Here is a 230,686-nt window from a genome sequence, read left to right on the forward strand (position 1 = left end):
CCCAGCTCCACATCAATGCGCAGCGAATCCTCAGCGACTAATACCGTGCCTTTAACCCCCGAACGCTTGAGATTCAAGGTATCGCCGGACCACGACGGCTCCAGGCCGTATTGCTCCTTGAGTTTGTGCGCCAACTTGTCGGCCTTTGCCCGCGCGCCCTCTTTACCCAGGGAATGTGCACGCTCAACAGTTATACGGGCCATTGCAATGACTCCTCTTTATAGGGACTTGGATACCTTCGATGCGGCAAAAGGTCTCGCTGACCGCCCATCTTACCTTCAGCCTTGCCAAGACAAAGCAGGCCTTGGGGATTATCATGTCCCGCATTCTCTTTTGGTGACAGCGATATGACTGATCAGCGCAAAGGCAGCGATGCCGAACCCACCACTCACTTCGGCTTCAAGAACGTCCCGGAAAGCCAAAAAGCGGAAAAAGTCGCCGAGGTGTTCCACTCCGTGGCAGCCAAGTACGACTTGATGAACGACGTGCTGTCGGGCGGCATGCACCGCCTGTGGAAGCGGTTCACCATCGAGTTGTCGGGCGTTCGCCCCGGCAACCGCGTGCTGGACATCGCCGGCGGCACGGGCGATCTGGCGGCCAAGTTCTCCAAGCTCGTCGGCCCGACCGGCCAGGTGGTGCTGGCCGACATCAACAGTTCGATGCTAAAGGTCGGTCGCGATCGCCTGCTGGATAAAGGCGTGGCCGGCAATATCGAGTTCGTCCAGGCGGATGCCGAGAAGCTGCCATTCCCGGACAACCATTTCGACTGCGTGACCATCGCCTTCGGCCTGCGCAACGTGACCCATAAGGAAGACGCGATCCGCTCGATGCTGCGCGTACTCAAGCCGGGTGGCCGCCTGTTGGTGCTGGAGTTCTCCAAGCCGACCAATGCAGTGATGTCCAAGGTCTACGACACCTACTCGTTCGCCTTCATGCCACTGGTGGGCAAGCTGGTGCTCAATGACCCGGACAGCTATCGGTACCTGGCCGAATCGATCCGCATGCACCCCGACCAGGAAACCCTGAAGTCGATGATGGTAGAGGCCGGTTTCGACCGCGTGACCTACCACAACATGACCTCGGGTATCGTCGCCCTGCATCGCGGCATCAAGCCCTGATGCTGATCAAAGGCCTTCTCGCCAGCGTTGAACACGGCCTCAACCGTGTGCTGCGCCTGGACAGCACCGCCCTGGCACGGCTTGCGCACCTCAACGGCAAAGTCATTGCCGTCGATTGCCGCAGCCCCAGCTTGCAGCTGTTTATCCTGCCCAGCGATGAAGGCCTGATGCTCGCGACCCAGTGGGCCGCCGACGCCGACTGTACGCTGCGTGCGCCGGCATCGAGCCTGTTGCACCTGGCCCTGAGCCGCAACAAGACCGCCATCCTGCACAGCGCCGAAGTCGAGCTGGAAGGCGACAGCTCGGTGCTGATGGACCTCGCCGCCATCCTGCAGGACCTGGAACTGGACTGGGAATACGAACTGTCGCGCTGGATCGGCCCCGTCGCCACCCAGTTGATCAGCGGGCACCTGCGCAGCCGTTCGCGCTGGTACCAGCAAGGGTTCGCCAGCCTCAACCAGAACCTCGCCGAATACCTGAGCGAAGAATCGCGCACCCTGGTCGGGGAGCGGGAAGCGCAAGCGCGCTTTCGTGAACTCGACAAGGCCAAAATCGACCTGGAACGCCTTGAGGCGCGCTTCGAGCGCCTGAGCCGTTCCCTTGATCCAAGCGATAACGCATGAAGCTGCTCGCCGTCCGCCGTTTGTTTCGTATCCAGCGCGTCGTAATCCGCTACCGCCTCGATGACCTGCTGTTCGCCCTGCCCCTGCCGTGGTTCCTGCTCGCCGTGCGCTATGCGCTGCCATGGCGCTGGTTCCCGCGCAAACAGCTGGAACTCAGCAGAGGCGCACGCCTGCGCCTGGCCTTGCAGGACCTGGGGCCGATCTTCATCAAGTTCGGGCAGATCCTCTCGACCCGCCGCGACCTGCTGCCCGAAGACATCGCCGACGAGCTGATGCTGCTGCAGGACCGCGTGCCGCCGTTCGACTCCCAGCAATCGATGAAGCTCATCGAAGAGCAACTGGGCAAGAAGATCAGCGACGTGTTCAGCCGTTTCGACGTCGACCCGCTGGCCTCGGCCTCGGTCGCCCAGGTGCACGCCGCGCAACTCAAGACCGGCGAAGAAGTGGTGGTGAAGGTGATCCGCCCCGGCCTCAAGCCGATCATCGGCCAGGACCTGGCGTGGCTGTTCATCCTCGCCCGCGCTGCCGAGCGCTTCAGCGCCGACGCACGCCTGCTGCACCCGGTGGACGTGGTCGCCGACTACGAAAAAACCATCTACGACGAACTCGACCTGCTGCGCGAAGCGGCCAACGCCAGCCAGCTCAAGCGCAACTTCGAAGGCTCGCCGTTGCTGTACGTGCCCCAGGTGTACTGGGACTGGTGCCGCCCGAAAGTACTGGTGATGGAGCGCATCTACGGCGTGCAGGTCACCGACCTCGCGACCCTGGCCGACCAGCGCACCGACATGAAGATGCTTGCCGAGCGTGGCGTGGAGATTTTCTTCACCCAGGTGTTCCGCGACAGTTTCTTCCACGCCGACATGCACCCGGGCAACATCTTCGTGAGCACGGTCAACCCGTGGAGCCCGCAGTACATCGCGATCGACTGCGGCATCGTCGGCAGCCTGACTCCGGAAGACCAGGACTACCTGGCGCGCAACCTGTTCGCCTTCTTCAAGCGCGACTACCGTCGTGTGGCGCAATTGCACATCGACTCGGGTTGGGTGCCGGCCGAGACCAAGCTCAACGAGTTCGAAGCGGCGATCCGCACGGTGTGCGAGCCAATCTTCGAAAAACCGTTAAAAGATATTTCCTTCGGCCAGGTGCTGATGCGCCTGTTCCAGACCGCGCGGCGCTTCAATATGGAAGTGCAGCCACAATTGGTGCTATTGCAGAAAACCCTGCTGAACATCGAAGGCCTGGGCCGCCAGCTGTACCCGGACCTCGACCTGTGGAACACCGCACAGCCGTTCCTCGAACGCTGGATGCGCGAGCGTATGAGCCCGAAAACCATGCTCGGCAACCTGCACAGCCAGATGGAGCAACTGCCGCATCTGGCCAACATGACCCGCGACCTGTTGGAGCGCATGTCCCAGCCCCACGCCAAGGACCCGTCGCCGCCCTGGAAGAAGCCCAAGGACGACTGGTTCCTGCGCCTGCTGGGCGCCGCGCATCTGGTCGGCGGCGTCATGCTCGCCATTGGTGGCCCGCTGAACCCACTGGGCCACTGGCCGGCCGGCATCATGGTCGCCGTGGGTGTTTATCTGATCGTGCGTCGATAGCCAATCCGGTTATACACTGTCGCAAATTGCCGGAGCTGAACATGAAAGACTGGCTGGACGAGATCAAGTGGGACAGTGACGGCCTGGTGCCGGCCATTGCCCAGGACTACAAGACCGGGCGCGTGCTGATGATGGCCTGGATGAACCGCGAGGCCCTGAGCCTCACCGCCACTGAGCAGCGTGCCATCTACTGGTCACGCTCGCGTGGCAAACTGTGGCGCAAGGGCGAAGAGTCCGGGCACGTGCAGACCCTGCACGAGATGCGCATCGACTGCGACGCCGACGTGGTGATCCTGATGGTCGAGCAGATCGGCGACATCGCCTGCCACACCGGCCGTCACAGCTGCTTCTATCGCGTGTTCGAGAACGGCGAATGGAAAGTCGTGGAGCCGGTGCTCAAAGACCCGCACGCTATCTACTCGGCAGGACACTAGACATGAGCGATACCCTGAACCGTGTGGCCCAGGTGCTGGAAGACCGCAAAGGCGCGGACGCCGACAGCTCCTACGTCGCCAGCCTGTACCACAAGGGCCTGAACAAGATTCTGGAAAAACTCGGCGAAGAGTCCATCGAGACCATCATCGCCGCCAAGGATGCGCAGCTCAGCGGCGACTGCAGCGATGTCATCTACGAGACCGCCGACCTGTGGTTCCATAGCCTGGTCATGCTCGCCCAACTGGGGCAGCACCCACAGGCTGTGCTGGATGAACTGGACCGTCGCTTCGGCTTGTCCGGGCACGCCGAGAAGGCCTCGCGCCCGTCCGCCTGAATAACCAAGACTAGAGGATACGCAGCATGGGCATTTTTGACTGGAAACACTGGATCGTCATTCTGGTGGTCGTGGTACTGGTATTCGGCACCAAGAAACTCAAGAACCTGGGCACCGATGTGGGCGAGTCGATCAAGGGCTTCCGTAAAGCCATGAACGACGACGAAAAGCCGGCCGACCCTGCCGTCAACCCCGTGCCTCCGGCGCAGCCTGTGCACCCGCAGGCGACCCAGCCAATCACCGAGCGTCGTACTTTCGACGTACAGGCTGAGAAAGTCGAAGAGCCGACCCGCAAAGACTCGTGAGCACTGACTAATGTTTGGTATCAGCTTCTCTGAACTGCTGCTCGTCGGCCTCGTGGCCCTGCTGGTATTGGGGCCGGAACGCCTGCCCGGTGCAGCGCGCACGGCCGGCCTGTGGATCGGGCGCCTGAAACGCAGTTTCAACGCCATCAAACAGGAAGTTGAACGGGAAATCGGCGCCGACGAGATCCGCCGGCAACTGCACAACGAGCACATCCTCTCGTTGGAGCAGGAAGCCCGCAAGATTCTGTCGCCCGTGCAGGAGCCTGCCAAACCGGTCGAACCTGCGGCTCATAACAGCATCGCGCCGACCGTTGAAGCCGCTCCCGTGGCACCCTCCGCGCCAACCGAGCCTGCGCCGACGCCTGCCGCGTCGCCCGCGCCCCATGACCCTACATTGCCGCCGCGAGCCCCATGAGCGCTGATAAACCGGAAAACGACCAGCACATGCCGCTGGTCTCGCACCTCACCGAGCTACGTACCCGCCTGCTGCGTTGCGTAGCGGCCATCTTCATCATCTTTGCCGGGTTGTTCGCCTTTACCCAGCAGATCTACACCTTTGTCTCCACGCCGCTGCGCCAGTACCTGCCGGCCGGCGCGACGATGATCGCCACCGATGTGTCGTCGCCGTTCCTCACGCCGCTGAAGCTGACCATGATGGTCTCGCTGTTCCTGGCGATCCCGGTGATCCTGCACCAGATCTGGGGCTTCATCGCGCCGGGCCTGTACAAGCACGAGAAACGCATCGCGGTGCCGTTATTGGTGTCGAGCATCCTGCTGTTCTACACCGGCATGGCGTTCGCCTACTTCCTGGTGTTCCCGCTGATCTTCAAGTTCTTCGCCGCCGCCACCCCGGCCGGTGTGGAAATGATGACCGACATCACCAGCTACCTCGACTTCGTGATGACGTTGTTCTTCGCCTTTGGCGTGGCCTTCGAAATTCCGGTGGCCGTGGTGCTGCTGGTATGGATCGGCGTGGTCAACGTGGCGTACCTGAAGAAGATTCGCCCGTACGTGATCATCGGCTGCTTCGTGGTCGGCATGATCCTCACGCCGCCGGACATCTTCTCCCAGACCCTGCTGGCCGTGCCGATGTGGATGCTGTTCGAGATCGGCATCCTGTTCAGCAGCCTGATCAGCAAGCGCGGCGAACACCCGGACGACCAGCGCGACGACGACCAGCCGCCAGCGACCCAGCCGTGAACCTGTTGCTGCTGGAGGAGGCCGACTTCATCGCGGCCGACCGCGTGGTGCTGCGTGATCGGCGCCTGGTGCACATGCAGGAAGTCCACCGCGCCGCCGTAGGCGACAGCCTGCGCGTCGGCCGCATCGGCGGGTTGATGGGCAATGCCCAACTGCTGCGCCTGGAGGCCAGTGAAGCCGAGTTGCATGTGAGCTTCGACCAACCGCCGCCGGCCAAACTGCCGCTGACCCTGCTGCTGGCCCTGCCGCGCCCGAAGATGCTGCGCCGAGTGCTGCAGACCGTAGCGGCCATGGGCGTGCCCAAGGTGGTGCTGGTCAACAGTTACCGGGTCGAGAAGAGCTTCTGGCAAACGCCCTTCCTGGAGCCCGAGGCGATTCGCGAGCAATTGATCCTCGGCCTGGAACAGGCGCGGGACACGGTGCTGCCCGAGATCATTATCGAGAAGCGCTTCAAGCCGTTTGTCGAAGACCGCCTGCCGGCACTGGTTGAAGGCACCCTGGGCCTGGTCGGTCATCCTGGCGACTACCCAGCCTGCCCCAGCTGCCTCGACGAACCAGTGACTCTGGCGATTGGTCCCGAGGGCGGCTGGATTCCCTACGAAGTGGACCTGCTGGCCAAGGCCGGCTTGCAGCCGGTGCAACTCGGCGCCCGCATCCTGCGCGTCGAAACCGCCGTCACCGCCCTGCTCGCCCGCCTCTTCTAACCGCCCTGAGTAACCCTGTGGATTGCAGTGGGTCAGCTACAGATAAGCTGGATGACACACCGCTATCGGGGGCAAGCCCCCTCCCACATGGACACAGCTTCGCTACAGAATTGCGCGTGCTGGCCGATAACCTTTGAATAAGTCCAAGCCTTGTTCCAGGGGAGTTCGCAGCATGTATCGTTGGTTAGCCGAAAAGCTGGGGAATGTCAGCGTCAAAACCAAACTCGGCGTGGGCTTCGGCCTGGTATTGCTACTCACGTTGATGATCACCTTCACCGGTTGGACCGGCTTGGAGGATGTCACCAGTCGCGGTGACAAGCTGGGTTATATCTCCAGCCTCAACGGGCTGACCAAGGACTTGCGCCTGGCGCGGCTGGACTTCGAAATGCGTCGCGGCGAACAAGGCACGGACGCGGTCAACGGCTTGATCGCCAAACTGGACAGCGGCCTCAAAACCGCCGCCGACCTGATCGAGCAACCCGCCGACAAGGCCCTGGTGGAACAGCAACAGGATGCCCTGAACCAATACAAAAAAGCCTTTGACGCCATGGTCCAGGCCGGGCTCAAGCGTGAAGGTGCGCGCAGCAGGCTGGGCGACACCGCCGACAACGCCGTGGCCAAGGTCAGTGAGGTGGAAAAATCCCTGCTGCAAGGCGATAGCGTCACCCAGTTCAACAGCGTGGTCGACCTGAGCAAACTGATCCAGCAAGCGCGCTTCCAGGTGCGTGGCTACACCTACAGCGGCAAGGTCGAGGCCGAGCAACCGGCCCTGGATGCCATCGACAATGCCCTGAAGAAAATCACCGAACTCGAAGGACAACTGCCCGCGCAGTACCAGGCCAACCTGCAGGAGGCCAGCACTTCGCTGCAAGCCTACCGCGCTGCCGTCAGCCAGTACCGCGACTCCCAGACGGCCGCCGCTGCCGCGCTGAAAATCATGAGCGCCCAGGGCGACACTCTGCAGAGCCACAGCGAACAACTCACCACGTCGCAAACCGTGGTGCGCGACACCGATGCCGCACATGCCAAACAACTGTTGCTGCTGGCGACCGTGCTGGCGCTGATCTTCGGCCTGGTGGCTGCCTGGGCCATCACCCGCCAGATCATTCTTCCGCTGAACCAGACGCTGCAGGTGGCCGAACGCGTGGCCTCCGGCGACCTCAGCCACAACCTCACTTCCGTGCGCCAGGATGAACTGGGCCAGTTGCAACGCGCCATGCAAAGCATGACCGTCGGCCTGCGGGAGCTGATCGGCGGGATCAGCGAAGGTGTCACCCAGATCGCCAGCGCCGCCGAGCAGCTGTCGGCCGTGACCGAACAGACCAGTGCCGGCGTCAACAGCCAGAAGGTCGAGACCGACCAGGTCGCCACCGCCATGAACGAAATGGCCGCCACCGTGCAGGAAGTCGCGCGCAACGCCGAGGAAGCCTCTGAAGCGGCCGTGGCTGCCGATCAACAGGCCCGTGAGGGTGACAAGGTAGTGGGTGAAGCCATCGCCCAGATCGAACGCCTGGCCACCGAGGTGGGCAACTCCACCGTTGCCATGGGCGACCTGAAGCGTGAAAGCGACAAAATCGGCAGCGTGCTTGATGTGATCAAGTCCGTTGCCCAGCAAACCAACCTGCTGGCCCTAAACGCCGCGATTGAGGCCGCACGTGCCGGGGAGGCCGGGCGAGGCTTCGCCGTGGTGGCGGATGAGGTGCGCAGCCTGGCCCAGCGCACCCAGAAGTCCACCGAAGAGATCGAAGAGCTGATCGTCGGCCTGCAGAGCGGCACCCAGCAGGTCGCGACCATCATGGACAACAGCCGTGGCCTCACTGACAGCAGCGTCGAGCTGACCCGTCGCGCCGGCAGCGCGTTGGCGCGCACGGTCTCGACCATCCAGGCGATGAACTCGCAGATTGCCACTGCCGCAGAACAGCAAAGTGCGGTGGCTGAGGAGATCAACCGCAGCGTATTGAACGTGCGCGATGTGTCGGAACAAACCTCTTCGGCCAGTGAAGAAACCGCCGCCTCCAGTGCCGAGCTCGCACGCCTGGGCATTTACCTGCAGACACTGGTGGGGCGCTTCCGCATCTAATCAGCACCTTGTGAAATTTCCTACGCAGTTATCAGCCCAGCAATACTCCGAATCGAATTAGCGTTTCTTTTGTCGCGAAACGCTTTTTCAGATTTGGAGGTTCACCATGCTTCCTCTACTGACCCGTTGGCTGGTCAATGCCAGCGTCCGCCTCAAGCTCGCCCTGGGGTTTGGCCAGGTGCTCATGCTCAGCTTCGCCATCGCCGCGACCGGCTGGCAAGCCCTGAATGCGGTGTTGTTCCGCTCAGGCAACCTGACTGCCTTGAGCCAACTGTCGGTTGTCGCTGAAGCCATGCGTGCGGACCGTATCGTGTACCGGACCCTGGCGGACACGGCCAGCCTGGACAAAATGAAGAGGCAGGTCGTTCAGATCGATGAGCACCTCGGCTTCCTGTCAACCCATCTGAAAGACCCAGCCGACTTGCAGCGCGTCCAGGAAGCGGAACGCCTGTCGGCCAGCTTCAAGGCGGCGCTGGTGGAGCTGCCGCCGTTGATCCAGGCGCGCGAAAACTTACGCTCCCCCCTCCACGCGACAGCACTCCAGGCCAGCGACACGCTCGCACAACTGGCCAGCGAACTGCCTGACCAGCAGGACCAGCAGGCACTGGATGCCATCGAGAACCTGCGCCAGGCTATGGAGCAAGCCGAGGACCGCGCCCGAAGCCCCGCCTGGGCGGAGGAGTCGCTGCAAGCCTACGCCGAAGCCGTCGGCCAGGCCCTCGATGCCCTGGACATTGCCCAAGCGGCCGTGACAGACCTGCCGATCGATTCCACCTTGCTTAAAACCGACCTGGCGAACTATCGCGCGCAGTTGATCAAGCTCAAGGACGCTCAGCTCACCACCGAAACTGCGCAAGGGCGGTTTGAAACGCAGCTCAACCAGTTGCTTGAACACAGCGAAGCGGTGAGCAATGGCCAGATTCTCAAGCGCGGTAAGGAAGCCGACTACACCCGGACACTGCTCATCAGCGTCACGGTGGCTGCCCTGCTGCTCGGTGCCCTTGCAGCCTGGTGGATCGCCCGCCAGATCGCCGTGCCGCTACGCCAGGTGCTGGTGTCTGCCAACCGCATCTCCCAGGGCGATCTCAGCCATGAGATCCAAGTGGAACGCCGCGATGAGTTGGGGCAATTGCTGCGAACTATCAGCGACATGAACCGCAACCTGCGCAGCCTGATCAGCGGCATCGGCGACAGCGCCCGCCAGGTCGCCAGCGCCGCCACACAGCTGTCGGCCGTTACCGAACACAGTCACACCGGCATCAACCACCAAAAAGACGAAACCGATCAAGTGGCAACCGCCATGAACGAAATGCTCGCCACCACACAGGAAGTTGCCCGGCACGCCGAGCAAGCGTCGATCGCGGCGAACGAAGCCGATCTGCAAGCCAGCGCCGGGGAGAAAGTGGTGACCCAGGCCGTTGAGCAGATAAGCCAACTGGCAGATGAGATGGCCCTCGCGGGCCGGGCGATGCTGGCGTTACAGCAAGAAAGCCGGAAGATCGGCAGTGTGCTGGACGTGATCAAATCGGTGTCCCAGCAGACCAACCTGCTGGCGCTGAACGCCGCCATCGAAGCCGCACGCGCGGGCACGGCCGGCGAAGGCTTTGCGGTGGTGGCCGATGAAGTACGCAGCCTTGCACAGCGCACCCAGGAATCGGCCGAAGAAATCGAAGGACTGATCCAGGGGTTGCAGACCGGCACCCAGCAAGTCGCCGACATCATGGACAGCAGCCGCAGCCTGACCGACTACAGTGTCGGGCTGACCCGCGACGCAGGTGACGCCTTGGCGGCGATTGCGCGCACGGTCTCGGTGATCCAGGAAATGAACCCGCAGATTGCCGCAGCGGCCGAACAGCAAAGTGCAGTGGCCGAAGAGATCAATCGCAGTGTGTTGAAGGTGCGGGATGTGTCGGAACAGACCGCCGCCGCCAGCGAGGAAACGGCGGCGGCGAGTGTCCAACTGACCAAACTGAGCCTGGACTTGCAGACGCTGGTCGGCAAATTCAGGCTCTGAGTCTTACAGAACCTGGCGCAGGAACGCCTGGGCCCGTGGGTCTTTGGGTGCATCGAAGAACTCGGTCGGGGCGGCATCTTCGAGCAACTTGCCATGGTCGAAGAACAGCACGCGATCGGCCACCTCACGGGCAAAGCCCATTTCGTGGGTGACGCAGACCATGGTCATGCCTTCCAGGGCCAGGGTCTTCATCACGTCCAATACTTCGCCGACCATTTCCGGATCCAGCGCCGAAGTGGGTTCGTCGAACAGCATCACCTTGGGCTCCATCGCCAGGGCCCGGGCAATCGCAACCCGTTGCTGCTGGCCGCCGGACAGGCGTGACGGAAACTCATTGGCCTTCTGTGCAATGCCGACCTTTTCCAGCAGCGCCAGGGCCTTGGCCTCGCGCTCCTGCTTGCCGCGCTTGCGCACGACTTTTTGCGCCAGGCACAGGTTCTCCAGCACGGTCATGTGGGGGAACAGGTTGAAGTGCTGGAACACCATGCCGACTTCACGGCGATAGGCGTTCACATCGGTCTTCGGATCAGCCAATTGCAAGCCGTCGATGCTCACTGAGCCGGAATCGAACTCTTCCAGGCCGTTAAGGCAGCGCAGGAAGGTGGACTTGCCGGAGCCGGAGGGGCCGATCACCACCAGCACTTCGCCCTTGGCCACATGCGTGGTGACGTGGTCCACCGCGCGGACCACGTGGCCACGGGTGTCGAAGACTTTTACCAGATCGCGGACTTCAATCACTTTGTGCGAGCCTCCGCTCAAGCCGGCTGGCCATTTTCGACAGCGGCAGGTTGATCAGCAGGTACAGGCCTGCAACACAGAACAGGATTTCAAACGGTGAGAACGAGGTGGTGATGACTTCACGACCGCTCTTGAGCAGCTCGGTAATCGCGATCACCGACACCAGGGACGTGTCCTTCACCAGGCTGATAAATTGCCCGGCCAACGGCGGCAGCACACGCTTGAACGCCTGCGGCAACACCACGTGGCGCATCGACTGGCTGGCACTCAGGCCCAGGGAACGGGCAGCTTCGTTCTGGCCACGGGTGATGGACTGCACGCCGGCGCGGACGATTTCCGCCACGTAGGCACCGGTAAACAACGACAGCGCCGCGATGCCGGCAAACTCCCGGGACAGGTTGAGCACCGTGCCGATAAAGAAATAGAAAATGAAGATCTGCACCAACAGCGGCGTACCGCGTACCAGTTCGACGTAGATCGTCGACAGATCCCGCAGGGTCGGGTTGCTGGACAAGCGACACAAACCGGTGGCCAGCCCGATCGCCAAACCGAGGATGCCGGACACCACCGACAACCACAGCGTGGTCCACAAGCCCCACATCAACGGGCCCAACGCCCACTGCCGGGTCACGCCGACCACATCGCCTTCAGCCACATCGTCGCCACGGGCCACCTGCAGGCTGTTGTCGGCCACGGTCAGCTTTTGCTCGGCGCCCGCGTCGTTGCGCAGGGTCACCTCGGCCACATCGCCTTTGCGTACCAGCTCGACCACGGTGGAGATGTCAGCGGCGCGCTGGGACGTTTCGGCCTGGTAGGCGAAGTATTGCGGTACACGGTTCCAACGCCACTCGTAGGACATCAGCGAAGTGGCGTAGTACAAGGCGCCGGCCAGGCCGACCAGCACGACCACGGTCAGCAGGTGCCAGGGCCATTGGGCTTTTTTCTGTTTCATTTCACTTTCCGCGATTTGTGTTGCCTGTGAGGCCGCCATCGCGGGCAAGCCCCCTCCCACATGTTGATGTGTGAACACCGTCAAATGTGGGAGCTGGCTTGCCTGCGATACAGGCAACTCGGTCTGAAGCGTTATTCCATGTCCTTGAGCCACTCGGAGCTCTTGAACCACTTGTCATGGATGCGATCGTAGGTGCCGTCGTTACGGATCTGGTGCAGGAAGTTGTTGATGAAGTTGATGCTGTCGTAGTCGCCCTTCTTCAAACCAAACGCCAGCGGTTCGAAGGTGAAGGGTTCTTCCAGGAACACCAGCTTGCCGTTACCGACTTTCTTCTCGGCGACCACGTTGTACGGCGCGTCATACACAAAGGCATCGGCCTTGCCGTTGACCACGTCCAGCACGCCTTCCTGCTCGTTGTCGTAGCCGTGGTACTTGGCCTTGGAGATCAGCTTCTTGGCGACCATTTCGCCGGTGGTGCCCAGCTTGGAGGTGAGGCGGTATTTCTCGTCGTTCAGGTCTTTGTAGGACTTGACGGTGCCTTCCAGCTCCTTGCGGATCAGCAGGGTCTGGCCGACCACGATGAAGGGTTCGCTGAAGTTCAGGCGCAGGTTGCGTTCCTGGGTCAGGGTCATGCCGCTGCCGATCATGTCGAACTTGCCGGTCAGGAAGGCCGGGATGATGCCGTCGTAGCCGGTGGAGACCAGCTCCAGCTTGACGCCCATGGACTTGGCCATGGCCTTGAGGATGTCGACTTCGAAACCGATGATTTCGCCGCGTTTGTCTGTCATTTCGAACGGCATGTAGGTCGGGTCCATGCCGACCTTCAGCGTACCGCGCTTGACGGCATCGTCGATCGCGCCGGCCTGGGCCGCATTGGCCGCGACCAGCGCGGTGACGCCGAGCAGCAGCATCGAAAGATACTTTTTCATCATCAAGTCCCCTGAACCATTCTTATAAGGTCGGCGCGCAAAAGGGCTGCACCATTTCGGGGTGCGATCCTAACCCACTCGTCTGCCGTCACAAAGGTTTCACGGCTATTTGTTGTCGGCGTATGTCGGAAAAGCCCCACAACACTGCAGCAAAGCGCAGGGGTAGACACTCGCGAAGACAGCCCGGGCAACGGATTGATATGTAAGCAATTATGACTTTCAGTCGATTTCCACCAGCCAGTCGGTGTCTTTAAACCACTTGTCGTGCAAGCGATCATAGGTCCCGTCCTGCGCTACCTGATTGAGGAAATGGTTGATCCAGTTGAGGCTGTCGAAATCACCCTTTTTCAAGCCGAACGCCAGGGGTTCGAAGGTGAAGGGTTGTTCCAGCGCCAACAGCGTGCGGTTTTCCGGGCGGCTCAGGGCGATCAGGTTGTAGGGGGCGTCATGAATAAAGGCGTCAGCCTTGCCCTGCACCACCTGGCGCACCCCTTCCTCGGGCGTGGCAAAACTGCTGATCCGAGCCGCCCCCAGAAACCGTCGGGCCGCAGCCTCGCCCGTGGTGCCTTCGGTGGCAGCAATTCGGTAGCTGGCGTCGTCAAGGTCTTCGACACCGTTGACCTTGCCCGCAAGGCTTGGGTGCAACAACACCGACTGGCCAACGACGATGAACGAATCGCTGAAATTTAACTTGAGGTTACGTTCCTGGGTGACGGTCATGCCGCTGCCGATCAGGTCGAATTTCTTCGCCAAGAGCCCCGTAACCAGTTCGGTGTAGGGCACCGCGACCAGCTCAAGCTCGACCCCGAGGGACTGGCTCATGACCTTGAGCAGGTCGATTTCAAAACCGACGATGCGCCCCTGTTTATCGGTCATTTCGAAGGGCACGTAAGTGGGTGTGGTGCCGACTTTCAGCACGCCGCGCCGAACGGCGTCATCGATTGCACCGGCCTGGGCCAGGCCCATGTGAATGAAAGCGACAGCGCCGATCAGCAGCGCCGAACCATACCGTTTGATCATGAATCCCCCCGCACCAAGTCAAATTCGGGGGCGATGCTAACGCAGCCACGCGCACGGCAATACGCCTCGAACGAGGGTCTTTTGTTTCGAAAAAACAAGGGGTTAACACAAAGAAGGAAGAACCGGGAAACGCTGTAGGATCAGCGCTTGAAGCACCCCCGAGGTGAGCCCTCGGGGGTATCCGAATCAGGCCGGTTGGGCCTGGGACGACAGCGGTTTCAGCGGCAGCAACGGTGCATGCGGATCTGCCTTGATCGAGTTCCGCCAGGCGGCGAGCCACTCGGCGTGACCTTCGCTCCAGACCTGCTCGTGCAGGCGAGCCAAGGCGACCGGGTCGCTGAGCAACGCCAGGCGCTCGCCGTTGTTGAGGCCGGCAGGGCCGACTTTCAACGCGTGGCGCACACGCTCGGTACGCAGGTACTCGATCGGCTCGGCCTGGGCGTGACGCGAGGTTGCCAGGGCGCAAGCCAAAGCGTTCTGCTGCGGATCGACCACCGAGCGCACAAAGCCGTCATTCAGCGCGTGCCAGCGGTTTTCGTGGGTGTACTTGTCGGTGGACAGCAAGGCTTGCGGCGGGTTGTATTCCTCAGGGATCAGGAACAGGCTCTCGTCGCGAGACTTGAGGCCCAGCCCGACACGGCTGGAAATCACCGACACCGGGATCGACAGCATCAGCGAACCGACGATCGGCACCAGCCACCACAGGAAGCTCGGGTTCAACCACACCACCAGCAGCGCCCACAGGAAGCCCAGCACGGTTTGCGGACCGTGGCGCTTGACCGCCTCGCTCCACGGGGTGGAGTCGTCGTCACGTTGCGGCGAGTTCCAGGTTGCCGCCCAGCCGAGGAATGCGGCGAGCACGAAGCGGGTGTGGAAGATCATCCGCACCGGCGCCAGCAGCATGGAAAACAGCATCTCCAGCAGCATCGACAAGGTCACCTTGAACTTGCCACCGAACTCTTTCGCGCCCTTGGCCCAGATCAGGATGATGCTCAGCAGTTTGGGCAGGAACAGCAGCACGATGGTGGTGGAGAACAGCGCTACCGCCTTGTCCGGATGCCATTGAGGCCACAGCGGGTACAACTGACGGGGTGCCATGAAGTACTGCGGCTCCATCAATGTGTTCACCGCCAGCAGGGCCGTGGACAGCACCAGGAACAGGAACCACAACGGCGCCGACAGGTAGGACATCACACCGGTCAGGAACACGGCACGGTGCACCGGGTGCATGCCTTTGACGAGGAACAGGCGGAAGTTCATCAGGTTACCGTGGCACCAGCGACGGTCACGCTTGAGTTCATCCAGCAGGTTCGGCGGCAGTTCTTCATAGCTGCCCGGCAGGTCGTAGGCAATCCACACGCCCCAGCCGGCACGGCGCATCAGCGCAGCTTCTACGAAGTCGTGGGACAGGATGGAACCGGCGAACGCGCCCTTGCCCGGCAATGGCGCCAGGGCGCAGTGCTCGATGAACGGCTTCATGCGGATGATCGCGTTGTGACCCCAGTAGTGGGATTCACCCAACTGCCAGAAGTGCAGGCCGGCGGTGAACAGCGGGCCGTACACACGGGTGGCGAACTGCTGCATGCGCGCATACAGGGTGTCCATGCCCGACGCACGCGGCGCGGTCTGGATAATCCCGGCATCCGGCGTGGCTTCCATCAGGCGCACCAGGCTGGTCAGGCATTCGCCGCTCATCACGCTGTCGGCGTCGAGCACGACCATGTATTTGTAGTCACCGCCCCAGCGACGGCAGAAGTCGTCGAGGTTGCCGCTTTTACGTTTGACGCGACGGCGACGACGGCGATAGAAGATCTTGCCGAAACCACCGGCTTCGCGGCACACGTCAAGCCAGGCTTGCTGTTCGGCGATGCAGATGTCGGCCTCGTTACTGTCGCTGAGCACGAAGAAGTCGAAGCGATCCAGGTCACCGGTGGCGGCGACTGACTCAAACGTGGCGCGCAGGCCTGCAAACACCCGGGGCACGTCTTCGTTGCAGATCGGCATCACCAGCGCGGTGCGGGCGTCTTTCGGGATCGGCTCGTCGCCGGCACTTTTACCGGAGATGCGGTATTTATCATGACCGGTGAGCAATTCCAGGAAGCCCATCAACGCAGTCCAGAAACCGGCCGACACCCAGCAGAACAAGATGCCGAACATGATCAGGATGCTGGTTTGCAGGGCGTACGGCAGTACCTGGGTCGCGGTTTGCAGCAGGGTCTGGTTGCGGATCTCGTCGAAGTCGACCAGCGACCAGCCCTGGTAAGGCATGATGCCTTTCATGTACCAGCCGGCCACGAGGGTCTGGCCGATCATCAGCACCAGCAGGATGTAGCGGCGGATCGAACCGACGGTACGCCAGCGGGCAGCCGGCAATACGCGCTCGTCCTTCGGCGGGGCCGGCGGGTTGCTGCGCCCGGTGATACGGCGCCAGCCACGCACCAGGATATTGGTACGCCACGGCTCCGGGACCACGCGAGTGCGACGGATCGGCGGGGTGGCCTTGAGGCACACGCGGCCTTCGGCATCGAGGGCCAGCATTTCGGCGTCCTGCAGCTCTTCGGCGGTGCTGAGGGTCAACCGCGTGCCCACCGACGCCTGGGCGGCGTCGATGGGCGCGTCGAAGGTCTTCGACGACAAGCGCTCGTGCAACTCGCTGAAGGAGGTGCAGCCCGCCAGTTCGGCGCGCTGCTCAGCGGTCATGGGCAGATGCGCCAGATACTCGGAGAGGGTCTCTGGCTGGATTTGAGAATTACTCATCGGCAGGCAACTGATAGCTCCAGGTTTCGGTCAGGACTTGTTCGGTCTTGATCGGCTCCGGCGTGGCTGGGGCAGCTTCTGGCTGCTTGGCTTCCTTGTCTTTGGCGTCTTTCCTGGCCTGCTTCTCGTGTTGCTTGGCCAGGACCTTGTCGGCCTTGAGCACGTGGCTCGTGTCCTGCTCAGGGGCCGGAGGCGGAACGTCCTGCACCAGCGCTGCGCGCATTTCGGTCGGCTTGCCTGCGTCCTTGATCTTCATGCGCAGGGTCAGGCGCCAGCCTTTGGTGTGCTCGTTGTAGCGCACGCTGTTTTCAACCAGTTCGGCGTTGTCGCTGACGCTCACCTGGCTACGCACTGCGGCATCCGGCGGCAGGGCCTTGAGAGACGGGCCCTCGAAGTCCACCAGGTAGGCCACGCTGCCATCCGGCTGGCGGATCAGGTTCGATTGCTTCACGTCACCGGTGGAACGCAGGGTCTGCTTGACCCAGGCGCTGTCGGCCGGGTGCAGGGCTTTTTCGTCCATGGTCCAGTGCAGGCGGTACGAAACGTCCAGCGGCTGGCCCACTTCCGGCAGTTTTTCCGGGCTCCAGAACGCAACGATGTTGTCGTTGGTTTCATCGGCCGTCGGGATCTCTACCAGGTTGACAGTGCCTTTGCCCCAATCGCCTTCAGGCTCGATCCAGGCGCTTGGGCGCTTGTCGTAGTTGTCGTCCAGGTCTTCGTAGTGGCTGAAGTCGCGACCGCGTTGCAGCAGACCGAAACCTCTCGGGTTCTCGACGGTGAAGTTGCTGACCGACAGGTGTTTAGGGTTGTTCAGTGGGCGCCAGATCCACTCGCCGTTGCCGGCATGGATCGACAGGCCGCTGGAATCGTGCAGCTCACGACGGTAGTTGAGCACCTTGGACGGCTGGTTCGCACCGAACAGGTACATGCTGGTCAACGGGGCAACGCCCAGCTTGCTGACCTTGTCGCGCAGGAACATCTGGGATTTCACATCGACAATGGTGTCGGTGCCCGGACGCAGGATCAGACGGTAAGCACCGGTAGCCCGTGGGGAGTCCAACAGGGCAAAGATCACCAGTTGTTTTTCACCCGGTTTTGGACGTTCGATCCAGAACTCGGTGAAGCGCGGGAACTCTTCGCCGGACGGCAATGCCGTGTCGATCGCCATGCCACGGGCGGACAAGCCATAGGCCTGGCCCTTGCCGACCACGCGGAAGTAGCTCGCGCCCAGCATGGTCATGATTTCGTCTTGCTTGTCGGCCTTGTTGATCGGGTACAGCACACGGAAGCCGGCATAACCCAGCTGTTCGGTGGCCTTGGGATCAAACTTCACGTCGCCGAAATCGAAGCGCGTCGGGTCGTACTTGATTTCCTGGACGCTGTCGGCGGTGACTTCGTTGATTTTCACCGGTGTATCGAAATGCATACCCTGGTGATAGAAGGACAGCTTGAACGGGGTGTTCTGATCAGCCCACTCGGCTTTTTCGTTGCGGAAACGAATCTTCTGGTAGTCCGCGAATTTCATTTCGCGGAATTCATTCGGCAGATTGCTGCGCGGAGCTTCGTATTTCTGTCCGGCCAGCTCTTTTGCCTTGGCCGACACATCATCCAGACTGAATGCCCACAGTTGACCCGCGCCGAACAGGCAAAACAGGGCGGAGCCCGTCACCAGTGCGTTTCGTAACCGTTTGGCAGACAATTTTGGTGCATTACAGGGACTAACAATCACGAGCAACCCTCGCCGAAAACAGATCAAAAAACCAACGGCCAGCTATCTATATGCCAGGTTGGCGAGCATTGTTCCGACTCCCCGGGGGCAAAATGATTCCCCATTGGTTGTCGGACAAGTCTCTACCTAAGTCAAAAATGGACCAAACAACGCTGATCCCCGTAGCGCGCGATTATCTAGTAGCCCGCGAGACAACGCATCAGGGACAACGAAGTATTTGTAGCGAAACCCTGCGTTTTTAGGCATTAAAAGTCGTTTTTAATACATTCACGCCTGCAAGAGGAAGGTCACAGGGCCATCATTGACCAAATGCACCTGCATATCGGCGCCAAAACGCCCCGAGGCCACCCTGCCATGCAATTGTTGCGCTTGTAACAGCAAGTGATCAAAAAGCGCCGCTCCCAGGGCCGGCGGGGCCGCTGTGGAGAAGCTCGGCCGCAGCCCGCTCTTGGTATCCGCCGCCAGGGTGAACTGCGACACCAGCAACAAACCGCCGTCGATATCCTTCAACGACAGGTTCATCTTGTCTTGGTCATCGCTGAACACCCGGTAGTTCAGCAGCTTGTGCAGCAGTTTATCGGCACTCTGCGGCGTATCCGTAGGCTCGACGGCCACCAGCACCAGCAACCCCTGGTCGATGGCGCCGACGATTTCGCCCGCGACCTCCACCCGGGCGCCTCTCACCCGTTGCAACAGGCCCTTCATGCTTCTTCAGGCGGCAGATCGAGCAAGCGACGTGCCATTTGGCTGGTCGCACGCACCAAGGCATCGGTGATGCCGGGTTCGGACGCCGCATGGCCAGCTTCGCGAATCACCTGCAGCTCACTGTTGGGCCACGCCTGGTGCAACTCCCAGGCGTTATCCAATGGGCAGATCATATCGTAGCGCCCGTGAATGATTACGCCAGGCAGATGGGCGATCTTGTGCATATCGCGGATCAGCTGGTTGGGCTCAAGGAACGAGTTGTTGGTGAAGTAGTGGCACTCGATTCGCGCAATGGACAGCGCGCGTTGCGGTTCGGAAAAGCGCTCCACATGTGCCGGGCTCGGGCACAGGCCCAGCATGCGCCCTTCCCAGCCGGACCAGGCCTTGGCCGCGTGCATCTGGGCGATCTGGTCGTTGCCGGTAAGACGCTTGTGGTAGGCCGCAATCATGTCGTGCCGCTCTTCCGCCGGGATCGGCGCAAGGTAGTCCTGCCAGTAATCCGGGAACAGGCGGCTCGCGCCCTCTTGGTAGAACCAATGGATGTCCTGCGGCCGAGCCAGGAAAATGCCGCGCACGATCAGGCCATGCACGCGTTCCGGGTGGGTTTGCGCGTAGGCGAGGGACAGGGTCGAGCCCCAGGAACCGCCGAACAGCACCCATTTGTCGATGCCCAGGTGCTCGCGGATGCGCTCAAGGTCGGCGACCAGGTCCCAGGTGGTGTTGTTTTCCAGGCTGGCGCGGGGAGTGGAGCGCCCGCAACCACGCTGGTCGAAGGTGACGATGCGGTACAGGTTCGGGTCGAAATAGCAGCGGCTCTGGGCATCGCAACCGGAACCAGGGCCACCATGGATGAATACGACGGGCAAGCCTTCGGGGGAGCCACTTTCATCGACGTACAGGGTGTGGGTGTCATCGACTGCCAGATCGTGCCGGGCGTAGGGTTTGATCTGCGGGTACCAAGTCTGCATTGCGCGCTCCGTAGGGGGTCGGGTTCATCCCTGGGGGGACGTCTTTTATTTTGCCGTCTGGCACTATAAACCCGAATTGTGCAATGAGCATGTCCTAGAGCGCTTAGACCTGTGTCAGCCCTTCGCTCCCCAGGTAATCCAGCAGGAAATCGTAGAGCCGATCCACCTCCGGCACGTGCCGCCGCGCCCTCAGGCAGCCGTGCACCAGGCCTTTGCCCGGATACAGCACGGTGCTCACACCCGCTGCTTGCAGACGCTCGGCGTAAAGCATGCCGTCATCGCGCAGCGGGTCGAACTGGGCCACGGCGATGAGCGCCCTGGGCAAACCGCTGAAGTCATTGGCCAGCAGCGGCATGGCATAGGCTATGGGCTTGCCGCTGCCCTGCAGGTACAGCGCCAGGTAACAGTCGGTGTCGGCGCTGCTGAGCAAGGGGGCATCCGCGCAGTCGCGTCTCGACGGCAAGTCAGGCGGGCCGCCCAGCCCCGGGTAAATCAGCACCTGGGCCAGCGGCAGTGGCTGCCGGTCGTCGCGCAACCCCAGGCACAACGCCGCGGCCAGGTTGCCGCCCGCGCTGTCGCCGATCACCACCAGACGTTGCCGGTTGATGGCATGCGGCCCCTGCCCCGCCTGGATCGCCTGCCACACGACGCGGCAATCCTGATAGGCAGCGGGGAACGGATGCTCCGGCGCCAGCCGGTAATCGATGGCGATCACCAGCACCTGCAAGGTACTGGCCAGTTCGAAACAGATGAAATCGTGGGAATCCAGCCCGCCGACTACCCAACCACCACCGTGCATATAAAGGAGGCACGGCCAGCCATCCAGGGGCGTGGGGGCAGTGGGCAGATAGCTGCGCACACTCACGCCAGCCAGGGAAAAATCCGCAATCGTCAGCCCCTCGGGCACCGGCGGGGTAAACGCCAGGCACATGCGGTCATAGCCGTTGCGCAACCCAGCCAGCGACGTGTCGTCGCTGGTGAAAGACTCGGTCCTCGCTACGAACGCTGCCAGTTCAGGCGAAATCGGGTATGGATTCATTTAAGGCTCGCCTGCACCGCCGCCACACCATCGCCGCCATCAAACGCCTTTACCCCGGCCAGCCAGCGCTGCAAATCCTCGGGATGGTCGCGCAGCCATTGTCTGGCCACGTCCTGCGGCGACTGGCGTTCCATGATCGGCACCATCAGTTGGCTTTCCTGGGCGGCGGTGAAGGTAAGGTTCTCCAACAGGCGGTTGGCGTTGGGGCAACGCTCGGCAAAGTCCGGCGCGGTGACGGTGGACACGGTGGCACGGCCTTCGTCGGGGCCGAACACGTCTTCGCTGCCGGTGAGGTAGGCCATTTTCATGTTGATGTTCATCGGGTGCGGGGTCCAACCGACGAACACCACGAACTCCTTGCGATTCACCGCGCGCTGCACGGCGGCCAGCATGCCCGCCTCACCCGAGGCCACCAGCTTGAAGCCGCCCAGGCCGAAACGATTGGTGTCGATCATTTTCTGGATATCGGTATTCGCGCCGCTGCCCGGTTCGATGCCATAGATCTTGCCGCCCAGTTTGTCCTTGAAGCGGGCGATGTCGGCAAAGGTCTTCAAGCCTGCGTCGGCTACGTACTGCGGCACGGCCAGGGTGGCCTGGGCGTCGGCGAGGCTCGGGGTGTCGAAGACCTTGACCTGCCTGGCCGCCAGGAACGGCGCAATGTTGTTGTCCATCGCGGGTTTCCAGTAGCCGAGGAAGATGTCCAGGCGCTTGTCGCGGATGCCGGCGAAGATGATCTGCTGCACCGCGCTGGTCTGCTTGCTGTCGTAGCCCAGGCCATTGAGCAGCACGTCGGCCATGCCCGAGGTGGCGATCACGTCGGTCCAACTGACCACGCCCATGCGGATGCTTTTGCAGGAAGTCGGTTCGGCGGCCATGGCGTGTGCACTGAGCAGTGCGACACAGGTGAGGGGCAACAACAGTTTTTTCATGGGTGAGCACTCACTCGGCTGTTTTATTAAACAACCTTACGCAGTGAGCATGCATTCAACACGAACTGTGGCGACCGGCAGTTGCACTGGGGCGACGGTGAGACCGCCATCGGGGGCAAGCCCCTTCCCACATTTGACTGGGTTCACCAATCAAAAGGTGGGAGGGGGGCTTGCCCCCGATAGCTATTTCAGGAGCCCCCCAATTCACCGATAGCGCGCTTGCCCCCAGGCCAACACCCCCTCCAGCAATTGCTTCAACACCACCCGCGTCGGTTCGGCCAAATCAGGGCGATACCGAAACGGTTCAACCTCTTCCATATAAGTGCTCTGGCACAACTCCAACTGCACCGCGTGGACATCCTGAGCCGGATCGCCGTAATGCCGGGTGATGTGGCCGCCCTTGAAGCGCCCGTTCAGTACATGGGAGTACTGCGGGTGCGCGGCGCAAATGGCTTCCAATTGGCTGGCCAATTCGGGATCACACGCGGCGCCATTGAAAGTGCCAAGGTTGAAGTCCGGCAGCTTGCCGTCGAACAGGTGCGGGATCACCGAGCGGATCGAGTGCGCATCGAACAGCAAGGCATAGCCGAACTCGGCCTTGAGGCGCGCCAGTTCTTCTTGCAGGGCACGGTGGTACGGCCCCCAGATTTTCTGGAGGTAGCTGACGCGTTCCTCCGGGGACGGCTCCAGCCCTTCGCGGAACAACGGCACGCCGTCGAACAGCGTTGCCGGGTACAGCCCGGTGGTCGCGCCGGCGTACAGCGGCTTGTCGTCGGATGGCCGGTTCAGGTCGATGACAAACCGCGAGTATTCGGCGGCCAGGGTGCTGGCGCCCAGCTCTTCGGCGAAGTCATACAGCGCAGGAATGTGCCAATCGGTATCCGGCAAGCTTTGCGCCTCGGGGATCAACCCCGCTTCGACCGCAGGCGTCAGGCGCAGACCGGCATGGGGCATGCTGATCAGTAGCGGAACGCGGCCTTGTTTGAAGTTCAGAACCTTATCCACAAGCAGTACTCCTCACACAGTGACGTCGACGCCATGGCGCACGACGCGTTTATCCAGCTCGCCACCCAACCAGTAGGCGAGGTCGGCGGGGCGATCGATTTGCCAGGCGACAAAATCCGCGACCTTGCCCACTTCCAGGGAGCCGTGGGTGTCGCCCATGCCTAATGCGGTAGCCGCATGTTGCGTGGCACCGGCCAGGGCTTCTTCCGGGGTCATGCGGAACAGGGTGCAGGCCATGTTCAGCATCAGGCGCACCGACAGCGCTGGCGAGGTGCCGGGGTTGAGGTCGCTGGCGATGGCGATCTTCACGCCGTGTTTGCGCAGGGCGTCCATCGGCGGCAACTGGGTTTCGCGCAGGAAGTAGAACGCGCCCGGCAGCAACACCGCGACGGTGCCGGAGGCGGCCATGGCGATGGCGTCTGCTTCGGTCATGAACTCCAGGTGATCCGCCGACAGCGCCTGGTAACGCGCGGCCAGGCTGGAGCCGTGCAGCGACGAAAGCTGCTCGGCGTGCAGCTTCACCGGCAAGCCCAGTTGCTGGGCGACCTTGAACACCCGCTCCACCTGCTCGGTGGAAAACGCCAGGTATTCACAGAACGCATCCACCGCGTCCACCAGCCCTTCCGCGGCCAGGGCCGGCAGCATCTCGGCGCAGATGTGCTCGATGTAATCGTCGGCGCGGTCCTTGTACTCCGGCGGCAACGCGTGGGCCGCCAGGCATGTGGCGCGCACGCTGACCGGCAGGGCTTCACCGAGGCGACGGGCCACACGCAGCATCTTGCGTTCGTTGGCCAGGTCCAGGCCGTAGCCGGACTTGATCTCCACGGTGGTGACACCGTCCCGTAGCAGACTGCGCAGGCGTTTTTCAGCACTGGCAAACAGCTCATCTTCGGTTGCGGCGCGAGTGGCGCGCACCGTGCTGGCAATACCGCCGCCCTTGGCCGCGATCTCGGCGTAGCTCACGCCTTCGAGACGCTGCTCGAATTCGCCGCTGCGGTTACCGCCGAACACCGTGTGGGTGTGGCAGTCTATCAGCCCGGGGGTGACCCATGCGCCACGCAGGTCATGCACCTGGGCGTAATCCGCCGCAGGGACTTGACTGCGCGGGCCGACCCACTCGATGAGCGAACCGGCGGTGACCAGGGCGGCATCCTCGATGATCGAGTATTTGCCCTGGGCCATGGTTGCAATGTGGCAGTGTTGCCATAGCGTTTTCATCAACGCCTCCGTCTGTGGTCGGTGAAACTAATCCCTGTGGGTGGCTTGCCTGCGAAAGCGGTGGTTCAGGCTCAACATCTCCATCGCCAGTGCCGCCGTCTTCGCAGCCTCGCTGGGGCTCGACAGCTCCCACATTGGATTGCGTGCGCAGTTAAAGGCTCGGCAGCAACCGAGCTAGCAGCAGCTCGTTGAGGCAGCGAGTGGCGAGCAGTTCGCTGGCGGCATTGATGTCCGGGGCGAAGAAGCGGTCCTTGTCATAGAAGCCCACTTTGGCGCGCAGGATGCCACGCGCCTTTTCCAGCTTCGGCGAAGTTTTCAGGCCTTCGCGCAGGTCCAGGCCCTGGCACGCGGCCAGCCACTCAACCGCGAGAATGCCACGGGTGTTCTCAGCCATTTCCCACAGGCGTTTGCCCGCAGCCGGGGCCATCGACACGTGGTCTTCCTGGTTGGCGGAGGTCGGCAGGCTATCGACGCTATGGGGATGAGACAACGCCTTGTTCTCGCTGGCGAGCGCGGCAGCGGTCACCTGGGCGATCATGAAACCGGAGTTCACACCGCCATTGCCCACCAGGAACGGCGGCAGTTGCGACATGTGCTTGTCCATCATCAACGAGATACGGCGCTCACTCAGGGAGCCGATTTCGGCGATGGCCAGCGCCATGTTGTCGGCCGCCATGGCCACCGGTTCGGCGTGGAAGTTGCCACCGGAAATCACGTCGCCTTCAGCGGCAAACACCAGTGGGTTGTCCGACACGGCATTGGCCTCGACCACCAGCACTTCAGCGGCCTGGCGGAACTGGGTCAGGCAGGCGCCCATGACTTGTGGCTGGCAGCGCAGCGAGTACGGGTCTTGCACCTTGTCGCAGTTCTGGTGCGACTGGGACACCTGGCTGCTTTCGCCGAGCAGGTCGCGGTAGGCCGCCGCCGCGTCGATCTGGCCGCGCTGGCCGCGAGCCGCGTGGATACGCGCGTCGAACGGCGAACGCGAACCCAGCACCGCTTCCACGGTGAGGCCGCCGCAGGCCAGGGCGCCGGCGAACAGGTCTTCACCTTCGAACAGGCCACGCAGTGCATAAGCCGTCGACACCTGCGTGCCGTTGAGCAACGCCAGGCCTTCTTTGGCGGCAAGGGTCAGCGGCGTGAGGCCGGCGACTTTCAGCGCGTCGATCGCTTCCAGCCACTCGCCTTTGTAGCGTGCCTTGCCTTCGCCCAGCAGCACCAGGGACATGTGCGCCAACGGCGCCAGGTCGCCGGAGGCACCCACCGAACCTTTCAGCGGAATATGCGGGTATACCTCCGCGTTGATCAGCGCGATCAGCGCGTCGATCACCTGGCGGCGGATGCCGGAGAATCCACGGCTCAGACTGTTGACCTTGAGCACCATGACCAGCCGCACCAGCGCATCGCTGATCGGCTCACCGACGCCGGCGGCGTGGGACAGCACCAGGGAACGCTGGAGGTTTTCCAGGTCTTCGCTGGCGATGCGGGTCGAGGCCAGCAGGCCGAAACCGGTGTTGATGCCGTAAGCGGTGCGGTTCTCGGCGAGAATCTGCTCCACGCAGGCCACACTGGCGTCGATCTGCGCCGTAGCGCTGTCATCCAGACTGAGGGTTACCGGCTGCTGGTAGATGGCTCGCAGCTGGGCAAGGCTCAGTTGGCCTGGAATCAGGTTTAGCGCAGTCACATTCATACTCCTTCTGAATTGTTCTTTTAAAAGTGCACATTCGGTAAATCGGTGTTTTTCAGCAGCTGAGCGGCGGCGGCAATGTCCGGCGCCAGCCAGCGGTCCTGTTCATAGGCCGGGACGACTTCACGCAACAACCGCCAGGCACGGTCGGTGCCGGCGCCGAAACGTTGTTCCTTGAGAAACTCGAACGCCTGGGCCGCCAACAAGTATTCGATGGCGAGAATCTGGGTCACGTTGGCCAGCACCTGGTGCAGCTTGAGCGCGGCATTGGTGCCCATGCTCAGGTGGTCTTCCTGCAGGCCCGAGGTGACGAAGTTGTCGAGCACCGCAGGTTGCGCCAGTTGACGGTTTTGCCCGCACAGGGAGGCGGCGACGTACTGCACGATCATCATCCCGGAGTTGACCCCGGGGTTGCTGACCAGGAACGCCGGCAAGCCGCTGACGTGCGGATTGATCAGGCGGTCCAGGCGACGTTCGGCCACCGAACCGATTTCGGCCATGGCGATCGCCAGCATGTCCGCCGCCAACGCCACGGACTGGCCGTGCGGGTTGGCCTGGGACACCACGCGGTAGTGTTCCGGCGTGCCGAGCACCAGCGGGTTATCGGTGGCGCTGTTGAGTTCGGTCTCGATCTGACGGGTGGCGTGCTCTACCTGGTCGCGGGCCGCGCCGTGGATCTGCGGGATCGAGCGAATGCTCAGGGCGTCCTGGGTACGGATGCCTTTGCTGCTGGCGATCACTTCACTGCCATCGAGCAAGGCGCGCAGATGGGTCCCCACGTGCTGCATGCCCGGGTGCGGCTTGAGCGCGATGATTTCTTCATCGAAGGCATCGATCTGCCCACGCTGGGCTTCGAAACTCATGGCGCCGATCACGTCAGCCCATTGCAGCAAGTGATGGGCGTCGGCCAGGGCCAGGCAGCTCAGGCCGGTCATGCACGGCGTGCCGTTGACCAGGCACAGGCCGTCCTTGGCGCCGAGCGCCACCGGCCGCAGGCCTTCCGCGCTCAATGCGTCTTGAGCCGGAACGACCCGACCTTGGTAACTCACGTTACCCACGCCCAGCACAGCCACACCAACATGGGCCATATGGGTCAGGTAACCCACCGAGCCCTGGGATGGCACTTGCGGCGTGATGCCGTGGTTGAGCAGCGCCAGCAGCGAATGCACCACCTGCGGATGCAGGCCGGATTTGCCGTGACTGTAGTTGATGATGGCGGCGCAGATGATCGCGCGGGTCTGCTCGTCGCTCAGCACCGGGCCGACGCCACAGGCGTGGCTGAGCAAGGTGTTGCGCGACAGTTGGCTGAGTTGCTCGCCCTTGAGCGACACATTGCACAGCGCGCCCAGGCCGGTGTTCACGCCATAGGCGCGCTCACCGCTGGTGACGATGCGCTGCACGATGGCCTGGGCATTGTCGATGCGCGCCCAGGCCTGGCCCGAGAGTTCGAGCACGGCGCCGTGGCGGGCGACGGCGACCACGTCCTGCCAGCGCAGCGGGGTGTCGGCGATGATGACTTTTGTTGCCTGGGGCATGTTCATACTCTCTTCAATTCTTGTGCAGCCTTACCGGCCTTATCGGGGGCAAGCCCCCTCCCACATTTGGAATGCACTCCCCTGTGGGAGGGGGCTTGCCCCCCGATGAGGCCATCAGCCTCACCAACACATCCAGATCAGACCACCGCCGCCCGCCGCTGGACAAACCGATCCACATACTCATCCGCCGGCGAATGCAGGATCTCCCGAGGCGTGCCGACCTGGATCAGCTTGCCGTCCTTGAGGATCGCAATGCGGTTGCCGATACGCACGGCCTCGTCGAGGTCGTGGGTGATGAACACGATGGTCTTGTGCAGGGTCTTTTGCAGTTCCAGCAACTGGTCCTGCATCTCGGCGCGGATCAGCGGGTCGAGTGCGCTGAAGGCTTCGTCCATCAGGATGATGTCGGTGTCGGCCGCCAAGGCGCGGGCCAGGCCGACACGCTGGCGCATGCCGCCGGAGAGCTGGTGCGGGTATTTGTTTTCGTAGCCCTTGAGGCCCACGGTTTCGATCCACTGCAACGCGCGCTCGGCGCAGACCTGCTTGGTTTCGCCACGCACCTTCAGGCCATAGGCGACGTTGTCGAGCACGCTCTTGTGGGGCAGCAGGCCGAAGCTCTGGAACACCATGCTGATCTTGTGCCGACGGAATTGGCGCAGGGCTTCCATGTCCAGTTGCAGGATGTCTTCGCCGTCCACCAGGATCGCGCCGCTGGTGGGGTCGATCAGGCGGTTGAAGTGACGCACCAGTGTGGACTTGCCGGAACCCGACAGCCCCATGATCACAAAGATCTCACCGGTGCCGATGCTCAGGGACAGGTCGTTCACACCGACCACGCAGCCGGTCTCGGCCAGCACCTGGTCCTTGGTCTTGCCCTGGCCGATCAACGACAGCGCATCCTTGGAACGCGCGCCGAAGATCTTGAAGACGTTTTTGACTTCGATTTTGCTGACAGTAGTCATTTGCTCGCCTCATGCCGTGGACGACCATAGGCCTGGGTAATGCGGTCGATGACCACTGCGAGAATCACGATGGCCAGGCCAGCTTCAAGGCCACGCCCGACATTGAGGGTCTGGATGCCGACGAGTACGTCTTCACCCAAGCCACGGGCGCCGATCATCGAGGCGATCACCACCATCGACAGCGCCATCATGGTGGTCTGGTTGATACCGGCCATGATGCTTGGCAACGCCAGCGGCAGTTGCACACCGAACAGTTGCTGCCAGCGGTTGGCACCGAAGGCGTTGATGGCTTCCATGACTTCACCGTCGACCTGGCGAATGCCCAGGTCGGTGAGGCGAATCAGCGGTGGCGCGGCGTAGATCACCGTGGCGAAAATCGCCGGGACCTTGCCCAGGCCGAACAGCATCAGCACCGGGATCAGGTACACGAAGCTCGGCATGGTCTGCATGATGTCCAGCAGCGGCATCAATACCGAACGCAGGCGATTGCTGCGCGCCGACAGGATGCCCAGCGGAATGCCGATCAGCACCGAGATCACTGTAGCGACCATCATCAGGGCCAGGGTCTGCATCAACTTGTCCCACAGGCCAACCGCACCCACCAGGAACAGCAGGCCGACGATCACCGCCGTGGTCACCACCTTGCGGGTCGCGTGCCAGGCGACGGCGCCGACGATGGCCAGCATCAGCCACCAGGGCGCTGCGCGCAGCAAGCCTTCCAGGTTGACGATGGCCCACAGCAGGGTGTCGGAGATGTGCCGGAACACATCGCCGTAGTTGGTGACCAGTGAGTCCACCCAACCGTTGACCCAGTCGGCGATGGAAAACGTAAAACTCTCAGGAAACATATCGTGCTCTCGATCCAGTGGGTTGTGGCCAGGCGCCCGGCCAGCCCCTCAGGGTAGCCGGGCACGCTTGACCTACAAGGCCGCGTCGATTTTCTTGGCTGCGTCGTCGCTCACCCAGGCGTGCCAGACTTCAGGATGTTCCTTGAGGAAAATTTTCGCCAGTTTTGGCGACTCAATTCGCTCCTTGGCCATGCGGCCCAGGTTCTGGTTCAGCAGGTCGATGGGCAGGTTGACCTTTTCCAGCACGGCCACCAATTCAGGGGCTTGCTCGTGGAAGGTCTTGGACAGGCCGACCTTGATGCTCACGCTTTTATCCACGCCGGGTTTTTCTTCCAGCTTGACCAAATCGACCTGGCCCATCAGCGGCGTGGGCGACCAGTAGTAGAACAGGATCGGCTCGCCACGCTTGTAGCTCGACAGCACCGCCGCATCCAGCGCCGGGCCGGTGCCGGGGCGGAAGTTGGTGTAGGTGCTTTCCAGCCCATAGCTTTTCAGCATCTCGCTGTTGTCCAGCTCGCAGGTCCAGCCGGCCGGGCAGTTGTAGAAACGACCCTTGGAGGGCTCTTCCTGGTCCTTGAACACCGAGGCGTACTTGGCCAGGTCGGCGATGTTTTTCAGGTCCGGGGCCTTGGGTTCCAGCTTGCGCTTGGCGTCGCCTTCGATCACATAGCGCGGCACGTACCAGCCTTCGATAGCGCCCACTACAGGGGCACCGACGCCGACGACTTTGCCGGCCTTCTCGGCCTTGTTCCAGACCTCGCTGCGGCCGACCCACTCTTCGGCGAACACCTGGATGTCATTGCTGCTCAGGGCGTTTTCCATGGTGATGGAGTTGCCCGGCAGGCTGTCGGTTTTGCAGTCGTAGCCTTTTTCCAGCACGGTTTGCAGGATGTCAGTGAGCAACATGCCGCTCTCCCAGTTCAGCCCGGCGAATTTCACCGGTTTGCCGGATTCGCACCAACCGGCTGCCTGGGCGCCAGCGCTGGCCAGCAAGCCCGCAGAGAGCAAGGTAGCCATCAGGGTCTTATGCATTTTCATTGTTGTGACGCTCCCAATCTTGAAATGGATTACGGCAGTCAGTAGGCATCCTGCCCTGTCCACGTCCCATCAGGCCTGTGCAGCCAGCCCGTTTGTTGTGGGTATAGCGCCCTGCTCTGTTGGCAGGATCAGTTGATCGGGCACGGTGCCGTGCCATTTTTTCGCACACAGGTAATACAGCGCTGCGGGCAGTACCAGGCCGATGATCCAGGAGATATCCACATCACCCAGCGCGGCCACCAAGGGACCTGTGTAGAACTTGGTGGAGATGAACGGCAACTGCACCAGCACGCCGAACACGTAGACGCTGATTCCCAGCAGGTTCCAGCGGCCATAGCGACCGTTCGGGTCGGCCAGCGCCGGTACGTCATAGCGCTCGCGAGTGATGCAGTAGTAGTCCACCAGGTTGATCGCGCTCCAGGGCGTGAAGAACGCCAGCAGGAACAGGATGAAGGACTTGAACGCCCCCAGGAACGAGTGCTGGCCGAGCAATGCGATCAGGGTCGCCGTGCCGACAATCGCCAGCACGAACACCAGGCGCTGCAGGCGCGTGACCTCCAGGCGACCACGAAAGCCGCTGATGATGGTCGCGATGCACATGAAGCTACCGTAGGAGTTCAGCGTCGAGATGGTGACCTTGCCGAACGCGATGCTGAAGTACAGCAACGCAGCGGTAGCACCCGTGCCACTCAAGCCCACGATGTACGCCACTTCATGCCCGGCGAACTGACCGTTGGACATGGCTGCGGCAAACACGCCCAGCACCATGGCCACCTGCGCGCCCACCACCGAACCGGCGCCAGCGGCGAAAAAGGTTTTCACCGATGACGTCTTGCTTGGCAGGTAACGCGAGTAGTCCGCCACGTAAGGGCCGAAGGCAATCTGCCAGGAGGCCGCGAGCGATACCGCCAGCAGGAAACTGCTCCAGCTGAAGTGGCGGATTTGCAGGAGTGCGCCCACATCGGTCTGGCTCATCAGCCGGCTGAACAGGTAGACAAAGGCGACCACGCCAATGACGCTGGCGACGCGACCAATGAAATGGATCACCCGGTAGCCGAGCACCGTGACCAGCACGATCACACTGGCGAAAATCAGGATGCCCACGCTGTCGCTGACCCCGAACAACTGGCCCAGCGCCTGCCCCGAAAGCACGGTGCCGGTGGCGGTGAAACCCAGGTACATCAGGCACACCAGCACGATCGGAATCGCCGCGCCATACACACCGAACTGCACCCGGCTGGAGATCATCTGCGGCAGGCCCAGCTTGGGCCCTTGCGCCGCATGTAACGCCATGACCCCACCGCCGATCAGTTGACCGATCAACAGACCGATCAACGACCAGAACACATCACCGCCCAGCACCACGGCCAGGGCCCCGGTGACAATCGCGGTGATCTGCAGGTTGGCGCCCATCCACAGGGTGAACTGGCTGAACAGACGACCGTGTCTTTCCGCTTCCGGGATGTAGTCGATCGAACGCCTTTCGATCAACGGGGTGGTGTCATTTGCAGCCATGTCGGTTCAACCTCTGATGGATTGTTTCAGGGTGGTGCTGGCTTACTTGATCATCGGCAGGTTCAAGCCCTGCTCCTTGGCGCAATCGATCGCGATCTGGTAACCGGCGTCTGCGTGGCGCATCACCCCGGTGGCCGGGTCGTTGTGCAGCACACGGGCAATCCGCTCAGCCGCTTCATCGGTACCGTCGCAGACGATGACCATGCCGGAGTGCTGGGAGAAGCCCATGCCCACACCACCACCGTGGTGCAGCGACACCCAGGTCGCGCCGCTCGCGGTGTTCAGCAGAGCGTTGAGCAGCGGCCAGTCGGACACGGCGTCGGAACCGTCCTGCATGGCTTCGGTTTCGCGGTTCGGGCTTGCGACCGAGCCGGAATCGAGGTGGTCACGACCGATCACCACCGGTGCCGACAACTCGCCGCTGCGCACCATTTCGTTGAACGCCAGGCCGAGCTTGGCGCGCTGGCCCAGGCCAACCCAGCAGATACGTGCCGGCAGGCCCTGGAAGCTGATGCGTTCGCGGGCCATGTCCAGCCAGTTGTGCAGGTGCGCGTCGTCCGGGATCAGCTCTTTGACTTTGGCGTCGGTCTTGTAGATGTCCTGCGGGTCACCGGACAGCGCCGCCCAGCGGAACGGGCCGATGCCACGGCAGAACAGCGGGCGGATATAGGCCGGGACGAAACCCGGGAAATCGAAGGCGTTTTCCACACCCTCTTCCTGGGCCATCTGGCGGATGTTGTTGCCGTAGTCGAAAGTCGGGATGCCTTGCTTCTGGAATTCCAGCATGGCTTTGACGTGCACGGCCATCGACTGCTTGGCGGCCTTGATCACGGCGGCGGGCTCGGTCTTGGCGCGGGCGCGGTATTCGTCCCAGGTCCAGCCAGCGGGCAGGTAACCGTTGAGGGGGTCGTGGGCGCTGGTCTGGTCGGTGACCATGTCCGGGCGCACGCCACGCTTGACCAGTTCCGGCAGGATTTCGGCGGCGTTGCCCAGCAGGGCGATGGAGATAGCCTTGCCTTCCTTGGTGTATTTGGCGATGCGTGCCAGGGCGTCGTCGAGGTCGGTGGCTTGTTCGTCGACATAACGGCTGTTCAGGCGGAAATCGATGCTGACCTGCTGGCACTCGATGTTCAGCGAGCAGGCGCCAGCCAGAGTGGCCGCCAGCGGCTGGGCGCCGCCCATGCCGCCGAGGCCGGCAGTCAGTACCCAACGGCCTTTGAGGTCACTGTTGTAATGCTGGCGACCGGCTTCGACGAAGGTTTCGTAGGTGCCCTGGACGATGCCCTGGCTGCCGATGTAGATCCAGCTGCCGGCGGTCATCTGGCCGTACATGGCCAGGCCCTTGGCATCCAGTTCGTTGAAGTGCTCCCAACTGGCCCAGTGCGGCACCAGGTTGGAGTTGGCGATCAGTACACGCGGTGCATTGCTGTGGGTCTTGAACACGCCGACCGGCTTGCCGGATTGCACCAGCAGGGTTTCGTCGTCATTCAGGTGGGTGAGGCTCTCGACGATCTGGTCGTAGCACTCCCAGTTGCGTGCTGCGCGGCCAATACCGCCATACACCACCAGCTCTTTCGGGTTCTCGGCCACTTGTGGATCGAGGTTGTTCATCAGCATGCGCAGCGGCGCTTCAGTCAGCCAGCTTTTGGCGGTGAGCTTGTTACCGTGGGCGGCACGGATTTCGACGTCACGGTATTTTGTAGGCCTGGCTTTAGAAAAATCGGTCACGACTGGACTCCTCGGCATGATGCGCGAACATGGATGGTGCGAAGGAGAGTCTTACGCACACATCTTTACTTGTACATACAAGCATATGCAATCAAGCGGCCAACTTTAGAAAGGCGTTGTCGGGATTTTTTGTGAAGGGATGTGCAAGCCTTGGAAATTGAGGCTTTGAGGCTTGATGAAATTTCTTGCAGACGTTTCTTCCCGGGAGAGGGGTTTGTCACCCCAATGCAGCATTGCGCCGCATTGGGGCATTCGGTAACAAAATGGTGCGCACGGTTGGGAATCGAGGGTGGGCATGCGTAGCAGTGAAATGGCGCGCCTGGCCTGCCAGGTAAAAGGCGCGTCCCAACGACGATTTTTCTGAGTTATCTGTAGCCCAGTAAAAACGGATTTTTTTGTATATTCAGTGGTTTAGAGTCGGCTTTCACACACCCAACACCATGGAAGACTTATCGTGACCACTCTAAAACGGGCAGGCATCTTTATCGTACTCATGGCGACAAGCATGGCTTCAGTCCAGGCCATTGCCGACACCTTTACTGCGACCCTTGATAAAACAGGAAAAATTACTGCGCAGTCACCCAAGTGGATCAAGGACGTGAAACTCACCGCCCAACCTGATTACTTCTCCGATTACAAAGTCAGGTTTGTGCCGGGAGTGTTCAAGGACGCGCCACGGTTTTGCACCGTGTCGGTGACGGACGTCAGCTCCAATGATCACATCTTCTACGGCCACGCCAAGTTGGGGAGCGTCCCGGCGATCAACTACGTCAACGTTTTAACGCTGAAAGTGGGAGACAACAAACCCGCGGGCGATTCTTCGATGGGCTTTCAACTGATGTGCGTTAAGTAAACCCATCTCCCCACGCTGGCTGAGCGCCGGTCATACAAGCGCTCAGCTGTTGCTCAGTTCGATAACACAACAGCGACCGCTCACGGCAACCTCCAGCAGGCCAGTGTTACCGTCCACTTGCAGGCAGTCGTGATGGCCTAGCTTTTGGTCCAGCACCTTCACTTCATCCGCGACACTGAACACCAGCACTGTCTGCGCCGTGCTGAAGAAGCGCTGTTCGCCATCGATCCATTGCAGCCGTGCGTGGTAACGCTGGGGCGAATAGATCAGGTTGAAGTCGCGGATCGGCCCGGTGATCAAACGGCATGACACCTGGCTGTCACCCTTGAACGCAAAAGCTTGCAGCGGCAGCAACCCGCGCTGCTCCTCGCCGTCCACGGTCAAGACCATGCCGGCGCCCTTGATTACGGTGATCACGCGCTGATAGCCGGCAAAGGTGGAGAAACCGCCGGATTCAGCGATATCCGCAATCGACAAGCGCCAGCCAAAGCCATCCAGCCCTGTACCTGCATCACGGGTGATTTCTTCAGTGCTGCCGCCGCCGTTTTTCCACGGCATGCGTACGTACTCAGCGGCGCGCCAGACTTTTACGCTACTCATTTACTGAAACGTCCTTCCAGGCTGTGACGGGAACCGGGGTGGATCAAACGCGCAGCGGTCACCGGCTGGCGACCCGACCAGGTGCGTCGGCGGATCAACAGGCACGGCTCGGTAGGCTCGATTTGCAGCAGCTTGCACTCGGCGGCGTCGGCAAGGATGGCTTCGACCACATGCTCGCCTTCGGTCAGTGGCGCCACTTGGTTCAGGTAGGCGTAAGGCGTTTGCTGGGTGAAATCCTGCTGCAGGTATTCCGGCGCGACCAGGGCATTGACGAAGCGGTCTTCGATTTGCACGGGAATATCGTTTTCGAAGTGCACGATCAATGAATGGAACACCCGCCCGCCTTCACGCATCTCCAAGGCAACGGCGCGCTCGGAACCGGCGGCCTCTTCACCCAGGGTGATGACCTGGCAGGTATGCCGGTGACCGCGGGAGGCGATCTCATCGGCGATGTTGTGCACCTCGAACAGCGCCGACTGGCTCTTGGGTTCGGCGACAAACGTGCCGACGCCTTGCATGCGCACCAGCAACCCTTCGGCGGTGAGTTCGCGCAGGGCGCGGTTGATGGTCATGCGACTGAAACCCAGTTGGCTGACCAACTCGCTCTCCGATGGCACGCGGTAATGGGGCGGCCAGTTGCCGTTGAGGATCTGCTGGCTGATCATCTGTTTGACGCGGGCATACAAGGGCGCCGGACTTTCGTCCATGTGGGCAGCCAGCGAAGAGTTGGCGGGCGGAGTCGGCACGGGGAATCCTTGCAGGGGAAAAAGATGCATAGATTGCCGGAGTTTACCGAGCAGGCAAACGTCTGTATATGTATATACAAATAAACACACGACCGGGGTGCCTTGATCATGTCCGCTTTCTTCGCCGAACGCGCGCTGCTGCCTGATGGATGGGCCAATGATGTACGTCTTGAAGTCAGCGCCGATGGCCTGCTGACCAACGTTGAGGCCAATGCCAGCGCAGAGGGGGCCGAACGGCTGAGAGGGCCGGTCTTGGCGGGTATGCCGAACTTGCATTCTCACGCATTCCAGCGTGCCATGGCCGGCTTGGCCGAGGTGGCCGGCAACCCGAATGACAGTTTCTGGACCTGGCGTGACCTGATGTACCGCATGGTCGGCAAGATCGACCCGGACCAACTCCAGGTCATCGCGCGCCAGCTGTATATCGAGATGCTCAAGGCCGGCTATACCTCGGTGGCCGAGTTTCACTACGTGCACCATGACGTCAGCGGCCAGCCCTATGCCGATCGCACACAATTGTCGCGGCAGATCAGCCAGGCGGCGGCCAGCAGCGGGATTGGCCTGACGTTGTTGCCGGTGCTCTACACCCACTCTGGGTTTGGCGGCCAGGCGCCCAATGAAGGCCAGCGGCGCTTTATCAACAGCACTGAAAATTATCTGGAGCTGCAAGCGCGTCTGCAGCCAATTCTGGCCGCGCAACCCGCACAGCAACTGGGCCTGTGTTTTCACTCGCTACGCGCCGTCACACCGCAACAAATCAACGAAGTGCTGGCCGCCAGCGACAAGGCGTGCCCGGTGCATATCCACATTGCCGAGCAGCAGAAGGAAGTCGACGACTGCCTGGCCTGGAGCGGCAAACGCCCACTGCAATGGCTGTATGACAATGTCGACGTCGATGAACGCTGGTGCCTGGTGCACGCCACCCATGCCGACGCCGATGAGGTGACGCGCATGGCCAAGAGCCGGGCGATTGCCGGTTTGTGCCTGACCACCGAGGCCAACCTGGGTGATGGGATTTTCCCGGCGGTGGACTTCCTCGTCCAGGGCGGACGCCTGGGTATCGGCTCCGACAGCCATGTGTCACTGAGCGTGGTGGAAGAATTGCGCTGGCTGGAATACGGCCAGCGCCTGCGTGATCAACGGCGTAACCGCTTGTATCGCAGTGACCAGCCGATGGTTGGGCGCACGCTGTTCGATGCCGCGCTGGACGGTGGTGCCCAGGCGCTGGGGCAGCCAATTGGCCGATTGGAAGTGGGCAAACGTGCGGATTGGATTGTGCTGGACGGTAATGATCCGTACCTGGCCACGGCGACCGAGGACGGGATTCTGAATCGCTGGTTGTTTGCCGGCGGTGATCGGCAGGTGCGGGATGTGCTGGTGAATGGAAAGTGGGTGGTGCGCGATGGGCATCATGCCGGCGAAGAAGAAAGCAGCCGAGCGTTCACACAGGTCTTGAGGGATTTACTCGGTTAAAAACGGTGGGAGGGGGCTTGCCCCCGATAGCGATGTATCAGAATCAGATGTGCTGACTGACACACTGCAATCGGGGCAAGCCCCCTCCCACAATTGGATCGGTGGTGATCCAGAGTTATTGCGAAGTCTTCGCCATCTGCTTGTCCGACGTACGCCAGATCAACCGTGTGGTGTCATACCCCTGCTGTCGCGCCCTGCTCAGCAGGTCTTCGCGGGTGTCCGCATTGACCGTTGGCGTGCGCGAAAGGATCCACATGTAGCGCCGGCTCGGGCTGCCGACAATGGCGGTTTTGTAGTCATCGCTGACATACAGCACCCAGTAGTCGCCCTTGGCGACGCCCGGCAGCAGCGAGGTGAACCAGTTGTTGAATTCCACCCAGAGCTTGTCGGTCTTGCCCGGCACTTGCGGGGTGGCGGTACCCTTGGCTTCCTCCCACTTCCATTCGGTCGTCAGGCAGCGGTTGAACACCGACATGTCGCCGTCGGGCAACAGGGTGTAGCGGGCTTCGGACTGCGCACAGTTGCGCTGGAAGTACATCGGCAATCGGGCCAACTCATACCAGGTGCCCTGGTAACGCTTGAGGTTGACGTTGCTCGCTGTCTTGGGTTGCAGATCATCGCCAGAATGGCTGGCACAGCCCGCCAAAAACAGGCTGGCACAAAGGAACAAAACAAAACGCATCATTCTTCTTCTCCCGCAGGCTTGCGCCCCGGTTTACTTCAGGCCTTGCCCGGAAAACATCAGAACCTTGTCACCGGCATATTGAACGCTGATAAAGCTGTTTTTATCGCCCCAGGTGCAACTGGACATGCCCAGTGCGCCGGAACAATCGGTCGGCTTGCCCAGCAACGACTCCACCTCAGCCTTGGCCATGCCAGCCGACAATTTTTGATAGTTTTCTTGGTTGACCTTGCTGCAAGCGGCCAACAGCACGCAAAAAGCCAGCAAAGCGAAACGGCGTAACGACATGGAAACACTCCTGGAGGGACGAAGCAGCGTGGGTATCTGCCAGAAGCTTAGAAGGGAAAAGAGGTGTCTGGTTCCCGATGAGCGAAAACAAAAAAGCCCCAAAAACGCTGAAACGTTTCGGGGCTTCTTCAACGGTGAACCGGCTCACAACAACACCAGTCACTTGTCGCCGCAGCTTACTTCTTGTGGTAAGCCGTCACGCGCTCGACTTCTTCCTTCGACCCCAGGAACACCGCCACACGCTGGTGCAGGCCTTCCGGCTGAATGTCGAGGATGCGCTGATGGCCGTCGGTGGACGCGCCGCCCGCCTGCTCAACCAGGAACGACATCGGGTTGGCTTCGTACATCAGGCGCAGTTTGCCCGGCTTGGACGGCTCGCGGCTGTCGCGTGGGTACATGAACAGGCCACCACGGGTCAGGATGCGGTGCACGTCGGCGACCATCGCGGCCACCCAGCGCATGTTGAAGTTTTTCTTCAACGGGCCTTCCTCACCTTCCATCAACTCGTTGACGTAGCGCTTCACCGGCTCTTCCCAGTGACGCTGGTTGGACATGTTGATCGCAAATTCCTGGGTCGACGCAGGAATGGAGATGTCTTCGTGGGTCAGTACGAAGCTGCCCATTTCACGGTCCAGGGTGAAGCCCTTGACGCCGTCACCCAGGGTCAGCACCAGCATGGTCTGCGGGCCGTAGATCGCGTAGCCGGCAGCGACCTGCTCGGTGCCTGGCTGCAGGAAGGCTTTTTCGTTCAGCGCTTCGTTCTGGCTCAGGTATTCATTCGGGCAACGCAGTACCGAGAAGATGGTGCCGACCGGTGCGTTGATATCGATGTTGGACGAACCGTCCAGTGGGTCGAACACCAACAGGTACGCGCCTTTCGGGTATTTGCCGGGGATCTGGTAGGCATTGTCCATTTCTTCGGACGCCATGCCGGCCAGGTGACCGCCCCATTCGTTGGCTTCGAGCAGGATTTCGTTGGACAGGACGTCGAGCTTCTTCTGCACTTCGCCCTGCACGTTTTCAGTGCCCATGCTGCCCAGGACACCACCCAGTGCGCCTTTGGAAACGGCGTGGCTGATTTCCTTGCAAGCACGCGCCACCACTTCGATAAGGAAGCGCAGATCGGCAGGCGTGTTGTTGCTGCGGGTCTGCTCGATCAAATAGCGACTCAAGGTAACGCGGGACATGTAAGGCTCCGGAGAATGGGGGGCTTGAAAACCCGCGCAGTTTAACGCGAGTCGGGGCGTATTTCCTCCTATCAGAGGATTTAAACCCAATAGAGTTCATGGACTTTATTTAACGTGCCGCCGGCGGCTTGCGCAGCAAACTGTAGGCCATGGCGCCCAGTGCCGCCACGCCGAGCAGCAGTACGGCCCAGAGCCCAAGCTTTTTCCAGTTCGTCCCGGGATCGGCAGCGGCTACCATCGCAACCGGTGTGACCGCGACTTCCCCGACGACCTTGGCCTGCCCCAGCGTCTCGAAGCGCTCGGGTTTGTAGTCCGGGATCAAGGTCGACAGCGGCAAGCTCGCGGCCTTGGCGGACGCATTGCCCAATGCCAGCGTAAACGGTGGCTCCCCCCGCGCCAGGAACACCAACTGCGTGGCACGCACTGCAAAGCGCAGCGCCGGCGCCTCGACGCCCAGACCACCACCGCGCTCATCTACCTGCAATTTGAGCTCGGCCACCGTTTGCCCCGGCAGTTGCAGTTCATCCTGCACCACGTCCTGGCCATTCTGGGTCAGGCGATACAACAGACCATTGCTCAACGGCTGCCATGCCTGCTTGCTGTCCCTTCGACCGGATAACGTCACGGGCGCCAGCGTGTTGGGTTGCTTCAACTCGACGCGCAAGCGTTCGATGCTCACCCCCGCCGACAACTGCCAACTGTATTCCCCGGCGCCAAGCCGCGTACCCGTGAGCGGCTGCGACCATACCAACGGCAGCGGCACGCTGCTGCGGGTAGCGCTCACCAGTTTGGCCGAGGTCAGCAGCGGCGCCGCCTGGCCCTGCCAGACCAGACGCAGGTAGCGCGCCGATTGCCCGGGCAAGTTCACGTCATGTTGCTCGACCCGTTCGTCGGCAAACGACAAGCGCGCCACCTGCCCATCGCCCCAGGCGTCCCAGTGCTGCAAGTCATCACTGGCCTCGATGCTGAAACGCTGGAAGCCCTCCTGTTCGCGGCTCCAGTCCAGGGTCAATTGCTGCAAGGGCGCCTTGATCGCGCTGGCGTCCAACACCCAGCCGCGCAGTACTTGCTTGCCGGGTTTGGGTGCAGTGGATGGGGTGATTTCCACCAAGGTGCCTGTGGTAGAGGCCTTCATCACCACGTCGGGCAACGCTGTTTGAGTGTCGGCGGCGTACAGCGGGAACCACTTCACGTCAGTGACGTTGCGACTCTCGGAGCGTTGCACGGACTGGCGAGACAGCGCATAGGCCTGGGGTTCACCGGCGGCGTTGAACACTCGCACATCGCTGAGATCGGCCTGGCGTGCATTCAGTTGAACCGCCAACGGCAAGTCCAGGCGATACCAGGGGCCAGTGCCGCTCACGGCGAGCGGCACCTGGGTGGCGAAATCAGCCGGCCGCTCTTGAGCAAACGCCACCGAGCACAGCGTCCATATCGTTAACCCACTCAGACTCAGCTTGCCTATCAAGAAGACGCTCCCTCAGTTTCAATACGTTTGGGCGGCAACGGTGCAAAATAGCCCACCACCAGCAACAACCCGCCCACGCCGATAAACGACACGATCCGCGCCAGGCCGCCGCGGTTACTCAATTCGACGAAGAACAGCTTGGCCACCACCACCGCAATCAGCGCCGCGCCGATCAGCCACACTTCACGACGATGGCGCAGGTGGCCGCCGATCATCAGGCCGAGGGCGATCAGGGTCCAGACAATCGACAGGCCGGCCTGTACCAGCATCGACTCCAGCAACGCATCCCATTGAAACGGCACGCCGCCCCAATGGTGGGCCGTGCGCATCACCAGCGCGGTAAAGAAGGCGAACAGCGAAAGCCCCGCGACACCTTGGGCGATCGACTCGACACGCGGCCCCCGCTGCGGCGCGGCGCTGCGCGACCACAGGTAAATGCCCAGCAACGCGAACAGCAGGCCCAGGTCCAGCGGATTGAGCATGGGCAGATAGGGCAGCGGCTTGGCAGTGCCGTCACTGAAGATGTTCGCCAGCCAGAACCAACCGAGCATCAGCACCGCCAGCGGCAATGCGGCGAGCACGCGGTATTCCCTTGGGTACGCGGAAACAGGCCACGGCCAGCTGCGCGGCGCGGCGGCCAGCACCAGGTACAGGCTTGGCAGGATCGCCCAGCCCAGCCAGCGCCAGGCGTTGTATTCGCTCGAGAGCATCAGCAAGCCGTAGCGCAGTTCCAGTGCCAGTACGCCGATCAGCATCCAGCAGCCCAGTACATGAGCCGCGCTTAAGACCTTTCCAGGCACCAGTGCCGCCAAACGTCGCAGCGAGATGAAATGCACCCCGAACACCGCCAGCCAGGCCAGCCAGCCGAACTGCGCGGCTGGGTGGTAATACTCGGTCCATGCGTCCCACAACACCAGGCCCGCCGCAGGCATCAGCAACGTGCTGGCGAGACCCAACGCCACCCAGCGCAAACGCAGCGCCAGTAACGTCCAGATCACCCCGCTCAGCGCAGCCGCCAGCAGCAACAGTGCAGCGTGCAAAGGTACAGGCGCCAAGCGCCACACTTCAATGATCACCGCCAGCGCCCACCACGCCACACCCCAGGCCAGCAGAGCTGAGGACAAACGGCCACGGGGCAAGCGCCAGGCGCCGGGCATTGCCGCCAAGGCAATGATCATCGGCGTCCAGGCATTGCTCACGGGGTCGAGGGCAAACAGCGCGCCCGAAAGGACTTGCACAGCAATGCCACAGCGCACTACCACCGGCGAGCCGATACGCTGGCCCACCCATAGGGTCGCAAGGCCCGCAACTGCCCAACTGACGATGCTGCCTTGGGTTGAAAACAACAGCGGCGCCAGCAGGTAGGCGCAACCCAGGCCGAGTATGGCGAGCCCTGGAGCGCCGAGACGTTCCCAACGCCGGCTCTGCTCCGGCGCGGCTTTGTGTAGTTGGTAAAAACTGAACAACAGTGCAGCGCCCAGCAACAATGCCCCTAATGGAGGGCCCTGCAGCAAGGTGTCCTGGCCATCGCGCAGTTCGCTGAGGAAGGCGAGCAACGAACCCAGTTGCAACAGCAAGGCGAACGCCCGCGCCACGGGGCGATGCTGGCGTAGGCCGAGCCAGAAGATCCCGGCGCCTTCGACAGCCCACGCCGCAGCGGTCCAGCGTGCATCGAGGCCCAAGGGAATGGCCAGGCTGGCGAAGATCACCCCCAGGGCCAGACAGGTTTCCGTCAGGAGCCCGGCGCGCCCACCACTGAATACACGGGCCAAGACCATGTAAATAATGCCCAGGCCCAGCGCACTGAACGCAGCGGCGAACTCAAGGTGTTGCACCAGCGCGAACTGCAAGCCAAAGCCCACCAGCGGCGGGCCGAACAACAAGGTGCCGTCGACATAGTCGCCCTTGCGCAATTGCGTACCCAGGCTGTCGCCCTCGCCCATCTCCAGCAACTTGCGCCAGGCATACAACAGGCCGATTGCCAGGTACATCGCGAAAAACAGGAGCAGGAACGGCTCGGTGCTCCACAACAGCTCCGGCGTGTAGGAACGCATACCCCAGGCGAAACCGATCCCGAAGGTGCCCATAAAGCCGATCACATTCAGCAGGCGCCAGGCCTTGAACCAGGCAATCGCGAGAATGCCGGCATTGAGCAACGCAAAGTAACTGAACAACGCCACATGGCTTCCGGCGCCGGTCGATACCAGGATCGGTGCCGCAAAACCGCCCAAAGCCGCCGCACAGGCGAGGCCGAGGGCATCCTGGGTGATCGCCAGGATCGCTGAAAATACCGTGACGGCGACCAGCAACCCCATTGCCGCGCCGGGATCGATCAGCAGATGCACACGCATCGCCGCAAACACCGTGAGGTACAACACCGCAATGCCCGCGCCCTGCAGCATCAACCCGTAGTTGCTGTTGCGCAGCCGCAGCCACCAGCCCAGGCCCAGCAGGCCCACCGCAGCCGCAGCCACACCGGCATAACGCAGCTCGATCGGCACCACCATGCCTTCGGTGGCGTAGCGCAGCAGGAACGCCAGGCCGAGAAAGAGCAGCACCACCCCGACGCGCAGCACCGTGTTGCCGCCAAACAGCCAATTGCGTGCACCGTTGAGGGCACGCTCGATAAGGTTGGGGCCACGCGGGATGGCAGGTTCTTTAGGGGACGACGACGCAGCCGGTGCCCACACATCATCCGGCAGCGGCTGGCTCGCTTCGGCGACCATGGTCACAGGTGTCAGCTCGGCAGGCAGCTCCCAGACCAGCTCAGGCGTTTGGGCGACGGGGGTGGGTTCTGCAACGGCGGGCTCGACAAACACGCTGCTGGTTGCAGGCGCAGGCACTTCCAGTTGCCGCAGGCGCTCACCCAGCGCTATCAGCGACTTCTGCGTGGTTTCCAACTGACGCGCCTGTTGGTCCACCTGGGAGGACAGCTTCGCCAGGCGGATCGCCTGGCCAATGCCCAGCCCCAACAGCGCACCGATGCCCGCATCGCTGAACGACTCATCGAGCGTCCAGCCGAGCACCAGGCCAATCAGCATGAAAATCCATTGCATGGTCGATATTCCCTAGGCAAACCGGCGCCCAGTATATCGAGGCAGAACCAATGTGGGAGGGAGCTTGCGCCCGATAGCGGTGCACCAGTCGACATATCTGCAAACTGACAGGCTGCTATCGGGGGCAAGCCCCCTCCCACATTTTTGGATCAGCGATGTTTAGTCGAGGGCTTTCCAGATCTCGGTCGCGTACTCCCTGATCGTCCGGTCCGAGCTGAACCAGCCCATGCGCGCCGTATTCAGCACCGCCGAACGCCACCACGCCTTGGAATCATGCCAATGCGCCTCGACCCGCGCCTGGGCGTCCCAGTACGAATCGAAGTCGGCGCACACAAGGAATCGATCGTAGTCGATCAACCCATCGATCAACCCCACGTAGCGGCCCGGATCATCCGGCGAGAACACCCCGCCGCGGATCGCTTGCAGCACATCGTTCAACCGATGGGAGGCGGCGATGTCCGGCCCGGCGTTGAACTCCCCGGCGTGTTTGCGGGCTTCCACTTGCTGCGCGCTGAGGCCAAAGATAAACATGTGCTCGGCCCCCACGCGCTCATGCATTTCAACGTTGGCGCCGTCCATGGTGCCGATGGTCAGCGCACCATTGAGGCCGAACTTCATGTTGCTGGTGCCCGAGGCTTCGAAGCCGGCGGTAGAGATCTGCTCCGACAAGTCCGCCGCCGGAATGATGCTTTCCGCCAGGCTGACGTTGTAGTTAGGCAGGAACACCACCTTGAGCAGGCCGCGCACGGTCGGGTCGTTGTTGACGGTGCGCGCGATGTCGTTGGTCAGCTTGATGATTAACTTGGCCTGGTGGTAACTGGCCGCCGCCTTGCCCGCGAAGATCTTCACGCGCGGCACCCAGTCGGTGCCCGGTTCGGCACGGATCGCCTGGTACAGCGCCACGGTGTGCAGCAGGTTGAGCAGTTGGCGCTTGTACTCGTGGATACGCTTGACCTGCACGTCGAACATCGCCGCCGGGTTCACTGCAATGCCCAGGCGCTCGTGGATGATGTCGGCCAGTGCACGCTTACTGTGTAAACGTTGCTCGGCAAACGTCTTGCGGAATGTCTGTTTCTCGGCAAAGGGTTCAAGCTCCAGCAGTCGCTCTTCGGGCTTGTCGAGAATGTCCGGACCGAGCGCCTCCACCAGCATGGACGTGAGCTTGGGGTTGGCCTGGTACAACCAGCGGCGGAAGGTAATGCCGTTGGTCTTGTTGTTGATGCGCTCCGGGTACAGCTTGTGCAGTTCGGAGAACACGGTGCTGCGCATCAGTTGCGTGTGCAGGCCGGACACGCCGTTGACACTGTGGGAACCGAGGAACGCCAGGTTACCCATGCGCACACGGCGGCCGTTGTCTTCTTCGATCAGTGAGACGGCGCGCAGCACATCGAAATCGTGGATACCTTTGGCGCGCAGCGAATCGATGTGCTGGGCGTTGATCAGGTAGATGATCTGCATGTGCCGGGGCAGCATGCGTTCCATCAGGCCCACAGGCCAGGTTTCCAAGGCTTCGGGCAACAGCGTGTGGTTGGTGTAGGAAAGGGTTTCAACGGTGACGTCCCAAGCTGCTTCCCACGGAATATCGTGCAAATCCACCAACTGCCGCATCAACTCGGCCACGGCAATGGACGGGTGCGTGTCGTTGAGCTGGATCGCCGCGTGTTCGCCCAGGCTCAGCACCGAGCCGTGCATGTTCTTGTGACGGCGCAGCAGGTCCTGCAATGAAGCGGAGACAAAGAAGTATTCCTGACGCAGGCGCAGTTCCTGCCCCGCTTCGGTGCTGTCGGCTGGGTAAAGTACGCGGGAGATGCTTTCAGCCCGGGCCACTTCGGCGACAGCGCCCAAGTGGTCACCGGCGTTGAAGCGCTCCAGGTGCAAGTCTTCCACCGCACGGGCGCGCCACAGGCGCAGGGTGTTGACGCTGGCGCCACGCCAGCCGACCACCGGAGTGTCGTAGGCCACGGCCCGGACGGTTTCGTTGGGCGACCACACCTGAATCATCTTGCCGGAGGCATCCGCCAGGGTTTCGACGCTGCCGCCAAAGCCGATCGGGTAAATCACTTCGGCCCGCTCGAACTCCCACGGGTTGCCGAAATCCAGCCAACGCTCGGTCTGCTCCTGCTGCCAGCCATCGACAATCGCCTGGCGGAATAAGCCGTGCTCATAACGAATGCCATAACCATGGCCGGCAATGCCCAGGGTCGACATGCTTTCCATGAAGCACGCAGCCAGGCGGCCCAAGCCACCGTTGCCGAGCGCCGCGTCAGGCTCCAGCAGGCGAATGCGCTCCAGGTCGACACCCAGCTCGGACAACGCTTCGCGCGCAATCTCCAGCACGCCAAGGTTGCTCAGACTGTCGTAGAGCAGGCGGCCGATGAGGAATTCCAGGGAAAGGTAATAAACACGCTTCTGGCCTTTGCGGTAGATACGCCGCGTATGGTCCATCCAGTGGTCGACCATCTGATCGCGGGCGGCCAGGGCAATGGCTTCGAACCAGTCGTGGTCGAAGGCGTGATCCGGGTCCTTGCCCACCGCGTAGGTGAGTTTGGTCAAGACGGCATCGCGGAATGCGGCTACCTCTGCTTCTCGTGCAAGTGGTTCCTGAGACATCAATTGCGACCTCGGGCGAGATAGAAGGAGTTGCTAGAGCCTAGACGGTCTGACAGGCGGTAGACGCGCTGGTTCGGCAGTTTTTTAACGCATTCACCGTTGTGTGAATTAGATGCAGGGGTCGTGCCCGATCTGCCTTTGAGCTGAAACCCAGAAAATATTGTTCAAAAAATCACCAATCCCGGTATGATCGCGCGCCCGGATACAGCCCCACCTTTTGGAACCCTGATGAAGCCTCAATTGATCGCCGCCGCGGAACTCGACCGTCTTGAAACGTGGCAGAAATATTCCGCGCATATGTGCGGTGGTTGCGTGTCCAGCTGCTGCACGCTGCCGGTCGAAGTGAAGATCAAGGACCTGATCCGCATTGGCATCGTCGATGAATTCGAGCGTGGCGACCCGCCGAAGAACATCGCCAAGCGCCTGCAGAAGGAAGGCATCGTCGAGCGCTTCAATTCCAAATCCGAGATTTTTACCCTGCAGCGCATGAGCAACAACGATTGCCTGTACCTGGATCGTAAGACGCGCTTCTGCACTATTTATGACAAGCGCCCGGATACCTGCCGCAACCACCCGAAGATCGGGCCGCGTCCGGGATATTGCGCGTACAAGCCGAAGGAAGTGGTGCGCGAGACCACGTTCAAGACCCTCGACAAGTTCTGATCAGGGTTTTGCGGGGCTTTCAAGGGCCCTATCGGGGGCAAGCCCCCTCCCACACTTGAAAGTGTTCACAGTTCAAAATGTGGGAGGGGGCTTGCCCCCGATGAGGCCAGTAAAGCCACCCCACAAAATGCAGGCGCAAAAAAACGCCCCCGGCCTTTCGACCGGGGGCGTTTTTCATTCAGCCTGAGTTAACTCAGTTCTTGGCCTTCTTGGCAGCGCGGGTACGCTCGCCTTCGTCCAGGATCTTCTTACGCAGGCGGATCGACTTAGGCGTGACTTCACACAGCTCGTCGTCCTGGATGAATTCCAGGGCCTGTTCCAGGGTGAAGCGAACAGGTGGAACCAGGGCGATGGTTTCGTCTTTACCCGAAGCACGCATGTTGTCGAGCTTCTTGCCTTTGGTTGGGTTGACGCCCATGTCGTTGTCACGGCTGTTCAGACCGACGATCTGACCGTTGTAGATCTCTTGACCGTGTTCAACGAACAGCTTGCCACGCGCCTGGAGGGTTTCCAGGGAGTAGGTCAGTGCCTTGCCGGTTTCTACCGAGACCAGAACACCGTTCTGACGGCCGGACATGTCGCCGGACTTCATGGTGTCGTAGCGATCGAAGATCGAGGTCAGGATGCCAGCACCGTTGGTCAGGGTCAGGAACTGGTTACGGAAACCGATCAGACCGCGAGCAGGGATGTTGTATTCCAGACGCACACGGCCTTTGCCATCCGGCACCATGTTGGTCAGGTCGCCTTTACGCAGGCCCATCTCTTCCATGACCTTGCCCTGGGATTCTTCAGGGGTGTCGATGGTGACGTTTTCGAACGGTTCCTGCTTCACGCCGTCAACTTGACGGATGATCACTTCAGGACGACCAACGCCCATTTCGAAGCCTTCGCGACGCATGGTTTCGATCAGTACCGAGAGGTGCAGCTCACCACGGCCGGAAACCTTGAACTTGTCAGCCGAGTCGCCTTCTTCAACGCGCAGTGCAACGTTGTACAGCAGCTCTTTGTCCAGACGCTCCTTGATGTTACGGGAGGTCACGAACTTGCCTTCTTTACCGCAGAAAGGCGAGTCGTTTACCTGGAAGGTCATGGAAACGGTTGGCTCGTCAACGGTCAGAGGCTTCATCGCTTCTACCGCGTCCGGGTGGCACAGGGTATCGGAGATGAACAGCGAGTCCATACCGCTGATGCACACGATGTCGCCAGCTGCAGCTTCTTCAACGTCGATGCGGTGCAGGCCGTGGTGGCCCATCAGCTTCAGGATACGACCGTTGCGCTTCTTGCCGTCGGCGCCGATAGCGACAACCGGAGTGTTCGGCTTGACGCGACCACGGGCGATACGGCCAACGCCGATAACACCCAGGAAGCTGTTGTAGTCCAGTGCCGAGATCTGCATCTGGAACGGACCGTCACGGTCAACAGCCGGCGCAGGTACGTTGTCGACGATCGACTGGTACAGCGGGGTCATGTCTTCAGCCATGTCGGTGTGGTCCAGACCGGCAATACCGTTCAGGGCCGAGGCGTAGACGACTTTGAAGTCCAGCTGTTCTTCGGTGGCACCCAGGTTGTCGAACAGGTCGAAGATCTGGTCCAGAACCCAGTCCGGACGCGCGCCTGGACGGTCAACCTTGTTGATGCACACGATCGGACGCAGGCCGGCTTCGAAGGCCTTCTTGGTCACGAAACGGGTTTGCGGCATAGGGCCGTCTTGAGCGTCAACCAGCAGCAGAACGGAGTCCACCATCGACATTACGCGTTCTACTTCGCCGCCGAAGTCGGCGTGGCCCGGGGTGTCCACGATGTTGATGTGGTAGCCGTTCCAGTTGATGGCGGTGTTTTTCGCCAGGATGGTAATACCGCGCTCTTTTTCCTGGTCGTTGGAGTCCATCACGCGCTCGTCGTTGAGCTCGTTGCGCTCCAGGGTGCCGGACTGACGCAGGAGTTTGTCTACCAGGGTGGTTTTACCATGGTCAACGTGAGCAATGATGGCGATGTTACGTAGATTTTCGATCACTTGTGTATCTCGATCAGAGGATTCGGTGTGCTGACAGGTCGTGGCAGCGATTAACAGTAGAGTCAGGCCTTGCCGTTACAGCTTGACGGCAGAGTCGGGGGGCCGGTGACGCAGGCCACAGGCAAACAGCCCCGGGCTCTTAGCTCGGTCGATAAACGCGCACATTGGCATGCCCCTCACTGAGCAAATGGTGGGCATGCAGGCGACTCATCACGCCTTTGTCGCAATACAGCAGGTACTGACGGCTGTTATCCAGTTCCTTGAAACGCGCGTTCAATGCATAGAACGGCAGCGTTTGTACGTCGATGCCGGCGATTTCCAGCGGCTCATCCTCAGCGGCATCCGGGTGACGGATGTCGATGACGATCTGGCCGGCCAGGGCTTCGCTGACTTCTTCGATCTTGATGTCCTGGCCCAGCTCGTCGATGACGCGATCGATCGGGACCAGTTTGGCGTTCTCGAGCGCACGCTCCAGAATCGCCATGTCGAATTCTTTCTCTTCATGCTCCACGCGGTGACGCTTGGCGTGGGTCTTGGGGTTCACCGAGATGACCCCGCAGTACTCGGGCATGTGCTTGGCAAAATCGGCGGTGCCGATCTGCTCTGCCAGGTCGATGATGTCCTGCTTGTGGCTGGCGATCAGTGGGCGCAGTACCAGCTTCTCGGTAACACAATCGATGATCGACAAGTTCGGCAGCGTCTGGCTCGATACCTGGGAGATCGCTTCACCGGTGACCAGCGCGTCGATCTGCAACTGGTCGGCGATCCGCGAGGCAGCGCGCAACATCATACGCTTCAATACCACGCCCATATGACTGTTATCGACTTTGCCGAGAATTTCGCCCAGCACTTCCTCGAACGGCACGCTCACAAATAGCACGCGTTGGGAGCTGCCGTACTTCTTCCAGATAAAGTGCGCAACTTCCATCACGCCCAATTCGTGTGCACGCCCGCCCAGATTAAAGAAGCAGAAGTGGCTCATGAGGCCGCGACGCATGATCTGGTAGGCCGCCACCGTGGAATCGAAACCGCCGGACATCAGTACCAGGGTCTGTTCCAGAGCGCCCAGCGGGTAGCCGCCGATGCTGTTGTGCTGGCTGTGGATCACAAACAACCGTTGGTCGCGAATTTCCATGCGCACTTCAATTTGCGGTGCTTTCAGGGAAATTCCGGCAGCGCCGCACTCGCGACGCAGCTTGCTGCCGACATATTTCTCGACGTCCATGGAGCTGAAGCTGTGCTTGCCGGCACGCTTGCAGCGCACCGAAAAGATCTTGCCGGTAAGCGAGTCGCCGTAGTGCTGTTTGCACTTCTCGGTGATGTCGTCGAAGTCGCCCAGCGGGTACTCATCCACCTGCAGGAAGTGCGCGATCCCCGGCATGCAGCTCAGGCGCTCGGTCATGTCCTTCAAGGCTTTGGGCTCGGTGACACGGGTTTCCAGCTCGAGGTTGTCCCACACGCCGTTCACCACCACAGCCGGGTCCAGATCGCGGAGCACGGCACGGATGTTCTTGGCCAACTGACGGATGAAACGCGTCCGTACCGGTCGGCTTTTGATGGTGATCTCGGGGAAGACTTTAACGATTAATTTCATGGAAACAGCGCGCGCCGGGCCTGCTGAAAAAGGGGGGCGCGGATTATAGCGGAAATCGCTCAAGGTTTAACCAGTTAATATGCACAGCAGGCGCAACGCACTAAATGGGTGCACCTGCACGCCTTTGCGCTACATTGAGGTGCGCTATTTTCGGGCTTTTGTCGTAATGCACCGTTATAGGGGCGTTTTTGGAACAGAAAACCCATGTTGGCGCACTGGCATGCAATTTGCTCTCTTGTGAGGCAGGTTGCCATGGCGGAGTATCCGCGCCGGCATCACCCACATTCTAAGGGCTAACTCCACTACCCCAGCCCGAAGCCACCCGGAGGACACTATGTCGAAGTCGGTTCAACTCATCAAAGATCATGACGTTAAATGGATTGATCTGCGCTTCACGGACACCAAAGGCACTCAGCACCACGTGACCATGCCGGCTCGCGACGCGCTGGATGATGCTTTCTTCGAAGAAGGCAAAATGTTCGACGGTTCCTCCATCGCTGGCTGGAAAGGCATCGAAGCTTCCGACATGATCCTGATGCCGGACGACAGCACTGCTGTTCTCGACCCGTTCACCGAAGACCCAACCCTGATCATCGTCTGTGACGTGATCGAGCCTTCGACCATGCAAGGCTACGACCGCGACCCACGTGCGATCGCCAAGCGTGCCGAGGAATACCTGAAGTCCACCGGTATCGGCGACACCGTATTCGTAGGCCCGGAGCCAGAATTCTTCATCTTTGATTCGGTCAAGTTCAAGTCCGACATTTCCGGCTCCATGTTCAAGATCTTCTCCGAACAAGGCTCCTGGATGTCCGACCAGGACGTGGAAGGCGGCAACAAAGGCCACCGTCCAGGCGTCAAGGGAGGCTACTTCCCGGTTCCGCCATTCGACCACGACCACGAAATCCGTACCTCCATGTGCAACGCCATGGAAGAAATGGGCCTGGTCATCGAAGTGCACCACCACGAAGTGGCCACTGCCGGCCAGAACGAAATCGGTGTGAAGTTCAACACCCTGGTCGCCAAGGCTGACGAAGTACAGACCCTGAAGTACTGCGTACACAACGTGGCTGATGCCTACGGCCGTACCGCGACCTTCATGCCTAAGCCACTGTACGGCGATAACGGTTCGGGTATGCACGTTCACCTGTCCATCGCCAAAGAAGGCAAGAACACCTTCGCAGGCGAAGGTTACGCCGGCCTGTCCGACACTGCCCTGTACTTCATCGGCGGCATCATCAAGCACGGTAAGGCCCTGAACGGCTTCACCAACCCGTCGACCAACTCCTACAAGCGTCTGGTCCCAGGTTTCGAAGCTCCGGTAATGCTGGCCTACTCCGCTCGCAACCGTTCCGCCTCGATCCGTATTCCTTACGTGTCCAGCCCACGTGCTCGCCGTATCGAAGCGCGCTTCCCGGACCCGGCAGCCAACCCATACCTGGCCTTCGCGGCACTGGTCATGGCCGGTCTGGACGGTATCCAGAACAAGATCCACCCTGGCGACGCCGCCGACAAAAACTTGTACGACCTGCCGCCTGAAGAGGCCAAAGAGATCCCACAAGTGTGCGGCAGCCTGAAAGAAGCCCTGGAAGAGCTGGACAAGGGCCGTGCGTTCCTGACCAAAGGCGGCGTATTCAGCGACGACTTCATCGATGCCTACATCGAGCTGAAAAGCGAAGAAGAAATCAAGGTTCGCACCTTCGTACACCCACTGGAATACGAGCTGTACTACAGTTGCTGATCCGGTAGCGCTGCTTAACGTGGCGTGACGAAAAAGACCTCCTTCGGGAGGTCTTTTTTTTGCCTGGGGTTTAGCTGGCCGGCGGATTCTCGCGTAACTATAAGGTAGCCTCTGACTGACGCTGCTGTAGACCTGCAAACCCAATCAAAAAGGTGGGAAGGGGCTTACCCCTCCCACAAGGAGATCTTCATTGAAACATAGACTTGTGTTCGCCCTGTTGTTCGCAAGTGCCAGTGCCAGTGCCGCGCCGCCCACCCTGGAGCCGCTGCTCAACAGCATCGCCGAACGCCTGGAGATCGCCGACCAGGTAGCCCTGAGCAAATGGGACAGCCACAAGCCGGTAGAGGACAAAAAGCGCGAACAAGAAGTGATCGCCAGCGTCGTCGCCCAGGCACCGAGCTACAAATTGGCGCCTGCCGCCGTCGAGCAGTTTTTCTCGGCGCAGATCGAGGCGAACAAACTGGTGCAGTACACCCACCTCTCCGACTGGCAATTCCAGGGCAAGGCACCTGACGATCCGCGCCCCGACCTGGTGAAACAGATCCGCCCGCAGTTGGACGAATTGCAAAAACGCCTGCTGCAGCAATTGGCTGACTTCACCCCGCAGCGCACCGATCCACAGTGCCCACAATGGCTGGCCGAAGCCGTGCATGAGCCGCTGAACGATCCGTTGCGTCAGCTGGCGATGATCCGCGCCACGGCCGAACTGTGCACTGGACCTACTTGATTTGAGGACCCGTCCTGCATCTTCACCGAGGCCGGCAGCCATAGCCTGACTGTTCATTTATCGAACAGGATGGAACCATGATCACCCTCAAGTGCTGGATTGCAGCAGCGGTGGGTTTGTCGTTGCTTGGCTGCGGCACCCACCCAAAGAACGCCGTACACATCGAAAAAGAGGTGTTGCTTGAACGCAGCGCGTCATGGGATGGCACACCTTACAAAGCCTACCCCTCAGGTCCGCCGCAACTGACGCTCATACGCCTCAAGATCCCTGCGCACACGCAATTGCCCTGGCACACTCACCCAATGCCAAATGCCGCCTACATCGTTTCGGGAGAGCTGACCGTTGAAACCCGTAAGAGCGGGCTGACGCGCACCTTGAGGCAAGGGCAAACCCTTGCCGAGATGGTAGGCATTGAGCATCGCGGTATTACCGGCAACACTCCGGTCGAGCTGCTGGTCTTTTACGCGGGCCGTCCGGGCATGCCACTTTCCGAACAACACTGATCCATCCCCCACTCCGGATCGTTTTCACCGCGCCCTGAAAACGATCCACTCGCCACTTCCTGAACAACCTTCACAAAACCGCACTATATTGGTGCGATAGGCTGCACCCTTCCCACTTGCCCAGCCCATTTTGGTTCGAAACTTCCCGTGCAAGCTGGCAGAACGCCACAGTTTCGCGCCTGAAACACCCATTTCAGGGCTTTCACGCTTCTTTTCGGAGCCTTGGTTTGGTTTTTGCATTTTCCATGTATCAGCGTGTGCCTCAAGCCCGCGCCTTGCTCCAAAAGAGGTCCTGATGACCATCAGCGATGCACTGCACCGTTTGCTACTCGACAACCTGACCACCGCGACCATCCTGCTCAATGACGACTTGCGTCTTGAGTACATGAATCCGGCGGCGGAGATGCTCCTGGCCATCAGCGGCCAGCGCAGCCATGGGCAGTTCATCAGCGAATTGTTCACCGAGTCGGCCGAAGCCCTGAGTTCGTTGCGCCAGGCGGTGGAGCAGGCACACCCGTTCACCAAACGCGAAGCGATGCTCACCGCCCTCACCGGCCAGACGCTGACCGTCGACTATGCCGTGACCCCCATCCTGAGCAACGGCGCGACGTTGCTGCTGCTGGAAGTACACCCGCGCGATCGCCTGCTGCGCATCACCAAGGAGGAAGCGCAGCTGTCCAAGCAGGAAACCAGCAAGATGCTGGTGCGCGGCCTGGCCCATGAGATCAAGAACCCACTGGGCGGCATTCGCGGCGCAGCGCAGTTGCTGGCCCGTGAGCTGCCGGAAGAACACCTCAAGGACTACACCAACGTCATCATCGAGGAGGCCGATCGCCTGCGTAACCTGGTGGACCGCATGCTCGGCTCCAACAAGTTGCCGTCACTGGCGATGACCAACGTGCACGAAGTGCTCGAGCGCGTCTGCCAGTTGGTGGAAGCCGAAAGCCAGGGCTGCATCACCCTGGTGCGTGACTACGATCCGAGCATTCCCGACGTATTGATCGACCGCGAACAGATGATCCAGGCAGTGCTCAACATCGTGCGCAATGCCATGCAGGCCATCAGCAGCCAGAATGAGCTGCGCCTGGGTCGCATCAGCCTGCGCACCCGCGCCCTGCGCCAGTTCACCATCGGCCACGTGCGCCATCGCCTGGTGACCAAGGTCGAAATCATCGACAACGGCCCGGGTATTCCTGCGGAACTCCAGGAAACCATTTTCTTTCCCATGGTCAGCGGCCGCCCGGACGGTACCGGGCTGGGCCTGGCCATCACCCAGAACATCATCAGCCAGCACCAGGGTCTGATCGAATGTGAAAGCCATCCCGGCCACACCACGTTCTCGATCTTTCTGCCTCTGGAACAAGGAGCCCCATCGACATGAGCCGTAGTGAAACTGTCTGGATCGTCGATGACGACCGTTCTATCCGCTGGGTCCTCGAGAAAGCCTTGCAACAGGAAGGCATGACCACCCAGAGCTTCGACAGCGCCGACGGGGTGATGAGCCGCCTGGCGCGCCAGCAGCCCGATGTGATCATCTCCGACATCCGCATGCCCGGCGCCAGTGGCCTGGACTTGCTGGCGCGGATTCGCGAGCAGCACCCGCGCCTGCCAGTGATCATCATGACCGCGCACTCGGACCTGGACAGCGCTGTCGCGTCCTACCAGGGCGGTGCCTTTGAGTACCTGCCCAAGCCGTTCGACGTGGACGAGGCGGTGGCACTGGTCAAGCGCGCCAACCAGCACGCCCAGGAACAGCAGAACCAGGAAGCCCCACCGGCCCTGACCCGCACCCCGGAAATCATCGGCGAAGCGCCGGCGATGCAAGAAGTGTTTCGCGCCATCGGGCGCTTGAGCCACTCCAACATCACCGTGCTGATCAACGGCGAATCCGGCACCGGTAAAGAGCTTGTCGCTCATGCACTGCACCGCCACAGCCCACGGGCGGCCTCGCCGTTCATCGCGCTGAACATGGCGGCGATTCCCAAGGACTTGATGGAATCCGAGCTGTTCGGCCATGAAAAAGGCGCGTTCACCGGCGCAGCCAACCTGCGGCGCGGGCGTTTTGAACAAGCTGACGGCGGCACCTTGTTCCTCGATGAAATCGGCGACATGCCGGCCGATACCCAGACCCGCCTGCTGCGGGTACTGGCTGACGGTGAGTTCTATCGCGTTGGCGGGCACACGCCGGTCAAGGTCGACGTACGCATCATTGCGGCAACCCACCAGAACCTGGAAACCCTGGTACACGCCGGCAAATTCCGTGAGGACTTGTTCCATCGCCTCAACGTGATCCGTATCCACATTCCACGCATGTCGGACCGTCGCGAAGACATCCCGACCCTCGCCCGTCACTTCCTCAGCCGCGCCGCCCAGGAGCTGGCCGTCGAGCCGAAACTGCTGAAAAGCGAGACCGAGGAGTACCTGAAGAACCTGCCGTGGCCGGGCAACGTGCGCCAGCTGGAGAACACCTGCCGCTGGATCACCGTGATGGCGTCCGGGCGCGAAGTGCATATCAGCGACCTGCCACCGGAGCTGCTGAGCCTGCCGCAAGACTCTGCACCGGTAACCAACTGGGAGCAGGCGCTGCGCCAGTGGGCCGACCAGGCCCTGGCACGCGGCCAGTCGAGCCTGCTGGACAGCGCTGTGCCGGCCTTTGAGCGGATCATGATCGAGACCGCCTTGAAACACACCGCCGGTCGCCGTCGCGATGCCGCCGTGTTGCTGGGCTGGGGCCGCAATACCCTGACGCGCAAGATCAAGGAACTGGGGATGAAGGTCGACGGTGGGGATGATGACGAGGGTGATGAAACCTGAATCTCGGATCCACTCAAGACCCAATGTGGGAGGGGGCTTGCCCCTCCCACATTTGGACCTCTACAAGGTTCCAGCACCGTGCACCGCTTCAATGCACCATGAACCGGCATCGAGCATGGATCTGGTAGCGAAGGCCAGAGCCTCACTCAATAGAACCCTCGAGCCGAAAACACCAAAGCCCCGTATTCCGGGGCTTTGCGCTTTCTGGCGTAATTTTTTGGCACACATTGCGAATTTTGGCACGCGCCCTGCAATAACCCTGGTACTACCCAGTTTCGGGGACCTTGGTACAGGCAGGCCGAGAATCCCCTCTTTACACCCGGGGTGCTTGATGCGAATCGCGTCGCGCTCCACACCGCTTTGGGGAACCTCGGTACAGGCAGGCCGGGGATTCCCTCTTTAACACCGAAGCTTTGCAAGCTTCACCCCGTTTTGGGAGCCCTGGTACAGGCAGGCCGGGAACTCCCTCTTTTATTCCTCCTGGAGATGGATCTCCAGCCGCCAACGGCCATCGGCCTTCTCGCCCTTCCACTCCCCACGCAACGGTCGCGCCGCCACCAGGTTCAGCAGCAGGCCGCCATCGGTCTTGCGTATGCGCCAGTTCACGTCCTTGTCATTGACCTTGAGCCGTCCACTCGCGGCCTTGCCCTGGGCGTCGAACAACAGCGCCACAGTGCCGTCGACGTGCTCGCCGTGCAACTTGGGTTCGCCGTTGAACCACACCACCACGCCGTCCCTCGCGGTCTCGACCTGTTGCAGTTCGACCGGCTCCGGGGTGGTCAGGCGACCGATCATCAGGCCGACCATCATGCCGACAATCGCCAAAGAGCCCATGACCCTCGGCATAAGCTTCGGCCTCGGGTCCTCTTCGAGGGTAGAATGCAGCGCATCTTTGCCTTCGGAGCCGTGCATGTTTCACGTCATCCTTTTTCAACCAGAAATTCCGCCGAATACCGGCAACGTTATCAGGCTGTGCGCCAACAGTGGCTGCCACCTGCATTTGATCGAACCGCTGGGCTTCGACATGGACGACAAGCGCCTGCGCCGTGCCGGGCTGGATTACCACGAGTACGCCACGCTCAAACGCCACGCCGACCTGGCCAGTTGCCTGGAAAGCCTGGGCCACCCACGGCTGTTCGCGTTCACCACCAAGGGGTCGCGGCCGTTCCATGATGCCAGCTTTGCCGAGGGCGATGCGTTCCTGTTCGGCCCGGAAAGCCGGGGCCTGCCGGCCGAGGTGCTCGACGCCCTGCCCGACGGCCATCGCCTGCGTTTGCCGATGCGCGAGGGCTGCCGCAGCCTGAACCTGTCCAACACCGTGGCCGTCGCCGTCTACGAAGGCTGGCGCCAGCTCGGCTTCAAATAACACACATAACAAATGTGGGAGGGGGCTTGCCCCCGATGACGGAGTGTCAGTCGACATCTATGTGACTGATCCACCGCTATCGGGGGCAAGCCCCCTCCCACATGGGGTCCTGCACCGGGTTCGAGATTACTGAACCGTCGACGAACCTTCCTGTTGCATGCGCTGCAGCTCTTGCGCGTACAGGGCATCGAAGTTCACCGGAGCCAGCATCAGCGCAGGGAACGAGCCACGGGTGACCAGGCTGTCCAGGGTCTCACGGGCATACGGGAACAGGATGTTCGGGCAGAACGCGCCCAGGGTGTGACTCATGGACGCTTCGTCCAGGCCCTGGATCAGGAAGATACCGGCCTGTTGCACTTCAGCGATGAAGGCCACTTCTTCGCCATTCTTGACGGTCACGGACAGGGTCAGCACGACTTCGTGGAAGTCGCCTTCCAGTGCCTTCTGGCGGGTGTTCAGGTCCAGCGCAACGCTTGGCGTCCATTCCTGACGGAAGATGGCCGGGCTTTTCGGCGCTTCGAACGACAGGTCACGCACGTAGATGCGCTGCAGCGAGAACTGTGGCGCTTGGGCTTCTGCAGCTTCGGTGTTCTGTTGGTCAGTCATCGCAGATCCTTGTGATCTTGAGGTCTTTTAGGGTTTAGGAGTCAGACGAGCAGCAGCGCATCCAGTTTACCGGCGCGCTCCAGGGCGAACAGGTCGTCGCAGCCACCGATGTGCCTGGCGCCGATCCAGATCTGCGGCACGGACGTGCGCCCCGCCTTCTGGGCCATTTCGGCGCGCACTTGCGGTTTGCCGTCGACCTTGATTTCTTCGAAGGCAACACCCTTCTTCTCAAGCAGGGCCTTGGCCCGCATGCAGTAAGGGCACCAATCGCTGGAATACACGACAACCTGGCTCATATCACTTCACCAGCGGCAGGTTATCGGCGCGCCAGCTGCTGATGCCACCGGACAACTTGGCGGCGGTGAAACCGGTCTTGAGCATTTCGCGGGCGTGGGTGCCGGCGTGCTGGCCTTGGGCGTCGACCAGGATGATGGTCTTGGCCTTGTGCTTTTCCAGCTCGGCCAGGCGCGCGATCAGCTTGTCCTGAGGAATGTTCAGGGCGCCGACGATGTGACCGGTGGCGAAATCCTTGGCCGGACGAATGTCCACGACAACGGCCTCATCCTTGTTGACCAGCGCGGTCAGCTCCGCCGTGCTCAGGCTGCGGCCACCGCGGCTCAATTCATGAGCGATCAGCAGCGCCAGCAGGATAACGAAGGCACCCACGAGCAGGTAGTGGGCAGTGGCAAATGCAATCAGGTGATCAACCATCAAGGAGGTTCCAGGGCGTTAAAATGGCGGTAAGTATACACAGCCGCCAGGGGGGGCCAACCCCCGTAAAGCGGTGACGTGGTCGGAACTTCGCTTTAAACTGCCACTCCCTTTTCAATTGTCTTCCTTTATTACCGCCGCGAGAGGATCTATGACTACTACGCCTAAACCTTTGGTCCTGATAATTCTCGATGGCTTCGGACACAGTGAAAGCCACCACGACAACGCGGTATACGCGGCCAACAAGCCTGTCCTCGACCGCCTGACCGCCACCGTACCCAACGGCCTCATCTCCGGCTCGGGCATGGACGTGGGCCTGCCGGACGGCCAGATGGGCAACTCGGAAGTCGGCCACATGAACCTCGGCGCCGGACGAGTGGTGTATCAAGACTTCACACGCGTGACCAAAGCGATCCGCGATGGCGAGTTCTTCGAGAACCCGACGATTTGCGCGGCGGTCGATAAAGCAGTGGCTGCCGGCAAGGCCGTGCACTTCATGGGCCTGTTGTCCGATGGCGGCGTCCACAGCCACCAGGACCACCTGGTCGCCATGGCCGAACTGGCCTTCAAGCGCGGCGCCGACAAGATCTACCTGCATGCCTTCCTCGACGGCCGCGACACCCCGCCGAAAAGCGCGCAATCGTCCATCGAACTGCTCGACACCACCTTCGCCGCCCTCGGCAAGGGCCGCATCGCCAGCCTGGTGGGCCGTTACTTCGCCATGGACCGTGACAACCGCTGGGACCGCGTCTCCCAGGCTTACAACCTGATCGTCGACGGCCAGGCCGAATTCAACGCCGCCACCGCCCAGGAAGGCCTGGAAGCCGCCTACGCCCGTGGCGAAAGCGACGAGTTTGTCAAAGCCACCACCATCGGCGAGCCAGTGAAGGTCGAAGACGGCGACGCCGTGGTGTTCATGAACTTCCGCGCCGACCGCGCCCGTGAGCTCAGCCGTGTGTTTGTCGAAGACGGCTTCAAGGAATTCGAGCGCGCCCGCCAGCCAAAAGTGCAGTACGTGGGCCTGACCCAATACGCCGCCAGCATCCCGGCCCCCGCCGCCTTTGCCCCGGGCAGCCTGGACAACGTGCTGGGCGATTACCTGGCAAAAAATGGCAAGACCCAGCTACGCATTGCCGAAACCGAAAAATACGCCCACGTAACCTTCTTCTTCTCCGGTGGTCGCGAAGAGCCGTTCCCGGGTGAAGAGCGCATCCTGATCCCATCACCAAAGGTCGCCACCTACGACCTGCAGCCGGAGATGAGCGCGCCGGAAGTCACCGACAAGATCGTCGACGCCATCGACCACCAGCGTTACGACGTGATCGTAGTCAACTACGCCAACGGCGACATGGTGGGCCACAGCGGCAACCTGGAAGCTGCGACCAAGGCCGTGGAATGCCTGGACCTGTGCGTCGGCCGTATCGTCGACGCCCTGGAAAAGGTGGGCGGCGAAGCGCTGATCACGGCCGATCACGGCAACTGCGAGCAGATGTCCGACGAATCCACCGGCCAGGCCCACACTGCTCACACGACCGAACCGGTGCCGTTCATCTACGTCGGCAAGCGTGATTTCAAGGTGCGTAGCGGTGGCGTGCTGGCGGATGTGGCGCCGACCATGCTGATGCTGATGGGGCTGGAGAAGCCGGTGGAGATGACCGGGACTTCGATTCTGATTTGATTTCAACCACACCGCGCAACAGTGTGGGAGGGGGCTTGCCCCCGATAGCAGTGGATCAGCCAGCACCTATTGAGCTGACACACTGCAATCGGGGGCAAGCCCCCTCCCACATTGGATCTGCGGTGTTTGGAACATGTCTTTTTGCCATACCACTGCCACTCGGCACCTATCTTGCGCTACAGCCCGAATTGGGCGTTTTTTTTGCCGCGCTTGGCGGGCATACTAGGCCGTCCATTTCCCTGGTGTCGCCCGCCTCTATGCTTCGCGCCTTGATTACCCTTGCTCTTGTCTGCCTGCTCCAACCGGCGTTTGCCGACGAGCGCGCACAAACCCAACAACAGTTGGACGCTACGCGTCAGGACATTACCGAGCTGAAGAAACTGCTCGGCAAGCTCCAGGAAGAGAAATCCGGAGTGCAGAAAGACCTGCGCGGTACGGAAACCGAGATGGGCAAGCTGGAGAAGCAGGTCCAGGAGCTACAAAAAGAATTAAAGAAGAGCGAGTCGGAACTGGAGCGACTCGACGCTGAGAAAAAAAAACTCCAGAGCGCACGCGTTGAACAGCAACGCCTGATCGCGATCCAGGCCCGTGCCGCCTACCAGAACGGCCGCCAGGAATACCTCAAGCTGCTGCTCAACCAGCAGAACCCCGAGAAATTCGCGCGCACCCTCACCTACTACGACTACCTGAGCAAAGCCCGGCTGGAGCAACTTAAAAGCTTCAACGAAACCCTGCGCCAGTTGGTCAACGTCGAACAGGAGATCGCCAACCAGCAGTCGCAGCTGGAAGACCAGAAAAGCGCCCTCAACGCCCAGCGCGACGAGCTGGACAAGGTTCGCAAGGAGCGCCAACTGGCCCTGGCCAAACTCAATGAGGATGTGAAGGCCCGCGACGCCAAGCTCCAGGCCCGCGAGCAGGACCAGGCCGACTTGGCCAAAGTGCTTAAAACCATCGAGGAAACCCTGGCACGCCAGGCACGCGAGGCCGAAGAAGCGCGACAGAAAGCGCTGATCGCCCAGCAGGAAGCCGAAAAAAAGCGCCAGCGTGAGGCCGAGCTGGCCGCCACTACGGATGCGCCAGCACCGCGTAAACCGGCGCATGCAGCGCCTGGCCCGCTGGTTTCCAGCGCCGGTGAGTCGTTCGGTGGGCCTTTTGCTTCGGCCCGCGGCAAACTTCCATGGCCAGTTGATGGTCGATTACTGGCACGCTTCGGGGAAACCCGTGGCGATGACACCCGCGCCAAGTGGGATGGGGTGATGATCAGCGCCTCCGCCGGCAGCCAGGTCCACGCCGTTCATGGCGGGCGTGTGGTGTTTGCCGATTGGCTGCGGGGCGCCGGTTTGCTGGTGATTCTCGACCACGGCAATGGCTATTTGAGCCTTTACGGCCACAATCAGACATTACTCAAGTCGGCAGGTGATGTTGTAAAAGCCGGTGAATCCATCTCCACTGTGGGTAACAGTGGTGGCCAGGACACTCCGGCGCTGTACTTCGCTATTCGTCAGCAGGGTCGCCCGAGCGATCCCGCACAATGGTGCCGCTCCCAAGGATAGGGGCGCATCTACATTAGGAGTTCGTTCGACATGCTGCATTTGTCCCGCCTCACTTCGCTGGCCCTGACGATCGCCCTGGTGATCGGCGCGCCTCTGGCATCCGCCGACCAGGCTGCCCCGGCCAGCACGGCCGCGACCACCAAGGCGCCGCTGCCGCTGGACGAGCTGCGCACCTTTGCCGAGGTCATGGACCGGATCAAGGCCGCTTATGTCGAACCTGTAGACGACAAGACCCTGCTGGAAAATGCCATCAAGGGCATGCTCAGCAACCTCGACCCGCACTCCGCCTACCTGGGACCGGAAGATTTTGCCGAGCTGCAGGAAAGCACCAGCGGCGAATTCGGCGGCCTGGGCATCGAAGTCGGCTCCGAAGACGGCAACATCAAGGTCGTCTCGCCGATCGACGACACCCCGGCGTCCAAGGCCGGCATCCAGGCCGGCGACTTCATCGTCAAGATCAACGGCCAGCCGACCCGTGGCCAGACCATGACTGAAGCCGTCGACAAGATGCGCGGCAAGATCGGCCAGAAAATCACCCTGACCCTGGTACGCGACGGCGGCAACCCGTTCGACGTGACGCTGACCCGGGCGACCATTGTGGTCAAGAGCGTGAAGAGCCAGCTGCTGGAGTCGGGCTACGGCTACATCCGCATCACCCAATTCCAGGTCAAGACCGGCGACGAAGTGGCCAAGGCCCTGGCCAAGCTGCGCAAGGACAACGGCAAGAAGCTCAGCGGTATCGTGCTCGACCTGCGCAACAACCCGGGCGGCGTGCTGCAGTCGGCAGTGGAAGTGGTCGACCACTTCATCACCAAGGGCCTGATCGTGTACACCAAGGGCCGCATTGCCAACTCCGAACTGCGCTTCTCGGCAACGGGCAACGACCTCAGCGAAAACGTCCCGTTGGCCGTGCTGATCAACGGCGGCAGCGCCTCGGCGTCGGAGATCGTCGCCGGCGCCCTGCAAGACCAGAAGCGCGGCGTGCTGATGGGTACCACCAGTTTCGGCAAAGGCTCGGTGCAAACCGTGTTGCCGCTGAACAACGAACGTGCGCTGAAGATCACCACGGCGCTGTACTACACGCCAAATGGTCGCTCGATCCAGGCCCAGGGCATCGTGCCCGACATCGAGGTGCGCAAAGCCAAGATCACCAACGAGATCGACAGCGAGTACTACAAAGAAGCGGACCTGCAAGGCCATCTGGGCAATGGCAACGGCGGCGCCGACCAGCCCACCGGCAGCGGCAGCGGCAAGAAAGCCAAGCCGATGCCACAGGACGATGACTACCAACTGGCCCAGGCGCTGAGCCTGCTCAAGGGCTTGAGCATTACGCGCAGCCGTTGATATGCGTTTTGCCCTGATCATCGCCGTGCTGTGCAGCCTGGCCGGAGTCGCCCATGCGACCCCGGCCAACGAGCCCAACAAAGCCTACCTGACCCTTATCATCGACGACCTCGGGCAAAATCTGCCCAGGGATCGTCGCGTGCTGGCCCTGCCCGGGCCGGTGACCACGGCGATCATGCCCGACACGCCCCATGCCGCCGAATTCGCCCGCGAAGCCCACAAGGCCGGCAAGATCGTGATCCTGCACATGCCCATGGACCCGGCCACCGGCCCGTTCGCCTGGCACCCGGAGTTGCCCATCGAGGAACTCGGCAGGCGCCTGGACGCTGCCTTCAAGGCAGTGCCCTACACCGCGGGCATCAACAACCACATGGGCAGCCGCATGACCGCGCAGCCCGAGGCCATGGCCTGGTTGATGGGCGAACTGCAACGGCGCAACAAATTCTTTGTCGACAGCCGCACCAGCGCCAAGACAGTCGCCGCCGCCGAGGCGCAGAAGATCGGCCTGGCCAGCGTCTCGCGGGACGTGTTCCTGGACGACGAACGCACCGAAGCGGCAATCACCACGCAGCTGCAGAGCGCAATCAAACTGGCGCACAAACAGGGTTCGGCGGTGATGATCGGCCATCCCTACCCGCAAACCCTGGCGGTGCTGGAGCGCGAGCTGCCCAAGCTCAAGGCCCAGGGCGTGGAGTGGATCGATATCAAGTTGATGATCAGCGTGCGCAGTAACCAGGCAATGGCCGGCCATGGCAAGAATGGCAAGTACTAGATAGCTACCGTACTGCCCAGCTGACATTCCTGAATAGTCGAACCTTGCGCTCACTCTTTCAGGACATGCCATGAACACGCTCCACCACTTGATTTCGGGGCTGCTGCTCTGCAGCCTTTCCAACCTGCTTATCGCGGCACCAAGGGACTATGGTGAAGGCCTTGCCAACGCCAGCCCGCCCAGAATGCTCGCCAATGCGCAGCATCAGCACGCCCATTGGACTGGCGTCGGTCGCATCCGCAATGAAGCCCAGGCCCTCTGCACCGCCTCCCTACTGGACACCCGCGACGACGCAGGCAAGTCCGGCCCGGCCTATGTGCTCACCAGCAGCCACTGCCTTCATCGCCATAACGGCGGGGTACAAAAAGACCTGGATATCAAAGGCAACATCAGCTTCAACTACTTCGACGACACGCTGGAGAGCCTCAAGACCTTTCCGTTGAAAACCCTGAAATGGAGCAGTAGCCAGGGAGTGGACCTGGCGATCGTCGAGCTGAAAGCTTCGCTTGCCGATTTGCTGAAGGCAGGCATCGCCCCTTTGAAACTGGCCGAAGCGGTCCCCGCCGACGGGGTCGATATCCTCGCGCTGGCTGCACCGGAATGGGACACCCTGCATCTCTCCGCCTGCGCGCAGCAAGCCTCGCGCGAACTGGTGGAACAGCCGTTCGTGTGGCGGGTGACCATGAAAAACCAATGCCAGGGTATCGGCCGCGGCGGCTTCGGCGGGCCACTGCTGGAGCGGGCGACTAATACGCTCTTCGGCATTCTCAGCACCAGCACTTCAGGCCAGACCGAAGAACGCAAATGCCAAAGGGACGCGCCCTGCGAGGTCAACAACGGTATGCCCACCTGGCACTCCGAAACGAACTACGGCAGCCCGGTGACGTTCCTCAACCGGTGCTTTGTCGAAGGCGTTCTGAAAGCCGACAGTGAACACTGCGAACTCTTCCCGACCACCACCATTTCCTTTCGGCACCCGGACCCCATCCAGCAATACTTCGTCAAGCGACCCGACGGCACACACAAGGATATCGTGCCGCGCTGGAACCTTTCCTTCACGACCAACACTGCGCTCTATCGCTACAAAACCACTCGGCGCGCCATTGATTGCGAAAAACCGGAGCTTTACAGCACCCCGATCAAGGCGCAGGACGCGTACGTGAATGACGCCATCGGACCGGAAACCGGTATGCACATGCTGTGTATCGTCGGCTTGGATTCCGAGGAACAACAGGCGACCAACGGCATGATGAAAAATGCCCTGACCCTGGCGGTGGAACTGGCCGAACCCGGGCCGGCACGCACGCCGAACTTGAGCATCAGCCTGGATAAACAGGGGCTGGCGGCCTACACCGTGATCTGGAAGCTCGCGCCGCCATTCATGCATCGCTACTCCTACAAGTTCGGCCCGGCCACCACGACCGATTGCCTCAGGCCAGTCGATTACCTGGCCTTTCCGCCCCCTCCCGTGGAGGAGGAGGAGGACGAACCTATCGAGATATTTTCCACGCTCAATGACTCCCCCAGCACGCGAACAGAGCAGTACGCACGGCTGATCACCGTTCGGGACAGACCCTACAAGATCTGCACCTACGCCTACGACCAGGCTGACCAACCCTCAGCACTGCGCGTGGACTTGCTCAAACCCCGCTAACCGGTCCGGCTCGACCACATCGAGAGACAGAACCATTCCATCCACAAGGAGTACCCCCATGGAACCCATCCAAGTCAAAGACCTGCTGATCAACTTCACTTCGGAGTTCACCCCACTCTGGAACGACCAAGGCTCGGGCGCCAAAAAGTCGGCCAGCTTTTGGCGCCCGAGCACCAGTGCCGATCACTTGATCTCGTTCTCCTCATTGGGAGATGTCGCTCACCCGAGCCATGACAATTTGAATCATCGCAAGACCGTCGTTGTTGTCAGCGAAGCCAACAAAACCAACGGCACCGCACTTCGCCAACCGAAAGACTTCATAGAAGTCTGGAACAGTCGCGGCACAGGCGCCAACGCTGATATTTCCATCTGGCAGCCGGTCCCGCCTGATGGCTATGTGGCCCTGGGTACCGTATGCGGCGTGGGCTATCAACGGCCTTCGCTGAACACCGTGCGCTGTGTGCGGGCTGACCTGGCCGTGCCGGCTTACGTTGCCGATCACATCTGGAATGACAAAGGCAGTCGCGGCCAAATCGACTTCAGTGCCTGGGACGTCATGCCGCCGACCGCTCATCCTGGAGAGGCTTACCTGGCACCAGGGACATTTTTCGGGGTGCGGGGCTATGCAAAGCCGGAAGCGCCCGGGTTAGCGCATGCCTTGCATATCCCCCTGACCGAGGTGGCGGGGCACGAGCTCCCGGCCCCGCCCGCACCGTCTGCAGACGGGCAACCTTCAACCCTGGACGCCGAAGAGTCCTTGCATGTCTGCCAACTCCCCTGGTTTCTAGTCTCCGACCCGGAGCTGCCAGCCGACGAGCAACCCTTGCGGTCCCCCTTCTACAGGCTGCAAAGACGCGACAAGTACGTACTGGTCGATGTGGCGCGCAACCCAACGACCACCAGCCAGACCTTCAAATGGACGATTACCAAAGGCTCGCCCGGTTTCGCAGCCAACTTCCTCAAGTGGGCCACGGGTGTCGACATGACCGAGGCATGGACAGGCCATTCTCTCAGAACCAACCCGAAAAGCTCGGTAAGGCTGGGCAGTGCATTCACTCACTCGAGCGTTTCGTCCAAAGGCTGGACCGCCCCGCAAACCACCGACATCGCTGCATATGTCCCGGCCCACAAGACCGTGGCAGCCTATGTGGTCGAAAGCGAGTACACATTGCTGCGCAGGGATGCCAGCCCCCTGGCAACATCAGTGACCTACACCAATACCGAGCAGGTGTATTTCAGTGAGGCAAATACCACCGATTCCGTAGAGGCCGAGCGCCCGCAGCCCGTGCCCGCAAAGGAGCCGCCACTAGAGGTAACGCCCCATGATGTCAGCCACGACCCCCTCGTCTCGTAACTGATCCAACGCCGCTTGAAGCCTGCTCACTACTTCATCCGGCACCTGCTTGTTGAGCGCCAGGTACAGTTCGGCGCTGTTGAAACGCAGGATTGTCTTGAGCCCGGAGACCCCGATCTGGCGCGCCAGATAACGCCCGGCGGGGTCGCCGGTGGCCCACAGGTCGATCTGGCCATCCAGCAGCTTTTGCGCGTTGTCCTGGTCGCGCAGCACGACGACCGGGTTGAGTCCCTGCTTTTCCAGGGTCTCGGCGATGGCATCGCCCTTGTAGGCACCGATCCTGTAGCGGCGCGCGTGCTCAAGGTCGTTCAGCTGGATCTTGCTGTCGGCCTTGGCCAACAGCACCCAATCGTCCGGACCGATGGGGCCGACCCATTTGAACAGCGCCTCCCGGTCCGGCAGGCGCGCCATCACGAACACGCCGTAGCCTGGTTTCTCCAGGGCGAGCTTGTAGATGCGCTCCCAGGGGAAACGCAGGGTGAGATTGTAGGAAATGCCCGCACGCTTGAAGGTTTCGCGCACGATGTCCACGGCGATGCCTTCGATGTTCTCGTCCTTGGCGAAGTTCTTGCCGTTTTTCGCCATGTTGTAGGGCGGGAAGTTTTCCGTCAGCAACACCAGGGAGGCGTCGGACGGTTCCTCGGCGCGGGCCGGAACGGTCAACAGGAGGGACGTACTGGCAAGGGCGAGCAGCAGGTGCTTGAACATGAAAGTTACCGGAATCCATGGCAAGCGCAGAGAGTGCCTCTGGCCTGCCATGGTGTCCAGCAGCGTTTAGCGAACGACGATACCGCGCGCCGCCATGTAGGCCTTGGCCTCGGGAACGGTGTATTCGCCAAAGTGGAAAATACTCGCCGCCAGTACCGCGCTGGCGTGGCCTTCGATCACGCCGTCGGCCAGGTGCTGCAGGTTGCCGACGCCGCCGGAAGCGATCACCGGGATGCCCAGCGCATCGCTGATGGCCCGGGTCACGCCCAGGTCGAAGCCGTTTTTCATGCCGTCCTGGTCCATGCTGGTCAGCAGGATTTCACCGGCACCCAGGCCTTCCATCTTCATCGCCCACTCCACCGCGTCCAGGCCGGTCGGCTTGCGACCGCCGTGGGTGAAGATCTCCCAGCGCGGGGTTTCGCCCGGGCCGGAGACTTTCTTGGCGTCGATGGCGACCACGATACATTGCGAGCCGAAGTGCTGTGCGGCCTCGCCCACGAACTCCGGGTTGAACACCGCCGCCGTGTTGATCGAAACCTTGTCCGCGCCGGCATTGAGCAGGTTGCGGATGTCTTGCACAGTGCGCACGCCACCGCCCACGGTCAGCGGGATGAAGACCTGGCTGGCCATGCGCTCGACGGTATGCAACGTGGTATCGCGGCCGTCGACACTGGCGGTGATGTCGAGAAAGGTAATCTCGTCGGCACCTTGCTCATCGTAGCGGCGGGCAATTTCCACCGGGTCACCGGCGTCGCGGATGTTCTCGAACTTGACGCCCTTGACCACGCGACCGTTGTCGACGTCCAGGCAAGGGATGATGCGTTTGGCCAGCGCCATGGTCAGTCCTCAGCCGTTGTAGGCATCGCAGTAAGCCTGGGCTTCAGCGACGTCCAGGGTCCCTTCGTAGATCGCACGGCCGGTGATGGCGCCGATGATGCCGGGCGCCTTGGCGTCCAGCAGCGACTTGATGTCGCCCAGGTTGTGGATGCCGCCGGAAGCGATCACCGGGATCTTCGTGGCGGCCGCCAGCGCAGCGGTGAATGGCACGTTGCAGCCCTGCATCATGCCGTCTTTGGCGATGTCGGTATAAACGATGGCGGAGACGCCGTCGGCTTCAAACTGCCTGGCCAGGTCTATCACCTGCACCGTGCTGATTTCAGCCCAGCCGTCGGTGGCGACGAAACCGTCCTTGGCGTCCAGGCCCACGATCAATTTGCCCGGGAACGCGCGGCAGGCTTCGGCGACGAACGCCGGGTCTTTCACCGCCTTGGTGCCGATGATCACGTAGCTCACGCCGGCCTTGACGTAGTGCTCGATGGTTTCCAGGGAGCGGATACCGCCACCGATCTGGATCGGCAGGTTCGGGTAACGCTTGGCAATGGCGGTGACCACTTCACCGTTCACCGGCTGGCCTTCGAAGGCGCCGTTCAAGTCCACCAGATGCAGACGACGGCAGCCCCCTTCCACCCATTTGGCGGCCATGCTCACCGGGTCATCGGAGAACACGGTGGAGTCTTCCATGCGGCCTTGGCGCAGACGTACGCAGGCACCGTCCTTGAGATCGATAGCGGGGATAATCAGCATCTGGCAAACCTTATTCGATATTCAGCAATGCTTGGGAAATCAGGGTTTCTCAAGCGACCACAGGTCGCTTTCGATGCTTTCGAACCTTTCTTTAAGGAGCGTCTGCGCGTCGAAAATCGCCCTGTTGTAATAGTGCGGAGCCACTTCGGTGGTGAACAGTTCGAGGATCTCGGCGACCTCGAACGACCCCAGCTTGAGCTCGAAGCGATCTTCCATGAAACGCTTGATCTTGAGGGTAGCCTCACTCTCCTGTTCAGGCGTGAGGTTCAAGACCGGCTGCTTCGGCTTCCTGGCCATTACCAGCGCCCGTCCCAGGCGGCGAAGTTCTGCAGCAATTGCAGGCCATGGGTATGGCTCTTCTCCGGGTGGAACTGCACGGCAAACCGCGAGCCTTCGGCCAGTGCAGCGGCGAAGTCGACGCCGTAGTGCCCGCCACCCACCACCTGGCCCGGCTTACCGGCGGCAATGTAGTAGCTGTGCACGAAGTAGAAGCGCGCCATGTCCGGAATGTCGTGCCACAGCGGGTGATCCACCGCCTGGCTGACTTCGTTCCAGCCCATGTGCGGGACTTTCAGGTGAGCGCCGTCTTCATGCAGGTCTTTGCCGAAGAACTTCACTTGCCCAGGGAACAGGCCGATGCAGTCGACGCCCTCATTCTCTTCACTGCGGTCGAGCAAGGCTTGCATGCCCACGCAGATGCCGAGGAAGGGACGGTCCTGGCTGACTTCGCGCACCAGGCTGTCAAAGCCCAGGCGGCGAATCTCGGCCATGCAATCGCGAATCGCGCCGACGCCGGGAAACACCACGCGATCGGCTTCGCGAATCACGTTGGCATCGCTGGTGATCAGTACCTTGCCGGCCCCTACATGCTCGAGGGCCTTGGCCACCGAGTGCAGGTTACCCATGCCGTAATCGATAACCGCGACCGTCTGCATTACAGGACGCCCTTGGTCGAAGGCATTTGCCCGGCCATGCGCTCATCCAGCTCCACAGCCATGCGCAGGGCGCGGCCGAAAGCCTTGAACACGGTTTCGATCTGGTGGTGGGTGTTGGTGCCGCGCAGGTTGTCGATGTGCAGGCTGACAAGCGCGTGGTTGACGAAACCCTGGAAGAACTCCTGGAACAGGTCGACGTCGAAGCCGCCCACGGTGGCGCGGGTGTAGGGCACGTGCATCTGCAGGCCTGGACGGCCGGAGAAGTCGATGACCACACGCGACAGCGCTTCGTCCAGCGGGACATAGGCATGGCCGTAGCGACGGATGCCTTTCTTGTCGCCGATGGCCTTGGCAAACGCCTGGCCGAGGGTGATACCGACGTCTTCCACCGTGTGGTGGTCGTCGATATGCAGGTCGCCCTTGCTGACGATATCCAGGTCGATCAGCCCGTGACGGGCGATCTGGTCCAGCATGTGCTCAAGAAAAGGTACACCGATATCAAATCGGGCCTTTCCGGTGCCATCCAGGTTGATCGAGGCTTTGATCTGGGTTTCCAGAGTGTCGCGCTCGACGGACGCCTTACGTTCGGCCATCACCAGCTCCGCAAAATCATTGGGCGAAAAAGGCAGCCATTATAGGGGCGCGGGCGCCAAACAGAAACATCGGAGGGGATAAGACTGACGAGTTGGAGCGAGGAATGTCGGGGATAGACATGTGTATACATGTGGGTACCCGCTTATGTGGCGAGCGGGCTTGCCCCGCGTTGGGCTGCGAAGCAGCCCCAAAACTTACCGACGCGTTTTGACTGAAAAAACGCGTCGGTCTCATTGGGGGTCGCTTCGCGACCCGACGCGGGGCAAGCCCGCTCGCCACAAAAAGCGGGTCCCTACAGGTATTGCATCAGTGGAACAGGACAGCCGTCTTCTGCAGGGTCACCCACACACCCCACGCCAACGGAATACCCACCACCAGCCAGGCAGCGATCGCCAATGGCACGGTGCCCGGGGCTGCTTTCCACTCCAGGGAAGTGGTGGCATCCGCGCCTTTGTCATGGCCCAGCGCCTGTTCGGCGGCCAGTTCGGCGTCGGTCATGAAGTACTTGTCCGCCACCGGACGGACCAGCAGGTTGCAGATAAAGCCCAGCACCAGCAGGCCAGCGAGGATGTACAAGGTGATGTCATAGGCCGCAGCGCGTTCAACGCCGATGCTCAGTTGATACTCACGCAGGTAGTTCACCAACACCGGGCCCAACACGCCAGCCGCCGCCCAGGCGGTCAACAGGCGACCGTGGATCGCGCCGACCATTTGCGTACCGAACAGGTCGGCCAGGTAGGCCGGGACGGTCGCAAAACCACCACCGTACATCGACAGGATGATGCAGAACGCCGCCACGAACAGCGCCACGTTGCCCAGGTGCCCCAGGTTCGGGATTAGCGCGTACAGGGCAAAGCCCAGGGCGAAGAACACGAAGTAGGTGTTTTTACGGCCCAGGTAGTCGGAGAACGACGCCCAGAAGAACCGGCCACCGATGTTGAACAGGCTCAACAGGCCAGTGAAGCCCGCCGCAATGGCGGCGATGGAGGCCAGTTGACCGGCGTCCAGCTGGCCGAATGGCACATCCACACCCAGCAACTTGCCGCCGAACACTTCCTGCAGCAGGGGCGAAGCCATGCCGAGGATGCCGATACCGGCGGACACGTTCAGGCACAGCACCAGCCATACCAGGCGGAATTGCGGGGTTTTCCACGCCACGTTCACGTGTACGTGACGGTGGGTGATCATTGCATTGCTGGCTTTTTTCGCCGGCGCGGTCCAGCCTTCAGGCTTCCAGCCGGTCGGCGGGACGCGGTAGGACAAGGCGCCACCGATCATGAACACGAAGTAGATCGCGGCCATCACCAGGAAGCTCTGCCACACGCCCACGCTGGTGGGCGTAGCAAAGTGACCCATCAATGCCGCTGCCAACGGGGCACCCACCATCGCGCCACCGCCGAAGCCCATGATCGCCATGCCGGTGGCCATCCCGCGCTTGTCCGGGAACCACTTGATCAGGGTCGACACGGGCGAGATATAGCCCAGGCCCAGGCCGATACCGCCAATGACCCCGGAGCCGATCCACATCAGCCAGATCTGGTGGGTATAGATCCCCAACGCCGAAATCAACAGGCCGCCACACCAGCACAGCGCCGAAACAACGCCCGCCTTGCGTGGCCCGGCATGTTCCAGCCAGCCGCCCCAGATCGCTGCCGAGCAGCCCAGGAAGATGAAGAACAGCGTGTAGATCCAGCCCAGCATGGAGATGGGCCAGTCGCATTGGGACGAAAAGACTTGAGCGATAAAGCTCATGTCCGGCGCGCAGGCGACCGGTTTGGTGATACCCAGCGCTTTGGACAGTGGCAGCCAGAACACCGAGAACCCATAGGCCATGCCGATGCACAGGTGGATGGCCAAGGCGGCCGGCGGAACCAGCCAGCGGTTGAAGCCGGGCTTGGCGATAATGCGTTCCTTGGACAGGAACGCAGGCTGCGCGGCAGATGAAGCTGCCGCAGTGCTAGTGCTCATTGGTGTTTCCCCCAGTTGTTAGTATGTGTCCGTCAGGCGCTCTCTCCCTCGGCCTTGCACGCAAAGCGCGGCCGTTTTGTTGAGTGAAGCTCCGTTTTAGGCGCGACGTTAAGTCGCAGAAGGCGGACGAACATGCAGAGATTAGCATCTGTGGATGACAGAAAAACCAAACTGCCATCACCTTTTTCAGGAAATCTGCTTTGTTTGACGTCAAAAACCCGTTTCCCGGCCCCTGGATACAATGTAACGATCGGGGCACTGACGCAGGCCGTCGGGCGTTATACTCTGCGGCTAAATTTTGAAATCGACATACAAGGACTCGCCCATGAAAGCGTTCGGCAAAATCCTGGGTCTGGTACTTCTCGGGCTGTTGCTGATCATTGTGGCCCTGGGCTTTGCCCTGACCCACCTCTTCGATCCCAACGACTATAAAGATGAGATCCGCCAGATTGCCCGCGACAAGGCCCACATCGAGCTGACGCTCAATGGCGATATCGGCTGGAGCCTGTTCCCCTGGCTCGGGCTGGAACTGCACGAAGCCAGCGTGGCGACCCTGACCAACCCGACCAAACCGTTCGCCGACTTGCAGATGCTCGGCCTGTCGGTACGGGTTTTACCGCTGCTGCGTCGTGAAGTGCAGATGAGCGATGTGCGTGTCGAAGGCCTCAACCTGCGCCTGAACCGCGACAAACAAGGCCATGGCGATTGGGAAGACATCGGCAAGAGCGCCAATGAGCCGAGCGCCAGCGCACCCGCTGCCGCGGAACAGGCCGCCGAGCCCGAGCCGGAGAAACCCTCGAAACCTATCCGGCTGGACATCGACAGCCTGACCATCAACAACGCCCGCATCGAATACAACGACGAGCAGACCGGCAAGCAGTTCAGCGCCGAAAGCATCCAGCTGAGCGCCGGCGCCGTGCACGAAGGCGCCAGTATTCCGGTGAAGCTCACTGCCTTCTTCGGCACCAACCAGCCGGTGATGCGCGTCAAGACCGAACTCAACGGCAACCTGCGCATCCAGCGCGCCCTCAAGCGTTATCAGCTGGAAGACATGAAGATCACCGGCGAAGCCACGGGCGAACCGCTGCAAGGCAAGACCGTGACCTTCTCCACCCAGGGCCAACTGCTGGTGGACCAGGCGGCCAATATCGCCGAATGGACCAACCTGAAGCTCTCGGCCAACCAGTTGCGCGCCTTGGGCGAGCTTAAGGTCAACGACCTGGACAAGACCCCGCAGCTCAGCGGCGCCCTGTCCATTGCCCAGTTCGACCTGGCCAAGTTCCTCGACAGCGTCGGCCACCCCCTGCCACCGATCGCCGAGGGCAGCCTGAGCAAGGTCGAACTGGTCAGCCGCCTCAAGGGCACCCCGACCAGCCTGGCGCTGGAAGACCTGAACCTGAAACTCGACGGCAGCACCTTCACCGGTCGCCTGGCGGTGGACGATTTCGCCAAACAGTCGCTGCGTGTGCAGCTCAAGGGCGATACATTCAACGCCGACAACTACCTGCCGGCCAAGTCCGAATCCGCCAAGGGTGCAAGCGCCGCACGCCAGGCCGAGGTGCAGAACAGCGAAGCCGGTGCCATGGCCGCCGGCGGCACCACGCCATTGCCCGACGCCCCGACCAAGGGCGCCTGGAGCACCGACAAGCTGCTGCCATTGACGCGCCTGCGCACGCTGGACGTGGATGCCGACCTCGCCTTCGGTCAACTGACCCTGAGCAAATTGCCGATCCAGAATGCGGCGCTCAAAGCGTCCGGCCTCGACGGCCAACTCAAGCTCGACACCTTGAGCGGCGGTCTCTACAACGGCACCTTCCAGGCCAACGGCAGCCTCGATGTGCGCCAGGATATTCCGGTGCTGGCGTTGCAGAGCCGGATCAAGCAGGTGCCGGTCGAGCGCATCCTGCAGGCCCAGGGGCAGAACCCGCCGGTAAAAGGCCAGATCACCCTGGACAGCAACCTCACAGGCCGCGGCAACAGCCAGAAAGCCCTGATCGACAGCCTCAACGGCACCGCCAGTTTCGTGATCAACAACGGCGTGCTGCTCAACGCCAACCTTGAGCAACAACTGTGCACCGGCATTGCCCTGCTCAACCGCAAGACGCTGAGCAGCACGCCGCCAGGCAAGGACACGCCGTTCCAGGAGCTGAAAGGCAACCTGACCTTGCGTAACGGTGTAGCCAGCAACCCGGACCTGAAAGTGCGCATCCCGGGCCTGACCGTCAACGGTAACGGTGATGTGGACTTGCGCGTGCTGGGCATGGACTACCGCGTCGGCATCATTGTCGAGGGCGACCAGCGCGAAACGCCGGACCCTGCCTGCCAGGTCGGCTCCAACTTCCAGGGCATCGAAGTGCCGCTGCGCTGCCGTGGCCCGCTGGAGCTGGGCGCCAAGGCCTGCCGCCTGGACAAGGACGGCTTGACCCAGGTCGCCATCAAGGCGGCCGGCAACAAGCTCAGCGACAAGCTGGAAGAGAAGCTCGACAAGGTGAACCCGCAGTTGAAAGATGCATTGAAGGGCCTGTTCAAGCGATGAGAAACGAGCAGTTTTCAGAGGCCGTGCTCAATTGGTACGACCGCCACGGTCGCCATGACCTGCCCTGGCAACAGGGCATCACGCCTTATCGGGTGTGGGTCTCGGAGATCATGCTGCAGCAGACCCAGGTCAGCACGGTGCTCAATTACTTCGACCGCTTCATGGCGTCATTGCCAACGGTCGAAGCCTTGGCCGCCGCGCCGGAAGATGAAGTGCTGCACCTGTGGACCGGCCTGGGTTACTACACCCGGGCGCGCAACCTGCAAAAGACCGCGAAGATTGTCGTGGCCGAGTACGGTGGCGAGTTTCCCAGGGATGTCGAAAAGCTCACCGAGCTGCCCGGTATCGGCCTGTCCACCGCCGGCGCGATTGCCAGCCTGAGCATGGGCCTGCGTGCGCCGATCCTCGACGGCAACGTCAAGCGTGTGCTGGCGCGGTTTACCGCACAGGAGGGCTACCCCGGCGAACCCAAGGTGGCCAAGCAGCTGTGGGCCACCGCAGAGCGCTTCACGCCCCAGACCCGCGTCAACGCCTACACCCAGGCGATGATGGACATGGGCGCCACCCTCTGCACCCGCAGCAAACCCAGCTGCCTGCTGTGCCCGCTGGAAAAACATTGCGAAGCCCACATGCTCGGCCTGGAGACGCGCTATCCGATCCCCAAGCCGCGCAAGACCATCCCGCAAAAGCGCACGCTGATGCCGATGCTGGCGAATGCCGACGGCGCGATCCTGCTTTACCGTCGCCCTTCCACCGGGCTGTGGGGCGGCCTGTGGAGTTTGCCGGAGCTGGATGACCTGCAAGACCTGGAACACCTGGCCCACCAGCATGCGCTGGAACTGGGCAACCAACAGGCGCTGCCGGGGTTGATCCACACCTTCAGCCACTTCCAGCTCGCCATCGAACCCTGGTTGATCCAGGTCGAGGAAACCGCCCATCACGTGGCCGAGGCCGACTGGCTCTGGTATAACCTCGCCACCCCGCCGCGCCTGGGCCTTGCCGCCCCGGTAAAAAAACTACTGAAACGCGCGGCCGACGTATTGAATGCAGGAGTGTCGTCATGACCCGCACCATCATGTGCCGCAAGTACAAAGAAGAATTGCCCGGCCTGGAACGCCCTCCGTATCCAGGCGCCAAGGGCCAGGACATTTTCGAACATGTCTCGGCCAAAGCCTGGGGCGACTGGTTGAAACACCAGACCCTGCTGATCAACGAAAAACGCCTGAACATGATGAACGCCGAAGATCGCAAATACCTGGCGGGCGAGATGGACAAGTTCTTTTCCGGCGAGGAATACGCCAAGGCCGACGGCTACGTGCCGCCTGCTCAATAATTGATCAAAAACCGGGGCCGGCACGTAAGCGACGGTAATAATTAAATATTTTTCGAAAACTTGCTTGACGACCCCCTGAAAAACCCGTTTAATGCGCCCCGTTGCCCAGATAGCTCAGTCGGTAGAGCAGGGGATTGAAAATCCCCGTGTCGGCGGTTCGATTCCGTCTCTGGGCACCACTATTCAGTTTCAAGTGGTGCAAACGTCATTTGAAACACACAAAAACCCGCCTAGTGCGGGTTTTTTGTTGTCTGTCGTTTATTGCGTTGTCCAGGGGCGGCCTGCGCCACCCCGAAACGAACGACCTCTATTACTTCAACAAGAACACCATCAGCGGATTGTCGTTCAGCCGCCCTTCAAACCTTGGCGTCTGCTTCTCCAGAGGCGTTCCTTGCAGCAACGCGGTTTCCTTGCGCGACACAATTGCCCAGGCGGGTCGAGGCAAAGTCCCCAGTCGCTCTATTTCGCTGCCTTCGATAAAGATCGGTTGCTCATCATGGTCCAGGTTCATCATGTAGCGCACCGCCCAAGTGTCTCGGCCGAGATTGATAAACACCAGCGGCCCCGGCTGCGCGGCACGCAACGCCTCCACCTGGCCGACAAACTTCCGGGTATCGAACTGCATATCCTTGGAGGGCTCCACCACAGTGACCAACACCACCCACTGCGCCATCAACGCGATCAGGCTGAGCCACACCAACCGCCCTCCCCGATGCCAGGCGATCAGCGCCGCCACCTGCAGCACCACCAGCCCGCCAATCAGCAGCGGCAGTGAAACCGCCGGCCAGTAACCGTGCTTTTGCCAGCCATGCCGACACACAAAGATCGCAACCACGCACAACGCCGGCAGCGCGACGACAAGCGCTTCGTAGCAGCGGCGCACGCCCGTGAGCCAGCCTTGCGCCTGGAGCAGCCCATAGGCCGCGACAGCCGCGAACATCGGCACCATGGGCAGGATGTAATAAGCGCGCTTGAAGTGCGGTATCGACAGCCCGAGCAAGATCATCAAGCCGCAGGCACCCAGCCGCGCGACCAGTTGCATGTCGCCCTCAAACCGCTCGGGCCAGCGATGACGCACGGCAATCATCGTGGCGAGCGCCAATGGCACCACCGGAAAATAGCGGTACAGACTCAGCTGGAAATAGAAGTAGAACGGCTCTCCGGTTTCATCCAGGCGCCCGCCGACCTGCATCTTGAACACCTCATCGGCAAACGCGTCGCCCCCACTGATGCGCGCCAGCTTCACCAGCAGCCACCAACAGGCTGCCAGCAGCACCACGCCGACGATGCCGTGAATCAGCACCTGTTTCACACGCTCGCCAGGCTTGGCCAGCGCCCAATACACACACACCACACCACAGACCTCGATCAACCCCAATGGCCCGCGTATCGCAAAACCCAGGACAAACAGCGGGAACACCGCAAGCCGCCTCCAGCGTCCGCCGCTGTGCAGCAGGTAGAAACTGCCTACACAGAGCAACGCCACCATCTGGTCCAGGCATACCGAGCGGGACTTTTCGAGCAGTTGGGTGGTGAGCAACGTCAGCAGCACCGTGAGCAGTGCCCACGGCCGGCTCGCAGGCACCAGCAAGCGATAGATCACCGCGACTACGCCAGCAGAAGCCAGGGCGGTCGGCAGGATATTCGCCAGATGGTTGGGCGCACCGAACAGCCTGGCAAATACATAACTGAAGAAGGTCGCGGTGCCGGGATAATCCGCGTAGGGCAGGCCATAGGTGGTCGGGAAAAAGCTCACGCCATGGCGAAACATCTCTTGCAGGAACAGCGCCCATCGCCCATCAAACCCTTGGGGCTGTTGATCCCAGATGCCCAGGGTGAACAACAATAGAGCGAAGAGGAAAATCCCTGAGGATTCCAGGCGAAAACGGTTGCGGTGATCCATCGGTTGACCTGTCAGGTAAGGGGCGCTGACTTATGGTGCCGACCGCCCTGCTGAATAGCGCCTGAACAGACTGGAAGATTTGTGCGCCTACCGACCTGCGGGCCACACCCACTTCGGGATCAGCCGCACGTAAATCAACTCCCCGACCAGTTCGACCAGGGTTTGCAGGATCACCGCCGTCGCCGCCAACCCGCGCACATCGTCGGGAAGGGCCAGCGCCAAGGGCAGCACCACCAACGAATTGCGTGTCGATGCACTGAATGTTACCGCCCGCGCCGTTGCGGCCGGGAGCGCAAACAGCCGCGACGCCAGCGCACCCATCAACGGTGCCAACAGCAGAAAGCCGATATACACCGGAATCACCGGCAACAGCAGGTTGATATCCCGCACCACGGAAGTGATTTGCGAACCGATCACCACAAACAACACCAGCGCCATCGCCGGCACGGGCAGCCACGCCCAGGCGCTGCTCCACGCGTTGACGACAGATGATCGCCGCGCCAGGGAAGTCGTGAGCACTGCCAGAATCATCGGCATCACAATCAACAACAGGAATGCTTCGACAAATGGTCCCGCCTCCACCACGACCTCAGACTGCGGCCCCAGCATCAACCCCAAGTACAACGGCAACAGCGCCAACTGCAGCAGCAACAGCACCGGCGTCGCCGCCAGCATCAGCCGTGAGTCGCCCTTGCCGATATGCGTAAACACCACCACGTAGTCGATGCAAGGCGTCAGCAACACCAGCAACGCCCCCACCAGCAACGCCGGGCGCCCGACCAGGCTTTGGGTCAGCGCCCATACCAGCAAGGGCACCAGGATGAAGTTGGCCAGCAGCAATGCCGACAGGAAGCGCTTGTTACCCAAGCCTTGGCGCAGGTCCAAAAACGGTATTTGCAGGAACATCGCGTACATCAGCACGGCGATGGCGGGGGTGACCAGTGCGCTGAGATCGTGGGCGAATGAAAGGGGAAGCAGACCGAGAACGACGGCCAGAAACACAGTGACGAGGTAGATCGGAATCTGGTTGTGTTCAAGGGTATCGCGGGTCATAAGGTGGTCTAGTCGAATCGAAAGAGCGCAAGGTTATGTATATACCAGCTCCAGGTCGAGCGACATAAGCAGGCGATCCAATCCGTCATTTGATAAACCACCAAATGACAGCGCAAGTGCTGGCAAACTGAGCAATTGTTTCTAGAAAAACAAGAAACCGATCAAGGTCGAGAAACCAATGAATTTGAACGACGCCTCTTTACAATTGCCTCCAGTCCCGCCTGCACGCGATCACAGCGAACCCTTCAAGGAACCCGCCGCCGACGGCCATATCCTGGGCGGCTTCGCCTGGCGCCATATCAGGACCGACCCCGCACGCCCGGTGGTGATCATCAACGCCGCCACCTCCGTACGCTGCCGCCACTACGCTCGCTTCGCCGACTACCTGTTCGCCAACGGCTTCGATGTCATCACCTACGACTACCGTGGCATCGGCGAATCCCGCAACGGCTCGCTGCGCCACTTCAAGGCCTCGTGGTCGGATTGGGGCGTGCTGGATTTCGAGGCGATGCTCACGCGTGCGCAACGGGAGTTCCCAGGGCAGCCGATTGACGTAGTCGCCCACAGCTTTGGCGGTTGCGCGGCAGGACTCGCGGCGTCGGGTGCTGTTATTCGACGGATCGTCACGGTGGGCGCACAGTTCGCCTACTGGCGCGATTACGCACCAAGCGGGCGCTGGCGCATGTTTGCCAAGTGGCATGTGGTAATGCCGCTGCTGACGGCACTGTGCGGATACTTCCCCGGCAAGCGCCTGGGCTGGCTGGAAGATACGCCAGCCGGCGTAGTGCGCGACTGGAGCATGCCGACGCCCCGGTATGAAACACGCCCCAGCGGTCGAGCGCTGGGCAACCTGCCCTTCAGCCGCGTGAAAGCGCAGATACTGGCAATCAGCATCACGGATGACCCCTTCGGCACCGTGGCGGCCATCGAGCGGTTGCTGGGTTATTTTGACGGCAGCGAGCGTACGCACCTGCGCATAGCGCCGGAAGATATCGGTGAAAACCAGGTCGGGCATTTCGCCTTTTTCCGCAGCGAATATCAGGACCGGTTGTGGCCGATTGCATTGGCGTGGCTTCAAAACGGTCAATTGGCGGCAGATACCCTTGGGATTTCCCCCAACCTGCGCTTCAATACTCCCCCCGATCCAGAACCCTAGGACGCCAACCCCATGGCCTCGCCGAACAAGCAGCAAAAACGCGCCCACCGGGCAAAGGCCAAGGCCAAGCAGAACCGCACCCAGCGCGCCGTCGCGACCAAACCGGATGCGTTTGCCGGCGATGACAGCCGCATTGACTTGGAGTCGGTGGATTTGACGGAGATGTTTGTCGAGATGCGCACTGCAGGCGAAACCAGCCAGCAGGCGTTGTGCACGGCATTCCTGGCGCACCCGTTGTTGGCGCTGGTGCTGGAGCAGGAAGGTGAAGAGCAAGCCACCGATTTCATCCTGGCGGCGCTGATCGAGTATCGACAGTGGGCGACGGATACCGATGATGAGGCGGCTGCATTGGCGTGGATCGAGTCGCCGCAGTTCCAGGCGGATTACGTCGCGGCGTCTCAGGCGCTGATCACCCCAGAAGCCTGACGCGAAAACAAAGTGGGAGGGGCCTGCCCCTCCCACATTGGGTCAGCTAAGTACCGCAGCGCCCACTCGCTGCGCCTTGCGGCGACTCGCCACCATCAGGCCCGCCGCTACTACCAGCAAGCTCAGCACACCGGTCGCAATGATCTCGACCCGATGCGCTTCCTGGAACAGCATGATGGTCAACGTGCCCACGATGAACACCATCACCGCGTAGGTCAGGCCAGGGAACAGCCACATCTTGAAGACAATCTTCTCGCCCGCCGCCGTGCGCTTCTGGCGCATGCGCAGTTGCGATACTGCGATCACCAGGTACACCAGCAGCGCGATGGCGCCGGAGCTGGCCAGCAGGAACTCGAACACCGCCGCCGGGGCCACGTAGTTGGCGAAGACCGCCAGGAACGCCGCACCGGTGGACAACAATACCGCCCAGTAAGGCGTGCCGCTCTTGTTGGTACGCTTGGCAACAGCCGGTGCATCACCGCGACGCCCCAGGGAGAACAGCATGCGCGAAGCGGTATACAGCGCCGAGTTCAAGCAACTGGTCACGGCCACCAGTACCACCAGGTCGACGATCAGCTTGGCATTCGGGATACCCATGCGTTCCAGCACGGTCTGGTAGGAACCCACGGCCGCCAGGGTCGGATCGTTCCAAGGCACCAGGGACACCACGATGAAGATCGACAGCAGGTAGAACAAACCAATCCGCCAGATCACCGAGTTGGTGGCCTTGGTGATTTGCTGGCCTGGGTTCTTCGATTCAGCGGCGGCGATGGTGACGATCTCGGTCCCCATGAACGAGAACATGGTGGTCAGGATCGCAGCCAGTACGGCGCCCATGCCGTTTGGCATAAAGCCCTGGGTATCGAACAGATGGGAAACACCGCTGACCTGGCTGGTCGGCAGGAAACCGAAAATCGCGGCCAGGCCAAGGATCACGAAGCCTACGATCGCCACGACCTTGATCAACGCGAACCAGAACTCGAACTCGCCGTAGTTCTTCACGCTGAACAGGTTGGTCGCCGTCAGCAGCAGGGTGATGATCAGAGTAAAGGCCCAGATAGCCACATCCGGGAACCAGGCATGCAGGATGGTCGCGGCGGCGTTGGCTTCCAACGGAATCACCAAGACCCAGAACCACCAGTACAACCAGCCGATGGTAAAGCCGGCCCAATGGCCAATCGCACGGTCGGCATAAGTGGAGAACGAACCGGTGTCCGGCGACGCCACGGCCATTTCGGCCAGCATGCGCATCACCAATACCACCAGCGTGCCCGCTGCGGCATACGCCAGCAGTACGGCCGGGCCGGCGGCAGCAATCGCGTGGCCGGAGCCGACAAACAGACCGGCACCGATGACGCCGGCAATCGACAGCATAGTGACGTGACGCGGTTTTAGCCCCTGTTCGAGGTCATTGGAGCTTTGCGTACTACTCATTGACACACCTTTGCGAGGAATTGCGAAAACGGTCCACCCGGCCCGGGATCTTTCTCGTGAAAAGAAACCAACAGGGCGTTCTTTATTTTTTACGCAAGATTTGCGCCAAAATGTTACAGAGCCACGATTGACGTGGGCTGTAGGACGATTCAACAACCATCGCAAGTCATTGAGAACAATGGCATTCCGCTATAGCGTTACCGTGCGACTCACATTCAAGACGAATAAACGCACCATAAACACACACAAAAAGTACGTGACGCTCCATAAAAGGGCTGATAAGCACCGTTTGCCCGGTTAACCCTTCCAACACCCGGCCAAAGCTGGCACCATCGCGCCCTTTTTTACGCAAAGCCTGCGGTTTTCCGGGTTCAAACGGTTGTTCGGTTGTTGATGGCGCGACACGCTGCTGTGCCGATGCGACACCCCGCCGCACACCATCGGTTTACCGCCGGCCGCGCTGTTGGCTGCCATCAGGACGCTATGCTAGCTTGGCGCCTCGCCAGGAAGGCGGCCCAACAGCAGGATTGCAACGAACACAATGAGGACCCCACATGGCCGAGGCCACGCCCGCGCTTGAAATCCGCAACTTGCATAAACGCTATGGTGAGCTGGAGGTACTCAAAGGTATCTCGCTGACCGCTCGCGACGGCGATGTGATCTCGATCCTGGGTTCCTCCGGTTCCGGCAAGTCCACCTTCCTGCGCTGCATCAACCTGCTGGAAAACCCGCACCAGGGCCAGATCCTGGTGGCCGGCGAAGAACTCAAGCTCAAGGCCGCGAAAAACGGCGAACTGATGGCCGCCGACGGCAAGCAGATCAACCGCCTGCGCAGCGAAATCGGTTTTGTGTTTCAAAACTTTAACCTGTGGCCGCACATGAGCATCCTCGACAACATCATCGAGGCCCCGCGCCGCGTGCTCGGCCAAAGCAAGGCCGAAGCCATCGAAGTCGCCGAAGCGCTGCTGGACAAGGTCGGCATTGCCGACAAGCGCCACGCCTACCCCGCGCAATTGTCCGGTGGCCAGCAACAACGGGCCGCCATTGCGCGCACCCTGGCGATGCAGCCCAAGGTCATCCTGTTCGACGAGCCCACTTCCGCGCTTGACCCGGAAATGGTTCAGGAAGTACTTAATGTGATCCGCGCGCTGGCCGAAGAAGGCCGCACCATGCTGCTGGTCACCCATGAAATGGGCTTCGCCCGTCAGGTGTCCAGTGAAGTGGTGTTCCTCCACCAGGGCCTGGTCGAAGAGCAAGGATCGCCACAGCAGGTGTTTGAAAACCCGCTTTCGGCGCGCTGCAAACAATTCATGTCCAGCAACCGCTAACGGAGCAACATGCATGCAGAACTATAAAAAATTCCTTCTGGCCGCGGCCGTCTCGATGGCGTTCAGCGCCACGGCCATGGCAGAAACCTTGAAAATGGGGATTGAAGCGGCCTACCCGCCGTTCAACAACAAAGACGCGAGCGGCAACGTGGTCGGCTTCGACAAAGACATCGGCGACGCCCTGTGCGCCAAGATGAAAGTCGAGAAGTGCGAAGTGTATGTGTCCGACTGGGACGGCATCATCCCGGCCCTGAACGCCAAGAAGTTCGACTTCCTGGTGTCCTCGCTGTCGATCACCGACGAGCGCAAGCAGGCCGTCGACTTCACCGACCCGTACTACTCCAACAAGCTGCAATTCATCGCGCCTAAAGCCACCGCCGACTTCAAGACTGACGCGGCGTACCTGAAAGGCAAGGTCATCGGTGCACAACGCGCGACGCTGGCCGGTACCTACCTGGAAGACAAGCTGCCTGAAACCGAAGCCAAGCTGTACGACACCCAGGAAAACGCCTACCTCGACCTGACCTCCGGTCGCCTGGATGGCATCCTCGCCGACAAGTACGTGCAGTACGAATGGCTCAAGAGCAAAGACGGTTCGGCCTACGAGTTCAAGGGCGACCCGGTTGTAGAAAGCGACAAGATCGGTATCGCCGTACGCAAGGGCGACCCACTGCGCGAGCGCCTGAACAAAGCCCTGGCAGAGATCAAGGCAGACGGCACCTACAAGAAGATCAACGACAAGTACTTCCCTTTCAGCATCGAATGATCTGAACGGTATGCCCGACGCGCTCACCTGAGCGCGTCGGCTTTTTGCAATGCCTGCCGCGATATGAAAACACCATGAATTTCGATCTCTACGGATTCGGCCCGGCGCTTGCCGCCGGCGCGCTGATGACCGTCAAACTGGCGCTCACGGCCCTGTGCCTGGGGTTGGTGCTCGGCCTTGCCGGGGCCTTGGCCAAGACTTCGCCGTACAAGCCGCTGCAATGGGTGGGCGGTGCGTATTCGACCATCGTGCGTGGCATTCCCGAATTGCTGTGGGTGCTGCTGATTTACTTCGGCACGGTCAACCTGATGCGTGCCCTCGGTGAGTTCTTCGGCAACCCCGACCTTTCCCTGAGTGCCTTCGCCGCCGGGGTCATTGCCCTGGGCCTGTGCTTTGGCGCCTACGCGACCGAAGTGTTCCGTGGCGCGATCCTCGCCATTCCCAAGGGCCACCGTGAAGCGGGTGTAGCCTTGGGGCTGTCGAAGTTCCGGATCTTCACCCGGCTGATCATGCCGCAGATGTGGCGCATCGCCCTGCCGGGCCTGGGCAACCTGTTCATGATCCTTATGAAGGACACCGCCCTCGTATCGGTGATCGGCCTGGAAGAAATCATGCGCCATGCGCAGATCGGCGTGACTGTCACCAAGCAGCCCTTCACCTTCTTCATGGTCGCCGCCTTCATGTACCTGGCCCTCACCGTGCTGGCCATGACCGGCATGCACTTCCTGGAAAAACGCGCCGCCCGCGGCTTTGCAAGGAGCACCCAATGAGCGGCGACTACAGCTGGCTGGCGCATTTCGACCTGGGCCTGAACTGGTCCGTGATCATCAAGTGGCTGCCCAAGTTGGCCCAGGGCGCCATTCTGACCCTGGAGCTGGTGGCCATTGCGGTGATCGCCGGCCTGCTGCTGGCGATCCCGCTGGGCATCGCCCGTTCCTCGCGCCGCTGGTACGTCAGCGCCCTGCCCTACGCCTATATTTTCTTCTTCCGTGGCACGCCGCTCCTGGTGCAGTTGTTCCTGGTGTACTACGGCCTGGCGCAGTTCGATTCAGTGCGCGAGAGCTTCATGTGGCCCTACCTGCGCGATCCGTTCTGGTGCGCCACCGCCACCATGACCCTGCACACCGCCGCCTATATCGCCGAGATCCTGCGCGGCGCCATCCAGGCCATCCCGCCCGGCGAGATCGAAGCGGCACGAGCCCTGGGCATGTCCAGGCCGAAGACGCTGTTCTACATCATCCTGCCGCGTGCCTCGCGCAACGGCCTGCCGGCGTACAGCAACGAAGTGATCCTGATGCTCAAGGCCAGCGCCCTGGCCAGTACCGTTACCCTGCTGGAACTGACCGGCATGGCACGGACCATCATTGCCCGTACCTACTTGCCGGTAGAGATTTTCTTCGCTGCGGGCCTGTTCTACCTGTTGATGGCCTACGTGCTGGTACGCGCCTTCAAACTGCTGGAACGCTGGCTGCGCGTCGATGCCTGCCAAGGACGTTGAGGCACGCTTCCAGGCGCTGGATGCGTTCCTGATCGAGCACCAAGGGCTGTGGAAACCACGGCCCTTTACTCATCTGCACTTGCCCTGGGAAACCCAGCACCCCGAACTCGCCCAGTGGCTGCGGCAACGCTCGCTGGACGACGCCGAAACCTGTCACAACCACCCCCATGACCTGCCGGCACCGGCGCCTTTTGCGCAACTCGCCGCGCACGCTCGCGCGCTCAGTGCTGTGGATAAGTTACCGACGCAACCTCTGGCTCCTGCTCGTCACCGCCTGAACGTCGATGTTCCGGGCCGCAAGTGGGAACAGATTGAAGCCTTCGGCAGTGCGCTGCAGTTTGCGCAAGCCCCCACACACTGGCTGGAATGGTGTTCAGGCAAGGGCCACCTGGGTCGCCGGCTGTTGCAAGCCGATCAGGCCCTGACCTGCCTGGAATACGACCCGGCACTGATCGCGGCAGGCCAGGCCTTGAGCGATCACCATGGCCTGTCCGCCACCCATCGCTTGCAAGATGTGATGGCCGATGTGGCGATCCACGCCGAACACACCCCCGTCGCCCTGCACGCCTGTGGCGACCTGCATGTGCGCCTGCTGCAACTGGCCAGCGCGGTCGGCTGCAAGCAACTGGCACTGGCGCCGTGCTGCTACAACCGCATCACTGCCGACACCTACCAGCCACTGTCCAACGCAGGCCGTGCTTCAACCCTGCAACTGTCCATCGATGACCTCGGCCTGCCGCTGAGCGAAACCGTCACCGCTGGCAAACGCGTGCGCTTGCAACGCGATACGTCCATGGCACGGCGCCTGGGTTTCGACCAACTGCAACGCGAACTGCGCGGCCTCGACGAATACCTGCCCACACCGTCCCTGCCTGCCCGTTGGCTGGACAAGCCCTTCGCCGATTACTGCCGGGACCTGGCGAACCTCAAAGGGTTATCCACAGGTGAACAGTATTGGGCGGCGCTGGAGGCCCACGGCTGGCGCCGCCTGGCTGAGGTGAGAAACCTGGAATTGGTGCGTGGTCTGTTTCGGCGCCCGCTTGAGGTTTGGCTGGTGCTGGATCGGGCGTTGTTTCTCGGTGAGAATGGCTACAAGGTCGACGTAGGCACCTTCTGCGATCCTGCACTGACGCCGCGCAACTTGATGGTGCTTGCCGAGCGCGATTAGAGGGCAAAATTGTCGCAGTGCAGCCTGTGGATAACTCTGTTGATGGATTCTTTACGGGGCCTGTAGGCATCTGCGCTACAGGCCAAAAGCCGTACTGGTCATTTTTTGTTCACAAAATAAAATGCACGCAAAACAGGCAGTTGCAGCGTGATGAGAACAGCTCCACAAAATGGCTGTTGGGTGACAGGTGCATCCAACCGATTGTGCATAAGCATCTGGGGTCAAGCGTATAACCAGCGCTTTATGCTCGGGTGTTTGGCGCCTTCAGCAGTTGGCAAAGATCGTTGATATCGTCACCCGCCAGGCCCTTCTCTGCGCTTTCCACCGGGTCGTCACCAAAAGCCAGCGCTTCATGGATCCGCATGTCGCGATGCACTTGCAGCGCCTCTTTCCCCAGCCTCTGGGTAAAGGCCTCGATCATGTCCAGGCAGAAAGCATTCCTTTCATCCACTTGGTTGATAACCACGTGCACGCGAGGCGCGTGTCCACTTTCAAGGTGCGGGGCAAGCAGTGCATCCAGATGGTCGAGGGTGCCCAGGCATGCAGCGTCTGCCTGCACAATGACCAGCACCACATCGGCGACACTCAGCGCTTGATGGAAGTAGATGTTGTTACCGGCGGGTGTGTCGATGATCACTGTCTGTCGCGCACTCAAGTCGAGGGCTGCCAGGTGTTGAGCCAGCCAGCGCGGCTCCTGCTTGAGCCAGCGCTCCAGGCTTTCCTGCTGTGGGATGTCGATTTCGCCAAAGGGGATTACCTGGCAGCCGGCGAAGCTGAGCTGTTGAAGCGGGTTCCATGGCCCATGTTCCAGACTGGTACGCCCGATGCCCGGCAACGCCGGACTCACGCCGAAGTGAAGATGCAAGGCGTTCTGCGGGTCCAGGTCCAGGGCCACGACGGACTCGCCCTGACGCTGCAGACCACTGCTCAAGGCAGTGGCCAGGGTACTGCGGCCGACGCCGCCATTGATCGACACCAGCGCCACCACTTTTGGCTTGAGGGGCACGGTGTCTGCGTCGTGGCTGACGGCAACATCATCCGCGCGGGGAATACTGCCGAAGAAATGCATCCGCGCCTCCCTGCCGCGCTCATCCTGGCAGATGTCCTTGCCGAGCAAGGCTAAAAGACCATTGGTAATGCTCATAGCTGACCCCTCATCACGGCGAAGCCCAAAGACGTGAAAAGGTCAGCTGATACGACTGCTTACCGCAGGTCTTTTTGTGGTCGCCCTAGTGCAAGCCAGTCTGCTTCAGGCACGCAAAAGTGTCATTATTTTGATGAGGAAGCTGTCTATTTTTTAGACAAACGGCAATTCGTCAAATTACTGACCAACCGTGATCGCATCGTAGGGCGTTTGCAGGTCCCGCTCCGGAATCTCCCAAATCAATAACTTGGGTGGTGTTTGCTTGAAGGCCGGGCTTTCGAAATAGGCCTTGGCCGCCCCCGAGAACTCGCCCCCGTCCTTGCTGAAATTGCCGACCGGCGCGTTCAGGGCTTTTTGCAGGAAGCCGACGAAGTTGGAGTTGCGCGAAAACGAGGTGCCGATCAGCGCCACATTGGGCAGGCCAGCGTCGCCAAACAGGTCGTCGGCATTGCTGGTCGCGCCGCCGGTTTCATGGGCGCTGCTGGCCGCGACCCACTCCCCCGGCGGCTGCAACGTGGGCGGCAACCAATCCAGACCGGCCAGGCGCACCAGGTCTCCCGGGCGTACGGCGAGCGGCGCCTGGGTGATATCGAACGCCTGCTCCGGCGTGGCCTTGATGCCACGCTGCTGGATGCGCTGCGCGAGCGCCTGTGCGCCGGCGTTGGAACCGATTTCGCTCCAGTGGGTATCGGTACGCAGGTAGGCTTCGGCGCCCAGGGGTTTCAAAGTGTCGGTCAGGTCCAGCGCGGAAACGCCGGCAGCTTGCAGCCGTTTGGTCCAGTCCTGAATGCGGCCGTCGAGCACCGCCGGGCGGTACAGGCCACAGCGTTCGGCAGCGGCGATGCGGCTCTTGTCCGGCACCACCACCACTTGCAGGTCGATGCCTTTTTGACCCAGTTGTTTTTGCAGGTCGATCACCGCCTGGGCCTTGGTCTGGGCATTGGCCTCGGCATGCCGGTTGATGCGCAGTTCATCACTGATAAACAGCCAGCCCGGGCAACCTCGCCGTACCCGCGGCCCGGTGTCACCGAACGCCAGCCAGCTGCCGCCGCGCTCCAGGTTGGCGGCCTGGATTGCCATCGGCGCCTTGGCCAGTTCCTTGGCAAAACGGTGGGTCAGGTCGCCGTGCAGCAGCATGTCGCTGTCGACCTTGGCCGGCACATAGCTGATCGGTCCCTTCACCATCAGCCAGGCGCATGACAACAGCCCCGCCGCCAGGAAGGGCACCAGCACCCAGGCCGCCAGGGGGCTGGTGCGAACGGCCAGTTCACTCGGAGGCGTCGGCGCGGTAGGAGCAGGCATGGTCGGGCGTCCTTAGAACTGAAAGTACAGAAACGGTACGGCGTCACGGCTGGCGATCAGCGCGAACGACAACACAAACCCGGCCACCGGCCACAGCGAAGCCGCCAGCACAAACCACGGTTGGGTGCCGAAGCGCTGTTCACAACGCACCTGCCAGATTGGCGCGATGATGCAGACCAGGCCCAACAGCGCGGCCATGCCATGGGCCGGGCGCATGGCCACGGCCATCGCGTCACCCAAGGCCATGCCATGCAGGCCGAACTGGCCGGCGTACATGGTCAGTGCCGAGTGGAAGTCCGGCGCGCGGAACAAGGTCCAGGCCAGGCACACAAACAGCAAGGTCAGGACGTGCGACAACACCGGCGGAAGGCTCGGCAGGCTCGATCGCGACCAGGCGCGGTCGACACACAGCGCCACGCCATGGGCCGAACCCCACAACAGGTAATTCCAGCTGTCGCCGCCGTGCCACAACCCGGCAATCGCCATGGTCAGGAACAGGTTGCGATAGGTGCGCCACACGCCGTCGCGGTTCCCGCCCAGGGCGATGTACAGGTAGTCGCGCAACCAGCTGGACAACGACAAGTGCCAGCGCCGCCAGAAATCCTGGATGCTGCTGGCCAGGTACGGCCGATTGAAGTTTTCCGGGAAGTGGAAGCCCAGCATCAGGCCCAGGCCGATGGCCATGGCGCTGTAGCCGGCGAAGTCGAAGAACAGTTGCAGCGAATACGCCAGGCACCCGATCCAGGCGTCCACCAGGCTGGGGTGTTCCAGGTGGAAGGCGATGTCCACCAGCGGCGACAGGGTGTCGGCCACCAGCACTTTCATGCCCATGCCGATCATGAAGCGTCGCGCGCCCAGGGAGAAATTCGCCCAGTTGAAATACCGCTGGTTCAGCTCGCGGCGAACCCAGTCGTAACGGATGATCGGGCCGGCAATCGAGTGCCCGAACATCGAGATATAGGTGGCGTAGTTGATGAAGCTGCGCTCCACCGGCACCGTATGCCGGTGCACATCCACCAGGTAGGAAATCGCCTGCAATACGATGAACGACAAGCCGGCCGGCAAGGCCACACGCTGCCAGTCCAGCGGCATCGCGCCGTACCAGGTGATCACCTCGCTCACCGTGCCGGCGACGATGTTGGCGTACTTGTACCAACACAGCACCGCCGTGTTGAACACGATCAATGCGATCAACAGGCGCACCCGGCCTTTGCCATCCTCACGGGAGCGGTCCACCAGCAAGCCGCCGACCCATGCCACCACGGTCAACACCATGTGCAGGAACAGGAACAACGGGCTCAACCAGCCGTAGAACAGCCAACTGCCGATCAGCAGGATGACGTTGCGCCAGCTCGGACGAGCCAGCGCGTAGATCAACAGGAAGGCCGGCAGGAACAGCGTGAGGAATTCGAGTGAGGCAAAGACCATGGTGGTGTCGGGCCCGATCAGTTAGCGAGTGCGTCAGAGGCGAACAGCAACTTCGAGCCTTTATCTGAAGGAACGGCCAATACGCTGTAGCGCTCGCCCGCCTTGAGCGTGAACGCCAGCGGCTGACCGACCGGCGCGCCGGCGCATTTGAGCTGCACCGACAGTTCCACCGGGTTGATCATGCGCCGCTGCACCGCACCTTCAGCGACCTTCTTGAACAACTCGGCCTTTTGCGCCACGGCTTCCAGGCTGGCGTCGGCGCAGCTGGCGTCGGCGTTGATAAAGGCCAGGGAGGCCTTGAGCGCATTGAAGTCGTCCGGCACTTCGCGCACCACCAACTGGCGCGTGGCGCCCTTGGCGTCGACCAGCGCAACTACTGTGGCGAACTCACCCGGCGCGACGTTCACCGAGAAATCCGCGTTTTTGCCGCCGCTGCTCAAGACGCCCTTGATCGGCTTGTCGCCGCCGACCACCGGCAGGAACGCCGACACGGCTGTGTCGCCGCTCAGGACCAAGCTGGCCTTGGAACCGTCCGCCACCAGCTTCAATTCGCCCGGGGTGCCGTTGGCAAAACGCAGGAACGCTGCGTCTTGCTCCGGGCCGGTCGGATACAGCGGGATGTCGGCACTGTAGGCGCTGACGCTGGCGAGCAAGGTCGCCAGGCCCAGGGTCATTCGCTTCATTATTTGCTTCCTTTACCGTAGGCCGATGGCGGCAGGTTACCCAAGGCTGTCCCGATCGCCTTGGCCCACTTCTGGTAGCCGTCGATGGTGAAGTGCTGGCCGTCGGTGGTGATCCACTCGCCCGGCTTGGAGAAGGTCAGCGAGTCGATGTAAGTGCACGGCGCCACGTTGCTGGCCAGGAACGACGACATCAGCTTGGTGCGGGTGTCGTCCTTCTTGTACTGCGAACCGACCTTGCCCCATGGCGGGCCGACCCACACGCACTTGGTGCCGGTGGCGGCGATTTCCTTGGTCAGCGAGGTCACGCTTTTCCAGGCCCAGGCTTTGGGGAACACCGGGTTGGTGTAGGAGCCCATGGTGTCGCCGATGATCAACACAACCACGTCGGGCTTGTCCTTGGCGATCAGGTCTTTGATCGGCGTGGTGCTCATGGCGTTCTTGCCATAGATCACAGCCTTGCCGGTGGGCATGCGCTCGCCGCCGCACTCGACTTTTTTCGGCACCACCCAATCCGCCGCGCCGGCACCGCACGCACCGATGGAGTGAACCACCGCGCCTTGCTGGGTGAGGTTGTCTTGCAGCGGGTTGAGCAACGAATCGGGAAAGCTCATATGACTTTCGCCCAATACCAGCATGGTCAGGCCGGCAATCGCAGAAACAGGCATGAATGACTCCGATTTAATCAGTTGGAATAAGGGGAACGGTAAGGGCTGACCGGCAAGGGCATCGGCCCGCTCAGGTCTTCGAACAAGTAGCGCAGGTAAGCATTACCGGCGTACTGGCGGTAGTCCTGGGCGTTGTCGACACCGATCTCGCCACCCAGGTAGAAGCGCGAGCTGAGGCGATATTCGGCGGCGGCATTGAAGCTGTAGCCGATGCCGGTTTTGTCCGAGCTTTTGTACTCCTGGGTACCCAGGTCTTTGTGGCCCGGGAAAAAGTCCGCGCTATCTTGGCCGATATACTGCACACCCACCGAACTTTTTACCTGGTAGCTGAAGCGATCGAAGCTCTGCGCCCACCGGATCGGCACGCCCAGGGAGAAGAAACGCTGCGGGCTGAAGTAGCCGCCGTTGCCATAGGTGTAGAAGTCCTGGTTCTCCTTGAAGCTCAGCGCCGAGGCACTGACACCCAGGGTCAGCGTGTCCTGCGGGTTATTGCGCAGGTACCAGTAGATGCCGCTGCCCAGCTCCATGCGGGTGTTGTCGTCAACGTGGTTACCCATCAGTTGGTGCAGGGAGCCGTAACCGTAGACGCCCAGCTTCTGGTTGTCGTAGCTCAACTCACCCCGTCCGCCGTTGGCGGTCACACCGCCCCATTTATAGCCATCACCGTCTTTGGAACCGGCGAAGGACGTGACGCTGTCGGTGACCGGGCGCCGCGAGATATTCGCGCCATAACGGAAATTCGAATTGGCCTCGAACGGACGCGACACGCTCACCCCACCGACGATGGTGTTGTAGAGGAAGCCCAGTGGGCTGACGCCGACGTCGGCCTTGAGGCCTTCATCCGGGTTCTCGAAAGCCACGGCCAAGCCCACACCGGTCGCATCCTGGGTGCGGGGTGAGGTGGCTTTGCCGCCGCCAAAGCGTGATGCAGCGTCATCGCTGACACTGCCGGCACTCAAATGCACCGGCGTCACTCGCAGCGCCACGGTGTTATCGCCGACCGGCATGCGCGCTTCAAACGGCGCTTCGATATCGGTGAGTTTGCTCAAGCCTTTTTCGCCGTTGTTGCTGCGCGCGCTCAAGCCTTGCACCACATAACCGGTACGGTCGCGCAGGATGGTGTCCAGCGCACGACGCGCCGGGCTCAGCTCGGGGCTGTCGATGGAGGCGATTTTCGACGGCGGAACAAACGGATCGCTCAGGTCGTTGGACGTTGCACTCGCAAATGCGTTGGAGGTCACGCTGTTGTTCGGCGCATCGATCGGTGGTGGCACCGCACCGGCGATGGTCAGGTCGGTGACCTGGCGACGCTGGCCGGGCAAGCCCACGAACGGGTTCGACGACTTGGCTTCGGTGCCGGCCTGGGCCACCTGGGTCCTGGCCTTCATCGCGTTCTCGATCACCAGGGCCCTGCGCAGCAGTTCAGCGGCTTCGCTGTTTTTGCCCAGGCCTTGGTAGACACCGGCCGCCGAGGTGAGGATCTCCGGGTTACCCGGCTCCAGCGCCAACGCCTTGTCAGTGGCGCGTTGTGCCAGGTCACGGTCGCGACCTTTCAGGGCGATGTTCGCCAGGCCCAGTTGCAGGCGTGCATTGTCGGGGTTCTGCTGGATCAACGGCGCATACAACTCCATGGCCTTTTTGCCGTTGCCGCTGTCGGCATACATGCGCGCCAGAGCGCCGACACCCAAGGCATCGTTCGGGCGCTGGGCCAGGGCCGGTGACAGCATGTCGTAGGCGGCCACCAGGTCGTTTTTCTCACGCAGGGCGTCGGCCTGCTTGACCCGGTACAGGTAGATCAAATCGTCGTAGCGCTGGCGCCCGGTCTCGGTCAGCGGCTGGCCTTGCACTTCGCGCAGGATCTCACCCGCCGCGCTGTATTTGTTGGCCTTGAGCAGCACGTTGGCGTACAGCAGCTTCTGGTCGACCGTCGGGTTGGGATTGTTCTCCACCACCTTCTGCATCATGTCCAGGCCGTACTGTGCAGCGCCCACTTCCACATAGGCGGCGGCCAGCACGGCCACGCGCTCGGGTTTCTTGCGGGTCAGCGGTTCGGAACGCCCCAGCAACGCCAGGGCTTCCGGGCGTTGGCCACGGCGGGCGGTCTCGATGGCGATGTCGGTCTGCTGGTGCAGCGCGATATCGGTCGCCAGTTCGTTCATGTCGGCGGTGCGCTGCGCCGTGGGGATGCGTCCCAAGGTCGCTTCGGCCTGCTTCCATTCGCTCAATTCCGCCGACAGCAGGGTGCTGGTGTACAGCGCGTCCGGCTGGTTGGGTTGGGTCTTGAGCAAGCCGTCAATCAAGGCACGGGCGGCGCGGATCTGGCCGTCACGCAGGTACATGCGTGCCAGGGCAAAGCGCGTCCAGGGGTTTTCCGGGTCAGCGTCGAGCGCCTGTCGGTAAGCGGCTTGCGCACCTTTCAAATCGCCACGTTGCTCGGCCAGCTTGCCGACCTGAGTCGCCCGCAGCGCGTTGATTTTCACACTCGGCGCGAACTTGGCGCGCTGGGCCGGCGACACCGAGTCGATCAGCTTCAAGGCCTCATCCGGCTGGCCCGACTGGGACAACACGTTGATCAAGCCGCTCAAGGCATCCGCGTCGCCAGGGTGACGGGCCAGCACCTTGCGGTAGCCGGCTTCGGCTTCCTCGAACTGATTGTCCTGGGCCTGGAAGCCCGCCAATGCGACAGCCGCGCCGGGCTGGCCCGGGTTCAGGCGCTCTGCCTGGGCCACCAGGTCGCGGGCCTGGGCGCTGCGACCGGCGCGCTGAGCGTCACGGCTCTGGCTGATCAGGTTCCAGTAGCGCACATCGTTCAAGGCCGACTGCCAGGCCGCACCACCGGGCAAGCGCGTGGCTTGAACCAGGTAGTTTTCCGCTTCGCCGTAGCGTTCCTGCTGCTGACGCAACACGCCCATGCCGCCGAGGGCATCGACGTCGTTGGATTTTTGCGCGAGGCGCGCTGCCAGCAGGGGCTCGGCGGTTTTCAGGTCGCCATCGTCCAGGGCCTTGAAGGCCTTGGTCATCTGCGGATCACGCTGCCAGGCACCACCGCCTTTGCCTTGGGCGATGCCTTTTTCCATGATGGCGCGGATCTCGGTGTCATCCGGGTGCGCGGTCAGGAATTGCTGGAACAACGCCACCTGGTCCGGCTTCGGCGGGCCGAGCCAGATCAGCGCAAAGCGCCAGGTTTCATCGGCGTTGCCGCCCACGTCGTTGTTCGGTGCCAGCTTGGCCAGCGCCCGGATGCCGTCCGGCCGCGTGGCGGGGTTACGCGCCAGGTGCTTGGCCAGGAACAGCGCAACGATCGGGTCGTTCGGCCGCTCACGGGACAAACGCTGCAAGCCGGCGATGGCTTCATTGGTGCCCTTGGCGGTGAAACCCAGGGTGTTGTAGTACTCACGGGCGATCAGGCCTTGGGGCTGGCGACCCTGGAAAATCTGGCGGTACAGGGCCACGGCCTTTTCGCGCTCGTCCTCGGGTTCACCCAACTCGCGGGCCTGCTCCAGCAACCTGGCGTTGTCCGGCACCGCCACGGTGATGTCCTGCTCCAGCTGCAACGCCTGGCGCGGCACCGGGCTCAGCGCCTGCAAGCGGGCCAGGTACTTCCGGGCTTCGGCCGGGCGGTTCTGCTGCACCTGGATCAAACCGATGCCGTACAACGCGTCCGGTTGCTCCGGGGCCAGGTTCAAGAGTTTCTGCCAGGTTTCCAGGGCGCGCTCGGGGTTCTTTTTCGACTGCCAGTAGTAGCCCTGCTCGATCAGCAAGGACTGTGGGTCGCTGGTTTCAGCGAGGCTGGCGGTGGAAGCCAGGGCAGCGAGAATCGCAATGGCTAGCGTGTGACGGCGCATGCTGCCTCCCAGGAAAGTTTGACCGTACCGTCTTGTTCAAACCGGTACTTCTGATCGGCGAAGCCCTGGCCGAACAGGCTGAGCATGTAGTCGTAGTAGATCGGCTGCGCACTGTCGGGCGCCGAGGGCGCCAGGGCTTTATTGAGCGCGTCGTCGACCTTGGCTTTTTGCAATTGCACCAGGGCGGTTTCGCCGCGGGCCTGGAAGAAGGCCAAGGTAGCGGCCGAGAAGCCCATCGGCGTATAGCCGTTGTTTTTCTCGGCTTCGCCGGTCAGTACGTGGATTTTTTCCGGCGGGAAGCCGGTGACCGACGCCGCCGTCGCACGGGAAATACCCCCCAGCGACTTGAGCATCGCCGCTGCCAAAGGATCGCCCTTGGCGGTCATGCCGGCCCACATATACGTGCGGATTGCATCGTAGCTGCCCAGGTCATCGGAGAACGGATCGACCACGAACACCCCGGTGTTGGCGCTGGTGGCGCGGTAACCAACCCAGTTGGCCGCAAGGCCATGGGGGTTGCTGGCGCTGTCGGCGAGCATCCGCGCATTGCTTTCGGCGACTTCGTTCCAGCCGCCGTTCGGCCGTTCTTTCTGGAAGCGACGCAGTTGCGCAAGCACCTGGTAGCTCGGGTTGAAACGCCACAAGCCACCCGGATGCACATAGCCGACAGGCCCCGGCAACAGCATCTTGCCCAGGCCCGGCACACGCACGATCAGGTTGCGTTCGACGTTGGCCAACAACAGCTGTGCGTCGGCGCGGTACTGCGGTGCATTCCACACGCGGGCCGCTTCGAGCAAGGCGTAGGCCATCCACAAGTCCGCGTCGCTGGCGGAGTTCTGGTCGATCACGCCCCAGGTGTTATCGGCTTTTTTACCCCACAACCAACCCGGCAGATTCTGGCCGATGTCGGAGCCCGACATGTTGGCCTTGGTCCAGGTCCACAGCTTGTCGAAGCTCGCGCGATCGTTGCCGACCAGGGCGAAGAACATCGCATAGGACTGCCCTTCCGAACTGCTCTCGGTGGGCTTCATGGACGAGTTCAGCACCCGGCCGTCGTCCTGCACGAAGCGCTTGGCGTAGTTCTGCCACAGCGGCCAGTCACAGGTCTGCGCCTGGGCGCCGCCGGCCAACATCATCGCGCCCAGTGTCGCCAGGGCCATACGCTTGAGCAGGCTCATGCCAACCGCCGTTTTGCACGTGCGCGCAGCGACAGGTAGACCAGACTGGTCACCACGGCCAGGCCGAGGAAGGTGATCAACAGCATCCAGCCCAGGTTCTGTGACAGTTGCCACTGCATGAGTTTGAAGTAGTTGAGCTTGCCGACGTAGTACTGCTCGTCACCGACCAGCGAGCTGATGGTTGTGCCCTGCACCACGGCCAGGCTGCCCTGGATCGAGTCTTTGTAGTCGTCACCGCCGATCAGCGCCGAGGTGGCTTCCAGCAGGCCCTGCGGCTGGTTGCTGGCGATCAGCACCACGCTGCGGCCCGATTTGAGCGGCGATTGGAAGCCGGCCAGCCAGGTGCTGTTGCTCAGGCCCTTGAACGTAATGCCGGTGTTGGCCGGATGCTGGTTGGCCGCCGGGTCGGGGCTGATCCAGCTGCGCACATAACGCGGCAGGTCGGACAGCAGGAAGTGGTGCTGTTCGCCATCACTGGTCGCCGGCAGGTATTGCTGCCACTGCTTGAGCAACGGCTGGTTGGCGGCGGTGGCAAGTACCAGCAGGTCTTTGTCGGCAACACTCTGCACGTCCTTGGCCTGTACCACTTTGACGGCGGTGGCCGGGTAGCCGGTGGCTTCGCCGAAGCGACCGAGCACGGTCAGGTAGGCGGTCAACTCGTCGGTGCCGTAGTTGTCGGGCATGACCACGGCGGATTCCGACAGGTCGGCCAGACGGGTGAACGGGAAGCCAGAGTCGTTGAACACGCCCAGGTTAGGCATGGCGATGTAGTGCTGGTAGCCGGTGACGTCGAGGGTCGAATCCGGGTCGATGGAACCGCGCATGTTGTCGACGATGATGTCGCGGCATTCGCCTTCCTTGATGTAGTCGTACATGAAGCGCAGCTGCAGCTTGGATTTGGGCGATGCTGAGCTGATCGGCAACAGCGTGGTCACTTCACGCGGCAGGCTTTCGTCTTTCTTCAACTGGTCGAGCAGGGTCTGGCCGCCGCCCAGGTTGGCCACCGACGGCAACGCCACGGACTTCATGAACTGGTCATTCAGGCCGATCAACAGGGAGGAGTTGGTCGACACTTGCTGCGGCGTGTAGCGATATTTGACCTTGAGCGGCACGCCCTCTTCACGCCAGTTGAACAGGTCGGGCGGCAGGCGCATGTCGACGCTGATGGCGCCCGGGTTGTAGCCCGACACGCTGAGTTTCTGCTGTTCGATCAGCTCGCCCAGGCGTACCGGGCGGTTGCTTGGCAGCCAGTTCGGCGCATCGTACGGGCGGCGCGGTGCCAGGGTGTCGAGCTTGGTGATGACCACGCTGTTACCGGCCAGCACCGGGTTGCCCAGCACCACCGCGTTGGCGGCGCGCTTGAGCTCTTCGCCGTCACGCCCGGTGACGATCAGCAGCTTGCCGTTGGCGTCGTTGGGGTTGGCGATGAGGGTCAGGGTCGGGCCGGTCGGCTTGGCGATGGCCACACCGTGCACGTCCATCGCGTCGGCGGTTTGCACCAGCACGATGGCGTTGCCTTTGGCCGGCAGCTCGCCGAGAGTGGTCGGGAAGGTCGCGCCCCGGTAGCTGGCGAGGCCGCCGATCCACGACGACAAGGCGCCAGCGGCTTCCAGTGCGGCGCTGTCCGGCGCGGTGGCAAACACGAACGGCAGGCTCACCTGGCGAGCGTCGCGCTTGTCGAAGAACGGCAGCGGCAGCACCGCCAGGTCGTCTTTGAGCACGATCGGCTCGACCTGCACTTTCAGCTCGCTGCTGTTGCTGATCTTGGCCCACAGGCTGCTGTGCAACGGGTCTTCGCAGGACATGGTGTAGTGGCCGATGAACTGCAGGCTCAGGCGATTGAACTCGGTGATCAACTTCGGCGGGATCTGCACCAGTTGCTCTTGCGGGGTGCCCGCGCCTTCTTTGGGCAGCGCCAGGCTGGCGGCGACTTCGCCGTTGACCAGCACGTTGATCTGCGACAGGTCCGCCAGCAGCGCCGGCGAGTAGCTGTACTTGAGCAGCAGTTGCGCGCCCTTCACCACTTCATCGGCACGGATATCGAAGTTGACGCTGTCGGACGACTCCACGCCTTGCAGGTTCATGGTGTCGCGGCGGCCCAACTGCTTGAGCGTCAGGCTGTAGCCGTTATCGGTGCTTTGTACCGGCACGGTGGCAGCCGCTTGCTCGGCAGCTTGCGCCAGGGTGTTGAGGCCCATCAGCGAGGCGATCATCAGCGCGAGTGCACGGCGCGGATGAGGGCGAGCGAATATCTTCGAGGTCATGGCTTGTCCATCAGCGTATCTAGCGGTTTTGTGGGGGTGCGGCTCAAGGCCAGACGCAGTTCGTGCAGGGTGGCGCGGCCGAGGGTGAACAGACCGCCGATGCCGATGGCGCCGACTTCGCGCAGGGCCGCCAACGGTGTGTCCGGCTGGCCGGCGCCCCAACTCGCGGCCCAGGTATCGGCACGGGAGAAGGTCAGGCGTACCAGTTCGCTTTGCTGGCGCAGGCTGAGGGGTTCGAACTGGGCGCCGATCTGCGCGCCCTTGCTGAACACCACGCGCGCATCGAACAGGCTGTCCTGGCCGTTGCGCGACAGCACCAGTTGCACGCGTTCGCCACGGGTGATCGAGTGCCCATCGCTGAGCATCAGGCCGAAGCCGTTTTGCGAGAAGTCCTGGGTAGTGCCGTCCAGCACACGGCCGTCGGCACAAATGATGCTCACCGGCAGCTTGGCGCTGACCCGTGGCTCGGAACGTACCTGACGCGCTTCCGAGGCCACGGCCACGGCGGCACTGGTGATGATCAGGTTGTAGAGGGTCCAGGTCAGGTTGATCGCCACCGTCACGGCTGTGGACGCATCGCCCCAGACCAACTGGTGGATACCGAAGCCCAGGCCGACCAGGTTCACCGCCAACAACACCAGGTACGGGCGGGCGAGTTTCCAGTCGAAGAACTGCTTGTCGATGATGCCGCCCTTGTCGGTGACGTTGAAGCCACCCGCCTTGGGGTTGACCAGCGCGACCAGCACCGGCGGCAGGATGTACCAGGCCAGTACGGTCTCGTACACCTCGTTCCAGAACGAGTGACGGAAACGCCCCTGGATCCGTGAGTTGGTCAGGCTGGAGTGCACCAGGTGCGGCAGCACGTAGGCGACGATCATCAGCGCCGAGGCGTGGAAAATCTCGGCGCCGAAAATCAGGTAGGCCAGTGGCGCGGTGAGGAACACCAGGCGCGGCAACCCATAAAAGAAGTGCAGCATGGCGTTGGCATAGCAGATGCGCTGCCCCCACTTCAGGCCCTTGCCCAGCAGCGGGTTGTCGGTGCGGAAAATCTGCGCCATGCCTCGCGCCCAGCGAATCCGCTGGTTGATATGGCGCGACAGGCTTTCGGTAGCCAGGCCCGCGGCCTGCGGGATAGCCAGGTAAGCGGTGTTGTAGCCCAGGCGGTTGAGCTTGAGCGCGGTGTGGGCGTCTTCGGTCACCGTCTCGATGGCCACGCCGCCGATTTCCAGCAGCGGCTCACGGCGGATGACGGCGCAGGAGCCGCAGAAGAACGTGGCGTTCCACAAGTCGTTGCCGTCCTGCACCAGGCCGTAGAACAGCTCACCCTCGTTGGGCACGGCGCGGAAGGTATCGAGGTTCTTTTCGAACGGGTCCGGCGAAAAGAAGAAGTGCGGCGTTTGCAGCATCGCCAGCTTCGGGTCCTTGAGGAACCAGCCCAGGCTCACTTGCAGGAAGGAACGCGTCGGCACGTGGTCGGCGTCGAACAGCGCGATGTATTCGCCGTCGGTGACTTTCAACGCTTCGTTGAGGTTACCGGCCTTGGCGTGGAAGTTGTTGTCGCGGCGGATGTAGTTCACCCCGACCTTGCGGCAGAAGTCGCGGAAGTCGTCGCGGCGACCGTCATCGAGCACGTGGACGCGCAGCTTGTCCTTGGGCCAGTCCATCGCCTGGGCGGCGAAGATGGTCAGTTTTACGATGCTCAGCGCTTCGTTATAGGTGGGAATGAACACGTCGACCGTCGGCCACTCCTCCGGCTCGGTCTTGAGCCATACCGGCGTGCGGCGCAGCGGCCAGGCGGTTTGCACGTAGCCGAAGATGAGCACGACCAGGGCGTAGAACTCGGCCGCAACCAGGCCGTAGCCGAAGAACATGTCGAGCCAGGTTTCAAAGCCGAGGGTGGAGGTGAGGCGCCAGAACATGTAGCGCAACGACGCCACCAGCGACAGCACCACCAGCGCGAGGATCGCCAGGCGCCCCGGGATCTTGCGCAGCACCAGTACCACGAGGAAGCACACGCCGGCGAACAGGCATTGGCTGTAGAGATCGAGCGGCGCGCTGATAATGCCCAGCAACAGCAGCGCGCCGAGCACGCAACTGGCGACAACCAGCACCGTACGCAGCGCCGCAGGCCACCGATTGAAGCGCGCGATGGCGTCATTGAGGCGCTGTTCGGCGCGCCCTTCGACGAAGGGCGTGGAGGACGTAGTGTCGGTCATGGAAGGTCCGAGTCGATGTGTTCGAGCAAGGTGCGGCACAGGGCGTGGACGTCCTGGCTGCCGATACTGTTGACGGTTGGGTCGAGGGGGTCACGCCCGTAGGCCTGGGCTTCGCTGAATGCGGGGTCACGGTGGACAGTCCCCAACAACGCAGCGCCCAGACGGGTCTTGAACACCTCGGCCATGTCCAGGCTGAAGCGGTGGGCACCGTCCAGCTGGTTGATCACGTAGAAGCGTTGTGGCGGTTTGGCACGCTTGAGGTGCGGCGCCAGCAGGCTGTCCATCTGGTCTAGTGTGCTGAACGAGGCCACGTCCGGCTGTACGACCACCAGCACAGCGTCGGCGACCGACAGGGCCTGGCTGAGGTAGACGGTGTTGCCGGCGGGGACGTCGATGATCACGGTGTCCTGGCCGCTCAACCTGAGGCCGGACAATCGCTTGCTGAGCCACTCGCTGTCCTGGCCCAACCAGCGATTGAGGCTGTGCTGTTGCTCGTGGTCAGTGGCACCGAATGCCACCAGCCGGCAACCGGCAAAACCGCGCTCGGGCAGGGCGGCCCAGCTTTCGTTGAGCAGGCTGGTGGCGCCGACGCCGGGCATGTCCAGGCCCAGGCACAGGTGGTGGCGCAGGGCGTTTTGCGGGTCCAGGTCCAGGGCCAGCGCCGGGCGGCCCTGGCGCTGCAGACCGCTGGCAATCGCGGCGGCCAGGGTACTGCGGCCAACGCCACCCTTGACCGAGACCAACACCACGACTTTAGGGCTGGATTGCTCGGAGTACACCTGGCCGTCCCGCCCTTCCACCACTTCGGGCGGCTGCAGGTGGTCGGCTTCACCTTGGCTCAGTTCCTCCAGCAGGCGCAGCAGCGGCGCCGAGGGAGCTTCGATCACAGGTGGAGCGTGAGTGACTGCGGGGGCTTCCAAGACCTCTATTTCGTCCTCGATGAACTCATGGACAAAGTCGATTTCGCGATAGCCGCTCGGGTTGGCACCCAGCTTGTTGAATAGCTTTGAAATATCATCTGCCCGACTCACTCACTGCCCCCCACCTGATTTGCGCTTTAAAAGGCGATAAAAAGGCCAGCAATGAGCTGACCTCGTATTTTTCTAGTTATGTGGTGTCGGGCGCATTCTGTGATATCACATTGATGGTGTCAGTATTTTGATGATTTTAGTTCAAATCTATCCGACGAACGGCATAACGCCATTTTTATGACTGTTTTTTGGAGAAAAAGCCATTCGCTGTAAGAACATCAACTTGCATCATTATTTCGCAAAAAAAGTTGGCCGAGTGGACAAAAACGGCACAAAACTGACATACGCTTCAACAGATTTTCAATTGCCCTACATTGTCTCGGAAATTTGCCTACAAGGAACCGCGATAAAACTGACGGTTTATATCGCGGCACAGAATACGGAAACCGCACCTGTATTCAAGGGAAAACCGGCTGAGCGGTCGATCCAAATGGTCCATAAAGCCACCGCCCGTGTATCGCTGTGTATGCAGTCACGGCCTCGCTACACAACGAAGCAAAACCCGCGCCGCATGACACAGTGCAGATACCTCCAGGGCGCTCAATAAGCCCACACCCACTTGTTGAACCCGGAGGATACTCACCATGAACTGGAACACCTTGATCGCCGTCAGCCTGCTGGCTTTTGCCGTCAACGCCCACGCCGACGTACAGCCCAAGCTGGATATCCAGCGCGTGCTGACCACTGTCGAAGACACAAACGGAGCGTGTGGGATCGTGAATGCGCACATGACCTACCTGGATTCCCACGGGCAGAAGCAGGTATTGGACTACAAAAAGTTCGCAGATAACTGCGCAGAAGGCAGTTGAGGCTTGCGCGAACCGGGCACCTGAGTGCCCGGTTTCGGAGCGTTTCTGAAGGCTTAGCGCACACGACGCTCGGTGAACGCGTAGTCATCCTGGCAATCGCTGGTCGGGTCCGACGCCACACTCACGTAATGCACCGTGTCTGCGTCCAGCAGCTTATAGGTGTACACATCCGGCGAACGCACGCCGTCGGTACGCAACTCATTCCTGCCATTGGCCGCCGACCACGAACCCTGCTCGGTCTGGATCACCTTGGTCTGCTGTGCATCGCGGTAGAAGGTAATCACAAAACGACCGTCGGGCTTGAGGGTGTTGGTCCACGACAGGAACTGACATTTACCGGTCTCGGTGCGCAGACCTTTCCAGGTGCCCACCAGCGCGGGATCGTTGCCAGGCTTGTTGGACGAACACGCGCCGAGCGCGGCAGTGAGGAGGATGAGGGACAGCGAGAGAGTCCGTTTCACGTGGGGCTTCCTTGGGTTTGGAGAAGATTTTTGCCGGGGTAGACCCTACGGTGGCAAGGGAGAAATCCTACACTCACCAGCTGGAAAAAGGGGCGAGCGTGGAAAAAGCGTGGGTTCTGCAAAAATAGTCAGAATTCAGGGGTTTACAGAACCTTGCCAATCGCTATAATCGTGGCCCTAACACGCCGGTATAGCTCAGTTGGTAGAGCAACTGACTTGTAATCAGTAGGTCCCGGGTTCGACTCCTGGTGCCGGCACCATACAAGGTTCCAGAGAAGGCTTTCAAAATCTCTGAAACCCCCGAAAAACCCGCCTTCTGGCGGGTTTTTTCGTTTTAGCGTTCCATCGGTTTCCGTCAGAAACTGGTGGATTCCAACCGTTTTAAGGGTAGAGTTTGGGATACAGGTCACTTCGATAAAAGGGAGTACCCTTATGTCGCGCACCACAGCTCCGCTCTCCGACGCAGCTTGCCGCTTGGCAAAACCTACAGACCGCGCCTACAAGCTTTTCGACGGCGACGGCCTCTACCTCCTAGTCCAACCCAATGGCCGAAAAGGCTGGCGGCTCCGTTACGTCAAACCTGACGGACGCGAAGGACTGACCTCGTTCGGCAACTACCCCGTCATTGGCCTCGCCGATGCGCGCCGCAAGCGCTTGGAAGTTAAGCGAATGCTGGCGGATGGCGTTGATCCTATAGAGACCAAGCACCAAGCCAAGGCGGAAGCCATAATCAAAGGCAGAACCTTTGAAAGCGTTGCGCTGGACTGGCACACGGAAATGTCGGCCAAGTGGGCACCAGGCCACTCCAAGACTGTGATGAGCCGCCTCAAAACCCACGTATTCCCGCTAATCGGCGCCCGCGCCATTGTCGACCTCGACACCCATGACCTCATGCAGCCCTTGGAAGCGATCAAGAAGCGCGGAACGATAGACGTTGCTTTAAGGGTACAAAACTACCTACAGAGCATCATGCGCGAGGCAAAACGCCTCCGACTTATCACCGCAAACCCTGCCTACGACCTCGAAGGCTTGATCAAAGCCCCGCGGGTGGTACATCGCCCCGCTCTACCCTTATCGCGACTGCCGGAACTGCAGGAGCGGATCGACACCTATAAAGGCCGCGCACTTACCCGTCTGACGGTGATGCTATCGCTACATGTGTTTGTACGATCCAGCGAGCTGCGTTTCGCCCGCTGGAGTGAGTTCGACCTCAAGCGCGGCGTCTGGGAAATCCCGGACACTCGGGCAGCGTTGGAGGGAGTACCCTTTTCCACAAGGGGTACGAAGATGGCAGGGGATATCCATCTTGTACCCTTATCGCCGCAAGCGGTGACGCTACTCGAACAAATCCATACGCTCACAGGTAAATTCGACTTGGTGTTTGCAGGCGATGCCAAGCCCTGGAAGCCCATGTCTGAAAACACGGTGAACAGCGCACTCAGAAAGATGGGCTACGACACCAAAACTGAAATCTGCGGCCATGGCTTTCGCTCAATGGCCTGTAGTGCGCTGATTGAATCTGGACTGTGGTCCGAGACCGCCATTGAAAGACAGATGAGCCACAAGGAACGCAACAACGTCCGCGCCGCTTACATTCACAAGGCAGAGTTCATCGAGGAGCGTAGGCTGATCATGAACTGGTGGAGCCGGTATCTGGAGGCCAACCGGCAGGAGCACGTCACTCCACATGAATTCGCGAACCAGACCGGAGCGAACGTTACTCGCCTAAAAGCAAAACGTGGCGCAACCGAGTAAGCGCTCGGTCTTCATATCTCAGTGATCCGCTTGTCCACGCGGGTCCATCCAAACAGGGCTGCAAAGCCGCCCTGCTTGGATGGACCTCACTAAAAAAAATATAAAGCCCACGCAACTGTCTGTGGAAAACCACTGATTTCCACCGGTGGATAATTTCATCCACAGCCGCAGAACTCCCGAAAATTCGAGCCTTGACCCAAATTATCCACAGGCGTAGAAAAGATCGGGCAAAGCGCTGTCGTTGACAGCAACCCAGGTAGCCAGAACCTTTAAGGCTACGCCACACCGTGGCGGTTCACCCAAAGTGCGATTAGCGTCCGGCGGCTCGCACGGTCACAGTGATGTGATGGATGCCTACTTTTATCAGTGTGCCCACTGCGGCAACTCATACTCTTTCATAGCTCCCCTGCAGCAACCTATCCGCTTGGCCATTTCATTGCGCCAACCTGCGCCCGTCTCTTTCTCCCGGAAAGAGACGGGCGCTCCTACCGCTGCTGCAGCCCAACTCGTACAAGGCTTTGCGGCATTCCCCCTCGTGACAATCGGCGTGACAAACACCGAAGCCACTAGCAACAGCGATGCAGATGATGGTGCCGCAGCCCAAGGAATGGACTGCACCTGACTGACAGTCAGGCATGCCCCAGTCATCGCTTCACTGCTTTTACCTGACTCAGGATCTCGCGGCGCCGGTCTCGTCAGCCAGCGCAGCCTCCACCCGCCCACTTTCTTAGAAGTGTTCAGGAGGCCAGATCATGAGATGCCCAAGCTCCCGGTCGTAAGGAGCCGTCAGTCCCGCGTTAATGGACAACCTCACAGGTCGCAGGGGCCTTGATCCCTGATAACACTCAACATTCTTGGCGGGATGACGTGGGGAAAGACTTCAAACGGTTTGGCTTCAAGAGGAGTTTGATCATGGCGTTGGTCGGTAAACGGGATGGGCGCAACTTTGGCTATGGTCGACAAATGAGCTATGCCGGGCCGCAAGCGCTGAAAGATATATTTGGCGGCGGACATTACGGCACGGTCAAGGCGCACAGTGATCGCTGGCAGGCGTTTGTTCGTTGGTGTCGGTCGGAGGATGGGCCGGGGTTTAACGATGCGCGCCAGATTGATCGGCAGACCTTGCTGGACTACGCCGGATATCTACGTCAGCAAGTTGAAAGAAGCGCTATAGGCATCGCCACCGCGCAAAACCGATTGTCCAGCGTGAACCGGACCATGGCTGCGCTTCGCGGTGATCAGTATGTGAGGGTCGTGAGTCCAGGCAAGGCGTTGGGAATGCGGCGCACCAGTGTTCGTCAATCGGTGCCGCAAGGCCAAGATCGCGAACATGTGAAACGGATCGTCGACATACTCTGCGAACACCAAATGCAACGCGCTGCCGCCATCGTGCACTTGGCGCGAGCCGCCGGAATGCGCTTGCGCGAGGCCATTTTGGCCGACCTTCCTCGACTGCAACGGGAAGTCGAGCAACTCGGGAGGATCAACATCCAGGACGGCACCAAAGGTGGCCGCTCGGGAGCCTCAGCCCCTCGGTGGATAACGGTGGATGAGCACATGCGCGACGCACTGGCATTCGCCCTTCAAGTCTCGCCTGATGGTAGCCGCAACTTGCTTGCAGCAAATGAAAGCTACCTCGATTTCCAACAGGTAATCGTTCGCCCCGCACGGGAGATTCTCCATACGCACAACCTCAAGGGCTTCCACGAACTGCGGGCAACCTATGCATGCGAACGCTATGAGCAAATTACCCAGCATCCTGCCCCCATCAACGGTGGCCGTTGCTACCAGCTCGACCGACACCTCGATCGGGAAGCACGAGCACAAATCAGCTATGAATTGGGGCACGGTCGTATCGACGTGGTATCGGCTTACATTGGTGGTCAAGCTTGAGCAAGTCATTCGATATGGAACTGTTTCTAGCGAGCGCCCTGACCGGGGCGCGCACCACACGTATACGTCACCTACGACAGGCAAAAGTGATTCAAGTAGCAATTTCTAATCGCTGGCACCGAGATAATCCATGGACTTGGCAACGAAAGCATCTCGACTGGTTTCTAAAACAGCACATGAACCAGCGCTCTGATTCAACGCGTTATTACTATTTGCTGACCATACATCTGCTGACTCTTCGATTAGGGCAATCGTGGCGATTCCACTACTGAATGACCCGCAGCAACTCACACAATGCCGTCATTCATAGTCCATCAAAAGGTAATCAAGGCAACCCGAACTCCTCCACAGCCCTAGTAAGTACCTTAATGAGCCGATCACCCTCCCCTCCAATAACTGAACAACGGTCCAACCAAAGCTCATATATAGCAAACTTAAGAAAAGAACCTGCTGCCATTTCTTCGCGGTGACCGTTTGCCAGTTCTTCTAGACGTTTAATAATGCCTTGGCGAGACAAGTCCGCGCTTTTACGGGTGCTCCGTCCAAAAAAACTAATACACGTCCGATGAAAACCGTCTAACTGCTCCGACCAGCGATTTTTTAATTGAAATACGGAATCCCAAGTTTCACATGCATCTGGGTCTGCTCCGACAATGGATATTTGCCAATCAGGAAGTGAGTATTTCCTAGCAAAGAGTGGACTAGACTTCACATGCACGACTGGAGGAGTATCCGTAAACGGATTAAAGCATCTGCGCCGCAGCCCGCCATTACTTCTTAATGTATCTTTAGCTTTTTTGTAACTTCGATTACAACTCATACCCATAGGCGAAAGGTTTTTTAAATTAGCGCTAGCAAATGGATATAAACTTTTTGGAATATAATGATCCCAATCTTCAACCTTCAGATTCGGACCATCTATAGACTCATAGCCACAAAAAGGACAAAGCTTTCCAGGAATTTTATCAAAGAAAATTTTATAACTTCTATTCCTTATGCCTATATTAGTCAATAACTCGAACACAGCATCGCCCATTTCCTGCAAACTGGGAATGATGTCTACAGGTAATAAATCTCGAGACACAGCAGCATGTTGACCAAGAAATAAGTCTTCAAGTCGACCCTGATCGGTAAGTGCTTGGCGGACCAACATTCGGTCAGCAGAGGCTAAATTTGAGTATGAGTCCAGCACGTTACATATTGCATCACGCGTTCGTGTCCGTTTATCAATCAAAGCAATTTTGTCTGCCGGAGCTAAATCCGTCCAAAATTCAGGTTGCAATTTTGCATCAATTTTATTGAAGCCGGAAAGCAGGGTATCATTAAGAAAAATATGAACCCAGTTTTCCTCTGCAGCTTCGATCGGTATTTGAAATAGCAATCTAACATCAACTCTCTTTTAAATTATCGAGATGATCAGCGAGCAGTATTTTTTCAACTGATGAACCCAGTTGTGTCAGCCCGTCTTCTATATCTTTCGTATTATTGGAGTTCATCAAGTCATCAATAAACCGTCGTGGCAACCCAGACAAAGGAGGAGAAATTTTGAAGCAACTTTCCAAAATCCCCTCATAGCTTGCTCCAAAAGTCTGTATATCAGGCCATCTAGGGCTAACTTTGTCATCATCATCACGTTCAAATATCAACACCTGTTCACGAGGCATGTCCGATGGTAAAAAAGGAGCATGCGTTGTAATAAGTACTTCTTGTGACGCCGATGGCGCCTCACTTGAGCGCTTTCCGGTATGCGTGGGAGTTTCAAGCAGCTTTGAAAGAAACTCTACGCGCCAGCGAGGATTGAAATGTGACTCAGGTTCATCTAGCAGGAATAGTACGTTCGGCTCGGATACCATTGCGAACATCCCAAGCATCTGTATCAGTTGATGTTCGCCATCTGAAAGCGATACGTAGTCTACCGGACTATTATCACTCTCTGATATTTGAGCACCAACAGAAGGATAAAACGTAACCTGTTCAAATCTAAAAACCTTATCTTGATCTGGAGGCTCAGGAAGCCGCGATGCAAAACGTCGGTTTTTGACGTCATTTTCAAATCTCTGACGTGCAGGTCTTGAAATTGCTAAATCATTAAGTAGAGCGAGTTTGTGTAGAGCACGATATAAATTAAAAGCAGACTTAAAGAAGCAACCAAAAGCCTTCCTTATTTCACAATCAACCCAAAGATCAAATATATATACTTCACGATCGGGCTCATAACTCCAAGTGGTAGAGCAGCGTTGTAGATTCTCAATGTATTCTTCTAGTTCTTTTGTAAGCAGTACCCCTTTGCGCGCTGAGCTTTTTCGAGCACTGGAACTCCCGGACCGCACCGGCTTATGTGCGAGTTGAATGACACAACGTACGCTGCGTAAATCTTTCAACTCTACCGAATTTAGAAGATAGTCTCTCTGCTCGTGGGTACCAAGCAAGAGATTTGCAACCAACACCTCTAAGTGTGTGCTGTAGTCAATCAGCATCAACCGAGGTTCTTTGGGGTCTATAGCCTTCTTGACATTACTTGGTAGAGCCTGAGTGTGCACCTCTTCGGCGTACTCAACACGACTCGCAAAGAAAGGTAAACTGAGAGTCTCGTTGTCGCCAGATGTATATGCAACAATTCGGCGTGGCAATAATTCGGCAGTGAGCGGCTCGCCAACGACGTGATCGTTCCAACTTTCTCCATCGAAAGATTTGACTTCTATAGGCGCTATGCCTTTTTCAGCCACAGCCCTGGAGACCTGAACAAGTAACGGAGCACTGTCTGATTTAGTATAAAGAAAGTACTGAATACTAAAGGCTGAATGAGGATCTAGCTCTCTGCGCTCTTCAAGCGGAGAGCAGGCATGCCAAGCGGCTTGAAAAAACTCAGCAATTAATTGAAGAAACTGAGATTTACCTGCTCCATTTGGTCCAATTAAACAGATCGGCTGGAATTTTCTTACATCCACCGACTCCGCATTCCTTAAGCTCAGATCTAGACCGTTAAGCAGCCCACCACTCCCCGCCGAACGCTCTATATTAACGCTCACCAACTTCATGAAATCACCTCTACAAATTTCATGACTTGGTTTTCTTGATCAAATTTTTGGCGAAAGCTACCTTTGCTGAGATGTTGAAATATAACCTCTTTTAATTCTTCGTAAGGGGCGGGGAGCTTTTCCCGAATTTGCTCGAAGGAGTATCCTTCCTCTGGCCAATCTTTAATAAGCGCAGAAAAAAGCTCAAACGTGGGTTTCATTAGTGTTTGTCTCGGCTTTCGCTTTTGAGGTTCATTAAGGAAACGCTGAAGGGAACTGACGAGCTCGGCAACTTCACCATCTGAAATTAGTGGCTCAACTAATCTACCGCTAAACGCCATTGAAAAGACAATCTGTTCAAACCTGTCCAACAAGCGTACTGCTCTCTCATACTTAGCCAGTGCTCTGCTAATACGAGAATTTATGCTATCCAGCTTAGAAATTACAGCAAGCTGTTCTTCAACAGAAGGTATATCTATAGTGACTGAAGATATTATCTGAGTTGAGATCTTCCATATACCGGCTGTTGTTCTGCTCTGCTCTTCAAGACCTAATCGAATTATCGACGAGTTCCATATCGAAACAAACCACTCTGGCTTTACCAAATCTTGATTGAGTCGGATTCTAAATGCGGTATCCGGAAAAATTGTCGCCTCTGACACTTCAGGAACAATAGCGGCCAAACCGACTAGCGACTTAGAACCACTTCCTCGACTTACTAGTATATCTCCCTTCCGGATCAGAAATCTTTCTGCCTTATCAGCATCGATTGGAAGATAACGAACATCATTTAGATCTACAACTCCAGACCGGAGTGCACTAAGGCGAAGTGCTCTGAACCCTGGAGGTAGTGACTGCCCCTTGATTGAAAGCCCTGTCCGCATAGGCTCAGCTATAATCTCTACAACTTTTTTACTTATCACCCTGTCCGAATCACTACTGGCCTCAGCCCCTGTATACAGGTGCCCGCTAACAGCTAAATCAGCTGCAGCACTACGCATGCGAAGTGACAATTCTGGAATTGAACTAAGCTCCAAACGCGAGCGAATCACCCTAGAGCGAAGTTCTTCTAACCGCGATACTATTCGCGCCTGCTCATCAGTTGATGGGAGTAGAATTTTGAAATCTTTTAGCCGTTCAAAATCTAAACTATCTACTGTTGTACCGGCCTTCGCCGAAAGCCCGAGAAGTTCAATTTGACGCCAGCGTATCTGCGCCGCAACAAATTTTGCATTAACACCCGGAGCTGGTATCAGCGCTTTTATATCCTGATTGATTGTAACCTCAACCGAAGTAACTGCTACAGGAACAGTATGTTGTAATATACCGCTCCGAGTAACTATTAGCAGCGAACCCTCGGGCAAAACTTTTGCTATCCCGACGTCCACAGCATGCGATGTAATTAGATCTTCACTAGAGTCTATTACCTCATGCTTCATATCTTTAGGAGAAACCCAGCATACTGTGCCATTGTGCCAAAATGCGGGATTTGATTTTTGTGGCGTTGAGCCACCCACCCAATGACCGAGTTCACGTAGTGTAACAAGAGCCCAGTTTGAAGGAACCGACATCATATCTTTTCAGTTCTTATAGAGGAACGCTGCCTTGTTAAGTCGGTCGAGAGATCCAAGTCTTCGGCCAGCGCAGTTATCTCCGTAAGAGCCGTACTAAGATGACCAACTATCGCAGCAAGTATATCTTCTGGATTTATAATGCTGTCCTCATCGCGGCTATCATCTTCTCTGAGCCAAGTTATGTCTAAATTATCCTCTCGATTGGAAATTTCTTCTCGAGTAAAATTCCTGGCGCGCAGATCATTTTTCGCTCTTTCGTTGTCACTCCGATCTTTCCCATTTGCATTATCACCGTAAAATTCAGCAAACGAGTCGAAATGATGCTTTGACAAGGGCACCGTTTTACCAAAAGCAGGCATATCTGTACGCAAGTCGTAAACCCAAACGGACTTGGTATTGTTCTCGCTATCGTATCCACGCTGAAAAAATAGGACGTTAGTTTTGACACCTTGGGCATAAAAAATACCCGAAGGTAATCGTAAAATAGTGTGAAGATTGCAGGTATCCAAGAGAAGTTTTCTGAGTGCACGGCCTCGTCCATCTTCGTATAGAATGCTGTCAGGGACAACAATAGCAGCTCTACCACCAGGCAGTAACGCATTGATGCAGTGTTCTACAAAAGGCAAAGCGAAACTCGATACTGTCGATGTAACGATTAGATCCTTCCGCGAGGGACGCCCTCCCGAAGGACCAAACGGTGGATTAGTGAGTATTAGATCTGACTTAGAAAGTTTTAAATGATCATCAGAAAGTGTATCACCTAAAAAAACGCTATCGCTATTGCTATTGTGCAGATATAAATTCATCCGAAGCAGTCTGTAAGTGTCACGAACATTTTCAATGCCAGTTACAACGCAGTCTCCGCCTGAAAAAGCTCTCGCATGTTGTTGGGCTGCAACTAAAAACCCTCCAGTACCTGCTGCGGGATCTTGTACTACCTCTCCTACAGAAGGCTTCATCAATGCGACAATCACGTCAATAACAACTCGAGGAGTAAAATACTGCCCCGCGCCACGTTTCGTCTCTTCGGCGTTTTTCTCTAGCAACCCTTCGTAAATATCTCCAAAACTATCTCTATCTTTCGAGAACCATTTTATTGAATCAAGCTGTTCCAAAATACTAACGAGATTTTTTTCATCTCGGATGACCGTTTCGGCTTTTGTAAAGATATCAATAATTGAACGAGCCACATTGGAATTAAGGTTACCCAGCTTGTCCAAAGTCGCTCTGTATAACTTGAGTTTTTTCCCAGTAGGGGCGTCAACAATTTCCCGCCATCCATACCCAGCAGGTAGTGAAGCTTCGGACAATCCCGTCTCTTGAATCATCTTTAGGAATAACAGGTACGTCAACTCCGTCACGTACTGTTGGTAGGTTACTCCATCCTTCCGAAGGACAGCGCACATCCTCCATAGTCTATTCACTAGCCCTGCTGATGGATTCAACGTCTTTCCTCTGCTATCTACAAAAACTAAAAATGAGAGCTTCACATGCTTTAGACGTAATGAGGTCACCCTCAAATCCTCAGTCTATTATCGCAGGCTTTCCTCACCGGTTTCCACTCAGAGATTTTGACCTAAGACCGCTCCTAGGCTCTGTACGAAAACTGCCTACACGTCAATCAGGCTGCCATCGCACAGGCCCCGTCGCAAGGACGGAGCCTGTGGACGAGAGATCCGTCAGATTGCAAGGCTAGCCTCAGCCCCATTTAGCTTCCAAGGATAGACTAGGCTTTTGTGTGCTCGCAGAACGAGCAGGATGGTCTAGCCTGCCTCTAGATGGCGTAACGCCACCACAAAGCGAGCACCTATGCCGATCTAAAAAAATCTATCACCCTCAACTCGAAAGGATCTGGATCACTTTCGATTTATGCACGACAGCTCATGCCCACCAAGCGCCGAGCCGCCTAAACGGAAATAAATTCTCATATCAAAAAAAATGAACATGAAAACTTCCCCTCAAACGATCACACATACTCTTTGATATACTTAAGGGTAACTTTGGAGGTACATCCGATAAAAATCACAATAAAGTCTTTTAAAAACAATCAGATATTGTTTTATTCGACTCCTGGTGCCGCACCATATAAGACGAAGCCCTCACAGAAATGTGAGGGCTTTGTTGTTTCTGGCATTCAGAAATCCAACGCCTAAAAAGCACCCCGCCGCCGCCCTGTAGGAGTTGCCGAAGGCTGCGATCTTTTGATCTTCAGATTTCGCCCCCTATGCAAGTCCGGTTGCCCATCCAAATCTGCCTGCACACCTACCCGTTACAATTTCACTTCAGCATGAAGTTGACGACCTCCTCCAGCTACCTATAATGCACCCCAACACACCCGCCAAGCCTAGGTTGACCCAGTCAGCAAGCTCAAATCGTGCGGGTTTTTTTTGCCTGGAGAAAACTACATGAGGCCCTTCGATAAGCCGGCCCTCAGCGTAGAACAGCAATTGGAACTGCTAAAGCAACGAGGCCTGCACGTCGCCAACGATGATCGGGCCATGCGTTTTCTCGAAGTGGTCACGCTGTTTCGCCTGAGCCCCTATATGCGCCCCTTCCAGGAGCCAGACCCTGAACACACCTTCAAGCCCGGCAGCACCCTGAAAGCAGTTGTCGATATCTACCGCTTCGATGGTTCGTTGCGACGCATAACCATGGATGCCATCGAACGTGTCGAAGTCGCCATACGAGCGACTATAAGCAATCACATGTGCCCTAAATATGGGCCTGACTGGATAGCTGACGCGTCAGTCTTCTCCTCGTCATACGCGCATCTCGAGTTGTTGCGCCCCCTGCGGGAGCAATTGAATAAAGAGCGCAACAAACTCAGACGTGATATTGAGCGCATAAAAAACGGTCGACAGGCCGATGGGCTCCAGCAACAGCGGATCGAAAACCGCATGCGCGATAACTACTTCCGATACTACGGAGCGACCTATGCCCACCCTGAGCTGCCGCCCGCTTGGGCGATCCTGGAAGAACTCAGCCTTGGGACGGTATCTACCCTCTTCAGTGCCATAGGCAGAAGTGCCGATAAGAAAGCTATCGCCGCCAGATTCAATCTGCCCTTCGATGTATTGGCCTCCTGGCTACATACTCTGACTTTCATTCGAAATTGCTGCGCCCATCACTCACGGCTATGGAACCGAGAGCTCTCGATTCGACCAGCCTTACCCAATGAATGGGTCATCCAAAATGCACCTGCCAACCGGCCTCAGCCCAAGCAGCGGCTATACATCGTATTGACGATACTGGCCTATCTAACCGACTTGATCAGTCCAGACAGCCAATGGAAGCTTCGTCTGGCCGAAATCATGGATCAGCAGGAACTGGGTTATTTGAGACTCATGGGATTTCCAAATGACTGGAAAAATCAGCAGCAATGGTGTTTGGAATAAGGAAGCCAGAAACTGCAGGTATCGTCTCGACTATCCCCCCAACCTAAAAATCCGAAAATAAATCCGTCCCCTTTTCACTGCGGGCGGCAGCATTGAAGGCCTCGAGCGTAATTTGGTCGTAATTTTGGGACAGACCACGCTAAATTAGTCGTGAACTGTCCCCGATTTTCGTTTCACATCCCTTAACCACGATTTAAGTTATTGCTTATCATGCTAGCTATTTGACCTAGCTCATTTTCTTCAGCGCAACGCAAAGCGGCTTTATCTAGTGGCCCCACAAGACCTACATCTGCGCCGATATCAATCAAGAAAATGGCAACATCTTCATGCCTGTTTTCTATAGCAGCCATAAGGGGTGAGCCATTATATCCCCCGACGGATCCATTGATATTTGCACCTGCAAACACCAACTTCTCTACCAAATCGAGAAGTCCGTATCGACTAGCAAAATTTAATGCAGATCGCACCAAATTATTAACAACATTAACATCCGCACCGTACCGCAAAAACAAGTCAACTATTTCACGATCGCCATTTGCAACGCTTAACATAAAGGGAGTCCACCCATGCTGCTCCTTACGGGAAAATAGGGGTCAGAGCATGGTTTCAATAATGGTGGTCTGACCCCTGTTTCCCATACGCCCCTAGGCTGCTTCAGACATTATCAAGCCTTCGGCACTGCCGGTAATGCATCGAAGATTAAGTCGATATTGTCGGACGCGACGCACCAGCGTTACATAAAAGTTTGACTGGACGCTTAGGCCAACTAAAAAAATATAAACTACCGACATTAAAAAAACCGTCGCTCGACGGTTTTTTAATGAGAACTTAATAAATCTGGCTTAATACAGAAGTCCTAAATGGTTGCTTTGGGGTCAGACTTTTTGGAAGGTAATGTCGTATGTTTTGCCTACATTCGGCCCACCGCGCGCGACATAAACTTTACCGTCCAAGTTCCGGTAGCTCCTGTCAGGCGATGTCAAGGTGATAGTGAGTAGATTATTCTCGCCACCTTGAACTTCTGCTCGAAGATTAAAAAAAACAGGACTCTCGTCGGAAAGATTTTGATAGGTGAATGTTCCATCAACCTTGAAAGTAAGTCCATAATAGTTCAACTGGGCATTGGATATATTACCAGTCTGTGGGTCTGACGCGTAAATCATCAAGTCCGCCGCATTACGCTCGCCTGGATCATATACGGCTCCGGTATAAGTCCCATTTGGATTAACTTGCCCCATGATTTTCACCTCTTCTAGCAAGATCGTTAGTTTGCATATGAATCGTAAGTGTCATTTTTAAATGTCTCGCAAAAAAGACTAATGGGCTATGCATCCTTTGAAACCTGTTAGAACTACCAGTTTTTTATACCGATTCTGTTTGTCGGATATAGCTATTTTTTTGACAACCCATAAAAACCGAAGTATTAGAGCCTTGAGCTACCGGCAATGAAGATTTCATCGTTGTCGCGCTCAACACGATCATCAGCAACGCGCCACCCTTCTAGCGCTGGATGGGTCCTACGGTGCGCCTCGTAGATGGCGCCACGGTGACCATGCCAGACATGGCTAAAAGTCAATGTACGAATTAGATTCTAGAGCTCTAAACTATCGCCCAACCCATTCTACGATCCCTACGCATTCGTTCATTCACCTGCAAAAACAACTGCCTGATCGGCCGTATCTCGTTATTCATGTAAACCCGATCAATCTTCTCCACATCCCCAAACCCCGCCGCATTCTCCGGCATGCACCCCGCCAGCGCCGGGTTCATCCGCCACGCCGCAATCACGTCATTACGAGTGATATTCTTGATCCGCTCAAACTCATCCTTGGTCGCAATATCTCCCACCGGAATGATCTGAATCGCCTTGTCCCCTCCCCCCGGAATATTCACAAACAACGACCGAAAATTCCCCACGCCCTTGCTCGCCCCGATCTGCGCCTGCATCCGGTCCTCGTCCGCCTCCGACAAATTCGGATCATTGGTGTAGAAGATGAATCCCGCATGCGCCCCATTGTTGTAATACCGGCGCCGAAACAATGTGGCTGATTCGTTGAGCAACAGCGCATGCATGCAGCCCAGGTAGTCGGGCACACCGTAGATGTTCTGTTCCACGTCGTAGTCCATCACATGCTCTACCTGGTCCTCGTCAAACTCGATCTGCTTGCCACCCGGCATCAGCAGCACAAATCCGCCGCCGACCCTCCTGCGCATGTTCAACGCCGGCAGGTGTTCCAGCTCCAGCACCTACCCCAGCACATTGGTTTTACGCTGGAAGTACCCCTCGCCAAACACCATAAAATCTAACGCCGCCCGCCCCATGGTTCGCGCGCTGCACCCGGCCGAGGGGATGAAGTCACGCAGCAGAAGGTTGCGTTTGAAGCGCGGGATGGTGCCGTGGTGGGCGTCGGCGCGTAGCAGTTTGGCCAGCCCCGTGCGGGACACGGGCGGGGTGTAGAGTTGGCCGTCGTCGCTGGCGAACACGCCCATGTACTCCCCCAGGTGGCCGGTCAGTACCGATTCGGGCGCGCCGAAGCTGAATGTTTTTACCTTGCGCAGAGTGGCCGGGGGTCTGGGATCGCTCATGGGTGCCTTCGAGGGTGGACCAGCGGCTGCGCCGCTTTTTGTGGACGTTGAGGGCTTCGTGGGCCAGGGCGTGCATCACCGCCCAGGCGATGTCGGCGTGGCCGGTGGCGTCGGTACGGGAGGCGCTGTAGGTGATCTGTCCGCTGGTGGTGGCGCCGCGCTTTATGGTCAGGAAGGCGGCGGCGATGTCGTTCCAGCTGGCGTCCCATTCGATGCGACGGCCCTGGATCGTGTCCTGGGCTTTGAGTAGTTTCCAGGCTTTAATGGATCGGCCTCGCATGCGGGAAGAAGTCGCGCACAAGGTCGAATACGCCGAGCGCAGGGGCCGCTTCAGGGTTCAATCGGGTGCTTTGCACTTTTTGACGGGGCCACATATCTCAGTCGCATCTTCAAGCATCTCGCTGCTCTCGACACCCGCCTGATGGTTTTTTATCGCTCCATATAAAGCGCCATCCGGTGGCATACCCGCACAACCGCTATCGCCCAGGCAATAGCGGTAACGTTTATCAGCCACGCCTGATTGATTTGTCATTACCATGACACCACCGCAGCCGGCCTCAATTCAGGTGTAAACCATCGGTTGGGACACTTCAATCAAGGGAGAAAACGCATGGACGTATCCACGCTGGATAACGCAAACCTACGTGAGAAACTGGGTCATATTTACGAGAATGAACACCCACTATGGGCACCACTGTTCCTGATTCTTAACGCAAGTGGGCTCGGGATTGTTGACCGTTATCTGTCAAAAAAGGCAGTGGACTTCGAGCTCCGGCAAATCCGCCTGCTCCTTGCCGAGCTTGAAAAATATTCGCTAGGCACCACCCCCTCGGATTCACCAGACCTCATCCCCGCGTTACGAATCTCACTCAACGCGCTCAATGAGTCACGGAGCGAGGAGAAAGTCCGCGTTTTCGCCTCGATTCTGGCCAATATCTGGCACCAGAAAACCAGTAACTGGGACGCAACCTCTCAAACCTTGCGTCTGGTGCGCGACCTGGAAGATGTTCATTTCCTGGTGCTTTCAGAAGCAAACAAGCTCAACGTAGAACAACCCGGTAAAGGTATGTTTTCGGTGGGAAGGAAACTGTCACTCGCCACAAGTGCAATTGAAGACCTACTGCCGAGCGATCTGGACCCCATGCTGATTGCCTCTTGTGTGTCAGATCTCATTTCAAAGGGGTTGCTCAACGACTCGTTCATCAGCAACAACGCACTTGAGGGCAATGTTGAGTTCTCTGCCACAAACGCGCCCGTGACTTACTCAATATCTGACCTGGGCGTCTGGCTCATTGAACAGATAACCCCCACGCCTGCTGCAAGCGCCAGCTAAGCCAAACCGCCCTCCTCCAACAAAAAAGGCACTTGCCGCGAACGCCAAGTGCCTTCTCACACCACCTGAAACCCAATCACCGCGCCAACATAAACGTCTCATACTCCAGATCTTCCAGCGCCGACGACAACCGCGCCAGCCCCAGCAATACGCACACCAGCAACGACAACGTAAACCCGTAGCCGAAGAAACTGGGCCCCAGGTGCATGCTGAGCAGGGTCAGGGCTGCGTTGAGTACGGCAAACAGTACGCACAGTTCCAGGACCACGCGGCGTTTGTCGAGGTAGAAGAACACGTTGAGCAACGCCATGAAGACCACCTGGATGCTCACGCCGATCAAGTCGATGTAGAACAGTGGCAGGTAGTAGCTGGAGATGCCGATCCATTCCAGCAGGCGCGGGGCGAAGAGGAACAGCAGCACCACGGTCAGGCCTTGGACTTTGCAGATTTCCAGCAGGCCCTGGCGGATGGAGAGGGTCATCTCGGTTTTCAGCGAGCCGATGTGCTGCAAGGTCTCGCCATCGCGGATGGCACGGAACAAGCGGTCGTACCACTCGGCAAAGTCGGTCTCGATACGCACCAGGAACACGGCCATGCCGGGGATGATCGCCAAGTAAGCGATGAAGATCGGCATGTCGTACAGGATCGAGGCGCGCAGCGGGCCTATGACTTCGTTGGAAGTGCCTGGGTTGAACCAGAACAGGATTTTGTCGACCCAGATGCCGAAGTTGTAGAAGAACCCGGTCACCAGCAGGCTGAGGAACACGTTGCGACGATTGAGAAAATCAAACGCAATCATTTTCTCGGCACGGTACTCGCGCAGGATGTCGTACAGGTACAGGAACAACAGGCTGCCGTGCCCGATCAACAGCGCCAGCAACAAGCCGGGCATCTTCAGGAAACTCAGCAGGTAGGCGCACGCGACCATCAGCGAGTAACCCACTACCATTACCAGCAGGATGCGGTTGTATTTCTTCATCCCCGAGAGAAAGATGATCACCAGCCACAGGTTGCACAGCACCACGAAGTTCGACAGCACCAGCACGCGGTAGACCAGCGGTTGATCGAACAGCAGCGCCAGCACGATAACCCCCAGCACCCCGGCACCGACCGTCACCATCAACAATATGCCCAGCAGGTTGGGCAGAATCTGCTCGTAGTTGTGCTCGAACAACTGGTCGGACACGAAGCGGGTGAAGAACAACTGCAGGCCACCGGTCAGGATCAATGAGCTGGCCATCAGGTACGTCACCGTGACCAGAAACTGCCCCACCAATGAGTTGGGCAACAGCAGGCCCAGGCTGATGATGCCCACCAGCATTACGCTGATGATCGACAGCACCCACGGGCCGGAGCTGATCAGGCCTGCATACACATAGGCGTGCAAGGTGGCGGTGTATGAGTCGCGCGAGAGGATCTTGCGCAGTTCGAAGCCAATACCGGCCATTTAACTATTCTCCATGGCGGCCTGGTACAGGTCGCGGTAGCGCTGCAGCATCAGGGCTTCGGTGTAGTAACGGTTGACCCGCAGCAAGCCGGCGGCCTGTGCAGCCTGCCAGCGCTCGGGGCTGCGCAGCAGTTCCAGGATCGCGGCGGACGTCGCCTGTGGGTCGGCAATCGCCACCACCTTGCCCGCCACGCCCAGATCGCGGTCTTCGGCGCTGCCGCCTTCGATCAGTTCGCGGCATGAGCCGACGTCGCTGCTGACGACCGGCGTACCGGCAGCCCAGGCTTCGAGGATCACCAAGGGTTGTGCTTCGCTGATCGAGGTCAGCACCATCAGGCCAAGCTTGGGCAAGATGTCCTGGATGCGCTGGAAACCCAGGAAGTGCACTTTGCCTTCAAGCCCCAGGCTCGCCATCAAGCTGCGGCATTCGCTTACGTATTCCGGGTCTTCTTCCTCGGGGCCGACAATCCAGCCTTCGGCATGCGGCATGGCGCTGATCACGCCGCGCATGGCACGCAGGAACGTTTTCACGTCCTTGATCGGCACCACGCGCCCGATCAACCCGACCACCGGTGCAATGCCCGGCTCACGGGTTTCCATGGCGCGGGACCACTGCGACAGGTCGATGCCATTGGCGATCAGCGCCGTGCGGCTCGGATCGGCACCGTCCTTGATCTGACGCTGACGGTTGCCGTCATACAAGGCAATGATCTTGTCGGCGCTGTTGTAGGCCAGTTGGCCGATCCGTTCGAAGTAGCGCACCCACAGGGTACGGATATACCCCGAGCCCCCGTCGAGGCTGCGGTTGAGCGCCTGCCCGGAGGTTTCGGCAATCCAGGTGGCCTGGGCCAGATCGATCTTGCGCTCCTTGGTATAAATACCGTGTTCGCTCAGCAGGTAAGTGCATTTCCAGCGGTGCTTGAGGATGCAGCCCAGCAGCCCGGCGTAACCGGTGGAAATCGAGTGCAGCACCCGCGCTGGCGGTATCTTGCGCGAGGCCTCGGCGAGCATCAGCAACGGCGACTGCAACGAACGCAGCGTCCAGAAATAGTTGACAAAAGACGGGTCGGCGCAGTGCTGGCGATAGCCTTCGCTGAGGGTTTCCCAACTGGCACGGCTGCGCAGTACATCATCCAGGGTCATATGGCCCTCGGCGATGCAATTGAGCAGGCGCTCACCCAGTTCCCGCTCGGGCGGGTCCGGGTGGTGCAAAAAGCGATACAGGTCGGCCAACTGCTGCGGGTCGGCATCGCGCGGCGTGCCACGGGTATCGGCGGGGTGCGTCGCGTCTTCGAGGAACACCTCTTCGATGTGCACCACGTTCACCGGCACTTCATAACGCCGCGAGGTGTACGCCGAGCGCTGACCACCGATGAACATCACCGAAAAAGTCAGCTCCGGCAGGCCGAGGATCATCTGGTGAATCCAGCTCGATACGCCGCCGCGCACGTAAGGCCAGGTGCCTTCCAGCAGCAGGCAGATGTCGGCCGTCGGGGTGGCTTCCTTATGATTCATTCCAGCTCCTCACCAACTCAGCAAAGGGTGGCCGCTGACGGGTTTCTTCCGGCAGCCTGGCGAGCAGCCCGGGGATTTCGTGATAGCGACCCGCTTCAAACGCCAGCTCGGCATGGAAAGGCAGTAATTGAGCCTCACCCAGACCGTTTCGCTCAGCCTCGTGCAAGAGGGCCTCGGCTCGCTCGTTTTCACCGCGCTCCAGGGCAATACGGCCGGCCAGCAGCAACAGCTCACCGCCCTCACCGGCCGCCAGACCTTGCTCGGCATGCTCGCTGGCCTGGTTCAGCACGTGCTCGAGCACACTGCCTTGGGCCAGGCCGAGGTAGGCCAATTCCCAATACCATCGCGCCAGCATGCTGTGCACCGGGCCGGCAGTTCGGGGGCTGACGCCGGCCAACTGTTCCAACGCCATCTGAATGTGCAGGTTGATGTCACTTTCCTGCTTGTCGAGCATCGAGTACGCCAGGAGACGCACGTCATCACTGGGGTCACCCAAGGCCAGCTTGAGGATGGGTACCGCGTCCTTGCCAGGCATGCGGCGAGTCGCCAGCAAAGCGGCCAGACGCTGATCGGGATCGGGCGCGTGGCGCAGCACGTCCTGCAAACCGCCATCGGCGAAAATCGGTGTGCGTGTCTGGGCCTGCGCACGGAACGGCAGGCTTGGGATCCCCACCGATCGCCACGCCTGCTGGTCGCGTTTACGCGGCAGGTACAGCGCCGGGAAGATCGACGCAACCACGCCCAGGGTGCCGATCACCGGCACAAAGAACGCCAGGCTGAAAATGAACAGTGGGCTCCACGGCAAAGGCGCCCGGTAGCGCGCCGGCAACAGCAACCATACGGCGCCGCACAGCATCAGGCAGGCCAAGCCATGGCTGAAGGTGAACACCAGCAGTTGGTGCATCTGCGGCGCATCGAGCCACAGACTGGCCCAACTGCCCGCCTCCAGCAGCACGGCGCCGCTAAACAGCCACTTGCTGATCATTCAGGCCACATTCGTTGTAAAGGAAGTTACGCAGCCCGTTGCGATCACAGCCAGGCTCCAGGTTGAAAGGCATGGCCCGCACACCCAGGCTGTCCAGGTCCGTGTCGATACCAAAGTGCTCGTGCAACAGCATGCCAATCCGCGCCAGGTAGCCTTCGGTACCTTCCGGGCTGGTCAACGGCAACAGCACCAGCAGCAGGCGATGTTCGCGGTTGTTGCGCACCGCCAGGTGCAAGTCCAGGCCACGTTGGCTGCGCTCCATCAGACGCGACAGTTCCTCGTTGGCGCGCGTCATCTCGAACGCGAACAACCCGGCGGGCAATGTGTGCTGTTCCACATCCACCAACGACCGCTTGAGCTGCAACGAAAATTGCTGGGCGTGCGCATCGGGCAGGCTCAGCACTTGCGGATCGCGGCGCAACAGGTCGGCAATGTGGCCGGCCAGCAGCGACAAGAGGCTCAAGGTGCGGTCCTGGAACGCAAAGAACGGCATTTGCCGAACCGCCAGGATAGCCAGCAAGCGGCCTTCGGCATCGATCAACGGGATGCAGGCCTGCAGCGCGGAAAACTGCGCGGCGTTACCGGCGTCGATCAGTTCCTGGCGTACGCTCACCAGTTCGCCGCGCTCCAGGCATAGCCGGATCAAACCGTCATCGGTTTGCAGCGGCCCCATCACGCCGATCATCGCCAAGGCCTGGGGCAGTAGGTTTTTCTCGCTGTCGTCGACGCGGTACAAACCTGCCACGCGTAATGCACCGTATTGGCCGAGCATCGCCACGATCGGCTCGGCCAGCTCGCTCAATGCGTCGCCTTCGACCGGCATGCCGCGCAGTTTTTCACGCAGGCCCAGCAACGAGCTGCGCAGGCTCTGGTCACTGCCGGCCACGCGCTGCTCCAGCAGGTCATGGGACACCCGCAGGATCTGGTGGGCACGGGTGAATTCGTCGAGGCGGTACTGACGGTATTCGTTAGCCATCTGCAGACGCTCCAGGCGGCGCACCCACAGGTCGCGAACCTCACCCACCAGCATCCCGCACACCAGCACACCGACGATGAACGAGGGCTCAAGCTGGGTATAACCTGCATGCCCGGTGTAGCGCAGGGCAAACAGCGCCGCCACCAGCAGCACGGCGCTGAACAGGCCGCGCACAAAACCGTAACGCACACCCAACAGCAGTGGCGCCAGGATTGGCCAGGGGAAACCACCGTGCATTTGCAACGGGTCTTCGGGAGTCAGCCAGAAGCCGAGGCCAATGGCCAAGCCCGTTACCAGGAGTGTTTCCAGCCAAGACACCGGCCCGCTGGCGCGAGGCGCCAGGCTGTAATCCATGTGTGGAGAATTCATTGCGTTCACTCGAATCGAAGGGCGCCAACCAGTTTGTCGATTACCGTCTGAGCATTGCCCGCCAGGCTTTCACGGGACCAACCGGCGCGCGCGCCGCTTTTGCTCCAGAGCACACGACCACTGTCGGCGTCCAGCACACGCAGGCTGATGCCCACCGCCGGCTCGCCATCCAGGCCGTTCTTGTACTGCCACTCTTCGACGCTGCCGGCGATGACGTAATCGAGCTTTTGCTCACGTGCCCATTCCAGGGCACCGGTCAGGCGCTCGTTGTCGTCCATCAGCGCCTGCTCACCCTGGGTGCTGGTCGGATAAACACGCGGTTGCAGGCCATGGCTGCTGAGTACGCTGAGCAGGATCTGCTCGCTGCGCTCACCGGCTTGCGGGGTCTGCGAATAGTTGATCATCGGCACGATGCCCCACTGCGCGTTACGCGGCAGGTCAGGGCTGTTTTCACTGGTGAAGCTGGAGCAGCCGGCGACGAACAGCACTGTCAGGGCCAGGCTCAGGTTACGAATTGCTTGCATAGGTTTTTCTCCCGTAGATTCTGTAATCAGCGCCCGAAACGCACGCCGTAGCTCATGCCCAGTGTGCCGCCGGACTTGCCATCCCCGCCTTGTGGCGCAGATTGGTAGCCGAAGGTGAGGGCCAGTTCGTCGTCACCCAGCACTTCGAAACCAATGCCCGTGTTGACGCCGTAGTTGAAGGTTTGGTCGGTCCACTGCCAGCCCGCCGTCATGTCCACCAGCCAGGTGTATTGCGGCTTGCTGCGCACCAGCGCACCGGGGATGCCGCGACGCCAGGACGTACCGACATAGAGTTGGCCGTAGCGGCTTTGCAGGAGGTCGCCCGACGGGATGGTCTGCAACTCGATCGGGTCACCCGGCTCAGGCGGCGCGACATCAGGCACTCGAATCGGGCCTTTGAAGTCGCTGGAGAGGTAATCCAGGTTGCGATCCTTCACGTTGTTCTTCTGGTAATCCACACCACTGCGCACCGTCCAGTTAGGCCCGGCGAACTCCAGCGTGTGGTTAAACTCCAGCTTCAGCGCATGACCGCTGCCCAACGAGTCGCCGGCACGGGTCGAGAACGAGCGCTGCGCCACTTCCCAGCTCAACTGGTCCCGCGCAGTCAGGCCGTGACGGCCGCCGACCCAGGCGCGGTCCTGCTGGCCGAAAGCCCGCATCAGGCCGCTGTCGTCGCTCTTGCGATGCCAGTCCAGGCCGGTCTCGATCTGGTGGCTGTTACCCAACTGCCACAGGCGCGACAGGCCCAGGCCGTTACGGTCGTCGTCCTTGCGTTGGCTGGTGTCGGCGAACAGCTTCCAGCTGCCGTTTTCCACCGCGCGCACCAAGGTCAGGGCCGCGTTGCTCTCGTCGCCGATGCGCGAAGAGATGACGTCGTCGCCTTTATAGTTGCCGTGTTCCATCTCGACATCGGCGTACCAGTTGTCACCCAGGTTGTGGGCGATTTCCAGGCGCGGCGAGTCAAACGACAAGCCACCGAAATCCTGTTTCTGATACGACAGCAATGCGCCTTGCGGGGTGGCTTCGTGGATCTCCACCGCCTGGCGACGCAGTTGCTCGTTCACCGAATCCGGCTGGTCGTCGCCCAGTGCGGACAGGCTGGTGTCCAGTGCCTCGTTGGTACGCCCCAAACGGCTGAGCGCCTGTGCGCGCTGCGCCGGGTTCAGGTCGCTGCTGGCCAACAGGGTTTCGACCTGGGCTTTATTGCGGCTGCGCAAGGCTTCCTGGATCTGCTCGTAACGGTCGACCTTGAGCCCTTGGGTGCGCGCCCAGGCCAGCCAGTCGTCTTTCTGCGCTGGCTGGTTGGTCGCATCCAGGCGGGCCAGCAGGCGTTCGAACCACAGCTGTTTCATCGACGGCGAACCGTCTTTCCACTTCAGCAATTCTTGCTGGGCCTTCTGCGGCGAGTAGCTGCTCGACATCAAGCGCAGCCAGATCGCATAGCGTTGGGACGAGGGTTGCAGGTTGTCGGCCTCGGGGCTGCGCAGCAACTTCAAGCGCAGGCGCTGGGCGGCGTCCTGGTAGCCGGATGTGTCCAGTGCATCGGCATACGCGGCCTGCACCAGCCAGTCGTTCGGGCTGAGCTTGAGGTACATGCGATACCAGGCCAACGCCTCGGCATCGCGCCCCAACAGCTGGCTGGCGCTGGCGAACGGCAGCCAGAGCAGGCGGTCTGCCCGTGCATAGGCACGCCATTTGGCCAGCAGGAGTTTGAGTTTTGCCGTGTCGGCCTGGTCGACATACAGCCAGGTCAAACGCTCGCGGAACAGGTTGTCATCGGGGTAGCGCGACAAGCCCAGCAGATAGAGACGCTCGGCCTCGGAGGGATCGCCCTGCTCCACCGCCAAGGCACCGCGTACCGCCAGGACCTGGGCTTGCTCGTAGGCCTGCGGGTATTGCCTGGCGTCTTCCAACAGGGTAACGACCTGATCCCACTCGTGCAGCTCCTGGGCCAGTTGCAGCGCCTCGACCAACCGTTGCGGATCCTGGGCGCGGTGCCAGCTGTCGACCATCAACTTCAAGGCACGCTGCGGGTCACGGGTGCGATACAGGGTGATCAACTGGCTCTCGTCGCCACTGTTCAGCTTGCCGTTGAGGGACAGCAGTTTTTCCAGGGAGACGCGCAAGTCTTCGTCGCGCTCCAGGTCCCAGGCGAGCGCCGCACGGGTGCGCCAGTATTCCGGGTCATCGATGGATGAGTCGTCCGACTTGACCACTTCCCAGGCCGCCGGCTCATCAAACAGCTTCATTTGCGTGCTGGCCCAATCGACCAATTCGGCGGTGGTCAGCGTGTAGCGTTTTGCATAGTCCTTGTAGAGCTTGCCTTTGGCCGCGAACTGCCCGGTGTTTTCCAGGTTGTGCAGCAAGCGTGTCCAGGCCAGGCGATGGGCCGGGTACTTGCGCAGGTAGGTGCGCAGCCATGCCTCGGCTTCAGCCGGTGTACCACGGGATTCATGAGCGTAGATCAACGCATCCAGCTCGATGTCCGTGAGCGCACGCTGCTGCATGATGTCGGCGAGCAACGGGATCGAGCGGGCGAAGTCGAATTGCAGGCTGGCAAGGCGCCAGGCGTGCTCGCGGGTTTTCGGGTCCTCCTTGAGTTTGAGCAAGCGAATCCAGTAATCCAGCGCGGCTTCGTTATCACCGCGCCACTCACCGAGCTTGGCCATTTGCCCCAGCAACTCGGTGTCATCCGGGTAATCGATGACCAGCTCCTGACCGGTTTCCCATGCACCCGCCAGATCATTGATAGACAGGCGCACCTGGAATTCTTTGACCAGGATTTTGCGGTTGCCAGGCTCCAGGTCATGCCACTGCTGGAGCACGCGCTGGGCCAGGTCGAACTGCCTGGTCGCAACGGCGATATCCACGCCTTGCTCCAGCCACGCCACGTCGGTCTGCGGGTTCGTCAGCCGGGGCAGCTCGTCAGCCAGCACTTGCGCGGCCTGCTCGTCACGGCCGGCCGAGAGCAGGCTGTTGAACGCAAGTTGCGCGTACTCCCGTCGTTCGGCCGGTTGTTGGGCGTCACGCTTGAGTTGCAGATAGATGTCTGCCGCGTGCGCAGGCTGCTCACCCGCCAAGTACCACTGCGCGGCTGATTTGAGCGCCTCGGTGCGCTGCGCCGGGTCACGCCCTGCGATCTCTTCGAACACACTGGCGGCAAACGCCGGCGCCTGCAGGGTCAACGCCAGCTTCGCCAGGCTTTGCAGCTGGGCCACCGGCAGCTTGCGATGATCGAAGCTTTGCAGACGCTCGACCAACGCATGCTGCGCAATCAGGTCGTTGCCACTGGCTGCGATCAGCGCGTCCAGCTCCAGGCGATAGTAGGCCTGGATCTCCGGCTGCGGCTTGGGCCAGGCGTCCACGTGTTGGCGCGCCTTGGTGTAGTCACCCAGGCGAATCAGCAAGTCGACCAATTGCAAACGCAAATGGTCGTCATCCGGGTGCGCCGTCAGCAACAGCTCGGCATAGTTGGCCGACACGGCGTCGGGTTCGCGCCCGTCGGGCTGGAACACTTCTTCACGCTGGAAGGTTGCCCACAGCAGGCCGCCCACGGCGACAGCGACCACCGCCAATGCCCATGGGTTAAGCAGGCGGCTGCTTTTAGTTGCAGAGGAGTTGACCATTACTCACCTGCTTCATGGGAAGTTGAAAAGTCCAAAGGCCAGCCGAGGCCTTGCCAGCGAATCGTTGCCCATCGACTTCCACGCGGCAGGCGGTTGCCGAGCGTACGGTGAAGGTCAGGTCAAACTGACCGGCGAAGGAAAAGCTCACGCGCCGATCATCCAGGTAACGCCAATCGAGCAACGGCACGTTGGCCTCCTCCAGCGCAGGATGGGGATCTCTGTCCGCACGCAATGCGAGCAATGCCTTGTCGCTGCTCAGGGCCACATAGCGCCCTTGCGGCAAGTCACGTACACCCGCGACACCTTGGGATTGGAGCAAGTCCGGCCAGCCCATCTGTGCATCCAGGCGCACGGTACGCAGAGCGTCCATCCCGCGAATCTGCCAGGCGCCGTCCGCCGTTCGGGCCAGGCTCGACTGGTAAAGACCATGCAGACGGTCGACGTAGTCGCTCATCCACAACGACATCGGCTGTTGCTCGCGCATGTAGCCGTAGATCTCGTGCATGGCCTTGATCGAGGCTTGCTTGGTGCTGGAATAGAAGTGGTAGTAGAGGTGCAGCCCGCGCAGGCGACGCGGACTGTCGGTCAGTTCGAACGTCTCGATCAACTCACGGAAGCCGTAGTACGGGCCTTTCCACAGGTTGGTGTAGAGGTTTTCGTTGATGATCGGCGCGTAGTACTGCAACCCCCCAGGCGTCGGCCGCAGCAACGGGTTCAACCCGGTCAGGGACGGGTTGGCCTTGGTCATGATGGTTTCGGCGCCGTTGACGTTTTTCAAGCCCGCGTCATAGGCCAGCTTGATGGTGCTGGCGGATGGCAGCGCATCGCCTGGCCAGAACACCATCTTCACCGGCTTCTGTGGCGTAGTCAGGTTCTGATTGATGTAATCGCGCGAGCCAAAAATCTCCCGACGAAAATCGATTTTTTCGTAGCCGGCGATTTTCATGTTCAAACCGTATTCCGGGTTGAAATTTTCGCGCTTCTCGGCCTTATCCGGCTGCATGAAAAACGGATGGCTGTAGGTGTGCGTGGCCACTTCGACTTTAGGGTTGGCGAAGATCTCGCGGGCAATCGGCTCCAGCTCGCGGGCCAGGAAGGGGAACGCGCCACGCGGCGAGATCTCGCCCTCGATGATCGACACCGACGTCAGGAACGGGTTGGGCTTGATGTAGTCGTCCAGGGTATGACGACCTGCATAGGGAGTGCCGCGCACTTCGGCGCGGGAGGGAAATCCGTCGCCATCGATATGCACGGTCGCGATGCGCCGGCCATTTTCGGTGGTGGTGTCCGGCCGAGGTTGCGCCGGTAGACGCAGGCTGGCCTGAAGGAACGCGAAAGGGTCGAGAATCCAGCGGCTACGCTCGTTGTTGATTTCGAGCAGGTAAGGCGCCAGCGCAAGTCCCCCCCATTTACCGACCACCACCGGGTTGAAAACGGCGCCATTGGCACCGCTCAAGGACAACGCCGGGGTTGGGCCGTTGGGCAATACGCAGACCGCAGCCAGGTCACGGGAGCGAGGCACCACCGGTGCCTCGAATGCGCCCAGCAGGGCCTTGTCCTGGTGGGTGATGGTCAACACCTGAGTGGCGGGCGGCGCATCCAGCTTGAGGCCCAGGCGCTTGAGCAACAATTTGTCTTCAACCGGCAGACCACTGAAAAACGCCACTGGTACCTGCTCGTCCAGACGGGCATTGATAAAGCGATTGAACGCCGATGCATCCTGCGGCGGGCCGCTGGTCATCCAGGTGACCACACCCGCGTACAAGCCACTGAAACCGTAGAGCGGCAGGTCACTGTCGGCGGGCAGGTAATCGACTCGGTAACCGAGGTACTCCAACAAACCACCCAGGTTGCTATGGCCAGCGGCATCTTCCAGTGCACCTTCACGCGGGTCGTAGATCATCGCGATACGGCGCGGCTGGACCTCGATGCTGCTGATGCCCAGGGTGTTGAGGTCCGGGGTACTGATGTAGGGAATGAACCCCTCTTCGCGCAGACGCTTGGCGAGCGTGCGCGCCTCCTCACGACGCTCGGGTGGCAAGTAGTCGATGGCCACCAGCGGCACGCCCTTGGCGCGCAGCGGTTGCAGGTGGGTTTCGAGCCACTGGCGATCGGACTCGGACACCGGGCGATAGCGTTTGGCGGAAGCATCCCAACCGGCATGGATCGACTCGACCGCCACGGCGGCGGCAACGCCGTCCAGCTCAGGCAACACTTCGAAACCACGGTTGAAGAACAGCTTCAGGTTCGGCTGACGCTTGTGCAGCTCACGCAGCAAGGTGGCCAGGCCGACGCGCTGGTTCTCGCGCGAAGCCTCGGGCATCAGTTGGAAACTGTCGAGGGTGTCGAGGAACAGACCCGTATAGCCTTGCGCTTCCAGAGCCTTGGCACGTCCGAACAGATGCTCGCGCCAGACCGGCGACGTGAGATCCATCACCTGGCTGTTCCAGGCGTGATTGCGCACAGGGGAAACCGCGTTGCTCAACCCGGCTTTCTCGACCTCAGCCTTATTGCCGTCAAACTCACCGATGGACAGGTAGGCAAACGGCTGGCTGCCCAACGCCCGCAAGGTTTTCACATCGCCAGGGGTCATGTGGCCCGGTTCGACCACGGCCCAGTCGAACTGCGCCAGTTCCGGCAGCGGTGGTTGCTCGGCATACCAGAAAGCCACGCTGTTCGGTTGGGCCAAGGCAGCAGCGTGCACAGTCGGCCCGCCGACGAATAAGGCAAAAGCAGCCAACAGCCGCTCAGCGATCGCGCGGATACGCGTCCTGCGGAAAACGATTTCCATAATTCACTCTTGAAGATGACTGAGCCAATACTGCGTAGACGTCGGGCGAAGTGACCGGCGAACTACAAGCTGCGCAACAGCTGCGCCAAACCCTGGCCAATGGAGGTCGGTTGCGGGAGTGCAAAGCGCTCCAACAGACGGGCGTTATTCGCGCGCGAATGACGGATGTCGCCTTGACGTGAAGCTTGGTACGTCACGTTCAACGCAGTACCGGTGGCACGGCCCAGCTCAGCGATCAGGTCGTTGAGACTGGTCGAACGGCTGAGCCCTACGTTGATGGCTTCAGGTGCCGGTTCGCGGGTCTCCACCGCCTGGACGAGGATGCTCACCAGGTCCTGCACGTAGACGAAGTCGCGGGTTTGCTCACCGTCACCAAAGACGGTAATCGGCTTACCTGCCAGCGCACGCTCGGTGAAGATGCTGATCACGCCGGAGTACGGCGAAGACGGATCCTGGCGTGGGCCGAAGATATTGAAAAAGCGGAAGATCACTGGCTCCAGGCCGTGCTCGCGACGGTAGAAGTCCAGGTAGTACTCACTGGCCAACTTGTCGCTGGCATAAGGCGTCAGTGGCGACTTGGGCGTGTCTTCGGCGATGGCCGTGCCTTCGCCGTTGTTGCCGTAGGTAGCCGCGCTGGAGGCAAACACCACACGCGCCACACCGGCCTTGAGCATGCTTTGGCACACGTTGAGAGTGCCGACGAAATTGGCCTGGTGAGTGGCGACAGGATCGTCTACCGAGGCCTGCACCGACGCAACCGCAGCCAGATGCACGACTGCGCTGCAATCAACCATGGCTTGCTCGACCACGGCGCTGTCGGCGACATCGCCAACCAGCAGTTCCAGATCAGGATTACCGGCGGGCAGGTTAGCCACCTTACCGGTCGACAAGTTGTCCAATACGCGAATCTTGTAGCCTTTGCCCAGCAACGCATCTACCAGATGTGAACCAATAAAACCTGCACCACCGGTGACCAGAATTCGTCCTACAGCCATGAAGTTTACTTCCTAGAGACTCGAGCGCAGGCACCGACAAACGAGCCTGCTAATTAAAGGTGACAGTGTTTTAGGGCTACCCTGACCAACGTCGCCTGGCCATCCGAGTCCAAGCCGCCTTATCCCTGAATCTTGAAGAACCACAGCATGGGACGAATGCGCGTTACTAATATCACTTTAATGGCTTAGAGCCATCAACATCGCGGGAATCATGGTGGATCCAAAAGAGACTGTCAACAAATTGTCTAAGATGCCGCCAAACGGCAAACCCGAGTCAAACTTGCCACTTATTTGACGCTTCTAATAGGGCGCAGTCTTTTTTCACCCTTTCAGGTATCACGTCTACTGCACCCATATTCGTGGCCCAGGCTGGGTGGTCGAGACGACTTGGGTGACGATTGCTGGCTTCCACTTCATGGGCGGCTACACGGTGTTGGGCGATGAAAACTGGCAGTTCCTGCCCGGTTTTTCAGCGTTGGGCAGTGCTGAGGCGCGATTGCCTGCGCAGGTACACCATTTGCGCCGTCACGCCGATCACCAGCGCCAGCGCAATGCCCGCCTGCGCGCCCAGCAGCACCGGCGATTTCAGGTCAGTGACGAAGGGGTGACCATCGGGAACGCGGCGCAACGTCTCGGACACGGTGGGCACCATCAGGAAAAAAGCCGTCAGGCTCAGCAAGATCGTCTCCATATACACCCGGGCTCGCCCCAGCCAGGCCACGCGCCCTACCCCATAGCCCGCCAACAGCAGCGCAATCGTAATGATGCCGATGGCGTTGCTGACGGGCTGATGCGCGACCAGGAACACGGTGAGGCCACCGATCATCATCGACACGAAGTACAACAACCCCGGCACTGACCGAGGCACGATACGGCCATGCCGGATAAACATGTAGGCGGCCAGTGGAATGGCCGGCAGGCTGCCGAGGGTGTGCAGCCAGCCGAGAGCGGAGATTCCGAACATAGTGGGGTTCCCATGTGGTTGGATGATGTGCAAAAACGGTCAGCGCGGGAAAGGCTCATCCCGATGGCACCGGCGCGCTATGATCTCGGCGGTCAGCTTAGTGTGGGCGGGGTCGAACCGACATGATGAATCCCTTGGAAAACTTGATCATTCATCCGCAATTGCAGCTGGAAGGGCTGGCCAAGGGCGACCTGCTGTCCCAGGTACTGGCGCAGATCCGCCTGACGGGTGATCGGGTTTATTCCTGCACACTGACGGAGGCACAGCCCCTCACGCTGGATGAAAGAAGCGCGCACATCTGCGTGCTCCAGCACGGCCGGTTGCATCTCTACGTTGCTGATCAGCCTCCCGTAGCGCTGGAGCAAGGCGATGTGATCCTGCTGCCCCACGTTCCAACTGGCATCACGCTGACCGCCCTGAATGGGCCGGCAACCGTAGTCATCTGCCGCTTCTGGTTCGACGCGAGCAGTTTCCAGGCCATGCTGTTCGCCCTGCCTCGGCTGATCCACATCCAGCAAGCCGACGCCGCCGCATGGGCGGAAGGCATTCTGCATTTCATGTTGCTCGAAGCCCACGACACGCAACCGGGCGGGGCATTAATGATTTCGCGCCTGATCGACCTGGTGGTGATTCGCATCCTGCGCACCTGGGTGCACCAGGGCGCCGCTTCCGGATGGTTGGGTGGGTTGTCGGACGCGCGTATCGCCCGCGTGCTGAAAGCCATTCACGAAACACCGGGCAAGCAATGGCGCATCGACTACCTGGCTGAGGTGGCGGGCATGTCGCGGTCGAATTTCTGCGAACGGTTCAGCGCCCTGGTCGGCCGCTCGCCGCTTCGGTATCAGAATGAATGGCGGCTGACCCTGGCGAAAACCATGCTGGCCAAACAGGACGGCCGCATCGGAGAAGTAGGTTTTGCGATTGGCTATGAATCCGAAGCGGCGTTCAGTCGCGCCTATAAAGCTTTTTTCGGCCGCTCGCCTCGGGATGACAACGCCCGGCCGGGCTAGGCCGGGACGTGTGTATCAGTGCCCGGCGCTTTGCCCGCCGTCGACATGCAGAATCTCGCCGGTCACAAAACCGGCAGTTTCCAGGTAGACAATTGCCTGGGCGATGTCACTCACTTCCCCCATGTGCCCGACCGGGTGCAATTGCCCGAGCGCCGCGTGGGTTTCTTCGCCGTGCATCGGCGTCTTGATGATGCCCGGGCTCACTGCGTTCACACGGATTCCACGCTTGGCGTATTCAATCGCCAACGATTTGGTTGCCGAATTCAAGCCGCCTTTGGTGAGGTTGGCGAGTACCGACGGCACGCCATCAATGGCGTGGTCAGCCAGGCTGGTGGTGACGTTGACGATATGGCCGGCGTGGTTCTTTTCCATCTCGGCAATCGCGAGTTGAGTGATGTAGAAGAAGCCATGGAGGTTCACCGCAAGCACGTTGGCGTAGTCCGCCTGGGTGTAGGCGGTGAAGGGTTTGGCGATGAAGATGCCAGCGTTGTTGATCAGGCTGTCGATGCGCCCGAAGGTGGCCAGGGTGTCGCGGATGATGCGCTGGGCCGTGGCCGGATCGGCGATGTCGCCGGCGACGGTGAGGATGTCGGGGTTGGTGGACGGCTGGATCGAGCGCGAGGTGGCGACTACGCGGTAGTCGAGGGCACGGTAGGCCTGGACGACCGCGGCGCCGATACCTTGGGAGGCGCCGGTGATGATGACGACTTTTTTCATGAGGATGCTCCGGTAGGGATTCAGGCTTGGGATTTGCGGTATTCGGTGGTGGTGATGCCGGCGTAGCCCCAGTTATCGGTGTCGACTTCTTCGATGACGATATGGGTCAGGTCCGGGCGTTTGTGCAGGACGCGTTCGAGGGTTTCGGTAAATTCAGCGATGACCTGGGCTTTTTGCTCGGGGGTAACGCCGTCACGGGTGATGCGCAGGCTGACAAAGGGCATGGCGAGGACTCCAGTGGCCGACCATCGGGGTGATGGGCGAGCAGTGGGGCCAATTTAGGCTTGCGCTGGAAGGGGATAAAGGTGGGCCCGGTTACTTCATTAGTGATCCGATGTAACAAGTCCGCCTTGTATAGACGGGCATAAAAAAACCCCGAACCAGTCGGGGCTTTTTCGCCTGACACTCAGGCGCGACACAGGATCAATTAAAAAACGTTGATCGGGTAGTCGGCGAACAGACGGATTTCGTTCCCGCCTACGTTGTAGTTGCTGGCGTTGTTGGAAACGCGCAACCAGGACGCACGCGCACGCAGGCTCAGGTCTTTGGCCGGGCCGCTCTGGACCACGTACTTGAACTGGTTCCAGATTTCACGCTCGGTGCCGTCGCCGCGGTTGGTACCGTCGTCGATGTTGGTACCCCGTACGTAGGCAACGTTGTAGGTCAGGCCCGGCACGCCGAAGGTAGCGAAATCGATGCCGTAGCCCACTTGCCACGAACGTTCGTCCTTGCCGTTGAAGTCGGACCAGTAGGAGTTGGCCAGCAGGATGGTGTTGCCACCGTCGCCGATGCCGCCAGCATTGCGGTAGCCGCCGTACAGGTAGCCGGTGTCGCCGGTGCTGCGCTGGTGAGCCACGGTGAAGCTGTGCGGGCCAACGGCCCAGGTCGCGCCCAGGCTCCAGATTTTGTTGTCGCGAGCGTCTTCACTGCCTTGGTTTTCCAGGGCGAAGCTCTTGTCCAGCTTGGTTTTGTAGCCGTTGAAGTCAAACGTCAGCGACTGCTTCTCTGGCAGGGCCAGCACGTAGTTGACGTTGACGTATTGCTTCTTCAGCACGTCCTGCATGTCGGAGGCATACAGCGCAGCGGACAGGCTTTCGGTGAATTTGTAGCTACCGCCGATGTAGTCGATGCTCTTCAGGCGACCGCTGTCGGTGCCTTCCATGCTCTTGCGCGCTTCTTTGGTGAAGTGACCCGCGTCCAGTTGCAGACCGGCGATCTCTTTGGAAACGATCGAGGTACCGGTGTAGGTTTCCGACAACAGACGGGAGTTGTCGTACTGCAGCACAGGCACGGCCGGGAACTGATCACCGTACTTGAGCACAGTGTTGGAAACGCGGAACTTGACGGCAGCGCCGCCCTTGGCCAGGTCGTGTGGTGCCGAGCCAGGGTTGTCGGCAGTGCCATTACCCGGTTTGAAGAAGTCGATACCGCCCGCGCCGGCGCGACCTTTACCACCGTCCAGGCGGATAGCGTATTGGCCGATCACGTCCACACCCACACCGACGGTGCCCTGGGTGAAACCGGACTCCAGCTTGCCGATGAAGCCTTGGCCCCACTCGGCTTTGTCTTGCTTGCCGTTTTTGTAGTCGCGGCTGATGTAGGCGTTACGTGCGGCGATGTTCAGGTGGCTGTCTTCGATAAAACCCTTGGACTGGTCCTGGTCGTTTGCCATTGCTGTCGATGCGCTCAAAATCCCCAGAGCGATCAGACTCATCCGTTGCTTCAACATTTTCTTGTATTCCTTATTCCTGGTTGAGTACGCGCTGTGACACCAGGCTCCGTAATGCTTTTTCTGGTGTCGACTGAATCCGGAAAAAAGAAGGCCCGCGGACGACTGAACATGCCGCGGGCCTTTTTATTGGATGAGTCATGGCGGTTAGCCACAGGCGTTGGGCGCAATCCTAGTCGCGCCCGGAACTATGTGTCAATTTCGCGAATCGTCTGTATTTAGGCGAAATAATTCTAAGCCAGGGCTTACAGCCACATCGAAAGCGACAAAAAACCGCAGCCGAAACGACAAAAAACACATCTCGTAACATATTTCAAAGCCGATACGTTTGGCAATGGATAACGCGCGCAAATGCAAAGCATTACCATTAACGTGCTGTTTTTCTCCCAAACCATTCGGATACGTTCCTTAATGCCTGCCCTTCGCCTGACGCCCATCACCCTTGGGCTTTCCGTTCTGCTGTCTGCCGGTTTTGCCTGCGCGGCCACCACGTTGCCCGAAACCTCGATCAGCGCCGAAGCTGACGAAGACGACCCACGCGTCAAGGAAACCAGCACTGCCACCCGCACCGCCACGCCGGTGCGTTATGTGCCCCAGGCCATCGACTCGGTAAAGACCGAAAGCCTGCGCGCCTACGGCACCAATGACCTGGGCCAGGCGTTGAGCGGCATTCCCAACGTCAGCAGCGGCGCCGATACGCGCTTCGACAGCCTGCGCATCCGGGGTTTCGACGCGAGCAACGACTTCTACCTGGATGGCATCCGCGATGACAGCCAGTACGTGCGCGACCTGCATAACATCGAGCGCATCGAAGTGCTCAAGGGGCCGGCAGCCGTACTCTACGGGCGAGGCGGTCAGGGAGGGATCGTCAACCGTGTGAGCAAACTGCCTGGCGCCGGCCACAAGTCGAGTATCGAGGCCCAAGGCGGCAGCAACGATTTGCGCAGTCTGTATGCCGACCTCAGCACCGACCCCACCGATGACATCAGCCTGCGCCTGAACATGGGCAACCAGGACAACAACAGCTGGCGCGATGGCGTCAGCGGCAATCGCCAGCTGTTTGCACCGTCCATGAGCTGGCAGCTCACGCCGGACCTGAATTGGCTGGTGCAATACGAATACAGCCGCTACAACCGCACGCCGGACCGTGGCGTTCCCGGGGTCAACGGCCGGCCGGCGGATGTGAGCCGCAGCACCACTTACTTCGACAGCCGCGACTACATCGACGATAAATCCCAGTCCCTGCGCTCCAGGCTGGCCTATGAGCTCAACGACAACTGGCAACTGCGCCAGACCCTGGGCGTATTCAAGCTCGACAGCGATTTCGACAACACCTACCAGACCGCCTACGTGCCTGCGACCAACAGCGTGACACGCCAGCGCTGGCAGCAAGACCTGACCACGCGGAACCTCTTCAACAACGTCGAACTGGAAGGCGGCTTCAGCACCTTCGGCCTGGAGCATCGTTTGCTCACCGGCCTCGAGCTGGGCAGCCAGCGCCGCGATCCCAAGCTCTACACCGCCACCGCCGTCAGCCGTGGTGGCCAGGCCGTGCCGAGCCTGGACCTCAACCAGCCCAACCGCCACCTGAGCCATAACGGGCGGATGAGCGTGTCGAGCAACAACCACACCGAAGTGGAAAGTCGTGCGGTTTATGTACAAGACCAGCTGCGCCTGAATGATCAATGGCAGCTCCTGGCCGGCCTGCGCTACGACCGTTTCGAAGTGGACACCAGGAACAAAATCCTCAACACCCAACAGGCCGTCGACAGCCACAGCACCAGCCCGCGCTTTGGCGTGGTCTGGACGCCGCTGGAACATCACTCGTTCTATGCCTCGTGGAGCAAGACGTTCTCCCCGGCCGGTGGCGGCCTGATCGGCATCACCCCTAACGCCGCCGGCAGCGTCAACGACCTGAGCCCCGAGCTGACCAAACAGAAGGAAATCGGGGTCAAGAGCGATTGGCTCGACGACCGCCTGAGCACCACCCTGGCGGTGTACGAACTGGAGCTCTACAACCGCCGCACCAGCGACCCGCTGGACCGCACCATCACCCTGCTCAGCGGCTTGCAACGCTCACGCGGCGTGGAGCTGACCGCCACCGGCAAGATCGTCGGCAATTGGTACGTTCGCGGGGGAATCGGCCTGCAGGACGCCACGGTCGTGAAGGACAACAACGGCTTTGAAGGCAAGCGCGTCAGTGATGTGGCCAAGCGCAACGGCAGCCTGTTCATCACCTGGAAACCCGAGATGGGCTGGTACGCCGAAACCGGTTTGACGCTGGTGGGGGATCGTTACGCCGACAGTCTCAACACCGTGGTGCTGCCGGGTTATGGCCGTTGGGATGCCTTGGCGGGGTTCCGCCAGAAAGAATGGGACGTGAGGGCGGCGCTGAACAATATCGCGGACAAAACCTACTATGCGTCGGCGACCAGCGTGGCGCAGATCCAGCCGGGAGAACCGCGCAGCGTGGTGGTGACTGGGACCTACAGTTTCTGAATCGAATACATCCAAAGGGTGTAGGAAGGGGCTTGCCCCCTCCCACATTTGTGCTCGGTGTTACTCAGTTTTTCAGCAGGTCGCACAACACGTGCACTTCATCCTCGCTGAACAGGCCTGCCGGGTAGCGTTCATTCATCACGCTGCGCAAGTCAGGCTGGCGCCTGATCCGTCGCGAGCCGTTTTCCTTCAACCAGAGCGCCAGTGCGGGAATCGCGTCGCCGCTGACCCGCAAGGGGTGGGCCGCACGCGTGTACATCAGGTTGATATCGGCATTCATTTCAGCGCTCTCTCCTACTGCGTGAGCGGCTAACTTACTCAAGGTTTATGACAGAACTGCGCAGTCATCACCTTGGGCCACTGTGACAGCACCGATACAAGAGCTATGCCAATGTCTCGTGTTTATAGGTATTCGGACACAAAAAAGCCCGCGACCTTGCTGGGCCGCGGGCTTGCTGTGGGCACCGGAACCGGTTGCGCCCGGCTTATCGCCTCGATGCTGTTACAACTGCACTCACTCTTTGTGCGGTGCCGGCTGCTGCTGTGTCAGACAGTGGATATTACCGCCACCCAGTAACAGTTCGCGGCCCGGCACCATCACCACTTCGTGCTGCGGGAACAGGTCCTGCAGGATCGCCTTGGCCTGGCTGTCCAGCGGGTCGTCGAAGCTTGGGGCGATGATGCCACCGTTGACGATCAGGAAGTTCACGTAGGAACCGGCCAAACGCACCGACGGATTCCGCTCCTGGGAGCCGTCAACCGGGTCGACACCGGCGCATTCTTCCTCCGTGGCGTACAGCGGCCCGGGAATCGGCATTTTATGCACTATGAACGAGCGACCCTGGGCGTCGGTGCTGCTTTGCAGCACGTCCATTGCGGCGTGGCAGCGCGCGTAGTTCGGGTCTTGTTCGTCATCGGTCCAGGCCAGCAACACTTCGCCCGGGCGCACGTAGCAGCAGAAGTTATCCACATGGCCGTCGGTTTCGTCGTTGAACAGGCCATCCGGCAACCAGATGATCTTATCCACAGCCAGGTTGGCGCTCAGCACCGCTTCGATCTCGGCCCGGCCCAGGTGCGGGTTGCGATTGCGGTTGAGCAGGCATTCTTCGGTGGTGATCAGGGTGCCTTCGCCGTCGACATGGATCGAACCGCCTTCCAGCACAAAACCTTCGGTGCGGTAGCGCGGTGCGCGTTCGATCTCGAGGATCTTGCCGCCAACCTGGGAATCGCGGTTCCACGGCGCATACAGGCCACCGTCAAAACCGCCCCAGGCGTTGAAGTCCCAGTTCACGCCGCGCACTTCGCCGCTGTTGTTGATCACGAAGGTCGGGCCGGTGTCGCGCACCCAGGCGTCATCGCTGGACATCTCCACCACGCGGATATTCGGCACATCCAGGCGTGCGCGGGCGTTTTCGTACTGGCCGGCAGATACGGCAACGGTCACCGGTTCAAAGCGTGCGATCGCCTTGGCCACGGCCACATGGGCAGCCTGCGCCGGCTTGCCGCCCAGGCGCCAGTTGTCCGGGCGCTCGGGCCAGATCATCCAGGTTTGCGTCTGTGGCGCCCATTCGGCAGGCATGTAGAAGCCATCGGCGCGAGGGGTGCTGTGCAGGGTGGTCATGGCGATCAGGACTCCGAATGGGGTAAAGGCCGACTTTATAACGGATAAAAATCGGCTTTAAAAGCGACAAAAGATCATAGCTGATGAGTATGACAGTAGTTAACCGATAACAATCGATTAATCACACCTGCTCATCCAGCACCTTCGACAGCATGTCGACAAAGAAGTCCACGCTGCGCCTCGACGTGACCATCGGCGGCTTGATCTTGAGAATGTTCAGATAGTCGCCGGTAGGCTGCATGAAAATCCCCAACTCCCGCAGGCGATCACACAGCAAAGTGGTTTCTTCGGTGGCGGGCTCCAGGGTTTGCCGGTTACGTACCAATTCCAGGCCGAGGTAAAATCCGGAACCGTGGACGGCGCCAACCAACGGATGACGCTCGATCAGAGCTTCCAGGCGTGCCTTGAAATGCGCGCCAACCACCTGGGCGTTTTCCCACAGTTTTTCTTCTTCCATCACATCCAACACGGCCATGCCGATGCGGCAACTGACCGGGCTGCCCCCCGACGACGAGAAGAAGTAGCCCTCAGCCTCCAGCGCCTCGGCGATTTCACGCCGGGTGATGACCGCACCCAGGGGCTGGCCGTTGCCCATGCCCTTGGCCATGGTGATGATATCGGGCACCACACCCTGCTCTTCAAAGCCCCAGAAGAAATGCCCCATGCGGCCGTAACCCACCTGCACCTCATCGGCGATGCACACGCCGCCCTGGGCGCGGACAAGTTCATACACCCGTTGCAAATAGCCCGGCGGCAACGAGATGCCACCGGCATTGCCGTACACCGGTTCACAGATGAAACCGGCCAGCTGGCGTTGGCTCGCGGCGATTTTCGCCAGGTTGTGCTCCACACTTCGTACGTAATCGGGCGCACTGTCCTGCCCGCGAAACTCGCCGCGATAGGTATTCGGTGCGGTCACCGGGTGCACCCAGTCCGGGCGGCTGCTCAAGGCCTGGGGGTTGTCAGCAATCGAGGTGGACACCGCATCCGCCGCCACCGACCAGCCGTGGTACGCCTCCAGCACGCTGAGCATGTCGCGCCCGCCGCTGTAGGCCCAGGCCAGGCGTATCGCCAAGTCATTGGCCTCGGTGCCGCTGTTGACCAGGAACACCCGGTCCATGCCTTCTGGTGCCAGCGCGAGCAAGCGCTCGGAAAACTCGGCAATCGCCGCGTAATGAAACCGCGAGTTGGTGTTGAGCAACGACCACTGCCGCGCCGCCACCGCCGCCATGCGCGGGTGGCCATGGCCAAGCACCGCCACGTTGTTGAGCATGTCCAGGTAGGAACGACCCTGCATGTCGATCAGGTGGTTGCGCCAGCCACGCTCGATGCGCGGCGGATCGACGTAATAGTGCTTTTGCGAACGGGCGAAACTGGCGTCGCGGCGGGCCAGCAGGGCCTTGGGGTCCAGCTCGGGCTCGGCGTCGCAAGCCAGCCCCAGCAGCGCAGCCGGCGATGGGCAAAGCGCTTGCCACGCCGCTGCCCGGGACGGTGCGCAGAATAGCGGTGCGGGCAAGTCAACACGGCAAAGCTGCACTGTCAGCGGGCCCTCGGCCTCACCGATCACCTGGCCCTTGAGCACCGCAGCCCCCGGCTGCAACAGCGGCTTTACACCCCATAGCCGCACGGTCGCTTCGCTGTTATGCACATGAAGTTCATCATTGGCTCCTCGTCGTACCACACCGGCAAACGGCGCTTCGACGGAAGTCCCCGATGGCACGTGCAGCTCAACGTGCAACGCAAACGTCTCCGGCTCGGTCGCACTGTCGGGCCGGGTACGCGACAAACGGTATTGCCCATAGCGGCTCGCCGCCAACCCATGTACCGCCGCCGCATCCTGCAACAGGCGTTGATCGATGCCGGCTTGCTCCCAGTTGCCCGCCTCGAAATGCGGGCTGAGCACACCCAGGTCGATCAGCGCGAACTCGCGGCCTACCAACCCCGGCAACAAGGGCGCAAAACCTTGGCTGAGGATGGGTGCGGGTGCCTGGCCAACACGGCTGAGAATCGCCGCTTCCATCAGCTCAAACGGCACCGAGGTCGCTACATGGAAGATTTCCCACTCATGCTCGGCGTTTTTCAGCAGGTAACTGTTATGCGGATCCAGCCGTTGTTGCTGCTCGCTGCTCAAGACCAGCACCGCCGCCCGGGCGACGATCAGCGGCCATAACGCCTGTAATTCTGCGGGTTGCAAGGGCGTCACCGCATGACAAGCCTGGATTGCCGGCAAAATCGCAAAGGGATCGCCCTCGGCATGGTGCAGCAGGGCGGCGCAGGTCACCGACAGGTCGGCAATGCGCCAGGTGTGCACCAGATCGCCAAAATCGATCACGCCCTGAAGTTGCCAGTGGCGTTGCGCATCACGCTGCCACACCACATTGTCGTCGGTGATATCCATGTGCACGGCTTGCCACGGCAGGTGGTCGGCCAGGGAGCGCATGCGGTTGCGGACCTGCTCAGCCACTTGTTCCAGTGCTTCGCGGTGGGGCAAATCTTCCAGGGTGGCCAGCAGATGCTTGATCAATTCCAGGGCATGGCGCGGGTCCCATTGCAACGTACGCTCCAGGCCCGGATGTTCGAACGACGCCAGCGCCTGGCTCATCCGACCGCACAGATCGCCGAAGCCTGCGATCACCCTGTGCCCCAAATGCGCCTGATGGGTCAACGGCTGGCCGTCGATGTAATCCAGCACCCGCACATGCAAGGTTTGGCCGTCGAGGGTCAGGGTCAGCAGTTCCTCACCGGTCAGAGCCTTGATGACCTTGGGTGCGCGCACGGCCTGCAGGGTGTTGAGCGCCGCGTGCTGGGCCTGAAGCTCAACGGCAGCGTAGTCGCCCCGGCAGATTTTCAGAACGAACCGGCCACGGGCACTGTCAACTTTGTAGTTGAGATCCTGCTGGCTGCCCAATGACTGCAAGGTGCCCGTGAGGCCATAATGCTGCTCGAGCAGTTGAGCCGCCTGATCGGGGCTTACTTGCGGGCAGGGTAGACTGGCGCGATGGATCAGGGTGGCGAGCAGCATGGGGGTGGCCTCGGTTTTTTAGGGGTGTATATCGCCATTGTTCAGGGGGCTTGCGCAACCCCCTGCGCAAACCACGCTTGCACCGCCCGGCGGCACAACTCAAGCTATGCTCCATTCACTTAATGTCCGTCTAAGGAAAAGGCCCTCCGACATGCGCATTCTCATCACCGGTGGCGCCGGTTTTATTGGCTCCGCCTTGATCCGCCACCTGATTCAGCACACCAAGCACGAAGTGCTCAACCTGGACAAACTCACGTATGCCGGCAACCTGGAATCGCTGACCAGCATCGCGTCCAACAGCCGCTACGAGTTCGTCCAGGCCGATATTGTCGACCAGGCCACTGTCAGTGCCGTACTGAAGCGCTTCGAGCCCCAGGCGATCATGCACCTGGCGGCCGAGTCCCATGTAGACCGCTCGATCGATGGCCCGTCGGACTTCATTCAGACCAATATCGTAGGCACCTACAGCTTGCTGGAAGCCACCCGCGCCTATTGGCAGACGCTCGACGAGCCCGCCAAGCGTGCGTTCCGCTTCCATCACATCTCCACCGATGAGGTGTACGGCGACCTGCATGGCGTGGACGACCTGTTCACTGAAACCACACCCTATGCACCCAGCTCACCGTATTCGGCCAGCAAGGCGGCGTCCGATCACCTGGTCCGCGCCTGGCAGCGCACCTACGGCTTGCCGGTGCTGCTGACCAACTGCTCGAACAACTACGGGCCATTCCACTTCCCCGAGAAGCTGATCCCGCTGGTGATACTCAATGCCCTCGCGGGCAAGCCACTGCCCGTCTACGGTGACGGTTTGCAGGTGCGCGACTGGCTGTTCGTCGAAGACCACGCCCGCGCATTGCTCAAAGTGGTCACCGAAGGTGTGGTCGGCGAGACCTACAACATCGGCGGACACAACGAGCAGAAGAATATCGACGTGGTACGCGGCATCTGCGCCCTGCTCGAAGAACTGGCGCCACAGCGCCCGGCCGGTGTCGAGCAGTACACCGACCTGATTACCTTCGTGAAGGATCGCCCGGGCCATGACCAGCGCTATGCCATCGATGCTGGCAAGATCGAGCGAGAGCTGGGTTGGACCCCCGAAGAAACCTTTGAAACAGGGCTGCGCAAAACCGTGCAGTGGTACCTGGATAACCTGGAATGGTGCCGCAGGGTCCAGGACGGCAGTTACCAGGGTGAACGTTTGGGCAACACCGACCTTAAGGATCTGATTGCATGATGAAGGGAATCGTATTGGCCGGCGGCTCCGGCACGCGTTTGCACCCCATTACCCTGGGCGTGTCCAAGCAGCTGCTGCCGGTGTATGACAAACCGATGATCTACTACCCGATCTCGGTACTGATGCTGGCGGGGATCAAAGATATTCTGGTGATATCCACACCGGTGGACTTGCCGCAGTATCGCAACCTACTGGGTGATGGCAGCCAGTTTGGCGTACATTTCAGTTATGCCGAACAGCCAACCCCGGATGGCCTGGCCCAGGCCTTCATCATTGGCGAGGAATTCATCGGCGATGACCCTGTGTGCCTGATCCTGGGTGACAACATCTTTCATGGTCAGCACTTCGGCGAGCAATTGCTCCGCGCCGCCAAGCGGCCGACGGGCGCTACTGTCTTCGGCTACTGGGTCAAGGACCCGGAGCGCTTCGGCGTGATCGACTTCGACAGCGAAGGCCGTGCGCTGTCCATCGAAGAAAAGCCCGCGAAGCCCAAGTCCAGCTACGCAGTGACCGGCCTGTACTTCTACGACAACGACGTGATCAAGATCGCCAAGGCAGTCAAGCCTTCGCCTCGAGGGGAGCTTGAGATTACCGACGTCAACAACGCCTACCTCAAGCGCGGCGACCTGCAGGTTGAGCGCTTTGGCCGTGGCTTTGCCTGGCTGGATACGGGGACGCACGACAGCTTGCTGGAAGCCTCGCAGTACGTGCAGACCATCGAACACCGCCAGGGTTTGAAAGTGGCCTGCCTGGAAGAAATCGCCTACGAAAATGGCTGGATCGACCGCGACCACCTGCTGGAACGCGCCAAGTATTTCGGCAAGACCGGCTATGGCCAGTACCTGTTCTCGCTGGCCGGAGAGAACAAGTGAACGTTGTTGAAACCACTTTGCCCGGCGTACTGATCCTCGAACCCAAAGTGTTTGGCGATGAACGCGGCTTTTTCTACGAAAGTTTCAATGCCCGCGCCTTTGAAGCGGCCACTGGGCTCAAGCGTGACTTCGTGCAGGACAATCATTCGCGCTCACAAAAAGGCGTGCTGCGGGGCCTGCACTACCAGCTCGAACACACCCAGGGCAAACTGGTGCGCGTCATCGCCGGGGAAGTGTTGGACGTGACCGTGGACATCCGCCGCAGCTCGCCGAACTTCGGCCAATGGGTCGGCGTGCGGCTGTCAGCACAGAACAATCGCCAGCTGTGGGTGCCGGAAGGTTTCGCCCATGGTTTCGTGGTACTGAGCGATCACGCCGAGTTCCTGTACAAAACCACCGATTACTATCAGCCCAGCGCCGAACGCAGCATCCTGTGGAATGACCCGACGCTGGCCATCGATTGGCAGCTGACCGAAGCGCCACAGTTGTCCGCCAAGGACCAGGCAGCTAAACCCTTGATGGAAGCCGACCTGTTCCCATGAAGATCCTGATCTGTGGCCAGCACGGCCAAGTCTCCCGCGAACTGCAACAACGCCTCCAGGGCTTGGGCGAACTCATCGTCCTGGGCCGCGACCAGCTTGACCTGGCCAATGCAGAGCAGATCCGCCAGCAAGTGCGCGCCCACCGCCCCAGCCTGATTATCAACGCAGCGGCTCACACCGCTGTCGATCAGGCCGAAAGCGAACCGGACGCCGCATTTGCCATCAACGCCATCGCCCCCGGCATTCTCGCCGAGGAAGCCAAGGCCCTGGGCATCCCGCTGATCCATTACTCAACCGACTACGTGTTCGACGGCAGCAAACCGGCGCCTTACACCGAAGCCGACACGCCGAACCCGCTGGGCGTCTATGGCCAGAGCAAGCTGGCCGGCGAGCAGGCGATTGCAGCCGTAGGGGGTCAGTACCTGGTTCTGCGCACCAGTTGGGTCTACTCCAACCACGGCAAGAACTTCCTGCTGACCATGCAACGCCTGCTGCAGGAAAAACCGCAGATGCGCATCGTCGCCGATCAGATCGGCGCACCGACCTGGGCCGGTAGCATCGCCAACAGTACGCTTGCGTTGATCGAGCGCTGGCAAGCCGGCACAGCGGGGGAATGGGGGGTGTATCACCTGACCGCCCAAGGTGAAACGTCGTGGTTCGGTTTTGCCGAGGCCATCGGCGAGCATCTGCGCAAGCAGGGCAAAGCCTGTGCCGAGCTGGAAGCCATCCCGTCCAGCGCCTACCCGACGCCCGCCCAGCGTCCCTTGAACTCACGCCTCGATTGCAGCCGCTTGCAACAACAATGGCACGTCAGCCAGCCGCAGTGGCAAGACGCATTGCGCGAGTGTCTTGCACAGCAGCACTAGGCATAATGCGCCTGTACCCACAGGCGCACGACTCCCATGACTCCACCCCTCCCGCGCAGGCCCCGCTGGCGCAGCCTCGCCCTCCTGGCGCTTTGCCTGGCGCCGCTATTGTGGCCGCTGGAGCATCTGGCCGAGCGTTATTACCGCAGCGAACTGGCCGGCCAGAACCGCCAGACCCTCGACCTGTACGTCGCCAACCTGCTCGGCACCCTGCACCGCTATGAAGTGCTGCCGCAAATCCTCGGCGACCTGCCGGCCCTGCGCACCGCATTGGACGCGCCCAACGTCAGCACCAACCTGGTCAACGCCAACCTGCTGCTCAAGGAGGTCGCCGCCCAGGCCGGGGTGGAAGTGATGTACCTGATGGACACCACCGGCAAGACCCTCGCGGCGTCCAATTGGGATAAACAAGACAGCTTTGTCGGGCGCAACTTCTCGTTCCGCCCGTATTTCAGCGAAGCCATGGCCGGGCGCCTGGGGCGGTTTTTCGGCCTGGGCACTACATCGGCCAAGCGCGGTTATTTCTTCGCCGCCGCCGTACGTGATGGCGATAAGATCATCGGTGTACTGGTGGTCAAGGTCGACCTGGACCACACCGAAAGCCTGTGGGGCAACACCCCGGAACAACTGCTGGTCACCGACCATAACGGCGTGGTGATCCTGACCTCGCGCCCGCAATGGCGATTCCGCGCGACCCGTCCGCTGACCGCTGAAGAACGCCAGGCCATCATCGCCATCCAGCCCTACCCGACCCGCGACCCGCAGCCGTTGAGCCTGAGCAGCACCGCGTGGCTGCGCCAATCCACGGCCATCGCCGAAACGGGCTGGAATGTGGAAATCCTTGCGCCACGCTCGTTGATCAACCGCCCGGTGCGCACCGTGGTTGCCGTCGGCGGCGCGACGCTGCTGGTGCTGATGTTGCTGCTGGGCCTGATGATGCAACGTCGCCGTCACTACCTGGAGCGCATTGCGTTCGAAGCCAAGGCCCGCCGCGAGCTGGAAGCGCGGGTAGTCGAGCGTACCAGTGACCTGGAGGGCCTCAACCGGCGCCTGAAACAGGAAGTGCTGGAGCGCGAACACGCCCAGCAGGAGTTGGTACGGGCCCAGGACGACCTGGTGCAAGCGGGTAAACTGTCGGCGCTGGGCACCATGTCGGCGAGCATCAGTCACGAACTTAATCAGCCCCTGGCCGCCATCCGCAGCTACGCGGAAAACGCCGAAATCCTGCTCGACCATGAACGCACCGATGACGCCCGCGGCAACCTCAAGCTGATCAGCGAACTGACCGGGCGCATGGCCTCGATCATCGCCCACCTGCGCGCTTTTGCCCGTCGCGACCGCCATGCGCCCGAAAGCGTGGCCCTGCAACCGGCGCTCGACGATGCGCTGGCGTTGCTGGCCAAGCGGCGACGGTCGATGGAGGTGGAACTGATCCGCGACTTGCCGGAGGCCACCCTGTGGGTACAAGCCGGCGAAACCCGCCTGCGCCAGGTGCTGGGCAACCTGCTGGCCAACGCCCTCGACGCCCTCACCGAAAAAGGCCCGCCGCGCAGACTCTGGCTGAGTGCCGAAACCACCGAACAGGGCGTCAACCTGTACATTCGCGACAACGGCCCGGGTTTTTGCATGGAGGCCCTGGGGCGCGCCAGCGAGCCGTTCTACACCACCAAGACACGCACCCAGGGCCTGGGCCTGGGGCTGGCGATCTGCGAAACCCTGATGCGTGCCTTCGGCGGCGAACTGCTGTTTGCCAACCACAAGGAAGGCGGCGCGCTGTTAACCTTGAAATTGCGTGCCGGCTCGCCGGGCGTCAGTCTGCAACCGTCCGAGGACCGCAGTGTATGAGTATCGATAACCAGATTCAGGTGGTGTTGATCGACGACGATCCACACCTGCGTCAGGCGCTGTGCCAGACCCTGGACCTGGCCGGGCTGAAAGTCCTGCCCCTGGGCGAAGCCAGCGGCCTCACCGCACGCCTGTCACGGGACTGGCCGGGGGTGGTGGTCAGCGATATCCGCATGCCCGGCATGGACGGGCTGGAGCTGCTCGCCGAACTGCACGGCCAGGACCCGGACCTGCCGGTGCTGCTGATCACCGGCCATGGCGATGTGCCGCTGGCGGTACAAGCCATGCGCGCCGGTGCCTATGACTTTCTGGAAAAACCCTTCGCCAGCGACGCCCTGCTCGACAGCGTCCGCCGTGCCCTGGCTCTGCGCCGCCTGGTACTGGACAACCGCAGCCTGCGCCTGGCCCTCAGCGATCGTCAGCAATTGAGCACGCGACTGGTCGGGCATTCGCCGCAAATGCTGCGCCTGCGTGAACAGATCGGCGCCCTGGCTGCGACCAAGGCCGATGTGCTGATCCTCGGCGAAACCGGCGCCGGCAAAGAGGTGGTGGCGCGTGCGCTGCACGACCTGTCGAGCCGCCGCAGCGGCCCGTTCGTGGCGATCAACGCCGGGGCGCTGGCTGAATCGGTGGTCGAAAGCGAGCTGTTCGGCCACGAGCCTGGTGCCTTCACCGGCGCCCAGAAACGCCGCATCGGCAAGTTCGAGTTCGCCAACGGCGGCACCTTGTTCCTTGATGAAATCGAAAGCATGAGCCTGGACGTGCAGGTCAAACTCTTGCGCCTGCTGCAGGAGCGTGTGGTGGAGCGGCTGGGCGGCAATCAACTGATCCCGCTGGATATCCGCATCATCGCCGCCACCAAGGAAGACCTGCGCCAGTCCGCCGACCAGGGTCGCTTCCGTGCCGACTTGTATTACCGACTCAACGTCGCGCCGCTGCGTATTCCGCCGCTGCGTGAGCGGGGTGAGGATGCCTTGATGCTGTTCCAGCACTTCGCCGATGAAGCCAGCAGTCGTCACGGCCTGCCGCTGCACGAACTGCAACCGGGCCAGCGCGCCCTGCTGCTGCGCCATAACTGGCCGGGCAATGTGCGCGAACTGCAAAACGCCGCCGAGCGCTTCGCACTGGGGCTGGAACTGGCACTGGATGCCACGCCGGACAACCCTGCCGCCGGTGTGTTGACGTCCACCTCGGGTGGCCTGAGCGAACAGGTCGAGCAGTTCGAAAAAAGCCTGATCGCCGCTGAGCTGACCCGCCCCCACGGCTCCATGCGCAGCCTCGCCGAAGCCCTCGGCGTACCGCGCAAGACCTTGCACGACAAGCTGCGTAAGCACGGCCTGAATTTCGCCAACCAAAGCGGCGATGACGAATGACCGCTCCCACTCGCCAAGAGGCCCCCATGAACCGCGACAGCCGTTACCTGGAATCCATCCTTCACCACGACATCCCCCTCACCCGGGAAATGGGCCTCAAGGTGCTCGACTGGCAACACGGGCGGCTGGAACTGCATCTGCCCTTGCACGCCAACATCAACCACAAGAGCACCATGTTCGGCGGTAGCCTGTATTGCGGCGCAGTGCTGGGGGGTTGGGGCTGGCTGCACTTGCAACTGCGTGAAGAAGGCATCGAAGACGGGCACATCGTGATTCAGGAAGGGCAGATCAGTTATCCGCTGCCGGTCACGCGGGATGCAACGGTGGTGTGCCAGGCGCCGGAGGAGAAGGTGTGGAAGCGCTTTTTAGCGACGTACCAGCGCTATGGCCGCGCGCGCATCACGCTGGAGACGTGGGTTGTGAATGAAGGCAGCGAGGAGCGTGCAGTGGCCTTTACCGGGCAGTACGTCCTGCACCGCTGACTGCCACACCCCTCCCACCTTCCGCCTCAGGATCTGGCCAGGGTCAGCAAGCGCTCGCGCCACGCAGCCTTGGCCGGCAACGCCAAAAAGAACGGGTTCAACAACGATGCCCGCGCCGGGTAGCTGAATGGCTCACCGCTCAGCTCCAACACTTCGCCCCCCGCGCCTTCGAGTACGCCCTGGGCTGCCGCCGTGTCCCACTGCGAGGTCGGCGCCAGGCGCGGATAGCAGTCCGCACTGCCCTCGGCCAACAAACAGAACTTCAGCGAGCTGCCGATATTCGTCAGCTTCAACGCGCCCAGGCCTTCGCTCAGCCCGCCCAGCAAGCGCTCCTGCTCCGCGCTGGTATGCCGACGACTTGCAACTACGGTGAACGACTCGCCCGCTGCCGGTGCTTCACGCACCTGGATCTGCTTGGGCGCTTCATTCACATCGGATCGCCAGGCACCCAAGCCGGCGCCACCGAAGTAGCAACGGCCGTTGGTGGGCATCGAGACCACGCCGAACACGACGCGGCCCTGTTCGATAAGGGCGATGTTCACGGTGAATTCTTCGCTGCCGGAGATGAATTCCTTGGTGCCATCCAACGGATCTACCAGCCACCAGCGCTGCCAGCCGGCGCGCACGCTCTGGTCGATATCGGCATCTTCTTCGGACAGCACCGGAATGCTCGGGTCCAGCGCGGTCAGGCCAGCCAGGATCAGGTGATGAGCGGCCAGGTCCGCGGCCGTCACCGGCGAATCATCGGCTTTGGACGTAACGGCCACGTCAGCGCGCCAGTACGGCAGGATCACTTCACCGGCCTGACGGGCCAGCTCGATCACCGGGGCAATAAACGGGTGGCCTAAAAACAGTTCGCTCATGCGTTAAACGCTCCTCGCTGGGTCAACAGGTCTCGTACCAGGTACAGCGCGGCCAGGGCCCGGCCTTCGCTGAATTGCTCATTTTGCGCCAGCATCGACAACTCGCGCAGGTTGACCCGGTCCACACGCATCGGCTCAGGCTCATCGCCTTCCAGGCGTTCTTCATAGAGGTCGGTGGCCAGTACCACCTGGATTTTCTGGCTCATGTAGCCAGGCGACAGCGACAGTTCCGTGAGGTGCTCCAACTGCCGCGCGCCGTAGCCCGCCTCTTCCTTGAGTTCGCGATTGGCCGCCGCCAGTACGTCTTCACCGGGCTCGATCAACCCCTTGGGCAACGACAGCTCATATTCGTCGGTGCCGCCGCAGTATTCTTCCACCAGCAACGCATGGTCTGCGTCGATCATGGCCACAATCATCACCGCGCCGTAGCCGGCACCGCGACCCACCAGGCGCTCGTAGGTCCGCTCAACGCCATTGGAGAAGCGCAATTGCACTTCCTCCACGCGGAACAAACGGCTACTGGCGACTATTTCGCGGGCGAGGACGGTGGGTTTCTGGCGCATGAGCGGCTCCTTGGCGTGATCGGGGTACTATACCGTGGCTTTTCCGATTGTCTGTGTCGGATATCTTTACTTACATGAGACCGCCCCATGCCCTCTTTGCCCTGGCACGCCATCGACACTGTCCTGCTGGACATGGACGGCACCCTGCTCGACTTGCATTACGACAACCACTTCTGGATGGAACACCTGCCCCAGCGCTACGCCGAACTGCATGGCGTGAGCCGCGCCCTGGCCGAGATGGAGTTGCAGCCGCTGTTCGAGCGTAACGCCGGACAGTTGCAATGGTATTGCCTGGACTTCTGGAGTACCGAACTGAAGATCCCGGTGCGCGAACTCAAGCTGGAAACCGCGCACCTGATCGCCCTGCGCCCGGATGCCGACACTTTCCTCGCGGCAATCAAACGGGCCGGCAAGCGCGTGATCCTGATCACAAACGCTCATCGTGATTCCCTGTCATTGAAGCTGGAACGCATTGAACTGGCGCCGTATTTCGAGCGGTTGATCAGCTCCCACGATTACGGTTTCGCCAAGGAGAACCCGCAGTTCTGGGATGCCCTGCAAGCCGATATCGGCTTCGACCCGGCACGCAGTTTGTTTATCGATGACACCTTGCCGATCCTGCGGAGTGCCCAGGCGTTTGGCGTGGGGCATTTGCTGGCGGTGAAAGAGCCGGACAGCCAGAAGGGGCCGAAGGACACGGCGGAATTTGCGGCGGTCGACGACTACCGAGATCTCATTGCCGGACTCTGACCCCATGTGGGAGGGGGCTTGCCCCCGATTGCTGTGCATCAGAGCCACATTCAGTCACTGACACACCACCATCGGGGGCAAGCCCCATCCCACCTTCGTCCTGCGTTTTACTCAGGAATACGCAGCGTCTGCCCTGGGTAAATTTTGTCCGGGTGCGACAACAGCGGCTTGTTAGCCTCAAAGATCTTGTTGTACTGATTGGCGTTGCCATACACCGCCAGGGAAATCGCGCTCAGTGTGTCGCCCTTTTTCACCACGACGAAACGGGCGGCAGCCACAACAGGCCCGGAAACGGTGATCTGGTCATCTACACTGGCCACACCGGCAATGTTGCCCAGCGCCAGCAGGATCTTCTCTTTCTCTTCCTGGGTGGCGACTTCACCGGTCACGGTCACCTTGTCGCCATCCACCGTGGTCTGCACATTCGGATTACCCAGGCCCACTTTGGCCACGTGCTCCTTCAACTGCTCACTGGCGTTTGCATTACCCGGCGTCAACAGGTCGACAATCTTTTCGCCGGCTTCCTTGATAAAGCTGAAAATGCTCATAGTGCGCGCTCCTTGTTAATTGATTTCCAGATGCCCAAGACTAGACCAGTCCTACCGACTTGGGTTCCAACCCGGCAAAAGACCCAAACGCGCTAGAATCCCCCCGCCATTGGAATAAGCCCTGGAGCGAAGATGGACATCAAACAGCTGAAATTCCTCATCGCCCTCGACGAGACCCGCCACTTCGGCCAGGCGGCCGCGCGTTGCCACATCACTCAACCGACACTGTCGATGCGCCTGCGCAGCCTTGAAGAAGAGCTGGACCTGCCTTTGGTCAATCGCGGCCAGCGCTTCGAGGGCTTTACCGCCCCCGGTGAGCGCGTGCTGGCCTGGGCACGCACGGTGCTGGCGGCGTATGACGGCTTGCAGGCCGAAGCGGCCGCCTGTCGCGGCAACCTCGTCGGCACATTGCGCCTGGGCGTGGTGCCGTTGTCGAGCTTCGATCCCTTGGCGTTGATGCAGCAACTGCACAAAGAACACCCGAACCTGCGCTTCGAGCTGTCGGCGCTCAGCTCCGAACAGATCCTTGAGCAACTGGCGAGCAATCGCCTGGACCTGGGCGTGTCTTACCTGGAGCGCCTGGACACCGAGCGCTTCGACTCGCTGGCCTTGGGCGAAACCCGCATGGGCCTGCTCTACGACCAACGCTTCTTCAGCTTTGGCGACACGCCGTTGAGCTGGGAAGTCCTGATCGAACTGCCCCTGGGCATGCTCACCAGCGGCATGCACTTTCGCCAATCCATCGACCACAACTTCCATAGCCGTGGGCTCAACCCGCAGCCATTGTTGCAGACCGACGCCGTCCATCAGTTGTTGCAAGCCGTGCATGGCGGCTTGTGCTGCGCCGTGATGCCTTTGGACGGTGGCCTGGATGCACTCACCGAGCATCTGCGCCTGCAGCCGATCGAAGACGCCCATACACTCGCGCGCCTGGGCTTGATCATGCGCCGCAGTGCACCGCGCTCGGCGCTGGCAGAGGCGTGTTTCGCGCTGTATCAGAAATCGCAAAACGAGTCTTGATCGACGTCATCTATCGGAAGATCAGTACTGGCAATTAGACGCGACGCTTTGTCGCGCCTAGTCTAAACACTGATCAATCCGCCGGTGGTACTGCCCCATGAACGCCAAGCGCCCAGTCTGCGCGGCGCCCGCTCTTGAAACGCCAGCGCCCGCCGCCAGCCAGAGCTACGAGTATTGCAATCTCGAACATACGGAATTCGCCAGCACAGCCCTGGCCGAGGAAGTGGCGTTGGCGATTGCCTACAACGACATCAGCCAAGCGGTAATGCTGGTGACGCCGACAGACCTGGAAGACTTTATCGTCGGCTTCAGCATAGGCAGCGGCATTATCGCCGACGTTAGCGACATTTATGATCTAAAACTCAGCGGATCGGGCTCGGCTCAATACGCTCAGGTGCAGATCTCCAGCCGCGCCTTCTGGAACCTCAAGCAACAGCGCCGGCAACTGGCCGGCACCAGTGGTTGCGGTCTGTGCGGTGTAGAGGCGGTAGAACAAGCATTGCCTGACCTTGATGTACTGCCGGGCGCGCCTTTGCCGCCTGCCGAATGGCTGGATGGCCTGCGCCAACGCATCAGCGCGTTCCAGCCCTTGGGCCAGTACAGCGGCGCCGTGCATGCCGCCGTATTTATGAACGGCCAGGGCGAATTGTTGCTGGGCCGCGAAGACATTGGCCGACATAACGCCCTGGATAAATTGATCGGTGCATTGATCCGCCAAAAAATTCCGACCGAAGGCGGCCTGGCGATTGTTACCAGCCGTTGCAGCCTGGAGTTGATCCAGAAAGTCCTGCGCGCGGGCATCCAGACCCTGGTCAGCCTGTCGTCACCCACCGGCCTCGCCCTGCAATGGGCGCGCCGGCATAACCTCAATCTCATCCACCTGCCGCAGAAAAGTGCGCCGCGGGTCTACAGCCCTGCGATGGAGAACCAGCCATGAGCCAGCACCACCAAGCCGACCAAACCCCGACCCCGCGCTACAAGCCCTACAAAGGCCCGGCCGGCGGCTGGGGCGCACTGATCAGCGTGGCGCAAGCCTGGCTGACCAGCGACAACGCGCTGAAAAACCTGCGCATGATGCTCAAGACCAACCAGAACGGCGGCTTCGACTGCCCGGGCTGCGCCTGGGGTGACTCGCCGGAGAGCGGCATGGTCAAGTTCTGCGAAAACGGCGCCAAGGCGGTCAACTGGGAAGCTACCAAGCGCCGTGTGGATGGTGCATTTTTCGCCAAGCACAGCGTCACCGCCTTGCTGGAACAGAGCGACTACTGGCTGGAATACCAGGGCCGCCTGACCGAGCCGATGCGCTATGACGCCGAAACCGACCGCTACACGCCCATCAGTTGGGAAGCGGCCTTCGACCTGGTCGGCAAGCACCTCAACGCCCTGCCCAGCCCTGACATGGCCGAGTTCTACACCTCGGGTCGCGCCAGCAACGAAGCGGCCTACCTGTACCAATTGTTCGTGCGCGCCTACGGCACCAACAACTTCCCGGACTGTTCGAACATGTGCCACGAAGCCAGCGGCGTTGCCCTGGCGCAAAGCGTGGGCGTCGGCAAAGGCACCGTGACCTTTGATGACTTCGAACATGCCGATGCGATCTTCGTCTGGGGCCAGAACCCCGGCACCAACCACCCGCGCATGCTCGAACCGCTGCGTGAAGCGGTTAAACGCGGCGCTCAGGTGGTGTGCATCAACCCACTCAAAGAGCGCGGCCTGGAACGCTTCCAGCACCCGCAACACCCGCTGGAAATGCTCACCAACGGCGACAAGCCAACCAACACCGCCTACTTCCGCCCGGCGCTGGGTGGCGACATGGCCATCCTGCGCGGCATGGCCAAGTTCCTGCTCCTGTGGGAGCGCCAGGCCCAGGCCGAAGGCAAGGAGGCCGTGTTCGACCACGACTTCCTCAACGAGCACACCGCCAACGTGCTGGAATACCTGGGCAAGATCGACGATACCTCCTGGGATGAGATCGTCGAACAGTCCGGCCTGACCCTGGTCGAGATCGAGCAAGCCGCGCGCATGTACGCCAAAGGCAAGAACGTGATCATGTGCTGGGCGATGGGCATCACCCAGCACCGCCATTCGGTGCCGACCATCCAGGAAATCGCCAACCTGATGCTGCTGCGCGGCAATATCGGCCGCCCAGGCGCCGGCCTGTGCCCGGTGCGTGGCCACAGTAACGTTCAGGGCGACCGCACCATGGGCATCAACGAACGCCCTCCGGTGGCGTTCCTCGATTCCCTGGAGCGTCGCTTCCAATTCCAGGTGCCGCGTGAAAACGGGCACAACGTAGTGGAAGCCATCCACGCCATGCTCGAAGGCCGCTCCAAGGTGTTTATCGGCCTGGGCGGCAACTTCGCTCAAGCCACGCCGGACAGCCTGCGTACCTTCGAAGCCCTGCGCAATTGCGACCTTACCGTGCAGATCAGCACCAAGCTCAACCGTAGCCATTTGATGCACGGCAAAGATGCACTGATCCTGCCGTGCCTGGGCCGTACCGACATCGATATCCAGGCCGAAGGCCCGCAAGCGGTGACGGTGGAAGACTCGTTCAGCATGGTCCACGGTTCCAATGGCCAGTTGCAGCCGCTGTCGAAACTCATGAAATCCGAACCGGCAATCCTGGCCGGTATCGCTGCCGCGACCCTGGGCAGCAAGCCGGTGGACTGGAACTGGCTGGTGGCCGACTACAGCCGCATCCGCGACCTGATTGCCGACACCATTCCCGGCTTCAAGGACTTCAACGAGAAGATCAAGCATCCAGGCGGTTTCTATCTGGGCAACTCCGCGGGCGCGCGCCGCTGGAATACCCCGTCGGGCCGCGCCAACTTCCGCCCGAACATCCTGCCCAAGGACTTGATCCACGAACGCACCCACGCGACCGGCCGCGTACCGGACCTGATCATGCAATCGATGCGCTCCCACGATCAGTACAACACCACCATCTACGGCCTGGACGACCGCTACCGTGGGGTCAAGGGCCAGCGTGACGTGCTGTTCGTCAACGAAGCCGACATCATCCGCCTGGGCTTCAAGCCGGGGCAGAAGGCCGACATCGTGTCATTGTGGGAGGACGGTCGCGAGCGCCGTGTGAAGGGCTTTACCTTGCTGGCGTTCGATATTCCGGCGGGGCAGGCTGCGGCTTACTACCCGGAAGTGAACCCGCTGGTGCCGCTGGAAAGCACCGGGGATGGCAGCCATACACCGACGTCGAAGTTCGTGGCGATCCGGTTGGAAGCGGCGAGTGACAATGGCTTGATCATGGCGCGCTCGGCCTGATCAGGACCGTTGTGGTGGGCAGACTTGTATTGGTCCGCTCGCCACAGGGAATTACCCGCAAAAGGAATTTCGGGCACAAAAAAGGCCGCTTTTGCATAAAAGCGGCCGTTCCGAAGTAGCTAAAGACTCGCAAAACAGACTTAAGTTCCCGAGTAAAAACAGTAACTTATAGAATTGTGTACAACTCGTGCTACTGGTCGGATTTCTATTGTCACAATCCAGATACAGCCTCAGGATCGCGCCGTCATCCTCTTGAGGTCTCCCTAATGAAGTTCTCCTCGATTCTCTTGTTGTCCCTTGGCCTGGTCAGTGGCGCAGCCATGGCCGGTGGCACCACCGAAGCCGGTGTGGGCGGCGCATTGGGCGGGGTTCTGGGTTCGGTCGTTGGCCAGCAGCTAGGCGGCAACACCGGTTCGACCATCGGCGCAGCCTTGGGTGGCGCGGGTGGTAGTGCGGTGGGCGCCGACAAGCGCAGCCGTGGCGAAGCCGCTATTGGCGGCGCATTGGGCGCAGCCGGCGGCAACGTTGTGGGCCGCAGTGTCGGCGGCAGCACCGGCGCACTGATCGGTTCAGCGGCCGGCGGTGGTGCCGGTGGCGCACTGGGCAACTACATGGGCAACAAGAGCGATGATGACGACCGTCGCAGCCGTGGCCGTGATCACCGCCGTTATGACCGTGACGACCACCGTGGGCGCGGTCATGCCTATGGGCATCGCAAGAACAAGCATCACTACCGCGACTGATAGTTGCTGAGTGTAGGAGCCGGCTTGCCGGCTCCTACAGGGTGATCAACCGCTGCAATGCCTCGCGCAACCGCCCCGGAATCGTCACCGGCTGGTTCGTCCCCCGATCCACGAACACATGCACAAACCGCCCCGCCGCACAGGCGTCTTCTTCGCCCGCCTTGAACACCGCCAACTCGTACTGCACTGAGCTGTTGCCCAGCTTGCCCACCCGCAGGCCGATGTCGATGCGCTCGGGAAAGGCGATCGACGCAAAGTAATCACACGCCGAACTCACCACAAACCCCACCACATCGCCTTCCTGAATATCCAGACCACCTTGCTCGATCAGGTAGGTATTCACTGCCGTGTCAAAGAAGCTGTAGTAGGTCACGTTGTTCACATGGCCATACACATCGTTGTCGTGCCAACGCGTGATGATCGGCTGGAAGTGAGGGAAATCGGCGCGTTGCGGTACGGTATCAGGCATCGGGTCATCTCGTGAAAGTGAGTTACAGGTCATTCAAATGGGCCTGGGCCCACTCGCGTACCTCGGCGTACGGATACTCTTCCAGCACAGCAAAACCCGGAATACCTCGCGCCTTCAGCTTGGTAAACAACGGCACGCTGATGCCCCCGAGGAAACGCGTCAGGCGTTCCGCGCCAGGCAGTTGCCCGGTGTGTTCATGATGCCTGTGGATAAAATCGCCGCACAGCTCCATGAAGTTCTTATCCACAAGTGGCGGCAAGCCCGGCGGCGAAGGAAGGCGCGCAACATGACCGTGGCACACCGAGCAATGCCCACAACGCTGCGGTGCATTTTCATCGCCAAAGTACTGTGCCAGGCGCTGCCCCAGGCAGTGTTCGGTGGCAAACAGATCGAGCATGGCGTGAATCCGCGCGACTTCTGCCACCTCGTGCTGCTTGAAGCCTGTGTATAACTCAGCGCTCAACACCTGTGGATCGAAATCGGTCTCCAGCAGGCTGTAGACCTCGGTCATTTGCTTGCTTTCCAGTTCGATCAGGCCCTGCTCCTGGAAATAATCCAGCGCCTTCACCACCCGATTGCGCTCGGCGTTGTGCTGCTGATACAGCACGTCGAAATCCACTGTCGCCCAGCTCCTCGCGCGCTTGCAAACCTGGATGATCGCCGCGACAAACTGCTGCCGCTCACCGGAGAAACGTGCCAGCAAAGCCTCAGGTTCGACCAGGTATTTGAAACGGTACTCGGCATAAAACGCGTAACGCGGCGCGATCACGCCCTTGAGCTCCAACTGCACCAGCAGCGTCTTCAACGGCAGCTCGCGGATATTGCTGAGGTCCGACAAGGACCTGAGCAAAAACTCCCACTGCCCATCGCCCCGTGCGGCCTGCAACTCTTCCAGCACCCGCCGGATACCTTCCTGCTCTGGCGTATCGCCGTACACGAAATTTTCCAGCACATTGAGGCTGTCGCGATTGGCCAGCACCAGGCAGTCGGATGGCTGCCCATCACGCCCCGCCCGGCCAATCTCCTGGCTATAGTTCTCGATGGATTTGGGCAGGTCAAAGTGCACCACGTTGCGGATATCACTCTTGTCGATGCCCATGCCAAACGCGATGGTGGCGACGATGCAATTGGAGCGTCCACCCATGAAGCGCTGCTGGATGCCCTCGCGTTTATCGTGGGGCAAACCCGCGTGATAGGCCTCGGCCTGGATGCCGTTGCGATTCAGGTGCTCGGCAATCTGCTCGGCGGTTTTCTGCAAGGTAACGTAGACAATGCTCGGCTGGTCGACGCGCTCACTCATCCACTGCACCAGCCGGCGACGCTTGTCCGCACCGCTGACCGGCTCCACCAGCAGGTTGAGGTTGGGCCGGTAGAAGCCCGTGGTGACCACATCGTCCGGGGCAATGGCGAACTTGGCCTGCATGTCGGCAATCACCTTGGGCGTGGCTGTCGCCGTCAGCAGCAGTGCTTGTGGGATATTGAACTGACGCTGGTAGTCCGGCAGTTTCAGATAGTCCGGACGGAAGTTGTGGCCCCATTCGGAAATACAGTGGGCCTCGTCCACCACCAACAACGAGATCCGCACACTTTGCAGGAAGTTACGGAAGCGCTCGTTCTTCAAGCGCTCCACCGAAATCATCAGGATCTTGAGTTCGCCCGACCGCGCACGGGCCATGACCTCATTGGCCTCATCGCGGTTCTGGGCCGAGTCGATACTGCCCGCCGCAATGCCATGGCGCTGCAGGAAGCCCAGCTGATCCTGCATCAACGCCAACAGCGGCGATACCACCAGCGTCAGGTGCGGCAGCAATACCGCCGACAGCTGGTAACACAGGGACTTGCCCGACCCGGTAGGGAAAATAGCGGCCGCCGAACGCCCGGCCAGTATGGCGCTGACCGTTTCTTCCTGGCCCGGACGAAACTGTGGATAACCAAAGACCTGTTGGAGGGTTTCGTGCATAGGCTGTCACTCCATTGACCGCTGAGGGAGTCAAAACCATAGATCAGCGATCGAGAATAGGTCGGGGATAAACGCTACAAACTGATACAGAGAAAACCAGCAGGCCGACGCAAAAACGAAGACATTAACATGCCTGATCACAAGCGCCCGACCCGGAGTCGTGAATGTCGCACAAGCCAGTATTCCCATCGCTACGCCTGAGCCTGCTCACATTGCCGCTGTTGCTGTTGGGGTGCGTGACCCCACCCTCCCCAAAGCCCGCCGAGCCGGATACACAGCGCTTTGAAACCCTCGAGTACCTGGCGCAAAAAGCCCTGCCCGTCGTCAAGGCATCAGCACTCTACGCACGGGGTGGCACAGGCCAGGGTGTCAAAGTGGCACTGATCGATTCAGGCCTGAACCAGGACCTGCCTGAGTTCTACGGTCGCGTGGCCGACCCGGGCTACGACTTTGTGCGCCACCAGCCGGGAACCCTCGATATCAAGGGTCACGGCACCCAGATGGCCGGTATTCTCGCCGCCAACAAGAACGACCAGGGCATCCACGGCATTGCGTTTAACGCCCAGTTGATTCCCATGCGCTTCGGTGATGACAAGGAGCCTTTTTATTTTGACAGTGAAATTGCCCAGGCCTGGACGCTCGCACACACAAAGGGCGCACGGATCTTCAGCAACTCATGGGCCAATCCCATCGAAGCCAACACCAACGAAGTTCCCATCTATGAACGCTTGATGGGGGACTCATTGGACGTGGCGAAAAAGCTGGTCGCCGAGGGTGCTGTTTTCGTGTTTTCCACCGGCAATGAGGTCAAGCGTGAGCCGCTTGCCGAGCCCGGCCTGCCGGCACTGGTGCCTGAACTGGAGAAGGGCTGGATAGCCGTCATGGCACTCAAGAGCGACGGCACCGCCATCAATCTCAAGTCCAACTATTGCGGCCTCGCGGCCCGCTGGTGCATCGCGGTACCGGGAGGTGACGGTGGAGCAGGGCTGTTGACCACCAACAAGGACGGCAGCTACGGACCTACGGCCGGCACTTCGCCAGCCGCTGCGCTGGTCAGCGGCGCCTTGGCTGCCTTGCAAAGTCGCTTTCCCGAAATGACGCCGCAACAAGTGCGTGACCGCCTGCTCAGCACCGCCAATCGAACAGGCATCTACGCCAACAGCGAAGCCTATGGGCGTGGGTTGATGGACCTGGACGCTGCCTCGCGCCTGTAATCGCGCCCAAACAAACAACGCGCCCTAAGGCGCGTTGTCGGTAGAGCATTTGTCGCTGTGTATCAGCGGTTCTGCACCCGCTCGATCGCCGTGTCATACACCGGGTTAGCCTTCTGCTCCTTGGCCAACTGGTAGTGACGCAACGCATCCGGGAACTGCCCCGCCGCTTCGTAGATCCGCGCAATGTTGTAGTAAGCGCCCGCTCGCACCGTCGCAGCGTTCGCGCCCGTGGCGAGGGCGATAGCCTTGCGATTGGCCCAGATCGACTCGGCGGTGTTGCCGGCCTTCTGATACGCCAGGCCCAGGTTGCCGTAGGCCTTGCCGAAACCATTGTCCAACTCGATAGCCTGGCGGAACAGGTCGATAGCCTGGTCCAGCTTGCCGGCCTGGTAAGCCGCTTCACCTTGCACGTTCAGACGTTTTGCATCGGCTTGCGCAGAAGAGCTCACCGCTACAGCGGTAACGGCCACGCTGTCATCCAGCAACGGTTTGACTTCGTTAAGCACGTTCGCCGCGTTCACCGTCACGCCACTGAAGGTGTTGATGTCCTGGAAGTCGCCACTGCCGGTCATGCGGAACACGGTCCACAGGTTGCCGCTGCGGTTTTTCGGCACGTAGTAGGTACGCACCAGCGATTGGCCCATGTACACGAATACCTTGGCTTCGCTGTTGGACAGCTGGCGCGAGCCTGGATTGCCGCCGTTGGTGAAGTCATGCACGGCATACACGTAGCTTTCGCCGTAGTGTTTTTTCTGCAGGGTGATAGTTTCCGGGCCGTAGCTGTCGACGTCATCCACGTCCAGTTCAGCGTCGGTGCCCGTCTTGTTCTCGAAGTAGATATTGTTGCCAGGGAAGATCATGTGGGAATCGAGGTCTTCCGGGGTCTTGCCCCAGGTCAGTACCACACGCAGGCCGTCGAGGTTTTCCATCACCGGGCTGATGGCATACGTCATGCCGGCGCATGGGCACTTCACCACCAGGTTCGAGTAGCCGGGCTTCTTGATGATCAGAAGATTGGTGGCATCGTCTGCGGCTTCGCTGGTGAGGGTCACTTGCCCCTGGGCGTTGGTACGGCCCACTACGTTCTGCGCACCGTTGCGTTGCAGCAACACCTCGGCGTCGGCGATTTTCTGGTCCTTGACCACCGCACTGAGCACTTCAATCGGCAATTGCGCCGCCTGGACTGAAAACGCGACCGCACACAATGACATTGCCGAAGCAACACGCAGCAAACCCATGCTTAACTCCCTTTAAGTAGCGGGCGGAATCGCCCTGCAAGATTTTGCGGTGAAACATACTCCGAAATGCGTGGGCTGGCGGATTATTTATACAGAATGTGACGTGGTTTTTATCCCGCCTGCCTGTTGAAGCATTGCGCTACAATCAAGCCTTGCTACCCAAGAGTACGCTGCCATGAGCGAACCGACGTTTGAGCAAAAACAGGATCATTACCACAAGATCCGCCGTTCCAATTACCTGGCCAGCCTGCGCCTGGAAGGGTTCGACACCCAACCGGCCGACGTCGACAAGCCCTTGCCGACCCGTGAAGCCGTCCTTGCCAAGTACCGCAACACCCCACGCTGATGCTCGACAAATACGGGGTGGGCCAGGATCCGTACTGCTATCCCGGTAGCAGCGTCCTGCGCAACCGCCTCGATCTGCACGACGAAGCCCAACTGCACCAGGCCGAGCGGGAATTATCCGAAATCGCCGTAGGCAACCTCCCTCTCTTCCCGCCGCCCTACGACCTCGAACGCCTGCAACACATACACCGCGTCCTGTTCGGCGACCTCTACGACTGGGCCGGTGAACTGCGCAGCGTCAACATCCAGAAGGGCGACACGCTGTTCTGCACCCCGGAACGCATCCCGCCGGAAGCGGCGAAGATCATCCGGCAAATGGAGGCAGCGAACTGGTATGTCGGGGCGAGCCAGGCCCAGCTGGTGAAGCAGATTGCCGAAGCCTACGGCGACCTCAACGTCATCCATCCCTTCCGCGAAGGTAATGGCCGAGCACAACGGATCTTGTTCGAGCAGATCATCGTGAATGCCGGGTTTTCAGTGAACTGGTGGCTGGTGAAGCACGCGGCGTGGATACCAGCGAATATTGATGCGGTGGCCTGTGATTATCGGGGGCTGGAGGCGATTTTTGAGCGGTGTGTGAGTAGGCCGGTCGGCAACTGACACACCCCAGCCCCCCCTCACATCACTTGCCTGTTTTGCTGTTAAGTCACTGCAAGCCACAAATCCCGGAAAGCCCTGTAAGAAACCTCCAAATACCACGACATCCCCTTCTGAAACTGCTTAAAACTCCTGCCCACCCCTCTATAAAACTCACCTTTCTCTGACTGAAACTGGCGCCCTTTCAGCAGCCCCGGCAAATACAAGTGAACATTGAAAGGACTCAACATATCGGCCACGGCTCAACAGCTCCAGAGTGGCTAAGACGATGAACGAATACATCGAATGGATTTATCTGCTCCTCCTCATCGCACTGGCCGCCATAATTGACAGGTCAATAAGGCTACCAGTGCTCAGAAGATGGTTTGGACTCTGCCTCTTGGTCACCGGCCCAATACTTCTGTTGTATGCCACCTCATGGATCAGAGGTGCTCAGCTTGGGAGCCTGCCGATAATCGCCTTCGTGACAGGCATCGGGTTATTGAGCACTCAGAATATCTATTGCAAAGTAAAAGCCAATCACCCATTCCTGCGAGCCCCCACCATGAACCTCGCCCCCAACTTCCCCGAAGACCCCGTTATGCAGCAACTCCTGCAGCTCTTGCACGAAGAAATCGGCCTGCCAAAACACAAGACGATCCGCCTGCAAACTTCGATCAACTTCGACCTGGGCTGCGACGGCAGTGAGGCCAAGCACCTGATGGAAGCGCTGGAGCAGGAATTCGCCCTCGACCTGGGTGACTACGACACTTATCGTTACTTCAACCCGCCGGTGTTTGATGTGTTCCTCAAGCGCCGGGCCAAGGGGCGCGGCGAAAAAGTGCCGCTGACCATCGGCATGCTCTACCTGGCGATCAAGACCCACAGCTGGGACACGCAGACGCTGGAAAACCTGAGCTGAGCGAACACAAACTCCAGGCACACCGGTACTCAAATGTGGGAAGGGGCAAGCCCCTCCCACATTCGATGAGCGTGCTCAAAACAACAAGGATCTTACATGGACGTAACAATGGGCCTGCTGGCCGCCCTGCTCTGGGGCGGCACGGATTTTCTCGTGGGCCTCAACGCCCGCGCCGTGGGCGTAAAACGCGCGGTGTATTTCGGCCAGGCGCTGGGCTTTCTGATCATGACCCTGCTGCTGGTCATCCTCCCGACCTTCCTGTTCAAAGCCCTCGACGCCGCGCTGAGCGTCTGGCTGCTGGGCATCGCTGCCGCCCTGTTCACTGTCTCCGGCGCTCTTGCACTGTCCAAGGCCTTCGCCCTGGGCAAAGCCGCCATCGTGGCGCCGCTGGTGACCTCCTACGGCGTGGTGACCACACTTCTGTCCTGGGCCAGCGGTGAACACATCAGCCCGACGCAACTGGGCTGCATCGCCCTGTGTGTAATCGGCGTGATCCTCTCCAGCATCCATAAGGACAACGGCGTCCCCCACAACAACCCCAGCCAGTCGATCGCCTACGCCATGCTCGCCGCCCTGCTGTATGGGACCAGTTTCTGGCTGCAAGGCCGCTACACACTGCCGGCGCTGGGACCGATCACCATGCTGTGGCTGGGTTACCTGGTGGGCCTGTGCGTACTGCTGGTGATGGTGTTGAAGATCAAGGACGGCTTGAAAATCCCACCGCTGAAAAACTGCGCGACGCTGACCGGGGCGAGCTTGATGAACCTCGGCGGGTTCTCGGCGTTTTCATGGGGGGCGATGGCGGGGTCGGTTTCGGTGGTGACGGTGATCAGTACGTTGTCGGGCGGGATTGCGGCGATCCTGGGATTCGTGTTTTTCAAGGAGCGGTTGTCGGCGGTGCAGGTGCTGGGGGTTGTGCTGGTACTGGTCGGCGCAGTGGTTTTACATATCGCCGACTAATCCGACACGCACAAAAAAGCCGCCTCACAAGAGGCGGCTTTTTCACAACGACTGAATCTTACAACTTGGGACCCGCGGCCTTGATCGCATCGCTCACTTCAAACTTCTTGAAGTTCTCGATGAACAGACCGGCCAGCGCCTTCGCCGCTTCGTCGTAGGCAGCCTTGTCGGCCCAGGTGTTACGTGGGTTCAACAGGCCGGTCTCAACGCCCGGTACGGCCAATGGCACGTCGAGGTTGATGGTGTCGAGGTGTTCGGTTTCAGCACCGACCAACGCGCCGCTCTGGATCGCTGCAATAACGCCGCGAGTGGTCGGGATGTTGAAGCGCTTGCCGACGCCGTAGCCGCCGCCGGTCCAGCCGGTGTTGACCAGGTAGACCTTGGAGCCGAAGCCACGGATACGCTTGATCAGCAGTTCAGCGTATTCGCCAGCCGGGCGCGGGAAGAATGGTGCGCCGAAGCAGGTGGAGAAGGTCGACTTGATGCCGCCGCCGGAACCCATCTCAGTCGAGCCTACCAGTGCGGTGTAGCCGGACAAGAAGTGGTAGGCCGCTTGTTCTTCGCTGAGGATCGACACCGGTGGCAGTACGCCGGTCAGGTCGCAGGTCAGGAAGATCACCGCGTTTGGCTCGCCGCCCAGGTTCTTCTCGGAACGCTTGGCCACGTGCTCCAGCGGGTAGGCGGCGCGGCTGTTCTGGGTCAGGCTGACGTTGGTGTAGTCGGCGTGCCCGGCTTCGTCGATCACCACGTTTTCCAGCACGGCGCCGTGCTTGATGGCTTTCCAGATGACCGGCTCGTTCTTCTCGGACAGGTCGATGCACTTGGCATAGCAACCGCCTTCGATGTTGAACACCACGCCTTCGCCCCAGCCGTGTTCGTCGTCACCGATCAGGTAACGGCTTTCGTCGGCGGACAGGGTGGTCTTGCCGGTGCCCGACAGACCGAAGAACAGGGTCACGTCGCCTGCTTCGCCGATGTTGGCGGCGCAGTGCATCGGCAGTACGTCGGAAGCCGGCAGCAGGAAGTTCTGCACCGAGAACATGGCTTTTTTCATTTCACCGGCGTAGCGCATGCCGGCGATCAGGACTTTTTTCTGTGCGAAGTTGAGGATCACGCAACCGTCGGAGTTGGTGCCGTCACGCTCTGGCACGCATTCGAAGTTGGCCACGTTGAGCACTTGCCACTCGTCACGACCGGCCGGGTTGTACTGGGCCGGGTTGATGAACAGGCAACGACCGAACAGGTTCTGCCAGGCAGTCTGGGTGGTCATTTTCACAGCCAGGTAGTGGTCTTCGGAAGCCCCTACGTGAACGTGGGAAACAAAATGCTCTTGCGCGTTGTTGAATGCCTCGACGCGAGCCCAGAGGGCATCGAACTTGTCGGCCGGGAACTTGCGGTTGATCGGGCCCCAGGCGATGGAAGCCTGGGTGGATGGCTCTTCAACGATGAAACGGTCGACCGGCGAACGGCCAGTACGGTGACCGGTTTCGACGACCAGCGCGCCAGTATCGGCGAGCACGCCTTCACCACGCTGCAGGGCTTCTTTAACCAGATCGTCAACACTCAGATCGGTGTATACGGCGTTGTTGGCTTGCGTCATGAGGTTCCCCGTCGGCCTATGGCCGAGTGCTCCAAACGTTTTGTAGTAGAAAGTTGCGCACTACTACCGCGAAAAAAGTGGGCCGGATTATGCCAGAAAAGCCCAAAAAGAGTAGGGCCCTCCCGTCAGAACTGCGCTAATCCGGCGTTTGTCAGGTGATTTACCTGTGCTTAAACGTTTTAGTGGCGGGTGTCGGAAGGGGTGTCGATGCCTGCGCCGGCGAACAATTGCGCTACATCGGCCGCATCGAACAGGTAGCGCTCGTTGCAGAACTGGCAGTCGATCTCGATATGGCCACCGTGCTCCACCACCAGGTTTTGCGCATCTTCCAGGCCCAGGCTGGCCAGCGCATTGGCCGAACGCTCACGCGAGCAACTGCAGTTGAAGCGCAGGCCCTGTGCGTCAAACAGTCGCACGGCCTCTTCGTGGTAAAGGCGGTGCAGGATGGTTTCGTTGTCCAGGCCCAGCAATTCTTCAGCTTTCAGTGTGTCAGCCAGGGCGATGATGTGCCGCCAGCTTTCTGCGCGATCATCGTCGTCTTTGATACGGTCAGCCGGCAATTGCTGCAACAACAGGCCGCGGGCGCGCTTGCCGTCGGCGTTAAGCCAGAACTTGGTGCCCACCTGCTGGGACATGACGAAATAGTTGGTGAAGCAGTCCGACAGGGTTTCGCCATCCAGATCGACGATGCCCTGATAGCGCTGGCCTTCGGTCGGGTCGATGGTAATTGCCAGCACGCCGTTGGCCATCAGGTCGGACAAGGTGGCATCCGGCGCGATCTGATCGGCTTCATAACGGGCCAAGCCACGGATTTCACGCTCGCTGGAGCATTCGATCATCAGCATCGGCACCGGGCCTTCGGAACGCGCCTGCAGAATCAGCAAACCGTCGAACTTCATGGTGCCCACCAGCAACGCTGCCGCGGCCATCAGCTCACCGAGCAGTTGCGCGACCGGCTCCGGATAAGGGTGCTTGGCAAGGACTTCGGCATAGCTGCGCTCCAGCGAGACCAGTTCGCCGCGGGCGTCGCTCTCGTCGAAGATGAAGCGTTGGGTGAAGTCGGTATCCGGTAGATCAGTCATAGGTCTGGGTATCTGAATTGATGACAAAATGATTACAAGGTTTATAGAATTAAACGCTTTAGCACCGTTTTGGTGCGGTTTCTAGAGCCATGAGGGACAGTTTATGAACAATCCGGGTTTGTTCCAAGCCAAGTGGAACCTCGGGCGATGGGCCGTCTGCAATCTACTCGCTATCGGGCTGCTGTGTTTTTGGCTGTGGCCCACGGGCCAGATGCTGTGTGTGATGTTCGACGAGTGGCTGTTTCACCTGCTCAATGACCCGCTGGCGAGCAGCTCCACATGGCTGCACGTGTGGGCTGTCGCCAGTTTGCGACCGTTCGATGCAGTGGTCGGGGTGATTCTTCTGATGCTGTTGATTCGCGGCGATTGGGTGTTCAAGGCGGTGCAAGTACGCCAAGCCTTGTTAGGTTTTGTCGGCATTCTGTTGCTGTTGCTGTTTATCCGCATGCTGTTTTCCAAACTCGCCGCGCACATGGGCTGGCAACACAATAGCCCGTCCATGGTGATCAGCGGGGCGATCCAGATGAGTGACTACTTCCCGGGCCTGGAGAAGACCTGGGAGTTGAAGGACCGTTCGAGTCAGAGCTTCCCGGGGGACCATGCGTCGGTGCTGCTGATCTGGGGGATGTTCATGACCGTGTTCGCCAAGCGCATCGGCCAGGTGCTGGTGATCTGGGCCCTGACGCTGCTGTTCATGATGCCGCGCCTGGTAGCGGGGGCACATTGGGGGCAAGACGATTACATCGGCGGAGTGTTGCTGGCACTGTTGGCGTTGGGCTGGGGGTACTACACACCGTTTGCGGCGAAGGTATCGGGTGGGTTGTTGCGGGTAACGGCGCCGGTGTTCGGGCTGGCTGCTCGTTTACCCATAGTGGGGCGAATGAGCGTCGTTAGAACACGGCAATAATCTGTGGCGAGCGGGCTTGCCCCGCTCACTACAAAAGCCCGTTCGATTGAGGCTAGTCATCGTTGCCACTGCCGCGAAACTTGAACAGGTCGCGGCGTTGTTTCTTGCTCGGTTTGCCATCGGTGGTCATGCCAGTGGCACCGGCCTTGCGCATCGCCGCCGCATTTTCACGCTTGGCGATGCTGGCTTCGGTTTCGGCGTATAACGCTTGCGCTTCAGATGCGCCACGACGAACGATGGAAAGCGCCTGAACCACGACCGTCTTTTCATCAAACCCTGCACGAATCTGAAACTCATCACCGACACGTGGCTCTTTGCCCGGCTTGCAGCGCTCGCCACGATGATGCACCTTGCCGCTCTCGATGGCGGCCTTGGCCAGGGCACGGGTTTTATAGAAACGCGCCGCCCACAGCCACTTGTCCAGACGGACCTTTTCTTCCTCTTCCTGCTTTTGAGCCACTTGAATTCCTCGCTCTGAAAAATGTCGCAACTTTACCGTTGAAACCCTTCGACGCATAAATCCCCAGGCTCACCTAAGATACGCCAGGTAGCACCCTGTTTTCGCGAGGATATGTTGTGACCGAATTCCCCCTTTCACTCACCTCGCCCAACCAGCGCTGCGTGGGTTGCCAGCAAAGCGAGCCCCTAGGGTTCGATTTTGCGTTCGCTTACCAGCCTATCGTAGACCTGCGGGACCATTCGATCTTTGCCCACGAAGCCCTGGTGCGTGGCACACAAGGCGAAGGGGCGCTGTCGGTGCTGAACCAGGTCAACGAAGGCAACCGCTACCGCTTCGACCAACGCTGCCGAACCCAGGCGATCGCCGGTGCGGCAACCTTGGGAATGCAAACTCACCTTTCGATCAACTTCATGCCCAATGCCGTGTACCGCCCGGAACTGTGCATCCGTAGCACCCTGGAGGCGGCTCGCGTACATAATTTTCCGTTGAACCAACTGATTTTCGAGACCCTGGAAAGCGAGCATGTAGATAACTATCGCCATTTGACGAATATTCTGCGTGAATATCGCGAATTCGGCTTCAAGACCGCCATCGACGATTTCGGCGCGGGCTATTCGGGGCTGAACCTGCTGGCCGACTTCCAACCTGACCTGATCAAACTCGACATGGCGCTGATCCGCGATGTTGATCAGGACCGTGTCCGTCAGGTCATCGTCCAGGGGATTGTCACAATCTGTGAGCAGTTGGGGGTTACTGTCATCGCCGAAGGCATCGAAAGTGCCGGCGAACGGGACTTTCTCTCCGACTGTGGAATATTTCTGATGCAAGGCTACTGGTTCGCCAAGCCTGCATTTAAAGCCCTGGCCGAGATATCCCCTCAGGCCTGGGCAAATTGATCGGTTATCCATATTGAAGACATTTGACCATTTGACCGTTGTGGGTCTGCGTGAGTGGGTGGCACTTCCCGACTTGGGAGTAGCAGGCCTGCGCGCGAAGATCGACACCGGTGCCAGCACCTCGAGCCTGCACGCCACCGACATTGAACCGTTCGAGCGCGACGGCGAGCAGTGGGTGCGTTTTACCGCACACTTGGGCAGCGTCGTGCAACTGCGTCACCGCCGCTGCGAAGCGCCGCTGGTGACGATGAAAACCATCAAGAGCTCCAATGGCCATGCGCAGGTGCGCTATGTCATCAGCACCACGCTGGCGCTGGGTGATCGGGTATGGCGGGTGGAGTTTACCCTGGCCTGCCGCAAGGCCATGCGTTACCGCCTGTTGCTGGGTTCCAAAGCCTTGATTGACGGCCATTTGGTGGTCAATCCCGGCATCAAGTACGTACAAGACAAGCCGGTGTTCCCGGTCTCTACCCTATCTGCCCCAGGTGCTGCATGAAGATTGCTGTGCTGTCGCGAAACCCGCGTCTGTATTCCACCCGCCGCCTGGTTGAGGCCGGCACCGAACGTGGCCACGAAATGGTGGTGATCGACACGTTGCGTGCCTATATGAACATCGCCAGCCACAAGCCGCAGATCCACTACAGGGGCAAGCCGCTGGAAGGGTTTGATGCCGTGATCCCGCGAATCGGCGCTTCGGTGACGTTTTATGGCTGCGCAGTGCTGCGCCAGTTTGAAATGATGGGGGTGTTTCCTCTCAACGAATCGGTAGCCATTGCCCGCTCGCGGGACAAGCTGCGCTCGCTGCAGTTGCTGTCGCGCCGTGGTATCGGCCTACCGGTGACTGGCTTCGCCCACTCCCCCGACGACATCCCCGACCTGATCGACATGGTCAATGGCGCGCCGCTGGTGATCAAGGTGCTGGAAGGCACCCAGGGTATCGGCGTGGTGCTGTGTGAAACTGCGACGGCGGCGGAATCGGTGATCGAGGCGTTCATGGGTCTCAAGCAGAACATCATGGTGCAGGAATACATCAAGGAAGCCGGTGGTGCGGATATCCGCTGCTTCGTGGTGGGCGACAAGGTGATTGCGGCGATGAAACGCCAGGCCAAGCCGGGGGAGTTCCGCTCCAACCTGCACCGTGGCGGCAGCGCCAGCCTGATCAAGATCACCCCGGAAGAACGCATGACCGCACTGCGGGCGGCCAAGGTGATGGGGTTGAGTGTGGCGGGTGTGGATATATTGCGCTCCAACCATGGGCCACTGGTGATGGAGGTGAATTCATCACCGGGTCTGGAAGGGATCGAGACCACCACCGGCAAGGATGTGGCGGGGATCATCATTCAGCATCTGGAGAAGAATGGTGGGCCAAATATGACCAGGACCAAGGGCAAGGGCTAGAGAAGCAGCCAGCACCCTCAAGCTTTAAGCTGCAAGGACAGGCAAAACAATCCGCCTTTCTCTTGCAGCTTTAAACCGGGAGCTTGCAACTGTGCCTATACCGCATCCCTGGGCAACATCAGCCCAAGCGGCAAGCGTACCCGCGCCTCCAGGCCACCCTCTTCGCGGTTGCGCAACTCAACATTGCCACCATGCATCGAAGCAATCCGCCGCACAATCGCCAACCCAAGGCCAGTGCCCTTGCCACCCCGGGCACGGTCGCCACGGGTGAAGGGGTTGAAGATGCCTTCCAGCTCGTCCGGGTCGATGCCCGCCCCCCGGTCCATCACGCTCAGCACCACATAGGGCGCTGCACTGTCGCCAGACACATACGCCGCCACTTCCACGTCAGAACCGGCGTGATGCAAGGCGTTGCCAATCAGGTTGTTCAACAGGCGCTTCATCGACACCCGACGCAACGCAAACGGCCGGATCGGCTCCAGACGCATGCGCACCTGTTCACCGTTCTGGTTATAGGGCGCGACCACCTCACGCACCAGGTCCGTCAGGTCGACTTCTTCCACTACCTCATCACGGCCATCGCGGATAAACGCCAGGAACTGGTCGAGAATCGCGTCCATGTCCTCAATGTCGCGGACCATGTCATCGGTGAGATCAGTATGGTTGCCCATCAACTCCAGCGACAGGCGCAATCGCGTCAACGGTGTGCGCAAGTCATGGGACACCCCCGCCAGCATCAGCTCGCGCTCGCGCCCAGCCTGTTCGACGTCTTCCGCCATCTGGTTGAACGCGCCATACACCTCGGTCATTTCGCTGGGCGTATCGCTGACTGGCAGGCGCACACTACGCCCCTGACCCAACTGGCGGGCGGCAAACACAAGACGCTTGAGCGGCTGGTTGAGCTGACGCACAAAGATCCACGCCGACGCCGTTGAAAGCAGCCCGATCGCCAGGAACCAGCCCAGCACGTTCCAGATTTTCTGCCCCCGCAGCGGATGCGGATACAACGGCACCTTCAACCAGTCCTCGCCCAGGCTCGGCGCACGCACCCACAATGCCGGCGATACATGCATGCGCAACCGCACCTCGGTGTCTTCACCGAGTTCAGCCTGCATCTGGCGCTGGTAGATCTCACTGTAGGGCCAATGCTGCTCGCCTTCCGGCACACCCGCGCCCGCCACACGAACCAACGTAGCGGCCTTGGCGATTTTTTCGCGATTCTCAGGGTCAGCTGCCCAATAGGCACGCAGGGTAAGGGCAACACCGTGACTGTATTGTCGATCCACCAGCACGTCCTCGTTCATCAACAGATAAACCAGCGTGAGTGCCTTGGAAAACAGAACGACGATCAGCACCAGCCAAAGGGTGCGGGAGAAGAAACTTTGGGGGAACCACAACGGGGTTTTCATAGAAGACAGCTGGATACCTTGCAGAAACGAGCGGCGCTCGCAGAATTGCAGACGCCGGGCATCCCGTCGACCCTCATGGAGTCAGACACCGGGAGGCCCGTAACCGCAAATCATCGGTCAACTGGTTTTGTTGCCATCCGGCACAAACACATAACCTACGCCCCACACCGTCTGGATATACCGTGGCTTGGACGGGTCCGGCTCGATCATCCGACGCAGTCGGGAGATCTGCACGTCGATGGAGCGCTCCAGCGCATCCCATTCCCGGCCACGGGCCAGGTTCATCAGCTTGTCGCGGGTCAGCGGCTGTCGAGCGTTCATCACCAGGGCCTTGAGCACGGCGAATTCGCCGGTGGTGAGCATGTGCACTTCATCGCCACGCTTGAGCTCACGGGTCGCCAGCGACAGTTCGTAGTCGCCAAAGGTGACACTTTCATCTTCGCTGCCCGGTGCACCCGGTACCGGTGGGGCCTGCCGACGCAGTACGGCCTTGACCCGCGCCATCAGCTCGTCGGGGTTGAAGGGTTTGGCCAGGTAGTCATCAGCGCCCAGTTCCAGGCCCTTGATGCGACTCAGCTCATCGCCCTTGGCGGTGAGCATGATGATTGGAATCTGGTTGTTCGCGCCGCGCAGGCGCTTGCAGGCGGTCAGGCCGTCTTCACCGGGCAGCATGAGGTCGAGTACGACCAGGTTGAAGACTTCGCGCCCCAGCAGTCGGTCCATCTGCTCGGTGTTCGGCACCGCGCGGGCACGGTAACCCTTGGAGTTGAAGAAACGCTCCAGCAGGCTGCTCAGCCCCGGATCGTCATCAACGATGAGAATTTTTTCGCCTTCAGCAGTTTGTGCAGTGCTGCTCATTGGATGCTCCTCTTATCTCGGCGCGCATTATGGCCTAGCTGCCGTTATACGCACCGTGTGCATTGTTAGCAGATTTTTCCTCTACCGCCAGCGAACCCGCGCCCTACAACCGTTGGCGCAATCCCCCCCAAGGACAGAACGCTGGTTATAATGCGCCGCCGCCGTGCAGGGCAACGTCAGATCGTTACCGTTTGCTGCCGAGGCTTTTTTCACCCGCTTGTCGCGATTTTTTCGATTTCGAGGGTCAATAGGCAGCCTCTTGACCCAGGCAGCGGCGCCAGTCGGGCCGCTCAACCAGCCTCCCAGGGCCTTGTTTTCCGGGCCTGCGAGCTGCTTTTCAGAATTTCAGGTGGTTTTATGGACAGCATCAACAGCCGCATCGCCGAGGAACTCGGTGTACGCCCACAACAGGTCGAAGCGGCCGTCGCTCTACTGGATGAAGGCTCCACGGTGCCGTTCATCGCCCGTTACCGTAAAGAAGTAACCGGCAGCCTCGACGACACCCAACTGCGTCACCTGGAAGAGCGCCTGCGCTATCTGCGAGAACTCGACGAACGGCGCATCAGCATCCTCGCCAGCATCGAGGAACAGGGCAAGTTGACCCCGCAACTCGAGCGCGACATCAAGCTCGCCGACACCAAGACCCGCCTCGAAGACCTCTACCTGCCTTACAAACAGAAGCGTCGCACCAAGGGCCAGATCGCCCTGGAAGCCGGCCTGGGCGAACTGGCCGACGGTCTGTTCAACGACCCGTCGCTGACCCCGGAAACCGAAGCTGCCCGTTTCATCGACGCCGAAAAAGGCGTCGCCGACGTCAAGGCCGCCCTCGAAGGTGCCAAGTACATCCTCATGGAACGCTTCGCCGAAGACGCCAGCCTGCTGGAAAAGCTGCGCAGCTACCTGAAGCAGGAAGCCATCCTCAGCGCCCGCGTCATCGCCGGCAAAGAGGAAGAAGGCGCCAAGTTCCGCGATTACTTCGAACACGACGAGCCGCTCAAGAGCATGCCGTCCCACCGCGCACTGGCAATTTTCCGTGGCCGCAACGAAGGTATTCTCAGCTCCGCATTGAAGGTCGGCGACGAATTGCCGGGCACCATGCACCCCTGCGAAGGCATGATCGCCCAACAATTCGGCATCCAGAATCAGAACCGTCCTGCGGACAAGTGGCTCGGTGAAGTGGTGCGCTGGACCTGGAAGGTCAAGCTCTACACCCACCTGGAAACCGACCTGCTGGGCGAGCTGCGCGACGGCGCCGAAACCGAGGCGATCAACGTGTTCGCCCACAACCTGCACGACCTGCTGCTGGCCGCCCCGGCCGGCCCGCGTGCCACCCTGGGCCTCGACCCGGGCCTGCGTACCGGCTGCAAGGTCGCCGTAGTCGACGCCACCGGCAAACTGCTGGACCACGCCACGGTGTATCCGCATGTGCCGCACAACAAATGGGACCAGACCCTCGCGATCCTGGCCGCCTTGTGCGCCAAGCACGCGGTGGACCTGATCGCCATCGGCAACGGTACCGCCAGCCGCGAGACCGACAAGCTGGCCGCCGAACTGATCAAAAAATACCCGGCCATGAAGATGACCAAGGTCATGGTCTCCGAAGCCGGCGCTTCGGTGTACTCGGCGTCGGAACTGGCGTCCAAGGAATTTCCGGACCTCGACGTGTCGATCCGTGGCGCGGTATCCATCGCCCGTCGCCTGCAGGATCCGCTGGCCGAACTGGTGAAAATCGACCCTAAATCCATCGGCGTCGGCCAGTACCAGCACGACGTGTCGCAGCTGAAGCTGGCGCGCGGCCTGGACGCAGTTGTGGAAGACTGCGTAAACGCCGTGGGCGTCGACGTGAACACCGCCTCCGTGGCACTGCTGGCGCGAATCTCCGGCCTCAACGCCACCCTGGCACAGAACATCGTCAGCCACCGTGACGAAAACGGCGCGTTCAAAACCCGTGCCGCGCTGAAAAAAGTCGCACGCCTGGGTGAAAAAACCTTCGAACAAGCCGCCGGCTTCCTGCGCGTCATGAATGGCGACAACCCGCTTGACGCGTCTGCGGTCCACCCGGAAGCCTACCCGCTGGTGCAGCGCATCGCCGCCGAGACCGACCGCGACATCCGTTCGCTGATCGGCGACGCCGCTTTCCTCAAGCGCCTGGATCCCAAGAAGTACACCGACGAAACCTTCGGTGTGCCGACCATCACCGACATCCTGCAAGAGCTGGAAAAACCTGGTCGCGACCCACGCCCCGAGTTCAAGACCGCCGAGTTCCAGGACGGTGTCGAAGACCTCAAGGACCTGCAACCGGGCATGATCCTCGAAGGCGTGGTGACCAACGTGACCAACTTCGGCGCCTTTGTGGACATCGGCGTGCATCAGGACGGTTTGGTGCATATCTCCGCGCTTTCGGAGAAATTCATCAAGGATCCCCGCGAAGCGGTCAAGGCCGGTGACGTGGTCAAGGTCAAGGTCATGGAAGTCGACATCCCGCGCAAACGCGTCGGCCTGTCGATGCGCATGAGCGACACCCCCGGCGAGAAAATCGACGGTGCCCGTGGCGCGCGCCCAGGCTCGGCACCGCGCCAGTCGCAAAACACTACGGCTCGCAAGGAAACCGCCACCGCAGCCCCAAGCAACAACGCCATGGCCTCGCTGTTCGCCAACGCCAAGCAGTTGAAGAAGCGCTGATGGAGATCCCGGCCGGCTTGACCCAGAGCGCCTTCAGCGAACTGATCGGCTGCCGCCTGCAACGCCTTGAAGAAGGCGTTGCCGAGGTGGCCCTGACCCTGGAGCCGCAACTGCGCAACCGCGCGGGCAAGCTCCATGGGGGGGCGATTTTCAGCCTCGTGGACATTACGATGGGGCTGGCCTGTTCCAGCGCCCATGGTTTCGACCAGCAGAGCGCGACCATCGAGTGCAAGATCAATTACATCCGCGCCGTGTCGGACGGTGACGTGCTGTGCACCAGCCGGGTGATTCATGCCGGCCGCCGCACGCTGGTGGTCGAGGCGGATGTGTATCAGGACGAAAGACTTGTCGCAAAAGCACAGGGCACCTTCGCTGTCCTATAGCTCCCCACCCCCGATTTGAGTTAATTTCGGCGCTGCACTAACGGCGTCGGAATTTTCTCGCTGCGCTGTAGCCAAATTCATGGAGTGAAGTCGGCATATTCAGAGCGGGTCAAATCGACTCAAAACCAGGCGATCACGCCAGTTTCAACTTCACCCTTGTAGACCGTCCTGCCCACCCCCATATTGGGGCGACTGACGCGTGAAGGAATCCAACTTGAGCGAACTTCTCAACCGCCGCCTGGCCCTGCTCGGCAAGCGCGAACACCTCTCCCTGCTAGAGCAGTGCTTGCACGGCATCGAGCGCGAATGCCTGCGTGTCACCGGTGAGGGTCGACTGGCGCAAACGCCGCACCCCGAAGCCCTGGGCGCCGCGTTGACCCACGAACAGATCACCACCGACTACTCGGAATCGCTGCTGGAGTTCATCACTCCCGCCCTGCCCGACCCGGCCGATACCCTGAGCAGCCTGGACAAGATCCATCGCTTTGCCTATACCAAGCTCGGCAGCGAATACCTGTGGAGCCCCTCCATGCCGTGTCCGTTGCCGGCCGAGGAAGATATTCCGATTGCCTACTACGGCACCTCCAATATCGGCCAGCTCAAGTACGTGTACCGCAAGGGCCTGGCCCTGCGTTACGGCAAGACCATGCAGTGCATCGCCGGCATCCACTACAACTTCTCGTTGCCCGAGGCGCTGTGGCCGTTGCTCAAGGAAACCGAAGGGTTTGTCGGCACTGACCGCGACTACCAGTCCAACGCCTATATCGCGCTGATCCGCAATTTCCGCCGCTACAGCTGGCTGTTGATGTACCTGTTCGGTGCTTCGCCGGCCTTGGACGCCGGGTTCCTGCGCGGTCGTTCGCACCAGTTGGAAGTGCTCGACGCCGACACGCTGTACCTGCCCTACGCCACCAGCCTGCGCATGAGTGACCTGGGTTACCAGAGCAACGCCCAGGCGGGCCTCACGCCGTGCTACAACGACCTGGCCAGCTACACCGACAGCCTGCGCGAAGCGGTGGCAACGCCCTACGCGCCCTACGTCGAAATCGGTACGCACAAGGACGGTGAGTGGGTACAGCTCAACACCAACATCCTTCAGATCGAAAACGAGTACTACTCCAACATCCGCCCCAAGCGCGTGACCTATACCGGCGAGCGGCCGATCCAGGCGCTGATGGCCCGTGGCATCCAGTACATCGAAGTGCGCTGCCTGGACATCAACCCGTTCCTGCCCATGGGCATCGACTTGCAAGAGTCGCGCTTCCTCGACGCCTTCCTGCTGTTCTGCGCACTGAACGACAGCCAGCTGTTCGCCAACAACGAGTGCGGCAACGCCACGTCCAACTTCCTCAGCGTGGTCAAGGAAGGTCGCCGTCCGGGCCTGCAATTGCAACGCCAGGGCCAGCCGGTGGACATGAAGGAGTGGGCGTCCGAGTTGCTGGAGCAGATTGCACCGCTGGCTGCCTTGCTGGACGAGAGCCACGGCATCACTGAGCACAGCCAGGCGCTCGACGCCCAGTTGGCCAAGGTCAACGATTCGTCCATGACCCCATCGGCCCAGGTGCTGGCGGCGATGGCCGAGCGTAAAGAGAGTTTTGCGCAATTCTCCCTGCATCAGAGCCAGTTGCACGCCGAGCATTTCCGCAAGGAGCCGCTGGCGGCTGAAGAGCAGGCGCGCTTTGAAGAGCTGGCGCGGACGTCGCTGGCGCAGCAAGCTGAGCTGGAGCAGAACGAAGTGGGCGATTTCGATGTGTTTGTTGGGTCGTACCAGGCCAGCATCCTCGCCATCAGCAACTAAGTAAGCTGAAACCGGGGCAAATGTGGGAGAGGGCAAGCCCCTTCTCACATTTGACGTCATTTCAATTCACGATCAGCGCTCACGGTTCTTCTCATAAGCTAATTCGAAAATGTTATTTATTTTCGGATTCTTAGATCATTTAGGCTCCTCACACGCCGACCCTCGGCCGCCTGATTGAGGAGCTTCCCCTTGAAACTGCTAACCCCTCTGCGTCTCCTGGCCGCATTGTCCCTGGCCGGTGCCAGCCTGTTTGCCCAGGCGGCGGACGTGACCATCGCTTACCAGACCACCGTGGACCCGGCCAAAGTCGCCCAGGCCGATGGCGACTATGAAAAAGCCACAAACGCCAAGATCAACTGGCGCAAATTCGACAATGGCGCCGACATCATCGCCGCCATCGCTTCCGGCGACGTGCAGATCGGCTACCTCGGTTCCAGCCCGCTGACTGCCGCGATCACCCGCAAGGTACCGGTGGAAACCTTCCTGGTCGCCACCCAGATCGGCGGCGCCGAAGCCCTGGTAGCGCGCAACGGTTCGGGCATCAACAGCCCGCAGGACCTGGTCGGCAAGAAAGTCGCCGTACCCTTCGTGTCCACCGGGCACTACAGCCTGCTGGCCGCGCTGAAGCACTGGAACATCGACCCGTCCAAAGTGACCATCCTCAACCTCGCGCCACCGGCGATCATCGCCGCCTGGAAACGCGGTGATATCGACGCCACCTACGTATGGGATCCTGCCCTGGGCGTGGCCAAGGAAAACGGCAAGGTGCTGATCACCTCGGGCGAACTGGCCAAGTTCGGCGCGCCGACCTTCGATGCCTGGATCGTGCGCAAAGACTTCGCCGAGAAGCACCCGGAAATCGTCACCGCGTTCGCCAAAGTCACCCTGGATGCCTACGCCGCGTACCGCAAAGACCCACAAGCCTGGCTCGCCGACAAAGGCAACGTCGACAAACTGGTGAAACTCTCCGGCGCCAAGGCCAGCGACATCCCACTGCTGCTGCAAGGCAACGTCTACCCGCTGGCCGCTGACCAGGTGACCCTGCTGGGCGCACCGACCACCAAGGCTGTGACCGACACCGCCGCGTTCCTCAAGGAACAAGGCAAGGTCGACGCCGTGCTGCCGGACTACGCCCCTTACGTCAGCGCCAAATTCATCACTCACTGATCGGGAGTTCATTGCGATGGCCTTGCTACAACTGGAGCGCATCAGCGCACAGTACCCAGGCGCCACAGAACCGGTACTGTCAGACATTTCACTCGACCTGGGGCCCCAGCAGTTGCTGGTGGCTCTCGGCCCGTCCGGCAGTGGCAAGACTTCGCTGTTGAACCTGATTGCCGGTTTCGTCGAACCTTGCGCCGGGCGTATCACCCTCGATGGCGTGCCGGTCAACGGCCCCAGTGCTGAACGCGGCGTGGTGTTCCAGGACGACGCCCTGCTGCCCTGGCAGGATGTGCTGGCCAACGTCGGCTTCGGCCTGGAGCTGGCCGGCGCGCCCAAGGCGCAACGCGAAATACGCGCCCGGGAAATGCTCGCGCTGGTCGACCTGGCCGGGTTCGACAACCGACGCATCTGGCAGCTTTCCGGCGGCCAGAAGCAACGTGTCGGCCTGGCCCGCGCCCTGGCCGCCGACCCTCGTGTGCTGCTGATGGACGAGCCCTTCGGCGCCCTCGACGCCTTCACCCGCGAACAGATGCAGGAGCTGTTGCTGCAAGTCTGGCGGCGCACGGCCAAGCCGGTGTTCCTGATTACCCACGACATCGAAGAGGCGGTCTTCCTCGCCACTGATTTGATCCTGCTGGCGCCCAACCCCGGCCAGATCGTCGAACGCCTGCACCTGGACTTCGGCCAACGCTACGCCGCCGGTGAGTCGGCGCGGGCGATCAAGTCCGACCCACGCTTTATCGAAACCCGCGAACACGTGCTGGGCAAAGTGTTCTCCCAACGGCAGGTGTCCGCATGAGCAGCTACGAACTTCCCGCCACGGTGACCAAACCGGTGGCGCACGCAGTGGCCCCGGTACGACGCAGCCTGAGCACGCGCTGGATCAGCGTGTTGACCCTGGTCGCCTTGCTGGCCCTCTGGTGGGCCGTGACCGCCAGCGGCTTGATCGAACCGCTGTTCCTGCCGCCGCCGTCCGCCGTGCTGCAAAAGGGCTGGCTGCTGGCGACCACCGGCTATATGGACTCCACCTTGTGGCAGCACCTTGGCGCGAGCCTCAGCCGTATCGGCCTGGGCCTGGGCTTCGCGGTGCTGACCGCCGTGCCCGTGGGGATCGCCATCGGTTCCAACCGAATCGCCCGTGGCATCCTCGACCCGCTGATCGAGTTCTACCGACCGATCCCGCCGCTGGCCTACCTGCCGTTGATCGTGATCTGGTGCGGCATCGGCGAGCTGTCCAAGGTGCTGCTGATCTACCTGGCAATCTTCGCGCCGATAGCCATCGCCACCGCCACCGGCGTGCGCACCGTCGACCCGGCCAGACTGCGTGCGGCGCAGTCGCTGGGTGCCACCCGTGCCCAGTTGATTCGCCATGTGGTCCTGCCGAGCGCCCTGCCCGACATCCTGACCGGCGTGCGCATCGGGCTGGGTGTGGGTTGGTCCACGCTGGTCGCCGCCGAGCTGATCGCCGCCACCAGCGGCCTGGGCTTCATGGTGCAGTCGGCGGCGCAGTTCCTGGTCACCGATGTGGTGGTGCTGGGGATTCTGGTGATCGCCCTGATCGCCTTCGCCATGGAAATGGGCCTGCGTGCCCTGCAGCGTAAATTGGTGCCGTGGCATGGCCAGGCACACTGAGTGAATGAGAACCGCATGAGCAGCCTGACCGTTACCCCATTAAGCACCGCCCTGGGCGCCCAGATCAGTGGCGTCGATATCACCCAGCCGCTGCCCCCTGAACAGCGCGACGCCATCGAACAGGCGTTGCTCACCCACTCGGTGCTGTTCTTGCGCGGCCAGTCGATCACCCCGCAGCAGCAAGCGCGGTTCGCGGCGAATTTCGGTGACCTGCATATCCACCCGATCTACCCCAACGTGCCGGACCAGCCCGAAGTGCTGATCCTCGACACCGCCGTCACCGACGTGCGCGACAATGCTGTGTGGCACACCGACGTGACCTTCCTGCCCACTCCGGCGCTCGGTGCAGTACTCAGCGCCAAGCTGCTGCCGGCGTTTGGTGGCGATACGCTGTGGGCCAGCGGGATTGCAGCCTATGAAGCGTTGTCCGAACCGCTGAAGCGCTTGCTCGATGGGCTGACGGCGACCCATGACTTCACCAAGTCCTTTCCGCTCGAGCGCTTTGGCAACACCGCCGAAGACCTGGCACGCTGGGAAGAAACCCGCAGGAAGAACCCGCCGTTATCGCACCCGGTGGTGCGTACGCATCCGGTGAGTGGGCGCAAGTCACTGTTCGTGAGTGATGGGTTTACCACCAGGATCAATGAGCTGGAACCGGCGGAGAGTGAAGCAATCCTGAAGCTCTTGTTCGCCCACGCGACACGCCCGGAATTTACCATTCGCTGGCGTTGGCAGGAAAACGATGTGGCGTTCTGGGATAACCGCGTGACACAGCACTACGCGGTGGATGACTACCGGCCGCAGCGGCGGGTGATGCATCGGGCGACGATTCTTGGGGATGTGCCGTTCTAAGGCCAGGCCCGTTAGTCATCACACCAGAAATCAAATGTGGGAGGGGGTTGCTCCCTCCCACATGGACTGTTTATTCAGCCGTGGATGGCTTTTCCCACAGGTTGATCCCGCCTTCCTGGGCAAACCGATCGATCTCCGCCAGTTCTTCCACGCTAAAGCTCAAGTTCTTCAACGCACCGACGTTCTCGATAATCTGCTCCGGCCGGCTTGCACCGATCAGCGCACTGGTCACCCGTGGATCACGCAACGTCCAGGCCAGTGCCAGTTGGGCCAGGCTCTGACCACGACGCTGGGCGATCTCGTTCAGCGCACGCACGTGGGCGATGTTGGTTTCGGACAGGTGCTTGGCCTGCAACGAACCACCGCCCGGGCGATTCACCCGTGCATCCGCCGGTACGCCGTTGAGGTACTTGTCGGTCAGCAAACCCTGGGCCAGCGGCGTGAAGGCAATCACCCCGGCGCCGAGCTCTTCGGTGGTGTCCAGCAGGTCTTTTTCCACCCAGCGGTTGAGCAGGTTGTAGGCCGGCTGGTGAATCAGCAGCGGCACTTTCCACTCTTTGAGCAGGGCGGCGATTTCGCGGGTTTTTACCCCTGAGTAGGACGAGATACCGATGTACAACGCCTTGCCTTGTTGCACAGCAGTGGCGAGGGCACTGGCGGTTTCTTCCAGGGGGGTGTCGGCGTCAAAACGGTGGGAATAGAAGATATCCACATAGTCGACACCCAGGCGTTGCAGGCTCTGGTCGAGGCTGGCCAGCACGTACTTGCGCGAACCTCCGCCCTGGCCGTAAGGGCCGGGCCACATGTCCCAGCCGGCCTTGCTGGAGATGATCAGTTCGTCGCGGTAGTGCTTGAAGTCTTCACGCAGCAAACGGCCGAAGTTGATCTCGGCGCTGCCGTAGGGCGGGCCATAGTTGTTGGCCAGGTCGAAGTGGTTGATCCCCAGGTCGAACGCGGTGCGCAGCAAGGCGCGCTGGGTGTCGATCGGGGTGCTGTCGCCAAAGTTGTGCCACAGGCCCAGGGACAGTGCGGGCAGCACCAGCCCACTGCGGCCTACGCGGCGGTACGGGATAGATTCATAGCGGTTTTCGGCAGCAATGTAAGTCATCGAATCCTCTCTTGGACGTCGGCAAATAAGGCCTGGGAATAAGGGTATTCCCAGGCCTTTTAACCAGCTGAATCGCTTAAGTCTGCCGTTCCGTTCTACAGCAATTGCCTACCAGAGTGGAACGACATAACTCACATAGAAGCGGTTTTCATCTTGCACGGTAGCACCGCTGATGTCCGGGCTGGCATGGGCGTTTTTCCAGGTGACACCCAGGCCTTTGAGGGTGCCGGTAGGCACTTGATACGCCACGGCGACGTTACGTTCCCATTCGCTGGTAGTGCCTTGCGCCGTGCGGATGTCATCGCCGTGGGCATAGGCGGCGGAGAACGTCAGGCCCGTGAGGCCAAGCTTACCGAAGTCATACTTGTACTGCGCAAGCCAAGTGCGCTCACCGGCGTGTTGAAATTTATTCAACTGCATGTTGGTCAGCGCCGGCGTGTCGGCGCCTGAGCCTGGGCCCTGGCGGTTGTCGCCGCTGTTCAGGCCGGAATCCAGGTAGGGGAAGTCGCTGTCGCCGCTGTTCTTCTGGATGCCCAGGCCGACGGTATGACCGTCCAGGCTGTAGCTCTCAAGCAGGCTGGCGGTGGTCTGGTTGATACGCCCCTTGCCCGTGCCGTCACCGTAGAGGCCGGCGGCTGCGTAGTCTTTGTCGCCATCGGCGTTGCCGCCCACGCCCAGGCTGCGGAACACCCGCAAGTCGGTGTCGATCGCGCCCACGGACAAGGCGTCATGCCGCTTGGCGCCGAGGAAGAACTGCTGGTAGTAATCCTCAAGGTTGGAGTACCACAGGCTGACCGTGGTGTTCTGGATGCCAGTGTAGTCCGCACCGCCGAACAGGAAGCGATCGCTCTCTTTGGTGCCACCGGCGGTGATCATGCCCTGGTCGCCGGTTTCGTTGCGGATCTTGGTCTTGAAGATATCGCCGCCGGTGAAGGTGAAGTCACTGAGGTCCTTGGACACCAGCTGCACACCCGTGTTGGTCTGCTGGTAAAGGCGCCCGTCGGTGTTGGCCAGCACCGGGTTGTTGCCGTAGAGCGTACCCAAGCGCAATTCATCCTTGGCGAAACGCATCTTGAACGTCGGGCTCAACACACCGAACTGGTCGGCGGACTTGCCGTTGTCCAGCGGGAACATGCTGCCCGGGTAGCGGCCCTGGTGATCCTTGTCGTTGAGGTCGCCGCCAGAGTCCAGCTTCAACCCATAGAACGCCTGCAGGTCCAGGCCAAACCCCACCGGGCCTTCGGTGTAGCCGGACTTGAAGTTGAACTCGAAACCCTGGCCCCAATCGCGAATGCTGTGGGCCTTGGCGTTGCTGTTCACCACGTCACGCCCCTGCTGGTTGAGGTAGCGGTTGAGCAGGGTCACATCGGCGTGGCTGTCATCGATAAAATCGGCATGGGCGGACAGCATAAAGCTCGCCATGGCGGCACCCACCATAGGGCTTATCAACGTCTTCATTGGTACCGGTCTCCGTCACTGTTCTGAAATGAAAGCGTCAAACGCTTCACACAATTACGCAGTGACCAGATGACAGTTACGCGTCAAACCGTGGCGTGAACGGATGAAATTAAATTTAAGAAACCCTTCTATTACACGGCTTAGCGGGCATTTTCGAAGACTTCGGCAAGCCAGTCGACGAACACCCGCACCCTCGGCGACAAGTGTCGGTTCTGCGGATACAACACCGACACCGGCATCGACGGCGGCGGTGTGTCAGGAAGGATTTCACGCATCACGCCCTGCTCGATCAATTCGGCCATGCGGTAGTGCGGGCACTGGATAATGCCCAATCCCGCCACTGCGCTGGCGGAATAAATCTCGGCGCCGAACACCGACAGCGCACCCTGGATACTCACTTCCTGCAGCTCGCCGTCCACCATGAACTCGAAGGGAAACAGTTTGGCCGTGGTGCGCGAAACATAGTTCACCGCGCGGTGCTCACTCAGCTCGGCCAGGCTCTTGGGTTCGCCGTATTTACGCAAGTACGCAGGGCTTGCGCAGGTGACCTGGCGCAGGTTGGCGACGCGTCGGCCGATCAGCGCGGAGTCACCCAGGGCGCCTGCGCGCAGCACGCAATCCACGCCTTCGGCGATCAGGTCGACAAAGCGATCCGCCTCGCTGATCGACAGCTCGATCTCCGGGTAACGCGCCATGAATTGCGGCAGTGCCGGCACCACAAAATACTTGGCCAGCGTACCGTGCAAATCCACGCGCAAACGGCCCTTGGGCGCCACGCTGCGAAATGCCAGTTCGGCCTCTTCCAGCTGCGCCAGCAACTGCAAACAGCGTTGGTAATACGCCTCGCCATCCAGGGTCGGGCGCACCCGGCGGGTGCTGCGTTCCAGCAGGCGCGTGCCCAGCCACGCTTCGAACTGGTTGAGGGTGTGGGTCAGGGTCGCCCGGGGCAGATTCAGGTCATCGGCCGCCAGCGTGAAGCTGGAACGCTCGTAAATCCGCACGAAAACCTTCATGGCCTTGACTTGATCCACGCTGCACTCCGTCGCGCCGATTGTTGGCGATTATTGAACAGTCAAGGCAACTCTGGCGCATTTATCGCCCTGGGTAAACATGTGAACCTGCTTCCACCTACCGTTAAAGGAACCCAGATCATGACGACTCAAGTAGCAATCATCACCGGCGCTTCCCGTGGCATCGGCGCCGTCATTGCCAAGCAACTCGCCGCCGACGGTTACGCCGTGGCCATCAACTACGCCAGCAGTGCCACCGAGGCGTCGAAACTGGTGGTGGAACTGCGCCAGGCCGGTCACCGGGCCATAGCGATTCAAGGCGACGTCGCCAACCCTGCCGACATCACGCGCCTGTTCGACCAGGCCGAGGCACAGTTGGGCAAGGTCGACGTACTGATCAACAACGCCGGCATCCTCAAGACCCTGCCCCTGGCCCAGCACAGCGATGAGCTCTACAACCAGAACTTCGATATCCACACCCGTGGCACCTTCAACGCCCTGCGTGAAGCCGCCACGCGCCTGAACGACGGCGGGCGCATCGTCAACTTTTCCAGCAGTACCGTCGGCCTCAACTTCCCCGGCTACGCGGTGTACATCGCCAGCAAGGCGGCGGTGGAATCCCTGACTCAAGTGTTCGCTAAAGAGATGCGCGGGCGTCGGATTACCGTCAACGCGGTGGCGCCAGGCCCGGTCGCCACCGAACTGTTCCTTCACGGCAAGACCGAAGAACAGATCCAGGGCATGGCCAAGATGCCGCCGCTGGAACGCCTGGGCCAACCGGAAGATGTCGCCCGCGTGGTGGCGTTTCTGGTGAGCCCGGCCGGTGGCTGGGTGAATGGGCAAATCCTGCGCGCCAATGGCGGGCTGGTCTGAGTCGTACATCTGGGCCAGCGATGTTCACTTTGTGGAGTTCTTTCATGCCAACCTTATCGATCCCCGCACTCGCCCCGCTTTACCGCTTTGCCGAACCCCTTGCCTACGCGCTGCTGCGCGCAGGTTTCGGGGTAATCATGCTCACCCACGGCCTGCCCAAATTGCTGGGCCGTGCACATGGTTCGATGGCCGACCCGATGGAGGCATCCATCAACCTGATCGAGAACCGCCTGCACCTGCCGCAGCCGGAGTTGATCGGCCTGCTGGTCGCGTTGTTGGAAGCGGTGGGCGGGTTGCTGTTGATCCTCGGCCTGGGCACACGGCTGGTCGCGGCCATGATGACCGTGCAGATGCTGACCATTGCTTACTTATTGGGGCCGACGTGGGCATGGATCGACCGGGGCATCGAGTACCCGGTGCTGATGGCGCTGCTAGCGTTGTACCTGGTGTTTCGCGGTGCAGGCCGCTACTCCCTGGACAATGCGTTGGGCAAGGGGTAGTCACTGCCGGCCAGCCCAGGTGTCAGAGCTGGTGATCGGCAGTGGCGTGTTCGGCGCGCCGTGAGTGGCACTGGCCCTGTACATCAGGGCCTGAACCTCAACGCACCAAGTGCAGGAACTGCAGGTGCCGTTCGTACTGGTCGAGGATGTCGTTGATGATCTGCTCCTTGGTGTAGCCCACCAGGTCGTAGTCCTGGCTGCCCTCGGCCAAGTGCACTTCCGCGCGGTAGTAGCGGCGGTTGTTGATCTCCTTGGAGCCCATGCCGCCACGGGCGAACGACGGCGTGAAGTAGCCGCGCATCTGCACCTGGTAGACGAAGGGATGTTCCTCGCCATGGCCGATTTCCAGGCTGACGCTGTCGTTGGAAGGGTCGGGCTGGGTGACCACACTCAGGCCCTTCTCGACGAACACCGCCGTTACCTCCTCAATCGCCGGACGCACGGTTGATTCCAGGAAGCGATACACCTCATCCCGCGACGGGAAATGCACCGCCTGGCTCAAACGCTGACGCCAGCCGCCTCGGCCCTTGCGCGCCGCCGAAACCGGCGCCAGCGAATGCAACTGGGCGATCTGCTTTTGCGACTCCAGGTAGAACGCCTTGTGCAGCCCCCACATCATCAGCAGCAGGATCATCGAGAACGGCAGCGAGGTCAGTACTACCGCTGACTTGAGCGAATCAATACTGCCGGCGAACAGCAAGGCGCTGGTGACCAGCGCGGTCATCGCCCCCCAGAACACACGCAGCCATTTCGGTCCGTCTTCATCGGCGTTGCCGCCCTTGGACGACAGGGTCGACAGCACCACGGTGCCGGAGTCGGCCGAGGTGACGAAGAACACGAAGCTGATAAACACCGTGACCGCGATGACGGTTTTGCTCCAGGGGTAGGTTTCCAGCAGCAGGTAGAGGCTCATCGACGGATCATCGATGGCCGACTGGCCGAGCGCGGCCATGCCGTGGTTGAGCACCTGGTCGATGGCGCTGTTGCCGAAGATCGACATCCAGGCCAGGGTGAAACCCAGCGGGATCAGCAGCACGCCGAACACGAATTCGCGGATGGTACGACCACGGGAAATCCGTGCGATAAACAGGCCCACGAACGGCGACCATGCAATCCACCAGGCCCAGTAGAACACGGTCCAGCCACCCAGCCAGTCGCTGGGTTTGTCGTAGGCGTATACGTCGAAACTCTTGGTCGGCAAGGCGCCCAGGTAGTCGCCGATGTTCTGGATCAGGGTGTTAAGCAAATGCTGGGTAGGCCCGGCGAACAACACGAACAGCAGCAGCGCACAGGCCAGCAGCATGTTGATGTCGGACATCACCCGCACGCCCTTGTCGACGCCGGCCACAGCGACCAGGATCGCGGCGCCCATCATCAGCGTGATGAGACCGACCTGGATCCACTGGGTATGGGCAATGCCAAACAGATAATCGAGACCGGAGTTGAGGTGCAGCACCCCAAAACCCATATCCGCGCCGAGGCCGAACACCGTGGCGATAATGCCAAAGCCATCCACCGCGTAACCGATGGGGCCATTGATGCGTTTGCCAATCAGCGGGTACAGCGCCGAGCGCAACGCCAGCGGCAGGTTATGCCGGTAGGCAAAGTACGCCAGGGCCATGCCCACAAACGCGAACACGCCCCAGCCATGCAGGCCCCAGTGCAGAAACAGGATCTGCATGGCCTGGCGCGCAGCGTCGGCGTTCATCGGCGCGCCCTGCGGCGGTTGCACCAGGTGCGTCAGCGGCTCGGAGACGCAGAAGAAGAACAGCGTGATGCTGATCCCGGCGGCGAACAGCATGCCGGCCCAGGACAGGTAACTGAATTCGGGCTCGTCGTGGTCGGCACCGAGTTTTATCTTGCCGTAGCCCGATAGCGCGGTGACCACCACGAAGACCAGATACAGGGTCATCGCCAGCATGTAGTACCAGCCGACCGTGTTGGCCGCCCAGTTTTGCGCCGCCAGCAGCCAGGCACCGGCCTGTTGCGGGATAGCGATGACGGTGATGCCGAACAGCAGGATAAACGTCGCGGCAAAGTAGAAGACCGGCGCATTCATGCGCACCAGGCCGCTGGATGGGGTGGACGATGCACTCATGAACGATGCACCCCAAGGATGAGGGATATGGCTGTGAAAAACGGACTCAGCAAAGGTAAGCCTCCTGTTGTGAGCGGGCAGCGAACCACCGGGTTTAACTTGAACGAGCATTCAAGTTAAACATGGATAGGCGGTCTGGGACTAATCGCAGGGCTGAGTGGTAGGTGATTCCTACACAAGCTCAAGGAAAGGTATGACGGATCGCGCTGAAAAACGTTCAGCACGCCTTTCAATATGTGCAGCCTGTCTCCTGTTGCATTCACCACAATCGAATGACCACTGCCCACCTGAGGTCATTCAGCCATGCCAGAGACATTGAAGCATTTTGATTTTATCCGGCAACAATTGCCGCCATGGTTGCGGAGCACGTCACTGCAACGTTTTGCGGCGTTGAAAAAACAGCGCCCAGACTTCACGGAACTCTATCGCAATGCCCCTGGCTCGGAGCAGCGCCTGCCCTTCAAGCACGCCCTGGACACCCACTGGGCCAGCCAGAACGCACTGGACACGCTATTCGAGAAACTCACCGACATTAAGGCCTTCGCCGAGCCCTTGCTGAAAAATGCCCTGCGTGACTACGGCGCTATTGATGTGTCGAATACTTCGATCCGTCTATACGCGCCGGCCACATTGCCCTGGTGGACGTTCGGGACGCACCCGGGTGTCTCCGTCCGGACAACGACGCTGCTCGACGCCGCCTTGCACAACTTTTCAGCTTCGGAAACCTTTGTCGATTACGCTTTCCTTGCGGCAGAGGATGCCCGTGGGCAGCGTGAGATACTCACGTTCAAACACAGGGTGACAGGTCAACCCCTCACCGCCGACCATTTAAAAACCTTGTGCCGAAACCTGGATATCGGTGCGCGCTATATGCAAAACCTCACCCTGACAGTGGGGTTCGGCAATGCCTCGGTCGCCACCTCCTTCCGACAAAAAGTCATCCACAACCTGAAAGCCGCCCTCAACAGTGCCGCTCACGTGGCGCTCGCCAAAAAAGACATCACCGAAGACAGTTACACCCTCATTCAGTCGCTGCTCCAAAGAGACGGCCCGCTTCAACTGGGCGGGCAAACGATGGACGTCTACGCGCTGAGCCTGCTGGATACACGCCTGCCGGGCATTTTCATCATCGCCCCCGCACGGTTGGACGCAGCGCTTCATAAAATCCTGGTCTATATCCCTGATGACCCCGCCCACCCTCTCAAGGACTACAGCTCGGCCCCGGCCTTCGTCAAAGAGTTGACCGGCCAACTGCGTGACCGCACGCCTCGCGACGACCCATCCCGCCCCAGCTACCAGCAGTTCTTCAGCCAGTTCGTGGCCCATCAGGAACGTGGGCGCTTTTTTTACCAACTCAATCAGTTGCTCTCCACTGTGCGCTGGCACGACAGAGAACCTGGGGACAGCCGCCCCAACTGGCGCCCAGAGCCGGTAGAAACCCCCAACCTGCAATTTCGCACCCTGGCTGTTCGTGACGATATTCAAAACCGTGGCGAAAATCCGGGCCAGGATGATCTCTGGCACTACCTCTACCGCGTCAAACTGAACAAATGCGTGAACGACGCCCGAGAGATTGCCATCTCAACAGCCTACGCCGACCGCATGGCGCGCTGGAAGTGGTGGGACAACCTGGAAAAAATGCTCTCGGACATTTTCAATGCCGCGCTCCTGGTCATCACTCCGTTCGTTCCCTTGCTGGGGGAGTTGATGTTGGCCTACACCACCTACCAGATGCTCGACGATGTATTTGAAGGCATCGTCGATTGGGCCGAAGGCTTGCAGCGCGAAGCAGCAGAACATCTGCTCTCGATCGCAGAGAACACGCTGCAGCTCGCGCTGTTCGAAGCGGGAGGCAAAGTGGGTGAAATTGCCAAGGTGAAACTGTCCACGTTTGTCGAGCAACTCCAACCCGTACAGACACCTTCCGCGCAGACGCGCCTCTGGGCCCCTGACCTCGCGCCTTACCAACATACCAACCTGCGCCTGCCCGAGACCTCCATTGCGCACGAAAATGGCCTTCACCACCATCAGGGCAAGCAGATTGTGAAAGTGGAAAACCACCACTATGAAGTCCGCAAGGACCCTGTCACCCAAACGTACACCCTTGCCCATCCCAAACGCCCCAGTGCCTACCAGCCTCCCGTGGCGCTCAATGGCAGCGGCGCGTGCGTGCTGGCCGGTGAACAGCCAAGGACCTGGAACAATGCTCGCCTGCTGAGACGCCTCGGGCCACAGACAAACGGTCTGACGGTCGGTGAACTGGAGCAGGTACGGCAGATAAGCGGTGTCGCGTTCGGGGATTTACGCCATATGTACGCCAACAATGAACCCACCCCGCCCTTGCTGGCCGATACCCTCAAACGCTTTGACAGTGAGAAGCGCATCAGAGAGGCCGAAGACGCCATCCGTACAGGCCAGCCCCTTGACCCGTCATCGGACTGGTTCGAACAAATGGTCACCGAGCTTGAGGGCTGGCCTCGCGACAAAGCCTTGCTGGTGTACCCGCATAGCGATTTATCAGGCACGCCCCGTCGCTATGGCAATGCACAAGCAACAGGTGCCGATGCCCTGAGCTTGAGCATCGCCGATGTCATGTCCGGCCGGCTGGCGGAAAAAGTCGTGGACTACCTGGATGAACCACAACTGACCCAGTTACTCGGCAAACAGTTACCTGAAAATGAGCGCGTACAGGCGTTGCGTGAACGGCTGGCCGCGTATGTCGAGCAGCAAAGCGCCTCCCTCGCCAACAGCGACTACTCCCGCCAGGAAGCCAGCGACGAGCCCTCTATCCAATTGCTGCGCAGCCAGTACCCGGACCTCCCCCTGAGTATCGCTCAGAGCCTGGTTCGCCATACCCGTCGCCGCCACCTGAGCATTATGAGTGAAAAGAAACGCCTTCCATTAGAGGTAAAAAACCAAGCGCGGGAGCTGGATTTCGAAGTCCGCAGTACTCGCATGTTCGAACAGCTTGTCCAGGGTACCCCGCCCTCGACACACACCGAAAACCTGGCACTCAATACCCTCAGAATTCACTCAGACAGTTTTGCGAATCTGCGTATCCAGGTGCGTGAACGAACCCCCACCGGCGACCTGAGAACCCAGGTCGGCGCAGAGGATGCCGCACACCTCAAGATCCTGGTGCGTAACCGAACAGGCCAGTACCGAGTGTTCAACGCCGAAGGCAAGCTGATACACGGCGCAACTGACTTCTACAATGCTGTATTCCAGGCATTGCCACCCGAAAGCCCCTTGCGCGATAGCGACACACTGCGCACATGGCTGATTGAAAAAAACAAAGCGCCCACCGAACGGCGCTTGGCCCTCGCCGAGGCGCCTATCCCCACCCATCCTGAACGTAAAACACTGACCCTGCTCGGTGGCGGCAACAGCATGAGCCGCGTGGTCGATGTCGAGGTAAATCCCGTTACGGTGCAGGGGGATATCAAACACTGGCTGCCGGGGATGTCCGAGCAAGGCGTGAAACGCTTCGCTGAAAAAGCCGAGAGTGAAGAGGGGCGATTACAACTGGAAAACCTGAAAGCCGAAGGCAAAGCCTTAGACAAGGCGCTACACACCTATTTGCAAGACAGTACCCGATTTCCTTATCGCAACTCGCTGGAAGAGGTGCTTGCCAGGAAGGCATTTACCAAGAAGTTGAAAGAAGCCTGGCGCGAGGGGTACACAAAACTGCACGACGAGTTCAATACGGCAGGCAACGACGTGTACTTGGACCTGAGCGATACAGTGCTGCCGACTGAACTGCCCGTGCTGCCCTTTGAGTTGGGATTGGTCACGCACTTGCATATGAATGGCAGTGGGTTTGCCGCTGAACATACGCCATTCCTGGCGCATTTCCCAAAACTGAAGGCGCTTGATTTAGCGGATAACCGTCTGGTCACGCTGCCCGAGGCCATTGGAAACATGCGCTCGCTCAAAGCCCTTGACGTGAGCAACAACGCTATTGCCTTGGACAACACCGCTGTCCAGCAGTTGAAAAAACTGCGGCGGTTGCAGGGGCTGGATCTTTCAAAAAACCCTCTGGGACGGGTACCGGATATTAGTCACATGCGCGACCTGAAGGCGCTGGACCTGTCCCACACAGGGATCAGCGAATGGCCTGCGGGCCTCTTTGCGCACGAGCGAGACGCGTCTTTTGACCTGTACCTTCGCGGCAACCCCATTACCACAATTCCAGAGGTCGCCAGGGAGTCCGCAGAGGCATTTACCGTGGCTAACACCTGGCTGGACCGCGCAACCCTCACACCTGAAGCCAGGGCCCTTTGGGACGAGCACAAAACTGACTTTGGGTTGGACCCTTATCGCACTTACCCGCCCAAGGGCGATGCTGACTTTTGGGTGGATGACCTGGACGATGAAAACCAGATACGTTTTGCCAATGTCTGGTTTGACTTGGAAAATGAAGAAGGCTCCCAGGGTTTTTTCGAGGTCATCAAGAAACTGGAGCAACCCGAGGCTTTCGAGGACCCGATGGACCAGATGCGTTACGAACAAAACCGAAGAATCCTGACCGATCAGGTGCGGCATATGCTGTTGAGCATGCACGAAGACACGATGCTGCGTCAGGAGCTGTTCAAAATGTCGAGCTTCCCGGGGCTGTGCCCGGACGCAAGCCGCCAGATATTCACCGAAATGGGGATTCAGGTCACCGCCACCACGGCCAGGCGATACAGTCGAACGCAAGCTGAACATGAAGAGACAATCACCCGTCTAGCCCAAGGCGCCGCGAGGCTCAAGATGGTGAACGATGTCGCCCGGGCGGACATCGCCAACCGTCTCAAACCTGCCAATCAAGGTGGCCAGGGACTGCGACTGTCCACCCAGGTTGTTGATGGACAGCCCGGCAGCGTCGACGAGGTGGAGGTTTACCTGGCCTACCAGACACGCCTGTCGAAAAGCCTCAACCTGCCCTGGGTCAGCGACAGCATGACGTATCGAAACACCGCCGATGTGCCCGAGTCTTCCATCATCCATGCGGGCAAAGCCGTGAAAGACTTGAGTGAAGGCGACGGACTGGTGAACCGCATGTTGCAGGAACCCTACTGGGAGCCCTTCCTGAAGGAACGCTACGCAAAAGACTACGCAGCCAACGAAGAAAACACGGTTCAACAGTTGGAAAGCCTGGAGCAACTGGATACCGAACAAAAAGCGTTTGCCCAGGCGCAGGGTCTGAACGAGCAGGAGAAAACGCAAAAACGCGAGGCACTGAAGTCCCGGATCGAACAGTTACAGATCGAGGACCGAGTCGTCCCGGACCAGGTCATGTCCGAGGACCTGTACAACCAGCTCTACAATGACCTGTCGGAACGTCGCATGGAGTGGCTGCGCGAACAGACCCACCTGTCACTGGAGCGGCTTGAACGCTGACATGCTCACTTCTGCGTGCCGTCATCATGCTGCAGGTTCGCCTGGGTGATATTCGCCCCCGCCGGCACGCTGCGGGTCAGCCACACGTTGCCGCCAATGGTCGAGCCCTTGCCGATGGTGATGCGCCCCAGGATGGTCGCCCCGGCGTAGATCACCACATCGTCCTCGACAATCGGATGACGCGGATGGCCCTTCTGCAACTGCCCGTCCTCATCCGCCGGGAAGCGCTTGGCGCCCAGGGTCACGGCCTGGTAGATGCGCACGCGCTCGCCGATGATCGCGGTTTCGCCGATCACCACGCCGGTCCCGTGGTCGATAAAAAAACTCGGGCCGATCTGTGCGCCGGGGTGGATGTCGATGCCGGTGGCCGAGTGGGCGATCTCGGCGCTGATGCGCGCCAACAGCGGCAGGCCGGCGCGGTACAGGTGGTGGGCCAGGCGATGGTGAATCACCGCCAGGATGCCGGGGTAGCACAGCAACACTTCATCCACACTGCGAGCGGCCGGGTCGCCGTGGTAGGCGGCCAGTACGTCGGTGTCCAGCAGGCTGCGCAGGGACGGCAAGGCCAGGGCGAAATCCTGGATCAGGCGGATGGCGTGGGCGTTAACGGCGCTGTCGTCCTCGCCGCTCTGGCGCGCGGCGTAGCGCAGTTCCAGGCGCGCCTGGCCGAGCAGGGCATTGAGCGCCACATCCAGGGTGTGGCCAACGTAGAAGTCTTCGCTTTCTTCACGCAGGTCCACCGGGCCCAGGCGCATGGGGAACAACGCGCCGCACAACGACTCCAGGATCTGCGCCACCGCTTCACGCGAAGGCAACTCGCGGCCACCATGCTCACCGCTCAAACGGCCATTGCGCGTTCGCCACTGGTCCCGGGCGCCGCGCAACTGGCTGACGATGGTTTGTAATTGCCAATGACTGGAACGCTCACTCACGGTTTTCACTCCTGACGTAATGGCACTCACTTTACGGTATGCACCCTGGCCGCCCTTAAGAACCAATGGTGCAATGCTAAGAACCTTCCGGAATAAGCGATTGGCGGTTGCCCGATGAAAAGTGCCTGCCTATAGTCGCCCCATCCTCATCAACCGTGCGTAGCCATGATCAAACAACAGCTCGACCGTTTTAACCGCCTGGAACTGCTGGGTGGCGCCACCGCCCTGGAAAAACTCGAGCGGCTGTCGGCCTGGTCGGGCAGAGACATCTACGTCAAGCGCGACGACACCACACCGCTGGCCATGGGCGGCAACAAGCTGCGCAAACTTGAATACCTGGCCGCCGATGCCATCGCCCAAGGCGCCGACACCCTGGTGACCGCTGGCGCGATCCAGTCCAACCACGTGCGCCAGACCGCCGCGCTGGCCGCCAAGCTCGGCCTGGGCTGCGTCGCGCTGCTGGAGAACCCCACCGGCACCGAAGACCCCAACTACCTGGGCAACGGCAACCGCCTGCTGCTGGACCTGTTCGACGCCAAGCTGGAGCTGGTGGAGAACCTCGACAACGTCGACGACCAACTCAGTGCCGTCGCCGACCGCCTGCGCAGCAACGGCAAGCAGCCATACCTGGTGCCCATCGGCGGCTCCAATGCACTCGGCGCGCTGGGTTACGTGCGCGCCGGGCTGGAGCTGGCCGCGCAGATCGAAGCCAGCGGCATCGAGTTTGCCGCCGTGGTGCTGGCGTCCGGCAGTGCGGGCACCCACAGCGGCCTGGCCCTGGCGTTGAGCGAAGTGCTGCCGCAGTTGCCCGTGATCGGTATCACCGTATCGCGCACCGAAGAAGCACAGTTCCCGAAAGTGCAGGGCCTGGCCGAACGCACCGCCGAATTGTTGGGTGTGGATATTCCCGAGGCCTTCAAGGTGATCCTGTGGGACGAATATTTTGGCCCGCGCTATGGCGAACCGAACGCAGGCACCCTGGCGGCGGTCAAGTTGCTGGCGAGCCAGGAAGGCCTGCTGCTGGACCCGGTCTACACTGGCAAGGCCATGGCCGGCTTGCTGGACGGTATCGGGCGCCAGCGCTTCGAGGATGGCCCGATCATTTTCCTGCATACCGGTGGCGCGCCGGCGTTGTTTGCCTACAACAGCGCCTTCAACTGAATTAACGCGGACTAAATGTGGACCAACATGTGGGAGGGGGCTTGCCCCCTATGACGGAGTGTCAGCCATGACTTCTGTGACTGCTACACCGCTATCGGGGGGCAAGCCCCCTCCCACATTAGAAACTCTATATATTTCTTATTGGAATATCAGATTTAATTTATATTATTTTCAAGTCTTAAAAACCGGCTTTATAGTCGCGCCGTAGGCGAAGACGCGCTACGCGCTTTAAGGCAGGATACGACTACTGCGTCACCTGCTTCGCACACCATAAAAACACAGGGGCTCTTCATGACTATTTCTGTATTCCGTCGCACGTTGCTGGTTGGCACTCTGGGCCTGGCACTCGGGGCTGGCCTGATCGGCCAGGCAGTCGCGGGTGAACAACTGGGCAACATCAAAAAAGCCGGCGAGATCAAGATCGGCCTGGAAGGTACTTACCCGCCGTTCAGCTTCGTCGATGAAAGCGGCAAGCTGAGCGGTTTTGAAGTGGAACTGTCCGAAGCCCTGGCCAAGGAGCTGGGCGTGAAGGTCAAGCTGCAAGCGACGCCATGGGACGGCATCCTCGCCGCCCTTGAATCCAAGCGCCTGGACGCCGTGGTCAACCAGGTGACCATCTCCGAAGAACGTAAAAAGAAATACGACTTCTCCCAGCCTTACACCGTCTCCGGTATCCAGGCGCTGGTCCTGAAGAAAAACGTCGACGCTATCAAGACCGCCGACGACCTGGCCGGCAAGAAAGTCGGCGTAGGCCTGGGCACCAACTACGAACAATGGCTCAAGGACAATCAACCCAAAGCCATCATCAAGACCTACAACGACGACCCGACCAAGTTCCAGGACCTGCGCATCGGCCGTATCGACGCCATCCTGATCGACCGCCTGGCCGCCCTAGAGTACGCCAAGAAAGCCCCGGACACCGCTGCAGCCGGCGATGCCTTCTCCCGCCAGGAAGCCGGTATCGCCCTGCGCAAGGGTGAGCCAGAACTGCTGGATGCGGTGAACAAGGCCCTCGACAAACTGCGCGCCGACGGCACCTTGAAGAAGCTGTCCGAGAAATACTTCAACGCTGACGTCACTCAATAATGGAAGCAGGTTTCCAACTCGCGCTGGACTCCGCGCCCTTCCTGCTCAAGGGCGCGTATTACACGGTGATCCTCAGCCTCGGCGGGATGTTTTTCGGCTTGCTGCTGGGCTTCGGCCTGGCCTTGATGCGCCTGTCGCGCTTCAAGCTGGTGAGTTGGCTCGCCCGAGTCTACGTGTCGTTCTTTCGCGGCACGCCCTTGCTGGTACAGCTGTTTTTGATCTACTACGGCTTGCCGCAAGTGGGCATCGAGCTGGATCCGATCCCGGCAGCCATGATCGGCTTTTCGCTGAACATGGCTGCCTACGCCTGTGAAATCCTGCGTGCCGCCATCGGTTCCATCGAGCGCGGCCAATGGGAAGCCGCCGCCAGTATCGGCATGACCCGCGCACAAACCCTGCGCCGGGCCATCCTGCCGCAGGCAATGCGCACGGCCTTGCCGCCGCTGGGCAACAGTTTCATTTCGCTGGTCAAGGACACGGCGCTGGCCGCCACCATCCAGGTGCCCGAGCTGTTCCGTCAGGCGCAACTGGTGTCGGCAAGGACCTTCGAAATCTTCACCATGTATCTCTCCGCTGCCCTGATCTACTGGATTTTGGCGAGCATCCTGGCGCACTTGCAAAATCGCCTGGAAGACCGGGTCAACCGGCATGACCTGGAGTCCTGAAGCATGATCGTGGTTGAAAAACTGACCAAACAATTCAACGGTCAGGTGGTGCTCAACGGCATCGACCTGGAGGTCAAGGAAGGCGAAGTCATCGCCATCATCGGCCCCAGCGGTTCCGGCAAGACCACCTTCCTGCGCTGCCTGAACTTCCTCGAACAACCCACCAGCGGCCGCATCAAGGTGGGCGACATCGAGATCGACACCAGCAAGCCGATCAACCAGCAACAAAGCCTGGTGCGGCGCCTGCGCCAGCACGTGGGTTTTGTGTTCCAGAACTTCAACCTGTTCCCCCACCGCACCGCGCTGGAAAACGTCATCGAAGGTCCCACCGTGGTCAAGAAGATGCCACGCGAAGAGGCTATCGCTCTGGGGCGCAAGTTGCTGGCCAGAGTTGGCCTGGCAGGCAAGGAAGACGCCTACCCACGGCGCCTCTCCGGCGGCCAGCAACAGCGCGTGGCAATTGCCCGCGCGCTGGCCATGGAGCCGGAGGTGATCCTGTTCGACGAACCTACGTCGGCGCTGGACCCGGAGCTGGTGGGTGAAGTGCTGGCGACCATCCGCAGCCTCGCCGAAGAAAACCGCACCATGGTCATCGTCACCCACGAGATGAGTTTTGCGCGGGATGTGGCCAACCGGGTGATCTTCTTCGACAAGGGTGTGATCGTGGAACAAGGCGAAGCCAAGGCGCTGTTCGCCAACCCCAGGGAAGAGCGCACCAAGCAGTTCCTGAGCAAATTCCTCGCCCACTGATTCCCACCTGCAGGAGCCGGCTTGCCGGCGAAAAACGTCAACGTTAACGCGGTAAATCAGGTTTACCGCGTTGCCTGATCGCTCTTCGCCAGCAAGCCGGCTCCTACAAGGGGAATCCTCGTTCTCGCGGGTAAAACACCCCACCGCACCTACCTGAATATCCCCGCCTCAGTCAGACCGTTCTGATTATCTCCAAACCCGCCATTTAGCCCTTTGCCGCCATTGACGCCCCTCGGCCAACCCTCTTATCTAGCGCCCAGAGGATTGGATCCTATCCCGGCTATTCACTGAATCGTTTCGTTCGGCCCACCGCGCACACCTGCGCCAAAGGTCCGGAGCGATTGCTGCTGGCTGCATCAAGGAGATTACTTATGACGCGCCCCCTGCTCACCGCCCCGACACTGCCCCAGGCCGTCGGCAATGGCATCAATGCCCTGGCTGCTGCACGCTTGCAGGTTGACATCCCGCCGTATCCCGGCATGGATGAAGGCGACCTGATCGAGCTGTTCTGGAACAACTGTTTCGCCGCTTCACGTCGGATCACCACAGGCAAGATCGGCGAGTTCACTCACCTGCGGGTACCAGAGAGTTTTGTGCTGGAGGGGCCGACGCAGGTGCATTACCAAGTCATGCAGGTCGGCCACGCCCCTGCTCGCTCAGCCGTGAGGCGAGTGCGTGTAAAGACCCTGTGCCCAGGCGGCCAACCCTCGCCCCTTTGCGGTGACGAAAACCAGAACCTCGCCCCCGTGGGCCTGCCCGATATCATCCGCCGCTACGGCGTCAATGCCAGCCAGGTGCGGCGCGGTATTCCCCTGACCATCGAGCCTTACCTGCACATGACCACCGGCGATGCCATCACCTTGCGCTGGGGCGATGTGCGCCTGGATCTGCCGAAGATCCGGGCCAGGGAAGTCGGCCTGGCGGTACAGGTATGGGTACCTTCGACGGTGATTATCGAAGCGGGCGACGACTGTCGGCTGGAAGTGACGTACTGCATTCTTGACCGCGTCGGCAACAATTCACGCTGGGCACCCGCGCGCACCTTGCGCATCGCAGCGGGGGCACAGCGCCGCCCGGCCGGGACCGCGCTGACCTACCAGCCACGAGCGCTGGGATCGCCTTGTGAACCTGGGTGACAGACCTTCTATGCATATTCCCAAAAGTTAGTTTATTTAAATATTTAACACGCTTAGGGTATATACACCGGACCACCGGACATCTCTGATTTTTCTGTTTTTATTTCATTGAATGCGAGGTCGGTATGGTCAGGATTACCCCGGTGCGCAACGCCAGGGCATTACGTGCAGCCAAGGAGCGGCGCTGATGTCTAACTTGGCTCTAACCCCCCCCCAGAATGATCTGGACGTAGCCCCCCTGCTGTTGCCGGCCACCGTGCTGCGCAACGACGCAGAGGCGCTGAAGGCTGCCCATGAGTTGGCCCAGGCGGCTCGCCTGCAAGCCGCCAGGCGCGACCAGCAACGCAAACTGCCGTGGGCGCAGATCGAGCAGTTCACCCGCAGCGGGCTGGGCAGTATTTCCATTCCCCGTGAGTACGGCGGCCCGCAGGTGTCGTTCGTGACCCTGGCCGAGGTGTTCGCGATCATCAGCGCGGCCGACCCGGCCCTCGGGCAGATCCCGCAGAACCATTTCGGCATCCTGCACCTGTTGCAGGGCGCCGCCACCGAGCGCCAGAAAAAACAGCTGTTCCAGAGCGTGCTAGACGGCTGGCGCATCGGCAATGGCGGCCCGGAACGCGGCACCAGGAATACCCTGGAGCTCAAGGCGCGCATCACCGCCAACGGTGACGGTTACGTAATCAGCGGCCAGAAGTTCTATTCCACCGGCGCGCTGTTTGCGCATTGGGTCGCGGTCAAGGCGTTGAACGATGACGGCAAGCAGGTCATGGCGTTCGTGCGCCGAGGCACTGAAGGGCTGCGCATCGTTGACGATTGGTCCGGCTTCGGCCAGCGCACCACCGCCAGCGGCACGGTGCTGCTGGATCGGGTGCCGGTGGAGGCCGAACTGGTCGTGGAAAACTGGCGCATCGGCGAAACCCCGACGATACAGGGCGCCGTCTCGCAATTGATCCAGGCGGCCATCGACGCCGGCATCGCCCGTGGCGCGCTGGATGACACCATCGCGTTCGTACGCGAACGCTCGCGCCCCTGGATCGACGCCAAGGTCGAACGTGCCAGCGATGACCTGTACGTGATCGCCGACATCGGCAAGCTGAAGATCGAACTGCACGCCGCCGAAGCGCTGCTGCGCAAGGCAGGGCAAGTGCTGGACCAGGTCAGCGCCGCGCCCATCACCGCGCAGTCCGCCGCACGGGCCTCCATCGCCGTGGCCGAGGCCAAGGTGCTGACCACCGAAGTGTCGCTGCTGGTCAGCGAAAAGCTCTTCGAACTGGCCGGCAGCCGCGCCACCCTTGCCGAATTCAACCTCGACCGTCACTGGCGCAACGCCCGGGTGCACACGCTGCACGACCCGGTGCGCTGGAAGTATCACGCCATCGGCGCCTATCGCTTGAACGGTACCTTGCCGGCTCGCCATTCCTGGATCTGACCGACCAGACATCTGGAGAACATCATGACTTTCTCTCATCCCGTCGCGGTCATCACCAGCGACGAACAAGCCCTTGTTGTCGCCAGCGACCTGGCCGAAGACTTTCGCCGCGACAGCGCCCAGCGCGACCGCGAGCGCCGCCTGCCCTTGCCCGAGCTGGATGCGTTCTCGCGCTCCGGCCTGTGGGGCATCAGCGTGCCGAAGGAGCACGGCGGCGCGGGCGTATCCAATGTCACCCTGGCCAAGGTGATTGCCTTGATAGCCCAGGCCGATGCATCCCTGGGCCAGATCCCGCAGAACCATTTCTACGCCCTGGAAGTGCTGCGCGTAAACGGCAGCCCGCCACAGCAAAAACGCCTGTACACCGAGGTACTCGCCGGCCAGCGCTTCGGCAACGCCCTGGCGGAACTGGGCACCAAGACCGCCCATGACCGCGTCACCAAAATCACCCGCGACGGTGACGGTTTCCGTATCAGCGGCCGCAAGTTCTATTCCACCGGCGCGATCTACGCCCAGCGCATCCCCACGTCGGTGGTGGATGAACACGGCGTGCAGCAACTGGCCTTTGTGCCACGCGACAGCGAAGGCCTGAGCGTGATCGACGACTGGAGCGGCTTCGGCCAGCGCACCACCGGCAGCGGTTCGGTGGTGTTCGATAACGTGTGGGTGGCCGCGCAGGACGTGATCGCGTTCCAGAGCGCCTTCGAACGCCCGACCACCGTCGGCCCGCTGGCCCAGATCCTTCACGCTGCCATCGACACCGGGATCGCCCGTGCGGCCTTTGAAGATGCGCTGCACTTTGTACGCACCAAGACCCGCCCGTGGATCGACTCCGGCAACGACAAAGCCACTGAAGACCCACTGACCCTGAAAAGCTTCGGCCACTTGAGCATCCGCCTGCACGCCGCCGAGGCGCTGTTGGAGCGCTCGGGCGAGTACCTGGACCGTGCCCAGGCCGACAGCAACGCCGAGACCGTCGCTGCCGCCTCGATCGCCGTCGCGGAAGTACGCGCCTTGAGCACCGAAATTTCCCTGGCCGCCGGCAGCACGCTGTTCGAACTGGCCGGCAGCCAGGCGACCCTGGCTGAACATGGCTTGGACCGTCACTGGCGCAACGCCCGGGTGCACACCCTGCACGACCCGGTGCGGTGGAAGTACCACGCGGTGGGTAATTACTACCTGAACGATGAAAACCCGCCACTGCGGGGGACCATTTGATGGCGAAGAAAAAAATCCTGCTCAATGCCTTCAACATGAACTGCATCGGGCATATCAACCACGGCCTGTGGACGCATCCACGGGACACTTCGACCCAGTACAAGACGATCGAGTACTGGACCGAGCTGGCGCAAACCCTGGAGCGCGGGCTGTTCGACGGTTTGTTCATCGCCGACATCGTCGGTGTGTACGACGTGTACCAGAACTCGATTGATGTGCCGCTCAAAGAGTCGATCCAGCTGCCGGTGAATGACCCGTTGCTGTTGGTCTCAGCCATGGCCGCCGTCACCAGAAACCTCGGCTTCGGCCTCACCGCCAACCTCACCTACGAGCCGCCGTATTTGTTCGCCCGGCGCATGTCCACGCTGGACCACCTGAGCCGTGGCCGTGTGGGTTGGAACATCGTCACCGGCTACCTCGACAGCGCCGCCAAGGCCATGGGCCTCACTGAACAAGTCGAGCATGACCGCCGCTACGACCAGGCCGATGAATACCTGGAGGTGCTCTACAAACTCTGGGAAGGCAGCTGGGAAGACGGCGCGGTGCTCAACGACCCCAAGGCGCGGGTGTATGCGCAGCCGGGCAAGGTGCACAAGGTCGAGCACCAGGGGGAGTTCTACCAGGTGGACGGGTATCACCTGTGCGAGCCCTCTCCGCAACGTACACCGGTGCTGTTCCAGGCCGGCAGTTCGGAGCGCGGGTTGCTGTTCGCCGGGCGCCATGCCGAGTGCGTATTCATCAGTGGCCAGAACAAGGCGGCGACCAAGGTCCAGGTGGACAAGGTGCGCGCCAGCGCGGTCGAGGCCGGGCGCAACCCGGATGACATCAAGGTGTTCATGGGCCTCAACGTGATCGTGGGTGCCACAGAAGCGTTGGCCTGGGCCAAACACGCCGAGTACCTCAGCTACGCCAGCCCGGAAGCCGGCGTGGCGCATTTCTCGGCATCCACCGCCATCGACTTTGCCCAATACGAACTGGACGAGCCGATCCAGTACGTGAAGAGCAACGCGATCCAGTCGGCCACCAAGAACCTGCAGAACAACGACTGGACCCGGCGCAAATTGCTGGAGCAGCACGCCTTGGGCGGGCGCTACATCACCCTGGTCGGCTCGCCCGGACAGGTCGCCGACGAGCTGGAATCGTGGATCAGCGAGACCGGCCTGGATGGCTTCAACCTAACGCGCATCGTCACGCCGGAAAGCTATGTGGACTTCATCGACCTGGTGGTGCCGGAGCTGCAAAAGCGCGGGTCGTACAAAACTGAATATGAACAGGGAACGCTGCGGGAAAAAGTCTTCCAGGGCAGCGCCCGCCTACCCGAACAACACACCGGTTCCACCTACCGACAAACTGCTTCTCTGACTGGAAATACCCAATGAAAAAGACACTGCTCACTCATCCAGTCAAAGCACTGGCCCTGGCGTTCGGACTGTTCAGCTCAGCGGTATTCGCCGCCGATGCGCCGTTGAAGATCGGCACCACCGCCGCCTTTGCGATTCCTCTGGAAGCCGCTGTAGCCGAAGCCGGCAAGCAAGGCCTCAAAGTCGAGCTGGTGGAGTTCACCGACTGGATCGCACCCAACGTCAGCCTGGCTGCCGGCGATATCGACGTGAACTATTTCCAGCACATCCCGTTCCTGGAAAACGCCAAGGCCGCCGCCGGTTTTGACCTGGTGCCCTATGCGCCGGGCATCATCAACAACGTCGGGCTGTATTCGAAGAAGTACAAAAGCATCAACGACTTGCCCCAGGGCGCCAGCGTGGCGATTGCCAACGACCCGATCAACAGCGGTCGTGGCCTGCAACTGCTGGCCAAGGCGGGGCTGATCACGCTCAAGCCGGGCGTGGGCTACAAGGCCACCGAGGAAGACATCATCAGCAACCCGAAGAAGATCAAGATCCTGCAGGTCGAGGCCGTGCAACTGGTGCGCGCCTATGACGATGCCGACCTGGTGCAGGGCTACCCGGCGTATATCCGCCTGTCCAAGACCTTCGATGCCGAGTCGGCGCTGCTGTTCGACGGCCTCGACCATCCGGAGTACGTGATCCAGTTCGTGATCCAGCCCAAAAGCAAGACCGACCCACGGGTGATCAAGTTTGTGGATATCTACCAGCATTCGCCGGTGGTGCGTGCCGCCTTGGATAAATCCCTCGGCAAGCTCTACCAAGTCGGCTGGGAAGATAAAAAATGACCGCCGCCCATGCCCAACTGCGCGACCTGGGCCTGCCGCCCAGGGACGCCGAGCAGAGCGAATTGCACCCGGACCTCAATCGCGCGCATGTGCGTTTCATCAACCTGGGCAAGACCTACGACGGCACGGTGCATGCCTTGCAAGGCATCGACCTGGCGATCCAGCGCGGTGAAGTGTTCGGCATCATTGGCCGCAGCGGCGCCGGCAAGTCATCGCTGATCCGCACCATCAATCGCCTGGAACAACCCAGCAGCGGGCGGGTGCTGATCGATCAGGTGGACATCGGTGAGTTTGATGAAGACCGTCTGGTGGCCCTGCGTCGACGCATCGGCATGATCTTCCAGCACTTCAACCTGATGTCGGCCAAAACGGTGTGGCAGAACGTCGAGTTGCCGTTGAAAGTGGCGGGCGTGCCGAAGCAGCAGCGCGAGCAAAAAGTACGCGAGCTGCTTGAACTGGTGGGGTTGCAGGACAAGCACACGTCTTACCCGGCGCAGCTGTCCGGCGGGCAGAAACAACGGGTGGGCATTGCCCGTTCGCTGGTGCACGACCCCGAGATCCTGCTGTGCGACGAGGCCACCTCGGCCCTCGACCCGGAGACGACCCAATCGATTCTCGGCCTGCTGCGCGAGATCAACCGGCGCCTGGGTTTGACCATCGTGCTGATCACCCACGAGATGGCGGTGATCCGCGAAATCTGCGACCGCGTGGTGGTGCTGGAACATGGGCGCATCGTCGAGCAAGGCCCGGTGTGGCACGTGTTCGGCAACCCGCAGCATGAAGTCAGCAAAACCCTGCTGGCCCCCCTGCAACACGGGCTGCCGGACGAACTGCAAAGCCGCCTGCAGGCCACACCAGCGTCGGCGGACGCGGCGCTGGTGCTGCGTTTGCAATTCACCGGCGGCGACACCGACGAACCCGACCTCGCTGCCCTGTTCAGCGCACTCGGCGGTCGCGTGCGCCTTTTGCAAGGCGGCGTGGAACGCATCCAGGGGCATGCCCTGGGGCAATTGCTGCTGGCGGTAAACGGCTCGCCCCACAGCGCCGAAGAACTGCGCAAACGAGCCGGGAATTGGGCACAACACACAGAGGTGCTGGGCTATGTGGTTTGATCGTTTGGTACAAGGCGCCATCGACACCTTGTTGATGGTCGGCGTGTCATCGCTGATCGCGCTGCTGGTGGGAATCCCGCTGGCGGTATTCCTGGTGACCAGTGACAAGGGCGGCATTTACCAGGCCCCGGCGCTGAATCGCGTGCTGGGGGCGTTCGTCAATCTGTTCCGCTCGATTCCGTTCCTGATCCTGATGGTGGCTCTGATCCCGTTCACTCGGCTGATCGTCGGCACCACCTACGGCGTATGGGCAGCGGTCGTACCCTTGACCATCGCCGCCACGCCGTTCTTTGCACGCATTGCCGAAGTGAGCCTGCGCGAAGTCGACCACGGCCTGATAGAAGCCGCACAAGCCATGGGCTGCCGCCGCTGGCACATCATCTGGCACGTGCTGTTGCCGGAAGCGCTGCCGGGGATTGTTGGCGGTTTCACCATCACGCTGGTGACCATGATCAACTCATCGGCCATGGCCGGCGCGATTGGCGCCGGGGGCTTGGGGGATATTGCTTACCGGTATGGGTATCAGCGCTTTGATACGCAGATCATGCTCACGGTGATTGTGCTGCTGGTGGCACTGGTGGCGGTGATTCAGTTGGGTGGGGATCGGTTGGCGCGGGGGCTTAATAAGCGGTGAGGCAGGGTGCTGGTCTGTACCTGTTAGTTCTGACAGTTGTGGGGCCGTTTTTTGGGGTATCTAATCGGGTCAGCGTGGTAAACAACGGTATGGACAATCGATTACTGGAGTAAGGGCATGTTGAAGGTCAAGGCATCTTGCGGTACTGCGATCGCAGTGTTTTTCATAGCAGTATCCAGTGTCACAACTGCAGTTGCGACCCCGCTCCCGGAGGCAAATACCCGTGGGTACTTCGCTGAAACCTGGATTTGGGATTGCGGCCGGCCAGCTATGAATACGAGTATGGTTTGTAGCCAGGGAGTAGATCAGAGCGTTCAGTTCATTTCGGGATTCGCTAAAAATGGCAGCTCATGGTTTCAGTCGCTCTAAAATCAATGTTGAGAGGCTTCCGTTAGTTTTTGAAAGCGAAAGGTCAGGATGAGTCGTAACACCTAAGTTGTCCCGACAAGTTGTTAAAGATGAGCTGATGCTTATGAACAATCGGCACAAACGACTTTAATAGTGAGCTGGGGGCTTGCTTGCAGCTGCCCCTATGGTATGACGTAGCCGCTCGTGGGAAAAAGCCTGCTGGGGGTGATATACGTTACTTACAAGTTCATTGATTGGCGCGGGGTTCAACACGCTCTAAAATATTTCGCTCGTCTGTACCCGTTAGTTCTAACAATTGCGTCATTTTTTTGGGGTATCCAATCAGGTCATCATCGGTGATAGACAGCCGACTATTGGAGTGAAAGTATGTTCAAGTTCAAAGCGCCTAAAAGTTTGGCAATGATTGTTCTTTTAGTCATTGTGGCTACTGGCGGTAGTGCAATGGCGACTCCGCTTGGGCAGCATAAGAGTGCTATGTCCATTCATCACAGCATTGCCCTGAAAGATACATTGAATTTTCTGGGCGCCTATGAATTTTTACCTAACACCCCGATTTTGGACTTTTTAGGCAACGCTTTTTGCGGGCCTAAGAATTCCGGCTTACAAGGTCTGTGTTCTAACGTCGTATTCTAGCGGCGCTTGTCTCATAAATAGGGTCTGCGCCTATTCGTCTTTAGTTAGCCCAAAGGTTTGGCAACAGTTGCATGTTTCCTAACTAGGCAGCTGTCGGCCATGCACAAGCAATCCCATTAAATACTCTCTCTTTAGCGTACAGCTTAATCTTATGGAACCGCCCACCCCCAGCTCTGCCACAGTCAGCATGATGTTCGTCAGTGGCAACTTACGCAATGATTCCAAGCAGTACGATGATACATTCATCCCCTCGCTTACATTGGCGGCACATTGGGCGATCACGAAGAGCTTCTCTGACCCACTCGCCCCAACCGTCTCAAATGAATAAACTTACTCCTCGACCAATGAAGTTAACGAATATCTGCAAGCATTTACCGCTCGTATAAACCTGTTAACTTTGACAGTTGTTGGCGGTCTTGTTTGCGCATCTAATCAGCCCAAACCTTTATCCAAGGATGGAACGATGATGAACAAGTACCTGATAAGTTTCGTGAGCTGCCTGCTGGTCGGCGCGTTTGGGCTGTCGGTCAACGCCGCCGGTTACATCGACCTGGGTCATGCAACAGGTGAGCAATGCAAAACCGAAAGCGTCACCAACAACGGTATTGCTGTCGGCAACTGCTCTCCTGCCAGTACCAGCGCCAACAACGTCCCGTTTGTCGCAAACGTGAACACGCCGAACTCGCAGGCGCGACTGGAGCCACTGGATCCTCATCAACCCTGTGTCGCAAGGGCCATCTCCAATGACGGATGGATTGGCGGCAGCTGCAACGATGCCAACAGTGTCGACCAGGCGGTGATCTGGAACGCAGCGACGCCCGGCGCTGCACCGACTGTGCTGACGCCGCTTCCAAGTACTTTACTGCGTGCTGCAGATGTGCGAACCATGATCACTGCGTTCAATCAACGTGGAGACATGATTGGATGGAGTATCAGCAACAACGATGAACGCTCCACTGTCGTCTGGCTCGCGGGCACCGGCACACCTGTACGGGTTTTTTCATCGCTGCTTGGCCTGCTTGGCTACAACGACAAGTGCATCCCTACCGATGTGAACACCACCCTTGCCAACGGCTACCCCAGCATTGCTCTGAACTGCCCAGGCGCCAATGGCATCACCGTACCTCGAATTGCTCAAAGGAATGCCTCCGCCTACGCCGTCACATCCTTGCCCATTGCGAGCGGGGCCAACCGCTGTACTGTCAGCGGCATCAATAACTTGATGCAATCCGTGGGTGATTGCGAATATCCCCAGGCCGACATCAACCTGAACCGGACGGCCGTCTGGAATACACCCACCGCCGCGCCGCTGACATTGACCCTCGCCGTAGACTCCAAGAATGCAGGACTGGCAATTAACAATACGGGGGTTGTGCTGGCAGCGCGTCAGGATGCTACGGGCAGAGCCAGCTATTTGACGTGGCTTCCAACTCTCGGGGTGTTCGGCATTCAACTGATCGTCCCGCCCACCTGGGCTGTTTGGGTGCAAGCGTTCAGCATCGCTGACAACGGCATCGTGGCGTTAAATAGCACTGATAGCGATCAGTACAACACTGGATGCATCTGGACACCTGCTACAAGCGGTAGTCCCGCAACGAACAACTGCCTTGCCTCAATCGGGGGTGGCAAAAAAAATCAACTGACCACTCTCTCCCAAAACGGCGGATATGCAGGAGGCGTTAACGTTAACGGTGCCCAAGACCTGGATGCAGTAGCAACGCCACTGCCCTGAACTCAGGGGCCCGTCAGCAAAACATGGGATATAGTCACCGTTTAACCGCCCAAGCGTCTCCCTATGACTCTCAAGCCCGACGACCTCAGCACCATCACCGCCACCACCCTCGGCCACTACAACAAAGTGGCCGAGGACTTCCGTGAAGGCACCCGCGATCACGATGTGAGCCAGAACATCGATGCCCTGCTGCGGCATATCCAGGGTCCGGCACCGTTTACTGTGCTGGATTTCGGCTGCGGCCCCGGGCGTGACTTGCAGACCTTTACCCGCATGGGCCATATCGCGGTGGGGCTCGACGGCTCGGAGCGGTTTGCGCAGATGGCGCGGGAGGACAGTGGCTGCGAGGTGTTGCAGCAGGATTTCCTCAAGCTGGACCTGCCTGTCGAGCGCTTTGACGGGATCTTCGCCAATGCGGTGTTGTTTCATATCCCCAAGCAGGAACTGCCACGTGTGCTCAAGCAATTGCATGGGGCATTAAAGGCGGGCGGCGTGTTGTTCAGTTCCAACCCTCGGGGTGACAACCAGGAAGGTTGGAATGGGCCACGGTACGGGTCTTATCACGACCGGGCGGCGTGGCAAACACTCCTGACGCAAGCCGGGTTTGTGGAGTTGGAGCATTACTACCGGCCGGCAGGCTTGCCCAGGGCGCAACAGCCCTGGTTGGCGAGTGTGTGGCGCAAGCTGTAGATTTTCATTGCATGGTCTGACGCCATCGGGGGCAAGCCCCCTCCCACAGTTTGATGTGTGAATACAGTCAACATGTGGGAGGGGGCTTGCCCCCGATGACGCCTGCTGAGGCAGCCTTACTCCACCTGATACACCAACGGTTTTTCACCCACCCCATGTGCAGTCACACTGCGCCCGGCATAACCTTCTTTTTCCTCGCCAGAAAAATTCGCCACCAACCGCGTGCCATCGGCAAAGGTGGTTTGCTGCACCTGCCTGTCCGCCGTCAGCCAACGAAAATCCGTCATCGCCTGGGTCGCCAAACGCTGGTGCAGCGGCCGGAAGAACCGATCCTGCCGCTGGATCACCGGCAGCCGCTGTTTAACGGTCGAGGCACTCAGGTGATACAGCGGCGGCACGTTGTAGAGCAGTTGCGTCAGCTCATTCTCGACCCGCACATTGCTCAGTTTGAGACTGTCGAACAGCCAGTGGTGTGTGGTGATCACCGAGCCGTGGAACACCGCCTGGTACAACGGCAGCCGCATGCTCGGCTCAAAGTAGACCGTGCGAAACGGCTCTTTGAGCGGCACCGGCTTGAAGAACACCGTCGGCTGCTCCGGCGGGTACCAATTGCCCACGTAGTAGGGCGATTGCTTGTCCTGGGTCATGGCCTGGTCACCCCAGCCAATCACCGGCGTCTGCATGCCATGGGCGAACAGAATGCCTTGGGCGGTGATGGCGTTGCCGTCTTCGGAACCGGTTGGCAATTTGAGCACCGTGTTGAGCCAGCGCGAGGCGTCGACATTGCCCTCGGCGTTTTGCGCCTGGGTCATCCGGGCGCCGTCGCGGTAGCTGTCGAACACCATGCTGGTGGCATAGGCATCGAGGAACCAGGCGTTGAAACCGGCCTTGGCCTGCACGGCCTTCACACGGGCTTCGAGCAAAGGCCGCACGCAACGTGGGTCGGTGTAGTGACCGGACTGCTGGAAGCCGGTTTTCAGCTTGCCACCCTTCAACATAATCGCGCAGTCGCGGTAAGCCCTGCTGCCCAGGTGGGCGGTGGTCCAATCCGGATTTTCCGTGGCAGACAACGCGGTTTCATAGGAATCGTAGGGCGCCATCAGGTAACCCGCCTCAACCCCGGCGCGGATCGCCTCGGGGTGCCACAGGCCGCCCTCCCAGCCTTCGCCCAGGGTCAGCAGCAAGCGTGAAAGACCTGTATCACGCAGTGACTGGATCGCCCGGCTGCCCCAGGCTTGGGGGGTATCGCTCAGCGCACCGGCGAACGCGACGGCCAACTCGCTGCGCAGCTCACCATAACGTGCAGCGAGGCGCGTCATATCCGGCTCTTGCACCTGCCAACTCTGCCGGGCCTTGCTGTTGATTGCCGCATTCAGCCCCCGCAGCAGCGCGGTCTGCTCATAGCGATTCAAGGCCGTCGCCTGCGCCAGGATCTTTGTCGACTCCTTGTCGAGCAAGCCTTTGAGTTCATGGCCACGCAGGCGTTTGAGCAACAACGGCCAGTCACGGACATCCTCCGGCGCCAGCAGGTCATTACCCCACAGGTAGACATGGCTGGCACCCAGCAACTTCTCGGCCTCGGGTGTCTGCCGCAGTTTTTCCGCCAGCGCTTCATAACGCCCTTGCTCCACCAGCCATTGGCGATAGCGCTTGGCGCCGGCCAAGGGATCGGCCTCCCCCAGGTGCAACAGCAGGGTCATCGGCGCATCAGGGTCGAGCGCGGTGAACTCATGGGCCACGGACAGCGCCATCCCTTCCTGCCAGCGCAGGCGATTGTTGTAGGGGTTGGTCAGCAACCAGTTCAAGGTGAAGCGCCCGTGGTCCAGACCCCACAGCGGCAGGCTGAGGTCCTGGGTGGTGTTGAGATCACCTTGTTCCTGCAAAAACGCGTTCCATACAGCGTTGTCGGCGGGCACGTAATGCCCTTCGGCCAACGGCCACATCAGCCCCTGCCCAACGGCGCTGGCGGGTTGTTGAAGGATCTTCAATTCAGCGGGTTCGCGCGCGGTGATGGCAAGCGTCAGGTCGCGTTGCGCAAGGCTGGCTGCCACACGAAAGGCCCCCCACTGCCAACTGGCTTGTTGGGCGTTCTGCACGAGTTCGCTGACTGCGCGTGCGGCAACGCCGCTGCTGGCCTGCACCGGCGCCTGGCCGTTGGGGGTGACGCGGATGGAGAGGGTCGCGGGGTCGAGTTCGACGCGCCACAGCGGGTTTTCAAGGACAGTGCTGGCAAGGGCCAGCGGGGAGATGAGGAATGTGCAGAGCAGTAAGCAATGACGATGCCAGTTCATAACGTTCGACCGGGTGGGTGGAGGTCGGGAGGGTAAAACAGGCTGCTGCCTGACATGGCAGTGATAGATATTTCAGGAAGTTTCTCACAGCCCCCCAGCCCTATGTAGATCCAAATGTGGGAGCGGGCTTGCCCGCGATTGCGGTGGGTCAGCCACTCCATTGTTGACTGACCGACTGCTATCGCGGGCAAGCCCGCTCCCACATTTTTGATCTGCATTTTTTCTGGTTAACCGCGTTGCTCCGGCTTGGGTTCGCGGATCTTGTACCAGGCCACGTACAGCGCCGGCAGGAACAACAACGTCAGCAAAGTCGCGATGATGATCCCGCCGATCATCGCGTAGGCCATCGGCCCCCAGAACACCTCACGGGCAATCGGGATCATGCCCAGGCTCGCCGCCGCCGCCGTGAGCAGGATCGGCCGGCGCCGATGCTCGGTGGCTTCCACCACCGCATCCCACGGCGTATAGCCGGCCACCTCATACTCATGAATCTGCGTCACCAGGATCACTGAGTTACGGATGATGATGCCGATCAACGCCAGGATGCCGAGGATCGCCACGAAACCCATGGGCGTGCCCGTAGGGATCAACGCCAGCACCACACCGATCAGCCCGAGCGGCGCGACGCTCGCCACCAGGAACATCTTCTGCACGCTGTGCAGCTGGATCATCAGGAACGTCGCCATGAGGAACAGCATCAACGGCACCACGCTGGCAATCGGTCCCTGGGCCTTGCCGCTTTCTTCCACGGTGCCGCCGGTAGCGACCTTGTAGCCCACCGGCAGGCCAGCGCTGAACTTGTCGATTTCCGGTTTGAGCTGCTTGACCAGGTCCGTCGGCTGCATCTCATCGCGCACCGAAGCCTTGATGGTGATGGTCGGCTTGCGGTCGCGACGCCACACCAGTGGCTGCTCCAGCTCGTAACGCACGGTGGCGAAGGCCAGCAGCGGAATCGACGTACCGTTGGGCGTGACGATCTGCAGGTTCTGCAAGGTTTCCGGCGTACCACGTTCGGCGTCTTCGGCACGACCCACCACGTTGATCAGGTAGATATCGTCATGCACCTGGGTCACCGAAGCGCCGCTGACCACGCTGTTCATCAGTTGCGCCACGTCTTCCGACGACAGCCCCAGTTGGCGTGCCTTGTCCTGGGCGATGTCGATGCGCAGCACTTTGCCCGGCTCGTTCCAGTCGTAGATGATCTCGCCCAGATGAGTGTTCTTGTCCAGCAAGGTCGCCAGTTCGATGGCGTGCTTGCGCACCTGGTCGGTGTCTTTGCCCGACACGCGATACTGAATCGGCCGGCCCACTGGCGGGCCCATTTCCAGCGGCTGCACGTAGCTGCCGATCCCGACGAAATCATCACGCAGGCGCTTTTGCAGGCGCGCGATCAACTCGCCGCGTTCTTCCAGGCCCTTGCTCACGATGACCAACTGCGCGTAGTAGGGGTTTTCCAGTTGCTGGTCGAGGGGCAGGTAGAAACGGATCGCGCCCTGGCCAATGTACGTGCTCCAGCGGGCAATGTCCGGGTCGTCCTTGATGATCGCTTCCAGGCGGTCGACGGCCTTGCGCGTCTCGTTGATCGAGGCGTTTTGCGGCAGGTTGAGGTCGACGAGGATTTCCGGGCGGTCCGACGAGGGGAAGAACTGGTTCTGCACGAACTGCATGGAAAACACCGACGCCGCGAACAGCGCCACGGTGATGCCAATCGCCCACCAGCGGTTACGCATGGCCCACAGCATGCCGCCATTGAAAGCCCGTCCAATCCGCCCCGGCTCTGCGTTGTGAGGTTTGACGTTGGCGCTCAGGATATGCACGCCGATCACCGGCGCAAACAGCACCGCCACCACCCACGACACCAGCATCGCCACGGCTATCACCGCAAACAGGGTAAAGGTGTACTCGCCCGCCGAGCTGGCGTTGAGGCCGATCGGCACAAACCCCGCGACGGTCACCAGCGTACCGGTGAGCATGGGGAACGCCGTGGAGGTGTAGGCGTAGGTCGCCGCCTGCTCCTTGGTCTCGCCTTTTTCCAGGCGTGTGATCATCATCTCGACGGTGATCATCGCGTCGTCCACCAACAGGCCGAGGGCAATGATCAGCGCGCCGAGCGACACACGCTGCATGGTGATGCCGCTGTATTCCATGAACACGAACACCAGGGCCAGCACCAACGGAATCGAGCACGCCACCACCAGTCCGGCGCGCATGCCGAGGCTGATAAAGCTCACCACCAGCACGATGATGACGGCCTCAAACAAGGCACTGGTAAAACCGCCGACCGCCTCTTCCACCACTTCCGCCTGATCGGACACCTTGTGCACGCCGACGCCCACTGGCAGGTCGGCGGTGAGTTCGTCCATGCGCTCGTGCAGGGCCTTGCCGAACGACTGGATATTGCCGCCCTTCTGCATGGCAATCGCCAGACCGATGGCCGGCTTGCCGTTGAACCGGAACATCGGCCGCGCCGGGTCCACATAACCCCGGCTGATGTCTGCGATATCTGCCAGGCGATAGAAACGGTCATTGAGCCGCAGATTGACGTTGGCCAGGTCCTTCTCCGAGGCGAACTGCCCCGAGGTGCGCACCGAAATCCGCTCCGGCCCGGCCTCGATCACCCCGGCCGGCGTCACCGCGTTCTGCGATTGCAGGCTCTGCACCACCTGGCGCTGGTCAATCCCCAGCGCCGCCAGTTTGCGCGTGGAGAAGTTCAGGTAAATCACTTCATCCTGCTGGCCGATCATCTCGACCTTGCCCAACCCCGGCACCGAGCGGATCTCGGCGCGTACCTGCTCCACGTAGTCACGCAACTGGCGCATCGACAGGCCATCGCCGGTAAAGGCGTACACCGAGCCAAATACATCACCGAACTCATCGTTGAACGACGGCCCCTGCAAACCCGGTGGGAAGCTGCCACGAATGTCGTCGATCTTCTTGTGTACCAGGTACCAGATATGGGGGATGTCCTTGGCGCTGGTGGTGTCCTTGAGGAACACGAATACCGTGGACTCGCCCGGCCGGGTGTAGCTTTTCACGTAGTCGAGGGAATCGAGCTCTTCGAGCTTTTTCTCGATGCGGTCGGTGACCTGCTTGAGGGTTTCTTCCTGGGTCGCGCCCGGCCAGCGGGTCTGGATCACCATGGTCTTGATGGTGAAGGAAGGGTCTTCCTCACGGCCCAGGTTCATGTACGAAAACACGCCCATCAGCAGCGCGACGAACATCAGGTACCAGACGAAGGACTGATGCTTGAGGGCCCAGTCGGATAAGTTGAAGCTCCCTTTCATCGCGGGCTGTCCTCGTCGATTTTGACTTTTTGCCCAGGTTTCAGGCTGTTGACGCCGGCGGTGACGATGCGCTCGCCGGGTTTGACGCCGCCGTTGAGCAAGGCGCTGTCGGCATCGCGGCTGATCACCGTGATATCACGCGGTTGTACCGTCTGGCTCTGGGTGTCGAGCAGCCAGATGCGGGTCTTGCCGTCGACGTCCTGCAAGGCGCTCAGGGGCACTTCGATGCGCGGGGCGATGGCGGTGCTCAACGTTACGCTGATCGCCGTGCCCAGGCGGAACGCGGGCGGCGTGTCGGCCAGGGTCAGGCGCGCACGCCGGGTGCGCGTGGCGCTTTGGGCCTGGGGTTCGATCTCGCGCACGATAGCGGTGGTATGCACGCTGGGGTCGAGCTGCCCGGCAACCAGGAACACCACGTCCGGTGGCAAGCGCTCGGCGAGGCCGGCGGGCAGGTCGATCACGGCTTCCTTGATATCCGGGCGCGCCAGGGTGACGACCTGCTGGCCGGCACTGACCACCTGGCCGGCCTCGGCATTCCAGGCGGTGACGATACCGGCGTGGTCAGTGCGCAGTTCGGCGTAGTTGAGCTGGTCCTTGGCTTGATTGACGGAGGCCTGGGCCTGATCGAGCGAGGCCTGGGTGGTCTTCAGGTCGGTCTGGGCGATATCCAGCTGGGCCTGGGCGCCGACGCCACGGTTGAACAACTCCTGCTGGCGGCGCGCATTGGCCTGGGCGTTGATGTATTGCGCCTGCACGCGGGCCAGGTCGCCCTGGGCCGAGCGCAGTTGGTTCTGTTGGTCGGTGGGGTCGAGGACGGCGAGCAAGGCGCCCTTCTCCACCTCGGCGCCCACGTCCACCGCGCGGCTGGCAATGCGGCCGGGTACGCGGAAGCCTAAGTTACTTTCGTAGCGGGCCTGGATTGTGCCGGCGAAGCGACCGAGGTTTTGCTGGTCTTGCGACTTCACTTCCATGGACAGGACCGGGCGCACGGGCTCGGGCGGCGGTTCTTCCTTGGAGCAGGCCACCAGCAACACGCTGGCGACGAGTATCCCCGTGAGGCGTTTCATGGCTGCGCTCCTGGCTGGGCAATCTCGACAATCATGCCGGGATGCAGCAATTGCCCGCCGGCGACCACAACTTTTTCGCCGCCCTTGAGGCCGTCGCCAATGATGACTTTGCCGGTGAGGTAACGCGCCACGGTGACTTTGTGCAATTGCGCCTTGCCGTCGCCGTCGACCAACCACACAGCGGGTTCGCTGAGGTCTTTGGTCAGCGCGGCCCACGGCAATTCGATACTGGCTTTCGCCGGGCCATTGGCGGTGGCGCTTACCACCGAGCCCAGCTCCATGCCTTTGGGTAAGGCCTGCAGGGCGATTTTCACCTGCACAGTGCCGGTGTTGGCGGCCACGGCGGGGGTGACCTCACGGACCTTGCCCACGGCCTTGATGCTGGGGTTATCCAGCAGGCTGACGGTGATCGGCGCATCGGGCGGCGGCTCCACCAGCAGGGACTCATAGACGTTGAACACCGCATCACGCTCGCCATCGCGCGCCAGGGTGAAAATCGGTACGGTGGCCTGTACCACCTGGCCGACTTCGGCCTGGCGTGCGGTAATCACCCCAGGCGCTTCGGCGATCAGCGCGGTGTAGCCGAGTTGCTCGCGGGCGTTGGCCAGTTGAGCCTGGGCGGCAGCCAGGGCGCTCTGGCTGCTGCGTAACGCGGCCTGGGCGGAATCGTATTCGCTGCGGCTGGTGTAGCCCTTGGGCAAGAGTTTTTCCTGGCGCACAAATGCAGCGGCAGTCTGCTTGACCCGCGCCTGTTCGGCCACGACCTGGGCCTGCGCGGAATCTACGTTGGTCTGCAAGTCCTTGGGGTCGAGCTTGGCCAGCACTTGCCTGGCGCTCACGCGGTCGCCCACATCCACCATGCGCTGGATGATTTTGCCGCCCACGCGAAAGGACAGATCGGTTTGCACCCGAGCCTGGATATCCCCGGTCAGCGTGACCGCCGCCGCGAAGTCCGCCGGCTGCACGGTCTGCACGAACACCCGCGAATGGGCCTTGGGTACAGCCTTGTCCTCGCCACAGCCGCTCAACAGCGCCAGTAGGCCAAGGCCGAAAATACAGGTGGAAATGCGAGCGCCCATGCAGGCTCCTTTTGCGTGATGCCGACGTGCCAGTGTGTATGCGACTGTGAGCTTAGTTCAGGGTTCCTTATCTGCATGGAGGCTCCCATACTCCAATGGTTCCCAAGGCGACTGGATGCCCATGCTCAAGACCCACGCGGTGGCCAATTACCGGTTTGCCGGCGAACAAGGTGCTGGGGGAAACCCGGATTGACGGGCAGGGGATTCTGGATGCGCCGGCTTGGCATTGGCCGGAGTAGGCGGTGGTTGTGCTGGCCTCAGCGGGGGCAAGTCGAATCGTCGCACCGCCCCTCCCACATTATTGATCTGTGAATACATTCAAGTGTGGGAGGGGCGGTGCGACTTGCCCCCGATAGCGGTATCAGCCCTGCCACTTACCGCCTTCGACAATCACACTCTCAGGCTTGGTGTCATCGCTCAGTTCTTTACGCACATACTGGTCATACAGCTTGAGCAAAAACTTCTCCTCGCCCAGCTTGGCCAACTCGGCATTCACCCAGTCGCGCAGTTCGATGTTGCCTTTCTTCACCGCCGGCGCGATGGGCGCTTCATCACCGAGCTTCTCTTCCAGCACGCGGTAGCCCGGGTTCTGCTTGGCCCAGCTGAACAGCACCAGGTTGTCCTGGGCGTAGGCGTCGCCACGGCCGGCGGACAACGCTTGCAGCGACTCGGAGTTCTTCTCGAACTTGAGCAGCTTCCAGTCCGGGTGATTCTTGGTCAGCCAGATATCAGCCGTGGTGCCGGTGGTAACGATGGTGGTGCGGGTCGCCAGGTCATCCAGGCTTTTCACCGCGCTGTCGTTGGGCACCATCGCCTGTACCGCGACTTTCAGGTTGGGGTTGGTGAAGTCCACCGCTTCCTTGCGCTCGGGCGTTACGGTCATGTTGGCGAGGATCAGGTCGACCTTGTCGCTTTGCAGGAACGGGATGCGGCTGGCCGGTTCGACGGCGACGAATTCGACTTTGTTTTCATCGCCCAGCAGGTCCTTGGCGAATTGGCGGCCGATGTCGGTATCGAAGCCGACGTAGCGCCCGGCTTCGTTGACGAAACCAAAGGGCGGCTTGTCGGTGAATACACCCACGATCAGCTTGTCGCGCGCCTTGATCTTGTCGAGGTAGCTTGCGGCGGCAACCGGTTTTGCAGGCTCTTCGGCCTTTTTATCGCAGCCGGCGAGCAGGGCGACGGCAAACAGTGGCAGCAGTAGTTTTTTCATATCAGCTCCAGTTCCTGGGTTTTCTTGGGCAGTGTTGAAACAAAGGAGAACTTCTCCAGGAACTGCTGCGCGCGTGCGGTTTGCGGGTTCGTAAAGAATGCCTCGGGGGTGTTGTGTTCGAGGATGCGACCGGCCTCCATGAACACCACGCGGTCGGCGACGGCGCGGGCGAAGGCCATTTCGTGGGTGACGATCAGCAGGGTCATGCCATCGCGGGCCAGGCCCTGGATCACTTCGAGCACCTCCTTGACCATCTCCGGGTCGAGGGCTGCGGTGACTTCGTCAAACAGCATGACCTGGGGGTTCATGCACAGCGAACGGACGATGGCGATGCGTTGTTGTTGGCCGCCGGAGAGCTGTCGCGGGAAAGCGTCGCGCTTGTCCGCCAGGCCGACGCGGTCCAGCAGTTTCTCGGCCTGTCCACGGGCTTCGCGGGGGTCGCGTTTTTGCACTTTCAGCGGGCCGAGCAGGATGTTGTCGAGCACGCTCATGTGTGGGAACAGGTGGTAGCTCTGGAATACCATGCCCACGTCCTGACGCACCTGGCGCCAGTCGGTGTGTTTGTCCAACAGCTCTTTGCCGGCGAAACGCAGGCTGCCGCTGTGCGCGACTTCCAGCCCATTGAGGCAACGCAGCAAGGTGCTTTTGCCGCAACCGCTGGGGCCGAGAATCACCACCACTTCACCGCTTTGCACGCTCAGGTCGATGCCCTTGAGCACCTGCGCCTCGCCAAAGAATTTGTTGAAACCCTGGAACTCGATCAATGCGTTCATGCCTGGCCCCAGCGCCGTTCCAGCACCTTGGAGGCGGCCGACAACGGGTAGCAGATAAAGAAGAAAAACAGGAACAGCACGCCGTAAATCAACACGGACTCATAGGTGCGCTCGATGATTTGCTGGCCGACCTTGATCACGTCCACCACACCGATCAGCACCGCGAGGGAACTGGTCTTGATAATGCGCGTGTAGACATTGATGGTCGGCGGCGTCATGCGCTTGAGCGCTTGCGGCAGCAGCACGTAGCCGTACAACTGCGGACCTGACAAGCCAATCGACAAGCCCGCTTCACGCTGGCCACGGGGCAGCGAATGCAACGCGCCGCGCACCACCTCGCCCACTTCGCTGGCGCCCCACAGCGACAGCACCAACACCGCGCACCAGAAGCTCGGAATGCTCAAACCAAAGAAAATCGGCAAGCCGAAAAACACCAGGTACAGCCACACCAGCACCGGGATCGCGCGGAACAATTCCAGGTACACCCGCAGCACGCCGTTGATCAGGCGGTTGTTCAAGGTGCGCAGGACGCCGTACAGCACGCCGCCGACGGTGCTCAAAGCGATACTCAAGAACGAAATCGACAGGGTTTGCGCAGCGCCCTTGCCCAGTTGCGGCAACGACACCCACAGCAACTCAAGACCCGAACTGGCCATGCTGGAGCCTCCTTTCCAGGCGGCTGAGCAGCAGCGACAGCGGCAAGAACAGCAACACGCAAATCAGCGTCAGCACGGCGAGCATTTCGTAGGTCTTGTAGTACAGGGCGATGTAGCTCTTGGTGGTGTAGAGAATCTCCGGCACCGCCACGGCGGAGACCACGGTGGTCTCTTTGAGCAGGAAGATGAAATTGGCGAATAGCGCTGGCAGGCTGAGGATGCCGGCCTGGGGCAGGATCACATGGCGCAGCAGTTGCCAGTCGGACAGGCCGATGGACTTGCCCGACTCGATCTGCGCCAGCGGCACCGCTTCCACACCGGCGCGCAGCACTTCGGTGAGGTAGGCGCCGCCGAGGAAGGTCATGGTGATGATCGCCGCCCAGAACCCGGAGATATTGAAGCCCAGGGCCGGCAGCGCGAAATACACAAAGAACAGCTGGATCAGCAGCGGCGTGTTACGCGCCAGCTCCACATACAGCGCCACCAGGCGCGACAGGTAAGGTGTGCGAAACACCAGCAGCGCGGCGTTGATCAGCGCCACCAGCAGGGAGGTGGCAATGGCGATCAGGCCCACTTGCAGCGTCACCCCCACGGCCTTCAGGAACGCCGGCAGGGTGCTGAGGATAAAAGCGAAATCGAAGGTCATTTCCAGTCCATGACGCCGCAAGGGTAATGCAGCGAGCGCAATCCGATCCGGTGTGGGTAACGCCGGGTAGCGCGAACTTTAAAGGTATAAAAAGTAAAGTTTAAATACCCAAATAGCATATTGATATCACCCAAAAAGATAACCGCCGGATTCGCGGGTTTGGCGGGTGAGGACTATGGTTTGGAGGTCTGAGATTCGAGGGATCGAACCATGAAGGAAGTGAAACCGATGGATCCGCAGGAGTTGGTGAAGTGGTTGATGGCGTTGCGCAGGGCGATCAATAGCAGAGCTCTCTAGATCAAAGCGGATCAAATGTGGGAGGGGGCTTGCCCCCGATGGTGGTAGCTCAGCAAAAAATGTGCTGACTGAACCACTGCTATCGTGGGCAAGCCCCCTCCCACATTTGGATTGCATTCCAAATTCCGGGCATAAAAAACGCCGACGCTATATAAGCCGTCGGCGTTCAAACCTTGAAGGGGGTTTGGGTTACATCAGAACGCAGGCACTACCGCACCGTTGTACTTCTTCTCGATGAAGGCTTTGACTTCCGGGCTGGTCAGGGCCTTGGACAGCTTCTGGATCGCATCGCTGTCCTTGTTGTCCGGGCGAGCCACCAGGAAGTTCACGTACGGCGACTTGGCGTCTTCGATGATCAGCGCATCCCTGGCCGGGTTCAGGCCGGCTTCCAGGGCGTAGTTGGTGTTGATCAGGTCCAGGTCAACCTGGTCCAGCACGCGTGGCAGCAGGGCCGATTCCAGCTCCTTGAATTTCAGGTGCTTGGGGTTGTCCTTGATGTCTTTTGGCGTGGCCAAGGCATTGGTCGGGTCTTTCAGGGTGATCACGCCGGCTTTCTGCAGCAGCAACAGGGCGCGGCCGCTGTTGGAACCTTCGTTGGGGATGGCCACGGTGGCGCCATCTTTCAGATCTTCAATTTTCTTGATCTTTTTCGAGTAGCCGCCGAACGGTTCAACGTGCACGCCGACCACTGTCACAAGGTTGGTGCCCTTGCCTTTGTTGAAGTTTTCCAGGTACGGCAGGGTCTGGAAATAATTGGCGTCCAGGCGTTTCTCGGCAACCTGCACGTTTGGCTGTACGTAGTCGGTGAAGACTTTGATTTCCAGGTCCACGCCTTCTTTGGCGAGGGTTGGCTTGACCAGTTCGAGGATCTCGGCGTGCGGGATCGGCGTGGCGGCCACCACCAGTTTTTCGTTGGCCTGGGCGAAGCTTGCAGTCAGGGCAGCCGCCAGTGCGGTAAACAACAGAACCTTTTTCATGCAGTGTCCTTATCGGAATTCCGGGGGCGTCTCTGACGACCGTTTTTTATGTAGTGTGCCAGCGAAGTGCTATCGCGGCGTGGGAGGGACAATACCTAGATTTTTTATTCCCGAACAATATCTTTTATTCACGTTGATATTCCATTTTGTTCATGCAGGAATTTACTTAACGTTTCCCGCTCGGCGGGGCTGGCGCGCTCGAAAATCCGCCGCACCTGTTCCAGCGCAGAACCCGCCACCGGCAGATTCAAATGTTCGGGCAAAATCTCATCCCCACTGCTGACCAGCAGGGCAAAGTGAATAACGTTTTCCAGCTCGCGGGTATTGCCCGGCCAGCTGTGGTGTTCCAGCACACGCTGCGCGGCATCGCTGATCAGCGGCACCGGCAGGTCCAGGCGCTGACTGTAGATGCCCAGGAAGTATTCGGCCAGGGACAAGATGTCACCGACCCGCTCGCGCAGCGCCGGCAAATCCAACCGACCTTCGCTCAGATAGTGGAACAGGCGCTCATGGAACTTGCCGGCCGCCACGGCCTGGGCCAGGTCGATGCTGGTGGCGGCGAGCAGGCGCACATCCACCGGGCTCGGCTGATGGGCACCGACACGGGTGACTTCGTGGTTTTCCAGCGCGGCCAACAGTTTCACCTGGATCGGCAGCGGTAAATCGCCGATCTCGTCCAGGTACAAGGTGCCGCCATTCGCCGAACCGAACCACCCTGCCCGGCTGCTGGCCGAACCACTGTGGCTGCCGGCGGCATAACCGAACAATTCGGCATCGGCATAGGTCGGGCTGATCGCACCGCAATTGACCGAGACAAACAGACCGGTGCGGTCGCTGCCCCGGTGAATATGCCTCGCCAGCAACTCCTTGCCGCTACCGGTCTCGCCGCGGATCAACACGGGCAAGGCACGGGGTGCGAGGCTTTCGAGGTCTTCGCGCAGCTGCCGCGAACGCGGGTCGACAAACACCAGCGCCTTGGCGCGGATGCTCAGTGGGCTTTTTTCCGCGTCGGGAAAGGTCAGCAATGGCTGGCCGTAGGTTTCATGCAGACTCATGGCAGGCTCCCGCCGCCAATCCACTCAAGGGACGGGGCGTTGAAAAAATTCAGGCAGTACGCCGGGCGTGATGCTCAAGGCGGCTTTGCAGGCGATAGAGGTAGGCGAACCCCTGTTCCCAGCGCTGGTGGCCGGACTTCACATTGATGTGCCCCGCCCCCGACAGAATGCCGGCTTCGGCGCCCCAGTTGCGGGCCAATTCCAGGGCTCGCGCGGCGCTGACAGCACTGTCGTTGTCGGAGCTGACCACCTGGCTGGGGAACGGCAACAGGTCGGTCGGGATCGGCGCAAAATTACGCAACGCAGGTGAGCAGGCGGGCCGTTCGACATCGGCCGGGGCCACCAGCAAGGCACCGCGCACCTGGCGCAGGAAGTGCACCGGCGCGGTGGCCGCCCAATGCGCCACCGTGATGCAGCCCAGGCTATGGGCGATCAGGATCACCGGCGTGCTGTCGGCTGCGATGGCCTCGGCCAGCGCAGCGACCCAATCTTCTCGACGTGGCGTCAGCCAATCGGCCTGCTCCACGCGGGCGCTGTTGGGCAGGCTGGCCTGCCAGTGACTTTGCCAATGATCTTCTGGCGATCCTTGCCAGCCCGGCACGATCAGATAACGAATCGACTCGCTGTGCATGGGTGTGCCCTCCTGCAGCGTTTAACGTTGCTGAACAGTATAGGGACGGGTGTTATATTCGTTAAGGAATAAGAAGCTATTTATTAATAACCAAAAATTCAAAACTAATGAAGTTCAAAATGTGGGAGGGAGCTTGCTCCCGATGGCGGTGTATCAGTTACAGATTGATTGGCTGACACACTGCAATCGGGGGCACGCCCCCTCCCACATTGATCGCATTTCAAGTTGAGGATTGAATCGCAGGCAAAAAAAAGGCCGCACCCTGCCAAGGAAACGGCCAAAAACTTGTCGAGGCTTTTGCAACTAACGCGCGGTAATCACCGACAGTTTGGTAATGCCCGCGCGTTCGATAGACGCCATGGCTCGCGCCACTTCGCCGTAGTTCACGCCATCATCCGCCTGCAGTTGCACCCGCACATCGGGGTCCTTGGCCTTGGCCGCCTGCAGGTTGAACTCCAGCAGGTCCGGCTGGATTTCGTCCTTGTTGATAAACAGTTTGCCGGCGCCGTCGATGCTCACCACCAGCGGGTCTTTCTGCTCCACCGGCGCGACCGCCTCGGTCTTGGGCAGGTTGATCGGGATCGCGTTGGTCAAAAGCGGCGCGGTGACGATAAACACCACCAGCAGCACCAGCATCACGTCCACCAGCGGCGTGACGTTGATCTCGCTCAGTACCTCATCGGTGTCTTGCGTGGAGAAGGCCATGTCAGGACGCCTCCTTCACTTTCTGCGGGTTGCCGGCAGTGGGTTTGTTCAGGGTCGGGTGCAGCAGCACACGGAAGGAATTTTTCTGCGCCAGGCTGTAGAAGTCGTGGGCGAAGTCATCGAGGTCGGCAGCGGTCAGCTTGAGGCGACGCAGGAAGTAGTTGTAGACCAGCACCGCCGGCACGGCGACGGCGATACCGACGCCCGTCGCAACCAGTGCGGCACCAATCGGGCCGGCCACCGTTTCGAGGCTGGCGGAACCGGCGGCACTGATGCCCTTGAGCGCTTCCATGATGCCCCACACGGTACCGAACAAGCCGATGAACGGCGAGGTGCTGCCGATACTGGCGACCACGGCCAGGCCGGTTTCCAGGGAGCGCCGCTCTCGCACGATCTGCTGGCGCAGGGCTCGCTCAAGGCGGTCCTGGTGGTTGATCGCCTGGCTCAGGTCCGCCGCGTGTGGGGTTTCGCCCACCTGGATCGCGGCGTAGCCGGCCTGGGCCACGCGGGCAGCGGCACCCGGCTGGGTTTGCGCCAGCTCGGCAGCCGAGTCGAGACTCGACGCCGCCCAGAACTGTTTATGGAACTTGCGATCCTGCGCCTTGAGGCGTCCGAACTGCACGCCCTTGAGCAGGGCCAGGCCCCAGGTGGCGACCGAAAAAACCACCAGCAGCCAGATCACCGCGCTTTCGATGGATTCAAGTGGAGATGCTAATGCCATGATGTCTTCCCTCTGTGCAGGTCGCGGCGCGTGCAACACACCGCAGCCGAATAATTAGTGAATCTTGAAATCGATCGGGACGCTGACCCAGCCGTCCTGGGCCACCTCGCCCTGCTTGGCCGGCACGAAGCTCCAACGCTTCACGGCGGTCAGTGCGGCGTCATCGAGCTGCTGGCGACCGCTGCTCTTCTGGATCTGGATCTCGCCCGGCTTACCGCTGGCCAGTACATGCACCCGAAGCAACACCGTGCCTTCCCAACCGCGCCGCTGGGCCAGTGACGGATACTCCGGCGCCGGGTTCTTCAAGTACGCGGCGTTGGCCGAAGCGGGCGTAACCGGAGCCGGCGCCGGTGGTGCTGGAGGCGCGGGCGGCGCGGGAGTCGGTGGCGCAGGCGGTTGCTCGGGCGGTTTCGGTGCAGGCTTGGGCTCAGGCTTTGGCACCGGCTTGGGTTTGGGTTTAGGAATCGGTTTTGGCGGCGCCGGCTTGGCGGCCAATTCATCCACCACCGGCGGCGGTGGCTCGACCACAGGCGGCGGCGGTGGCGGCACGGGCGGTGGCGGTTCCACCACCGGGGGTGCCGGCTGGGAAAATTCGATGGTCATCGGTGGAATTTCCGGCGGCACGATCGGCAGCACCGGGGTCGGCTTCTGGCTCACCCAGTAGATCACCGCACCGTGCAGGGCCAGCACCAGCAGGCCGAGCAGAATACCTTCGCGACGGCTGGAGAAACGCTTCGGAGTCCTCTGCGTTCGCAGTTGTCCCAACGGCGCGCGGTGCGGCCGGCCAAGGTCGACCAACTCACCACCCGGCGCCTGGCGCCACGGCGCCTCGTGTGCACTGGCGGCGGTCTGGACATTGCCCATTGATTCACTCCCTACGGTTTTTAAGCAAAAAAACCGACAGGCCTGCTTGGAAGGCCGTCGTGGGCTGAATCATCGGCGCCAGAGTCTTATCTCTTAAAGTAATCTTTAAAGTTATACATAGACCTAAAACGAATAAATGAAACATGCTGAAACGCCAAAGCCCCGTCCTGCGTGGGCTGGCGTCCAGGCGATGTTTTTCAATGCTTTCCGGGCATAAAAAATATTCGGAAAAGGCATCGTTCAGGCTGGGCTGTTAGCACACAAATCCAGCAATTGGCGTTGCAGGCTCTGCCCCGCCGCGCCGAGGCCAGTGCGTCCGTACAACGCCAGCCGCACGCCCTGCACCGCAGGCAAACCGCTGTCCGCGCCCAATACGACATGCCCGGCCTGCACCACACGCCGGGGTAACAGACTGATACCCAACCCCGCCGCCACTGCCGAACACACACTGGCCAGGCTCGCGCTGGAGTAACCGATGCGCCAGCGCCAGCCCCCCACTTCCAGGTGTTGCAGCATTTCATTGCGGTACAAGCCCCCCACCGGAAAGGCCACCAACGGCAAAGGGTCGCGCCCCAGGGATGGCGTACTGCGGCTGTCCACCCAACACAACGGCTCTGGCCATGAGGCCAGGCAGTCGTCGCTGTCGCCCATCTGCTTGACCAGCAATACGTCGAACTCACCGCTACGGTACTGGCGCTGCAACTCGGGGCCAAGACCGCTGGTGACCTCCAGGCGCACCCTGGGGTACGCCAGCACAAAGGCCGATAACAGAGGCATCAGGCGTTCGGCAGCGAAGTCTTCCGGCACACCGAGGCGCAGCACGCCGTCGCTTTGCTGGTTGATCAATACGTCGGCGGCTTCCTCATGTAACGCGAGGATGCGCCGCGCATAGGCCAGGAGGCGCTCGCCTTCCGCCGTCGCCACCACACGACGTTGG

Annotated in this window: 196 protein-coding genes, 2 tRNA genes and 5 pseudogenes (2 of these 203 cut by a window edge); 93 read left to right on the forward strand and 110 right to left on the reverse strand. The window is 60.5% G+C overall.

What is annotated here, in order from left to right:
- On the reverse strand, positions 1-203 hold the 5' portion of the coding sequence (locus tag BMX59_RS11410; RefSeq protein WP_071492386.1) for a polyhydroxyalkanoic acid system family protein. It extends 73 nt beyond the left edge of the window; 203 of the gene's 276 nt are visible here — the first part of the coding sequence; the start codon lies at positions 201-203; its stop codon lies beyond the left edge, outside the window.
- 144 nt (positions 204-347) lie between these two features.
- Here BMX59_RS11410 and ubiE point away from each other — a divergent pair, with 144 nt between their 5' ends.
- From ubiE to BMX59_RS11465, 11 genes are all read left to right on the forward strand, one after another.
- Entirely contained in the window at positions 348-1,118 is a 771-nt protein-coding gene (ubiE, locus tag BMX59_RS11415) for a bifunctional demethylmenaquinone methyltransferase/2-methoxy-6-polyprenyl-1,4-benzoquinol methylase UbiE (RefSeq protein WP_016972732.1), read from the forward strand.
- A complete protein-coding gene (locus tag BMX59_RS11420; protein WP_093121393.1) occupies positions 1,118-1,741 on the forward strand; it encodes a ubiquinone biosynthesis accessory factor UbiJ in 624 nt (207 codons plus the stop codon). The genes ubiE and BMX59_RS11420 overlap by 1 nt, the downstream gene beginning before the upstream one ends.
- Entirely contained in the window at positions 1,738-3,342 is a 1,605-nt protein-coding gene (gene ubiB / locus BMX59_RS11425) for a ubiquinone biosynthesis regulatory protein kinase UbiB (RefSeq protein ID WP_092246357.1), read from the forward strand. The genes BMX59_RS11420 and ubiB overlap by 4 nt, the downstream gene beginning before the upstream one ends.
- A 41-nt stretch (positions 3,343-3,383) precedes the next feature.
- Positions 3,384-3,776, forward strand: a complete 393-nt coding sequence (hisI, locus tag BMX59_RS11430; protein ID WP_058423690.1) for a phosphoribosyl-AMP cyclohydrolase — start codon at positions 3,384-3,386, stop codon at positions 3,774-3,776.
- 2 nt (positions 3,777-3,778) lie between these two features.
- Positions 3,779-4,111, forward strand: a complete 333-nt coding sequence (locus BMX59_RS11435; protein ID WP_071492389.1) for a phosphoribosyl-ATP diphosphatase — start codon at positions 3,779-3,781, stop codon at positions 4,109-4,111.
- Positions 4,112-4,137: 26 nt separating this feature from the next.
- Entirely contained in the window at positions 4,138-4,416 is a 279-nt protein-coding gene (locus BMX59_RS11440) for a twin-arginine translocase TatA/TatE family subunit (protein WP_016979166.1), read from the forward strand.
- Between the two features lie 10 nt (positions 4,417-4,426).
- Positions 4,427-4,831, forward strand: a complete 405-nt coding sequence (tatB, locus tag BMX59_RS11445) for a Sec-independent protein translocase protein TatB (protein ID WP_093121394.1) — start codon at positions 4,427-4,429, stop codon at positions 4,829-4,831.
- Positions 4,828-5,616, forward strand: a complete 789-nt coding sequence (gene tatC / locus BMX59_RS11450; RefSeq protein WP_058423693.1) for a twin-arginine translocase subunit TatC — start codon at positions 4,828-4,830, stop codon at positions 5,614-5,616. The genes tatB and tatC overlap by 4 nt, the downstream gene beginning before the upstream one ends.
- Entirely contained in the window at positions 5,613-6,320 is a 708-nt protein-coding gene (locus tag BMX59_RS11455; protein WP_093121395.1) for a 16S rRNA (uracil(1498)-N(3))-methyltransferase, read from the forward strand. The genes tatC and BMX59_RS11455 overlap by 4 nt, the downstream gene beginning before the upstream one ends.
- Before the next feature lie 172 nt (positions 6,321-6,492).
- On the forward strand, positions 6,493-8,400 hold the full coding sequence (locus BMX59_RS11460) for a HAMP domain-containing methyl-accepting chemotaxis protein (protein ID WP_093121396.1): 1,908 nt from the start codon (positions 6,493-6,495) through the stop codon (positions 8,398-8,400).
- Between the two features lie 106 nt (positions 8,401-8,506).
- On the forward strand, positions 8,507-10,414 hold the full coding sequence (locus BMX59_RS11465) for a methyl-accepting chemotaxis protein (protein WP_093121397.1): 1,908 nt from the start codon (positions 8,507-8,509) through the stop codon (positions 10,412-10,414).
- A gap of 3 nt (positions 10,415-10,417) precedes the next feature.
- Here BMX59_RS11465 and BMX59_RS11470 read toward each other — a convergent pair whose 3' ends face one another.
- From BMX59_RS11470 to hutU, 19 genes are all read right to left on the reverse strand, one after another.
- On the reverse strand, positions 10,418-11,152 hold the full coding sequence (locus BMX59_RS11470) for an amino acid ABC transporter ATP-binding protein (RefSeq protein ID WP_093121401.1): 735 nt from the start codon (positions 11,150-11,152) through the stop codon (positions 10,418-10,420).
- Positions 11,145-12,104, reverse strand: a complete 960-nt coding sequence (locus BMX59_RS11475; protein WP_071492396.1) for an amino acid ABC transporter permease — start codon at positions 12,102-12,104, stop codon at positions 11,145-11,147. The genes BMX59_RS11470 and BMX59_RS11475 overlap by 8 nt, the downstream gene beginning before the upstream one ends.
- Before the next feature lie 131 nt (positions 12,105-12,235).
- Positions 12,236-13,033 (reverse strand): transporter substrate-binding domain-containing protein, encoded by a 798-nt coding sequence (locus tag BMX59_RS11480; protein ID WP_071492533.1) that lies wholly within the window; start codon positions 13,031-13,033, stop codon positions 12,236-12,238.
- Between the two features lie 219 nt (positions 13,034-13,252).
- A complete protein-coding gene (locus tag BMX59_RS11485; RefSeq protein WP_092246342.1) occupies positions 13,253-14,053 on the reverse strand; it encodes a transporter substrate-binding domain-containing protein in 801 nt (266 codons plus the stop codon).
- Between the two features lie 186 nt (positions 14,054-14,239).
- On the reverse strand, positions 14,240-16,810 hold the full coding sequence (gene mdoH / locus BMX59_RS11490; protein ID WP_093121404.1) for a glucans biosynthesis glucosyltransferase MdoH: 2,571 nt from the start codon (positions 16,808-16,810) through the stop codon (positions 14,240-14,242).
- Positions 16,803-18,539, reverse strand: coding sequence for a glucan biosynthesis protein G (locus BMX59_RS11495; RefSeq protein WP_071492534.1), 1,737 nt, complete (start codon positions 18,537-18,539; stop codon positions 16,803-16,805). The genes mdoH and BMX59_RS11495 overlap by 8 nt, the downstream gene beginning before the upstream one ends.
- Before the next feature lie 267 nt (positions 18,540-18,806).
- Positions 18,807-19,244, reverse strand: a complete 438-nt coding sequence (gene dtd, locus BMX59_RS11500; protein WP_093121409.1) for a D-aminoacyl-tRNA deacylase — start codon at positions 19,242-19,244, stop codon at positions 18,807-18,809.
- Positions 19,241-20,212 carry a prolyl aminopeptidase gene (pip, locus tag BMX59_RS11505; RefSeq protein ID WP_092246333.1) on the reverse strand — a complete coding sequence of 324 codons (972 nt, stop codon included), beginning with the start codon at positions 20,210-20,212 and terminating at the stop codon, positions 19,241-19,243. Before pip ends, dtd begins: the two co-directional genes overlap by 4 nt.
- Before the next feature lie 103 nt (positions 20,213-20,315).
- On the reverse strand, positions 20,316-21,251 hold the full coding sequence (locus BMX59_RS11510; protein WP_093121412.1) for an alpha/beta hydrolase: 936 nt from the start codon (positions 21,249-21,251) through the stop codon (positions 20,316-20,318).
- The gene (locus tag BMX59_RS11515) at positions 21,248-22,180 is read right to left on the reverse strand and encodes a choline ABC transporter substrate-binding protein (protein ID WP_093121415.1); all 933 of its coding nucleotides are present in this window, start codon (positions 22,178-22,180) and stop codon (positions 21,248-21,250) included. Before BMX59_RS11515 ends, BMX59_RS11510 begins: the two co-directional genes overlap by 4 nt.
- A gap of 204 nt (positions 22,181-22,384) precedes the next feature.
- Positions 22,385-23,185, reverse strand: coding sequence for an N-formylglutamate deformylase (gene hutG, locus BMX59_RS11520; protein ID WP_093121421.1), 801 nt, complete (start codon positions 23,183-23,185; stop codon positions 22,385-22,387).
- 12 nt (positions 23,186-23,197) lie between these two features.
- A complete protein-coding gene (gene hutI / locus BMX59_RS11525; RefSeq protein ID WP_092246322.1) occupies positions 23,198-24,403 on the reverse strand; it encodes an imidazolonepropionase in 1,206 nt (401 codons plus the stop codon).
- A gap of 151 nt (positions 24,404-24,554) precedes the next feature.
- Positions 24,555-26,093 carry a histidine ammonia-lyase gene (hutH, locus tag BMX59_RS11530; RefSeq protein ID WP_093121425.1) on the reverse strand — a complete coding sequence of 513 codons (1,539 nt, stop codon included), beginning with the start codon at positions 26,091-26,093 and terminating at the stop codon, positions 24,555-24,557.
- A gap of 20 nt (positions 26,094-26,113) precedes the next feature.
- On the reverse strand, positions 26,114-27,625 hold the full coding sequence (hutH, locus tag BMX59_RS11535) for a histidine ammonia-lyase (RefSeq protein ID WP_093121939.1): 1,512 nt from the start codon (positions 27,623-27,625) through the stop codon (positions 26,114-26,116).
- Positions 27,626-27,762: 137 nt separating this feature from the next.
- Positions 27,763-28,587, reverse strand: coding sequence for a quaternary amine ABC transporter ATP-binding protein (locus BMX59_RS11540; protein WP_058423708.1), 825 nt, complete (start codon positions 28,585-28,587; stop codon positions 27,763-27,765).
- Positions 28,584-29,435, reverse strand: a complete 852-nt coding sequence (locus BMX59_RS11545; RefSeq protein WP_012721776.1) for an ABC transporter permease — start codon at positions 29,433-29,435, stop codon at positions 28,584-28,586. The genes BMX59_RS11540 and BMX59_RS11545 overlap by 4 nt, the downstream gene beginning before the upstream one ends.
- 72 nt (positions 29,436-29,507) lie before the next feature.
- Positions 29,508-30,473, reverse strand: coding sequence for an ABC transporter substrate-binding protein (locus BMX59_RS11550; protein ID WP_071492407.1), 966 nt, complete (start codon positions 30,471-30,473; stop codon positions 29,508-29,510).
- Positions 30,474-30,542: 69 nt separating this feature from the next.
- A complete protein-coding gene (locus BMX59_RS11555; protein WP_093121427.1) occupies positions 30,543-31,988 on the reverse strand; it encodes a purine-cytosine permease family protein in 1,446 nt (481 codons plus the stop codon).
- A 42-nt stretch (positions 31,989-32,030) separates the two neighbouring features.
- Positions 32,031-33,716, reverse strand: coding sequence for a urocanate hydratase (gene hutU, locus BMX59_RS11560; RefSeq protein WP_242626978.1), 1,686 nt, complete (start codon positions 33,714-33,716; stop codon positions 32,031-32,033).
- Positions 33,717-34,170: 454 nt separating this feature from the next.
- Here hutU and BMX59_RS11565 point away from each other — a divergent pair, with 454 nt between their 5' ends.
- Positions 34,171-34,569 carry a hypothetical protein gene (locus tag BMX59_RS11565; RefSeq protein ID WP_092246313.1) on the forward strand — a complete coding sequence of 133 codons (399 nt, stop codon included), beginning with the start codon at positions 34,171-34,173 and terminating at the stop codon, positions 34,567-34,569.
- 42 nt (positions 34,570-34,611) lie between these two features.
- Here the strand turns inward: BMX59_RS11565 and BMX59_RS11570 are convergent, their stop codons facing one another.
- Together BMX59_RS11570 and hutC are read right to left on the reverse strand one after the other, a co-directional pair.
- The gene (locus tag BMX59_RS11570; RefSeq protein WP_092246310.1) at positions 34,612-35,169 is read right to left on the reverse strand and encodes a HutD/Ves family protein; all 558 of its coding nucleotides are present in this window, start codon (positions 35,167-35,169) and stop codon (positions 34,612-34,614) included.
- Entirely contained in the window at positions 35,166-35,876 is a 711-nt protein-coding gene (gene hutC / locus BMX59_RS11575) for a histidine utilization repressor (protein ID WP_224265956.1), read from the reverse strand. Before hutC ends, BMX59_RS11570 begins: the two co-directional genes overlap by 4 nt.
- A gap of 147 nt (positions 35,877-36,023) precedes the next feature.
- Between hutC and BMX59_RS11580 the strand changes: the two genes are divergently transcribed.
- Positions 36,024-37,388 carry a formimidoylglutamate deiminase gene (locus BMX59_RS11580; protein ID WP_093121432.1) on the forward strand — a complete coding sequence of 455 codons (1,365 nt, stop codon included), beginning with the start codon at positions 36,024-36,026 and terminating at the stop codon, positions 37,386-37,388.
- A gap of 115 nt (positions 37,389-37,503) precedes the next feature.
- Here the strand turns inward: BMX59_RS11580 and BMX59_RS11585 are convergent, their stop codons facing one another.
- The 6 genes from BMX59_RS11585 to BMX59_RS11610 all read right to left on the reverse strand — a co-directional run bounded on the left by BMX59_RS11585 (position 37,504) and on the right by BMX59_RS11610 (position 46,679).
- A complete protein-coding gene (locus BMX59_RS11585) occupies positions 37,504-38,073 on the reverse strand; it encodes a lipocalin family protein (protein WP_058423714.1) in 570 nt (189 codons plus the stop codon).
- Between the two features lie 30 nt (positions 38,074-38,103).
- A complete protein-coding gene (locus BMX59_RS11590; protein ID WP_092246304.1) occupies positions 38,104-38,358 on the reverse strand; it encodes a hypothetical protein in 255 nt (84 codons plus the stop codon).
- Between the two features lie 176 nt (positions 38,359-38,534).
- Positions 38,535-39,545: a class 1 fructose-bisphosphatase gene (locus BMX59_RS11595; protein ID WP_003187818.1), complete on the reverse strand. Its 1,011-nt coding sequence runs from the start codon at positions 39,543-39,545 to the stop codon at positions 38,535-38,537.
- 109 nt (positions 39,546-39,654) lie between these two features.
- Positions 39,655-41,010, reverse strand: a complete 1,356-nt coding sequence (locus tag BMX59_RS11600) for a DUF3999 domain-containing protein (protein ID WP_092246673.1) — start codon at positions 41,008-41,010, stop codon at positions 39,655-39,657.
- Complete coding sequence (locus BMX59_RS11605; RefSeq protein ID WP_093121437.1) at positions 41,010-44,069, reverse strand: DUF2339 domain-containing protein; 3,060 nt, start codon at positions 44,067-44,069, stop codon at positions 41,010-41,012. Before BMX59_RS11605 ends, BMX59_RS11600 begins: the two co-directional genes overlap by 1 nt.
- Positions 44,070-44,228: 159 nt before the next feature.
- A complete protein-coding gene (locus tag BMX59_RS11610) occupies positions 44,229-46,679 on the reverse strand; it encodes a glycogen/starch/alpha-glucan phosphorylase (RefSeq protein WP_071492413.1) in 2,451 nt (816 codons plus the stop codon).
- A 228-nt stretch (positions 46,680-46,907) separates the two neighbouring features.
- Between BMX59_RS11610 and BMX59_RS11615 the strand changes: the two genes are divergently transcribed.
- Positions 46,908-47,342 carry a YkgJ family cysteine cluster protein gene (locus BMX59_RS11615; protein WP_012721764.1) on the forward strand — a complete coding sequence of 145 codons (435 nt, stop codon included), beginning with the start codon at positions 46,908-46,910 and terminating at the stop codon, positions 47,340-47,342.
- A gap of 193 nt (positions 47,343-47,535) precedes the next feature.
- Here the strand turns inward: BMX59_RS11615 and typA are convergent, their stop codons facing one another.
- Both typA and thiI read right to left on the reverse strand, forming a co-directional pair.
- A complete protein-coding gene (gene typA, locus BMX59_RS11620) occupies positions 47,536-49,356 on the reverse strand; it encodes a translational GTPase TypA (RefSeq protein WP_058423717.1) in 1,821 nt (606 codons plus the stop codon).
- A 139-nt stretch (positions 49,357-49,495) separates the two neighbouring features.
- Positions 49,496-50,950, reverse strand: a complete 1,455-nt coding sequence (gene thiI / locus BMX59_RS11625) for a tRNA uracil 4-sulfurtransferase ThiI (RefSeq protein ID WP_071492415.1) — start codon at positions 50,948-50,950, stop codon at positions 49,496-49,498.
- A 334-nt stretch (positions 50,951-51,284) separates the two neighbouring features.
- On the opposite strand from thiI, the gene glnA reads away from it, so the two are divergent.
- From glnA to ntrC, 5 genes are all read left to right on the forward strand, one after another.
- Positions 51,285-52,691: a glutamate--ammonia ligase gene (gene glnA, locus BMX59_RS11635; RefSeq protein WP_017529544.1), complete on the forward strand. Its 1,407-nt coding sequence runs from the start codon at positions 51,285-51,287 to the stop codon at positions 52,689-52,691.
- A gap of 190 nt (positions 52,692-52,881) precedes the next feature.
- On the forward strand, positions 52,882-53,418 hold the full coding sequence (locus BMX59_RS11640) for a chorismate mutase (protein ID WP_093121447.1): 537 nt from the start codon (positions 52,882-52,884) through the stop codon (positions 53,416-53,418).
- A gap of 77 nt (positions 53,419-53,495) precedes the next feature.
- On the forward strand, positions 53,496-53,921 hold the full coding sequence (locus tag BMX59_RS11645; protein ID WP_092246286.1) for a cupin domain-containing protein: 426 nt from the start codon (positions 53,496-53,498) through the stop codon (positions 53,919-53,921).
- A 295-nt stretch (positions 53,922-54,216) separates the two neighbouring features.
- Positions 54,217-55,302: a nitrogen regulation protein NR(II) gene (gene glnL, locus BMX59_RS11650; protein ID WP_056860661.1), complete on the forward strand. Its 1,086-nt coding sequence runs from the start codon at positions 54,217-54,219 to the stop codon at positions 55,300-55,302.
- A complete protein-coding gene (gene ntrC / locus BMX59_RS11655) occupies positions 55,299-56,735 on the forward strand; it encodes a nitrogen regulation protein NR(I) (RefSeq protein ID WP_058423720.1) in 1,437 nt (478 codons plus the stop codon). Before glnL ends, ntrC begins: the two co-directional genes overlap by 4 nt.
- A gap of 471 nt (positions 56,736-57,206) precedes the next feature.
- Here the strand turns inward: ntrC and BMX59_RS11665 are convergent, their stop codons facing one another.
- Positions 57,207-57,647, reverse strand: coding sequence for a hypothetical protein (locus BMX59_RS11665; RefSeq protein WP_093121454.1), 441 nt, complete (start codon positions 57,645-57,647; stop codon positions 57,207-57,209).
- Between BMX59_RS11665 and BMX59_RS11670 the strand changes: the two genes are divergently transcribed.
- Positions 57,646-58,101, forward strand: a complete 456-nt coding sequence (locus BMX59_RS11670; protein WP_003171120.1) for a tRNA (cytidine(34)-2'-O)-methyltransferase — start codon at positions 57,646-57,648, stop codon at positions 58,099-58,101. The genes BMX59_RS11665 and BMX59_RS11670 overlap by 2 nt on opposite strands.
- 126 nt (positions 58,102-58,227) lie before the next feature.
- On the opposite strand, the gene secB is transcribed toward BMX59_RS11670, so the two are convergent.
- Genes secB through BMX59_RS11685 form a run of 3 tightly spaced genes read right to left on the reverse strand, consistent with a single transcriptional unit; the run spans position 58,228 to position 59,418 of the window.
- The gene (gene secB / locus BMX59_RS11675) at positions 58,228-58,707 is read right to left on the reverse strand and encodes a protein-export chaperone SecB (RefSeq protein WP_010213875.1); all 480 of its coding nucleotides are present in this window, start codon (positions 58,705-58,707) and stop codon (positions 58,228-58,230) included.
- Between the two features lie 41 nt (positions 58,708-58,748).
- The gene (gene grxC / locus BMX59_RS11680) at positions 58,749-59,003 is read right to left on the reverse strand and encodes a glutaredoxin 3 (protein WP_033896917.1); all 255 of its coding nucleotides are present in this window, start codon (positions 59,001-59,003) and stop codon (positions 58,749-58,751) included.
- 1 nt (position 59,004) lies between these two features.
- Entirely contained in the window at positions 59,005-59,418 is a 414-nt protein-coding gene (locus BMX59_RS11685) for a rhodanese-like domain-containing protein (RefSeq protein ID WP_010213877.1), read from the reverse strand.
- A 151-nt stretch (positions 59,419-59,569) separates the two neighbouring features.
- Here BMX59_RS11685 and gpmI point away from each other — a divergent pair, with 151 nt between their 5' ends.
- The 6 genes from gpmI to BMX59_RS11715 all read left to right on the forward strand — a co-directional run bounded on the left by gpmI (position 59,570) and on the right by BMX59_RS11715 (position 67,773).
- Positions 59,570-61,096 carry a 2,3-bisphosphoglycerate-independent phosphoglycerate mutase gene (gene gpmI, locus BMX59_RS11690; protein WP_071492418.1) on the forward strand — a complete coding sequence of 509 codons (1,527 nt, stop codon included), beginning with the start codon at positions 59,570-59,572 and terminating at the stop codon, positions 61,094-61,096.
- A 257-nt stretch (positions 61,097-61,353) separates the two neighbouring features.
- Entirely contained in the window at positions 61,354-62,649 is a 1,296-nt protein-coding gene (locus BMX59_RS11695; RefSeq protein WP_092246283.1) for a murein hydrolase activator EnvC family protein, read from the forward strand.
- A 30-nt stretch (positions 62,650-62,679) separates the two neighbouring features.
- Positions 62,680-63,993, forward strand: a complete 1,314-nt coding sequence (locus tag BMX59_RS11700) for a S41 family peptidase (protein WP_093121460.1) — start codon at positions 62,680-62,682, stop codon at positions 63,991-63,993.
- A gap of 1 nt (position 63,994) precedes the next feature.
- Complete coding sequence (locus BMX59_RS11705) at positions 63,995-64,765, forward strand: divergent polysaccharide deacetylase family protein (protein WP_092246280.1); 771 nt, start codon at positions 63,995-63,997, stop codon at positions 64,763-64,765.
- 70 nt (positions 64,766-64,835) lie between these two features.
- Positions 64,836-66,419, forward strand: a complete 1,584-nt coding sequence (locus BMX59_RS11710) for a trypsin-like serine protease (RefSeq protein WP_093121466.1) — start codon at positions 64,836-64,838, stop codon at positions 66,417-66,419.
- 58 nt (positions 66,420-66,477) lie between these two features.
- Positions 66,478-67,773: a Vps62-related protein gene (locus BMX59_RS11715; protein WP_093121470.1), complete on the forward strand. Its 1,296-nt coding sequence runs from the start codon at positions 66,478-66,480 to the stop codon at positions 67,771-67,773.
- Here the strand turns inward: BMX59_RS11715 and BMX59_RS11720 are convergent.
- From BMX59_RS11720 to BMX59_RS11750, 7 genes are all read right to left on the reverse strand, one after another.
- The gene (locus BMX59_RS11720) at positions 67,726-68,481 is read right to left on the reverse strand and encodes a substrate-binding periplasmic protein (RefSeq protein ID WP_092246272.1); all 756 of its coding nucleotides are present in this window, start codon (positions 68,479-68,481) and stop codon (positions 67,726-67,728) included. The two genes, BMX59_RS11715 and BMX59_RS11720, sit on opposite strands and share 48 nt — an antisense overlap.
- A gap of 66 nt (positions 68,482-68,547) precedes the next feature.
- A complete protein-coding gene (hisF, locus tag BMX59_RS11725; protein ID WP_003171107.1) occupies positions 68,548-69,318 on the reverse strand; it encodes an imidazole glycerol phosphate synthase subunit HisF in 771 nt (256 codons plus the stop codon).
- Between the two features lie 9 nt (positions 69,319-69,327).
- On the reverse strand, positions 69,328-70,065 hold the full coding sequence (gene hisA, locus BMX59_RS11730) for a 1-(5-phosphoribosyl)-5-[(5-phosphoribosylamino)methylideneamino]imidazole-4-carboxamide isomerase (protein ID WP_093121475.1): 738 nt from the start codon (positions 70,063-70,065) through the stop codon (positions 69,328-69,330).
- A gap of 39 nt (positions 70,066-70,104) precedes the next feature.
- Positions 70,105-70,362: a DUF2164 domain-containing protein gene (locus BMX59_RS11735; RefSeq protein WP_071492426.1), complete on the reverse strand. Its 258-nt coding sequence runs from the start codon at positions 70,360-70,362 to the stop codon at positions 70,105-70,107.
- A complete protein-coding gene (gene hisH / locus BMX59_RS11740) occupies positions 70,362-71,000 on the reverse strand; it encodes an imidazole glycerol phosphate synthase subunit HisH (RefSeq protein ID WP_071492427.1) in 639 nt (212 codons plus the stop codon). The genes BMX59_RS11735 and hisH overlap by 1 nt, the downstream gene beginning before the upstream one ends.
- Positions 71,000-71,593: an imidazoleglycerol-phosphate dehydratase HisB gene (hisB, locus tag BMX59_RS11745; RefSeq protein WP_017849940.1), complete on the reverse strand. Its 594-nt coding sequence runs from the start codon at positions 71,591-71,593 to the stop codon at positions 71,000-71,002. The genes hisH and hisB overlap by 1 nt, the downstream gene beginning before the upstream one ends.
- 307 nt (positions 71,594-71,900) lie before the next feature.
- The gene (locus BMX59_RS11750; RefSeq protein WP_071492428.1) at positions 71,901-73,562 is read right to left on the reverse strand and encodes an OFA family MFS transporter; all 1,662 of its coding nucleotides are present in this window, start codon (positions 73,560-73,562) and stop codon (positions 71,901-71,903) included.
- A gap of 325 nt (positions 73,563-73,887) precedes the next feature.
- Between BMX59_RS11750 and BMX59_RS11755 the strand changes: the two genes are divergently transcribed.
- The 4 genes from BMX59_RS11755 to BMX59_RS11770 all read left to right on the forward strand — a co-directional run bounded on the left by BMX59_RS11755 (position 73,888) and on the right by BMX59_RS11770 (position 77,610).
- A complete protein-coding gene (locus BMX59_RS11755) occupies positions 73,888-76,098 on the forward strand; it encodes an AsmA family protein (protein ID WP_093121478.1) in 2,211 nt (736 codons plus the stop codon).
- The gene (gene mutY, locus BMX59_RS11760) at positions 76,095-77,162 is read left to right on the forward strand and encodes an A/G-specific adenine glycosylase (RefSeq protein WP_093121482.1); all 1,068 of its coding nucleotides are present in this window, start codon (positions 76,095-76,097) and stop codon (positions 77,160-77,162) included. Before BMX59_RS11755 ends, mutY begins: the two co-directional genes overlap by 4 nt.
- Positions 77,159-77,431 (forward strand): oxidative damage protection protein, encoded by a 273-nt coding sequence (locus BMX59_RS11765; RefSeq protein WP_028615361.1) that lies wholly within the window; start codon positions 77,159-77,161, stop codon positions 77,429-77,431. The genes mutY and BMX59_RS11765 overlap by 4 nt, the downstream gene beginning before the upstream one ends.
- A gap of 103 nt (positions 77,432-77,534) precedes the next feature.
- A tRNA-Phe gene (locus BMX59_RS11770) sits at positions 77,535-77,610 on the forward strand.
- Positions 77,611-77,741: 131 nt separating this feature from the next.
- Here BMX59_RS11770 and BMX59_RS11775 read toward each other — a convergent pair.
- Both BMX59_RS11775 and BMX59_RS11780 read right to left on the reverse strand, forming a co-directional pair.
- On the reverse strand, positions 77,742-79,334 hold the full coding sequence (locus tag BMX59_RS11775; protein WP_093121485.1) for an ArnT family glycosyltransferase: 1,593 nt from the start codon (positions 79,332-79,334) through the stop codon (positions 77,742-77,744).
- Positions 79,335-79,421: 87 nt separating this feature from the next.
- On the reverse strand, positions 79,422-80,387 hold the full coding sequence (locus BMX59_RS11780; protein ID WP_093121489.1) for an arsenic resistance protein: 966 nt from the start codon (positions 80,385-80,387) through the stop codon (positions 79,422-79,424).
- 178 nt (positions 80,388-80,565) lie between these two features.
- On the opposite strand from BMX59_RS11780, the gene BMX59_RS11785 reads away from it, so the two are divergent.
- On the forward strand, positions 80,566-81,543 hold the full coding sequence (locus BMX59_RS11785; RefSeq protein WP_093121493.1) for an alpha/beta hydrolase family protein: 978 nt from the start codon (positions 80,566-80,568) through the stop codon (positions 81,541-81,543).
- Positions 81,544-81,555: 12 nt separating this feature from the next.
- Positions 81,556-81,969 (forward strand): hypothetical protein, encoded by a 414-nt coding sequence (locus tag BMX59_RS11790; RefSeq protein ID WP_071492434.1) that lies wholly within the window; start codon positions 81,556-81,558, stop codon positions 81,967-81,969.
- 42 nt (positions 81,970-82,011) lie between these two features.
- Here the strand turns inward: BMX59_RS11790 and gabP are convergent, their stop codons facing one another.
- Positions 82,012-83,403: a GABA permease gene (gene gabP / locus BMX59_RS11795; RefSeq protein ID WP_093121497.1), complete on the reverse strand. Its 1,392-nt coding sequence runs from the start codon at positions 83,401-83,403 to the stop codon at positions 82,012-82,014.
- Positions 83,404-83,957: 554 nt separating this feature from the next.
- Between gabP and BMX59_RS11800 the strand changes: the two genes are divergently transcribed.
- From BMX59_RS11800 to BMX59_RS11820, 5 genes are all read left to right on the forward strand, one after another.
- A complete protein-coding gene (locus BMX59_RS11800) occupies positions 83,958-84,731 on the forward strand; it encodes an ABC transporter ATP-binding protein (RefSeq protein ID WP_012721734.1) in 774 nt (257 codons plus the stop codon).
- 13 nt (positions 84,732-84,744) lie between these two features.
- Complete coding sequence (locus tag BMX59_RS11805; RefSeq protein WP_071492436.1) at positions 84,745-85,497, forward strand: ABC transporter substrate-binding protein; 753 nt, start codon at positions 84,745-84,747, stop codon at positions 85,495-85,497.
- A gap of 74 nt (positions 85,498-85,571) precedes the next feature.
- A complete protein-coding gene (locus BMX59_RS11810) occupies positions 85,572-86,267 on the forward strand; it encodes an ABC transporter permease (protein WP_093121501.1) in 696 nt (231 codons plus the stop codon).
- 38 nt (positions 86,268-86,305) lie between these two features.
- Positions 86,306-86,995, forward strand: coding sequence for an ABC transporter permease (locus BMX59_RS11815; protein WP_093121945.1), 690 nt, complete (start codon positions 86,306-86,308; stop codon positions 86,993-86,995).
- Positions 86,976-88,163 carry a methyltransferase gene (locus BMX59_RS11820; RefSeq protein WP_093121505.1) on the forward strand — a complete coding sequence of 396 codons (1,188 nt, stop codon included), beginning with the start codon at positions 86,976-86,978 and terminating at the stop codon, positions 88,161-88,163. Before BMX59_RS11815 ends, BMX59_RS11820 begins: the two co-directional genes overlap by 20 nt.
- Positions 88,164-88,404: 241 nt before the next feature.
- On the opposite strand, the gene bcsQ (BMX59_RS11825) is transcribed toward BMX59_RS11820, so the two are convergent.
- The 10 genes from bcsQ (BMX59_RS11825) to bcsQ (BMX59_RS11870) form a co-directional block, all read right to left on the reverse strand.
- Positions 88,405-89,307, reverse strand: a complete 903-nt coding sequence (gene bcsQ, locus BMX59_RS11825) for a cellulose biosynthesis protein BcsQ (RefSeq protein WP_093121510.1) — start codon at positions 89,305-89,307, stop codon at positions 88,405-88,407.
- Positions 89,308-89,484: 177 nt separating this feature from the next.
- Positions 89,485-90,609 carry an alginate O-acetyltransferase AlgX-related protein gene (locus tag BMX59_RS11830; protein ID WP_093121515.1) on the reverse strand — a complete coding sequence of 375 codons (1,125 nt, stop codon included), beginning with the start codon at positions 90,607-90,609 and terminating at the stop codon, positions 89,485-89,487.
- Positions 90,610-90,621: 12 nt separating this feature from the next.
- Positions 90,622-92,037 (reverse strand): MBOAT family O-acyltransferase, encoded by a 1,416-nt coding sequence (locus BMX59_RS11835; RefSeq protein WP_093121518.1) that lies wholly within the window; start codon positions 92,035-92,037, stop codon positions 90,622-90,624.
- 17 nt (positions 92,038-92,054) lie between these two features.
- Positions 92,055-92,720 carry a cell division protein FtsQ gene (locus BMX59_RS11840; protein ID WP_093121521.1) on the reverse strand — a complete coding sequence of 222 codons (666 nt, stop codon included), beginning with the start codon at positions 92,718-92,720 and terminating at the stop codon, positions 92,055-92,057.
- Positions 92,720-93,385 carry an SGNH/GDSL hydrolase family protein gene (locus tag BMX59_RS11845; RefSeq protein WP_071492442.1) on the reverse strand — a complete coding sequence of 222 codons (666 nt, stop codon included), beginning with the start codon at positions 93,383-93,385 and terminating at the stop codon, positions 92,720-92,722. Before BMX59_RS11845 ends, BMX59_RS11840 begins: the two co-directional genes overlap by 1 nt.
- Positions 93,386-93,402: 17 nt before the next feature.
- Positions 93,403-97,230 carry a cellulose biosynthesis protein BcsC gene (locus BMX59_RS11850; RefSeq protein ID WP_093121525.1) on the reverse strand — a complete coding sequence of 1,276 codons (3,828 nt, stop codon included), beginning with the start codon at positions 97,228-97,230 and terminating at the stop codon, positions 93,403-93,405.
- Positions 97,212-98,408, reverse strand: coding sequence for a cellulose synthase complex periplasmic endoglucanase BcsZ (gene bcsZ / locus BMX59_RS11855; protein ID WP_093121529.1), 1,197 nt, complete (start codon positions 98,406-98,408; stop codon positions 97,212-97,214). Before bcsZ ends, BMX59_RS11850 begins: the two co-directional genes overlap by 19 nt.
- Positions 98,405-100,672 (reverse strand): cellulose biosynthesis cyclic di-GMP-binding regulatory protein BcsB, encoded by a 2,268-nt coding sequence (bcsB, locus tag BMX59_RS11860; protein WP_092246230.1) that lies wholly within the window; start codon positions 100,670-100,672, stop codon positions 98,405-98,407. The genes bcsZ and bcsB overlap by 4 nt, the downstream gene beginning before the upstream one ends.
- Positions 100,669-102,888, reverse strand: coding sequence for a UDP-forming cellulose synthase catalytic subunit (gene bcsA, locus BMX59_RS11865; protein WP_093121534.1), 2,220 nt, complete (start codon positions 102,886-102,888; stop codon positions 100,669-100,671). Before bcsA ends, bcsB begins: the two co-directional genes overlap by 4 nt.
- On the reverse strand, positions 102,885-103,919 hold the full coding sequence (gene bcsQ / locus BMX59_RS11870) for a cellulose biosynthesis protein BcsQ (RefSeq protein ID WP_371914369.1): 1,035 nt from the start codon (positions 103,917-103,919) through the stop codon (positions 102,885-102,887). The genes bcsA and bcsQ (BMX59_RS11870) overlap by 4 nt, the downstream gene beginning before the upstream one ends.
- Before the next feature lie 584 nt (positions 103,920-104,503).
- On the opposite strand from bcsQ (BMX59_RS11870), the gene BMX59_RS11875 reads away from it, so the two are divergent.
- A complete protein-coding gene (locus BMX59_RS11875; protein ID WP_093121538.1) occupies positions 104,504-104,728 on the forward strand; it encodes a DUF2790 domain-containing protein in 225 nt (74 codons plus the stop codon).
- Between the two features lie 53 nt (positions 104,729-104,781).
- Here the strand turns inward: BMX59_RS11875 and BMX59_RS11880 are convergent, their stop codons facing one another.
- A complete protein-coding gene (locus tag BMX59_RS11880) occupies positions 104,782-105,189 on the reverse strand; it encodes a hypothetical protein (RefSeq protein WP_093121541.1) in 408 nt (135 codons plus the stop codon).
- 184 nt (positions 105,190-105,373) lie between these two features.
- Between BMX59_RS11880 and BMX59_RS11885 the strand changes: the two genes are divergently transcribed.
- The 4 genes from BMX59_RS11885 to BMX59_RS30725 all read left to right on the forward strand — a co-directional run bounded on the left by BMX59_RS11885 (position 105,374) and on the right by BMX59_RS30725 (position 109,109).
- A tRNA-Thr gene (locus BMX59_RS11885) sits at positions 105,374-105,449 on the forward strand.
- Between the two features lie 172 nt (positions 105,450-105,621).
- Positions 105,622-106,944 carry a tyrosine-type recombinase/integrase gene (locus BMX59_RS11890; protein ID WP_093121545.1) on the forward strand — a complete coding sequence of 441 codons (1,323 nt, stop codon included), beginning with the start codon at positions 105,622-105,624 and terminating at the stop codon, positions 106,942-106,944.
- Positions 106,945-107,856: 912 nt separating this feature from the next.
- Positions 107,857-108,837 (forward strand): integrase domain-containing protein, encoded by a 981-nt coding sequence (locus tag BMX59_RS11900; protein ID WP_093121552.1) that lies wholly within the window; start codon positions 107,857-107,859, stop codon positions 108,835-108,837.
- Positions 108,834-109,109, forward strand: coding sequence for a hypothetical protein (locus BMX59_RS30725; RefSeq protein ID WP_093121556.1), 276 nt, complete (start codon positions 108,834-108,836; stop codon positions 109,107-109,109). Before BMX59_RS11900 ends, BMX59_RS30725 begins: the two co-directional genes overlap by 4 nt.
- 53 nt (positions 109,110-109,162) lie before the next feature.
- Here the strand turns inward: BMX59_RS30725 and BMX59_RS30105 are convergent, their stop codons facing one another.
- Genes BMX59_RS30105 through BMX59_RS11920 form a run of 4 tightly spaced genes read right to left on the reverse strand, consistent with a single transcriptional unit; the run spans position 109,163 to position 114,738 of the window.
- Complete coding sequence (locus tag BMX59_RS30105) at positions 109,163-110,218, reverse strand: hypothetical protein (RefSeq protein WP_139212866.1); 1,056 nt, start codon at positions 110,216-110,218, stop codon at positions 109,163-109,165.
- 7 nt (positions 110,219-110,225) lie between these two features.
- Positions 110,226-111,875, reverse strand: coding sequence for a restriction system-associated AAA family ATPase (locus BMX59_RS11910; protein WP_093121560.1), 1,650 nt, complete (start codon positions 111,873-111,875; stop codon positions 110,226-110,228).
- Complete coding sequence (locus BMX59_RS11915; protein WP_093121563.1) at positions 111,872-113,428, reverse strand: restriction endonuclease subunit S; 1,557 nt, start codon at positions 113,426-113,428, stop codon at positions 111,872-111,874. The genes BMX59_RS11910 and BMX59_RS11915 overlap by 4 nt, the downstream gene beginning before the upstream one ends.
- Positions 113,425-114,738 carry an HsdM family class I SAM-dependent methyltransferase gene (locus BMX59_RS11920; protein WP_218189804.1) on the reverse strand — a complete coding sequence of 438 codons (1,314 nt, stop codon included), beginning with the start codon at positions 114,736-114,738 and terminating at the stop codon, positions 113,425-113,427. The genes BMX59_RS11915 and BMX59_RS11920 overlap by 4 nt, the downstream gene beginning before the upstream one ends.
- A gap of 1,095 nt (positions 114,739-115,833) precedes the next feature.
- Here BMX59_RS11920 and BMX59_RS11925 point away from each other — a divergent pair.
- The gene (locus BMX59_RS11925; protein WP_069075042.1) at positions 115,834-116,823 is read left to right on the forward strand and encodes an Abi family protein; all 990 of its coding nucleotides are present in this window, start codon (positions 115,834-115,836) and stop codon (positions 116,821-116,823) included.
- 182 nt (positions 116,824-117,005) lie between these two features.
- On the opposite strand, the gene BMX59_RS31070 is transcribed toward BMX59_RS11925, so the two are convergent.
- A complete protein-coding gene (locus BMX59_RS31070; protein ID WP_371914371.1) occupies positions 117,006-117,173 on the reverse strand; it encodes a hypothetical protein in 168 nt (55 codons plus the stop codon).
- 45 nt (positions 117,174-117,218) lie between these two features.
- Positions 117,219-117,383 (reverse strand): annotated as a pseudogene (locus BMX59_RS31075) (ankyrin repeat domain-containing protein); the annotation flags it as partial.
- A 90-nt stretch (positions 117,384-117,473) separates the two neighbouring features.
- Between BMX59_RS31075 and BMX59_RS30730 the strand changes: the two are divergent.
- Positions 117,474-117,572 (forward strand): annotated as a pseudogene (locus BMX59_RS30730) (fructose-bisphosphate aldolase); the annotation flags it as partial.
- A 126-nt stretch (positions 117,573-117,698) separates the two neighbouring features.
- Here the strand turns inward: BMX59_RS30730 and BMX59_RS30110 are convergent.
- The 3 genes and pseudogenes from BMX59_RS30110 to BMX59_RS30455 all read right to left on the reverse strand — a co-directional run.
- Positions 117,699-118,061 (reverse strand): hypothetical protein, encoded by a 363-nt coding sequence (locus BMX59_RS30110; protein WP_139212867.1) that lies wholly within the window; start codon positions 118,059-118,061, stop codon positions 117,699-117,701.
- 361 nt (positions 118,062-118,422) lie between these two features.
- A pseudogene (locus tag BMX59_RS11935) lies at positions 118,423-119,268 on the reverse strand (phage portal protein).
- Positions 119,180-119,723 (reverse strand): annotated as a pseudogene (locus BMX59_RS30455) (terminase); the annotation flags it as partial. The pseudogenes BMX59_RS30455 and BMX59_RS11935, both read right to left, overlap by 89 nt.
- A gap of 296 nt (positions 119,724-120,019) precedes the next feature.
- Here BMX59_RS30455 and BMX59_RS11945 point away from each other — a divergent pair.
- Positions 120,020-120,742 (forward strand): hypothetical protein, encoded by a 723-nt coding sequence (locus tag BMX59_RS11945; protein ID WP_071492453.1) that lies wholly within the window; start codon positions 120,020-120,022, stop codon positions 120,740-120,742.
- A 76-nt stretch (positions 120,743-120,818) separates the two neighbouring features.
- Here the strand turns inward: BMX59_RS11945 and pelG are convergent, their stop codons facing one another.
- From pelG to BMX59_RS11990, 9 genes are all read right to left on the reverse strand, one after another.
- Positions 120,819-122,189, reverse strand: a complete 1,371-nt coding sequence (gene pelG, locus BMX59_RS11950) for an exopolysaccharide Pel transporter PelG (RefSeq protein WP_092248456.1) — start codon at positions 122,187-122,189, stop codon at positions 120,819-120,821.
- Complete coding sequence (gene pelF, locus BMX59_RS11955) at positions 122,190-123,704, reverse strand: GT4 family glycosyltransferase PelF (RefSeq protein WP_093121583.1); 1,515 nt, start codon at positions 123,702-123,704, stop codon at positions 122,190-122,192.
- Positions 123,694-124,689 (reverse strand): HEAT repeat domain-containing protein, encoded by a 996-nt coding sequence (locus BMX59_RS11960; protein ID WP_071492456.1) that lies wholly within the window; start codon positions 124,687-124,689, stop codon positions 123,694-123,696. Before BMX59_RS11960 ends, pelF begins: the two co-directional genes overlap by 11 nt.
- Complete coding sequence (locus BMX59_RS11965; protein WP_256572951.1) at positions 124,667-126,034, reverse strand: PelD GGDEF domain-containing protein; 1,368 nt, start codon at positions 126,032-126,034, stop codon at positions 124,667-124,669. Before BMX59_RS11965 ends, BMX59_RS11960 begins: the two co-directional genes overlap by 23 nt.
- A 5-nt stretch (positions 126,035-126,039) precedes the next feature.
- Positions 126,040-126,558 (reverse strand): penicillin-binding protein activator LpoB, encoded by a 519-nt coding sequence (locus BMX59_RS11970; protein ID WP_093121592.1) that lies wholly within the window; start codon positions 126,556-126,558, stop codon positions 126,040-126,042.
- 26 nt (positions 126,559-126,584) lie between these two features.
- A complete protein-coding gene (locus BMX59_RS11975) occupies positions 126,585-130,184 on the reverse strand; it encodes a tetratricopeptide repeat protein (protein WP_093121596.1) in 3,600 nt (1,199 codons plus the stop codon).
- The gene (locus BMX59_RS11980; protein ID WP_093121600.1) at positions 130,162-132,975 is read right to left on the reverse strand and encodes a bifunctional glycoside hydrolase/polysaccharide deacetylase family protein; all 2,814 of its coding nucleotides are present in this window, start codon (positions 132,973-132,975) and stop codon (positions 130,162-130,164) included. Before BMX59_RS11980 ends, BMX59_RS11975 begins: the two co-directional genes overlap by 23 nt.
- 62 nt (positions 132,976-133,037) lie before the next feature.
- The gene (locus tag BMX59_RS11985; protein WP_092248467.1) at positions 133,038-133,970 is read right to left on the reverse strand and encodes an SDR family NAD(P)-dependent oxidoreductase; all 933 of its coding nucleotides are present in this window, start codon (positions 133,968-133,970) and stop codon (positions 133,038-133,040) included.
- Positions 133,971-134,439: 469 nt separating this feature from the next.
- Entirely contained in the window at positions 134,440-134,934 is a 495-nt protein-coding gene (locus tag BMX59_RS11990) for a hypothetical protein (protein ID WP_093121606.1), read from the reverse strand.
- A gap of 125 nt (positions 134,935-135,059) precedes the next feature.
- On the opposite strand from BMX59_RS11990, the gene BMX59_RS11995 reads away from it, so the two are divergent.
- Positions 135,060-135,944, forward strand: coding sequence for an AraC family transcriptional regulator (locus BMX59_RS11995; RefSeq protein WP_256572956.1), 885 nt, complete (start codon positions 135,060-135,062; stop codon positions 135,942-135,944).
- Between the two features lie 15 nt (positions 135,945-135,959).
- Here BMX59_RS11995 and BMX59_RS12000 read toward each other — a convergent pair whose 3' ends face one another.
- The 3 genes from BMX59_RS12000 to BMX59_RS12010 all read right to left on the reverse strand — a co-directional run bounded on the left by BMX59_RS12000 (position 135,960) and on the right by BMX59_RS12010 (position 138,390).
- Positions 135,960-136,661: an SDR family NAD(P)-dependent oxidoreductase gene (locus BMX59_RS12000; protein ID WP_093121612.1), complete on the reverse strand. Its 702-nt coding sequence runs from the start codon at positions 136,659-136,661 to the stop codon at positions 135,960-135,962.
- Between the two features lie 20 nt (positions 136,662-136,681).
- The gene (locus BMX59_RS12005) at positions 136,682-136,885 is read right to left on the reverse strand and encodes a tautomerase family protein (RefSeq protein ID WP_016979078.1); all 204 of its coding nucleotides are present in this window, start codon (positions 136,883-136,885) and stop codon (positions 136,682-136,684) included.
- A 203-nt stretch (positions 136,886-137,088) separates the two neighbouring features.
- On the reverse strand, positions 137,089-138,390 hold the full coding sequence (locus BMX59_RS12010) for an OprD family porin (RefSeq protein WP_071492465.1): 1,302 nt from the start codon (positions 138,388-138,390) through the stop codon (positions 137,089-137,091).
- A gap of 411 nt (positions 138,391-138,801) precedes the next feature.
- On the opposite strand from BMX59_RS12010, the gene BMX59_RS12015 reads away from it, so the two are divergent.
- On the forward strand, positions 138,802-140,889 hold the full coding sequence (locus BMX59_RS12015; RefSeq protein ID WP_093121953.1) for a TonB-dependent receptor: 2,088 nt from the start codon (positions 138,802-138,804) through the stop codon (positions 140,887-140,889).
- A gap of 64 nt (positions 140,890-140,953) precedes the next feature.
- Here BMX59_RS12015 and BMX59_RS12020 read toward each other — a convergent pair whose 3' ends face one another.
- From BMX59_RS12020 to BMX59_RS12030, 3 genes are all read right to left on the reverse strand, one after another.
- The gene (locus BMX59_RS12020; protein WP_071492466.1) at positions 140,954-141,169 is read right to left on the reverse strand and encodes a hypothetical protein; all 216 of its coding nucleotides are present in this window, start codon (positions 141,167-141,169) and stop codon (positions 140,954-140,956) included.
- A gap of 234 nt (positions 141,170-141,403) precedes the next feature.
- The gene (gene aguA, locus BMX59_RS12025) at positions 141,404-142,510 is read right to left on the reverse strand and encodes an agmatine deiminase (protein ID WP_071492467.1); all 1,107 of its coding nucleotides are present in this window, start codon (positions 142,508-142,510) and stop codon (positions 141,404-141,406) included.
- A gap of 121 nt (positions 142,511-142,631) precedes the next feature.
- Positions 142,632-145,532, reverse strand: a complete 2,901-nt coding sequence (locus BMX59_RS12030; protein WP_093121615.1) for an aminotransferase — start codon at positions 145,530-145,532, stop codon at positions 142,632-142,634.
- 151 nt (positions 145,533-145,683) lie between these two features.
- On the opposite strand from BMX59_RS12030, the gene rfbB reads away from it, so the two are divergent.
- From rfbB to BMX59_RS12065, 7 genes are read left to right on the forward strand one after another with little or no spacing between them, the layout of a single operon-like run.
- Positions 145,684-146,766 (forward strand): dTDP-glucose 4,6-dehydratase, encoded by a 1,083-nt coding sequence (gene rfbB, locus BMX59_RS12035; protein ID WP_093121618.1) that lies wholly within the window; start codon positions 145,684-145,686, stop codon positions 146,764-146,766.
- Positions 146,763-147,638, forward strand: coding sequence for a glucose-1-phosphate thymidylyltransferase RfbA (gene rfbA / locus BMX59_RS12040; protein WP_092248488.1), 876 nt, complete (start codon positions 146,763-146,765; stop codon positions 147,636-147,638). The genes rfbB and rfbA overlap by 4 nt, the downstream gene beginning before the upstream one ends.
- Positions 147,635-148,180 carry a dTDP-4-dehydrorhamnose 3,5-epimerase gene (gene rfbC / locus BMX59_RS12045; protein WP_093121624.1) on the forward strand — a complete coding sequence of 182 codons (546 nt, stop codon included), beginning with the start codon at positions 147,635-147,637 and terminating at the stop codon, positions 148,178-148,180. Before rfbA ends, rfbC begins: the two co-directional genes overlap by 4 nt.
- Positions 148,177-149,046, forward strand: a complete 870-nt coding sequence (gene rfbD, locus BMX59_RS12050; RefSeq protein WP_093121629.1) for a dTDP-4-dehydrorhamnose reductase — start codon at positions 148,177-148,179, stop codon at positions 149,044-149,046. Before rfbC ends, rfbD begins: the two co-directional genes overlap by 4 nt.
- A 36-nt stretch (positions 149,047-149,082) precedes the next feature.
- Positions 149,083-150,891, forward strand: a complete 1,809-nt coding sequence (locus BMX59_RS12055) for a sensor histidine kinase (RefSeq protein ID WP_093121632.1) — start codon at positions 149,083-149,085, stop codon at positions 150,889-150,891.
- Positions 150,888-152,264 carry a sigma-54-dependent transcriptional regulator gene (locus BMX59_RS12060; protein ID WP_071492474.1) on the forward strand — a complete coding sequence of 459 codons (1,377 nt, stop codon included), beginning with the start codon at positions 150,888-150,890 and terminating at the stop codon, positions 152,262-152,264. Before BMX59_RS12055 ends, BMX59_RS12060 begins: the two co-directional genes overlap by 4 nt.
- Before the next feature lie 26 nt (positions 152,265-152,290).
- Positions 152,291-152,746: a YiiD C-terminal domain-containing protein gene (locus tag BMX59_RS12065; protein ID WP_092248499.1), complete on the forward strand. Its 456-nt coding sequence runs from the start codon at positions 152,291-152,293 to the stop codon at positions 152,744-152,746.
- Between the two features lie 26 nt (positions 152,747-152,772).
- Here BMX59_RS12065 and cysQ read toward each other — a convergent pair whose 3' ends face one another.
- On the reverse strand, positions 152,773-153,609 hold the full coding sequence (gene cysQ / locus BMX59_RS12070; protein WP_071492476.1) for a 3'(2'),5'-bisphosphate nucleotidase CysQ: 837 nt from the start codon (positions 153,607-153,609) through the stop codon (positions 152,773-152,775).
- Positions 153,606-154,172: an ADP compounds hydrolase NudE gene (nudE, locus tag BMX59_RS12075; protein WP_071492477.1), complete on the reverse strand. Its 567-nt coding sequence runs from the start codon at positions 154,170-154,172 to the stop codon at positions 153,606-153,608. Before nudE ends, cysQ begins: the two co-directional genes overlap by 4 nt.
- 87 nt (positions 154,173-154,259) lie before the next feature.
- On the opposite strand from nudE, the gene yrfG reads away from it, so the two are divergent.
- On the forward strand, positions 154,260-154,922 hold the full coding sequence (gene yrfG / locus BMX59_RS12080; protein ID WP_093121638.1) for a GMP/IMP nucleotidase: 663 nt from the start codon (positions 154,260-154,262) through the stop codon (positions 154,920-154,922).
- 107 nt (positions 154,923-155,029) lie between these two features.
- Here the strand turns inward: yrfG and lysM are convergent, their stop codons facing one another.
- The gene (gene lysM / locus BMX59_RS12085; RefSeq protein ID WP_071492479.1) at positions 155,030-155,470 is read right to left on the reverse strand and encodes a peptidoglycan-binding protein LysM; all 441 of its coding nucleotides are present in this window, start codon (positions 155,468-155,470) and stop codon (positions 155,030-155,032) included.
- Positions 155,471-155,602: 132 nt separating this feature from the next.
- Here lysM and BMX59_RS12090 point away from each other — a divergent pair, with 132 nt between their 5' ends.
- The 4 genes from BMX59_RS12090 to BMX59_RS12105 all read left to right on the forward strand — a co-directional run bounded on the left by BMX59_RS12090 (position 155,603) and on the right by BMX59_RS12105 (position 160,515).
- Positions 155,603-156,490 (forward strand): LysR family transcriptional regulator, encoded by an 888-nt coding sequence (locus BMX59_RS12090; RefSeq protein ID WP_093121642.1) that lies wholly within the window; start codon positions 155,603-155,605, stop codon positions 156,488-156,490.
- A 97-nt stretch (positions 156,491-156,587) separates the two neighbouring features.
- Positions 156,588-157,427, forward strand: a complete 840-nt coding sequence (fdhD, locus tag BMX59_RS12095) for a formate dehydrogenase accessory sulfurtransferase FdhD (RefSeq protein WP_093121647.1) — start codon at positions 156,588-156,590, stop codon at positions 157,425-157,427.
- On the forward strand, positions 157,424-159,772 hold the full coding sequence (locus BMX59_RS12100) for an FdhF/YdeP family oxidoreductase (protein WP_092248511.1): 2,349 nt from the start codon (positions 157,424-157,426) through the stop codon (positions 159,770-159,772). Before fdhD ends, BMX59_RS12100 begins: the two co-directional genes overlap by 4 nt.
- 266 nt (positions 159,773-160,038) lie before the next feature.
- A complete protein-coding gene (locus BMX59_RS12105) occupies positions 160,039-160,515 on the forward strand; it encodes a glycine zipper domain-containing protein (RefSeq protein WP_058424794.1) in 477 nt (158 codons plus the stop codon).
- Positions 160,516-160,549: 34 nt separating this feature from the next.
- Here BMX59_RS12105 and BMX59_RS12110 read toward each other — a convergent pair whose 3' ends face one another.
- On the reverse strand, positions 160,550-160,984 hold the full coding sequence (locus tag BMX59_RS12110) for an acyl-CoA thioesterase (RefSeq protein WP_092248513.1): 435 nt from the start codon (positions 160,982-160,984) through the stop codon (positions 160,550-160,552).
- A 22-nt stretch (positions 160,985-161,006) separates the two neighbouring features.
- The gene (locus BMX59_RS12115) at positions 161,007-162,944 is read right to left on the reverse strand and encodes a RecQ family ATP-dependent DNA helicase (protein WP_093121651.1); all 1,938 of its coding nucleotides are present in this window, start codon (positions 162,942-162,944) and stop codon (positions 161,007-161,009) included.
- A 164-nt stretch (positions 162,945-163,108) separates the two neighbouring features.
- Between BMX59_RS12115 and BMX59_RS12120 the strand changes: the two genes are divergently transcribed.
- The gene (locus BMX59_RS12120) at positions 163,109-164,158 is read left to right on the forward strand and encodes a S8 family peptidase (RefSeq protein WP_093121654.1); all 1,050 of its coding nucleotides are present in this window, start codon (positions 163,109-163,111) and stop codon (positions 164,156-164,158) included.
- A gap of 62 nt (positions 164,159-164,220) precedes the next feature.
- Here BMX59_RS12120 and BMX59_RS12125 read toward each other — a convergent pair whose 3' ends face one another.
- The gene (locus tag BMX59_RS12125) at positions 164,221-165,396 is read right to left on the reverse strand and encodes a tetratricopeptide repeat protein (protein WP_092248522.1); all 1,176 of its coding nucleotides are present in this window, start codon (positions 165,394-165,396) and stop codon (positions 164,221-164,223) included.
- A 175-nt stretch (positions 165,397-165,571) separates the two neighbouring features.
- Here BMX59_RS12125 and BMX59_RS12130 point away from each other — a divergent pair, with 175 nt between their 5' ends.
- From BMX59_RS12130 to BMX59_RS12150, 4 genes are all read left to right on the forward strand, one after another.
- Positions 165,572-165,742: a YhfG family protein gene (locus BMX59_RS12130; RefSeq protein WP_016979054.1), complete on the forward strand. Its 171-nt coding sequence runs from the start codon at positions 165,572-165,574 to the stop codon at positions 165,740-165,742.
- Positions 165,742-166,341 (forward strand): putative adenosine monophosphate-protein transferase Fic, encoded by a 600-nt coding sequence (locus BMX59_RS12135; protein ID WP_093121657.1) that lies wholly within the window; start codon positions 165,742-165,744, stop codon positions 166,339-166,341. Before BMX59_RS12130 ends, BMX59_RS12135 begins: the two co-directional genes overlap by 1 nt.
- A 265-nt stretch (positions 166,342-166,606) precedes the next feature.
- The gene (locus BMX59_RS30735; RefSeq protein WP_256572952.1) at positions 166,607-167,239 is read left to right on the forward strand and encodes a DUF1493 family protein; all 633 of its coding nucleotides are present in this window, start codon (positions 166,607-166,609) and stop codon (positions 167,237-167,239) included.
- 96 nt (positions 167,240-167,335) lie between these two features.
- Positions 167,336-168,199 carry a DMT family transporter gene (locus tag BMX59_RS12150; protein ID WP_231999476.1) on the forward strand — a complete coding sequence of 288 codons (864 nt, stop codon included), beginning with the start codon at positions 167,336-167,338 and terminating at the stop codon, positions 168,197-168,199.
- Positions 168,200-168,257: 58 nt separating this feature from the next.
- Here the strand turns inward: BMX59_RS12150 and BMX59_RS12155 are convergent, their stop codons facing one another.
- Both BMX59_RS12155 and hslO read right to left on the reverse strand, forming a co-directional pair.
- Positions 168,258-169,799: a phosphoenolpyruvate carboxykinase gene (locus BMX59_RS12155; RefSeq protein WP_071492490.1), complete on the reverse strand. Its 1,542-nt coding sequence runs from the start codon at positions 169,797-169,799 to the stop codon at positions 168,258-168,260.
- Between the two features lie 179 nt (positions 169,800-169,978).
- Positions 169,979-170,881 (reverse strand): Hsp33 family molecular chaperone HslO, encoded by a 903-nt coding sequence (gene hslO, locus BMX59_RS12160; RefSeq protein WP_071492491.1) that lies wholly within the window; start codon positions 170,879-170,881, stop codon positions 169,979-169,981.
- 103 nt (positions 170,882-170,984) lie between these two features.
- Here hslO and BMX59_RS12165 point away from each other — a divergent pair, with 103 nt between their 5' ends.
- Positions 170,985-171,788, forward strand: coding sequence for a phosphatase PAP2 family protein (locus BMX59_RS12165; RefSeq protein ID WP_093121660.1), 804 nt, complete (start codon positions 170,985-170,987; stop codon positions 171,786-171,788).
- Positions 171,789-171,840: 52 nt separating this feature from the next.
- Here BMX59_RS12165 and BMX59_RS12170 read toward each other — a convergent pair whose 3' ends face one another.
- On the reverse strand, positions 171,841-172,248 hold the full coding sequence (locus BMX59_RS12170) for an RNA-binding S4 domain-containing protein (protein ID WP_093121663.1): 408 nt from the start codon (positions 172,246-172,248) through the stop codon (positions 171,841-171,843).
- Positions 172,249-172,364: 116 nt separating this feature from the next.
- On the opposite strand from BMX59_RS12170, the gene BMX59_RS12175 reads away from it, so the two are divergent.
- The 3 genes from BMX59_RS12175 to rimK are packed head-to-tail and all read left to right on the forward strand — an operon-like array spanning position 172,365 to position 174,542.
- Positions 172,365-173,144: a S6 modification regulatory phosphodiesterase RimA gene (locus BMX59_RS12175; RefSeq protein WP_092248543.1), complete on the forward strand. Its 780-nt coding sequence runs from the start codon at positions 172,365-172,367 to the stop codon at positions 173,142-173,144.
- 31 nt (positions 173,145-173,175) lie between these two features.
- Positions 173,176-173,640, forward strand: coding sequence for a retropepsin-like aspartic endopeptidase RimB (locus BMX59_RS12180; RefSeq protein ID WP_371322030.1), 465 nt, complete (start codon positions 173,176-173,178; stop codon positions 173,638-173,640).
- Positions 173,637-174,542: a 30S ribosomal protein S6--L-glutamate ligase gene (gene rimK / locus BMX59_RS12185; protein ID WP_010214091.1), complete on the forward strand. Its 906-nt coding sequence runs from the start codon at positions 173,637-173,639 to the stop codon at positions 174,540-174,542. Before BMX59_RS12180 ends, rimK begins: the two co-directional genes overlap by 4 nt.
- Positions 174,543-174,637: 95 nt before the next feature.
- Here the strand turns inward: rimK and BMX59_RS12190 are convergent, their stop codons facing one another.
- Positions 174,638-175,951 carry an ATP-binding protein gene (locus BMX59_RS12190; protein ID WP_071492496.1) on the reverse strand — a complete coding sequence of 438 codons (1,314 nt, stop codon included), beginning with the start codon at positions 175,949-175,951 and terminating at the stop codon, positions 174,638-174,640.
- 117 nt (positions 175,952-176,068) lie between these two features.
- Positions 176,069-176,809 (reverse strand): osmolarity response regulator transcription factor OmpR, encoded by a 741-nt coding sequence (gene ompR, locus BMX59_RS12195; protein WP_016979041.1) that lies wholly within the window; start codon positions 176,807-176,809, stop codon positions 176,069-176,071.
- Positions 176,810-177,166: 357 nt separating this feature from the next.
- On the opposite strand from ompR, the gene BMX59_RS12200 reads away from it, so the two are divergent.
- From BMX59_RS12200 to tauD, 7 genes are all read left to right on the forward strand, one after another.
- A complete protein-coding gene (locus BMX59_RS12200; protein ID WP_071492497.1) occupies positions 177,167-179,491 on the forward strand; it encodes a Tex family protein in 2,325 nt (774 codons plus the stop codon).
- Positions 179,491-179,874: a PaaI family thioesterase gene (locus BMX59_RS12205; RefSeq protein ID WP_034108628.1), complete on the forward strand. Its 384-nt coding sequence runs from the start codon at positions 179,491-179,493 to the stop codon at positions 179,872-179,874. The genes BMX59_RS12200 and BMX59_RS12205 overlap by 1 nt, the downstream gene beginning before the upstream one ends.
- A 214-nt stretch (positions 179,875-180,088) precedes the next feature.
- Complete coding sequence (gene gshA, locus BMX59_RS12210; RefSeq protein WP_093121667.1) at positions 180,089-181,672, forward strand: glutamate--cysteine ligase; 1,584 nt, start codon at positions 180,089-180,091, stop codon at positions 181,670-181,672.
- 189 nt (positions 181,673-181,861) lie between these two features.
- Complete coding sequence (gene tauA, locus BMX59_RS12215) at positions 181,862-182,839, forward strand: taurine ABC transporter substrate-binding protein (RefSeq protein ID WP_092248555.1); 978 nt, start codon at positions 181,862-181,864, stop codon at positions 182,837-182,839.
- Between the two features lie 16 nt (positions 182,840-182,855).
- Positions 182,856-183,635: a taurine ABC transporter ATP-binding subunit gene (gene tauB, locus BMX59_RS12220; RefSeq protein ID WP_092248559.1), complete on the forward strand. Its 780-nt coding sequence runs from the start codon at positions 182,856-182,858 to the stop codon at positions 183,633-183,635.
- Positions 183,632-184,468 carry a taurine ABC transporter permease TauC gene (gene tauC, locus BMX59_RS12225; protein ID WP_093121671.1) on the forward strand — a complete coding sequence of 279 codons (837 nt, stop codon included), beginning with the start codon at positions 183,632-183,634 and terminating at the stop codon, positions 184,466-184,468. Before tauB ends, tauC begins: the two co-directional genes overlap by 4 nt.
- Positions 184,469-184,483: 15 nt before the next feature.
- Positions 184,484-185,320, forward strand: coding sequence for a taurine dioxygenase (gene tauD, locus BMX59_RS12230; protein WP_092248565.1), 837 nt, complete (start codon positions 184,484-184,486; stop codon positions 185,318-185,320).
- 70 nt (positions 185,321-185,390) lie between these two features.
- Here tauD and mgrA read toward each other — a convergent pair whose 3' ends face one another.
- The 3 genes from mgrA to BMX59_RS12245 all read right to left on the reverse strand — a co-directional run bounded on the left by mgrA (position 185,391) and on the right by BMX59_RS12245 (position 188,917).
- Positions 185,391-186,428 (reverse strand): L-glyceraldehyde 3-phosphate reductase, encoded by a 1,038-nt coding sequence (gene mgrA, locus BMX59_RS12235; protein ID WP_071492504.1) that lies wholly within the window; start codon positions 186,426-186,428, stop codon positions 185,391-185,393.
- Positions 186,429-186,536: 108 nt separating this feature from the next.
- Positions 186,537-187,865 (reverse strand): OprD family outer membrane porin, encoded by a 1,329-nt coding sequence (locus BMX59_RS12240; protein ID WP_093121675.1) that lies wholly within the window; start codon positions 187,863-187,865, stop codon positions 186,537-186,539.
- Between the two features lie 161 nt (positions 187,866-188,026).
- On the reverse strand, positions 188,027-188,917 hold the full coding sequence (locus BMX59_RS12245; RefSeq protein ID WP_071492506.1) for a LysR family transcriptional regulator: 891 nt from the start codon (positions 188,915-188,917) through the stop codon (positions 188,027-188,029).
- A gap of 120 nt (positions 188,918-189,037) precedes the next feature.
- On the opposite strand from BMX59_RS12245, the gene BMX59_RS12250 reads away from it, so the two are divergent.
- Together BMX59_RS12250 and BMX59_RS12255 are read left to right on the forward strand one after the other, a co-directional pair.
- The gene (locus tag BMX59_RS12250; protein ID WP_071492507.1) at positions 189,038-189,769 is read left to right on the forward strand and encodes an SDR family oxidoreductase; all 732 of its coding nucleotides are present in this window, start codon (positions 189,038-189,040) and stop codon (positions 189,767-189,769) included.
- A 44-nt stretch (positions 189,770-189,813) separates the two neighbouring features.
- On the forward strand, positions 189,814-190,269 hold the full coding sequence (locus BMX59_RS12255; RefSeq protein ID WP_256572953.1) for a DoxX family protein: 456 nt from the start codon (positions 189,814-189,816) through the stop codon (positions 190,267-190,269).
- Positions 190,270-190,366: 97 nt separating this feature from the next.
- On the opposite strand, the gene betT is transcribed toward BMX59_RS12255, so the two are convergent.
- On the reverse strand, positions 190,367-192,328 hold the full coding sequence (betT, locus tag BMX59_RS12260) for a choline transporter BetT (RefSeq protein WP_165447923.1): 1,962 nt from the start codon (positions 192,326-192,328) through the stop codon (positions 190,367-190,369).
- 342 nt (positions 192,329-192,670) lie between these two features.
- On the opposite strand from betT, the gene BMX59_RS12265 reads away from it, so the two are divergent.
- Positions 192,671-197,752 carry an NEL-type E3 ubiquitin ligase domain-containing protein gene (locus BMX59_RS12265; RefSeq protein ID WP_093121685.1) on the forward strand — a complete coding sequence of 1,694 codons (5,082 nt, stop codon included), beginning with the start codon at positions 192,671-192,673 and terminating at the stop codon, positions 197,750-197,752.
- 5 nt (positions 197,753-197,757) lie between these two features.
- Here the strand turns inward: BMX59_RS12265 and epsC are convergent, their stop codons facing one another.
- Positions 197,758-198,684, reverse strand: a complete 927-nt coding sequence (gene epsC, locus BMX59_RS12270) for a serine O-acetyltransferase EpsC (RefSeq protein ID WP_071492510.1) — start codon at positions 198,682-198,684, stop codon at positions 197,758-197,760.
- 165 nt (positions 198,685-198,849) lie between these two features.
- Between epsC and BMX59_RS12275 the strand changes: the two genes are divergently transcribed.
- From BMX59_RS12275 to BMX59_RS12345, 14 genes are all read left to right on the forward strand, one after another.
- On the forward strand, positions 198,850-199,845 hold the full coding sequence (locus tag BMX59_RS12275; protein WP_093121690.1) for a D-cysteine desulfhydrase: 996 nt from the start codon (positions 198,850-198,852) through the stop codon (positions 199,843-199,845).
- A 291-nt stretch (positions 199,846-200,136) separates the two neighbouring features.
- Complete coding sequence (gene tcyJ, locus BMX59_RS12280; protein WP_092248589.1) at positions 200,137-200,931, forward strand: cystine ABC transporter substrate-binding protein; 795 nt, start codon at positions 200,137-200,139, stop codon at positions 200,929-200,931.
- Positions 200,931-201,596 carry a cystine ABC transporter permease gene (gene tcyL / locus BMX59_RS12285; protein WP_010214112.1) on the forward strand — a complete coding sequence of 222 codons (666 nt, stop codon included), beginning with the start codon at positions 200,931-200,933 and terminating at the stop codon, positions 201,594-201,596. Before tcyJ ends, tcyL begins: the two co-directional genes overlap by 1 nt.
- Positions 201,597-201,599: 3 nt before the next feature.
- Positions 201,600-202,346, forward strand: a complete 747-nt coding sequence (gene tcyN, locus BMX59_RS12290; RefSeq protein ID WP_093121697.1) for an L-cystine ABC transporter ATP-binding protein TcyN — start codon at positions 201,600-201,602, stop codon at positions 202,344-202,346.
- A gap of 371 nt (positions 202,347-202,717) precedes the next feature.
- Positions 202,718-203,482, forward strand: a complete 765-nt coding sequence (locus tag BMX59_RS12295; RefSeq protein ID WP_093121702.1) for a hypothetical protein — start codon at positions 202,718-202,720, stop codon at positions 203,480-203,482.
- 187 nt (positions 203,483-203,669) lie between these two features.
- Positions 203,670-204,911 (forward strand): SfnB family sulfur acquisition oxidoreductase, encoded by a 1,242-nt coding sequence (locus BMX59_RS12300; protein WP_092248595.1) that lies wholly within the window; start codon positions 203,670-203,672, stop codon positions 204,909-204,911.
- A gap of 24 nt (positions 204,912-204,935) precedes the next feature.
- Positions 204,936-206,129, forward strand: a complete 1,194-nt coding sequence (locus BMX59_RS12305; protein WP_093121709.1) for an SfnB family sulfur acquisition oxidoreductase — start codon at positions 204,936-204,938, stop codon at positions 206,127-206,129.
- Positions 206,129-207,508, forward strand: coding sequence for an LLM class flavin-dependent oxidoreductase (locus tag BMX59_RS12310; RefSeq protein WP_092248601.1), 1,380 nt, complete (start codon positions 206,129-206,131; stop codon positions 207,506-207,508). The genes BMX59_RS12305 and BMX59_RS12310 overlap by 1 nt, the downstream gene beginning before the upstream one ends.
- Positions 207,505-208,320 (forward strand): MetQ/NlpA family ABC transporter substrate-binding protein, encoded by an 816-nt coding sequence (locus BMX59_RS12315; RefSeq protein WP_092248604.1) that lies wholly within the window; start codon positions 207,505-207,507, stop codon positions 208,318-208,320. The genes BMX59_RS12310 and BMX59_RS12315 overlap by 4 nt, the downstream gene beginning before the upstream one ends.
- Positions 208,317-209,432 (forward strand): methionine ABC transporter ATP-binding protein, encoded by a 1,116-nt coding sequence (locus BMX59_RS12320; RefSeq protein WP_092248608.1) that lies wholly within the window; start codon positions 208,317-208,319, stop codon positions 209,430-209,432. Before BMX59_RS12315 ends, BMX59_RS12320 begins: the two co-directional genes overlap by 4 nt.
- A complete protein-coding gene (locus BMX59_RS12325; protein ID WP_093121718.1) occupies positions 209,422-210,066 on the forward strand; it encodes a methionine ABC transporter permease in 645 nt (214 codons plus the stop codon). The genes BMX59_RS12320 and BMX59_RS12325 overlap by 11 nt, the downstream gene beginning before the upstream one ends.
- A gap of 735 nt (positions 210,067-210,801) precedes the next feature.
- The gene (locus BMX59_RS12335; RefSeq protein WP_093121728.1) at positions 210,802-211,068 is read left to right on the forward strand and encodes a hypothetical protein; all 267 of its coding nucleotides are present in this window, start codon (positions 210,802-210,804) and stop codon (positions 211,066-211,068) included.
- A 466-nt stretch (positions 211,069-211,534) separates the two neighbouring features.
- Entirely contained in the window at positions 211,535-212,800 is a 1,266-nt protein-coding gene (locus tag BMX59_RS12340) for a hypothetical protein (RefSeq protein WP_139212869.1), read from the forward strand.
- 63 nt (positions 212,801-212,863) lie between these two features.
- Positions 212,864-213,490 carry a class I SAM-dependent methyltransferase gene (locus BMX59_RS12345; protein WP_093121737.1) on the forward strand — a complete coding sequence of 209 codons (627 nt, stop codon included), beginning with the start codon at positions 212,864-212,866 and terminating at the stop codon, positions 213,488-213,490.
- A 116-nt stretch (positions 213,491-213,606) separates the two neighbouring features.
- Here BMX59_RS12345 and BMX59_RS12350 read toward each other — a convergent pair whose 3' ends face one another.
- From BMX59_RS12350 to BMX59_RS12365, 4 genes are all read right to left on the reverse strand, one after another.
- On the reverse strand, positions 213,607-215,781 hold the full coding sequence (locus BMX59_RS12350; protein ID WP_093121742.1) for a glycoside hydrolase: 2,175 nt from the start codon (positions 215,779-215,781) through the stop codon (positions 213,607-213,609).
- Between the two features lie 227 nt (positions 215,782-216,008).
- Entirely contained in the window at positions 216,009-219,065 is a 3,057-nt protein-coding gene (locus BMX59_RS12355) for an efflux RND transporter permease subunit (protein ID WP_093121746.1), read from the reverse strand.
- Positions 219,062-220,132, reverse strand: a complete 1,071-nt coding sequence (locus BMX59_RS12360) for an efflux RND transporter periplasmic adaptor subunit (RefSeq protein WP_093121750.1) — start codon at positions 220,130-220,132, stop codon at positions 219,062-219,064. Before BMX59_RS12360 ends, BMX59_RS12355 begins: the two co-directional genes overlap by 4 nt.
- Positions 220,129-221,211, reverse strand: coding sequence for an efflux RND transporter periplasmic adaptor subunit (locus tag BMX59_RS12365; protein WP_093121753.1), 1,083 nt, complete (start codon positions 221,209-221,211; stop codon positions 220,129-220,131). The genes BMX59_RS12360 and BMX59_RS12365 overlap by 4 nt, the downstream gene beginning before the upstream one ends.
- 167 nt (positions 221,212-221,378) lie before the next feature.
- On the opposite strand from BMX59_RS12365, the pseudogene BMX59_RS30740 reads away from it, so the two are divergent.
- Positions 221,379-221,450, forward strand: a pseudogene (locus tag BMX59_RS30740) (ATP-binding protein); the annotation flags it as partial.
- Between the two features lie 122 nt (positions 221,451-221,572).
- On the opposite strand, the gene BMX59_RS12370 reads toward BMX59_RS30740, so the two are convergent.
- The 11 genes from BMX59_RS12370 to BMX59_RS12420 all read right to left on the reverse strand — a co-directional run.
- On the reverse strand, positions 221,573-222,424 hold the full coding sequence (locus BMX59_RS12370; RefSeq protein ID WP_093121757.1) for a transporter substrate-binding domain-containing protein: 852 nt from the start codon (positions 222,422-222,424) through the stop codon (positions 221,573-221,575).
- Positions 222,421-223,197: an amino acid ABC transporter ATP-binding protein gene (locus tag BMX59_RS12375; protein ID WP_092248626.1), complete on the reverse strand. Its 777-nt coding sequence runs from the start codon at positions 223,195-223,197 to the stop codon at positions 222,421-222,423. Before BMX59_RS12375 ends, BMX59_RS12370 begins: the two co-directional genes overlap by 4 nt.
- Positions 223,194-223,853: an amino acid ABC transporter permease gene (locus BMX59_RS12380; RefSeq protein WP_092248628.1), complete on the reverse strand. Its 660-nt coding sequence runs from the start codon at positions 223,851-223,853 to the stop codon at positions 223,194-223,196. Before BMX59_RS12380 ends, BMX59_RS12375 begins: the two co-directional genes overlap by 4 nt.
- Positions 223,834-224,499 (reverse strand): amino acid ABC transporter permease, encoded by a 666-nt coding sequence (locus tag BMX59_RS12385; protein WP_003187615.1) that lies wholly within the window; start codon positions 224,497-224,499, stop codon positions 223,834-223,836. Before BMX59_RS12385 ends, BMX59_RS12380 begins: the two co-directional genes overlap by 20 nt.
- A 491-nt stretch (positions 224,500-224,990) precedes the next feature.
- Entirely contained in the window at positions 224,991-225,773 is a 783-nt protein-coding gene (locus BMX59_RS12390; protein ID WP_092248631.1) for a MetQ/NlpA family ABC transporter substrate-binding protein, read from the reverse strand.
- Between the two features lie 128 nt (positions 225,774-225,901).
- Positions 225,902-226,828 (reverse strand): sigma 54-interacting transcriptional regulator, encoded by a 927-nt coding sequence (locus BMX59_RS12395; protein ID WP_093121768.1) that lies wholly within the window; start codon positions 226,826-226,828, stop codon positions 225,902-225,904.
- A gap of 49 nt (positions 226,829-226,877) precedes the next feature.
- Complete coding sequence (locus BMX59_RS12400; protein WP_092248637.1) at positions 226,878-227,459, reverse strand: alpha/beta hydrolase; 582 nt, start codon at positions 227,457-227,459, stop codon at positions 226,878-226,880.
- A gap of 303 nt (positions 227,460-227,762) precedes the next feature.
- Positions 227,763-228,164: an ExbD/TolR family protein gene (locus BMX59_RS12405; protein ID WP_093121774.1), complete on the reverse strand. Its 402-nt coding sequence runs from the start codon at positions 228,162-228,164 to the stop codon at positions 227,763-227,765.
- 1 nt (position 228,165) lies between these two features.
- Positions 228,166-228,885, reverse strand: coding sequence for a MotA/TolQ/ExbB proton channel family protein (locus tag BMX59_RS12410; protein WP_219731876.1), 720 nt, complete (start codon positions 228,883-228,885; stop codon positions 228,166-228,168).
- Between the two features lie 54 nt (positions 228,886-228,939).
- Positions 228,940-229,749: an energy transducer TonB gene (locus tag BMX59_RS12415; RefSeq protein ID WP_071489784.1), complete on the reverse strand. Its 810-nt coding sequence runs from the start codon at positions 229,747-229,749 to the stop codon at positions 228,940-228,942.
- A gap of 240 nt (positions 229,750-229,989) precedes the next feature.
- Positions 229,990-230,686 carry the 3' portion of a LysR family transcriptional regulator gene (locus BMX59_RS12420; RefSeq protein WP_071489783.1) on the reverse strand. The gene runs 155 nt beyond the window's last position, so 697 of the gene's 852 nt are visible here — the last part of the coding sequence; the start codon falls outside the window, past its right edge — the gene reads right to left on this strand; its stop codon occupies positions 229,990-229,992.

Source organism: Pseudomonas sp. NFR09 (assembly GCF_900111535.1).
In the GTDB taxonomy this organism is placed as follows: Bacteria; Pseudomonadota; Gammaproteobacteria; order Pseudomonadales; family Pseudomonadaceae; genus Aquipseudomonas; species Aquipseudomonas extremorientalis.

Bases quoted from the DNA above. Each gene is read 5' to 3' on its own strand.
- BMX59_RS11735 (WP_071492426.1), bottom strand. From the start codon at position 70,362: ATGGCCAGGAAGCCGAAGCAGCCGGTCTTGAACCTCACGCCTGAACAG.
- dtd (WP_093121409.1), bottom strand. From the start codon at position 19,244: ATGAAGGGCCTGTTGCAACGGGTGAGAGGCGCCCGGGTGGAGGTCGCG.
- BMX59_RS11715 (WP_093121470.1), top strand. From the start codon at position 66,478: ATGGAACCCATCCAAGTCAAAGACCTGCTGATCAACTTCACTTCGGAG.
- hutC (WP_224265956.1), bottom strand. From the start codon at position 35,876: ATGGACGAAAGTCCGGCGCCCTTGTATGCCCGCGTCAAACAGATGATC.
- BMX59_RS12165 (WP_093121660.1), top strand. From the start codon at position 170,985: ATGAACAATCCGGGTTTGTTCCAAGCCAAGTGGAACCTCGGGCGATGG.
- cysQ (WP_071492476.1), bottom strand. From the start codon at position 153,609: ATGAGCGAACTGTTTTTAGGCCACCCGTTTATTGCCCCGGTGATCGAG.
- BMX59_RS11480 (WP_071492533.1), bottom strand. From the start codon at position 13,033: ATGAAAAAGTATCTTTCGATGCTGCTGCTCGGCGTCACCGCGCTGGTC.
- BMX59_RS11580 (WP_093121432.1), top strand. From the start codon at position 36,024: ATGTCCGCTTTCTTCGCCGAACGCGCGCTGCTGCCTGATGGATGGGCC.
- BMX59_RS12365 (WP_093121753.1), bottom strand. From the start codon at position 221,211: ATGGGCGCTCGCATTTCCACCTGTATTTTCGGCCTTGGCCTACTGGCG.
- rfbA (WP_092248488.1), top strand. From the start codon at position 146,763: ATGATGAAGGGAATCGTATTGGCCGGCGGCTCCGGCACGCGTTTGCAC.
- BMX59_RS11605 (WP_093121437.1), bottom strand. From the start codon at position 44,069: ATGCAATGGATTTTCATGCTGATTGGCCTGGTGCTCGGCTGGACGCTC.
- BMX59_RS11915 (WP_093121563.1), bottom strand. From the start codon at position 113,428: ATGATGTCGGTTCCTTCAAACTGGGCTCTTGTTACACTACGTGAACTC.
- ntrC (WP_058423720.1), top strand. From the start codon at position 55,299: ATGAGCCGTAGTGAAACTGTCTGGATCGTCGATGACGACCGTTCTATC.
- BMX59_RS11420 (WP_093121393.1), top strand. From the start codon at position 1,118: ATGCTGATCAAAGGCCTTCTCGCCAGCGTTGAACACGGCCTCAACCGT.
- BMX59_RS11645 (WP_092246286.1), top strand. From the start codon at position 53,496: ATGATCACCCTCAAGTGCTGGATTGCAGCAGCGGTGGGTTTGTCGTTG.
- BMX59_RS11590 (WP_092246304.1), bottom strand. From the start codon at position 38,358: ATGTCGTTACGCCGTTTCGCTTTGCTGGCTTTTTGCGTGCTGTTGGCC.
- BMX59_RS11705 (WP_092246280.1), top strand. From the start codon at position 63,995: ATGCGTTTTGCCCTGATCATCGCCGTGCTGTGCAGCCTGGCCGGAGTC.
- BMX59_RS11975 (WP_093121596.1), bottom strand. From the start codon at position 130,184: ATGGTCAACTCCTCTGCAACTAAAAGCAGCCGCCTGCTTAACCCATGG.
- aguA (WP_071492467.1), bottom strand. From the start codon at position 142,510: ATGACCACCCTGCACAGCACCCCTCGCGCCGATGGCTTCTACATGCCT.
- BMX59_RS12390 (WP_092248631.1), bottom strand. From the start codon at position 225,773: ATGAAAAAGGTTCTGTTGTTTACCGCACTGGCGGCTGCCCTGACTGCA.
- hisF (WP_003171107.1), bottom strand. From the start codon at position 69,318: ATGGCGCTGGCCAAACGCATCATCCCTTGCCTGGACGTCGACAACGGT.
- tatC (WP_058423693.1), top strand. From the start codon at position 4,828: ATGAGCGCTGATAAACCGGAAAACGACCAGCACATGCCGCTGGTCTCG.
- BMX59_RS11510 (WP_093121412.1), bottom strand. From the start codon at position 21,251: ATGAATCCATACCCGATTTCGCCTGAACTGGCAGCGTTCGTAGCGAGG.
- fdhD (WP_093121647.1), top strand. From the start codon at position 156,588: ATGAACGCCAAGCGCCCAGTCTGCGCGGCGCCCGCTCTTGAAACGCCA.
- BMX59_RS12275 (WP_093121690.1), top strand. From the start codon at position 198,850: ATGATCAAACAACAGCTCGACCGTTTTAACCGCCTGGAACTGCTGGGT.
- BMX59_RS12395 (WP_093121768.1), bottom strand. From the start codon at position 226,828: ATGAGTCTGCATGAAACCTACGGCCAGCCATTGCTGACCTTTCCCGAC.
- BMX59_RS12385 (WP_003187615.1), bottom strand. From the start codon at position 224,499: ATGACCTTCGATTTCGCTTTTATCCTCAGCACCCTGCCGGCGTTCCTG.
- grxC (WP_033896917.1), bottom strand. From the start codon at position 59,003: ATGAGCCAGGTTGTCGTGTATTCCAGCGATTGGTGCCCTTACTGCATG.
- BMX59_RS12090 (WP_093121642.1), top strand. From the start codon at position 155,603: ATGGACATCAAACAGCTGAAATTCCTCATCGCCCTCGACGAGACCCGC.
- BMX59_RS12410 (WP_219731876.1), bottom strand. From the start codon at position 228,885: ATGGCATTAGCATCTCCACTTGAATCCATCGAAAGCGCGGTGATCTGG.
- BMX59_RS12325 (WP_093121718.1), top strand. From the start codon at position 209,422: ATGTGGTTTGATCGTTTGGTACAAGGCGCCATCGACACCTTGTTGATG.
- yrfG (WP_093121638.1), top strand. From the start codon at position 154,260: ATGCCCTCTTTGCCCTGGCACGCCATCGACACTGTCCTGCTGGACATG.
- BMX59_RS12155 (WP_071492490.1), bottom strand. From the start codon at position 169,799: ATGACGCAAGCCAACAACGCCGTATACACCGATCTGAGTGTTGACGAT.
- BMX59_RS12335 (WP_093121728.1), top strand. From the start codon at position 210,802: ATGTTCAAGTTCAAAGCGCCTAAAAGTTTGGCAATGATTGTTCTTTTA.
- BMX59_RS11615 (WP_012721764.1), top strand. From the start codon at position 46,908: ATGAAGCCTCAATTGATCGCCGCCGCGGAACTCGACCGTCTTGAAACG.
- BMX59_RS11790 (WP_071492434.1), top strand. From the start codon at position 81,556: ATGGCCTCGCCGAACAAGCAGCAAAAACGCGCCCACCGGGCAAAGGCC.
- BMX59_RS11980 (WP_093121600.1), bottom strand. From the start codon at position 132,975: ATGGAAATCGTTTTCCGCAGGACGCGTATCCGCGCGATCGCTGAGCGG.
- ompR (WP_016979041.1), bottom strand. From the start codon at position 176,809: ATGAGCAGCACTGCACAAACTGCTGAAGGCGAAAAAATTCTCATCGTT.
- rfbD (WP_093121629.1), top strand. From the start codon at position 148,177: ATGAAGATCCTGATCTGTGGCCAGCACGGCCAAGTCTCCCGCGAACTG.
- pelF (WP_093121583.1), bottom strand. From the start codon at position 123,704: ATGAATCATAAGGAAGCCACCCCGACGGCCGACATCTGCCTGCTGCTG.
- hisI (WP_058423690.1), top strand. From the start codon at position 3,384: ATGAAAGACTGGCTGGACGAGATCAAGTGGGACAGTGACGGCCTGGTG.
- tcyL (WP_010214112.1), top strand. From the start codon at position 200,931: ATGGAAGCAGGTTTCCAACTCGCGCTGGACTCCGCGCCCTTCCTGCTC.
- BMX59_RS12310 (WP_092248601.1), top strand. From the start codon at position 206,129: ATGGCGAAGAAAAAAATCCTGCTCAATGCCTTCAACATGAACTGCATC.
- BMX59_RS11910 (WP_093121560.1), bottom strand. From the start codon at position 111,875: ATGAAGTTGGTGAGCGTTAATATAGAGCGTTCGGCGGGGAGTGGTGGG.
- mgrA (WP_071492504.1), bottom strand. From the start codon at position 186,428: ATGACTTACATTGCTGCCGAAAACCGCTATGAATCTATCCCGTACCGC.
- BMX59_RS12340 (WP_139212869.1), top strand. From the start codon at position 211,535: ATGAACAAGTACCTGATAAGTTTCGTGAGCTGCCTGCTGGTCGGCGCG.
- BMX59_RS30735 (WP_256572952.1), top strand. From the start codon at position 166,607: ATGAACGAATACATCGAATGGATTTATCTGCTCCTCCTCATCGCACTG.
- BMX59_RS11695 (WP_092246283.1), top strand. From the start codon at position 61,354: ATGCTTCGCGCCTTGATTACCCTTGCTCTTGTCTGCCTGCTCCAACCG.
- pelG (WP_092248456.1), bottom strand. From the start codon at position 122,189: ATGGCCGGTATTGGCTTCGAACTGCGCAAGATCCTCTCGCGCGACTCA.
- BMX59_RS12125 (WP_092248522.1), bottom strand. From the start codon at position 165,396: ATGGGTTTGCTGCGTGTTGCTTCGGCAATGTCATTGTGTGCGGTCGCG.
- BMX59_RS11610 (WP_071492413.1), bottom strand. From the start codon at position 46,679: ATGTCTCAGGAACCACTTGCACGAGAAGCAGAGGTAGCCGCATTCCGC.
- BMX59_RS11515 (WP_093121415.1), bottom strand. From the start codon at position 22,180: ATGAAAAAACTGTTGTTGCCCCTCACCTGTGTCGCACTGCTCAGTGCA.
- BMX59_RS11985 (WP_092248467.1), bottom strand. From the start codon at position 133,970: ATGGCTGTAGGACGAATTCTGGTCACCGGTGGTGCAGGTTTTATTGGT.
- BMX59_RS11670 (WP_003171120.1), top strand. From the start codon at position 57,646: ATGTTTCACGTCATCCTTTTTCAACCAGAAATTCCGCCGAATACCGGC.
- BMX59_RS11845 (WP_071492442.1), bottom strand. From the start codon at position 93,385: ATGCCTGTTTCTGCGATTGCCGGCCTGACCATGCTGGTATTGGGCGAA.
- tauD (WP_092248565.1), top strand. From the start codon at position 184,484: ATGAGCAGCCTGACCGTTACCCCATTAAGCACCGCCCTGGGCGCCCAG.
- tauB (WP_092248559.1), top strand. From the start codon at position 182,856: ATGGCCTTGCTACAACTGGAGCGCATCAGCGCACAGTACCCAGGCGCC.
- mdoH (WP_093121404.1), bottom strand. From the start codon at position 16,810: ATGAGTAATTCTCAAATCCAGCCAGAGACCCTCTCCGAGTATCTGGCG.
- BMX59_RS12355 (WP_093121746.1), bottom strand. From the start codon at position 219,065: ATGAAAGGGAGCTTCAACTTATCCGACTGGGCCCTCAAGCATCAGTCC.
- BMX59_RS12265 (WP_093121685.1), top strand. From the start codon at position 192,671: ATGCCAGAGACATTGAAGCATTTTGATTTTATCCGGCAACAATTGCCG.
- gabP (WP_093121497.1), bottom strand. From the start codon at position 83,403: ATGAGTAGTACGCAAAGCTCCAATGACCTCGAACAGGGGCTAAAACCG.
- BMX59_RS12030 (WP_093121615.1), bottom strand. From the start codon at position 145,532: ATGCTGCTCGCCACCCTGATCCATCGCGCCAGTCTACCCTGCCCGCAA.
- BMX59_RS12255 (WP_256572953.1), top strand. From the start codon at position 189,814: ATGCCAACCTTATCGATCCCCGCACTCGCCCCGCTTTACCGCTTTGCC.
- BMX59_RS11685 (WP_010213877.1), bottom strand. From the start codon at position 59,418: ATGGTTGATCACCTGATTGCATTTGCCACTGCCCACTACCTGCTCGTG.
- BMX59_RS11540 (WP_058423708.1), bottom strand. From the start codon at position 28,587: ATGACTACTGTCAGCAAAATCGAAGTCAAAAACGTCTTCAAGATCTTC.
- gpmI (WP_071492418.1), top strand. From the start codon at position 59,570: ATGACTACTACGCCTAAACCTTTGGTCCTGATAATTCTCGATGGCTTC.
- BMX59_RS11700 (WP_093121460.1), top strand. From the start codon at position 62,680: ATGCTGCATTTGTCCCGCCTCACTTCGCTGGCCCTGACGATCGCCCTG.
- glnL (WP_056860661.1), top strand. From the start codon at position 54,217: ATGACCATCAGCGATGCACTGCACCGTTTGCTACTCGACAACCTGACC.
- BMX59_RS12375 (WP_092248626.1), bottom strand. From the start codon at position 223,197: ATGAACGCATTGATCGAGTTCCAGGGTTTCAACAAATTCTTTGGCGAG.
- BMX59_RS11890 (WP_093121545.1), top strand. From the start codon at position 105,622: ATGTCGCGCACCACAGCTCCGCTCTCCGACGCAGCTTGCCGCTTGGCA.
- pip (WP_092246333.1), bottom strand. From the start codon at position 20,212: ATGCAGACTTGGTACCCGCAGATCAAACCCTACGCCCGGCACGATCTG.
- hslO (WP_071492491.1), bottom strand. From the start codon at position 170,881: ATGACTGATCTACCGGATACCGACTTCACCCAACGCTTCATCTTCGAC.
- glnA (WP_017529544.1), top strand. From the start codon at position 51,285: ATGTCGAAGTCGGTTCAACTCATCAAAGATCATGACGTTAAATGGATT.
- BMX59_RS12200 (WP_071492497.1), top strand. From the start codon at position 177,167: ATGGACAGCATCAACAGCCGCATCGCCGAGGAACTCGGTGTACGCCCA.
- BMX59_RS11780 (WP_093121489.1), bottom strand. From the start codon at position 80,387: ATGACCCGCGATACCCTTGAACACAACCAGATTCCGATCTACCTCGTC.
- secB (WP_010213875.1), bottom strand. From the start codon at position 58,707: ATGACTGACCAACAGAACACCGAAGCTGCAGAAGCCCAAGCGCCACAG.
- BMX59_RS12305 (WP_093121709.1), top strand. From the start codon at position 204,936: ATGACTTTCTCTCATCCCGTCGCGGTCATCACCAGCGACGAACAAGCC.
- BMX59_RS12205 (WP_034108628.1), top strand. From the start codon at position 179,491: ATGGAGATCCCGGCCGGCTTGACCCAGAGCGCCTTCAGCGAACTGATC.
- BMX59_RS12105 (WP_058424794.1), top strand. From the start codon at position 160,039: ATGAAGTTCTCCTCGATTCTCTTGTTGTCCCTTGGCCTGGTCAGTGGC.
- BMX59_RS11925 (WP_069075042.1), top strand. From the start codon at position 115,834: ATGAGGCCCTTCGATAAGCCGGCCCTCAGCGTAGAACAGCAATTGGAA.
- BMX59_RS11810 (WP_093121501.1), top strand. From the start codon at position 85,572: ATGAATTTCGATCTCTACGGATTCGGCCCGGCGCTTGCCGCCGGCGCG.
- rfbB (WP_093121618.1), top strand. From the start codon at position 145,684: ATGCGCATTCTCATCACCGGTGGCGCCGGTTTTATTGGCTCCGCCTTG.
- BMX59_RS31070 (WP_371914371.1), bottom strand. From the start codon at position 117,173: ATGGCTGCTATAGAAAACAGGCATGAAGATGTTGCCATTTTCTTGATT.
- BMX59_RS12240 (WP_093121675.1), bottom strand. From the start codon at position 187,865: ATGGTGGGTGCCGCCATGGCGAGCTTTATGCTGTCCGCCCATGCCGAT.
- BMX59_RS12380 (WP_092248628.1), bottom strand. From the start codon at position 223,853: ATGGCCAGTTCGGGTCTTGAGTTGCTGTGGGTGTCGTTGCCGCAACTG.
- BMX59_RS11900 (WP_093121552.1), top strand. From the start codon at position 107,857: ATGGCGTTGGTCGGTAAACGGGATGGGCGCAACTTTGGCTATGGTCGA.
- BMX59_RS12100 (WP_092248511.1), top strand. From the start codon at position 157,424: ATGAGCCAGCACCACCAAGCCGACCAAACCCCGACCCCGCGCTACAAG.
- BMX59_RS11945 (WP_071492453.1), top strand. From the start codon at position 120,020: ATGGACGTATCCACGCTGGATAACGCAAACCTACGTGAGAAACTGGGT.
- hisB (WP_017849940.1), bottom strand. From the start codon at position 71,593: ATGGCCGAACGTAAGGCGTCCGTCGAGCGCGACACTCTGGAAACCCAG.
- BMX59_RS11765 (WP_028615361.1), top strand. From the start codon at position 77,159: ATGACCCGCACCATCATGTGCCGCAAGTACAAAGAAGAATTGCCCGGC.
- BMX59_RS11665 (WP_093121454.1), bottom strand. From the start codon at position 57,647: ATGCACGGCTCCGAAGGCAAAGATGCGCTGCATTCTACCCTCGAAGAG.
- hutH (WP_093121425.1), bottom strand. From the start codon at position 26,093: ATGAATGTGACTGCGCTAAACCTGATTCCAGGCCAACTGAGCCTTGCC.
- BMX59_RS11750 (WP_071492428.1), bottom strand. From the start codon at position 73,562: ATGAGCACTAGCACTGCGGCAGCTTCATCTGCCGCGCAGCCTGCGTTC.
- tcyJ (WP_092248589.1), top strand. From the start codon at position 200,137: ATGACTATTTCTGTATTCCGTCGCACGTTGCTGGTTGGCACTCTGGGC.
- bcsA (WP_093121534.1), bottom strand. From the start codon at position 102,888: ATGACCGACACTACGTCCTCCACGCCCTTCGTCGAAGGGCGCGCCGAA.
- rimK (WP_010214091.1), top strand. From the start codon at position 173,637: ATGAAGATTGCTGTGCTGTCGCGAAACCCGCGTCTGTATTCCACCCGC.
- BMX59_RS12120 (WP_093121654.1), top strand. From the start codon at position 163,109: ATGTCGCACAAGCCAGTATTCCCATCGCTACGCCTGAGCCTGCTCACA.
- BMX59_RS11800 (WP_012721734.1), top strand. From the start codon at position 83,958: ATGGCCGAGGCCACGCCCGCGCTTGAAATCCGCAACTTGCATAAACGC.
- BMX59_RS12315 (WP_092248604.1), top strand. From the start codon at position 207,505: ATGAAAAAGACACTGCTCACTCATCCAGTCAAAGCACTGGCCCTGGCG.
- BMX59_RS11875 (WP_093121538.1), top strand. From the start codon at position 104,504: ATGAACTGGAACACCTTGATCGCCGTCAGCCTGCTGGCTTTTGCCGTC.
- BMX59_RS12405 (WP_093121774.1), bottom strand. From the start codon at position 228,164: ATGGCCTTCTCCACGCAAGACACCGATGAGGTACTGAGCGAGATCAAC.
- hutI (WP_092246322.1), bottom strand. From the start codon at position 24,403: ATGAAAACGCTATGGCAACACTGCCACATTGCAACCATGGCCCAGGGC.
- BMX59_RS11840 (WP_093121521.1), bottom strand. From the start codon at position 92,720: ATGAAGCGAATGACCCTGGGCCTGGCGACCTTGCTCGCCAGCGTCAGC.
- BMX59_RS12295 (WP_093121702.1), top strand. From the start codon at position 202,718: ATGACGCGCCCCCTGCTCACCGCCCCGACACTGCCCCAGGCCGTCGGC.
- lysM (WP_071492479.1), bottom strand. From the start codon at position 155,470: ATGAGCATTTTCAGCTTTATCAAGGAAGCCGGCGAAAAGATTGTCGAC.
- BMX59_RS12150 (WP_231999476.1), top strand. From the start codon at position 167,336: ATGGACGTAACAATGGGCCTGCTGGCCGCCCTGCTCTGGGGCGGCACG.
- tauC (WP_093121671.1), top strand. From the start codon at position 183,632: ATGAGCAGCTACGAACTTCCCGCCACGGTGACCAAACCGGTGGCGCAC.
- bcsZ (WP_093121529.1), bottom strand. From the start codon at position 98,408: ATGAGCCTGCTCAAGCGTATGGCCCTGGCGACACTGGGCGCGATGATG.
- BMX59_RS12350 (WP_093121742.1), bottom strand. From the start codon at position 215,781: ATGAACTGGCATCGTCATTGCTTACTGCTCTGCACATTCCTCATCTCC.
- BMX59_RS11440 (WP_016979166.1), top strand. From the start codon at position 4,138: ATGGGCATTTTTGACTGGAAACACTGGATCGTCATTCTGGTGGTCGTG.
- BMX59_RS11595 (WP_003187818.1), bottom strand. From the start codon at position 39,545: ATGTCCCGCGTTACCTTGAGTCGCTATTTGATCGAGCAGACCCGCAGC.
- hisH (WP_071492427.1), bottom strand. From the start codon at position 71,000: ATGCAGACGGTCGCGGTTATCGATTACGGCATGGGTAACCTGCACTCG.
- tatB (WP_093121394.1), top strand. From the start codon at position 4,427: ATGTTTGGTATCAGCTTCTCTGAACTGCTGCTCGTCGGCCTCGTGGCC.
- BMX59_RS11995 (WP_256572956.1), top strand. From the start codon at position 135,060: ATGAATCCCTTGGAAAACTTGATCATTCATCCGCAATTGCAGCTGGAA.
- BMX59_RS12135 (WP_093121657.1), top strand. From the start codon at position 165,742: ATGCTCGACAAATACGGGGTGGGCCAGGATCCGTACTGCTATCCCGGT.
- BMX59_RS11550 (WP_071492407.1), bottom strand. From the start codon at position 30,473: ATGAAAATGCATAAGACCCTGATGGCTACCTTGCTCTCTGCGGGCTTG.
- BMX59_RS12055 (WP_093121632.1), top strand. From the start codon at position 149,083: ATGACTCCACCCCTCCCGCGCAGGCCCCGCTGGCGCAGCCTCGCCCTC.
- BMX59_RS11570 (WP_092246310.1), bottom strand. From the start codon at position 35,169: ATGAGTAGCGTAAAAGTCTGGCGCGCCGCTGAGTACGTACGCATGCCG.
- BMX59_RS11585 (WP_058423714.1), bottom strand. From the start codon at position 38,073: ATGATGCGTTTTGTTTTGTTCCTTTGTGCCAGCCTGTTTTTGGCGGGC.
- BMX59_RS11555 (WP_093121427.1), bottom strand. From the start codon at position 31,988: ATGGCTGCAAATGACACCACCCCGTTGATCGAAAGGCGTTCGATCGAC.
- BMX59_RS11805 (WP_071492436.1), top strand. From the start codon at position 84,745: ATGCAGAACTATAAAAAATTCCTTCTGGCCGCGGCCGTCTCGATGGCG.
- BMX59_RS30110 (WP_139212867.1), bottom strand. From the start codon at position 118,061: ATGGGGCAAGTTAATCCAAATGGGACTTATACCGGAGCCGTATATGAT.
- BMX59_RS11775 (WP_093121485.1), bottom strand. From the start codon at position 79,334: ATGGATCACCGCAACCGTTTTCGCCTGGAATCCTCAGGGATTTTCCTC.
- BMX59_RS12370 (WP_093121757.1), bottom strand. From the start codon at position 222,424: ATGAAAAAACTACTGCTGCCACTGTTTGCCGTCGCCCTGCTCGCCGGC.
- BMX59_RS12065 (WP_092248499.1), top strand. From the start codon at position 152,291: ATGAACCGCGACAGCCGTTACCTGGAATCCATCCTTCACCACGACATC.
- BMX59_RS12060 (WP_071492474.1), top strand. From the start codon at position 150,888: ATGAGTATCGATAACCAGATTCAGGTGGTGTTGATCGACGACGATCCA.
- BMX59_RS12110 (WP_092248513.1), bottom strand. From the start codon at position 160,984: ATGCCTGATACCGTACCGCAACGCGCCGATTTCCCTCACTTCCAGCCG.
- betT (WP_165447923.1), bottom strand. From the start codon at position 192,328: ATGAATGCGCCGGTCTTCTACTTTGCCGCGACGTTTATCCTGCTGTTC.
- nudE (WP_071492477.1), bottom strand. From the start codon at position 154,172: ATGCGCCAGAAACCCACCGTCCTCGCCCGCGAAATAGTCGCCAGTAGC.
- BMX59_RS12010 (WP_071492465.1), bottom strand. From the start codon at position 138,390: ATGTTGAAGCAACGGATGAGTCTGATCGCTCTGGGGATTTTGAGCGCA.
- BMX59_RS11435 (WP_071492389.1), top strand. From the start codon at position 3,779: ATGAGCGATACCCTGAACCGTGTGGCCCAGGTGCTGGAAGACCGCAAA.
- BMX59_RS11835 (WP_093121518.1), bottom strand. From the start codon at position 92,037: ATGGTCTTTGCCTCACTCGAATTCCTCACGCTGTTCCTGCCGGCCTTC.
- BMX59_RS11755 (WP_093121478.1), top strand. From the start codon at position 73,888: ATGAAAGCGTTCGGCAAAATCCTGGGTCTGGTACTTCTCGGGCTGTTG.
- BMX59_RS12360 (WP_093121750.1), bottom strand. From the start codon at position 220,132: ATGAAACGCCTCACGGGGATACTCGTCGCCAGCGTGTTGCTGGTGGCC.
- hutH (WP_093121939.1), bottom strand. From the start codon at position 27,625: ATGCCCCAGGCAACAAAAGTCATCATCGCCGACACCCCGCTGCGCTGG.
- BMX59_RS11785 (WP_093121493.1), top strand. From the start codon at position 80,566: ATGAATTTGAACGACGCCTCTTTACAATTGCCTCCAGTCCCGCCTGCA.
- BMX59_RS11965 (WP_256572951.1), bottom strand. From the start codon at position 126,034: ATGAATTCTCCACACATGGATTACAGCCTGGCGCCTCGCGCCAGCGGG.
- BMX59_RS12020 (WP_071492466.1), bottom strand. From the start codon at position 141,169: ATGAATGCCGATATCAACCTGATGTACACGCGTGCGGCCCACCCCTTG.
- BMX59_RS12115 (WP_093121651.1), bottom strand. From the start codon at position 162,944: ATGCACGAAACCCTCCAACAGGTCTTTGGTTATCCACAGTTTCGTCCG.
- BMX59_RS12130 (WP_016979054.1), top strand. From the start codon at position 165,572: ATGAGCGAACCGACGTTTGAGCAAAAACAGGATCATTACCACAAGATC.
- BMX59_RS11960 (WP_071492456.1), bottom strand. From the start codon at position 124,689: ATGATCAGCAAGTGGCTGTTTAGCGGCGCCGTGCTGCTGGAGGCGGGC.
- BMX59_RS12415 (WP_071489784.1), bottom strand. From the start codon at position 229,749: ATGGGCAATGTCCAGACCGCCGCCAGTGCACACGAGGCGCCGTGGCGC.
- BMX59_RS12345 (WP_093121737.1), top strand. From the start codon at position 212,864: ATGACTCTCAAGCCCGACGACCTCAGCACCATCACCGCCACCACCCTC.
- BMX59_RS12400 (WP_092248637.1), bottom strand. From the start codon at position 227,459: ATGCACAGCGAGTCGATTCGTTATCTGATCGTGCCGGGCTGGCAAGGA.
- BMX59_RS11970 (WP_093121592.1), bottom strand. From the start codon at position 126,558: ATGCAAGCAATTCGTAACCTGAGCCTGGCCCTGACAGTGCTGTTCGTC.
- thiI (WP_071492415.1), bottom strand. From the start codon at position 50,950: ATGAAATTAATCGTTAAAGTCTTCCCCGAGATCACCATCAAAAGCCGA.
- BMX59_RS11460 (WP_093121396.1), top strand. From the start codon at position 6,493: ATGTATCGTTGGTTAGCCGAAAAGCTGGGGAATGTCAGCGTCAAAACC.
- BMX59_RS12005 (WP_016979078.1), bottom strand. From the start codon at position 136,885: ATGCCCTTTGTCAGCCTGCGCATCACCCGTGACGGCGTTACCCCCGAG.
- BMX59_RS12250 (WP_071492507.1), top strand. From the start codon at position 189,038: ATGACGACTCAAGTAGCAATCATCACCGGCGCTTCCCGTGGCATCGGC.
- bcsQ (WP_093121510.1), bottom strand. From the start codon at position 89,307: ATGAGCATTACCAATGGTCTTTTAGCCTTGCTCGGCAAGGACATCTGC.
- BMX59_RS12015 (WP_093121953.1), top strand. From the start codon at position 138,802: ATGCCTGCCCTTCGCCTGACGCCCATCACCCTTGGGCTTTCCGTTCTG.
- BMX59_RS11485 (WP_092246342.1), bottom strand. From the start codon at position 14,053: ATGATCAAACGGTATGGTTCGGCGCTGCTGATCGGCGCTGTCGCTTTC.
- BMX59_RS11830 (WP_093121515.1), bottom strand. From the start codon at position 90,609: ATGCCTGCTCCTACCGCGCCGACGCCTCCGAGTGAACTGGCCGTTCGC.
- BMX59_RS11465 (WP_093121397.1), top strand. From the start codon at position 8,507: ATGCTTCCTCTACTGACCCGTTGGCTGGTCAATGCCAGCGTCCGCCTC.
- BMX59_RS11720 (WP_092246272.1), bottom strand. From the start codon at position 68,481: ATGTTCAAGCACCTGCTGCTCGCCCTTGCCAGTACGTCCCTCCTGTTG.
- mutY (WP_093121482.1), top strand. From the start codon at position 76,095: ATGAGAAACGAGCAGTTTTCAGAGGCCGTGCTCAATTGGTACGACCGC.
- BMX59_RS12000 (WP_093121612.1), bottom strand. From the start codon at position 136,661: ATGAAAAAAGTCGTCATCATCACCGGCGCCTCCCAAGGTATCGGCGCC.
- BMX59_RS11545 (WP_012721776.1), bottom strand. From the start codon at position 29,435: ATGTTTCCTGAGAGTTTTACGTTTTCCATCGCCGACTGGGTCAACGGT.
- ubiE (WP_016972732.1), top strand. From the start codon at position 348: ATGACTGATCAGCGCAAAGGCAGCGATGCCGAACCCACCACTCACTTC.
- BMX59_RS11475 (WP_071492396.1), bottom strand. From the start codon at position 12,104: ATGAAACAGAAAAAAGCCCAATGGCCCTGGCACCTGCTGACCGTGGTC.
- BMX59_RS12190 (WP_071492496.1), bottom strand. From the start codon at position 175,951: ATGAAAACCCCGTTGTGGTTCCCCCAAAGTTTCTTCTCCCGCACCCTT.
- hisA (WP_093121475.1), bottom strand. From the start codon at position 70,065: ATGCTGATTATCCCCGCTATCGATCTCAAGGACGGTGCCTGCGTACGT.
- ubiB (WP_092246357.1), top strand. From the start codon at position 1,738: ATGAAGCTGCTCGCCGTCCGCCGTTTGTTTCGTATCCAGCGCGTCGTA.
- BMX59_RS11990 (WP_093121606.1), bottom strand. From the start codon at position 134,934: ATGTTCGGAATCTCCGCTCTCGGCTGGCTGCACACCCTCGGCAGCCTG.
- tcyN (WP_093121697.1), top strand. From the start codon at position 201,600: ATGATCGTGGTTGAAAAACTGACCAAACAATTCAACGGTCAGGTGGTG.
- bcsB (WP_092246230.1), bottom strand. From the start codon at position 100,672: ATGACCTCGAAGATATTCGCTCGCCCTCATCCGCGCCGTGCACTCGCG.
- BMX59_RS11820 (WP_093121505.1), top strand. From the start codon at position 86,976: ATGCCTGCCAAGGACGTTGAGGCACGCTTCCAGGCGCTGGATGCGTTC.
- BMX59_RS11850 (WP_093121525.1), bottom strand. From the start codon at position 97,230: ATGCGCCGTCACACGCTAGCCATTGCGATTCTCGCTGCCCTGGCTTCC.
- BMX59_RS12320 (WP_092248608.1), top strand. From the start codon at position 208,317: ATGACCGCCGCCCATGCCCAACTGCGCGACCTGGGCCTGCCGCCCAGG.
- BMX59_RS11710 (WP_093121466.1), top strand. From the start codon at position 64,836: ATGAACACGCTCCACCACTTGATTTCGGGGCTGCTGCTCTGCAGCCTT.
- BMX59_RS12300 (WP_092248595.1), top strand. From the start codon at position 203,670: ATGTCTAACTTGGCTCTAACCCCCCCCCAGAATGATCTGGACGTAGCC.